Here is a 230,686-nt window from a genome sequence, read left to right as displayed (position 1 = left end):
CGACCAATTGTGTAAAGACGTTCCTTTTTACAATATGCGCCACAGTATCAAGCCTGGCATCACCGGTATGGCGCAAGTACGCTATGCCTATGGTGCTTCAGTTGAAGACTCCGTACAGAAACTGCAATACGACTTGTATTACGTAAAAAATAATAGCTTGTTCTTAGACGTTTTGATTTTGCTGGAAACAGTACAGGTCGTTTTATTGGGTAAGGGAGCAAGATAATGCTCGTTCATAGAAAGTAGAGTAAATGCTGATTAGCGTTGTTTCACTAAGCTATCTTGTCGCCGCCTTCGCATTTCTTATTCTGTCAGTCGTTCTGATGACTACATGGCGCGGGCGACTTCATTGGAAAACACTTGCTGCCGCCTGTATCATCACCACATCCTGGGCAGCCACGCTGGCATTTCATATTCTGTTTAGCTTGCCGTTGTCCACGTTTGCCAATGCGTTAGAAATTGCTAGAAGTGCGTCGTGGATCATTTTCTTGCTGATACTTCTTCATCCTCAAACTTTCGGCAATATGTTCACTTGGGTGAGTGGCAAACCTTACAAGCAAGTCATCCTGATATTTTTGGGAACGTTATTTTTTTCAACCATCTATGCGCATTCTACGATCGGTGATCCTCTCAGCGCAAAGATCAGCTTAATTACTGATACGTTTGGCCGGGTTGCTTTAGCCGTGATGGGTCTGCTGCTGGTTGAGCAATTTTTTCGCAATATGTCGGACCAGGGTCGCTGGGGCATCAAGTTTGCCTGTCTTGGTATTGGCGGACTGTTCGCGTACGATTTTTATTTGTATAGCGATGCAATGTTGTTCCGTACGATTAATCCTGAGATATGGGCGGCACGCGGTCTGGTTGATGCGATCAGCGTACCCTTGATCGCGATATCGGTTGCGCGTAATCCTAAATGGTCGCTGGGTATTCTGGTATCCCGCCGCATGCTATTCCATTCGGCCACTTTATTTGGTGCGGCATTTTATTTGCTCGCGATGGCTGCTGCTGGATATTACTTAAGATTCTTCGGTGGAAACTGGGGAACAGTCATGCAGGTCGCCTTCTTGTTTGGCGCCGTTATTTTGCTGGTGGTACTTTTGTTTTCTGGCTCAGTAAGATCGTGGCTTAAAGTTTTTATAAGTAAGCATTTTTACAACTATAATTACGACTATCGAGAAGAGTGGATACGATTTACCAGAACACTTTCGATTGGCGGTGATGATTTGGGGGAGCGTGTGATCCGTGCTCTGGCAAGCTTAGTCGAGAGTCCTGCTGGCGTACTATTCGTCAGACGTGAATCGGGATTGTGCGAACCAGTGAACAACTGGAATATGCCTTTAGGGAATTCAACCGAACCAGTAAACAGTGCGTTCAGCAAGCTGCTTGAAGAAAAGCAGTGGGTTGTCGACTTATCTCATGCCGATGATCAAACCAATCCTTATGCTGAAGTGGCTATTCCGGAGTGGTTGCAACATTATCCGAGAGCCTGGCTGGTATTGCCCCTCATCTTTAATGGAAAACTCTTTGGTTTTATCTTGCTGGCAGAAGCTCGCAGCAAAATAAAACTGAACTGGGAAGTCCTGGATTTGTTAAAAATCGCCGGTGTGCAGGCCGCGAGTTATCTTGCGCAAGAGCAGTCGGCGAATGCGCTAATGGTAGCGAGGCAGTTCGAGTCATTCAATCGTATGTCAACCTTCATGGTGCATGATTTAAAAAATCTGGTAGCGCAGTTATCCCTGCTGTTATCAAACGCGGAGAAACATAAAGATAATCCTGAGTTTCAAAAAGATATGGTCGATACCATAGACCACTCAGTACAAAAGATGAAGGTTTTACTGCAAAAATTAAGCAGAGGTGCGTCGGTTGATAAATTGGCGGTGATTCCTCTGGATGCCTTGTTAAGGCATGCTGTTGATTCCAAATCACCATACGAGCCAACGCCGAAATTGGAGATTAACAGTCCAGATGTACAAGTGTTTGCAAACAGGGAACGGTTAGAGCGCGTTATCGGACATCTGATTCAGAATGCGATTGAAGCCACGCCTAAACATGGCGAAGTGCATGTCAAGCTTTCCCAGCAACATCGTCATGCACTGATCGAAATTAAAGACACAGGTGTCGGTATGTCTGAGGAATTTATCCGGGACAAACTCTTCAGCCCTTTTGTGTCCACCAAGGTCGCTGGTATGGGAATTGGCGTTTTTGAGACCAAAGAATATATAGACGAGTTAGGCGGGAAACTGGAAATCATGAGCCGTGTCTCTGTTGGCACCAGCTTTAAGATCATTTTGCCTGGCTATTTTTTAGATGACACACATGCGTTGCAAGATGCTCAAACACAAAAGGTAACATCGTGAGCCAAGAAAAGAAAAAGTTGCTCATTATTGAGGATGACCTTGGGCTGCAAAAACAATTGCGTTGGAGTTTCGACGCATATGAAGTCCTGGTTGCCGGAGACAGAGAAAGTGCCTTAGCACTGGTGCGCCGCCACGAGCCTGCGGTTGTCACGATGGATCTCGGATTGCCCCCCGATCCTGATGGTGCGACAGAGGGACTGGCGATTTTGCAGCAAATTCTGTCATTGGCACCGGACACAAAAGTCATCGTACTTTCTGGTAATCAGGACAGAGAAAACGCGGTCAAGGCAATCGGGCTGGGGGCGTATGACTTTCATCAAAAGCCGTTCGAGCCGGAGATGCTGGGATTAGTTATCGAGCGGGCCTTTTATTTACATGCACTGCAACAAGACAACCGGCGCATGTTGCAAATGCAGACGGCATCGCCGATGTCCGGCGTCATCAGTCGCGACCCTGGCATGCTGAAGGTTTGTAGGAATATTGAAAAAGTAGCGCCTTCGTCCGCATCGGTCATGCTGTTAGGAGATAGCGGTACAGGTAAAGAAGTATTAGCCCGCGCACTGCATCAGTTGAGTCCTAGGCAGGACAAGCGTTTCATGGCGATTAACTGCGCAGCGATCCCGGAGAATTTATTAGAGAGTGAGTTATTCGGTTACGAAAAAGGTGCTTTTACCGGTGCGGTAAAACAAAATTTAGGCAAAATTGAATTGGCTAACGAGGGAACGTTTTTCCTTGACGAAGTCGGTGATCTACCTATGCCTTTGCAAGCCAAGCTCCTGCGTTTTTTGCAGGAGCGTGTAGTAGAACGTATTGGCGGGCATAAAGAAATTCCGGTTGACGTACGTATTGTCTGCGCGACACATCAGAACCTTAAAGAGCTGGCTACCACCGGGCGATTCCGTGAGGATCTATATTACCGGCTCAGTGAAATCGTCATTAATATCCCGCCACTGGCGGCACGTGATGGCGATGCTGCATTACTGGCACATCATTTTAAGAATAAATTTAACGCGAAAGAAGGGCGTCCTGGCTTAAATTTTAGCCAGGATGCGCTGGCAATGATCGAGAGTCATACCTGGCCCGGCAATGTGCGCGAAATGGAAAACTGTATTAAGCGTGCCGTGATCATGGCGGATGGCCCACAGATTACCGCAGAGGATCTTGGCTTGTCGTCCGAACCTGTGGAGGAAGCGCCGATCAATTTGCGTCAGATACGTGAGGAGGCTGAGCATAAGGCCGTGGTCAAAGCACTTGCCAGGATGGATGGAAACATTGCAAAGGCCGCAGAGCTATTAGGCATCAGTCGTCCGACCCTGTACGATTTAATGAATCGTCACGCAATTAAATAAGTCTGGCGTACATCAACATGCCTGATCCATCGTCGCTGATCTTGCAGAGCTTATGAGTTATCTCGTCCACGAATTGGTCGTCCGTACCGCGCAACGCACGCCGCAGGCGGAAGCTCTGTGTTATCAAGCGCAGCGGCTCAGTTACGCTGACCTGGCACAGCAGATTCAGCTCGTTTCTGAGGCTCTTCAGGTCTTGGATCTTGTCCGGCATGACCGCATTGCGGTGTTCCTCGAAAAGCGGATAGAGAATGTAGTGGCACTGTTTGCAGCATCTGCTGCCAGCGCTGTTTTTGTCCCTGTCAATCCTTTATTGAAAGCGGAGCAGGTCGCTTATATTCTCAAGGATTGCAACGTCAAAATTCTGGTGACGTCGTCCGAGCGCATCTCTGCCTTGTTACCTGTTCTGAAGGATTGCCCCGAGCTGCAAACCTTGATTGTCGTCGGTAAAAGCATCCCTGAAATTAAGGAATTGAATTGTCGTGTCCTGCTCTGGCAAGATGCCTTGTCTATGGCATCTGAGCGCATCCCGCAAAACCACCGGTGTATTGATCATGATATGGCTGCGATCCTGTACACATCTGGCAGTACAGGCAAGCCTAAAGGGGTCGTCTTGTCTCACCGTAATTTGATTGCCGGTGCAGAGAGTGTTGCAGAGTATTTACAGAACAGCGCATCTGACCGGATATTATCGGTCTTACCTCTTAGCTTTGATTATGGACTGAGTCAGCTTACCACGGCGTTTTTAGTGGGTGCGAGCGTCGTGCTGATGAACTATTTGATGCCGCGGGATATTCTCAATGCAGTTGCCGAAGAACGGATTACGGGTCTTGCTGCGGTGCCGCCATTGTGGTTGCAGCTCGCACAGCAACGCTGGCCAGAAAAATCGAGTTTACGTTATATCACCAACTCTGGCGGTGCCATGCAGGGAGCAACACTGAGCAAACTGCGACAGCTTTTACCTGAGGCGAAAGTGTTTCTGATGTATGGATTAACCGAAGCGTTTCGCTCGACCTATCTTGTGCCTGATCAGGTAGACATCAGACCAGATTCGATCGGCAAAGCGATTCCGAATGCAGAGATTCTGGTTGTCAGACCCGATGGCAGTGAATGCGCGCCAGATGAGGCTGGAGAGCTGGTACATAGAGGCGCTCTGGTATCACAAGGCTATTGGAACGATGAGGCGAAAACTCAGGAGCGTTTCAAACCGATTCCCGGTACTGCTACAGGACTGGTTTTTCCCGAAATTGCAGTGTGGTCGGGTGACACTGTGCGGCGTGATGCCGAGGGCTATCTTTATTTTATCGGGCGGACCGATGACATGATCAAGGTATCGGGCTATCGTATCAGCCCGACAGAAATCGAGGAACTCATCTCCGGCTTTCAACACGTGAGCGAAGTGGCGGCGATTGGCGTCCCGCATCCCGAATCAGGTCAGGCCATTGTGCTGGTGATACAGCCAGACAAGCTGGATAGTATCGATATCCATGTGCTACGCAAGGAGATGCAGCGCCACTTACCGGGCTATATGTTGCCATCGCATATTGCCGTAACGGCAGAGAATTTACCGCGCAATCCTAATGGTAAGATCGATCGCAAACTCTTGCAGTTACGCTTTCATGAACTTTTCGTATCGGTATCTCAATGAAGCAAGTCAAACCTGTGCATGCGATGCAAACGCAGTTTTCAACCGTTGATGGTGAGTTGCAGCTCGGCGGCATACCAGTCCGTCGCTTGGCGCAACGTGTTGGCAGCACGCCGTTCTTTGCCTACGACAGACAGGCGATGACTGACAGAGTGGCGCAGGTACGTAGCCATTTGCCACAAGAAATCTTGCTCCACTACTCGCTCAAAGCGAATCCGATGCCAGCGGTCGTACAGCACATGGCGGGTCTGGTAGATGGTCTGGATGTCGCCTCGGGCGGTGAATTAAAAATTGCGCTCGATACGCCGCTTATACCAGCAAAGATCAGTTTTACCGGACCGGGAAAGACGGACGCCGAGTTAGCTCAGGCTATCGCCGCAGGTATTGTGATCAATCTGGAATCCGCCGGAGAATTGCGACGCATAGACCGGCTGGCAAATGCCTGCGGTGTTCAGGCCAGTGTCATGGTCAGAGTGAATCCAGACTTTGAATTGAAGTCTTCTGGTATGAAAATGGCCGGTGGCGCTAAGCAATTCGGTGTAGATGCTGAGCTGGTGCCAGCCTTATTAAAAGAGCTCGCTGCGGCGAATGTTGAATTTCATGGGTTTCAGATTTACAGCGGCTCTCAGAATTTAAAATCAGACGCAATCATTGAAGCTCAGGCGAAAACTTTTGAACTGGCGCTGGCTTTATCCAGTTATGCACCGGTTGCACCACGATTGATTAATATCGGTGGCGGGTTCGGTATTCCTTATTTTCCTGGCGAGTTGCCTTTAGAGATTGCGCCTATCGGACAGCATTTGCAGCATTGGGTCAATCAACTGGCGACGCGTATGCCTGGCACGCGCATCGCAACTGAAATGGGGCGTTATCTGGTCGGTGAGGCGGGAGTCTATATCACCAGAATCGTTGATCGGAAAATGTCGCGCGGACAAGTGTTTTTGATCACGGATGGCGGTATGAATCATCACCTTGCAGCGTCCGGTAATCTGGGACAAGTCATACGTAAAAATTATCCTGTCGTTATTGCCACGAAGATGTATCCGGATGTAAAAGAAGTTACCTCAATCACCGGACCGTTGTGTACGCCGCTGGATTTGTTGGCCGACCGGATGGAGCTTGCGCGTGCCGACGTTGATGACCTTGTGGCAGTTTTTCAGTCGGGAGCTTACGGATTAACCGCAAGTCCGAATGATTTCCTAGGTCATGCCAGACCGAAAGAAATAGTGGTCTGAGTCAACGAAGTTGTAACCCTGCTTCACTAATTTTCTGGCCTGCCGTTAACTATTTTTGTCGCACAAAAGTTACTCTAGCAGTTGTCACATGCGAATGTTTATTTCTTGTTCAGATCTCATCGGTTGGTTATCAAATCTTTATTGAATTTTCGTTGAATGTTCATTGAATGCTCATTGAATCTTTACAGAAGTTTTTTAGAATCATCGTGTCACCGACAGAGCAAGAAATCAATTGACATCATTCCCGTGACAACTATGCTGACTAGGTGTCAATGTTCCCCCACTTGTAAAGCAGCTCCTATGATTACCCCAATATTTCCCACCGTACTGAAACGAGTCAGCGCATCGCACTTGGTGTGTTTAACGATATCGGCTTTTCTCGTTGCCTGTGGCGGTGCTGGTACCGCTGTCTCCGGTGCGACACCGCAAAATCCTACGCCACCTATTGTTGCCATTCCGCCGGTGATTAGTACGCCGCCTGCCACGCCGACAACACCGGTTCCTCCGGTTAATGCGCCTGATACGACCGTGGGTTTGATTACCTCAGTCAAGGTGCAGAATACTGGCATAGATCAAAGCAATGTCCCGTTCAGCTTCGGGCATGTTTTTGCCAAGGGGGATGTCGTCGCCTCCAGCAGTATCAGTGCCAAGCTCAGTGACGGCAGCGTATTGCCATTGCAGCTTGACGTGAAGGCTAGTCATGACGACGGATCCTGGCGTCATGCTGTGGTATCTGGCGTACTTCCTAAGCTTATGGCAAATCAGACCGAGACAATCAGCCTGCTTAAAAACACTGCGCCCAATACCGCCCCCGTTTCTGGGACGCCGTCGGCTTTACTTACTGCCGGTTTTACGGCATCGGCGACTGCAGTGATTGGCGGCGTAGCCTATTCAGCATCAGCAGACGACTTGCTGAAGTCCGGTCAGTACACAAATTGGCTGGCAGGTTCCATGGTGAATGAATGGCTGGTGTCGGCACCACTGAAGACCGCGCAGGGCGCAACACATCCCCACTTGACGGCGCGTTTTGCGATTCGTTCATATACCGGGCAAAGCAAGGCCAGAGTCGATGTCACGATAGAGAACAACTGGGCTTACGAACCAGCTCCGCAAAACATCACCTACGATGCGCAAATCAAAGTCGCGGGACAGTCGGTATATACCAAGTCTGCCCTGACACATTATCACCACGCACGCTGGCGCAAACTGTTTTGGTGGGGCGCAGAGCCACAAGTACATATTCGTCACAATACGGCCTATCTGATCGCGTCTAAAGCGGTGCCCAATTATGATCAGAGCATCGTATTTTCCACGCCATCTTTTGCCTCAATAAAAACCCAGTTCACCGGTGCTGCCACTGAGCCAATGGGCAACGGTATGGCTTTGCCATCGATGCCTAGCCCCGGTGGCAGGCCTGATATCGGCCTTATGCCGGGTTGGGCTGCAAGCTATTTGCTGAGCATGGATAAGGACGCCAAACAGGCAACTTTGGGAACGGCAGATCTGGCGGGTAGCTGGTCTATGCATTACCGTGATAAAAATACTGATCGCCCGATCAGCCTGCTCGATTATCCGTATATGACCATACTCGGCAATTCTGGCGACACCTTTAATCCGGCAACTAAAAAGCTCGAAGCTTTTCCCGCATGCGGCGGTGTATGTACGAACCCGAATGTGGCAGACTCCAACCATGAGCCTGATTTTTCTTACCTGCCTTATCTGGTAACAGGGGATTATTACCACTTAGAAGAATTGCAATTCTGGACCATGTGGAATCTGTTCCAAAGCAATCCCGGTTATCGTGACAATATCAAGGGTTTGTTCAACCGTACACCGGTACGCGGGCAAGCCTGGATTCTGCGTTCGCTGGCAGAGACTGCATTTATTACACCGGATAAAGATGCACTGAAGAGCCAGTTCGCTACTTTTTTAGCGACCAACCTGGACTGGTATAACACCAGCTATACCAACAATCCCAAACCAGACAATACACTGGGTGCCATCTTTGATCTGTACTCGACGGAATACAATGACAAGCGCGGCATTGCCCCCTGGATGGATGACTTCTTTACCTCGGCAGCAGGGCGTGCAGCCGAGCTGGGCTATACCCAAGCCTTGCCTCTGTTGAAGTGGAAAGCAAAATTCCCAATTAGCCGGATGAACGATCCTTCTTATTGCTGGATACTGGGAGCGATCTATTCCATGAACGTCCGTGATACGGCAACCAGCAGTTATTACACGACGATAGGTCAGGCTTACCTCGCCAGCAGCCCTGCGACCTTGACTTCGCTGGCGTGTAATAGTCCCGCAATGGCCGCTAATCTTGGTTTGAAGGTCGGTGAAATGACGGGCTACGCTTACGGCACAGAGGGCTTTCCTTCCAATATGCAACCAGCGCTTGCTTACAGCGTGGACTCCGGTGTGGCAGGTGGTGCAGACGCATGGAAAATATTTATGAGCCGTAGCGTCAAGCCCGACTATTCAACGAATCCAGAATTCGCCGTTATTCCTCGTTAGTTCCAGGCAGCGACAGGCATGAAATCCTGACGGGGTTTCATGCTTTTTTATTTGTACTTCCTGATACTCATAAACTCACCATGCCAGATCAAATTTGTTTATAATTTGATATTAAATTAAGCGGTCATCCTTAAACGTCCATTTCGAGTTAATTTAGCGCCGAGTTCGGTACAGGCGTCAATCATGGACTAAAAGTCAGCTGGCACGACCTTGGCAAAACTAAAAACAATGCAAAACCGATGCGGCTATTAACTTTTAGCACCCTATTTCCGAACGCACAGCGACCAGGCCACGGTATTTTCGTCGAGACACGTTTGCGTCATTTGTTAGCGAGCGGTCAGGTGACATCGCGGGTGGTCGCGCCGGTACCGTGGTTTCCTGCTACCCATCCTGTGTTTGGTCAGTATGCGAGTTTTGCCAAAGTACCTGAGCATGAGGTGCGCTTTGACATCCAGGTTGACCATCCGCGTTATTTCTTGCCACCCAAAGTCGGTATGCATATCGCGCCGCATATGCTGGCAATGGCTGCCAGGCCTTGCATCGGCCGCATGATGGACGAGGGATATGACTTTGATCTGATCGATGCGCATTATTTTTATCCCGATGGTGTTGCCGCGACCAAATTGGGAAAATATTTCAATAAACCGGTCGTGATTACGGCTCGGGGTTCGGACATTACCTTGTTGCCCTCGTATCCTCGTCCCAGGAAATTAATCCTTGAGGCTGCCGCCAATGCCAGCGGTGTGATCACTGTCTGCAACGCCTTGAAAGATGAGCTGGTGCGCTTGGGGGTGAATCAGGATCACATTGTTTCTCTGCGCAACGGCGTTGATTTGCAATTGTTTCGTCCGGTTGACAGAGAGAGTGCTCGCAAGGAGCTGGGTTTAAGTACCTTCACCCTGCTCACGGTCGGCCATCTGGTGCCGGTCAAGGGACATGAGCTGATTATCCGGTCCTTGCCCTTGTTACCGGAAATGAGATTGCTGATTGCCGGGAGTGGCATCTTAAAACAGTCGTTAGAGAACCTGGCGAAAGAGCTCAGGGTCAGCGATCGCGTTAATTTTTTAGGTGCTCTGCGGCAAGATGAATTAAGAACGTATTACGGTGCTGCCGATGCTATGATTCTCGCTTCTGAGCGCGAGGGTTGGGCGAATGTTTTGCTGGAATCCATGGCATGCGGTACGCCTGTCGTAGCCAGTACCGTATGGGGTACGCCGGAGGTCGTGGCGTCGCCGGATGCCGGTGTGCTGATGGCGGAACGGACGCCTGCCAGCCTGGTGCAGGCGGTGCGGCACCTACAGGAGCATTATCCCGAGAGGTCGGCGACGCGTCATTATGCGGAACAGTTCAGTTGGGATGCGACCACGCAAGGACAGCTCGCGCTGTTTGAGAAAATTCTGAACAACAAGCGTCAGAAGCCGTCGTAATTGCTGTCAGTCGAATGACTGATATTGAATATACTGGACTGAGTATATTTTCAATGCCTGCATAAACAGTGCGGCATTGGCATAATTTATAAAAAATAAGGGGGAGTATATGTGTTGTCTGATCATTGCTTCCCACCCTGCCTGATAGTGAACTGACGATTACAGGCCATCTGAGTGAGGATATATTGTGGAAAGCGCCCTGTGGAGTATCAACCTGTTAGCCCTGGTGTATTTGTGTTTCTGGGCGATTCGTCAGGATAACGCTGAGCAAGAGGCGCAGGCAGAACAAGCCAAAGCCCGGGTCTTGCGTAAGGAGGAATATCAGGTGCAACATCAGGTACAACATCAAGCAGAACATAGCGTTGAATAGAGAGCTGCATGCGTGATATTTTTTTATTGGCGATCTTGCCGCTCCTGGTGTACTCCATCTTCAGGCGTCCGTTTATCGGCCTTGGTTTGTGGATCTGGACTGCCTTATTCAATCCGAATGGCTGGGTCTATGGCATGGCCACTACGATCCGCTACAACTTATTGTTTGCGGCGCTCACGATCGGTGTTTTTTTCCTTTCAAAAAACAAACCCAAAGTCAAACTTACCGGCGTTGCCGGCCTGGTACTGTTATTTTTTATCTGGACGACGCTGAGCAGTATTTTTTGTGTCGGTATTGCCGAGGTGACCTGGGATTTTTGGGGGCGACTCGCCAAGGTTCTGGCACTTTTTCTATTCGTACTCCTCATCATGGAAAAGAAATTGCATATTGATTTTTTCCTATGGTGCATGATTTTTTCCGTCGGTTTTTATGCCGGTGTCGAAGGCTTGAAATATGTCGCCAGCGGTGGTGCACATAACATCGAAGGGATGGCAGGTCACGTCCTGGGGGATCGCAATGAACTGTCACTGGCGATGGCGATGTTATTGCCTATCTGTTTTTATTTATTGGGTGAGTATGGGAAAAAATCCTGGGTGCTCAAATTCGGTTTGCTGGGATTGATTGTACTGGTGGTCACAGCGATTATCGGTACCAGTTCACGCGGCGGCATGATTGCTCTGGCATCAGTTGGCGGCTACCTGTTCATCAAGAGTAAAAGAAAGCTGCTATTCGCTTTCCTGTTCGTTTGTATCGGCAGTGCGATGATAGGCTTGATTCCGGCAGAGTGGTTTTCGCGCATGGATACGATCAGCAATGCCAGTCAGGACGGTTCGTTCATGGGGCGGGTAATTGCATGGAAATTATCGTTCATTCTGGCTGCCAAAAATCCGTTGTTTGGCGGTGGTTTCAAAGCCCTGGAGAATGGTCAGATCTGGTATGCCTTGTCTCAGGATTTTGATCTGTATTCGTTCTTCTACACAGGTTCTGCGGTACCAAACCCGTTCCTGTCGCGGGCTGCTCACAGTATCTATTTTCAGGTGCTCGGCGATCACGGTTTTGGCGGACTGATTATTTTTGTTTCTATTCTTGGCCTGTCTTTCCTGAATGCGGGCCGCGTCGCCAAAAAGACGCGTGCAGCCAACGGGCCGGAATGGTTATTCAGTCTGGCGACGATGTTACGGCTGTCGATATTTGCGTATGCCATCGGTGGCGCCGCGTTGAGCTTTGCCTATTTCGACATGATTTATGCGCTTTTTGCGATTGTGATTGTGCTTGAACATAAAATCTTGCCAGACATCATCAAGGCCGACCAGCAGCGTGAGCAGGACGCTGCACAGACAGCAGAAATACCGCCAATTGCCGTGTCCGTTGCATCGTGAGCATATGAATTTTCGTGCATTTATTGTAACATTGCGGTTTCATATCATTTTGCAAATAAATTGCTTGCTAAAGGTGTGAATCGCATCACTTTTCGCCAACCTACTTCCATGCTTGACTAGCGGGGCTGCAATACATGACTGTGCATACAAAGAACGGCCTCCTGACCTCTGCGTTTATCCGCATCATGGGCAACAGTATTGCGCGTCTGAGCAAACAAAAGCGCGTCTGCATCATTACGTATCACCGGATTCTCGAACATGCCGATCCTTTGCTGGACAACGAGCCGGATGTCGCTACTTTTTATTGGCAGATGAAAGTTCTGGCAGAGCACTTCAATGTGCTGCCGCTGCACGAGGCAGTCCTTGCCATGAAAGAAGATCGCCTGCCGCCACGCGCCGTTTGCATTAGCTTTGATGATGGTTACCGGTCTACACATGATCTGGCTTTGCCCATCTTAAAAGAATTCAATTTGCCCGCCACCGTATTTGTCACCACAGCCTATCTTGGCGAAGGCAATATGTGGAATGACAGGATCATCGAAGCGATCCGTCGTGTACCCGATGGCGCGCTCGATCTGCAGGAAATCGGTATGGGCGTCCATACATTGCATAGCCTGGCTGACCGTCGTCAGCTGATCAAAAAAATTAACGACGGTTCAAAATACCTGTCGTCGGATGATCGTTTAAACGTCATCCTGAAACTGGAAAAACTCACAGGTGACAAATCCAGCGCTGGCTTGATGCTGACGCGTGACATGCTGGTCAATCTCACCAAGGCTGGTATTGAGATCGGCGGTCATACGATTACTCATCCTATCCTGACCAAACTCGACGATGATGTCGCCCGCCATGAAATTGTTGGCAGCAAAAAAGTGCTGGAAGAAATCATCGGCAAGCCCTTGCGTTTATTCGCTTATCCGAATGGCAAAGTGGGTAAAGATTTTGATGCACGACATCTGGCGATGGCGAAGGATGCTGGCTACGTCGCCGCATTCACGACCGCAATTGGAGCGGCATCGAAGAATGATGATTTCTATCAAATTCCACGCAGTCGTCCATGGGATGTGACGCCGTTCCTGTTCCAGTTGCGCTTGCTGCGCTGGCTTGCTGGTCTTGGTTCTTACGGTGACCGGAATATTCACGATATAAAAAAACGTGCCTTGCTGATTGCCTTCCATTTTCCACCGCAATCGGCGAGTAGCGGCATACAACGTACCTTGAGTTTTACGAGAAATTTGCCAGAATGCGGATGGGAGCCGATGGTGTTATCGGCGCATCCTATGGCGTATGAGCAAAAAAATTCTTCGCAGCTGAATCAATTGCCGCCGACTACCATCATCAAACGTTCGTATGCTCTCGATGCCAAACGTCATCTCGGTATTGCAGGACGCTATCCTGAAATGATCGCTTTGCCTGATCGCTGGATTTCCTGGTTGTTTTCGGCGGTGCCTGTCGGCTTGTATCTGATCCGCCGCTACCAGCCTAAAGTGATCTGGTCGACCTTTCCTATTTCAACTGCGCATCTGATTGGCCTGTGTTTGCAGCGCCTGACAGGTTTGCCTTGGGTGGCCGACTTCCGCGATCCCATGCTGCAATCCGAATATCCCAAGAGTAAATTACAAAGAAAAATTTACGCTTGGATAGAGCGCCAGACGATGCAGCACTGCACCAGGGTGATGTTTACCACGCAAAGTGCATCGAACTCGTATAAAAAACGGTTTCCCGACGTCCCGCAAGAAAAATTCATGGTCATCGAGAATGGCTATGACGAAGATGGTTTTGCTGCAGCAGAAGCTGCCGCAAAACACCAGCCTGCAAACGTAGAACGGTCAAAAATCACGCTTCTACATAGCGGAGTGCTGTACACAGAGGGACGGGATCCAAGCGCTTTTTTTGCGGCAATTGCAAATCTGAAGGCCAAGGGTTTGCTGAACCAACACAATTTTGAAGTGATTCTGCGCGCACCTGGTGATGATGCACACTTCGAAGCGATGATACAGCAGCATGATCTGACTGGCATGGTGCGTGTCGCCAATCCGGTTCCCTATCGCGAAGCATTGGCGGAAATGCTGGAAGTCGACGGTTTATTGCTGTTCCAGGGAACACCTTTTAATCGCCAGATTCCTGCAAAAATTTATGAATACTTTCGTGCCAGAAAACCGATTTTTGGCTTGCTCGATCTTGCCGGCGACACAGCGAGTGTCTTGAATGCCGCCGGATTTCATGATCTGGCGGCGATGAATTCTGCTGATGCGATCACGGAGGCTTTGTTACGTTTCGTTGAAAAAATTGATGCAGGGCAGGCTCATGTTGCCAGTGATGCTGTTGTCTACGCGTCTTCACGTAAACACCGTGCACGTCAGCTCTCTCAATTATTTGAAGACGCCAGTGAAAGCACTGCTGACTCCGTCTTGATGATGTCGCATCACCATTAAGCGATGAAATCCATCCTGACCATCATCATGAAGAGCGCACACCATGAGTAATGAATTACGCTCGAAGACCATCCGGGCGATGGGGCATCTCGGTCTCGGTAGCGCGATGGGTAAAGTGATTTCGCTTGGTACGACCCTGATCCTCGCGCGTATTTTGAGCCCTGCGGATTACGGCCTGATCGCGATTGCGATGATTGTCATCGGGTTTATCGGTTTCTTCAATGAAGTCGGTATTGGCTCGGCTATTGTCCAAAAAACGGAACTCACCACGACCGAGGTGAATGGCTGTTTTGTGATTGCCTTGATGGTCAGCAGTGTGCTGGTGTGCCTGACGGTAGCATCAAGTGGTTTGATTGCAGATTTTTATGAACATCCCCAATTAAAAAAAATGATTTCGGTACTGGCGAGCGGCTTTATCTTTGGCGCTTTCAGTACGGTACCCATGGCGTTCTTGCGTAAGGAAATGCAGTTTAAAGCGATTGCCGGTGTGAATATTCTGGCGACGCTGATACAGAGTATCGTCAGTCTGATACTGGCGTTGCTAGGTTATGGAGTCTGGTCTCTGGTCTGGGGTTTTGTGACGGCCAGCATCGTCACTAGTACCGGATTCTTTTTGCTCTCTTCTTGGCGTCCGCGCGGTGCTTATGGCATACGTGAGGCCAGCAACCTGGTGATCTATGGATTGCATGTGACGAGTACGCGGATTTTTTGGTATCTCTACACCAATGCAGATAAGGCCATTGTAGGAAAAATGCTTGGAGCGAAATCTCTGGGGATATATGACATGGCATTTTCATTAGCGACTTTACCCAGCGCCCAAATCACGACCTTAGTGATCAATGTCGCTTCTCCTTTATTTTCCAAGCTACAAAAAAATCTTGCCGAGTTATCGTCGGTCATGCTGCAACTCACGCGTGGCGTGGCCTATGTCACCTATCCCGTACTGATCGGGATGCTGGTATGTGGACATGAATTGATTATGGTGTTGCTTGGTCCAGACTGGATTGACGTACTGATACCATTTCGCGCACTCTGCTTGATGGGACTGATTAAATCGGTTGATCCCTTATTGTCTCAAGTGCTAACCAGTACTGGCAATGCAAAAAAACTGTCGGCCTATACCGCGATGTGCAGTGTCGTCATGTTACTCGGGGTTGTCGTTGGTGCCATGGTAGACGGTCTGCGAGGCGTATCTATCGTCTGGGTGCTGATCTATCCTTTATTGTCGGTCAAATTATTGCGTGATGTCAGTCAAGTGATTGGCATGCCTATGCTGATCTACTATCGCACTCTATGGCCAGTCTTGTCAGGCACCGTCGCGATGGGAGCTGTTGTCCTGGCCGTGCGCGAGCTTGCGATCTCTTCTATTCCTTCGGTGCATGCCTTGCTTGCCCTGGAGATTGTCAGCGGCGTTATTAGTTACTTTTTCTGGATAGTCTATTTAGATAAAAAGGGGCTGGCTCAGATTCGTCAGACCTTAATTGATCTAGGTATATCCGAAACACGTCTCAACCGCTGGCCATTTATTCGTCATACAGAACCTACATAACATCATGTCACACTACAAATCAGATCAGCCAGCAGTCGTTCTCGGTGGCGGCGTCAATGCATTAGGGATAGTGCGCAGCCTGGGCGGTGCGGGTGTCGCTGTAGTGGTTATGGACAATGATATGAAGTCTCCGGCAATGCTGTCGCGCTACGGTAAAAAAATGCGTGTACCGACACTGGAGGGGCAGGCCTTAGTCGATCACTTATTGAACTTCGCCAAGGGCTACGCGGTACCGCTGATGTTGTTCGCCACCGAGGAAAAAACGGTCAGGACGATATCCGAATACCGCGATCAGTTGAGTGCTGCTTTCCATCTGCGTTTGCCGCAACATGAACGCCTGATGGCACTCATGCACAAACAAGGATTTCAAGAGTTGGCTGAGGCGAATCATGCGCCTATTCCTAGGACCATTAGGCTGCAGGGTATGGATGATCTTACCCAGGCAGAGCAATTGAAATTCCCTTGCGTGTTAAAACCCAGTGAAAAAAATTATGCCTACGGTGCGCGGTTTAAAAAAGCCTACAAAGTACTTTCTGCTGAAGAATTGCGAACGATGTATGCAGAGATTCACCCCGTACTTGCCGATATGGTGGTGCAGGAGTGGATTGAGGGGAAGGATTCGGAGATCTATTTTTGTCTGCAATATCTGGGCAAGCAGGGCGAACTGGTCGCTTCATTCACTGGCAGAAAAATTCGCTCATGGCCAATCCGTATTGGTGGCACTGCAAGCTGTACATCCGCATGGGAATACGATCAGGAACTGACGCAAAAGACCAAGGTATTTTTCGATCAGGTCGGATTCACCGGTATGGGCAGTATGGAATATAAGCGCGATGAACGTGACGGTCAGTTTTACATGATCGAGCCCACCGTAGCTCGTACAGATTTTCAAGAAGAGGTCGCGACAATCAATGGTGTCAATGTGCCGCTTGCTGCGTATCTGTATGAGAACGGTTTGACATCGCAAGCGGCGAAGCGGCCAGATCAGGCGATGGTATGGCGTGATCCTCAGTCAGATCGCTGGGCGTTTGAAGAAGGTGGAAAAGTCGTTGATGAGAGCTCGTGCTCATTGCCTGTCGCCGATGCGTATTGGCGCTGGAATGATCCCATGCCCTGGGTGTATTTTATGTGGGACAGAGTAGCTCAGCGATTTTCGTGAAAAGTAATGTTTGCAGTACAGAAATTAATCAATAACAGTAATCCATATGTGAACAAGACAGCGATTAATCGCGCTGCCGGGCACAAGAATCAGGAACAAGATAATGAATCACATGAAGCAATTGGTGAAAGATAAGTTGGGGCTGAGCGTTTTCCCTACGCAATCTATAGAGACCCATTTAAAAGCGGCGGCAGACTGGATACTTCAGGCGCAGTTGGGTACAGCGGACGACGGCGTCGCGCATAGTTACGATATCCGTGTGAAGAAATGGCTCGCGTCTTATCCGGAAACAACTGGTTACGTTATTCCTACGCTTTATGATTATGCAAAGCACTACAATGCACCTCAATACGCAGAAGCCGCCCGTAAGATGACTGTATGGGAGTGCGATATCCAGCTTCCGGATGGTGGTGTTCGCGCCGGGACGATGGATGCGGAGATTGTTGCACCGACTATTTTTAATACCGGACAAGCACTGTTCGGCTGGGCCAAAGCATATCTGGAAACGGGTGATGACCGTTTCCGCATTGCACTGGCAAGAGCGTCAGACTGGCTGGTCGCTGCACAAGATGAAGACGGTGCATGGCGCCGGTTTCCGTCTCCTTTTACGACGTCTAAGCTTAATAGCTACAACACACGCTCAGCCTTCGGTCTGGTTCGTGCTTACGAAGCCATAGGGAATGCACGTTATCTGGAGGCGGCAATTGCCAATGTCGAGTGGACACTGGCGCGGGCGCATGCGAACGACTGGTTGCCCGATAACTGTTTATCCGATAATCAGGACTTGACTGCGTTAACTCATACTATTGCCTATTCGATTCGCGGTATTTTAGAAGTGGGCGTCGCTGCCGGACGACAAGACTATATCGAGCGTGCAGTACGCATGGCGAAAGCGGTCGCAGCGCAACAGCGGGATGATGGTGCATTGAATGCCTTTTACACGCCGGAATGGAAAACTGCGGTGAGCTGGAGTTGTGTCACCGGGAATTCACAGATGGCGATCAACTGGTTGCGTCTGGCGCAGCTGACAGGTGAGACCGCCTTGGTTGAGCATGCAAAAAAAGCCAATCGCTTCAATATGAGTATTCAAGACCTAACAACCGGTGACTTGCATGTGCGCGGCGCGATGAAAGGTTCACACCCGATTAACGGTGGCTATATGACGTATCGTTATCCGAACTGGGCAACGAAATTTTTTATGGATGGATTGATGTTAGAACAGTTGTTTAACAAAGTGAACAATATCGGATAAGTCCAACTCTTCGCGACCTTTGACGATACCCGACGGTACTGGGTATTGTTGACGCGATCGATTTACCAGTTTTTTTAAATTTATTGCTATCAGCTTATGTTGAATGTGTTTTTTACTGTTGACGTAGAAATCTGGTGTGGAGGATGGAAAAACCTCGACGCCCGGTTTCCGCAGGCTTTTCAGCAATATGTGTATGGTCGTACGCCGCGAGGTGAATACGGTTTACGCTACCAGTTAAAAGAACTGCGCGATCACGGTTTATATGGCGTTTTCTTTATTGAACCTTTGTTTGCTACTCGTTTTGGTATCGAGCCTTTAGCAGAAATTATTGGCCTAGTGCAGGAATATGGCCAAGAAGTTCAGTTGCACATGCATCCTGAATGGGTGGACGAGGCACGTGAACCCTTGCTCAAAAACAGTGAGCATAAACGGCAATTCATGCGCCAGTTTTCGTTGGAAGAACAAACTATCCTGATTGCCAAGGGCGTGGAATTGATTGAAGAGGCGAACGGTGGCCGCGTCAATGCATTCCGTGCGGGGAGTTTTGGATTCAACCGTGATACCTTGCACGCATTGTCGGCGAATCATATCCCCTTCGATAGCAGCTACAACGCCAGCATGATGGGGCTAGAGAGTGGCGTGTTACCCGGGCAGGTACTGCATGACCCTGTGCTCTGCGACGGAGTCGTGGAGTATCCGATGACGATTTTTGACGACGGCACGGGAAAACACCGGCATGCCCAGCTCGGAGCCTGTTCGAATCTGGAGCTGGAAGGCTTGATGCAACAGGCTTTAAAAAACCTGCGCCAGTCCTTTGTAATTCTTTCGCACAATTTTGAACTGATGAATGCACAACGCAATAACGGTGACCTCATCATGATCAAGCGTTTCCGGCGTTTTTGTGAATTTATGGCGAACCATAAAACTGACTTCCAGATGCTTGGATTTCAGCAACTGTCGATGGATACCTTGCCTGGTCAATCCACGGTACTTACTTCACCTCTGTGGAAAACTGCACACAGAACAGTCGAGCAAGTTTTGCGTCGCAGATATTGAGTCATTGGATAGGCCGATATAAAAAACTGCAATCTCAAAACTCACTCCCGAAACCTCTTGCTAAAGAAGAGCAGAGGATACTAAGAGAATAACTCTATCGTGTTTATATATAAGAACCCGCAAGCTGGATGCGCCTCCTGGCACAGAATGCCTCTGGAGGCCGCATCCAGCCTGCGGTTTCAATATGAATGCTAGCAAGCAGTTTTCTGGTTTGCGTAAAACCTAATTGAGATAAGGCTGTAGTCATGAACGATCAGCATGTTGATTATCTGGATGGCTGGCGAGGCTTGGCAATCCTGTTTTTATTGATAGGCCATTTTTTTCCGGTACCGGGGATTAACTTTGGACGGGTAGGTGTCGATTTTTTCTTTGTGTTATCCGGCTTTCTAATGTGCCGGCTTCTTTTCATCAAAGAAGTTCCGATTGCAACATTTTATCAACGTCGAATATCGCGGATATTTCCTGCTTTTTTCAGCTTTGTGAATGTAGTGCTGATCTATTTTTTGCTCACGGGTAAATTGATTGATTGGACGGAGACCGGTGTGGCGAGTCTGTTCCTGAATAATTATTTCCCGGGGAAAGTCGGGCACGCAGTCATGCCTTTCGGCCATATCTGGTCTTTGTCGGTAGAGGAACATACCTACATTTTTCTGACTTTGGTTGCTGTTGTCGTTAGAAAACAGTATCTCACTGCCCGGTTGGCACTTGCCATCGCGGTGGCAGTTTCAATTGCTCTTGGCCTCAGTTATTGGATGTCATTTCCGGCGCAAAAATTGGAATTTGAGTTGTGGGCACACTCGGAGATTTCTGCTTATGGCATCCTATTTTCAGGCTTACTTTTGTTATGTCTACAAAAGGTAAAAATCCCGATTTTGCCTGCTCTTGTCTATCCGGTTTTGATTGTGTTTGGCTGGACGTGTTACTGGTGGTCTATGCCTATTCCGCTGCGAGGTTTTGTCGGAGTCGGATTGTTTGCAGTTGTTCTTAATATTCTCAGCACTGCGCCACCTTTAGTAAAACGTTGCCTCTCATGGTGGCCTTTAAAGAAATTAGGGCTTTGGTCTTTTTCTATTTATCTTTGGCAGCAGGTTTTTTACTTGGCGCATCACAGGGAAGGATTGCCAGCCACCATCGCGCTTGTTTTAGCTATTGTTTGCGGGATTGCTTCTTATTACATGATTGAGAATCCGGCACGTCATTGGCTGAACCAGAGATGGGCGAATCCTGCGCCCCTACATGGATGGAACAAAGTCGTTTCGAATGACGTGAAATGAGATCAGATGAGATCGTTAGCGGTAACGCTGGAGTAATCACAATGCTTGTTCAAAATAAAAAAATAAAAAAATTTATCGCGATCTTCGCCCATAACGAATCGTTGAATATTATTGCCAGCTTGCAAAGCGTAAAAAATGCGATTGCTGACGGAGATCAGTGCCTTGTATTAAACAATGGGAGCAGCGATAACACAGGGGAACTAGTGGAGAAATTCGCTCAAGAGAATACCTTCTGTAGCATAAAAAATATTCAGATCGGGGATAAGTCGAATGCCTGGAATGTGTTCATTCATGATCTCGAGATACACGCAGAACATTACTATTTTTTGGACGGTGATTGCAAGGTCTTACCAGATGCGCTGACTGCGCTGGAACGGGCATTGCACCAACATCCAGAAGCGCATGCAGTCGCTGCCTTACCCGCTGACGGCATTGGAGACAAAGACAAGGACCAGTTATTACGTGAAGGCGGCCTTTGCGGGAATCTTTATGCCTTGTCAGGCAGGTTTGTCGATCAGTTGCGTTCGTCTAACGTGCGACTGCCAGTGGGCTTGATCGGTGATGATTCTTTGATTGGCGCGCTGGCGTATTGGGATTTAAATCCCCAGCAAAGCTGGGATATGCGCAGAATTTTTATTTGTGAACAGGCACGATTTAGCTATGATCCGCTGTCAATTTTTTCCTTTCACGATCTGCGCTTGTATTACCGCCGGAAAATTCGTTACAGCCTTAGGCATTTTCAAAACAAGATGATCAAGTCGCCTCTGAAGACGAGCGGACTTGCGGGTCTTCCTGGTCACGTCAATCAACTGTACAAAGAACAAGCTGGCGAATTGACCTTGGCCTGGCGAGGAGTCGATACCTGGTTTGATAGGCTTGCGCTGCAACGTATTAAGCAAGTAGCGGACAAAGAGATCGTTGATCCGTGAGGGTAGTAAATGCGCTATGCACCGATGCGGTTCTGGAAGAGTTACATCAATAAAAAAGCTTGCCATCAGCAAGCTTTTTTATTGACTGAGTAGAGTTTTAAATCAGGTGATTATCTGGTGATCACTTCGTCACTTTACGACGACGCATACCCAACGCGGCCAGTCCAAGACCCAGCAAGGCGATTGATGTCGGCTCTGGTACATTGGTGCCTGGAGGATTGCCCGGAGGGTTTCCACCTGGCAGGCTTGATGAGCCAGCATCGAGAACCAAGTTATCAAACTGGTGGTAAGGAAATCCTTGACCCCAGGTGACTGAATCAAGGTTTGTAAATCCGCTGAATAAGAATGTGTTGAAGCTCAGGTTCGTCGTCAGCTGGAACGATTGCGTAATGGTACCGCCGCCATGTACGTTCCCAGTAAAGGTAATGTCTTTACCGGTTTCAAACGTGTAGTAATCGTTTAGCGATGCGAGATCAATAGAGTCCAGCTCGAATACGCTGCCATCCACTTTGCTCAGTGTCGTAACACCGTTACCCAGTCCATCATTAAACAGGCTTGTTGAGCCGTAGTACCAGGTCATGATGTGACCGTTGTATAAAAAATTTACATCGCCAGTACGGGCGGAGCCGAAGCCAGCATTTGAAGTAAATAAAAAGCCATTTTCGGTGTAATTGACCGGGCTGACGAAACCTGTGCCGCTAGTTGTCAGAGGATCGAAACCAATGGTTGTTGCGCTAGCGCACACAGACAGTGGCGCCAATACGGCGAGCAGGGCTAACTGGCTTAAATGCTTTTTCATGATTTTCCTTTACAATAACTTTAATGCGAAAAGAGCAAGAATTGAGCCTGATTTCTCAAGTCATTGAAATTAAAGGATTTTTAAGAAAATGATGCTCTATTCGTTACGTGCTTGTAAAAAAAATCGACGCTTATTTCCTCTTTAGTTCCTTTGCAGCCAATGTTTCTGCCTGAATAAAAACTAAAGGATATGTGTGGCTGCAAGCAACTTTTTCCGTTTGGATCCTAATTTGATTTTCTAGGAAATTGTCTTCCCTGAGCTGTGTACCAAACGTATCTTCCGCTATCCGGTGAGTACGTTGTTCCAGCAGGTGTCCCAATATAACGTCTCCCAGGCTTTGCTTGAAATGTCCGGCTTCCCAATACCATCTGGTGATGCTCTGGGTGTCGCCTTTCGCCGGAATCACTTCACATTGCGCTGCGCCGTAACCGCTGAAATCCCATAATTTTAGCTGGGCGTTTGGATATGCCTTATTCGCTGCGTTGACTTCCGTGAGCAGGATTTTTTTCCAGGCTTCAAATGCGGGCCATAAGCCGACTTGATCAAATAAAGCCAGAATCTGCGCATGATAGGGATAGATGATGATATGGGCTTCCGAGCTATCGGCGGCAATCATTGCCAGCGTTGCGCGCAAGCCGTCCAGCTCAGGCGAGCTATCGGTTTGCGGGTAGCGCAGATCATGCGGTTTGTGGCTAAACGTTTTTGCGTATTCCAAAGCCCGTTGCTGGAAAATAGCGTAATAGCCTTCTTCCCGTGCAAATTTTTCATACTCATGCAAAGGATTGAGTCCGCGAGAACTGATCGTTTCTGCCTCAGTATTTTTTTGAATCCGTATCGTTTTGATGGCGTCGCTCACTGAGGTCAATGAGAACAATGCATCGAATTGCCATTTAATCCCGGTAACATCATGGGGATTATCAATAACCTTTGATGCTGGCGTGGACGGTAGCGGTGGCTTCGATGCATCAACCAGATAATCTAAAAAGTCGACCCCAAGAATAATAAATTCTGGTTTTTGACCAATGCTGCGTAGATAGGCGAGATCGCGCTTGGTCGTTCCCATTTTGGTACCAGATAAGGCCATGTTGTAGCCGGACAAACCCGCCTTGGCAAATCCTTCGTAATCTGGATTCAAGCCATATTCAGCTCGCGAGTTGCCAAAAATGAGTGCGGTCGCTTTAAGCTGCCGGGCATTGCTCAGTTTGATTTCTTCCTGATAGCGATCTGGTTGCGGTTTGATCTGATTGATTCCGGCAATCTCTACGACGCGATAGAGTCGGTAGGGATCAATCACTATAACAATCGCTATCGCTGCAAAAACACCGGAGACTACGACGATCAGGATCAGACGAAGAAAACGGACAAAGGCTTGTTGTGTCTGCATGTCGTTTCCTTAAAACTGAAAATAGAGAAATTCAGCTGGGCGATTAATCAGCAGCAGACTTGCCATCAGGATCAGACCTATCCATATTGCCCATACCAGGCTTGGCTGCCAGGTCAGGTAGTGCGTAACAAACGAGCTGCGGGTTTGTCCTGATTGATGATCCAGAGCAGGATTAAATTTGTCCATAATTTCCTGCGTATTGGGCAGAAGAAAAGCGATGGCAGCGGCGACCAGGACCCAGGTGTAGGTTTGGACAAATCGTGTACCGCCGCCCAGGTAGAAAGTGACGCCAACGTGTTCTAGTATTGCTTTGAGCCCGCCGAGATGGGTTCCGATATTTTCGGGAATACCGATACCGTTCATATTCAGCATGCCCTGAATAATTGCACTGGCTCTGCTGAAATCCGATGCACGGAAGAATACCCAGGCAAAGCATACCGCCGCAAAAGTCAGGCAGATACTGCATAGCCGCCACAACCGCGAACTCACTGGTAATCGTAGGCGATGGGCTAGCCCTGCCCAGGCATGATTCACCATCAGATAGGCGCCATGCAAACTACCCCAGATCACAAAATTCCAGCCTGCGCCATGCCACAAACCACCGAGCACCATTGTAGTCATCAGGTTCGCATAGCGACGTACTTGCCCTTTTTGATTGCCACCCAGTGCGATGTATAAGTAGTCGCGTAAAAAACGGGACAAGGTCATATGCCAGCGCCGCCAGAAGTCGATGATGCTCACTGCTTTATATGGTGAATTAAAGTTCAGCGGTAAGCGGATACCAAACAAACGGGATAAGCCTATCGCCATATCGGAGTAGCCAGAAAAATCAAAATACAACTGAAACGTGTAGGCAAGCACGCCACCCCAGGCGACCAATAAAGATGGACTATCCGTCTGATCAAAAAAGAATGTCGCGTGGGCCGCCAGACTGTCCGCAATCAAGACTTTTTTTGCCAGGCCCATCGCAAAAATAGCAATGCCAACGGCAATATTTTCAGGCAAGCAGCGGTAGGTTTTGGTATCGCCAAATTGCGGCATCATCTCTTTGTGATGCAATACCGGTCCGGCAATCAGATGCGGGAAATAGGTAACAAAAAGCAGATAGTGTATGAAGCGATACTCTTTGACTTTGCCCTGATAAGTGTCGACGAGAAATGCGATCTGAGTAAAAGTAAAAAAAGAAATACCGATAGGAAGGATGACGTGTAATACGGGAAAATTACTTCCGGCTAAGGCATTGATGCTGGTGATATAGAAGTCCGCGTATTTGAAGTAGGCGAGTAAGACCAGATTCAGCGCAATTGCGCCAACTAGCCAGGGTTTTGCCTTGCTGCGTTCCGTGTGACCAATACGCCAGCCCATCCAATAATTGAATGCGATAGATGACAGCAACAGAGGCAGGTAGCGATAGTCCCACCAGCCATAAAAGAACAGCGATGCCAGTGCCAGCCAGCCAGCCGCTAGCTGATGACTGCGTTTTGCCAGGGCAAAAAATACGACTGCCGTGATTGGCAAAAATAGCAGTAAAAAACTAAAAGAATTAAATAACATGGTCTACAATATTTTCATCCAAATTCTGCAAGCAAGGAAACGTATCACCCAATGTTGATGCGTCTTTCCAAGGCATATACGTCCGAAAGCCGCATGGATAATGCGGATTCGGTTACTGGTAAGCCCAAAAACATGACTAGAACATAGGTCATAGGCCATAGTGGCGTCCCGATACCTCAATCGAACCGTTCCGTCATTCTGCACAAACAGACTCACAAGGCTTAACCTTGATGCTGTTTTGATGCTGATGATTTACTGAACATAGCAGCCAGGTATCCCCACACATGGTCGAAGCACCGTGCAAACCACGTCTTTTTATGTTCAGTCATTGCACCAATCAAATAAGTGAACAAGGCAATCAACACAGATACGCTGAGTATATCGATGATGCTGTTGGTGTCATGCCGATAGAAACGCAGCCACATTGAAATCACCAGCATGTGAGCGAGATATAGCGTGAAGGTATAGGACGAAATCGTTTTTATACCGCGCGTAAATTTTTCCAGAAGCGTAAACCTGGCATAGCGGGCGCACCAAAAATTGCTTAATACGATGAGGCAGACCACGTAGTCCGCCAGATAGCGGCTGGCACTCCCGAGTATTAATGAGGTAAATGGCCAGATCGCTTCACCCCATGCAGTCAGATTTTTATCTGCATCAAAGTATTCAAAAATGCCAAATACCAGAATGCTGATACCCCATCCTATTCTTGCTGTGGTGACACGCAGTGGAAATTTATTTTGTTGATGGTATAGAAAAACCCCGCTCATCCAGACCGGTAGTAATAACCATAGTTTATGTCCCAATACCAGGAAAACGAGCATGCTGAAAAGTACTCGTTTATAAGATGAAAAATAATACAGCGTCGCAAAAAAGATGTAATACCAGACTTCATAACTCAGTGACCAATACGGAATAAGCCAAGGTGGTACTTCGGACAAATTCCATAATTCACCCAGAAAAAGCAGATGAAACGGGATATACACATAGGCTTTAGAAACTTCATAATAGGCTTTTGACGCGCCACTGAAATAGGTATTGCACAGATAATTCAAAAAAAATGCCGCCAATAACAGCGGCAAAGCGACGGAGTAGATACGGGCGCAGCGCGCAACCACGTATTCCCGCAAATTTTGCTGTTTTACCTCGGTGGTAAAGGCAATCACATAACCGGATAAGACGAAAAAAATAATCACCGCCTCGCGACCAAATTCAGGAATGTACTTGCCAAGCTCGCGGCTGACAATTTGCTGTCCGTTGAAATGATCGAGCACGACAAACACCGATGCTAGAAATCGGACGATGTCGAGATAGAGTGAATACTGTTTATTCATAATTGCGATTCGTCATGAGGTATATCGACGAAATGGCTCACCTGTCTTAGTTTTTCCGCTTATGTGAATCTAAGAAAATTTGTAAAACTTGATGGAAGTGCGAGGGCAGCTATTTGATACCTGTTCAATACTGATTCAGTGCTAATTCAACACTCATTCAACGTACATCTGCTCCAGATCTGTTGGCCTTGCTCACGCCAGTTCGATAGATCAGGCTTAGATTTTCTTTGCCTTGATCAGGGCTGGATAGATCGTCTGGTATCTGGCCACGCTGACTTTCCAGTTTCTTTCTGTCTCTACAAATTCTCTCGCCGCCTTGCGTAATCCAGACCAGCGTTCTGATTTTTCAATCAGATCTACTACTTTCTCTGCCAGATCTTGTGGATTATCCGCCTGGAATAGCACGCCAGTCACACCGTCTTTGATCAGTTCCAGATGCCCGCCTACGTCAGAGGCTGCCAGCAGGCGGCCTTGTGCCATGGCTTCAAGCGGCTTTAAGGGCGTGACTAACTCAGTAAGGCGCATGCGTAGGCGTGGATAGACCAAGACGTCGACCAGGTTGTAATAGCGCTGTACCTGATCATGCGGCACACGTCCGGTGAAAATGATATGGCTGGCGATATTCAATTGATTTGCCAGTGCTCGTAGTGCGGCTTCTTGTTGTCCGCCACCGACGAGCAGAATACGGATATCCGGATTTTTTTTCAGCATTAGCGGCAGGGCTTCAAGCAATATCAGTAAGCCTTCGTATGCGTAGAATGAACCGATAAAACCCAGCGTTACTTTTCCATCGAGCCCCAGCTCTTTGGACAGTTTCAAGTCCGCAGTCTCTCCCACACGGAAATTCTCGATGTTGACCGCATTAGGGATCACAGTCACTTTTGACGCCGGTATACCGCGCTGTACGATATCGCTGCGTAGACCTTCGCAGATCGTTGTGACAGCATCGACCTTACGAATTGCATAGGTTTCCATTGCTCGTGTGAGCCTGTATCGCAGACCCCATTCTGTGCTGGTGCCGTGATCGACTGCCGCATCTTCCCAAAAGGCCCGGATTTCATAAACAACAGGGATACCTAATGCACGTCCCACCCTGAGAGCGGCGATCGCATTCAGTGCGGGGGAGTGAGCATGTAGGACATCGGGCTTGATTTGTTTCGCGACTTCCAGCAAACGTTTTGCAAGACTGTTAATCACTGCTAACTGGTTCAGTACCGGTAGTTTGGCGAGCATCCCGGCACTACGCTGCGTACGGAAAAAATGCCAGCCATCAACGTCTTCCTCAGGCTTCGTATAATTCGTCTGTTTCGGGCTGGTCAGGTGAAACGTTTCCCATCCCAAGGCACGCTGCTCTTTCAGAATAGAGATCGTTCTGAAGGTGTAGCCGCTGTGTAGCGGTATCGAATGGTCGAGGATATGCAGGATACGCATGAGTGTTGTCAGTCCTGGTGATTCAGTGAATGTAATTGCGGATTAAGCAAATCACGGATGTTGGCACGGGTATTGGCATCGTCTGGCAAGACGTTTTTCAGAAAGGCCGCAAACATTAGCAGCGTCCATAGCGGTGCCGTGTAATCACGTACGCCGGACTGATGCTGCTCTACCATATCGGTCAGGAAGCTCATATTGAAGATGCCAGTATCTGCCATCATAGGACCGAGCACTGCATCCCGTGTACTCTGTTTAAGTGGCCCGCGTAACCAGCTTGCCAGCGGAATCGAGAAACCCATTTTGGGACGATATAAAATATCATTTGGCAGATACGGCTCAAGCGCTTTCTTGAAAATATATTTTCCCTCGCCCTGATGCAATTTGATTGACGATGGCAATCCCGAGATCCATTCCACTAGCTTGTGGTCTAGCAAAGGCACACGTACTTCCAGTGAGTGCGCCATGCTGGCACGATCGACTTTTGTCAGGATGTCACCAGGCAAATAGGTTTTAAAATCCAGATATTGAATCAGCGATAGCGGATCATCTGTCGGTGATTTGGCGGCATGAGCGCGCATGACCTCTATTGCCTGATAGCCTTGTAAGTCCTTGCGGAAGTGCGGGCTGAATAACTGGTCCCGTACCCGGTCCGGCATGATGGACACGCCGTGAAAATAGCCTTCGACAAGATCACGTGCCAGGGCTTCAAAGGTTGTCTTTGCGCGAAAGACACGCGGTGCCCAATCTGCTTTGGGATACAGTTTTCCAAGCATACCAAAGACCGGCTGACGAAATGAGAGCGGCAGCAGCGAGCGGACTTTTTGTTCTGCCATCGCATACCGGTAGCGACGATAACCGGCAAAATTTTCATCTCCGCCATCGCCTGACAAAGCCACGGTGACACGCTTTCTGGCGAGCTGGCAGACGCGATAGGTCGGAATTGCTGAGCTATCTGCATAAGGTTCGTCGTACAGTGCGGCCAGTGTGTCGATCAGACCATAATCGTTTGTATCAACGGTCTCGGTGTGATGACGGGTCTGATACCGTTGAGCGACTTGATTGGCAAACGTAGATTCGTCGTAACTCGGATCATTAAAAGCGATGGAGCACGTGTTGACCATATCTTTATTTTGCTCAGCCATCATCGCAACCACGGCGCTCGAATCGACTCCGCCTGATAGAAACGCTCCCAGTGGCACTTCGGCTTCCATCTGGCTTTGAACTGATTCACGCAAGCGGTCTACGAGTTCGTTTGTTGCTTCCTGCTCGGTCAGTGGCGCCAGTGGCGTGAATGGCAGATCCCAAAAACGTCGTTGATGAATCTGATTGTCACCTGCTTTGAGTGTGATGGTATGACCAGGACTGAGTTTGAACGCATCATGAAAAATGGTTTTTGGTTCTGGAATATAACCATAAGCAAAAAAGTCTTCAACTGCCTGAGGATTCAGTTTGCGCGATAGCGCAGGGAAGGTCATCAGTGATTTCAGTTCAGAGCCAAAGACAAAATGACCATCTGGCAGCAATGCGTAGAACATCGGTTTTACGCCTATATGATCGCGGCCCAGAAATAAGGTTTTCTGATTTCTGTCCCAGAGGCCGAATGCGAACATGCCACGAAAACGGGATACACAGCTTTCACCCCATTGTTCCCACGCGTGAACAATGACCTCGGTATCGCAGCGTGTGCGGAACACATGCCCAAGCTGAGTCAGCTCGGTCATTAATTCTCTGTAGTTATAGATCTCACCGTTGAATACGACGACGACGCTATGATCTTCGTTAAACAGCGGTTGCAAGCCGGATGCCAGATCGATCACGGACAGGCGGCGGTGGCCGAAACCGACGCCTGGCTCACGATGCAGGGATCCTTCGTCAGGTCCTCGATGCAATTGACTCTCGTTCATGCGTGCTAGTACTTGCGCGTCGATGTCGCGCGTACCCAGCGTATCAATAATGCCTACGATTCCACACATGGCTTACTACTTTCCTTGAATTTGTTTTTGCATAAGGCATCGTATAAATCCGCATACGAGTTCACCATTGCAGTGACGCTGAATTTTTGTCTGATGTATTGGCTTGCTGCCATGCCATGCTGCTTAAGCAAGACTGGTTGCTGGCAGTAGCCGGCGAACGCCTTACTGAAAGCCGCATCATCACCCGCAGCGACCATTGCGCCATGCATACCATCTTGTATGACTTCAGGGATACCACCTACCCTTGAGGCGACGACCGCTAGTCCCGAGGACATTGCTTCAAGCAAGGTGACTGGCGTGCCTTCTGCCAGTGATGGCAAGGTGAACAGGCTAAAGCCGCGCATGATGCTGGCAATATCCGAGCGTGCACCTGGCAGCCAGACCACATCGCTGATACCCGCATCAGCGACTTGCTGCCGGAGGGCGGGAAGCAAAGGTCCATCACCGATGATGCTCAGCCGTAATTTGTCCTGATACTCAGGTAAAGCATGACGTAACAGAATAAAAGCGCGTATTAAGCCGGATTGATTTTTAATATCTTGTGCTCTGCCGACGGTACCGATGACGAAACAATCAGCAGGCCATGGTGTGGTGGCGGTGATGTCGTTATCGGGAGAAAAACGCTGCGTATCGACACCGTTATGTATTAGCAGATTTTTTTCGTCTGGTACTCGAATGATTTGTTGAAGCCAGTGATATAAATCCTGCGATACGGTGACATATTGATCAATAAACGGTGTCATCCAGCGACGCAGCAGATTATGTTTGCGGTTGAGTCCTGAGGGATCATTGATATCGCGCCCGTGTTCCGCATGAATACGCACAGGAACGCCAGCCAGGCTAGCGGTGAAGGCATATTCATTAGCGGACAAGTTATACGTATGCAAAATCGCCGGACGCAGCTTACGCAGCAATTTCCAGAGCGTCATATGGGTGCCCAAACCTAATCCGGCTGGCTTATTTAAATCAAAAATTTGTACGTCTTTACGGGTGATTTTTTCTGAAAATACGCTGTGATTTGTCAGGCAAACGACGGCATGTCTGTATTTTTTTGCTGGCATGTGGTTAATGCAATCAACCAACAAGGTTTCCAGTCCCCCGAAATCAAGCCGGTAGATTAGGTGTACCACCAATGGAATTGTGTCCTCAGCCATTACTTTTTATTCGCTTGCAGTGTTTTTGTAATCGAGCTCAGATGCGCCTGCATAAATTGCTGCATGGCTTTACGTGCCTCATCAGGTTTTTCTGCATAAGGTGCATAGATCAGTATGGATGCCGCGTCGTCACCTTGTAAGAAGAATTTCGCTTTGGTCTGTAATACTTTGCCAACATATTTATTGGCAGTGAATTGACCATCTATCCAATACCAGTCCCAGACAAGCAGCGACTCTGTCGACCCTTTGATATAGGTTTCACGCACTGTCAGACTTTGTCCATCCAGATTTACGGTACGGGTTTCGCTATGGGTCCTGAGCCAGTTACGGTCATGATCCTGTACCATTTCATTGAGTGTGCTGATGACAGCTGAGTCACGATTCTGGTTCCGGTAATAGTTGATCAGCACGCCGACTGTCTGGGTGCCATCCAGATAAGATTTATCGAGCACAGCGCTGCCAGGTAAAAAGCTGGGGCGCCACGTTGTGAGAGGCGATGATTCTTTCCATGACACTGACAGATCATCAATATGAATCGCAGTTTGATTTAGATTGAGTTGCGAGACATAGGCTGCATAAGCTGGCCATAGGGCGAGGCATGAGATAGCGACGAGTGACGCGGAAGCAAGTCGACTTGTTGAGGCAGGTGAATGGCTGGTCAGTGCCGCGGGAATATCGTCGGCCGTATCTTGGTCGTCGCGCCAGAAACTGCCTAGCCAGAACATAAAGAACATGACGATACCGAAGAAGATCCAGCCATAAATCAAATGATCGACACCGACAGCGAGTTTCATGCCGCTTAGATGTCCCAGCATGACGATCATGTAAGCGCGTAAGCCATTGGCGATGATAGGCACAATGATAGAGGCCAGAATGAACCAGACGCGTCGCCAGGTTGAATGGTAAGTCAGATACGCATATAAACATCCTAGGGTAATCGAGGAGATTAAATACCTGACGCCACTACATGCTTCGACAACAGACCAGTTACCGGAAGGGATGGAAAAACTGCTACCGTCACGTAGCACAGGGATGCCGGTAAATTGCAGCGCAATTACGGTAAAGTCCGCAGTAAAATCAATGAGCGGAGCGATAAATATTTCGCCAAACGGGACTGCCAGCAGCAGGAAAAATAGCGGGAAAGCGAGTGCCCATGCGATTTGCCAGCCGAGTACGACGATCACAATCGCTGGGATCATCGCTACAAACATATATTGTCTTACGACCTGTACATCACCTAATTCCGCAAGCAACCAGCCAAATCCACATGCTGCCAGTGCTAATAAGCCTGGCCAATACGGTTGCGGCGTCATGCGCTGAATGACTGCTTTACGCTTCCAGATAAGCCAGAGGCTGATAGGCAAAATGATATAGCCATGCGCGAAGGTTTCTGACTGGTTCCATACAGAGACGATCGATTGTGCGGTGCTGAAATAAATGAGGAATGGCGCTAGCAATACAACTAGTATCGCTAGCAAGGCCGGATAGGGCAAAGGTGGTGTTGATGTAGCAGTCAAGGATAATCCTTTGCCGTGAAGAATAGAATAGTTTAATTATATTGCATTTTTACTACTATATCGACTCCAACGCAGCATCTACTTTCTGAAGATTCGCATCCCAGTTGTATCTGGCGATGACTCTGAGGCGTGCTGCTTTTTCTAGCGCTGTATCGGTTTTTTCTAAAGCAACAGATACCGCATGGGCAAAACTGTTTTCGTCTTCTGCCAGAATTAACTCTTCGCCGATGGCGGCATCGATGCCTTCGAGTGCTTGCGGTGACACAATGACGGCTTTTGCCATTGCCATTGCTTCCAGCACTTTATTTTGTATCCCGCGGGCGATACGTAAAGGGGCAACGGCAACTTTAGCGTGAGCGAGATAAGGCCTGACATCTGGCACAGAGCCGGTGACCCGCACGCCCGGTAATTGCGCCAGAGCTTTCACCTGCTCGGCCGGTCGGGTGCCGACGATATAGAACAGGGCATCGGGATGTTTATGTCGAATCAGTGGAAAAATTGCTTGCGTAAACCATGTCACAGCATCGATGTTCGGCCAGTAATCCATTGCGCCGGTAAATACGATAACCAGATCTTGCGCGTGGTATGGATTATCCAGAGCATGTTCAGGTGAAAAATACTCCGTATCGACACCGTTATTGAAGAAGCCGATTTTATCTGTGCTCTCAGGAGCTAGTTGCCGGAACAGATCAGCTTCTGCCTCCGATACGAATAAGGACGCATCACATTCGCGTGCGATACGGCGCTCATAATGCAATAGACAGCGCCCCTCACGCCGGTATAGCCAGTTCATTGGGAAGCTTTTTTTCTCTGCGTATTGCCGCCATTTATCAGAGTCAATATCGACGAAATCAATGACACGCGTGAGCGTTGACATCTGTTCGACAAACTGTGCCATCACGGAAGAAAATACGACAAGCTTGTCGATTTGATGCTTGCTGACGGTCGTATTGACCCAGTCTTGCATGGCTTTGCTACGGTAATAATCGAGCGACAAAGGACGGTCGCTTAATAATGCAGTCAGGCTGGCGATTTTTGCAGTAGCTGGATTCAGTCTCTCGAAATGGGTGTCGTCACACCATTGTCTGACCGTTTCAATATGCTGTATGTCGTTAGCGTCATCAACGAAGCAAGCAAGATGAATCTGATATTTTTTCGCCAGATGCTTGAGCAAATGATACGACCGAATCTTATCGCCCTTATTTGGCGGAAATGGAATCCGGTGCACCAACAATAGCAAAGCTTGTTTGGGGTTTTGTGTCATGGGACGATTAACCCAGGTTCTTGACGATGTGGGGACCGATGAGATTTGCCAGGGCAAGCGGCATTTTTTGCCACATCTTGATAAATAGCTGGTATTTCGGGTTCAGTGGATTGTTATCCGGCAAAGATGCTGCGCTATGCAGCTGGTATTCATAATGCAGTGCTTGCGGTTCAAAGCCCCAATTTTTTTTGAAATCAAAGGCACCTGTTCCTAATTTGCTACGGCCAAAATCAAATACTTTATACGATCTGGCACAAGCTCTGCGCATCAATTCCCAATACATGAAATCATTACCGGCAACATCTCTTGCCTCATGCGTGCCGCCGCCATAATACGGTAAGACTTCATCACGGAAATAGAAGCTCATGACGCTGGCGACAGTTGTTCCTTGTGGACTGACGATAGTCATAATTTCGCAGTCATCACCAAAGGTTTGTTTTAACAGACGGAAAAATTTCTTTGAAAAGACCGGCGTGCCAAGCCGATGCACACTGGTGGAGTATGCGTAAAAAAAACGATCAATCTCCTGATCAATTTCGCTGACCAAGCCAGCCTTAATACCCTTGCGCACCATTGCACGCTGCTTGCGCGGTATGGCTAGCATATTTGTTTCTTCGTCGGGATCAATCGCTTTACGGAAAGTGACATACAGCTCTTTGCTATGCCAGTCTTTTTCTTGTGGCGTGATACTGCGGTACTCGAGGTGACCTACTTTTAGTGTTTTTGCCAAGGCCTGTGCCGCCTGGCTCAGCAAACTCTTGGCTTCGGCAGATATGGCCGCGACACCGCCATATACGCAAAAGGGCAGGGCGACTAGTGAATGGCCGAATAAGCTGCTCTTGATTTCTGCAAGCGGCAAAACACCGAGAATTTCACCATGTGCTTCTGCGTAATAAAACCAGGTACGGTGGCCAAATGCTTTTTCAATGACAGGCTGCCAGCCAGCACGGTGAAAAAAAGTCGCATCTGGACATCGCACCACAAAGGCATCCCAGCGGGCGTAATCTTGTGGTTGCAGCAGCTTGAGAGAAATCTGGGCAGGCGCGGAGGCGGGTAAAGTCATGGCAGCCGGATTGGCCGTCAATGTGTCAGTCATGGAATTCATGTGTTGGGTAAAAAGATACGGTCCATGCGATCCCATTGGAAATCTTTGGTCAAGGCTTTGAGACGATTTTCGGTTCTATCTAGATTCACGTAGTGACGGAAGCGAGTTTTCCAGCCTATATTTTCCTGACGCGGCTGCTCAGGATCTACTTCCCATGGATGGAAGTAGAAAATGCCGGATTGCTTATCTTGTTGATTCACACGTCGTAACAACCAGCGAGAGAGCTGGTACGGAAACAGACGGAAATAACCGCCGCCGCCAGCAGGAAAATTTTTCTGCATGAAACGTACCGTGGTAATCGGCAATTCCAGTAAGCCATCCTGGCCGTTAGGATAAAAACTAAAACGTGGCGCACTCGGCATGCCGTAATGATCATGCTGAATAGGATAGATGCTGGAGCTGTAGCGATAGCCCGTATTCAATAAAACATCCAGGGCCCACAGATTTTGGGTGCCGATAGAAAAACTTGGGGCGCGGTAGCCCAGCACTGCTTGTCCACCCAGATCTTCGAGAATTTTTTTACTGCTGCTGACATCTTCCCGGAACTCATCCGGTGTCTGATCTGACGCACGTAAATGGCCATATCCATGACTGGCTAGCTCATGTCCTTCCGCCACAATTCGTTTGACTAATGCTGGATAGCGCTCAGCAATCCAGCCAAGGGTGAAAAATGTAGCCTTGACTTGAGACGCGCTCAGCAGTGCAAGGATGCAGTCGATGTTCCGCTCAACCCTGCATGGCAAGTTAGTCCAGCTATCACGCGAAATATGAGGCGCAAATGCCGAGACCTGGAAATAATCTTCCACATCAATGGTCATGGCATTACGGATAGGCGGGCTGTTAACCTGTGCTGGGGCAATGATGGACATGGTGACCTTATGATGACTGAGCCGTTACAGGAATGGCGATGCCAAGCTGGGTCGCAATGACTGCTGCGATGCGGTCGGACGCGTGACCGTCCCAGAATTGCGGAATACGACCACCCTTACCGCCGGTATGCATGACATCCTGAAAAATTTCCATGATCTTTTTCGGATCTTGTCCTGCAATGGTATTGCTACCTTCTTCTACGGTAATCGGACGTTCGGTATTGTTGCGCAGCGTGATGCAAGGCACGCCCAGTGCCGTCGTCTCTTCCTGTATACCACCAGAATCGGTTAACACCAGCTTCGCCTCTTTCATCAGACCGAGCATTTCCAGATAACCCATGGGTGGTAGCAAGAGGATGTTTGGCGTAGTTAATTTTTTATCCAGGCCAAATTTCTCCAGCATCGATTTGGTACGAGGATGCACAGGAAAAATAACGGGGACTTGTTCACTGATACTGATAATTGTCGTGATGAGTTCGCTCAAGATCGCCTGATCGTCGACGTTCGACGGACGATGCATGGTGACCACGACAAAACCTTTTCCCCCATCCAGAAAGTGAGGATTGCCAGCGTCTGCAGCAATCTGAGCCGGAGCAATGGCACGGCTCAAGTTATTACGCAGCGTATCGATCATGACGTTGCCGACAAAATGTATGCGGCTATCGGCAACGCCCTCGCGCAGTAAATTATCTTTGCCACTAGGTTCCGTTGTGAATAACAAATCAGAGATCTGATCAGTCAATACGCGATTGATTTCCTCTGGCATACCACGATCCCAGCTACGCAAGCCAGCTTCCACATGGATGACTGGTACGCCCTTTTTTGTCGCTACCAGCGCGCAAGCGATGGTGGAGTTCACGTCGCCTACAACTAATACTGCTGCAGGTAAATTTTCACCCATTGCCGTCTCAAAACGGCACATGACTTCCGCAGTTTGTACGGCGTGACTGCCTGAACCTACTTCTAAATTAATATCTGGTGAAGGAATGCCAAGAGCTTCAAAATATTGCTCATTCATGGCAACGTCGTAATGCTGACCTGTATGGAGCAGTGTGACTTTCAGATGCGGTTTTAATGCGTTGAGCGCGACCATGATCGGCGCGATCTTCATAAAATTTGGACGAGCGCCCACCACGCAGATAATCTCGCTTGGTCCATGTTGATTTGGGCTTAAAACCTGCATTAATTTTCCTTCTCGGAGTAGTTATTTGCTTTATTACTAGGAAGCATTTTTTTCAGGGCATCAATCACGGATAAAATGGATCGTTCCATTTTTGCCATTCTGTCGTCCATATGTTCCAGATTTATATTCGGTAAATCTTTCAAGCCTGTGACTTGATTGCCTGTTTCAAGATGGGAGGGTGGCAGCTGGAACTCTTGCTTGATATCCGCAATTACCTGATTTACCTCAATCTCACCAAAGTGATGTAACTCTTCTAGGTAGCCCATCAAAAACAGGCGGTCGCAGAGCGCATTGATTTTTCTGGGGATGCCGTTGGTGTAAGCAAAAATCGCAGCGAACGCTTCTGTATTGATGACAGGATCGCCTTTCCATCCCACCGTATGCAACCTGTGCTCGATGTAAGCGCGCGTATCAATCAGATCGAGCGGGCCAAGATGGTAGCTGGCAATAACGCGTTGTAATAGCTGTTGCATGTCTTCGCTCAGCAGGGTACGACGGAATTCCGGCTGCCCTAATAAAAACGTCTGCAACAATGATTTATCTGCGGTCTGAAAATTTGAAAGCATGCGCAGTTCTTCGACCGCGCGCGGCGTCAGATTTTGTGCCTCATCGACGACCAGTAAAGCACGTTTTCCCTGCACATCACACTGACGTAAATATTGCTCAAGGCGAGTCAATAATGTCGCTTTGCTGGCGTTTTCATACTCCACACCAAATGCCGCAGCTACAAGACGTAAAATATCGTCCGAGCCTACGTGAGTGTTCACAATTTGCGCGGCTTGGATTTTGTCAGATTCTAATTCGTTAAATAAATTACGCATCAGCGTCGTCTTGCCTGCCCCGACTTCACCGGTAATGACAATAAAACCTTCGCCCTGCGATATCCCGTATTCGAGATATGCCATCGCACGTTTATGACCTTTGCTGCCAAAGAAAAAACGTGGATCGGGCTTTAACTGAAATGGTTTCGCATTGAAACCGTAGTAGGACTCGTACATCTCTTCATCAACTCCGCTAGAACCCTAGCAACAAGAATAAGGTGACGGCATTTTCATTAAAATTGCCAGCCCCATTGGCGAGATTCGATTGCTTCTCTACTCGCCGTACTTCAACCGTTGCTCTTAATTTGGTTTGTAATTGGCGCGAGATAGATGCTCTCGCGGTTTTGGTATTGTCTTTAATACCGGTGTTGGCCGAAACAGTTTGCGTATAGCCAGTGCTGAGGTTGGCACTGGTTCTTGGTGACCATTGCCAGTTCCACAGTGCATTGACACCCGTTTGTCTGACTTTTTCTAATAAAGCAGGATTGGAAATACCCAGCAGCAGGATATCAGCCTGGCTTGCTGATTGTGCCTCTCTCTTGACGTTCAATGCGCTCAGCAGAACAGTATTTTGCGCACCGGTAAACGCGACGGATGCTTGCAAGTTTTTTTGGAGGAACACACGATTGGTCACCGTATTAAAGGGCTGCGCAAGTGCTGAGGGCAAATTGGTATCACGGATAAAATTATCAACTAGTTGTTGCCGCGTATTGTTATCTGGAATACTTGCTTTCCATAATTGATTCAAAAATGCGGATGTATCGTTGGTCGCGGGTATCAGATATTGGCCACGGGTTGTTGTAATATCTTCGTTATAGCCCAGACTCCAGACACTGGCACGAGCTCTTTCGCTAATGGTTGCGGAATAAGTAGAGCCGTAAAAACGCTTACCTGCACTGAAGGCGAAACGTGTTCTTTCTGTTGGCGTCCAGGAGAATCCGGTCGTCCAGAAAATTCCCGAAGGTTTTTCACCTACTGCTACATAACTATTATTTTCATATCCTGTCGTTGCCGTCAGACTAAACAGTGAAGAGAGGGCGTAGCTGGCGTTAACGGTTGATGTCTGGAACTCGACGTCTGCCTGATTGGGATAATGAATTTTTTGATCGGCGAATTGAAATCCCCAGCTAATAGTTTTATAGGCTGAGCCACTCTTCAGGTCGAATAGAATTTTATCGCCAGTGCTATCAAACACATTTTGCGAACTGGTTTTTACTGAGTCGCGTGTGTAGCGCAATTCTGCGGTGAATTCAGGGGAGAAATTTTTCCGGAGATATGGGGAAACGCTATAAGTCCTTACTTCAGTCCGGTTAGCTGACAGATTGAGATTGCTGGTTGCCTGATCTGTAAATGGATTGACACTCTGCTGACTAATATTCGCAATACCGTCTAAAAAAAAAAGATCTTTGATCAGCTCGCTATTGGCGTTGGCGTTGAGTAGATGACTGGTTTTAATACCATTGTTATTCCCTGAGTAGTACAGATTCTGCATCACATAGTCTGCACGGAAGCGCAATTGCGCTCCGGTTGCTGTGAGACTCAGACTAGGGGCGACTTGCGTGATGTATGAACTTTCTGCGACGGGAGTCAGTTTGACGTTGTCTGTATAACTCTCACTTACATTGATTGACGGTATTACTTTCCATTCCGCCGCAGATACGCTGCCAGCAGACGCCATACCTAGCAAAGGGATGATCGACGTCAGTCCCAGTGCAAGAGGACGAGTTTGCCAGTGCGCCATCGTCTTAGCCGTAGTACTGGCCATAGTAATCCCCGTTTGAGAATGCTCTAGCTTTGTTATAAATTAAATTCACATTGGCTTTCGATTTCAACTGACGCAATACTTCTTTGACGGTATGTTGCGTCGTTGCTTCTGCCTCAACAACCAGGACGATTTGCCCCATTTGATTCGCAAGAACTCTTGCTTCGGTTGTTAGCAGTAAAGGAGGGGAATCGAAAATAACAATACGATCGGGGTAGCGATTGGCGATCTCTGACAGCAAGCTACTCATCCCCTGACTTGCCAATAATTCTGTCGCACGTTTGTGGCTATTACCGGCCCTCAGAAGACTTAAGGTATCGATATTGGTTCTCAGCATGGCATCGGCAAGATCGAGTTTGTCATCAAGCAGTACATCCATCAGGCCAATTTCTGAGCTGGTATCGCCCGGAAGTAAATTCAAATATCTTGGTACAGAAGGGCGGGCTACGTCGGCATCGACTAAGAGCACCGTGTGATCCAGCTCCATAGCAATACTGATGGCGAGATTGACAGCGCAAAAAGTTTTTCCCTCGCCTGGCAATGAGCTGGTCACCATGATGAGATTGCCATGATGCAGAGGGCCTTTTTTCTGATTGAATGCTTTTTCAATCAAGGGGCGCTTGATTAAGCGAAATTCTTCTGCAATCGCCGTACGTTCTGCATCGGGTGTCACCATGCCTAAGCGGTGTAACTGTGCGATGTCAATTTCTACTTTGCGCTGACTGTTTTTCCCAAGTACATCGGCTGAGAGTGTTGGCGCGTTATTCGCACCAGCCGTACTTGTAGTAGTTAATGCAGTAGCCGTTGCTGCTGACGTTGGAGTAACGGTCGCTGCAACTGGGGCTTGTACTGACTTGGTGGACAACTCTTGTGCGACAACCGGAGCGACGGGCGCAACGATCACCTGAGGAGCCGGTTCTGCAGGCACCTCAGCGGTGTGTGCTGCAATTCCTTTGCCCTGCTCTAGTCTACCAACCGCTTTTTCAATAATGCTCACGCTAACTCCAAGTAGATTCGTATTTCCGACTGCCAGACGATCAACAAATATTTTTTATACTAATAATGTTATTGCTTGATGTACATGAACGACATCACTCCGGCGTAGAACACCAGTAATACAAAGGAGGAAGCGGCGAAGCCATACAAACTTTGTTTTTGACGTCTTTTCTCGCTCTCAGTCCAATTCATCGACACTGTACCGAGAATTGGCAAGCCTGTGATTTCCAGCAGATCAATGTGCGTGAGGAATGTAGGGCGTATCTTGCTCATCAGGACGGCACCTGCCAGGCCAATAGCGATTGCTGCAGCAAATACCATAGACAGCAGTCGAATCCGATGTGGACCAACAGGTGTCAGAGGCGCTGTTGGCGGATCTACAACCCTGAACGTCATCATTTCTGTCGTGGTACTCAAATCGCCGGATAATTTGGCTGATTCACGGCTTGCCACCAGTTTTTCGTAATTTTCTTTATTGATCTGATAATCACGATTTAACTGGGACAACTGAGATTCGATTTCAGGTGCGGCAATACTGAGAGTTTTTAATTTTGAGCTACGGTTTGAATATTCATCAACGCGTGCTCTCATTGAGGCAACGCGAGCCTCGGCTGCAGACAGAGAAATTTTTAGTTGCTGCAATAAAGGATTTGACGCAACCAACTCTGACTCAGGCTTGCGAACTTTCGCTTCTTCCGCTTTCTTTACTTCTAGCTGCGCAATTAATCTTTTGGTCGACACGATATCTGGATGTTGGTCCGTGAACTGTAATCGTAAGGAATCCAGGTTTTTGTTCAATGTTTGAATCCGGGCGTCGATTTCGGGGTTGGATACGGTTGCTGTTGCCTGATCGGGTTTCATTGAATTCTCAGTGCTGGCGACTTGCCGTTTGATCGCATCTCGTGCCTGTTCGGCTTCAACTAATTCTAAACGTGCCTGATTCAGGCTTTCGGTCATTTCGGATAGTTTTGTACCCGAGTCACTACCTTGCCGCGGCAGTAAAGTTATATTTTTCAGTTTGAAATCTTTTAAAGCATTTTCTGCTGCGATCAGTTTTTCTTCGTAGATTTTGATCTGGCCATCGATGAATACCACAGCTTTCGTGGAGTCTTGTTTCTTGTCGCCAAAACTACCCTCTACAAAAATAGTCAGGAGCGCCTGAACCACATCCTTCGCTAACTTAGGGCTTTCGTCGTTGTAGGTAATCGTATAAATGTCGTTTTGTACGGTGCCACCGATTTTAATTTTTGCTATTAGATTCTCGATCAGCAATTCACGATCTTTACCAGTATTTGCTTTGATATCGAGATCAACCATGCGCATCACACGTTCGACGTTTGGCCGGCTGAGTAATGTCCGGCTCATGATGGATACCTGTTGCTCGACGTTGGGTACACTCGTCATCCCAGCCAGCAAAGGTTTCAGAATACTTTGAGTATCAACAAATACGCGTGCGGAGGATTGATAATTGTCTGGCAGTGTATAGACAACACCGAACCCGATTGCGGATACCAGCCATGCGATTGTGACCGCATACCAGCGATATTTCCATCCGCCCCTCAGCAGCGATTGTAACTGCGTTAACAGCTCCTCCATCTTGTTGACTTCTCCATATGAGGTGATTTTAGTGGCGATTCGCTATATTACTAACTTACCAGTTTATTACTTGGAAAGGCACGAATATTTTGTGAATCATAATATTATGTAAATGTAAAAAAAACAAGTAAATTCGGTACTTCCTGAATTAAGGTGCCATACTTTTTATGATAATTGCAGAGAAAGCAGAGATAAGCAGAATTACTTGCCATATTTTGCTAAGTGTCGGATTCTAAACACTTTATTTCTATGTGGAAATTAAATGTTTCGTGGGAAATTGTTTAAATTTATACAGAACATTAGTCGAAAGTCGTTCTCTCGTGACGGTCTGTACTATACTTTTGCAAGCAAGCTGATCATTGAAAAATGTGTCAAAATAATTATGTAAAAAAAACAAGTAAATGAGCTTGTTTTGCCATCCGTTGGTGGTAATATCATGCTTTCATGTTAACTTCTGTTGAATGCTAATTTCAGTGAGAAGACATTCAACCATCTCACATAGGGGACTCACGTGAACAAGCTTCAATCAAAAATTTCCAGCTGGCTTTCATGCCTATCCGCAACATTATTCGTTTTAATCGTCAGCGGTTGCGCGACAAATGTCACACCTGCACCAACGGCTGAATCTCAAGCCCCTAATCATGACTACCTTATCGGTGCTGGTGACTCGGTCAATGTCATTGTGTGGCGTAATCCTGAAGTATCGATGGTGGTCTCAGTACGTCCAGACGGTAAAATCACGACACCTCTGGTTGAGGACGTGGTGGCGATTGGTAAAACTTCGACCGAATTAGCCCGTGATATCGAGAAAGCTTTAGCAAAGTTCATTCAGCAACCGGTGGTTACTGTAATTGTGACCGCATTCTCTGGCCCCTATAGCGAACAAATTCGTGTGATAGGACAAGCTGCCAAACCTCAGGCACTGGCTTATCGTAAAGGGATGTCTCTGATGGACGTGGTGATTGCTGTAGGCGGTATTACGGAATTCGCCTCTGGTAACAAAGCAAATATCATCCGTACCATCGATGGTAAGCAGCAAACACTGAATGTGCGTCTGAATGATTTGATTAAAGATGGCGATATCTCTGCCAATGTTCCGGTTCGCCCTGGTGATGTTCTGGTTATCCCACAAAGTTTCTTCTGATCCTGTGCTGTTAAATAAAAAAGCCACTTCGATGAAGTGGCTTTTTTATTGGTGGGTACTATTTATCGCTTTGGTATTTGATGCATCAAAAATTTGATTCAAATACCTTTGCATTTTTTATGTAGGCGATGTGAATAAGGCCTGTTCCTGCTAGCTGGAAAAAGTCATTTAATCTCGTGTGAGTCATGACTTACACATATTCCAACTGCTACATAGTAAGTTCACCGTGTGTGTCAATGAAGAAGGGGAAGTACACGTATCTGCTTGAATCTCAGTGGTATCGAGTTGATTGCTAATTACTCGATACCACTTAGGTGCTTAGAGTTGCTTTAACAGGGCCTTGGCTTCATCTGATTTAGCAAAAATCTTCCCTGGTGCTGTAATAGACTCCAGCTCTTTCTTTGCTTTTGCTTTATCACCTGATTTTACAAGCGCTACAGCGAAGTGATAGCGTATTTCCAATGCATCTGGCTGAAGGGTGCTTGCTTTTTCAAGTAAAGGTAAGGCCCGCGCCGTATTGCCTTGATCCAATAAGATCCACGCAAGTGTGTCCATGATGGCAGGATTGTCACCTGAAAGCTTGTAGGCGCGCTCTGCATACTCAGATGCTTTTTTGTCTTTTTCCTCAGAATAAGCCCAGGCAATATTATTTAATGCAGGAATATTATTCGGATCGCTCTTCAGTATGAGTTGAAACTGTTCTATGGCCGCCGGACGGTTTTTAACCGTGTTCAGTAAGTAGGTGCCTAGGTACAAACGTACACCGAGATCTTCCGGATGGGTTTTTAACCATTGTGCCATGCGGGTATCCGCGTCTTTGGCTTTGGCATCGGCTAGTAAAGCATTATGTAATTTAATGAAAACTGGCCCAGCTGCGTTGATCTTCAACGCCTGTTCATAAGCCTTGACTGCCGGTGCAGACTTCTTCTGCATCAGCAGCGTGTCACCCTCCATCACATAGCCTGCTGGGGATTTTTCCTGCTGTTTCTGTACCTGTCTGGCGATTGCTAGTGCATCGTCAAATTTACCATTTTTAATATGTACACTTGCTAATGCCAGTTCGGCGTCTAGAAATTTATCATCTAATCGCAAGGTCTTTTTCAGCGCATCAACGGCCGAGGTTTCGTTGCCCATTGCCATGTAAGTCGATGCGACCTGATACTGCGCTGCCGCTGATTCTGGCAACAAGACTGTTAGCTTGGTATAGCTATCCAAGGCGCCGGCTTTATCTCCGGTGAGCATTTGAACTTTTGCCAGAAAATTCATTAACTCAGCACTCTTCTGGTTTGTTGATTGCGTCTTTTTGACAAAAGCCAATGCCTTATCTTTATCGCCCATTCGCAAATAGTGCGTCGCTAGCAACTGTACAATTTGCAGGTTGTCAGGATTTTCAGTGTTGGCACGTTCTAGCCAAACTTTCCCTCCTTCGTTGTCTCCGTTGGAGATCGCCAGGCTTGCCAGAGCGGTCATTGCCGGGAGATTTTTTTTGTCTTTTTCTAATAAAGCTTCAAAACGTTTTTTTGCTGCTTCGGGTTTTTTATCCTGAATGTCTAGTCTGGCGAGATTTGCAACGGCAGGGAAAAACGTAGCTTGCAATGAAACTGCTTTTTCAAAACTGAGACGCGCGTTAGCAAGATCTTTCTTATTCAGATAAATACCACCTTTAAGATTTTGAATAAGCGGATTTTCTGGTTGTTCTTTTTCTGTGACTTTGACAGCGGCGAGAGCCTTATCATATTCCTTCAATTTCAAATGAGTCATGATCAAGAGGACGCCTGCTTTAGTCGATTTTTCGTCCAGATTCACCGCTTTTTCCAGTTCCGCAACCGCCTGACCTCCATCGCCCTGACCAAGCTTGCTCATTCCCAGTGCGGTGCGATAGTCACTTTGTTTCGGTGCTAAAGCGCTGGCTTTTTCAAAGTATTCTGATGCTTTGGAGAATTCTCTTGTCATCATGTACGATTCGCCCGCCATTGCCATTAGCTGACTATCATCGGGCGTAATTTTCAGCGCTGTTTCTATGATGGGAATCGCCTCGTGCGGCTGATTACTTTTCAGCAGTGTTGCTGCTAAGAGTTTTTGCGCATAGGCGCTGTTGGGTACTTTGCTGAGATACTTTCTTAAGTCCTGTTCAGACTGCTTAGTCGCACCTAAGGCGTACTGCACAGCCCCAGATAACAATACCGCTGGCATGTAATCCGGAGCGACGCGCATTACCTGCTGCAATGATTCATGTGCTTCTGTATTTTTGTTTTGACTGAAATCCAGCAGGGCTTGTGTGTACATCACCAGAATATTGCCGCCTGATACTTTTTTGGCCGCATCAATGTCTTTTTTTGCTTCTTCGAATTTCTTCAAACCTATTTGCAAGTTTGCCCTTACCAGCAATGCTTGTACATTCTCTGGTTGCAACTTGATTGTTTCACTATAGGCGGCCAGAGCATCGTCAAGCTTGCCCTGTACGCGCATCAGATCACCCTTAAATAACCAGGCAGCGATATTTTGCGGGTTCTTTGTGACTGCGAGATCAGCGTAGGTATTTGTGCTCGCAATATCTTTATTAGCAAACGCCTGTTTGGCCAAACCTATCAGTGCATCAGGATAATTTTCTTTGTCTTTAAGAGCCTGCTCAAATGCCGTCTTTGCCTCAGTCGCTTTTCCCAATGCAAGATAGGCATTTCCTCTTAAGCTCAACAATTGAGCGTCGGTCTTGGATTTGGGATCTTTATCTGTTTCATCAAGTACTTTTTGGAATTGGCCTTGTGCCAGTAAGGCTTTTGCCAGATCCATTACGACTAGGTTTTGACTGATACCAAGACTGATCGCTTTTCTGATTTCTTTTTCCGCAGACAGCGCATCACCAGTTTCGTTGTAAATTGAACCTAATAAAAAACGCACGTCTTTATTGTCAGGATCTTTTTGTAAGGCGTTTTTTAGTTGAATAATGGCAGCTTTGCTGTCACCTTTTTGCTGGTATTGTTTCGCGTCAGCTAATAATTTGTCCGTACTTTGTGTTTTGCTGCATGCGCCTAAGCTTGCGATAAGAACAGCAGATGCGGAGAGCATGGCGATCGATGTGCGTTTGCTTCTGATGCGTGACATATTTTTATCCTTTTAACTCAGAAAACTACTCATGAGGAAATATTTGCGTAATCCGCGAAAAACTTATTTTATTAATGAAAAGTCATTATTTTTTGAGCTTACACCATTTTTGATTTGATTCCCATAGCGAGCAACTGAAATACCATGAGTTCAATATGCGATGTACCTTTTGCGCTTATCCGGCATCGAAACACTCTTTTCTGCCAGGCAAGATATCAATTGCCGGGCTGAATTATCTTTCTGATCAGTTTGATTTTAGATTGCACAAAATGACCGCCTAGATGTTTTATCGCTGAGATGACACCAACAAGGGTACGCAAATTAAATGCCATGATTCCCCATCTCTCACGACGATCAGACATCCAGTCTTGTTTATACGGATCATCGCCGGTCAGATAATCGACTTCATCCACCTGATCGATATCAATTACATGCTGCATGACACGGGCGGTCAGAATCGATCCTATCGAAAATTGTGCGTAACGTTCGTCGTAGGCGAGTTTGTAAATAGATGCTTTGCGATGGTGAACTATCCATATTTGCGCTGCAACAGCTTGTTCATCAATGTAGGCGATACCTAAGCGTAACCATCCTTGACGAGCGCAGCTAGTCACTAGTCCAGGAATAAATTCAGGGAAACTTTCTGCCGTTTTCCAACTGGCCTGATATACCTGCTCATAGGCATTTAATGCTTCAGATAATTCATCTTTATCTTGGATGATCTTGATCGTCAGCTGATGCTGCTTTTGAAGCTGTTTCGTTTTTCTGGTGATGGTATTTTTTAGTTTTGACGGAAGACCGATGAAATAATCTTCGAAAGACCTGCCGTTAACGTTGAGGTACCAGTTACCAAAACAAAAATAAGTTTGTATCGCGATGCCTGCTCGATCTAGTGCTGACTGAATTGCCTCGAAACAAGGATCGCTCGTATCCATAGGATGAAAATTAATCGTATTCCAATGCGGTGTTGCTGTCGTCATTGCGGTGATCAGATCGGGTACGTCAGGTATTACTTCATGGTGCTCACCTGCTGCAAACGGGCGAAAAAGCGAGGTGTAGAAATTCGCCATGGAACACAGGTGACGTACAGGCCATCCGAACATTGTTGAGTCGTTAGCCCACATTGGACAGATGGTGTAGCCAATGCTGCCGTTGCTTGATTTTTTTACCGAATAGATACGTTTCTGATGGTGTTCAGGAGACGCGGTCTTCGCTAAATTATTGAACCAAGTGAGTGTAAGGAAGAAATCTGCGTCGCCCCGGGCAGTGACGGCGTCCGGGTTGGACTGGATAAACTCATCAAAGCCGTTATGAACGGAGACGTTTTTCATGAAAATGTTCTCTTCATGAAGGCAAGCGAGATAGCCGATGCCATCTCAGTATATGATTATTCGACATATTTTCTGAGATGGTTAATAGAGGATTTTAAGCTTGTAAATTCGCTTTATACCAATCCATCGCTTCCCTGAGACCCGCATCAACGCTATGTGTTGGCGCATAGCCTAATAAATTTTTAGCCTTAGTAATATCAGCCTGTGAGTGCCTGATATCACCGACACGGAACGGTTCATACTTGGGTTGATGCGTTTGAATATGCGCAAAGCTGCTCATCAATAACTGTTGCATCATTTTGTACAATTGATTCAGACTCGTCGTGTCATTGAGAGCAACGTTATAAATCTGGTTCACCGCCTCGGGATTCTGACTCAACGCAGCTAGTAAGTTTGCTTGTACGACGTTATCGACATAGCAGAAATCGCGCGTGGTCTCGCCATCGCCATTGATGCTCAAGGTGGAGTTTTTGATTAGCGCTGCGATCCACTGCGGAATCACCGCAGCATAGGCACCATTCGGATCCTGTCTGGGACCGAATACATTGAAATACCGTAGTCCTATCGATTCAACTCCATAGCATCGCGCATATACATCGGCGTATAACTCGTTGACATATTTAGTCACGGCGTAAGGTGACAGTGGTTTGCCAATGATGTCTTCGATTTTTGGTAAATCCGGATGATCTCCGTAGGTAGAGCTGGACGCAGCATAAACAAAGCGCTTGACCTTCGCATCACGGGATGCCGTCAACATCGTTAAAAACCCGGTGACATTGTTTTCATTTGCCAGCAGCGGATCTTCAATCGAACGTGGTACCGATCCCAGTGCCGCATGGTGTAAGACATAATCGACGCCTGTGCAGGCTTGCTGGCAATCTGCCAAATGCCGGATATCACCTTGGATAAAGCGAAAGTTTGACCAGGCTGACGGCCCGACAAGTTCTTTTACCTGATCCAGATTGTGTTGATGCCCGGTTGCGAAATTATCGAGACCAACTACTTTTTGATTGAGCTTCAGCAGTGTTTCCAGAAGATTGGAACCAATAAATCCTGCAACGCCCGTAATCAGCCAGGTTGACTGATGGTTCTGTAATTGTTCTTGAATAGCTTGGTAGGTTGCCATGTTTTTGATGCCGGTATATTTTAGAGACGCCAGATGCTGAAGCCCGCATCACGCAAGGCGGCACGGTCAAACTTCGACTTGATATCGACGAAGCAGCCATTCGGAATAGATTTCGCCTGATAGTCGGACAAAGGACGTTGCATTAATTCCTGATGGGAAACGGCTGCAATCGTTACCGTTGCAAGCGGTAATTGTTCCCAGGTTTCTAGCTTCAGGCCATATTCGTGCTGCGCTTCTGCGGCATCTGCCAGCGGATCGTGAATATGCACATCAACGCCATACGATTGCAGTTCAAAAATCATATCGGCAACCTTAGAGTTACGCAGATCGGGACAATTTTCTTTAAAGGTTAAGCCTAATACGTTGACAATACAGCCTTTAACATGATGACCGGATTTGATGATTTCTTTGACGACCTTTTCTGCAATAAATTTAGCCATCCCATCGTTGATACGACGTCCTGCCAAAATGACTTGCGGGTGATAGCCCAGCATGTCCGCTTTATGTGTCAGGTAATAAGGATCGACGCCGATGCAATGTCCGCCGACCAAGCCGGGACGGAAATTCAGGAAATTCCATTTGGTGCCAGCTGCCTCCAGAACTTCCAGCGTATCAATGCCGATCATGTCAAAAATAATCGACAACTCATTCATCAAGGCGATATTTAAATCGCGCTGGGTATTTTCGATAACTTTTGCCGCCTCTGCGACTTTGATGCTGGTCGCACGATGCACGCCGGCACGAACGATGCGTTCATACAGTTTTGCGACTTTATCCAGCGTATCTGCATCGTCGCCGGAGACGATTTTTAAAATCGTTGTCAGGGTATGTTCTTTGTCGCCCGGATTAATCCGTTCCGGGGAAAAACCGACGTGGAAATCTTCTTTCCATTTTAGTCCTGAATGCTTCTCTAGGACGGGAATGCAAACTTCTTCTGTTGCGCCCGGATAGACGGTCGACTCATAGACAACGATCGTTCCTTTTTTCAAATGCTTGCCTACTGTTTCGCTGGCACCGATCAAAGGACCAAAATCCGGATTATGTGCCAGATCAACGGGAGTCGGTACTGCGATCACGATATAGTTTGCTTGTGATAATTCGGCAGGATCAGTGCTCACACTTAATTGTGTGGACGCACGCAATTCTTCTGTCGAGAGTTCACCGGTTGGATCGATAAATTGCTTGTAGCTCGCAACCTTGCTCGCTGACAGATCGAAGCCGATGGTTTGCATTTTTTTGCCAAATTCTACGGCTAAAGGCAATCCAACATAACCCAAGCCAACGACGCCAACTATATCCATAAGATTTCCATTTTGATAATGATATTCAGACAATATAACAGATACTCAGAAAAGCCACAATATCGATGCTCCGGTTTTGCCTAAGTCCTTGCTTTATATTAATAATTTTTAATGACAGCAATGTTTCCAGTGAGAATTTTTTATTCTAAATTTGGATGCGTTTGCCTTTTTTAAACTTACTTTTTAATTCTTGCGTTTGAGCAAATCATTGACGTAATTAACGGGAATTGCGTACGAAATTCCGCTGGGATTCGTAATGGCGGTTTCTTTCAGACCTTTAATAAATACCATATTGATGACGCCAATGACGACTCCTGTTTCCGGTTCGTATACAGGGCTGCCGCTATTGCCCGGATAGGCTGTTGCATCGAGTTGAAATACTGAATAAGCAGCCTTCCTAAGCTGAGCAATCACTTTGGGATCTAAGCGACGGGAGTCTTGTGCCGGCCTGGCAACAGGGGTAATGGATGACACAATGCCGCGGTGTGTTGCGTGATGAAAACCTAGTGCAGCACCAAGAGGAAAGCCAGTAAATGCAATTTGCTGACCTTCAGATACCGTATCGGGATTGCCTAGCATGAGTGCAGGCAAAGGCGTACCGGAAATTTTTAAGCGTGCCAGATCATGTTCTTCATCGACAGCAACGACAGTTGCCGGGCGAAATTCTGCGGTATCGTCTTTTCCTGTAAGTATGCCGATGGTTTCATCCGCCTCTAGGCTGCTATTGCCATTGACTACGTGTGCATTGGTAATGACGGTTAAACCGTCTCCAACGATAAATCCCGTACCACTAAAGCTGACGGCGGGACTGCGTGTTTTTTTAAACGTACCAATGGCAACAACAGAGGGCTTAACAGCTTTGACCGTATTGATGAAGTCCTGGGCATGGCAGTCACTTGTTGCAAAAAAAATAGACAGAACGAGGGATAGGCAGATATGGCGGGAGATATTTTTCATGGCGATGATGTTGAGAAAATCTACCAGTTGGAAGAGTCTTCACCGTAGCGGATTCGTAATAAAAACGCAATGCAATTTCAACTTCTGTGGCGCTTTATTTACATGTGAACGAGATGCAGTATCAGGATCGCAGGCGTAAAAAAAGCGACCAGAGGCCGCTTTTTTCAGAGATCAGAAAACTTATACTTTTGAGCGACGACGAATCATCAGCAACATACCCAGACCGAGTCCCAGAATAGCAATGCTGCCTGGTTCTGGAACGATTTGGATCGCTCCACCAGTTGCGGCTACCAGGTAGTCAGTGTAGCTGGCCAACAAGATACCACCGAAGTAAGTACCGAAAGATCCTTTGACCTGACCTTGGAAATTACCGCTGAAAGTGTTATTCGCAACCAGAATGTATTCACCCGTATTTGGGTCAATGACAAACGACGGTCCGCCGGAATCACCACCACCAATGCCTGATTCTTTGTCGTTAGGCAGGACTGGTGAGCATACGCCATATTGTGTGCAGAAGGTGTCTTGCAGAACACCTTTAGCGTTCACACCGTCAAAGTCAGCATAGTACACTTCGTTCGCGCCGCCAAAACCTTGCTCATCATCACCGTCAAACAAGTCAACATAGTTTTCACCGCTACGTTTTTTTGAGAAGCTAGGTGACACGGTGTAGCCGTTAATGCCATCGCCCGATGTGCCATAGCCTGCCATCACGATATGTGTGCCAGATGTGACTGGATTGGAACTGACGCGGTAGATTTTTGCGCTGGCAGGTGCATCTGTGGACAAGGTGATTACTGAGATATCATCGTTCACGCAGAATGAATTAACGCCTGCCGGGCAGTTACCAAAGCCTGCGTAGTTGGAGTTCATTGAGACAGCAGATGCAGTGATCAACGCGTTCACATTACCATTGCTGTTGAATACCACGCGAACGTCATTACCTGGTTTGTTAATGTCGATGATATGACCATTGCCGTCGGTATCAACGCAGTGGCCGGCAGATACGACCGAGCGTTTGCCAACCAATGCACCGGAGCAAATGAAGGATTGTCCGTCGTAACGGATATTGATACTGACAACGCCAGAGAATGGTGAGTTAGGCGTGTTGGCATCAACGTGCGCAGCAGGTGAATCAGGCAATGCGCCTGAGGTAATGGTTGGAGTAACGATACCTCCGACGATTGGAGATGCTTGTGTCTGACCTGCGAAAAATGCACTCGCGATTAGAGTCACTCCCACTACTTTATTAAAAAGATTGTTCTGACGTAACATTGCCTCTCCTTGAGATTGGTCGTTCTATATGGTCGATATTTAAGACTAGCTTGTTATCTGTGTTATTTGCGTTGTTCGCGAAAATGCTTAATGCAAAAACAATGCCATACATGAAAATATGTTTTCTTTCAGGCACTTATGTTTTTTTATAGAAAAAAATGTAAAGGAATGTAAAATTTTCCGACACATTTTGAGCTGAGCTTGCCGGTGCTACGGCTGATCTCGGAAATGACGCGAGTAGTGGGGTAAATTGATATTATTAATATAATTAATTTAGCAGATATCAGGATCACGCATCTGCAAAGAGCCGCGTAACAAGTCGGATGCCAGTTGTTCAAATGCCTGTACTTGCTGCTGTTTTAGCTTGAGGCGCAGCTCGACGGTGTCAGCATAGTTGGCGCTGACTATACTGATCTGATGCTGCTCGCATAAACGGCGCAGACTGGATTCATCGGCGAACTGAAGATGGAAAATGCGTTCGCAATATGATTCGACTTGTTGTAGTTCGGCAGTTTTAAACGCGTCTGAAATTGCCTGCCCGTAAGCGCGGGTCAGTCCGCCAGCGCCTAACTTGGTGCCGCCCCAATAACGTATGACGACAGCCAGTATGTTATGGAGTTGTTTGTGAACGAGAACGTTGTAGATCGGTCTGGCCGCAGTGCCGGATGGCTCTCCGTCATCGTCTAGCCCGGAATCTCCGTCACAAATCAATGCCCAGCACACATGTACGGCATTCGGGTGCGTGGCGCGGATATTGAGAAGTAAGGAGCGTGCTTCAGCACGTGTGGTAACGGGATAAAGTTGTCCGAGAAAACGGCTTTTTTTAATTTCTATTTCAGCCGTAGCCAGCGAGACTAATTGGTACATCGATTCGATGCTTTCATCCTGCGAGATTTACGGAAAAACATTCAGCCCGCTGGAATACATTGGCGTAAATCTCGCTCCAAAATTATTGGATAACGAAATTTTCAAAAAAAATATCGGTTACGCCATCATGCTCTTTGACGTCCAGCGCTTTATTGACGGCATTACGTAATTCCTCTATCAGCTCGCGTTTTCCTTCACCTGTTTGTAAAGGTGCCGGTTCTTTGCTGCTCAGGCCAAGCAAAATAAAATGCCGGACGACAGGCATATACACCTTGATTTTTTCCCCTATCTCCGCGTTTGCTAATTGCAGCGTCAGGCTGACTTGCAGATAGCGTTCCGAGGTCGATAAATTGACGGTGAAGGGTTCTAGCTTGGTGGTTGCGCTGCCGCCGGATGCACTGGCTTCCTTGCCGCCGGAATTGGCTGATGCCATTCCCGTGAGCAGCAGTGACGCACAAAAAACACAAAATAAAACAGCTTGGTGAAAGGCGTTATTTTTTTTCATGATCGACTGCCGCAAAGGTGAGTTGAGTGAAACAGGGCGATGAAGTGGAATCAGGTTGTCAAAGGCTTGTAACGAATGCGTTTTGGCTTGGCACCTTCTTCGCCCAGACGTTTTTTCTTATCTGCTTCATATTCCTGGTAGTTGCCGTCGAAGAAGCTGACTTGTGAATTGCCTTCAAACGCCAGAATATGCGTCGCAATCCGGTCAAGGAACCACCGATCATGCGAGATCACCATGACGCTGCCGGCGAATTCGAGCAAGGCATCTTCCAATGCGCGCAGGGTTTCTACGTCCAGATCATTCGACGGTTCATCGAGCAGCAAGACGTTACCGCCCTGCAGCAAGGTTTTCGCCAGATGCAGGCGGCCGCGTTCACCACCAGACAAGTTGCCGACGATTTTTTGCTGATCGCCGCCTTTGAAATTGAAACGGCCAAGATAGGCGCGTGACGGCATTTCAAAACGACCGACGCTCAAAATATCAGCGCCATTCGCGACGTCTTCGAATACCGTTTTGGTATTGCCCAAATCTTCGCGTGACTGATCGACCAGAGAAATTTTCGCTGTCTGGCCTAGCACGACTTCGCCGCTGTCCGGTTGTTCCAGACCTTTAATCATTTTAAACAGCGTCGATTTACCCGCGCCGTTCGGGCCAATAATACCGACGATGGCGCCAGGCGGGATCTTGAAGCTGAGGTTATCGATCAGCAGGCGATCACCAAAGGCTTTCGATACGTTTTTAAACTCGATGACTTCATTACCCAGACGCTCGGCGACGGGGATAAAAATCTCTTGTGTCTCGTTCCGTTTTTGGTACTCGTGCTCGCTCATTTCGTTGAAGCGAGCCAGACGTGCCTTGCTCTTGGCCTGACGGGCTTTCGGGTTTTGGCGTGACCATTCCAACTCTTTTTGCAGGGCTTTTTGACGCGCGGATTCCGTCGCTTCCTCTTGCTTCAGGCGGGCTTGTTTTTGATCAAGCCAGGAAGAGTAGTTACCTTTCCACGGTATACCAGCACCGCGATCGAGTTCCAAAATCCATTCTGCAGCGTTATCCAGGAAGTAGCGATCATGGGTAATTGCGACTACGGTGCCCGGAAAGCGCAACAGGAACTGTTCCAGCCAATCGACGGATTCTGCATCCAGATGGTTGGTTGGTTCATCGAGCAACAACATATCGGGTTTGGACAACAATAGTTTGCACAAGGCGACACGGCGTTTTTCACCGCCGGACAACACGCCGATTTTGGCATCCCAAGGCGGCAGGCGTAATGCATCGGCTGCCATCTCTAATTGCAGTTCAACGTTGTCGCCTGCGGACGTGGAGATGATGGCTTCGAGTCGTGCCTGCTCGTTCGCGAGGGCATCGAAGTCGGCGTCCGGCTCGGCGTAGGCTGCATAGACTTGTTCTAACTTCGCTTTGGCTTCGAATACTTCACCCAAGGCGGATTCTACGGCTTCGCGTACCGTTTGCTCCGGGTCGAGTTGTGGTTCTTGCGGCAGGTAACCAATATTCAGATTCGGCATCGGTACCGCTTCGCCCTGAATATCTTTGTCGATACCTGCCATGATTTTTAGCAGCGAGGACTTGCCGGAGCCGTTCAGACCCAGTACGCCGATTTTGGCGCCAGGGAAAAACGAGAGGGAAATATCTTTCAGAATCTGGCGCTTGGGCGGCACGATTTTGCCGACGCGATTCATGGTGTAGACGTAATTGGCCATTTTTTGAATTTTTTAGTGGTTGAGGTCGATGCCCGCAAGGATACCTCAATGCCGCAGTGAAGACGAGTAAAGAGACGAAATTTGTGCTGCGCACCAATCTTGATTTAGCTCAAATTGCCTGATGTAGCGCGGCACTACACTTGCCTCATCACTGTTGAAAACAAAAGGAAATTAAAATGAAAAAAATCGCTACTACATTGTCTCTGCTCTCTTTTGCGCTGCTCGGCCTGGCGTCGAATCAGGCAATGGCACAACAAAGTCCATGGGAAATCCGTGCCCGCGTGGTGAATATTAGTCCGGCAAATGGCTCTGATCCTGTCGGCGGTGCCGGCGCTGCGGATCGTCTGACTGTCAGCAGTAAAACGATTCCAGAAGTCGACTTCACGTATTTTTTCACGCCAAACTGGTCTGCCGAGCTGATCCTGACGTATCCGCAAAAACATGATGTGATGCTGGATGGTGTCAAAATCGGCACGTTCAAGCATTTGCCACCAACATTGACGGCTCAGTACCATTTTGCACCCGAAGCACAGATCAGTCCTTACCTCGGTGCCGGTGTGAATTACACGCGTATTTCTGACGTCTCATTGCTGAATGGCGCTGCTGACCTGGATCAACATAGCTATGGTCTGGCGCTGCAAGCAGGGGTGGATTTTAAGCTGGATAAAAACTGGTCCTTGAACTTTGATGTGAAAAAAGTACAAATCCGCAGCGATGTGACGATCGGTGGCGTGAAGGCCAGTGCGGTTAAGGTGGATCCATGGCTGGTTGGCGTCGGCGTTGGATATCGCTTCTAAGCGTTGACGAAATCATCACCACTGACGATATAGAAAAAGCCGCTCACGTCGATTGAGCGGCTTTTTTTATCGCCCTGAGAGGTATTAGGAATTATTAGGAATTATTAAAAGTTATTGGGAATATTGGAAATATGGGGAGTATTTTTTAATCACACCGTAAATAAAGCGGATAAAGTACTGTTTGTGGCCATACTAGTACCCAGTATTAGGTTTTGGCAACTGGGCAGGTTTTCTTGGAATAGGTACGAAGTCAAATTGAAATTTCAACGGTGCTGACTGATTGTTGATGGTGACGGTCTGGCTCAGGGGCGGCTTGATGCTGCCCATGTTCGGGTGCCAGGCTTTGATCTCGTACTGTCCGTCGGGCAAATTCTCTATTTTTGCCACACCGCTGGCATCTGTCTTCGCAAAGTAAGGTGTTTCCAGCACCAGCACATAGGCGCGCATCCAGTTGTGCAGCAGGCAGTAAACCACGACGATACCCGCTTTATCAAACAACACTGGCGGCGGCGTCACCCCTTTTTCATAGGTTTTGATTTCAAACTCTTTGGAGGGGGAAAACGACTTTACGTGATGTTCCATCTTGTCGTAGTTCGGGAACTTGACCTGCGAACCCACACGGATCGGCATGACATACGGTGTAAATTGCATATCGCTTTGCGCAACAATCGCGGCTTCGGTCTTCGCCGTCGCAGGCATCGGCGCGCCTATGGGCGTCGCATACACCACGACGTCCGACATGACGGCGCTGTTTTTATCAATCGCCAGACCAAACACGGTTGCTGACCAGGCCGGAGAGATCGATCCTAGACTACCTAATACGCATAGCAGCAAGCCTGTTTTAGAGAGCCTGAGCCAGGAGTTGCGGTGGTGTGAAAGCATGATGGGTCCGGTAAGTGAGATGAGTGAAGGGAGCGTCGCATTCGCTAGCTTGCAGTGAAGGCGACTCGCCCTCCAATGTACACCAATTATTTACTGACGATAGGTCGCTGCATCGGTGCAAGTTTCGCCACGAGTTTATTCGATACAGATGAAGGAATATTATTTTTCTCCATGGCGATTTGCAGGTCTTCGGCGAGTGCATTGAATTGCGCGTTGGTGACGTTCATACCTTTATGCGCTTCAGCCATATTCTTGCCGCTGTATTTGCATGGGCCGCCGCTGACTTCGCAGAACTGCTCTGTCAACATGAGTGCCAGGCGTTCCATGTCGGTATCTTTGAAGGCGGCGTTAATGCGTGTGTCAGCTAAGACAATCGGTAAAAAATCACCGACAATTTTACTGATACCGGTTTTTCCACCGAGGTCTTGATAGACTGCGTCCGGTGCCGTCTGAGCAACAGCACTGGTGCTGATGCAGACACAGGCGGCGAGTAGGGAGAGAAGATATTGGCTACGACGGATAAAATGAGTGCGCATGATCATGTCTTTCTAAATAAGAGTGTGGATTCAGCTTGACGAGCGGGTACACATCATCAAGCTGCATACGTGAAATCAGAAGCCTGCTTGCAGCGACAAATACCAACCGCGTTGATTGGTCGGATTAAATACAGTGATGTCGCCCAGCGTCGCATAAGCCGCAGTGATCGATAGATTCTTTGTCGGGAAATACGCGACAAAAACGTCGTAGTAATCTTTTTCATTATCGACGCCAAGATTGCGTGGCTTCATACGGTATTCAGCACCGATTGCCAGCTTGCGATTCAGCAGATAGGCAGCAGAACCTTCCAGCATCGGCTCATATTTGTTTTTCTTATCGCCACCAAAACCAAGGATCCCCATTTGATTTGCCTTGGTCATGCGCAGGGTGCCGTTGATCAGCAGACTTTGTTCCAGATAAATTTTGGTTGCTGATGCATAGTAATCCACCCCGCGGTCATCGTTGGCGCCGAGTTGCTTGACGTTGGTCACTCCCAGGGCTCCCAATCCGCCGATACCATTATTGCGCTTGATCATGGCACCGACCGCGATTTGTGGCATCCAGCTGTCTTGCTCATAGACCGCATCACCCAAGACTTTGACTTTGACACCGACAATATCCTGTTGAATATTGAGCGCATTCAAGGGAGCTAGACTGCCAGTGAATTCTTGTTTCGCGATAGATAACTCCACTCTATCGGCGATACCGATAGCAACGCCGTAGGTCTTTAAGCCGTAATCTTGCGTTTTCACCTGAGTGTAGTGCACGTTAGCACCGTAACTATCGCGTGAACCGTAACCGGAAATCAGCGCCCAAGGCGTCAAGCCGCCACCGCCCGCACCTTCTAGCTGGCTGACGCCGCCGGTGGCGGTCAGTTTGCCCATATCCGGTGTCAGGTCTTGCGCGCCAGCAAATTGGCACAGCAACAGGCTGCTACTGAGCATGAGAGTTGGTAAAAGTGGTTGTCTGAGAAGCATCTTGATTTCCTCGTTAGGTTATAAGTCAGTGCAACGCACATATGGCGTCCCCTAAATACATACGTGGCCGTGCAGAAATCGGATTCAACGAATTTAAAAAAATAATACAATCAGGAGAAACCAGTAAAAACGGTTGAGAAGAACAGCTGAGAAGAGCGCTTGATAAAAGCGGTTTAAAAAAACGGCGGAAGACAATAGCTGAAAAAAAGAGAGCAACCCTGTAGCGCAGAAAATCAATAAGACCCTACCAAGATCACAGCGAATAGACCTCATCTATTTCTGCGGATGAAAGGCGTTGTATGTCGGCCATCATTACTATAAAACGTTACATTTTCGGCGTCACGATATCCCGTTTCATCGGTGCTAATTTAGCAATTAGTTTATTCTGTGTTGACGTGGGAATCTGATGTTTGTCCATGGCGATTTGTAAATCTTCTGCTAAGGCGTTGAACTGGCTTGCCGTGATGCCCAGTTTGTCGTGTACCAGTTTCATATCATCACCGGTATATTTGCACGGGCCGCCAGAAAGGACGCAGAATTGTTCTTTGAGTAACTGACTGAGGCGCTTGATGTTGGTCTCTTTGAATGAGTCTTTGATGCGCGCATCAGCCAGGACCAGCACAATCAGATCATCGACAATCAGGCCGATACCCGCCTGATTGCCCAGGGCCTGATATAAAGCGCTGGCGTCAGGGTTTGCCTGTGCGTGGCTCGCGGGGGCGGCAACCAGTAAGGGCAGACTGATGAACAGGGCGGCTAGTGGTTGATACAAAGCGGTATGTCGCATAACCTGATCCGTGTTAATTGAAGTGATGTTACTAAGACCGGTACGATGCCAGCGATGTTAGTGTTTGGTCTTGTTTTTTGCAGTAGTGACCAATAGTGACGGCGTCATCGTTTGTTCGTTTGTTAATTACCAACCTGTAGTGACAGATACCAGCCGCGTTGATTTTTAGGATTAAAAATAGTGATGTCGCCCAGATTGGCATAGGCGGCAGTCACAGAAAAATTTTTATTCGGAAAATACGCCAGGAAGATATCAGAAAAATCTTTTTCATTGTCGATACCAAGGTTGCGTGGCTTCATTCGGTATTCCACGCCAGCGACCAGCTTGCGATGGATCAGATAGGCGGCGGAGCCTTCGAACATTGCCTGATAGTGATTGCTCTTATCCCCACCAAAACCGAGAATACCCATTTGATTTGCCTTGGTCAGACGCAAGGTCGCGCTCAGCAACAGACTTTGATCCAGATAGAGTTTGGTCGCTGACACGTAGTAATCAACCCCCGTGTCATTGCTGGCACCGAGTTGCCTGACGTTGCTTACTCCTAAAGCACCTAAGCCCGCTATACCGTTATTGCGTTTTAGCATGACACCAACGGCGATTTGCGGCAGTAATTTATCCTGATCAAATACCGCATCACCAGTCAGTTTTAATTTAATGCCGACAATGTCTTGCTGAATATTCAGTTGATCGAGCGGCGCTAGGCTACCGCTGAACTCTTGTTTTGAGAGCGACATTTCCAATTTATCGGCGAAACCCACGGCGACTCCGTAAGTCTTTAGTCGGTAATCCTGGGTACCGACTTGAGTAATGTGCGCGTTGATGCCGTAGCTATCTTCGCTGCCATATCCGGTGATCAAAGCCCACGGCGTAATTCCGCCACCGCCAGCGCCTTCGAGTTGTTTGACGCCGCCTGTTGCAAGGAATTTACCCATGTCGGGCGCCGGAAAATTATCGGCAGCGGCACTCGCTGCGAGTCCGCATAGCGTGGCGCTGAGCAGAGCGACCTTGATTGAGCGCAATGTGTTTTGATACATTCATTACTCCCTGTACGCGTCGTAAAAAATAAGCTTTGAGTCGTTTGCAAACCATTGCAATGAAGCGTAGCAGGCTTATGCTTGCTTTGGCATTACTTCTTCACCACAAAAAACGTCACGGACAATATCCGGAGGACAAAGTTTTTCCTGAAACTCAATTAAAAGTACGTTGAAACCAAATTGAAGTTCAGTTCAACTTTAGATCAACTATTGTTAAATACCGTTGGAAAAGTCATCGTCAAACCGTAAAAATCCAGCGACGAATTTGACAACACTTTACCAAAAAATACCCACACCTCTCATGGAAAATCGTACCAGCCAGCGACAAGTCTCTATATTATTGAGTTGTGTATAAATTTCGATACATTGTGATGCGTCACTCTGGCTATCTATGCCGAGTGATCCGTTGTCCGTTTGCAAAAAGAAGTAAGACCATTTTGCTATAAAAGAAAAGTAAAGCGAAATGCGCCCCATGCTTCTCATGCGGCTGCGACCAGAGCATCGTCGGATTATCATCAGGAACCCAAAGGCATGAGCAAGTCTTCCTTACGTCGCGAACTGGTTGTGCCCATTACCGTGCTGGTGATAGGTGTGTCCGCGGCGATTGCCTGGGTGTCGATGAAGGCGGGAACCGATGCCGTGCATACACTGACGCAACGGGTCTTGATCGATATGGTCAACCGGATTAGTCATGCGACGGAGCAACATCTTGATGGCGCTCTGATCGCCCTGGAATCTGTTGCTCCCGATCCCAAGCGTCAGCCAAAGGCGCAGAATTTTTCCGATGATCTGCATAATCTCGAAGTTAAATTGTGGGCTGCCAGTGGTCTGTTCATGGATGTGAACAACTATGTCTATTACGGCGGCGAAGATGGCCGTATGGTCGGCGTCTTCCGGATACGCAATGATTTTGTCGAGTTGTACTGGCATGAACCAAATACCGCTTTGCGTCAGGTTTATAAAGTCAATGCCCCGGGCGACCGTGCCGAAGTATTGCGTACTGATCAATACGATCCGCGCAAACGGCCGTGGTATCAGGCAGCGGCGCATACCGACAAGCCGGTATGGTCAAAAATTTATAATGATTTTACGTCCGCAGAACCAACAGTGACGCTGGCCAAAGCGGTGTATCAGCAGGACCGCTCCCTCGCTGGTGTTGTCGCGACGGATGTCACCTTGAAAGTGTTGTCAGATTTTTTGCGTACGCTGGATATCAGTAAAAATAGTGTGGCCTATATCATTGACAGCGATGGTTACATCGTTGCGACCTCGGGTGAGGAGCAGGCGGTAAAGCGGGTGAATGGCGCGCCTGAACGTTTGCTTGCTTCAGAAATGAAATCGCCACTGATCAGCGAGACGTATAAGAAAAGCGACACCTGGCAACGCAAAATTTTACAAGGAGACAAAACAGTCTCTTCGACTCAGCAGTTAGAGCTCGCCATCGGGACGGTCGATGTCGCGGTGTCATCGCTAGGAACTAGACAGGGCTTGAATTGGCTGACCGTCGTTGCTGTGCCGCGTTCAGACTTTATGAGCAGCATCAATCAAGGTTTTTTTCAGAGCTTGGTGATTGCTATCGCCTGTATCGTATTTGCCCTGACCATTGGCCTGACGATTGTGGATAGGGTGATCCGGGATATCCGCAAGCTGACCAGTGCGGCAGAAAAATTTGGCGATGGACAACCTCTGCCTGAATTGAATATACGACGTGATGATGAAATCGGTATTCTGGCGCAGACCCTGATTGAAATGGAAAACAAACTGCGCTTTGATAAGCTGACGCAGGTCGCCAACAGAGAATCCTTATTCGCACAAATCAATTACCTGCAAAAAAATGCTATGAACAAGGCGCATGGTCTGGAGGTATTTACGTTGCTATTCGTCGATCTCGACCGCTTTAAGTATATCAATGATAACTATGGACATGATGCTGGTGATCGCGCATTGGTGATTATTGCCGCCCGTCTTCAAGCTTCTATCCGGGACACCGATATCGTGGCCCGTTATGGCGGCGACGAATTTGTGTTGCTACTGAAAGATACAAAGAGTTCGATCGATATTCACAATATGGTTGAGAAAATTTCTACCCTGGTAGAAGAGCCGATCGCACTCGATGACGTGATTGTCAGCGTCGGCGTATCAATCGGCTGGGCGAGTTATCCGGAAGATGGCGACGATTATGTGCGACTGATTAAGATCGCGGACAGTCGTATGTATAAACGGAAGCGGGACCGGAAAAATAAACAGATGCATTTGGTCTGATGCAGAACGGCTATGCTGTAACGTAACCCATTGCTAGCCAACTTGCAAAAAACCACCGAAGCTCAGCCCGGAGTGGATTCCCATGTCTGCAACCAGCTTAAAAATTGATCGGACGGCATAGGTTTACTGATGTAGTAGCCCTGTGCCTGATCACAGCCCATGTCTTTCAATAAGCTCATAACTTCTTTGTTTTCTACACCCTCGGCGACTACGCGTAATCCCATATTGTGACCAAGATCGATCGTCGACTTGACGATCTTGGTGTCGTCAATATCTTGTTCCATCTTCAGTACGAACGACTTATCAATTTTCAGCTCATCAACTGGCAGGCTCTTCAGATATGCCAGCGATGAGTAACCGGTACCGAAATCGTCAATCGATAAATCAGCACCCATTGCATGCAATCGTTCCAGCGTATTTTGCGCACGAACCGGATCATCCATAATCGCGCTCTCGGTTATTTCCAGGCAAAATGCGGCAGGAGTGATCTGGTGTTTCTCAAGGATATCTGCAAATTTATTCGGTAAATCCTGATCGAGTAAATCGCGGGTAGAGAGGTTTACCGACATCTTCAGCTGGCGACCATCGGCAATCCAGATACTGCAAACACGGGCAGCCTCGTTCAGTACCCAGCGTGTCAATTGACGGATAAAACCGGTTTGTTCTGCAAACGGAATGAATTGATCAGGATAAATGAAGCCACGCTCAGGATGTATCCAGCGTATCAGTGCTTCGACAGCAATCACCTTGCCGCTATCGAGTGCGACTTTGGGTTGTACATACAGACGAAAGTTTTCCTGCTCCAGCGCCGTTCTTAGCTCGCTTAATAAGGACAAGCTCTGCTGACTGGTCTTGTCTATTGCGGGCGTATAAGTTACTGCGCCACTGTTGGCATGTTTAGCCGTGTACATGGCTACTTCGGCCCGGCTTAATAAGGACTCCGCATCATTCGCATTATCAGGAAAACCGGCAATGCCGATGCCTGCGCCCAGATCTACCGTCTGATCTTCAATGGAGATCGGTTTTTCCAGAGACTGTAAAATTCTTGCTGCAAGATCTTGCGCTTCCCTGAAGGACGAATTCGGCAGCAGGATCGCAAATTCATCACCACCCAAGCGTGCTGGTTTTGTTCCGCCCTGACCTAATTCATCACTAAGTCTGAGTGCAACTTGTTTGAGCAACTGATCGCCAAAACTATGGCCCATCACGTCATTGACGTGTTTGAAACGATCCAGATCCATCATTAATACAAAGCAGGCCTGCTCCGTGGCGCGCGCCTGTTTGATTGCATCTTGCAGCATGCTCACAAACAAAGCACGGTTAGGTAAATTGGTCAGGGTGTCCCAATACGCTAGTCGCCGGATTTCTTTTTCACGGTTCGCGATACCGTCGCGCATCGTTGCGAAAGTCTGTGCGAGATCACCGATTTCATCATTTCTTTTTACTGTAATAGCAGCGGTGTAGTCGCCTGCACCTAATCGTTTCGCGGTATCGGCTAATTGTCGCATTGGTTCGGTAATCCGTTTGGTGCTGAGCACACTGATGATGCTGGCGATAATGACGCCCAATACGGTGAGGATCAGAAGATTTCTTTGTAATTTTTTGTAGGGAGCAATCGCTTCACTGACCGAAATTTGCAAGACTGCGACCGTCATTGAGTCCGCATTTTGAGCAAGCTTTAAGACGCGTGCGCTGTAGTCTTCATCACCGATATTGAGGTCGGCAATGAGTTGGCTTTTCTCATTGATTTTCGGTACTAGTTGAGCCAGTTGCTTTACCTGTTCGCTATTCAGGGTAGATACACCCGGCTTCCATTTGCCATCAGCACCACTGGTGAGTAAGGTGACCTGTAATGCGGACAGCTCGCGCATATCGGCAACGATTTTTTGATCGATAGGAATTGCCATTACTACCCATGCAATCCTGACGGGTGCTTTGACAGAAATCATCACTAGCTGATAAGGATGTCCCTCTACGATGGCGGTACTGAAGGCGCTGCCATTTTCTGATTGCTCTGCCAGAATAAATAATGGCTGCAGAGATGATGTGGCATTATTCGCCAGACTATTATTGGTGGAGGCCGCAACAGTTTTGTCTAATCTGACTAAAGTAGAAAAACTCGCGCCAAATCTGTCGCCAAGGTTACTTAGTGCGGATACGATTGTGTCGGTATCGTTGGTCGCAATCGCCTCACGGAATGCAAATTCGGACGCCAGTACGCGCGCGCCTTCGGTTAATTTTTGTTTGTTTTGATCGAGTAAGTGACCAAAAATTTTCTCGCTAATTTTTAGCTCTTCCTGAATTGCAGCGCGTGCATTGCTATCAATCGCATTACGGATAGCAAAAAAGCCCGCGAGCTGAACGGCGAGAATCAAGACGATAAACAGGGTAACGACACGACTTTCCAGACTATGCAAACGCATGAATTTCCTTGCAAAATACTTTTGATATAGCGGTGAAGTGAATGATTAATTAGCTCGTATTTCAATGACCGGCAAAAAACGGCCAGCCTATGTATGCTTCTCTTTTGCGATACCTGCTCAGGCAAATAATTGCCGCGCTGTGCTGCGATCAAAAGGCTTTTCTATTTTAATGCCTGAACAGAGAAATTTTCTTAATTTACTTTGAAACCAAGCTTGATCGTAATCGTGGCATTGTCATCTTTAATATTCACTGGCTGTTCGCTGATAGCGCCGCCTGTCATCTGTTTGAAGTGCCAGGTTTTGAGTGTGTATTTACCATTGGGAATAGACGCGACCCGGGCTTTGCCGCTGGCGTCTGTCTTGGCAAAATAGGGCGTATCGACCACTTGAATATACGCCAGCATCTGATCGTGTATATTACAGCCGACAACGATCGTGCCAGGTTTGTCGAAGATAATTGGCGCTTCGGGTTTGCCCGCGTAGAGTTTCAGCTCAAACGTCTTGGCTGGTGAGAATGAATATGCGTGGTGCCGGACGGTATCATTGTTCGGAAAGCTGATGGAAGTTCCTGTTTGCACGACTGTGACCAGTGGCATGAACTTTTTATCTTTTTGCTGAATTTCGGCATTCGCGGATTTTACTTTTTCTGCATTGCCATTTTCAAAGTACACGACGGCATCTGCAACCGCTTGTCCCGCGCTGTCGACTACTTGCACCAGTTGACTTGCTTGCGCAGGGAGCAACTGCGTAGCGAGCAAGGCGATCACTGCAAATCGTTGAAGTTTCTTGGCATGTAACATCGTGGCTGTCCTTGTTAAGCGATCGTGTGGCGCATTGCAGTCGGCAATGGTGGCAGATTGCATTGGTGTCAGGCAACTTTACTGGTTTCTTTGTTTTCTTGCAGAGACTAAACCGCTTACTTGCTAGCTCCGTTGTTATAATAGTGTAAAAATTGCTATGTAAAAACCTTTGTTCCTCAGGTTTTATAAAGATAATGAATAAAATTGCAAGTATCCCAACCTGGCGCCGGCTTGCAAGTCGTAAGTAAATGCACTGTAATTGTTGTAAATGTTTTCGTGCTTATTGTTTCCTGGTTGCAGCTAAGGTATTGTCGTTCGACTTTATTTGCTTTTTTTCGGACATCTCTTAGATAGAGTATGGATTCCATCATTAAACACCTTGTGGAAATCACCGGTCATCGCGATCATGATCTCCTCAATATTTCTGTTATTTCTGCATTGTGCGAGTTGACCAATGCAGAGTACGCGCGCGTGCTCGATATTGCCACGGTAGGCTTGCAGATATTTATACAACCACAAATTACCATTAAACATGGCAAGGTTGTCGCTTTGGCAGAACATGCAGTCGCGAGTCAGGGCGGCGATGCGATTGGTAAATATCCGGCTCTCGAAGAGGGGATTAAGCAGCACATGGGCTTGATCGAAGGACGCTCAGAAGACGGCAAGCGCTTGATCTGGCTTCCGATGTGGGTCAATGAGAAGCTGAATACCTGTCTTGAAATCGCGAACCCCGCCTCATACTCAGAAAATACCATGCAGGTCATGGAAGGTATTTTGATCGTTTATCGTAATTTCCAGAACCTGCTGGACTACAGCGAGCGCGATTCACTGACAGGACTACTTAACCGTAAAACGTTTGACGATAACTTCTCAAAAATTTTGCGGGCGAGCTCCCAGCAAACTAATGGTGTGGGCGGCGAAGACGGCGATGAGATACAACAGGATCGTCGTGCCAGTGAGCCGGAAAAACAAAATTGGCTGGCGGTGCTCGACATCGATCACTTCAAGCGAGTAAATGACCAGTTTGGCCATCTGTATGGCGACGAAGTCCTGATTCTGATTGCGAATTTATTGCGTTCCTCTTTCCGGCCTACAGATCGCCTGTTCCGCTTTGGCGGTGAAGAATTTGTGATCTTATTGCGCTCGACTTCTCAGGAAGACGCCCAGCATATTTTTGATCGTTTCCGTGAAAATGTGGAGCAATATAATTTTCCGCAGGTCGGCAGAGTTACGGTCAGCGTGGGTTTCGCCCGTATTGATGCATTTGAGCCGGCAGTCGCGATCATGGGACGTGCTGACCAGGCGCTGTATTTTGCCAAAAGTAATGGCCGTAACCGTACCTGCTACTACGATACGCTGGTGACCAGCGGTGACTTGCACGCTGAGCAGTCAAACGACACGGCTGAATTTTTCTAAGTCCAGTAGAAGAGCGGTATTACTAAACGTGGTTCTTCTGCTTGCTGCGTGCCGTTGTCAGAATGAATACGCTACCCAGAATAATCGTCATCGCCAGTATTTCGCGAGCCGCTACCTGCTCTCCTCCCAGCATCACTCCCAATGCCACGGCGATGACCGGATTTACATACGCATAGCTGCCAGCCAGAGCGGGCGGTACGGCGGACAATAAATACATGTAGGCTGTAAAAGCCAGCAAAGATCCGGCGACCACAAGATACGACCAGGCAAACATCGCATTCATGGTGATGGGCGCAGTGAATTTTTCACCGGATAAAAAACCAACCATTGTCAGGAATACGCCGCCCAGCAGCATCTCACTGGCAAATCCCATGGCACCTGGCGCCATCTTCAATTTACGTTGCGATAAGACGGAGCCGATATCCCAGCAAAGAATCGCACCCAGCAGACTGATAATACCGGCAGGTCGTGCAGAGAATTCACCTCCTAGCGAGAGCAGAACAGCACCAGCGAATCCTATGACGATACCTGTCCATTCGCGTCTGTTTGGCCAGTCACCGAACAGGCCCACGCAGAAAGATAAAATCATCGGCGAGCAGGCAATAAAAACTGCAGTCAGGCCGGACGAAATACTTTGCTGTGCAACTGCTGTCAACCCCATGCCACCACCCAGCATCAGGACGCCGACAACACCGCCGTCGCGCCATTCGCGCCAGCTTGGATTGGCGGTGCCACGAAATTTTTGCCAGGCAAACAGTAAGCCACCCGCCATCAGGAACCTTGTCCCCATGAGTAAAAACGGGGGAAATGCGGTCAATGCGACATGGATGGCAAAGTAAGTTGAGCCCCAAACGATATACACCGTGAGTAAAGCAATCAAAACAGAGCGTGGCAAACGTGACATGACAATCTTTCGGGAAAAACGACTTTGAATGTAAATAGTGTAGGTGACTAAAACCAGATTATGAATGGATAAAACAAGGTAAATCAGTTACATTACTTTGAGATTAATTGAAAAACAGGTGATTTTCCATGAAGTTGGATTTAGATCAGATGGACGCAAAAATCCTGGATATTTTGCAGGCCGATGCAAGAGTCACGCTGGCTGAAATCGGACGACGCATTCATATGAGTCAGCCCGCAGTCGCCGAACGGGTGAAACGTATGGAGGCCGCCAACGTGATCACGGGCTACCATGCGCGCGTCAATCCAGAAGCGCTGGGCTATGGCATTACCGCGTTTGTCCGCGTCGCCAGCCGCTCCAGCGATATTCCAGTTACTAAAATTGCTGAACAGGTTCCCGAGGTCATCGAGTGTCACGCGATTACTGGTGAAGATTGCGTGGTTGTTAAAGTGGTTGCGCCGTCCGTCAAAGAGCTGGAGCGAGTGATTGTGAGTCTGGCCCGCTGCGGCGTCACATCGACGTCCCTGATACTCTCGTCGTCGATAGAGCGGCGTGCGATTACTCCGGTCACGTTGTCTACATAAATTAATCACCGAAGGCTCGCGTCTACATCAGACTTCTTTGATCAAACCTGAATAGATGCCGAACAGACTCAGTCAGCCACAGCTGACCACAACCAGCCGGATAAATTGTATGGAACTCCGCCAACTCCGTTATTTTGTCGCCATCGTCGATCATGGTTCCTTGTCCCGTGCGGCGCGCGTGCTGCATATCGTACAGCCCGCATTGACTCAGCAATTACAGCAGCTTGAAGAGGAATTGGGCACGTTGTTGCTGCATCGCTCAGCGCAAGGCATGCAGGCAACCGATGCCGGCAAACTGTTTTACGAGCATGCACAAGCTATACTTAAACAAGTCAGTGATGCCAAATCCGCTGTTGCACAATCGACGGACAAGCCCACAGGCACAGTAGCGCTCGGCATACCGCAAAGCGCGTCCGGCGCCTTAGCTTTCCCTTTGCTCAAAGCAGTCCGCGCCGCTTATCCGGATATTGTTTTTCAGTTGACCGAAGAGTTAACCGGCAACCTGACCGAGCAGTTGCGTTCAGGGCGATTAAATCTGGCGATCTTGTTTGACGATGGTCAGCTGGGAAATTTCGCGAGTAAGCCGCTAGTAGAAGAAGAGCTGATGTATATCACCCGCAGCGATTCCCAATTCGCCTGCAAGCGCAAAAGTCTCACCCTGGAAAAGGCGTTGCAGGCGACCTTGATCTTGCCCAGTATTCAGCATGGCGTCCGGCCCCGAATAGAGCAAGTCGTCAGGCAGCAAGGCAAGCAAATCGATCATGTCATCGACATCACCTCAATCGCGATTCTGAAGTCTGCGTTAATGGCGGATATGGGCGCAACCATCTTACCTGTGTCGCCGTTGCTCGCGGAAATTGAGCGCGGCGAGATGCGCGCTTCATCCATCAGCGATGTACAGCTATCGCGCACCGTTACTCTCTGTGCTTCAAAAAATATTCCTCTGACCAATGCTGCAATGGCCGTCGAGAATCTGGTGTTGACCGTTACCCGCGAGCTGTGTGTCAGCGGTAAGTGGCTGGGGACGACGAATTTAATACCTTAGCTCGGGGATGTTGATGCCATGGCAGGTGTTTTAATTAACGCTGAATAGCGCATAGTGATACAAGAACGCATTGCGTTTCCTAAAGCGAATCCGCAGTCTGGATGCGCCTTCTGGCACGAAATGCCGCCGAAAGCCGCATCCAGACTGCGGATTCAAATTTAGAAATTTCTAAAAACTTCCGATTTAAAAATTACATCGATAAGATCGACTCACAAACTAAGACCTCTCAACACAGAGACACGGAGACACAGAGAAAAGGCAGTAGTAAGGGCTCCACGAAATATGAATTAAAGTGGTTTTAGATGTTCCCTTTTAGAGATCCTTTATTATTGATGGCAAGCCAGAGTGCAATACGGATCTCACATCCTTTGCTTCAAGCCAGCCGCAGCTCGCTCACTGCATCAAAAAATACTGCTTTAGAAAGATCAAATGCCAGACGCATGGTTTGTCCCGGCATTGCCGCTGCGCGAGGGTGGGTGCGGCAGGTGATTCTTGCTCCGTTGAAGCGAGAGAACACCAGCGTATCCGGGCCTGTTGGCTCCGTCAGTTCAATTACGCAATCAACCTCAGTCGGATGGTAGCCATCTGCGGTCTCAGAGCGACGTGCGCTGACGGCATCTGTGACATGCTCAGGCCGGATTCCGAGAATGATGTCGGCAGGCGCATTGCCAGCCAGATTTTTTTTCAGGGACAGAGCTAATTTTTCTGGCAAAGGAAGGTGAGTCGTTTTCCCCGCGTGCTCCAGCATAAATGCGACATGTCCTGTATCGCTGACGAGCTTTCCGCGTAAAAAATTCATTGAGGGTGATCCGATAAAACCCGCTACGAACATATTGGATGGCTGATCGTAGATCTCCTGCGGGCTGCCAAACTGTTGCACGACACCGTCCTTCATCACGGCAATGCGGTCTCCCAGCGTCATGGCCTCGACCTGATCATGCGTGACATAGACTGTGGTGGTGCCCAGACGCTGATGCATCAGCTTGATTTCGGCACGCATTTCTACGCGCAGCTTGGCGTCTAGGTTCGATAGTGGCTCATCAAATAAAAACAGTGAAGGGTTACGTGCAATTGCCCGCCCCATCGCGACACGCTGACGCTGTCCTCCAGATAAGTGAGCGGGTTTGCGGTCCAGCAAATGCGTCATCTGTAATGTCTCGGCAACCCGCTCAACAATACGCTTTTGCTCATCTTTGGGCACCTTGCGGATGCCAAGGCCAAACGAAATATTTTCTCTGACGGTCATCGTTGGATACAAGGCATAGGACTGAAACACCATCGCAATATCCCGTGACTTTGGCGGCACATTATTGACGCAGCGGTCACCGATACAGATTTCTCCTTCTGTCACGGTTTCCAGTCCGGCGATCATGTTCAGCAGGGTAGATTTACCGCAGCCGGAGCCGCCAACAAGGATCAGAAATTCGCCTTCTTTAATCTCTAAATTAATGCCTTTTAAAATCTCTGCACCGTTTGGATAAACCTTACGTACGTTGCGTATCGATAAACTTGCCATTCCTGCTGTCTCCTGAAACTATGTGTTGTCGTTGATTTTGTCAGGCACTTGCCACTCACAACGTTATTTTGATTGATGTTGATTGGTATATCAGTGTGGTGATTGGCTATTAGCCTCAGCCTTTCACAGCACCGGCAGTCAGACCTCTGACAAAATATTTGCCGGCGACCAGGTACAAGACCAGGGTCGGCAGAGCTGCAATGATGGCCGCCGCCATGTTGACGTTATATTCCGTCACACCGGTCGAGGTATTCACCAGATTATTTAACGCCACCGTAATTGGTTGCGCATCTGAGCCGCCAAACACCACGCCGAATAAAAAGTCGTTCCAGATCTGGGTAAATTGCCAGATAAAGCACACCATAAAAATCGGTAAAGAAAGCGGCAAAATAATACGCCAGTAAATCATGCCAAAACCTGCACCGTCGATCCTTGCGGCTTTCACCAATTCATCGGGTACCGATACATAGTAATTACGGAAAAATAAGGTGGTGAAGGCAATACCGTAGATGATGTGTACCAGGATCAGACCGTAAGTCGTGTTTGCCAGATGCATCAGGCCAAGTAGACGGGCCATCGGTAATATCACCACCTGAAAAGGGATGAAGCAGCCGACCATGAGTGCGGTAAAGACGATTTCAGACCCGCGAAAACGCCAGTGTGCCAGGACATAGCCGTTCACCGATCCGACGAAGGTCGAGATCAATACGGCTGGAATCACCATCTTTACGGAGTTCCAGAAGTAGGGCGCCAGTCCCTCGCATTGCACGCCAGTGCAGGCACCGCCCCAGGCTTTGGCCCATGCGGCTGTAGTCGGATGTAAAGGAATATCAAGCAGATTGCCGCTACGAATTTCATCGAGGGATTTCAATGAGGTCGTGACCATGACGTATAGCGGCGCCAGATAATACAGAGCGCAAAAAACTAGCAAAACATAGATAGCAATACGACCCAGCCGCACACCGGACGATGTTGACGAATTAGCGTGCATGTCGCGCCTCTTTTGCTTCAAGATAAATCAAGGGAACCAGTACGGCTAGTACGGTTGCCAGCATCATCATCGCAGATGCAGCACCCAAGCCAAGTTGTCCGCGGGTGAAAGAAAACTGGTACATAAAAATCGCCGGAACATCTGATGAGGTACCTGGCCCGCCAGCAGTCAATGCCATCACCAGATCAAAACTCTTGATCGCAATATGCGACAACACCAGCAATACGCTGAAGAATACGGGACGCAAGGATGGAATGACGATACGGCGATAAATGGTTGGCAAGCTCGCGCCGTCTACCATGGCGGCTTTGATAATGCTGTCGTCAATGCCGCGCAAACCTGCAAGAAATAAGGCCATCACAAAACCGGATGATTGCCATACGCCGGCAATGACGACGGTATAGATTGCCATATCGGAGTCAACCAGCCAGTCCAGAGTGAAGTTCGGAAACCCCCAGTCTCTTACCATTTTTTCCAGTCCAAGCCCAGGATTGAGTATCCATTTCCAGGCCGCACCCGTCACGATAAACGATAGAGCCATCGGGTACAGATAGATTGCCCGCAACGCACCTTCGGCACGGATACGCTGATCAAGAAATACAGCGAGTAACAAGCCGACTACCAGGCAGATCAGAATAAACAGTCCGCCAAAAATACCGAGATTGCTGGCAGATACCCACCAGCGATCAATATCAAATAAAGCGACGTATTGCGAGAATCCGGACAACGTGTAGTTCGGCATCAGGCGGGATTCTGTCAAAGACAAATACGCGGTCAGTCCGATAAAACCGTACACAAAAATCAGGGAGGCGATGATGGTGGGTGACAATACAATGCGCGGAAGCCAGACATCGGCAAAACTGGCAAAGCCGTGTGGACTTTTACGTGGGCTGCTGTTGGGTGAGACACCCGGTGTTGCGGGGGAAGACGCTGACATCAAAAATCTCCGGATCGATCAGATGGGCATACATCGTCTGATTGATCTTATACATATTTAAGTTGGACGTCAGCCTAGCCGACGTCCAATTTTTTCAGATTACTTCGCTTTTGCCGCTTTGGCTAAAGCTTGTACCGCAGCCTGAGACGTCATGGTGGAGTTCATGAACTTCGCAATCACGTCCTGAATCGCGCCAGCCTTGGCAGAATCAATTGCCATACCGTGGGCGAAACTTGGTACCAGACCACCGCTCTTGCTCGTCGCATCCATGTCGTCCATGGATTTGAGTGCGCAGCTATCAAACTTGGCGCGGGACACGCCAGCCCGTGCCGGGATAGAACCTTTGTTCAGGTTAAATACTTCCTGAAATTCCGGACTCATCACTGCGCTGGCTAAAGTGAGCTGAGACTTTTGTTGGTCGTCTTTTACCTTGAACATCGTCAGAGAATCGATGTTGAAGGTGAACGCCTTGTCGGTTCCCGGCGCAGCGAGGCATAAGAAATCCTTACCTGCGACTTTGCCAGCCGCCGTGAATTCGCCCTTGGCCCAATCCCCCATGAACTGCATACCCGCTTTGCCATTGATGACCATCGCGGTTGCCAGATTCCAGTCACGACCTGCGGCATCTTTGTCGATGTAGGTTTTGATCTTGGCCAGCGTATCAAACGTCTTGATCATCGTAGGGCCAGTCAAACTCGCCTGATCGAGCTGAACGATGGCTTTTTTGTAGAAGTCGGCACCGCCTACACCCAGCGCAACGGATTCAAATACCGTCGCATCTTGCCAGGGCTGACCACCATGGGCGATCGCGATCATGCCGGCTTTTTTGATCTTGTCGGCAGCATCAAAAAACTCATCCCAGTTACCAGGGGCTTTTGCACCGGCTTTTTTCAGTACTTCTGGGTTCACCCATAACCAGTTGACGCGATGCACATTGACAGGCGCTGCGACATAGTGACCCTGGTATTTCATGATATTTGAAACGACCTTCGGCAAATTCGCATCCCATTTGCCTTCGCTTGCGGCGGCATCGATATTCGCCAGAACACCTTCTTTACCCCACTCTTGAATCGATGGACCTTTAATCTGTGCGGCGGTTGGTGCGCTACCGGCGATGACACGGGCTTTCAATGCGGTCATGGCGTTTTCGCCACCACCACCGGCAACCGCGAAGTCTTTCCAGGTAACGCCTTTCGCTTCCATCATTTTTTTCAGTTCGGCGACGGATTTTGCTTCACCGCCGGAAGTCCAGTAATGCAACACTTCGACTTCAGCTGCCTGAACCTGAGCAGTGGCAGCGATCAGTGCTGTCACAGCCATTGTTGCCTGGACGATTTGTTTCAGTTTCATGATTGTCTTCTCCATTGTTTGCGACGCTTTGACTTGTTCGCAATGCGATTGATCTGGATATGCGGGAAGGAGGCGCAGTACCACGCTTCCTTCCGTTTAATTTTGTTATTGTGTCTGACTGAACCCGTGGTTCTATCAACTATTCAAATCAAAACCAGGTTTCGAGTTGAATGCCGACGGATGTGCCGCTAGTCTTGGTTCCATAGACCGGACCTGAGTTATTGCTCGCATTGACGGCTGCTGTTGCTGCATCATTCCATTTGCCATAGGTCACAAAGGCGCGTAATTCAGGGCGTGACCAGTAGCCTTCACCCATAGACAGCGTCGGGGCAAACGTTAATTTGGTCAAGCGCAACGCATCGCCGCCATTTGGCTGTGTGACACGGCTGGTGCCGACTTCTGCTTGCAGTTTGAAGTTCTTGGTCAAGGCATACACAGGTCTTGCACCTAATGTTGTCCAGGTAGATGAACCTTGGGCATCAGATTTGTCACGCTGCATCAATGCAATAAACTCAGTGCTGAATTGCGCTGTAGGCTGAATGACCAAGTTATCAAAGATACGCAAGCGTGTCACGTCTGAGCCTAGCGTTGTGCTACCTGAGCTACCGATACGATCACAGCAAGGGCCGCCAATACCGGTACCCGGACCAACGCCGTACTGAATGCCGAAGGTATTTGCACCGCCAAAGACTTTATCCTGCTTGTGGAAGACCGAGAATTGCCAGCCGTTGTGGCGATTGTCGCCCTGAGCACTGATCAGGGTAAAGGCCATATCGACGCTACCATTTTCATTGACAGGTACGCCTTCATAGATAAAATTCTGACGTACAGCGGCAGGGGTATTTTTTACTTTACCGGTCGTTGCGTCAATCTCATTTGTGTCATTGTCTTTGAAGACGGCATAGCCTAATTTACCTGGGCCGAAACCGCCGACTTTATCAAAGCCGCCGCCTGTACCATTCAGATTGATGTATTGCAAATCCAGCATATGGATATCAGGACGGAAGTAGTAACGCTTACCAATCCAGGCAGTACCACCGTTCAGGAAGTCCAGGCCTTTGGCCTCGACATAGGCTTTGGCGATTTCCGGTTTGGCATTGCCGAAGTCAGAACCATTTTTGTAAGCATCAATCCACAGTGTACCAACCCAGCTCACGCCGTTGTCGGATTTTGCCAATTCTTTGGTATAACCGCCTTCGAAATAGCTATCGCACTCATTGCCGAGGCGATACTTCATGGTGTTGCCACCCAGGTCGTAGCAGCTTTGCGGTCCTTTTTCGGAGCTGGAACCTACACCAGCACGTAAGTAACCGTGGAATTCGCCTTCTGCATCGCTGGCATGTGCCAGACCGGCGGACAAGGTGAGGGAAATTGCGAGGGGTAATGCTTTGAGGGCAGCACGAGATACGGCCTTGGTCATAATGTCTCCTTTGTTATAAATTAATCGCTCGCTAGCAAGCTGACGCCGCTGTTGAGCATGCGGTCATTCCCGGTGTATCCCGGTTAGGTATTCATTTGTTGCTGATGGCTGCCTGAATTTTCTGACCATCATTTGCGCAAAACGCGTGCTGGAACTTCTCACGGTATTGCTGCATTTTGTTGCGGCGAGCAGACATTAACATCGCAGAATATGTGTCACCACCTGACTGTGGTTTGTGCTCTGCTTAGATGTTAAGTAGTTGATTTATATGGAAAAGTGAAAATTTACGGTAAGAAGTCTTGTTACATAACTTTACGTTGGAGATTTTAAAAATTGTCTTGATGTCATGCTGATTTTGACATCGCTTCATAGGGAAATTGCCCTGGCTCAGGCGTATTTCGAGAGCTGCAATAAAATGCAACGTAAGCTCACACTTCATTACAAATATCGATGCTTATTTACCTTCGCAACAACATTCACATCGGCTATAGTCTGTGCCGAGACAAAGAAGACCCGGAAGGACTCCGGAAGGACCCTCAGGTGCAAACAACAAAGATAAGATTGTTGCCCCACACAGAATGCATATCTTCTTCCCCCCCGCAATGGAGACAAGCGCTGCGCGTGGTGATCTGGTTCATTTTGCTGATGGTGGCGAGCTCATCAACATGGGCGGATTCATTGCAGGTACTGCACTGGTGGAAATCCACCAGTGAGCATAAGGCTGTCGATTTTCTGGCTGGCAAACTCGCGCAAGAAAACATCGTCTGGCGAGATGCAGTGATCCCCAGCGGATCCGGTGTCAGTGCCGGGATTGTACTGAAAAGCCGCGTCTTATCCGGTAATGCACCAGAAGTGGCGCAACTCAACGGCGTCTTGATCGGCGAGTGGGCAGAACTCGGTTTGTTGCTGGAATTTGATGCCGTAGGCAGCAATAATAAATGGGACAAAATTCTCTTCCCTAGTGTCTGGGCGCTGACGCAGTCTAAAGCGCACGTGGTTGCCGCCCCGCTGGGTATTCACCGCATCAATACTCTGTTCGTCAATCGCAAGCTGTTCAAAAAATACGATTTAGCCCTGCCAGAGACTTGGGACGAGTTTGAAATTGCAGCAAAAAAATTGCAGCAAGCTGGTGTCATCCCCTTAGCGCAGAGCAGCGAACCCTGGCAGCTGGCGACCTTATTTGAGACGCTGGTGTTATCAGAAGCCGGTGCCGGTTTTTATAACGATATTTTTGTTAAAAAAGAGCAGTCCGGTTTTTTAGATCCGCGTTTCGGTCAGGCCTTAAAACGCTTCCGTTCCATGAAAAAATGGATGGCAGCACCGGTGCAAGATCGTTCATGGAATGAGCTGGCAAGGCAATTCGCCGATGGCGGTGCCGCGATGATGGTAATGGGCGATTGGGTCAAGGCAGAACTGAATGCATGGGGGCTGGCGACGGACGTCGGCTTTGCCTGCATGGCAGTACCCCAGACCGAGAATTATCATCTCTACGATATCGATACTCTGGTCATGCTGGCGGGAGACGGTTCCCACAAAGCCGCTCAGGAAAAATTGGCGCAGATCGTTTTATCGCCTGGCGTGCAGGGAGATTACAATCAGATCAAAGGATCGGTGCCGGTTGTGCGTAATCCTGATATGAGCAAAATGGATAGTTGTGCCCGCACCTCGTGGAAATTATTTGCCCGCGGCAGTGCCGCACAAGTACCAAGTCTGGCGCACCGCATGGCGACCGATGAAATTTCTAAAGATGCGATCATCGCGGAGATTTATCGCTTTTTTATGGATGACCAAATTACCGTAAGCGATACACAGCGCCGCCTCGGCGCGATTGCCCGATCACTGAAAAAAACTTAGGCAGCAAAATATGAGTAGCACAACATGACACGCAAGATACTCGTGGTCGATGACGACCAAAAAACCAGAACCTTGTTGAAAGCGTATCTGGAAAAAAATCAATATGAGGTCAAACTTGCTCACAACGGTGAATCGTTTTTGACTGAATTTCAGCGCTATGCTGATGAATTGTCTTTAGTCATTCTGGACGTGATGTTGCCGGACACAGATGGGTTTGCCTTATGTAAGGTGGTTAGGAACCGCTCAAACGTACCCATCATTATGCTCACCGCCAGCTCTGATGAAACGGACCGGATTGTCGGTCTGGAACTCGGTGCCGATGACTACATTGCAAAACCTTACAGCCCTCGCGAACTACTCGCCAGGATTAAGGCAATCCTGCGTCGTACAGGTAATGAAAATGCTGCTGCGCCACGCTACTACCGTTTTGTCGGATTTACTCTTGACACAGTGGAACGTACCGTCAGCGACAGTCATGGCGAAGTGATTGCACTGACCGGCCTGGATTTTCAATTATTAAAATATTTTGTGGAACATCCTGGCGATATTCTTGACCGTAATGTGCTGTGCGAAGAGACGCGTGGCCGTGATGCGGGGCCGCTGGACCGCTCGCTCGATGTACAGATCAGCCGCCTGCGTCTGCGCCTGCATGACGATGGCAAGCAGCCTGCATTGATTAAGACGGTACGCGGTGCCGGCTATGTTTTTTCTGCCGATGTCGTCAGTACTCATGCCTAGTCCTTCTCCTGGTCCGTCGCTTAGACAGTCTCTTTCTCAGCGCCTGTTACACCGCATTCTTCCGCATTCTTTGCTCGGACGTCTGACGGTGGTGATGGTGGCAGGTGTCATGCTGACCCAGGTTGTCGGTAACGCTTTCTGGACTTCTCAGGTGCGCATAGAATCTGAGGCCGAAACTAAGGCGTCTTCGCAGCACGTCGCCCGCAGTGCGGCCTCGACCATGCGTTATTTTTTTGGATTGCCTTCAAACTACCGACCCCTGACCATCCAGCTATTCCGTGAAATGGGCGGTACCCGGTTTTTCGTGAATATCAACCAGCAACCCGTTAAGCTCAGAGAGATGACGGATAACCGGCTCACCACATTGGCGGTACAGCAAATACAAACCTCTCTCAAAGAGGAGTTGCCCAAGTTATCCAAGCTACACATAGGATTTGCCTGGCCTACCGATCTGGTGGTTTCTGATGACGGATCGCTGATCAGTGAAGTTCCGGAAAAATGGGTACAACATATTCTAATCACCGAACCCAATCCCGCGCCGATACTCGTGTTGCAGACAGAAATGGATGACGGTCGCTGGCTGTATATGGCGACGCTGATGCCGAACCCTTATTTCTTCAAAAGCGGTGATCCTTTTTCTCCTGACCGTGTGCTGCTGCAAGCGATGTCCCTGGCTGCGGTGCTGGTGTTGTCGATCCTCGTCGTGCGCTGGACCACGCGTCCGCTGGCGGCTTTGTCCGAGGCGGCACAAGCTTTTGGCAAGGGTGAGCATGCGCCGCCATTGCCAGAGACCGGCAGTAAAGAGTTTGTCAAAACCGCGCGTGCCTTCGGTGAAATGCGTGAGCGCATCCAGAAATATATTGACGATCGGGAGCGTCTGTTCGTCTCGATTTCACATGACTTACGTACACCGATTGTGCGCTTAAAATTACGGACCGAATTACTTGACGATGACGCAGTCCGTGCCGAGTTTCATGATGATCTGGATGAGCTGGATATGATGGTCAAGGGCGCACTGCAATGCGTGAAAGACAGTGATATTTACGAAAATCCTACCGAAATACGTCTCGATGCCTTATTGGGACGCATGGTAAAAGGTGCGCATCTTGCGGGCCATGAAATTTCGTTTAACGAGTCCGGCCTGACCATTTTTGCCAAGCCGCTGGCAATCAAGCGTGCGGTTGGTAATTTGCTGGACAATGCAATTCACTACGGCAAGCAAGTCGAGATCCATGTTGTTGAGCAGGCAGACAAAATCGCGATTGAGATCCGCGACCACGGACCTGGTGTGCCTGAAGATGCGTTTGCGAGTTTATTTGAACCTTATGTCAGGTTGGAGCATGGCCGCCATCAGAATGCGGCAGGCATGGGCTTAGGCCTGGGCATTACCCGCAGTATCGTACAGGCACACGAGGGTGAATTACAGTTAAAAAATCATCCTGAGGGCGGTTTGATTGCAACGATCCTATTGCCGGGGCGGCATGATGCTTTGGTCTCGCACTCAACAGAGCGCGACGCATAAGCTCGCATACGGACTTACGCAAAAAACTAAGACCTCTCACCACAGAGACACAGAGACACTGAGATACAGAGGAAAAGCAGGGGTAGCAGTAGCAGTATTAGCAGTATTAGCAGGAGAGCGCGGCTCCATGAAATATCGATTCAAGGGTTTTTATAATTTCTCAAAACGAATCCGCAGGCGGAATGGGCCTGTTGGCCCGAAAAACCTCTGGAAGCCGCATCCAGCCTACGTATTCAATATCGATAGTGACAGGCAACTTGTCGTTTTTGCGCAAGTCCTGACATATAACACTCACACCAGATTCCTACAAAAGAATTAAATAAGTAATGGGTATCAGTATTCGTGATATCCCTATTTTAATTCCGTATTTTCCTAAATCATCTTAGCGACCTACACTGTGAACACAGCAGATTTCAAAGGAAGTCGAAGAAGCGCTGCAGCGAAATTCATGAAGCTTCTTTTGATATTGCTTTGATTCGGTGAAGCCGGTGACTGGCGGGCGAGCAGCAGTTGGACTAGCTGTTGAGCGGTGGCATAAGCAAGATGTTGCTTTGTTATGAGCAATGCAGAATTTGCTTTCTCGCGCGCTTTCGTGCCCGATTGACATCGAATTTTTTACCGGATTCGAATAAAATGGCTGCTATCTCAGCCAACGCAAACTATCCTATACCCGATACCTCGCTATAGGTGACGAGCAAACTTGTGTCTTACCGGACACGACTCATGTTCTTTGCGATCTAAATCACAAATTTTGGAGCCACTATGTCATCTGACCCTACGATGGAGTCTGCTGGACTCACGTCCGCCTCAACTTCTGGAGCGCCTGCATCGCCTGCATCATTCGCACCAGACAGCACCGCAACCCCGAATTCCCCCGCTTCACCTCAGGTCAAATTGAATGACGTCAAACTCGATGATAAATATACGTCGAATAGCGGCACGATATTTTTGTCCGGCATTCAGGCCTTAGTCCGTTTGCCAATGATACAGCGCCAGCGCGATCTGGCCGAAGGTCTGAACACGGCGGGATTCATTTCCGGTTATCGCGGATCGCCTTTGGGTGGGCTGGATGAAACATTGTGGAAAACCAAAAAATTACTCGAAGATAGTCGCGTTAAATTTGTTCCGGGTGTGAACGAGGACTTGGCAGCAACCGCAGTCTGGGGAACACAGACCGTCGATCTGATCGGCCCTGCCAAATACGATGGCGTGTTTGCGATGTGGTACGGCAAAGGCCCTGGTGTAGATCGCTGCGGTGATGTTTTCAAACATATGAACCATGCCGGCACTTCCAAACATGGCGGTGTCTTGCTGGTTGCCGGTGACGACCACGGCGCGTACTCATCGACCTTGCCGCATCAGTCTGACCATATTTTTTCGGCTTGCATGATCCCCATGCTTTATCCCTGCAATGTGCAGGAATACCTGGATCTGGGTTTGCATGCCTGGGCCATGTCCCGCTACTCCGGTTGTGCTGTCGGTTTTAAAGCGCTGGCAGATACGGTTGAATCCAGCTCCTCGGTGGATGCCGATCCCTTCCGCTTAAAGATTGTCTATCCCTCCGATTTTGTGATGCCAGAAGGTGGATTGAATGCCCGCCTGTCGCTGGATACGCTGGGGATACAGGCGCGCAAGCAAGAAGCGCTGATGCAGGACTACAAAATCTACGCAGCGCTGGCGTATGCCCGTGCGAATAAGCTGAATCACACCACCATCGATAGCCCTCATGCCAAGCTCGGTATCGTGGCTTCCGGTAAGTCTTACCTTGATGTACTTGAGGCGATGGAAGAACTTGGTATCGATGAACAATTCGCCGCTGAGATCGGTATTCGTCTTTATAAAGTCTCGATGCCATGGCCGCTGGAGCCTGACGGCGTGCGCGAATTTGCGCAAGGACTGGAGGAGATTCTGGTGGTGGAAGAAAAGCGCCAGATGGTCGAATATCAACTTAAAGAGCAACTCTACAACTGGCGTGACGATGTGCGTCCGCGCGTGATCGGTAAGTTCGATGAAAAAGGCGAATGGGTTCATCCACGTGGCGACTGGTTGCTGACATCGAAGGCAGATTTCTCCGTTGCGCAAATTGCTCGTGTCATCGCGGCACGAATTGCCCGCTTATTTCCGTCACCTTACACCAGCGATCTGATCAAAGCGCGTCTGGCTTTTTTAGAAGCAAAAGATGTGGTGCTGAACAAGGACGTGAACACGCCGCCACGTCCGGCGTATTACTGCTCCGGTTGTCCGCATAACACCTCGACTAAAGTGCCTGAGGGCAGTCTCGCGCTGGCAGGGATTGGCTGCCATGTGATGGCGACTGCGATTTATCCCGAATTTAATAAGCTCACTACGCACATGGGCGGCGAAGGGGCGCCATGGATAGGACAAGCGGCATTCTCGACTTTGCCACATGTGTTCCAGAACCTGGGTGACGGTACTTATTTTCACTCGGGTTATCTGGCAATCCGCGCCGCGGTCGCTGCCAGAGTCAATATCACGTATAAAATTTTGTACAACGATGCCGTCGCCATGACAGGCGGACAACCCGTCGATGGCACCATCACGGTGCCGATGATGGCACAGCAAATGGCGGCGGAAGGCGTGAAGCGGATCGCATTGGTGACCGAGGATTTATCGAGATACGTCGACCGTTCCAACTTGCCCGACTTTTTGACCTTGCATGACCGCAAGGATATGGACGCCGTACAGCGAGAATTACGTGAAATCGAAGGGGCGACTGTGCTGATCTATGACCAGACCTGCGCCGCTGAAAAACGTCGTCGTCGCAAGAAAAAAGAATTCCCTGATCCGAACCAGCGCATGTTTATCAACGAAGCCGTGTGCGAGGGCTGTGGTGATTGCGGCGTGCAATCAAACTGCACCTCTATCATGCCGCTGGAAACCGAATTCGGCCGCAAACGCACGATCGATCAATCCTCCTGCAACAAGGACTATTCCTGCGTCAAAGGATTCTGCCCAAGTTTTGTGACGGTAGAAGGTGGCACCTTGCGCAAGTCAAAAACCGGAACTGCCAAGACCGATGATTTCGGCGGATTGCCAGAGCCGGTATTGCCAGCCTGCGCAGCACCGTACAACATCTTGTTGAATGGTATCGGTGGTACTGGTGTGATTACGATTGGTGCCCTGATCGGCATGGCGGCGCACCTGGAGGGTAAAGGCGTGTCCGTGCTCGATATGACCGGCATGTCGCAGAAGAATGGCTCGGTGACGTCCCACATCCGTATTGCCGACAACGTCGCGCGCTTGCGTGCGCAGCGTATCGCGACCGGTGAGGCCGATCTGATTTTGGGTTGTGACATGCTGACCGCCGGTGCGCATGATGCGATCTCGAAGATGCGTGCTGGTCGCACTCGTGCCGTCGTCAATACGCACGAACAGCCAACCGGCCCTTTCGCTAAAAATCCTGACTGGCAGTTTCCCGCAGAATCGGTTGAGCAACTGATTGCTGAGGCGGTCGGCAACAAGGTCGATTTTATCAATGCCACCCGATTAGCAACAGCCCTGATGGGCGATTCGATTGCGACGAATCTGTTCATGCTCGGCTTCGCCTACCAAAAAGGCGCCATTCCGGTTTCCGAAGCGGCCTTGATGCGCGCCGTCGAGTTAAACGGCGTTGCGATTGAGTCGAATAAAAAAGCCTTCCTGTGGGGTCGCCGTGCTGCTGTTGATCTGGCAAAAGTAGAAAAAATTGCGATCCCGTCGTCGCCTGTCATCGTGCAGATGCCGCAAAGTCTGGACAGCCTGATCAAGCGTCGCGTGGACTATCTGACGGCTTATCAGAATGCTGGCTACGCTCAGCAATATCAAGCTCTGGTGAGTCAGGTTCGCACAGCCGAAGCCGCGCTTGGTGCTGGCAATAAACTGGCAACTGCCGTGGCGAAGTATGCATTCAAGCTGATGGCTTATAAGGATGAATATGAAGTGGCACGCCTGTACACCGATGGCCAATTTACCGACAAACTGAAGCAACAGTTTGAAGGCGATTTTTCTTTGAAATTCAATCTGGCGCCGCCGCTGTTATCGAAAAAAGATGGTCAGGGTCATCTGATCAAAGCGCAATATGGTTCCTGGGTCTGGCAGGCGTTTAAGCTGCTGGCAAAATGCAAAGGCCTGCGCGGCAGCAAGCTTGATCTCTTTGCTTACACCGATGAGCGCAAAGCCGAGCGCGCCCTGATCGTCAATTATCGCGAGACGATCACGAACCTGCTGAGTGGATTAAACAAAGACAATCTGGAGAAAGCGATCGCCCTTGCCAATTTGCCTGAGCACGTTCGTGGTTTTGGTCATGTTAAAGAAAAAGCCATGAAAAACTACTATGCTGAACAAGCACGTCTGTTGCAAAAACCGAAAGCACCCGTGATCGGCGAGATTACCCGCGCTGCCTGAGGTGTTTGAATTGTCTGAAGTGTTCTAGATGTTCGTCTTCTAGCAAAATGCTTGCGGGAAGACGAATTTGAGCAGTTTTTAGATATTCTTTAGTGCCATCCGCAATGCCGACGCGGCTTTTCAGGCATTTTTGGCTGGAAAGCGGCATGGATAGTGCGGATTGGTTGTCGAGAATTTTAAAAAAACCGATCTAGCAGGTGAGTTTGGCGTGAACAAACTCTGTCTGATTTCCCATGCTTAGTATAGGTTTTTTAGCATTTCCTTTTAAAACGCTGAGTTGTTATTTAGATTGACGTTTACGTTAACGTCATATAACTTAGGTGATCCAACCCGAGACCGACACAAAATTGAAAGAGCGCTAGTTGCACCGTCCCGCATATCGACAGATTGAGACGTGCGATTGGTACGGCGGTGAGCTGTAATACTGCCGGAGCAGTTTTTGTATCCATCCTGAAATTATTAGAAAATCCAGATTGTTGAGGAAGACATGACCGACCTGTCCGTAGCCCAAAAACTGACCGAATATAAACCAGCCAATAAAGTCCGCTTCGTCACAGCGGCGTCCCTGTTCGACGGCCACGATGCCTCGATCAATATCATGCGACGCATCTTGATGGCGAACGGCGCAGAGGTCATTCATCTCGGGCACAATCGCTCGGTAGAAGAAATCGTCACCGCCGCGTTGCAGGAAGATGCGCAGGGGATCGCGATTTCCAGCTATCAGGGTGGTCATGTCGAATATTTTAAATACATGATCGACTTGCTCAAGCAGCGCGGTGGCGAGCATATCAAGGTATTTGGCGGTGGCGGCGGCGTAATCGTGCCGGATGAAATTGCCGACCTGCACGCTTACGGCGTCACGCGGATTTTTAGCCCTGAGGACGGACAGCGTCTCGGCCTGGTCGGTATGATCCTGTCGATGATACAAGCGTGTGATACCGACCTGTCGAGCTACGCACCGACGACGATTGATCGTTTGCAAAGTGATGATATCGTCGCGATTCATCGTCCGCTGGCCCAGTTGATTACCGCTTTGGAGAATGATCGTGTCGCACCGGAATTGCGCCATGCCTTGCATCAGGCCGCCGACAAGATCACTGCCCCGGCTTTTGGCATCACCGGCACGGGCGGTGCAGGTAAGTCATCACTCACCGACGAGCTGATACGCCGCATACGTCTGGATCAGGATGATCAGCTCAATATCGCGCTTATTTCTATTGACCCCTCACGTCGCAAATCTGGCGGTGCCTTGCTCGGTGACCGTATCCGCATGAATGCGATTAATCCCTGGGGCGGCAAGCTCAAGGTGTTCATGCGTTCACTGGCAACGCGCGAAGCCGGGTCTGAAATTTCCCAGGCTTTGCCAGATGTCATCGCTGCCTGCAAGGTTGCCGGCTTTGATCTGGTGATCGTCGAGACCTCCGGTATCGGTCAGGGCGATGCGGCGATCGTGCCGCATGTTGATTTGTCGATGTATGTGATGACACCGGAATTCGGTGCAGCGTCGCAATTAGAAAAAATCGACATGCTGGATTTCGCTGACTTCGTGGCGATTAATAAATTTGACCGTAAGGGCGCACAAGACGCCTTGCGTGATGTAGCAAAGCAGTATCAGCGTAATCGGGAAATGTGGACCAAGAAGCCGGATGAAATGCCGGTCTACGGTACGCAGGCATCACGTTTTAACGATGATGGTGTTACGGCCTTATATCAAGGTATCTTGCCTGCGCTGGCTGAGCGCGGCCTGAAAATTACGCCAAGCAAACTCGCGCCAGTCCATGCCAAATTTTCCAGCGGAAAAAACGTCATCGTACCCGCCGCACGGACACGCTATCTTGCCGAAATCGCCGACACAGTACGCCAATACCACAAGCACACCGGCAAGCAAGTTGTCTTTGCCCGTGAGCGCCAGCAGTTGCAGGAGTCATCCCGCATGCTGCGTGAGTCGCTGGATAAAGTAGGGCGTAACGCGGTAGCGTTAGGAGATAAAACTCCAGGCTCCCCGCTGGAGACACGCTTGCGCGAAAACGACATTCTGTTTGAACTGAATACCCTCGCAGAAGAAAAAGACGCCCACCTCGACGCCGAATCTAAAAAACTCATCACCATGTGGCCCGACATGCAGGCCGCCTATTCTGGCGATGAATACGTCGTTAAAATCCGCGACAAAGAAATCCGCACTCAGCTTGTCAGCAGCACCTTGTCAGGTACCAAAATCCGCAAAGTCGCGTTGCCACGCTTTGTCGATCATGGCGAAATCCTGCGCTGGCTGATGTTAGAAAATGTCCCGGGTTCCTTCCCGTTCACGGCCGGTGTATTTGCATTCAAACGCGAAGGCGAAGACCCGACCCGCATGTTCGCCGGTGAAGGCGATCCATTCCGTACCAACCGTCGTTTTAAACTGGTGTCGCAAGGTATGGATGCCAAACGCCTGTCCACTGCATTTGATTCGGTGACTTTATACGGTGCTGATCCGGCGATTCGCCCTGATATTTACGGCAAAGTCGGTAACTCAGGTGTGTCGGTCGCAACTCTGGAAGACATGAAAGTGCTGTACGACGGTTTCGATCTCTGCGATCCGGCGACCTCGGTGTCCATGACGATCAACGGTCCGGCACCGACGATTTTGGCCTTCTTCATGAACACCGCCATTGATCAGCAAATGGACAAGTTCCGCGCTGACAATAAGCGCGAACCGACAGCGGACGAATCCGCAAAAATCCGCGCATGGGTATTGATGAATGTACGGGGTACGGTGCAGGCCGATATTCTGAAAGAAGATCAAGGTCAAAACACCTGCATCTTCTCAACCGAATTCTCACTCAAAGTCATGGGCGATATTCAAGAGTATTTCGTGCATCATCAGGTGCGTAATTTCTACTCGGTATCGATCTCCGGCTATCACATCGCTGAAGCAGGTGCGAACCCGATTTCGCAATTGGCATTCACCATGTCGAATGGCTTCACCTTCGTCGAAGCCTACCTCGCACGCGGTATGCATATTGACGATTTCGCCGCGAATCTGTCCTTCTTCTTCAGCAACGGCATGGATCCCGAGTACACGGTCTTAGGTCGCGTGGCACGTCGTATCTGGGCAGTCGCCATGCGCGACAAATACGGCGCGAACGACCGTAGCCAAAAATTGAAATACCATATCCAAACCTCAGGCCGCAGTCTGCACGCACAAGAGATCGACTTCAACGATATCCGCACCACACTGCAAGCCCTGATCGCGATCTACGACAACTGCAACAGCCTGCACACCAACGCCTACGACGAAGCAATCACCACACCGACTGACGAATCCGTACGTCGCGCCCTGGCGATTCAGCTCATCATCAACCGCGAATGGGGCCTGGCGAAAAACGAAAACCCAATTCAAGGCAGCTTCATCATCGAAGAACTTACCGATCTGGTAGAAGAAGCGGTCATGCAAGAATTCGAACGCATTGCAGAGCGTGGCGGTGTCTTGGGCGCGATGGAAACCGGCTACCAACGCGGCAAGATACAAGAAGAATCCATGCACTACGAACACCTGAAGCACGACGGCACCTTGCCGATCATCGGCGTCAACACCTTCCGCAATCCAAAAGCCAACGACACACCGCAAAAAATCGAACTGGCCCGTTCGACAGACGAAGAGAAACAATCCCAGTTATCCCGTCTGGCAGATTTCCATCAACGCCACGCCCACGAAGCGCCAAAAGCACTGGCCGCATTACAACAGGCAGCGATCAATGATGAAAACGTGTTTGCGAAATTGATGGAGGCTGCGCGGGTCTGTTCTTTGGGGCAGATTACGACAGCGCTATTTGAGGTCGGGGGCCAGTATCGCAGGAATATGTAATAGTCCAAAACAGGCATATATAGCCATATGTAGCCATATATAGCCAAATATAGTCGGATGCAGTCACATGTTCGGCGGGTGTAACCCGCCGATCCTTGCATTTGACGTCATGCCAAGCATCACACATTGCACTTGCCCTTGTGGCCTCACGTCACTTATGCGTCGACACAACAAACTTGCCGCTCAATCACCCGCACCATTAAAAAGCCTCGACGTCAGACACACCATCTCAAAAAGATGGTGTAAGCCAAATCACCCAGAAAAAAGCGTACCGAACTTACCTACAGCCTACCTGATGACAAGCTGCAACGCCAATAACGCAAATGTCCGAACATTAGATCAAGCAAACGCGGTTTTGCCGAGGTGATGTTTTTGCCCATTTGGTTATACTGGATATTTGATCAATATAACCAGAGACACGCAGCATCCATGCGCCTTTCCAGCGAGTTGAAACAAATTGTCTATTTTTAATTTGTCGGTTATCTTTGCAAAATGAAAATTAAATCGCGTTATAGCGCATGAAAATCGCGGACACCTCTGTTGTCGAATCTTTTGCTGAGCTTGCGCTTGGCTATTGTCATTGGTGCGAAAATACGATTATCACTGTCAGCCATGCGTCACAAATATCGGCATGGCTTTGTAAGTTACATGGAGCCGGACTTAATTTACCAAAAGTCGGAATGGGCTACTGGGGCGATGACCTTCCCGAATTGCCGCAGGCGCAGTTGACAGTTGTAAAAGATAATTTATCCGATCTAAATGGCTTCTACTACAGTGAATATTTTGACCCTGATCCATCGCTTATCTCAACAAACGAACCCGGATTAGGTGACGTTGGAGATGACTTACTGGATATTTATAAAGACTTAAAGCATGGCATTGTAGATTATCAGCTTGGTAAAATAGAGGGTGCACTTTGGTATTGGTCACGGATGCATGGTGATCATTGGGGACGTCATGCTGTCGGTGCTATTTTCGCTTTGCATTGCCTCGTAATTTCAAAGGATGTGAAGAATGAGCTATAACATTGCGCTCAAGTCGGAACCTGCGCTCGTTGGTGTCTCGACGTTCAGCCATGTAGGGCGGGTGCAACCCGCGCTGTAAATTAGACCCAACGATTTATCGTTCAAATATCCTTTCAAGCATTAAATCACCATCGCGGCATCTTGGAAATTCTGGCGGCGCGGGTTGCACCCTCCCTACGATTTTTTTCGTTGTGATTTTCACTTTGTTTCGTGCATGATAGGCTTGCGGTTTCTATCTTATTGAGCTCATTTTCATGTCCCGCTATCGTCGCGCTAACATCAAAGGAGCTACGTATTTCTTTACGGTGGTAACCGAGCGTCGGCAAGCGATTTTGACAAATGAAGATGTACGCGAAGCTTTGCGTGCTGCGATTATCAAGGTACGAGCATCACATCCGTTTGAGATTGATGCTTGGGTTTTGCTCCCGGATCATTTACATTGCATCTGGACTCTGCCAGAGGACGACGCTGATTTTTCTACACGCTGGCGTTTGATTAAACGCGAGGTCACGGTTGCGGTTGGTGCTAAATATTTTCGTGAAGAATTTCATACTCAGCGCCGAGCGCAAAAACAGCAAGGCACCATTTGGCAGCATCGATTTTGGGAACATTTGATTCGCGATGATTATGACTACGAGATACATATGGATTATCTACATTTCAATCCGGTTAAACATGGCTTGGTGGAAACCGTAAAAAAATGGCCTTGGTCGTCGTTTCATCGCTTGGTTAGTGATGGTATGTACCCCGATGAATGGGGTACGCAATAGCTTTAGCCAATTTTTTATGGGATAGACCGTCGAGTAAAAAATATTAGATAGATACAAGGAAGTTCATCGCAATATTTGCAGAATATAAATAATACGAAACCGTATTACGTCAGGCGGTGGCGTTGAATATTTCTTTTATACCTTGAAAACGTTGATGCTGGTGCTGCATGCCTCATCATGTAATGAATTGAGAAGCTATTATGTTGCCCAGATCGAGTTCAGGGGCAGTATTGCAGCGATGTGTAAAGAATTAAAAAAATCCCGGAGCAATCCGGGATTTTTTGTATCAATGCGTTATTTCTTTATTTAAAAATTGCAATTCGGGAAATAAATGGCTTGTCGGGAAATTTTACACATTGAGTTATTTTCTATGAAAATGTAACAGACTGGTTACACTTTTTTCTAGATAAGCGCTTGATTTGTAAAAGATTTTTTTATGCGATGTAACAATTGGTCTGTTTATTGCTTTAAGGTAGGTAAAGCATGCTTCATTGTCGGCGGTCAGATGCTTTTATTACTTTAATAATCAAACAAACTCAGGGAAAAAAATGTCCTTCTTTTCTAAATTTAAAGCAGCAGTGCTACTGTCTGTAGCCATGATGGTTGGTGCTTCCGCTAACGCTACGCCAATTTTCAATAACGGTTCTTATACTACGAATATCGGTGGATATTGCTCTTCATGTGGTACTGCGGGTCAATACACGATGTTTGATGATTTCACGCTGACGAATGCTTATAGCAATTTGCAAGTGGAATGGGATGCGAGTTTTTTTCATCCTTTGAGCACAAACATTATTATTAAAATCTGGTCCGCTAATAACTCTGGATTGTTGTACACAAAAAATACTAACTTTGTGAACAACGACTATTACACTGTGAATACGGGCAGTATCAACGCTAACGCCAATATTACGACCGCATTTACTCTGACAGGCGTTAATCTGTCTGCAGGTACTTATTGGTTGTCTTTGTCTGGTGACGACATGCATTTCCAGGGCACAGGTAACGGCAGTCAAATCGCTGCATCTCAATTGGGTACTGGATATGCACCAAACCAAGGTTTAAACATTCCATTCAGATTGTATGCAACTAATGCCGTTCCAGAGCCGTCAGGTCTGTTCTTGTTTGGCTTAGGTCTGCTTCTGTTTGTCAGCGTAAGACGCTTTGTAAAATAAACGGTTGTACTCGTTAGCAAAAAATCCCGGACTGGTTCCGGGATTTTTTATGTGCGCGTACATCTGAGTTGTGGATATCAAAATGGCTTTCAATTTTTTAACTTTGCACAAATAAGCTCTCCATTTTCTTCAGGCGCGATTACAAGTGCGAGAAGTGCTAACGTAGGTCAATATTTTCACCGCAATATAATCTTTATCAACTTTCTCGCCTGTTCCTGACTAACAGGTTTTGCTTATGTTCCTTTCTCTAACCGACAATATCTGGCATGTTCAGCATGCATTTGTTGTGAGCGGTGTGCCGATCACATCGCGCATGACGATTATCCGATTGACGAGTGGTGCACTTTGGGTGCATTCGCCGGTGCCTGTCGATAGCACAACTAAAGCGCAGATTGATGCCTTGGGGCCTGTCGAATTTATCGTTGCTCCGAGCAAGGCGCATCATTTGTTTGCGAAGAAATTTGCTGAACACTATCCGTCTGCGAATTTATACGGAGCGCCGGGACTTGCTGATAAACGTCCTGATTTAAGGCGCTTGCAAACCTTGACACCTGAGCCAGGGATATGGGCGCCGGAATTGTCCTATCTGCTTTTTAATGGCATTCCTTTCGCCAACGAAACGGTGTGGTTTCACATGCCGACCAAGACCTTGGTGCTGACCGATCTGTGCCAGTGGTGGCAGGGTGATTTGCCGTGGCAATCAAGATTGTGGAATGGGCTGACGGGCGTGCGCCAGCGATTTGATGTGCCGAGGTCGGTAAGGATGCTGGTGCGTGATAAGGCGGCGGCTAAAGTAAGTGCTGGCAAAATATTGGAGTGGCCAATACAGCGTATCGTCATGGCACATAATTCTGTGATTGAGCAGAACGCGCACAGTGAGCTGGAGCGCGCATTCCGGCATTTTTTGTAGGGAATTGAAAATTGTATTTGTATGAGTTCGGTATTTCTTATAAAAAGCTGTCCTATTTTTCTACGAATCAATAGGAACGAATAGGAATGCACAGGAATGAACAGGAATAAGATCGTGAAAGGATTTTTGCATGTCTGCTTATGAATTAGCACAACTGAATATCGCTGTCATGAAAGAGCCGCTCGATTCGCCCGTGATGGCTGATTTTGTCGCGAACCTTGATCGTATTAATGCGCTCGCGGAGACCTCAGAGGGTTTCGCGTGGCGACTGCAAACAGAAGAGGGCGATGCGACAGCAGTACGTCCTTTGGGAGACGAGACCTTAATTAATATGTCGGTCTGGCGCGATGTTGAATCCCTCAACAAATATGTATACGGATCTGCTCATGTTGAGATTATGCGTCGTCGCAAGGAATGGTTCGAACGCATGCAGGAGTCGTATGTCGTGCTCTGGTGGGTGAGCAAAGGACATCGCCCTAGCCTGGATGAGGCAATCGCAAAATTAGCTTTGCTGAGATCAGCAGGACCGAGTGAGGCTGCATTTACTTTTAAGAATCCGTATGCACCACCCGATGCGATCCAGAGTCGCTCTCCCGCATCATTTGACGATGCCTGTCCTGCAAACTGAGTATGTATATTTGATCAATTTTGTGTGTACAGACTGATTCAGCTCAAAGTGATCGCACAAACCTGCGAGCAAGCAAAGGCGTCCGGTTATACTACCGGCCTTGTTTACTTATGCTTTAACGCACTTTGAAAGAATGTATGTCAACACTACCAGCTTGCCCGCAATGCGCCATGGAAAATACTTATCCTGATGGCGATAACTATATTTGTGCTGACTGCGGTCACGAATGGCCAATGGTGGCCAGTGCGACTTCAGAGGACAGCGACGACAGAATCGTGAAAGATTCTAACGGTAACGTTTTGAGTGATGGTGACGCCGTTGTGTTGATTAAGGACCTCAAGGTCAAAGGTTCTTCGACCACCTTGAAAATGGGAACGAAGGTCAAAAGTATTCGCTTAGTCGGCGGCGATCATGAAGTCGATTGCAAAATGGATGCCGGTAGTTTTATGCTGAAGGCTTGTTATTTGAAGAAAATCTAGCGCTTCAAGTTTATTCAATATGTGCGGCAGTTGTCGCAATTTATTCTGCGGGGTAGCGCCAAATACGCCATCACAAAGCGTTCGCCGAAACAAAGTCATTATCTATTTTTAATTTCGAAGCTATCTTTTTTGTGTAAAAAAGAATAACATTTCCTTGATCAATTATCTCATTGACCTGTCTATGCCAAATATTTGCAGATGATTAGCAATGCGTATTGAGATTCTTTACTTAAGGGAATTCTGACAAAGTGCAGAAGTCGACCTGATCGCATCAGGTCGTGACTACTATAACTTAGTGACTTAATCAGACGTTCCTCAATCTTGATATTGAAAGGGTTACGTCTGTGTATCAGCGCGCTTACATCTATTTTTCTCTGGCAACGCTTGTCGCCTTTCTCGGTTTTTTCCCCTCGTATTTTTCACGTTTAGGCTCCACAGATGCGGCTCACCATTTCCACGGCATCATGGCCTCTGCATGGATGCTGATGCTAGTGTTACAGGCTTGGCTGATGCGGAAAAAGAAAATGGTGCTACATCGCAGCATCGGTAAATTGTCGATCGTGATCGCCCCCTTGTTTTGGGTATCGGGTTTGTTGGTGATGCACGTGATGCTGGCGAGTGACAGTCCGTTTTCTAAGGTGTTTGGTAAGCGCTTGGCTTTTCTTGATCTGACCACTGTCTTGTATTTTGCCTTTGCGTATATCGCGGCGATTTACTATCGATCCAATGTTCAGTTGCATGCGCGGTTTATGGCATCGACGGCGATACTGGTGTTACCTCCGGCGCTGGCTCGCTTCCTTGGTAACTATGTTCCGGGAGTCAGTTCGTTTGAGATGGGTGTTCATGGTAGCTATCTGATCAGCGAACTCATCGTCGTTTTGTTATTGCTGGACGATAAGCGACTGGGACGCATCCGCTTGCCGTATGTCGGATTGCTGTTATTACTGCTCGTGCAGCATCTAGGCTTTATGAGCATGCATCATGTAGAGGCGTGGGTGCAATGGTGTAATTGGTTTGCTGCGCTTTAAGTTACTTGCCATTCCATTTGCTGGAAAACGTGTTGATTATTCGATGGCATCTTGCTGACACCAGGTTCTAATTATTTTTATGCATCCAGAAAACTTACAACTCCTTGTGACGCGCACCATGCCTTACGGTAAATACCAAGGCCGTTTATTGGCAGACTTGCCGGGGCATTATCTCGGCTGGTTTGCGCGCGAGGGTTTTCCTCAAGGTGAGCTGGGTAGTCTGATCGCCTTGATGTATGAGCTGGATCACAATAACCTGCGGTCCCTGCTGGATCCTTTGCGATCAGCGTGATGGTACGTCATCCGGATTGATGTAAAAAACCAGAACTCTTCACCGCTAAAAATAGACAAGAGTAAGCGGTGCTGATGTGTTGATTTTAAAAATGAATCCGCAAGCCAGATGCACCTCCTGGCACGAAATGCCTCTGGAAGCCGCATCCAGCCTGCGGTTTAGTGTGATTTTCGGCAGGTAGTCTTTCGTTTTACCTAGGTCTTGTTAATACACATCACGTCTGTATCTGCCATCGTCCAATAATTGTTCTAAGACCTCGTCGCCAATGATCTGTCTCAGTGCGCGGTCAACACCATCTGCCATGCCCGCCAGGCTGCCGCAGACATAGATGGCGGCGCCGTCTTGCACCCATTTCAGGAGCGTTGCTGCATTGTCCAGTAGCTTGTCTTGAACATAGATACGTTGTTCCTGATCGCGTGAAAACGCCAGATCGAGTCGTTCCAGCAAACCTTGATTTTGCCAGGTACGGATTTCTTCGCGGTAGAAAAAATCCTGATGTTCATTTCGCTCGCCAAAGATTAGCCAGTTCGATTGATGTCCGTCGGCTGCTCGCTGTTTGAGGTGGGCGCGTAATCCTGCCAAGCCGGTACCGTTGCCAATCAAGATCATGGGCTGACCAGTAGCAGGTGGATGAAAACTACGGTTTTCACGAATGCGTACGGCAATGTCAGAACCTACTCTGGCATACGCTGTCAGCCAGCCGGAGCCGATGCCGAGTTTGCCGTTTGCCTGCTTTACCTGGCGTACCAAGAGCTCAAGTGCGCCATCTGTTGGAATCGACGCAATCGAATATTCACGATGGGGTAGTGTGACCGGATCACTGGAGGTTCTGATGTGGTCAGGAGGAAATTCGGGACCGATTTCTACAATATCGCCCGCGCGCCACTGCGGCTCACTGTCTGCTGGCGGTGTTAAAACGATGTGAAACGCGGCGCCCCCAACACTACCCGGGTTGAGCAACTGGCGTGTGCTCAGGGTCCAACGCTCGTAGCTGGGCTGGCTCCAGTCCGCCATGTCGGTATGACCGCTCAGAGTGCCGAGATGATGCTGCCAGTGACGCAGCGCTCCTTCGTCACCATTATCGACCTCGACCAGGTCAAACAAACCCGATGCATGATGTTGCCTTAACCATTGATCGAGCTGATGGCCGAACGCACAGTAATGCTGGTAATTGCGATCACCGAGCGCGAGTATGCCGTAGTTCAATCCAGACAGATCAAGTTGCTGGCTCATCGCATGACGAGTGAATTTTGCTGCCTGATCCGGAGCGTCGCCTTCTCCTGTGGTACTGACGATAAATAGGAGGCGAGATAAAGTGTGCGACATCTGCCGGAGCCGCTCAGTCGTCAGATCCTTGATGGACATGAGCTGCACGGACATATCAGCGTCGTGCAGGCTCTGTGCTGTCTGACGGGCTAATTGTTCGGCATAACCCGTTTGGCTCGCGTACACAACGACGATAGCCGGATGAGCATGGCCGGATGTCAGTGCCGGTAACAGATCGGGTTTGCGCGCCTGATGTGCCTGTCGGATCGCACTACAAAACACCAGATAGGCGAGGACAACCAGCGCGGCGAGTGAGTAAGCCTGCAGTGCAGGCGTCATGCCCAGAGCGTGATGACCCAGATAGATGCCGCAACAACTTAGAAATATAAAAAGTCCGGTCAGCAAGAATGGCTTGAATCGTTCAAACATAGGGATTAATTTATGCATCCAGCATCGCCTGCATGGCGTTACTCATATGCTCGGTAAAGTGATTGTCGGTATTGTCGCGGGCTACGTCATAAGATAAAAACAGCGCCGCAACATGCAGTTGATTGGCGTAGGCCAGACCTTGCTCTGCTCCCATGACCATCATAGCCGTCGCCAATGCGTCTGCCACCATACATTCCGCATGACATACCGTGACAGAGGCAAGCGGATGCGTGACCGGATATGCGGTACGCGGATCAATCGTATGAGAATAGCGATGGCCATTTTTTTCTATATAACGACGGTAGTCGCCGGACGTGGCGACGGATAAACCATGCAATGCAAGGATATTCATCCGATCCTGCGCAGAAGGTGTAGCTTGTCCTATAGCCGGAGCTTGTTCCAGTTCTACCCACCAGGGCTGGTGATCTGGCTTGGTGCCAAAGCCGCGTAACTCACCACCGACTTCGACCAGATAAGATGGAATCGCTTGCGATTCCAGATAGCGGGCAACTTGATCGACACCGAAGCCTTTGGCAATCGACGATAAATCGATTGCCAGCCCGCCTGGCTGGTAAGCACGCTGATGTACCCGGTCAAGTTGGAGCTTTTGCCAGCCTGAGGATTGCTTTGCTTCTTGCAAGGCTGGATCGCCCGGCAAGTCATCATACTTGTCCGGTCCAAAGCCCCAAAGATTGACGATCCGGCCAATACTGGGATCGTAGGCACCGGCGCTTTGCTGTGCGATAAAGATGGCGTAATCCAGTACCTTAAAAAATTCCGCAGGCAGGCGATGCCACGTACCCGCAGCAGCCTGATTAAATTGACAGAGATCAGAACTCGCCAGCCACGTACTCATCTGCGCAACAACTTGATCGAGTTGTGCCTGAATACCTTGTTCCAGCATCTGAAGCTGGTTCTGCAACTGTGGCCCGCCAGAGACAAGCAGTTTTACCGACCAGGTAGTGCCCATGGTGTGACCGGATAACGGCATAAGCTGCGCATCCGGCGGTAGTGCGGGTGGTTCAGTGAAGCTGAGAGGGATAAATACCTGTTTCATTAAAGCGGACTTTGTTTTGAAGCTTGTTATGGTCAGGACTTACGCAAAAACCAAGACCTCTCACCACAGAGGCGTGGGGGGCTCAGAGATTCGGAGACTCAGAGAAAAGGTAAGAGTCAACAAGGCCATGATGAGTCGATGAAAGGGTTTTTAGCAGTTTTCTAAAACGAATCCGCAAGCTGGATGCGGCTTTCAGAGGCATTTTGTGCCAGCAGCCGCATCCAGACTGCGGATTCGATGTGAGTCGTAATGTTAGTAGTGATGTAAGCAGCAATGTAAGTGTCTACCAGCAGCTAGCGTTTTACGTCAGTCCAGATGGCGATTATTGAGGCAATACTTCCAGCGTAGCGACATAGCTCGCGCGTCGTTCTTTTGCCCCTTTTACCGTTGCCTTATCGTCTTTGACCGTGGCTTCCAGCCAGTACATACCTGCGTTCGCTGTATTGATGGTGAACTTGCCGTCAGCATCGGTGGTCAGCAATTGCTCATCAAGTTTTTGACGATAGCGAATGCCACCCAAGATCACACTGACCTGAATTTTAGCCGCAGGTTGTCCGTCCAGCATCATGCGGAAATTCGCTTTTTCACCCGCCACCAGATCATTCGGATGACTGATTGCCTGCATCTCCAAACCCTTGCCTGTGATCTCGAGTGACTTGGTACTAGGCTTGCCGCTCGTGACAAAGGTATCGATACGCGCTTGTGCTTGCGTGACTTGCAACTCCTCTGCGTCAGCGGGAATTTCTTTGCTCATGTTGTCTGCCAGACCGCGCCAGCGTTTTGGTGTTCCTTTGTCTTTGTAGCTTGCCATGACATTATCGTTCAAGATACTTAGCTTATAGGTGCCGGCAGTCGCCAGGCGCAGATCAAAGGTGCTGCGGAGCTTGCTGGTATTCGCATTCTCTTCTTTAATTACACTGCCGTCGGGCGCAATAATTTTTAAACTGTCGAGTCGTAATGGCATGTGGTCAAGATAAAACATATCACTGGCGACAGCGGCGTCTACCGTGATCCAGGGCGCATTAGCCGCCGTGACGGTCGATGACGGTAGCAGGAAAGCACGATGAGCCTGCGCTGCGAACGGTGCAGAGACAGCGAGTGCGAGAGTGAGGAATTTGAGAGCGACGATGTTAAGATGGAATTTCATAGTGATGTCGGTGCCTTAAATTTTTATGGTTTGACGGTGAGACTGACCTGACCCAGCTCATGACTGCCTTGGGCTTTTGCCGTTTGTTCTGTTTTAGCATTCCATTGGAAAGGCAGCTTCACGACTTCACGGCCACCGCCCTCGCGGGCTGCTTCTACTACCAGCTGATATTCACCGGCAGGCAACTTTGCCAACACGCCCTTATCACCAGCAAAACTGATACTCTGTTCACCGACAACCCGGGTCGCACCGCTGACGCCATCGACCGGCATCGCCAGATCGCGACCACTGCGACGCCACCATTGGCGCAAATCCTTCAACCATTTTGCGCCTTCGTTATCGCGTTTTTTCAGGTCATACCAGACGGACAGATTGCCTGCAAAAGTCTGATCCGGACTTTCTATCCATACCGCCACATAAGGACGATGGTATTCCGCGACGTTGAGGCGAGGTACTTCGATTTTGACTGTCAGATCCGCAGCCATGCTGCTTGTGCCAAGCAGGCTGGTGATCGCAAAAGGGAGCAATTTACGCATGAACAATACCTCACAAAATGAAAGAAAATAAAATCCGGATAACTAGAAAAAGCTCAAGGAGCAAGTAAAAAAATCGGAGGCGGCTAGTGCACAAACAGGATCGCCAGCAACAAGGGCAAGACCAGGCCAAGACCGACTATCGGCCAAGTGATTGGGCGATTAGCGGTGTGCATTTTTAAGAGGAATAAACCGGTAATACAAAAAATCAGACAAGCGATCGCAAACAGATCAATAAACCAGCTCCAGGCGTTTCCGGCATTGCGACCTTTATGCAGATCGTTGAAATACGCGATCCAGCCGCGATCCGTCAGTTCAAATTCGAGTTCGCCATTATCCAGAGCAATACGCAGCCAGGCATCACCACCGGGGCGCGGCAGGGATAAATACACTTCCTCCGGTGACCATTCTGCGGCTTGCGTATTGACGCGTACGGACAGCGTTTGTTCCAGCCATTGACGTACTTCGGCGGGCAGCGGATCTTTGTCACTGTGCGGTGTTTTTTGAAGTTGCTGAAGTTGTGTCAGTAAAGCTGGCGGTAACTCGGCAGATTTTTTCGTGACCTGCGGATGGGCTTCTATCTGCGCAGAGTGATTCAGCGTGATGCCAGTCGCAGCGAATAACAGCATGGCGATCAGACAAAGTGCCGAGCTGATCCAATGCCACCGATGCAGGTGGCGCAGCCAGAAGGCACGCTTCTGCTGTTGACTGGGATCGGGGCGGTGATGTGCGACTTTTGTCGTGGCACTGGTATTGGGCATGTCGCTTACGCCATCCGCCGTATAGCAACGGACAGACGTTCTAAATGATAATAATTCTCATTATAGAATAAAACATGTTGTGAAAAGCAACTTATTCGGGTTTTTTTGTAACGGCTTGTTGATACCGATAACAGCATTACCGCCAATAAAAAAACCACAAGCAGCGACGTCTTATTTCAGGGATCGCTACTTGTGGCTCATATAGGTTCGTACTATCTTGTGATGCTTATGTTTCGTCTGGTGCTAAGGCCTGGCGAATATCTTCATATTGTAATTGCGGGGCAAATTGCACGATGAAATCGAGAATGTAACTACGCAGATAAGCGCCGCGCCGCACTGCCAGCCGGGTGACATTCGGTGCAAACAAATGACTTGCAGGCAGAGCTTGCAGTGCGCTGAAGCGGCGCGTGTCGATCCCGGTTTCTACCGCCATCTCGGCCACCAGTCCCACGCCTAATCCGAGCGCCACGTATTGCTGAATCACGTCAGAATCCATCGCGGTGAGCACGATATCCGTACGCAATCCCGCTTGCTGAAACGCCTGATCAATATGGCCGCGACCGGTAAAGCCGACATCATAGGTAATCAAAGGATAATTCGATAAATCTTCAAGCGTGATCGGTGTTTTTCTCAACAAAGGATGGCCGTCCGGTACCACGATCACATGGTTCCATTCGTAGCAGGGAAACGATACCAGATCCTTAAACTGCGACAAGCCCTCTGTCGCAATACCCACGTCTGCTTTACCCGACAATACCCACTCAGCGATATGCTCAGGTGAGCTTTGTTGCAAGGCGATGCGCACATCCGGGAAGGCACTGCGAAATCCCTGTACCACTTTAGGCAACACATACCGTGCCTGCGTATGAGTGGTCGCAATCGTCAGCGTGCCTTTGGTCTGATCAGAATAGTCATCACCTGCCTGACGTAAATTTTCTGCTTCGATTAATAAGCGTTCAATAATTTTCAGAATGTCTTTGCCCGGCTCGGTCAGGCCGGTCAGCCGTTTACCGTTGCGCTCAAAAATATCGACACCGAGCTCTTCCTCAAGTTCGCGTATCTGGCGGCTCACACCGGGTTGTGAGGTGAACAAAACATTGGCAACTTCGGTCAGGTTATAACCGCAACGCGCTGCTTCTCTGATCGAGCGTAATTGTTGGAAATTCATACTGTTATCCTGCGGCCTGATCAACAAACACGGCCAGACGTCGTGGTTTGACCACCAGCGCCTCGCCGACTTTTAATTTGAGCTGGTGGTAGCGCTCACTGGAAATCATTGCCTCAATCAGATCACCATTGTCATCACGCTCCAGCTCCAGTTGTGCCAGCGGGCCTATGCTATGGACGCGGCGCAATTGCACCATCAAGCCTTCGGCACCCGGTGAATAGCGATCGATTTCAAGATCGTGCGGACGTACATAGCCAATGCCCGTGGCGTCCCGCGTAGTCGCATGATCCGGCGCGTCAAATGCCACACCACCGGCATCGAGAATCCCTTCGTGCAGACGACCTTTGAACAGATTTACATTACCGAGGAAGCCATACACAAAAGGCGACGCCGGATGCTGATACACCTCGGCAGGCGCACCGATCTGTTCCACCTGACCGTGGTTCATGACGACGATCTGATCTGCTACTTCTAGCGCTTCTTCCTGATCATGTGTGACAAAGATACTCGTGACATGCAACTCATCATGCAAACGACGCAACCAGCGACGCAGTTCTTTACGCACCTTGGCATCGAGCGCGCCGAAAGGCTCATCGAGCAAGAGAACCCGCGGTTCTACTGCCAGCGCGCGTGCCAGCGCAATACGTTGCCGCTGTCCGCCGGATAATTGCGGCGGATAGCGATCCGCCAGCCAGTCAAGCTGCACCAGCTCCAGCAGTTGTTTGACTTTTTCTCTGATCACCGCTTCTGATGGTCGTATGGCACGTGGCTTGACGCGTAAGCCGAAAGCGATATTTTCAAAAATCGTCATGTGTTTAAATAACGCGTAATGTTGAAATACAAAACCAACCTGACGTTCGCGCACATGTTGATCGGAGGCATCCTGACCATCTAGCAATACCTGCCCGCTGTCCGCATGCTCCAGTCCGGCGATGATACGTAACAGCGTGGTCTTGCCGCAGCCAGACGGGCCGAGCAGAGCGGTCAGTTCACCATTGGGAAAATCCAGCGTGACATCGTTCAGCGCGGTGAAGCTGCCAAATTTTTTATGTAAGTGATTCACTGCGATACTCATTGTGTACTCCTATTCCTGAGGGATGGCGTGCGACTCATCGGTACGCCATTCCACGATCATTTTTAAAGCCAGTGTCAAAAGCGCCAGCAAGGTCAGTAGCGATGCCACCGCAAAGGCGGCTGTAAAGTTATATTCGTTGTAGAGAATTTCGACTTGTAGCGGCATGGTGTTGGTCTCGCCACGGATATGTCCCGACACTACGGATACCGCGCCGAATTCCCCCATCGCACGGGCGTTACACAAGATCACCCCGTATAACAGTCCCCATTTGATATTCGGCAAGGTCACATACCAAAAAGTCTTCCAGCCTGAGGCGCCGAGCACTAGCGCGGCTTCCTCCTCCTCGCTGCCTTGCGCTTGCATCAGCGGGATCAGCTCACGGGCAATAAACGGAAAAGTCACAAAAATGGTTGCCAGTACGATGCCGGGCACAGCAAATAAAATCTTGATGTCATGCTCACGCAACCAGGGGCCGAACCAGCCTTGTGCACCGAACAGCAAGACATAAATCAGGCCAGAGATCACAGGCGAAACCGAGAACGGCAAATCAATCAGGGTCAGCAAGACGTTTTTACCGCGGAACTCAAATTTCGCAATCGTCCAGGCGGCTGCAACACCAAACACCAGATTCAGCGGAACCGCGATACCCGCCGCAATCAAGGTCAGACGAATCGCCGATAACGCATCAGGTTCGATGATGGCTTTCAGGTAAACTTCCCACCCCTTTTTAAATGCCTCAGCAAACACCGCCGCCAGCGGGACAAATAAGAACAGGGTTAAAAAAGTAAAAGCCGTGACGGTCAGCAGCACGCGAACCCAGAGCGGCTCCTGTGTTGCGGCAGGCGTAATTGCCGGTTCAATCCGGCGTCGTACTGCCGGGGTAGCGCGAGAGGTATCTGTCGCCGTAGCATTGAGAGAGGTGCTCGTCATTATTCAATCTCACTTTTGTTTCGGTTGCGACTCCAGGCCTGCAATAAGTTGATCGTCAGCAGCAGAACGAATGACAGCAGCAGCATGACGACGGCAATCGCCGTGGCGCCCGCATAGTCATATTGTTCCAGCTTCGTGATCATGAATAAGGGCGTAATTTCAGACACCATAGGCATGTTGCCCGCGATGAAAATCACCGAACCGTATTCGCCAGTCGCTCTGGCAAACGCCAGCGCAAAGCCGGTCAGCAAGGCCGGTAAGATGGTCGGTAAGATGACTTTGACAAATGTCTGCCAATGGCTCGCGCCGAGACTGATGGCGGCTTCTTCTAATTCTTTTTCCGCCTCTTCCAACACCGGTTGCACGGTACGGACGACGAACGGCAAACCGATAAAAGTCAGGGCGACCAGCACGCCTAATGGGGTGAACGCGACTTTCAGACCTAGGGGTTCGAGTAACTTACCTAGCCAGCCGTTCGGCGCATATAAAGTCGCCAGCGTGATACCGGCGACTGCGGTCGGCAAGGCAAACGGCAGATCGACCAGCGCATCAATCAGGCGCTTACCAGGGAATTTATAACGGACTAAAACCCAGGCAACGATGCCGCCAAAAACAACATTGATCAGTGCACCGAGAAACGAGGCGCCAAAAGTCAGCTTATATGATGCCACCACCCTTTCCGACGTGACCGTATTCCAGAACGCTTCCCAGGTCATGGTGAAGGTTTTCAGGAAAATGGCAGACAGCGGAATGAGCACGATCAGGCTCAGGTACAGCAGAGTAAACCCCAGGGAAAGCTGAAACCCCGGAATCACGCGCTTAAACCGTGATTTTGTGTGTAAAGCATGGGCCATGCTTAGTCCTTATTACGAAGATGACTATAGATGGCACATGATTGCAGGATTTTATTATATTAAAAACGAATCTTTTTGCATGTTTATAGATGAAAAACGCATAAACGATTGGTTCACAGTGAATTTTTTGTTGCGATTAGCCTGATCCGGCGAGGCAAAGTCACTCGGTTCAGGCTGCGATCAAGGCGCTGTTGACGACTGACCTCGCCGACAAGTCCAGTGTATCGGCCAAATTAGCGCGTGGCAGATCGAACAAAAAGCCTTGCAGATAATACGGATACTGATCAGTGTTACTAACCTGAAGAGCATTAAAACGGGCGTCATTATCAATTCGCTTGAAGATGACTTTGCAGTTAACGCGCTGCGCTTTTTCCAGCAACTGTTGCTGAGCTTCTGCATTGTTCGCATGAGCAATATCGATTTTGATCGAATCAGGCTGCACGCGTTCCAGTAGCTCGCGCGCCTGATCGAGGCTCGTCGCATTCACCCCGATACGGAAACCGTTACGCCGGTAATTGTCCGCTACATGTGTCAGCACCCAGCGCTGACTTGGCGTGATCAATGGCAGTTGCAACACAATCTGCTGATGCGGTAAACCGAGCAAATCCAGGATGCGGCGAAACGCCATGCCATGATTGCCCTCTATCGCCGCCAGCAGACGCGTATGCACACTCAGATAGAGATCGCGCTGCGCCGAATCCGGCTGACGATAAAAATTCACTGCATGCAAAATCCGGCAGAGCCGGTCAAGTTCCACCGACTCCGCATCATTCGCCGCATGATCCAGCAAGCGCCAGATATTCAAGCCCTGATCGACACTGGAATAACTGCGCGCATACGCTTCATAGGCAACTACTCCCTGATCATCCGCAGAACGGATCGCCTGAAAAGCGCTGGTCAGTGTCGAATTAAAATACCGTCCGCGCGCCCGTCCTGTCTCGTCCAGGCATATAGTGCTGCTCGCACTGTGACTGCTATTCAGGTGACTCAAATACTGTTGCAACGCTGGAGACGACATAGTTCTTTCCTCATCTATCGACGATTAATGCGGAGTATCAATGATCGATATCCCGTAGAGGCGAAGAGTAGTGCGTGTCCTTAGAAATGAAAACGAATCGTTTCGCGTTTTAATATGAGGTTTTTGAATTTACTTGGGCTGACTTGCGTCAGTGTGCAATGTTAAATGACGTATTAATTAGTGCTGGTCCAAATAAGGAGAGATTAAATAAGGAGTGCTTTGTAGCATAAGAATTTTTAAAATAAGTAATGATTATTTCTATTTTTTTTGCCCTTAATCTATTCACGAAAATCGAATATTTTTTGCAAAATCAATATCCCGTTTTCATGACAAATTCAAGACAGTTAAGTGTGTTTAATAAGTCGATATAGTGCAGCAGTACCGGAGCAAACCCAAACTCAAAAATATGCTGTAAATTAAACTCGCAAACTACTCCTTCGTAGGCCAGTGACTGGACGATTCTATGAGCGTCTTTATGTACGACAGCAATTTTTTTTTGCTCTTGATTTTGTTGAAGATACAAAACAGCGAATTCATTACCGCATACAAGCAGCCGATTTCGGATCGTTTCTACTAAATCAGTCCACTTTGCGTAATCCACGTCCTTCTCTTGATAAATAAAGACAAATTCATGTGGGCGAATAACGCCATCTCGGAGTGTATCGCATGGTTTCGACACTGAATTGACTAAGGCAGTACCAACAGCCGTGAAATGATAATTAAGTATCGTATTTACCTGCATGGATTTATTTTATAAAACGCACAATATGATGGACATCGTTAATATCCATCACAAATTAAAATGAAAAAATACGCCCTTGTCATACCTGACAAGGGCGTATTTAGTAACTAAAAATTAAAACGGGTAAGCTGGAGAAGTCGATTCGACATCCAACCAAATACCTGTAGTCACTTGATTTCCTCTACCTGCTGCCAACGCATAAAACATCAAAGGCGCAACTTCTAGTTTTAGATCCGAAATAGAATCGAGTGATGTTTGATCAAGAGGAATTCCATACATTGAAAAGTATTTGCGCATATCCTTACCTATAATTTTAGAACTCAGGACGTATAGCAAATCATGATTAGTAATGGTATTTGTTTTGTAACGTCCCATCCCATATTTAGCGGCGTTTGTCACAGTCCAATCCTTGGAAACCAGCCGGTCACCTTTGGTCAACAACGTCAGATACTCGAGTGTTGCATCAGGTGTCGGCAAGCTCATTCCGCGACGATATTTCGTATATAAAAAACCTAACTGGAAATGGACTGCACGCATGGCATTCTGATCACCATTCCAAAGCTTGTTTTGCATGTCCAGACGCAAGGATTCATTCGTTTTTCCAGTAGCACGACTATCCTTGATGAATTTGTACAAGCCCTTATGATCAATCCTATCGCCATTTACGTCTGCGCCAATTAAACTATATTGTCGCAAAGCAGATGCGCTCGACAAAATATTATTGTCGCATTCAACTACGCAACCAGTTGTACCAGGTGGTACGATGTGATGCACCCTTTGGACCGTATTGTGTCCTAACTCATGCCACCAGCCCCATCCAGCTGAGATACCTGCATAGCCGTCAGAAGGGTTGCCAGAACATAAAAAGCCGCAGGTCGCGATCCATCCAATAAAATGTTGCACGCTAGGTGCTTTATGCATCAGTCCATCACATGTCCACGTTAGTTTGGAGCAAACATCACTGACTGCGGTCGACATGGGCATATTGCTGTAACCATTAGCAACGTGGTTTGAATCAAAAATCCTGGCTTTTAAGTTACCAAGAATATAGTCCTTAGGCTCCGTATTCCCAATCACACTTAACGCATACGCATTTGTTTGATGCACTTCGCCACCGACAAATTTATTTGTTTGCCAGCCAAATGTCTTTGACTTAATAGCTGCAGATGCCGTGTCAATTTCATCCTGGCTCATGACTTTAGTAAAATCAAAGTGCCCATACTTCGCAGCCCCCTTGATCCTCAGTTTCACAACTTTGCCGTCTGCCAGACCGCTATAGTTAAGGTACAGTGGACCGCCAAAAGGAGTCACAAACAGATTGTCAATACCAGCTTTGAGCGGAACATTAAAAGACACGGGGTTGCGAGGACGGCCATACTTGGTGCCATCGCTAAGAGGATTTCCCCAAGTGCGCGCATAGCCTGATTGCACACCGATAGTTCCTCCGGCGGCATCTACAATTTGTATGGAAATTGTCTTGCCAGGAATAGCTGCGCGACCAATTGCGGTAATGCCACTACCTTGCGCAATCGTGACGTCAATGCTCTCCATATCCGAGCTTACAGCCATATTTTGCGCTTCTTTAGGCATGAAATCGCCATAACCTAAAGGCGCTATTGTGGTGTTTTTTCTGTTAAACACCACCCAAGAATCTGATGCATAGGCACGCAAAAAATCACTAGCCGTCGAGCGTTGTTCTGGAGGCATTTTGCCGTATTTATCGATACTAGGACGCCACAAATCTGCCCAAAGTACTAAGGTCTTGTGCAAATCCATCGTACTTTGCTCGAAGAGATTGAGGCCTTTGCGATGTAGGGCACTTAATTCGCTTTGAATTTGTGAAATTGGTGCAGTTGGAGTGGCATCTGCTTTAAAGTCCCAATCAAGATTATCATCCATTAGCTTTTGAATAGTGACAATTAAGGCTCCCATTTTGTCGGCGCGATTTAAATTATCAGCGACAGTGCGACTAGTACTAATGGACAAGCCAGTCCCAGATTGGAAATAATTGCCGGGATACCCCCCCAACTCCATACCCATAGCACTGAGCACTTTTCGTCCGGCGGTAGACTCCACCCAACTAGATGCCATATAAATCACCGGTTTCCCTGCCGCCAGATACTTTTGCACAAGAGCAGTTAGGTCAACATTGTCTTTAGTGCTACCACCGAAGACGAGCAAATCAGCATTTTGCCAACAACTATTTTTCGTATCAGTCAGATCGCAACTAAGCTCCTGAGACTGACGTCCCAAGCGAGTAATAAATGTTTTAATGTTATTTGAAGCATATCCGGCCTGGGAGTATTTAATATTTGCAGGCAATACCGCATTTGCATCACCTGTCATCAACCAAGTGAATGCCCGCGTAAAGAGTGGCAGGTGTTGTTGTTGATTTGTCGTTCCTGCCATCCAGCTCAAGACGTCTGCACCGTACCCCATCGCTCGACCGCTTCCAAGCTGTGAGAGCGCTGCCATCCCATTACCATTATCTGCCGTCAAAAAACTCACTCCAGACGTTGAATTTTGCAACGATACCGAGATGCTATTGTTGGAGAAGGTCAGGCTCTGATCAAGGTCTTTGCCGTTTTGCTGGTAAATTGAACTTAATGTACCGTTTTGCAGAGCCCTTACATCGCTAGCGATTTTTTTCGCCTGCTGCAGCAAAGTCAATTTCGCGCCAGCATCAAGACCCGAGACATCACCGCTTTTCATTGCGGCCGATATACCGTCATTGACGACAACAGGAGGCACTGTCACAACAGGAGGTGCCGTCACAACAGGAGGTGTCGTCACAACAGGTGGGGTCGTGATAATTGGCGGTGAAGTAACCGGTGGATCAACCACAATCACAGGCGGAACAATGACAACGGGTGGAGAAACAACTGACGGATCAACCGGAACTGCAGGCGGCACAGTAACCGCTGGCGACGACGCAACTGGTGGATCAACAGCGACCACAGGCGGAGTTACCTCATGGGATGGTTCGATGTCGGTTGATGGCACATTCGCTACCGGTGGAGGCGTTGTATTTTGCGGTAGCGCTCCTGAAGTATCACCCCCACCTCCACCACATCCAGTTAACAATACAATTACAAATGATACAAAAAGCGTTTTACTATTCATAGAAAATTTCTGGTGAGTACGGATCGATTGCCACTTACTTATTAAATGATGGCGCTAAACCACCATATTTATTTGAACGTATGAATTCAAAAAATAGAGGCACTTTGTTTGATGTTGAGTAAATAACCACCAAATAAAATTGGCAATGTCAAACATAAAAATCAGGCCGCATAGTCGTCTGAGACTTCAATTTTGTCTATTGCACTTTGGTGCAATTTTTGATGAAATTTTTCAAAGCAAGACGACTGATTGAAAATGCTCATGTTATTAATCTGGGATTAATTTGAAGCATGTATGACGAGAATGTATGAAGCAAAACTTCATCTGTGTACAACACAGATGAGACTGGCTTTTAGCGATTAATTTGAGTGAGGTAGTGTAGAAAACTGTAAAAACGTCTATGCTACAATTCTATTTTTTTCGAACTTTTGACATAGCTATATTTCTACTTTGCTATGTATAAAAAAGTTCGACTTCTGTGTAACCGGTCAAATCAGATGAAGGTTCGCGGTTCAAATCTAGTCTTTTATTTTCTTCCTGTGAAGAAATTATCTGCACGCTCAGTCCTACTTCTCAATTAGTAAAATAGCTAAGAGTAAGCAAGATGCTTATTCCCTTTTCTTGGCAAGCGAACCATATTTTCAGGATCTCATGTTCAAAAAAACTGTTGGCCAATATGCTGTCCGCCAATACAGTATCTGGATAGCGATGCTGTATTGTTTCTGCTGTTTCTCCACCGCATTTGCAGCGCCCACTTCACAGCAGTCAGTATTGGTGTTAAGTCCTGACATGATTAATGTTCCGTATTTATATGATTTCTCTTCGGCATTTAAAGCACAGATCAATAAAGGACGCTTAGAACCGGTCATTGTTTATACGGAAAACTTAGATCTGTCGCATTTCTATCAGAGTGACTACAAAACGCGTCTTGGGCAGTGGCTGAAAGAAAAATATAGGTACAAAAAAATTGATGCAGTTGTTGTGATCGGTCATACAGCGTTGAATTATTTGCTGAATGATGAAAAACCGATATGGCCAAACGTTCCCGTTTTATTTACATTAGCTAGTGATGTCGAAATAGAAAAAATCCATTTGCCGGCTAACGTGAGTGGCAAAACAATCAGGGCAGACTTTGCTGATATAGTTAGCTTAGCAAAATCAGTTTTACCTAGCACTCAGCACATTGTCTTAGTTGGAAATGTTCCGTCTCTTGATATTTACAGAACCTATCTGCCAGCACAAATAACACGAATGGCACGACAAATCGACATCATCGATTTGCGTGGAAAACCTATCGAGGAACTAAGGCAGTTGGTATCTGCCTTACCAAAGGACAGTGTGATTTATTTTACGATGCTTACTTACGATAGTAATCAGCAGAAAAATATTGCTCATGCAGAAGCGCTTGAAGAAATAGCACGTATCGCCAACCGTCCCATATTGACTGACGATCCAACAACGATAGGACATGGCCCTTTGGGCGTAACTTCGTTTGACCCCATCAAAGAAGGGAAAGATACCGCGCAGTTGGTAAGTAATGTTCTGAACGGGGCCGACGTTTCTCATATTCGTGTCAGCAATTCTAGGTACACGCCTTTACTTGATTGGCGGCAGTTAGAGAGATGGGGCGTAGATAAAAAAAATCTTCCTCCTGAGAGCGAATTACGTTTTTATACACCGCCTGTTTGGGAACTTTATCGTTGGCAAATTTTGACCACAGTAGGAGTTATTACGATTCTCTTTGGTCTTCTGATTGCCTTGTTGATTGAACGTCAACGCCGCGCCAAAGCCGTAGAGGAATCACGTCAAAGACTGGCACAAGTCGCGCATATGAATCGGAAAATTACTGCTTCGATTTATTCTGAAATGATTGCTCATGAATTGATACAACCTTTAGCCGCTATCTTGAGTAACGTGGAAGCGGCACAAATATTTTTACAAGTTGACCCTCCTTCTTTGGATTTAGTGAGGCAAATACTAGTGAATATTCAGCGTGATGACCTTCGTGCAAGTGATTTAATTAAGAGTATGCGTGGTTTGTTGAAAAAGTCAGAATCTGAAGTTGGTAATATTGATATTCACCAGGTGATAAAAAATGTTTTAAATTTTCTTGCAGGAGAAGCAAAAATCCGGAATGTGCAATTGAGTGAGGTTCTGGCACCGAGAGCTTTTATGGTCTCTGCAGACACGGCACAACTTCAGCAAGTAATAGTGAATCTTTTACTCAACGGCATGGATGCGATAGATGAAAAAGGCGGTGTATTACGCCGTATTTCAATTCATACGACATTGTCTGATAAGAGCGCGGTATTGGTCTGTATTGCCGATACCGGGACAGGTTTTGATGATAATGTTGAAAGAGTGTTTGACTCATTTTTCACCACAAAACCAGAAGGGTTGGGGTTGGGGCTATCCATTACAGACGCCATCGTTCAGGCTCATGGTGGCCAGATTTGGGTAGAGAATGGGATGGAAGGTGGGATTGTCTATTTTAAATTGCCGCTGTCTCAAAATGAGATGTAATGAATACTGAGTCGACCTTCCTTGTTCATGTAATTGACGATGATCTCTCGGTGCGCACAGCAATGTACTTACTATTGCTTGCTTGCGGGTACCGGGTATTCACTTACGAATCTGGTACACAATTTTTAGAACATTCTTTGCTGGATGAACCTAGCTGTATATTATTAGACGTCAATATGCCTGGTTTTAGCGGTCTGCAGTTACAAGATCACTTAAACGCGGTGAACAGCCATATACCGATCATTTTCTTGACCGCGTACGGGGATATTTCGATGAGCGTACGAGCAATAAAAGCGGGCGCTGAAAATTTTTTAACTAAACCAGTACAGAAAGACGACTTGGTCAATGCAATAGAGGCGGCCAACCGACGTTATAAGAATACACAAAAAAAACGGAGTACTCTACATGAGTTAAGAGTACGTTATAGCCAGTTGACGGAGCGTGAACTCACAGTTTTTAGTATGGTCGTGCGCGGCCAATTAAATAAGCAGATTGCTTTTCAACTCGGCAATTCGGAGCGCACCGTCAAGTCTCAACGCAGCAGTATTATGGAAAAAATGCAAGCGAACTCCCTGGCGGAACTGGTATTGATTGCGACCCAGTTAGGCTTACTTGGTAAAGAAGATAAATAATACGAATCTTGTTCCATCACTTTGTTCGCCGGAATTTTTAACTGAAAAATTATTTAGCTGAGATTTTTCGCTTCAACAAATTCTCATGTAGATCACTATAATTTGATGGCAGATGAATACCGCTTTTGAAACATTCATACCCATCTCAGAAGGTCGAAATGAACATGTCACTACACAACACGATTGACCAATTCCGGCTCTTTTGCGTAAAAGATGATGAAATTTACAGTCTGTTTCAAAATTTGATCAATAGAGAAGAGGTCAAATGAAAGTCGATTGAAATGCCACGCTAGTGTATTTATCGAATTACCTCTTTAGGCCATACAAGCAGGCGGCTGCATTTCTCCCGCATCAATTATTCAAACTGAGATGATGCTTGAAAAGTTATTTCTTACTAAAAATCTTATCGAACTCGCCGCCATCATCAAAATGTTTTTTCTGCGCTGACTTCCAGCCGCCGAACACTTCATCTACTGTAAATAAAGCGACGGGTTTAAATGAGGCCGCGTATTTCTTTGCGGCGATTGCCGAGCGCGGACGTAGGTAGTGTTTGGCGATAATATCCTGACCAGCTTCTGAATATAAAAATTGCAGATACGCCGTTGCCTGCTTGCGGATGTGGAGTTTATCTACGACCTTGTCGACAACGGCGACCGGTGATTCCGCGAGGATGGATGTGCTTGGATAGACGACTTCAAAATTATCGCCAAATTCGGTGCGTACTAATTGCACTTCATTTTCAAATGTCACCAGCACGTCACCGATCTCACGTTGCGTGAACGTTGTTGTCGCGCCGCGTCCACCGGCATCGAGTACCGGCACATTCTTAAACAGTTTTTCGACAAACTGGCGAGCCTGGACTTCGTTGCCGCCTTTCTTGATCACGGCACCCCATGCGGCAAGATAGGAATAACGGCCATTGCCTGAGGTTTTCGGATTCGGAATGATGACTTTGATGCCTGGTTTGATAAGGTCATCCCAGTCCTTGATTTGTTTGGGATTGCCTTTGCGCACCAGATACACCATGGTGGAATAAAACGGTGCTGAGCCATTCGGGAAGCGCTTTACCCAATCGCCTGTGACCAGACCATGCTCTGCCAGAAAATCGATATCGTTGGCCTGATTCATGGTCACTACCGATGCTTCCAGACCATCGGCTACCGAGCGTGCTTGTTTGCTGGAGCCGCCGTGGGATTGATTGATGCTAATGGTTTCGCCGCTGGTTTTTTTCCACTCTGCGATAAAGGCTGGATTGATGTCCTTAAACAGTTCACGTGTTACGTCATACGACACATTCAATAAATTTATTTCTGCTGCATGGGTTGGCGTTGCCGTGAAAAAGCATGCCATTGCTGCCAGCAGACTGGCTGAAATGAGAGTTTTTATCGAAGTGCGTTGTGCAGATGCAGCAGGGAGGTTAAGGCTACGCGCGGAGTGTGGAAAATATGGAGAGAAAACAGAAGTTGATTGCGTCATGACGATATCCAAGGGGAGAGTAGTGCTACACCGAATCAATAAGAATTAGTTACCCTGATTCTTTCACAGGTATCGCCTGTTGAGAATGACTGCTTTTTCATATGCTTATGCAAAAAATAAGCGCAATGCAGCATTTATTATTAGAAATTTGCATTCACTTCACTGAGTAAAATCGTCAGTATCTGCGATTCCTCATTGGCAATATTCGCTTTTCTACCTTGTTCTGCAGGGTGTACTATCCAATCACAGAGACCTGTTCGCAGGACATTATGCGCCTCTAGGCGATTGATGTATTGTTGAGCCAACATAGCGCTGGTGAGCAGATAATCCGGACTAAACAAGCTGTTTGCATGGATAGAGAATGATCATGAATTCTTTGAAACATGGCATCAGTATTTTGATTGCACTGCTCACAGGCATGTGCTGCGTAACCTCGTCAGCCATCGACACTAGTGTGGTCAGTATTCCGGTAAAAAAATCAGCCTGGGATGGCCCGGTTGACGGGCCTGCAAAACAACCTGGTAAAAAAATCACCTTCATTACCCAGGATTCACGCAACGGTGGCGTCTCTTCTGCTTACCGCGGATTTTATCTTGCCGCTATTGAGCTGGGCTGGTCCTTGAGTATTGTGGATGGGAAGAATGACAGAGCTACGATACGTTCCCTGTTCAACGAAGCTTTGCATCAGCATCAGGATGCGATCATCCTCGGCGGTATCGAGTTTGATGACAGTTTTCAGGATCTCAGTGTGCAGGCAAGACAGGAAAAAGTCATCCTCGCGGGCTGGCATGCTAACGCGAAGCCGGGACCAACCAAGGATTTGTTCGTCAATATCACGACGCCATATGACGAGGTCGGGAAAAAAGCGGCAGAGTTTGTCATCGACAATAGCAAAGGCGAGATCGGTGTCATTATTTTCAACGATGATCGCTTTGGCATCGCAAATGCCAAGACTGCAGTAATGATGGATATCGTTATACGCTGTACCCGCTGCAAGCTGCTTTCTGTCGAGAATATGCAAATTGGTCATGCGAATCAAGAGATGCCGGGCGCGGTACTCAGATTGAATCAGTTGTACGGTAAGCGATGGACACATACCCTGGCGATTAATGATGCGTATTTCGATGCGATCAACGTTCCGTTGGCGCGAGCTGATCGTAAAGACATACAGAACGTCTCCGCGGGTGATGGCTCTTATACCGCACTGAGCCGTATTAAATCCGGTATCTCGCAGCAGGTAGCCACAGTGGCCGAGCCTTTTGGCCTGCAGGGCTGGCAACTAGCTGATGAACTAAACCGAGCGTTCTCTGGCTGGCCGCCTAGCGGTTACATCAGCAAGCCTATTGTGATCACAAATCCGCTGATGAACCAGCTTAAAGGTGCCGAGATTGATTCCATCCTCAATTACAAGGAAAACTATTCTGCGATCTGGACCGGTAAAAACTACATGAAATAAGATATCTGTCTGGAGAAAAACGGGCTGGTGTTCAATGCCGGGTTTTTGAAATTTTAAAATTTAAAATGTAATTTTTAATGTGCAATGTTCAGATACCAGTTGTCTGGCACCTGAACACCATCTGCTGATGTTCTTTAACTCCAGCTCAGATCCGTGTGCGTCAGCGGCAATTGCCGTACACGCTTACCCGTCGCCGCAAAAATTGCATTGCATACTGCCGGTGCCAGCGGTGGAAAAGCAGGTTCACCCAATCCCGTGACAGGAAAATCTGTTTTCAAAAAATGTACCTCAACTTTAGGTGGCGTATCCGCGATGCGAAGCAGCGGATAGTCATGAAAATTACTTTGCGTAATACGTCCACGCTCCACCGTCAGCTCGGGATACATCAGTGTGCTGAGTCCATCGATGACTGATCCTTGTACCTGATTTTCAGCACCGCTGAGGTTAACAATTTGTGCGCCAATATCGGATACCACGACCACACGATCTACCTTAAGCTCCCCTTTTTTAGATACCGTCACTTCAGCGACCTGGGCAATGTAGCCGCGGTGACTGAAATGGAAAGCGATACCCTGACCTTGTCCGCGAGGGAAAGTTTTTTTACCCCAGCCGGATTTTTCTGCAACTTCTTGCAGCACATGTTTCATGCGGCCGACGTGATACGGTTGTCCGCGTTCACCTGTCCCTGCAATAATCTCTTTGTCACCCAGAATCTCTAAGCGGAATGCCAGAGGATCGCGGCCAGCAGCATGCGCTAGTTCGTCGATAAAGCTGTGAAAGACCCAGGCAAAAACATTACTTCCCGGCGCACGCCAGGGGCCCATCGGAATACCGCATTCAATCGGAGTTTGCTCCAGCAGGCAGTTTTCTACCCAGCGTCCCGGAAATTCATCGCCACTCAAACTACCACCGCTACCCGGCTGCAGAATGCTCTTGCCCTCACGATTCACCCGGTTCGCGAAGGTGACAAAATGATTATGCCAGGCGATCAGCTTACCTTTGGCATCGATGCCACCGCGCAGAAAATGGAAACCCCCTGCGCGGAAATGATCGTGCTGGATGTCATCTTCTCTGGACCAGGTCAGCTTGACCGGTGCTGTGACTTTTTGCGCGATTGCGGCGGCTTCCACGACATAGTCTGAACTGAGCCGACGTCCAAAGCCACCACCGCTACGCGTGATGTGCATCAGGATTTTTTCTTTTGGAATATTCAGGGTAGTCGCAACCAGATTCTGTCCTGCACCAGGATTTTGCGTCGGAGCCCATAATTCCAGACTGCCCTCCTCCGGCTTCCACCAGGCGGTACAATTTTGCGGTTCTATACTGGCATGCGAGATGAATGGGTAGCTATAGGCAGCTTCTACCGTTTTGCTGGCATGCGCGAGTGCGGCGACAGCGTCACCATCCTTGCGCAAGATCGTTGCTCCGGCTTGCGTAGACTGGGTTTGCGCTTGTGTGGCAAATTCAGACCAGCTCTGCTTGGCATATACGCCCTCGTCCCAGATTACCTTGAGCTGTTTGCGTGCACTGAATGCGGCCCAGGTTGACGTCGCAATAATCGCAATACCGGGAACCAGACCATTCAAATTACTGGTGCCTTCGATCTTAAATGCATCACGCACACCGGGTAAGGTTTTGATCACGTCGAGATTGGCGCTGATCACTTTGCCGCCAAACACCGGACATTTTTCATATACGGCGTATAGCATGCCAGGCAATTTCACATCGATACCAAACAGCGGCTTGCCACTGACGACGGCGGCATTATCGACCCCGCCGATACGGGTTCCCAGTAATTGATAGTTAGACGGATCTTTTAATATGACACTCTTAGGATCTGGTACCGGGAGTGTCGCTGCTTTTGCAGCCAGAGCACCATAGCCCAATGTGCGCTGGCTGGGCGTATGTAAAACTTTGCTACTGACCGCTTTGCATTCATTAACCGGGACTCCCCAGGTCTGGGCTGCGGCATCGACCAGCATGGTACGTGCAGTAGCGCCGAGCCGATGAAAGTCGTTATAGTTGTTGGGTGTCGAGGTCGAACCGCCAGCGCTTTGATTGCCGTAGGCGGGATTCAGATCACCTTGAACGATACGCACGTCTTTCCAGTTCACTTCCAGTTCCTCTGCAATCACCATGGGTAAGGATGTCTTGATTCCCTGACCGATTTCCGGCTGTTTCGAGATCAGAGTCACGCTGCCATCCGCGGCGATGCGGATAAACGCATTTGGTGTGAAGTCGGCTATCCCCGCTGTCGTTGACCGTGTGGCCGGTTTGGCGATCTGGTCGGCATTGCCTGCATTGACATAAAGGCCAAGCACGAGTCCGGTCGATGTCAGCGCGGAGTGACGTAAAAACCGGCGACGGCTTGATGATGCCGGTGTGGTGTCGCTTGAGGTACTGGTAGAGACACGCAATAATTTTTCCAAAGAAGAAGTTTTCATTTGCTGCCTTTCTTCGTGACGCTGATCTCCGCCGCCCTGTGTATGCCTGCCCGGATACGTATATAAGTCGCACAGCGGCATAAATTGCCTGCCATGGCGCTATCAATATCGGTATCGCTGGGGTGAGGTGTGCTTTTTAACAGGGCGCAAGCGGTCATGATTTGCCCCGCTTGGCAATAGCCACATTGCGGCACATCGAGCTCTTGCCAGGCTTGCTGCAAGGGATGCATTGCTTTGGCATCCAGGCCTTCAATTGTCGTTACTTTTTTCTTTCCTAGTGTAGAGATCGGCAGCAAGCATGACCGTGTCGGTGCGCCATCAATATGCACGGTACAGGCGCCGCATTGCCCGACGCCACATCCATATTTCGTACCGACCAGGTTCAGACTGTCGCGCAATGCCCAGAGCAATGGTGTATCCGGTTCTAGTTCCAGCTGATGTGGCTGACCGTTGACGTTCAAGGTGTATTTGCTCATGGCGAACCCTGCTGGAAAGAAGAAAAGATGATCCTAACTCAATACGTCTTATCACGCATAAAGCGCTATAGCGGCAATCGTATATGCGTAAACCGCATATTCAACCGCGAAAGGATTCGTTTTATTTTAGGTGGTGACGCTTTAGTCTGCAATCCTCACTCGTTCATTACTTTTCGCATTAAGGATTTCCAATGAAGCTCAAGCATCTCGTCCCTCACCTCAGGAACCTCAGTATCGTTAGCGCCTTCGCAGTCGCCGGATTATCCAGCGCCGTATTTGCCGCAGACGTGACTTTATTGAATGTCTCTTACGATCCTACCCGTGAGTTATATCAGGAAGTGAATCAGGGTTTTACCAAACAATGGAAGGCCAAGACCGGCGACAATGTATCGATCAAACAATCTCATGGTGGTTCGGGCAAACAAGCGCGTACCGTAATTGACGGCCTCGACGCCGACGTGGTGACACTGGCGCTGGCCTATGACACAGACGCGATTGCTGAGAAAGGTCTGCTCGATAAAAACTGGCAAAAACGCCTGCCGCATAATGCATCTCCCTATACATCCACGATCGTCTTCCTGGTCCGTAAAGGGAATCCAAAAGGGATTAAAGACTGGGCCGACATTATCAAACCAGGTGTCTCAGTGATCACAGCGAATCCAAAAACCTCCGGCGGTGCGCGCTGGGCTTATCTCGCTGCATGGGGTTATGCGTTAAAAGCGCCGGGTGGTTCTGAAGCGACGGCCAAAGAATATATTCAGAAATTATTTAAGAACGTGCCGGTACTCGACTCGGGTGCGCGCGGTTCGACGGTAACGTTTGCCGAGCGCGGCATCGGTGATATCTTGTTGTCCTGGGAAAACGAAGCCCATCTCGCACTCAAAGAATTCGGCGCTGACAAATTTGAAATCATTGCCCCGTCTATCAGTGTGCTGGCAGAGCCGCCAGTGTCCGTCGTCGATAAAGTGGCAGACAAACACGGTACCCGCAAAGTGGCAGAAGCCTATCTGAACTACCTGTACACCGATGAAGCACAAGACATTATCGGCAATAACTACTATCGCCCGGCAACAGAAAAAGCTGCGAAAAAATACGCCAGCAAGTTCCCGAAAATCAAATTGTTCACGGTAGACGATACCTTCGGTGGCTGGACGAAAGCACAGAAAGAACACTTCGCCGATAACGGCGTGTTTGACCAGATCTATCAACCGGGTAAGAAGTAATTTCAGTATCAAGGCGCTGCACCAGTCCCTGTCAAGGTACACAGACTGACGCAGCGCAAAGACAAATTAGTGTGAAAGAAATCGTATGACCATATTGCTGCTCTCAGGAAGTCCGTCGCTGCCGTCGCGTTCTGCCCGCTTATTGCATTATGTGGGCGAGCGTCTTACTGCGCTTGGCTTACAGACGTCGACGATTCAGGTCAGGGATTTACCGGCACAAGCGTTGTTGCATGCGGACTTCACCAATCCTGAGCTGCTAGCGGTAAAACAGCAACTGGCAGAAGCGCAGGCAATCGTGATCGCCACACCGATTTACAAGGCAGCGTATAGCGGTTTATTAAAAACTTTTCTCGATATTTTGCCGCAAGACGGACTGGCCGGTAAGCTGGTATTGCCTTTAGCGACTGGCGGCAGTCAATCCCATATGCTGGCACTGGATTACGCGTTACGGCCCGTGCTCGCTTCACTCGCCGCGGCACATATTCTGCCCAGCGTGTATGCCATAGACAAACAGGTCGAATGGTCAGAACAACACGGTACCAAGATTGATCCGGCCATTCTTGAGCGTTTGCACGAAGGGGTGCGCCAACTAGATCAGGGATTAGCTGATCGGACCGATACCGTCAACAATACGGACACCATCAGTTTGCGCGGACGTACAGACAAGCAGCCAATTCAAGAGTCACTGCGATGTAGTGCCTGAACGACTTCCTCTCCACGCGGACTGACGAGCTGGCGACGATCGGTTGTTGAATTGAATACTACGTCAATAACCGACACCGCACTGCCAGCACTAAAATTATTTTGATTGTTCCAGATGTTGCGCCACCTGTTGAGCGCACAGGGACACCTGTCACTTTTCGGAAAGTACACATCATGAGTAAATCAGTATTTCAAAATCAAAAACGCCGCACACTGGGCGTACTTGCTGCCGTCGCTGCGAGTGTCGCAGGTGGTTTTCCTGCATTGTCCCTGGCGCAAAACAAGGCAACCACCTTACGAATCGGTTATCAGAAATACGGCACGCTGACGCTTTTAAAAGGAACCGGCGCACTCGACAAACGTCTTGCGGCGCAAGGTGTCGAAGTGAGGTGGACCGAGTTTCCGGCAGGACCACAACTGCTGGAAGGGTTGAATGTCGGCAGTATCGACTTCGGTACGACGGGCGAGGCGCCGCCAATCTTTGCGCAGGCCGCCGGGGCAGACTTACTTTACGTTGGCAACGAGCCACCAGCGCCGAGCGGAGAGGCGGTAATCGTTCCTAAAAATTCGACCTTAAAGACTGCCGCGGATCTACGAGGTAAAAAAATCGTCCTGAATAAAGGCTCGAATGTCCATTACCTTCTGGTTAAAGTGCTTGAAAAAGCGGGAATTGCCTACAAAGATGTCGAAATCATCTATCTGCCACCCGCTGATGCGCGTGCTGCTTTTGAGCGGGGTAGTGTGGATGCCTGGGTTATCTGGGATCCTTTTCTTGCCGCCGCGGAAAAGCAGCTAGGCGCACGCATTCTGATTGATGGCAAAGGACTGGTCAGCAACCACCAGTTTTATCTGGCAGCGCGTCCATATGCACAAAAATATCCTGAGATCGTCAAAGTCGTGCTCGAAGAGCTGGCCAGAATCGACGAATGGGGCGGCAAAAATCTGAAGGAAGTCACCAGCATTCTCTCCGCTCAGGTCGGCCTTGATCCCGCCGTTGTTGATATGGCGACTCAGCGCGCTACTTTTGGCGTGAAACCACTGACCGAGCAAGTGATACGCGAGCAGCAAAGTATCGCCGATGTTTTTGCTGATCTGAAATTGATACCGAAACGTATCAATATCAAAGACGCCGTTTTTTCAGTCAAGCTCTGAGGCCAGCGTGAAGTCACTATTACGTCGTGCAGCTCTGGTGCTGCCTTTCGCCTTATTGACGTGGACATCCTTGTTGCCCGTTAGCGCTCTGGCGGCATTGCAATCTGCTGAGCAATCAAAAATACCAAAAGAATTACGTATCGGTTTTCAAAAAAGCTCGGTCAATCTGACCTTACTCAAACACCGACAAGCACTGGAACAACAATTAAAGGGCGTTAAAGTCACCTGGTTCGAATTTACTGCCGGACCGCAGATGCTGGAAGCCTTATCGGTCGGCAGTATTGATTTTGCGACGACCGGCGAACCCCCGCCAATTTTTGCGCAGGCCGCAGGTAGCAATCTGGTGTACGTCGGTGCGGAACCGGCTAAACCAGCGGTCAGTGCGATTCTGGTCAAGCAAGATTCTGTCATCAAAAATTTAGTGGACCTGAAAGGCAAGAAGATCGCTTTTCAAAAAGGATCGAGTGCCCACTATCACGTCTTGCGTGCCGTGCAACAAGCCGGGTTGCAATGGTCTGATATCACGCCGGTGTATCTCGCACCCGCTGACGCCCGTGCTGCGTTTGAGCGCGGTAGCGTTGATGCCTGGGCGATCTGGGATCCTTACTGGGCCGCGATTGAACAAAATACCAAGCCGCGGGTGCTGGTAACGGGAGTCGGGCTGGTCAACAATCTTTCGCATTATCTGTCTAGCCGCAGTTTCGCGGATCAGTATCCCAAGCTGATTCAATTATTGTTTGAAGAGCTGACCAAGAGCGATACCTTTGTGCAAAAAAATCGCACAGAAGCGATTGCGATTGTCGCCGCCAGTACCGGTCTCGATAAGCCAACGATCGCCACCTTTCTGGAGCGCCGTCCGCGCTCGCCGGTGGTCTATCTGACCCAGAACATCATCGATGAACAGCAGCGTGTCGCGGACAATTTTTATCAGCAAAAACTGATTCCTAAATCTGTCAATGTGAAAGATGCAATCTGGACGCCGCCTGCCAGCGTATCCACAAATAAGTTGCAGGTGAATTGAGTAAGACATTGAAAAGTAAATTGAAAATACAGGAGTAATCATGAGTCTGAATGTTTTTTGGTTCATCCCTACCCACGGCGACAGCCGGTATCTCGGTACCACGAAGGGCGCACGCGAGATCAATTACGACTATCTGCGTCAGATCGCCGTAGCTGCAGATACGCAAGGCTATGACGGAGTGTTACTGCCTACAGGTCGTTCTTGTGAAGATGCATGGGTGGTTGCCTCCAGCCTGATTGGCGCGACAAAAAATCTTAAGTTTCTGGTCGCGGTACGGCCCGGTCTCAGTACACCAGGTCTGGCAGTCCGTATGGCATCGACCTTTGACCGCTTATCGAACGGACGTCTGTTGATCAATGTCGTCACGGGTGGCGATCAGGGCGAGCTTGAGGCCGATGGCTTATTTGCCGATCATGCCGAGCGTTATGAGATCAGTGATGAGTTCTTGCGTATCTGGCGCGGCGCTTTATCCGGTGGCGATCAGGGTTTTGATTTTGAAGGCAAACACCTGACTGTCAAAGGGGCAAAAACCTTATACCCGCCGGTACAAAAACCATATCCGCCTTTGTATTTTGGCGGTTCTTCCGAGGCGGCGCACGAGCTGGCTGCTGAGCAGGTCGATGTTTATCTGACCTGGGGTGAACCGCCCGCAGCAGTTGCCGCGAAGATCGCTGATATGCGCGCCCGTGCGGCTAAATTTGGACGCACTTTACGCTTTGGTATCCGTCTCCATGTGATTGTGCGTGAAACCAATGCAGAAGCATGGAAAGCGGCAGAGCAGTTGATCAGCCATGTTGACGATGCGGTGATTGCACGTGCACAGGCATCGTTTGCCAAGATGGATTCGGTAGGACAAAAGAGAATGAGCGCTTTACATGGCGGTAAGCGCGACAAGCTCGAGGTCTCGCCGAACCTGTGGGCCGGTGTTGGTCTGGTGCGCGGAGGTGCAGGAACCGCGCTGGTCGGCGACCCGGAAACGGTCGCAGCACGCATGAGGGAATATGCGGATCTGGGCATCGAGACCTTCATCCTCTCGGGCTATCCGCATCTGGAGGAATCGTATCGCTTTGCTGAACTGGTTTTCCCGCTGATTGGCAAAGGCACTAATAGGGAAGTCAGCAATTTAACCGGTCCGTTTGGTGAGATTGTTGCTAACGAATTCGTTCCACAAGCGTCACAAAGTTAATGAGGTTTTATGGAGCCTTTCATTACAGAAGTTACCGAGGTCACAGAGGATCCTTCGTTGAGCAATCAACGTTCATTTACAGGTCACGTCGATGCTGTGCAACACCCAATCCAGTTAGGTAAATACGCGAAAATAATTGTTCAATCTTGGCCGCTTTTGTTGCCATGGACTGTGCCCGTGTTATTGATCACCTTCTGGCAAATTGCCGCGCAGACCGGCTGGTTATCAAGCCGGATTTTGCCTGAGCCATTTGCGGTGGCAAAAGCCTTCTGGACATTGGCCGTGTCAGGTGACATGTGGATGCACGCCAAGACCAGCTTATGGCGCGCGATTTCTGGGTTTGCCATCGGCGGCGGTCTGGGTTTGCTGCTCGGTTTGCTGACGGGGAGTTTTAAGACGGCAGAGACTTTGCTGGACACGAGCTTGCAGATGATCCGCAATATCCCGGCACTCGCGCTGATTCCTCTGGTGATTTTGTGGTTTGGCATTGATGAGAGCGCAAAACTGTTTCTGGTCTCGGTCGGCGTGTTTTTTCCTGTGTATCTGAATACTTTTCACGGCATACGCTCGGTCGATCAGGGCCTGATTGAAATGGCGCGTAGTTATGGTTTATCCGGCTGGGCTTTGCACCGTGACGTGATTCTGTCGGGTGCCTTGCCGTCAATACTGGTCGGCGTGCGCTTTTCTCTCGGCCTTGTTTGGGTATTGCTGATTGTTGCCGAGACGATTTCAGCGCAGGCAGGTATTGGTTACATGACCATGAACGCCCGAGAGTTTTTACAGACCGACGTGGTGCTGGTTGGTATCTTGTTGTATGCCTTACTCGGCAAGCTGGCTGACGTGTTGTCCCGTGCGCTGGAACATTACTGGCTGCGCTGGCATCCCGGTTATCAAAGGAAGTCATCATGAGTTTTATCTGTGCAGAAATGATCGGCAGCGGTGTAGCGAATATTGCCGCGCTCAAGCAAGAATTAGATGCTGACTGGAATAGCGCCGCGAGTTCTGAATATCCGCCGCAACAGCCGGATGCATCTGCGGCACTTTCGCCAGCAGCTAACGGCAAGCCGGGCAGCACCGCAATACAGATACACGCGTTGAAAAAATCCTATGCGGGCCGTACGGTACTGAAGTCCCTGGATCTCGACGTACAGCCGGGTGAATTCATCGCCGTGATCGGACGTAGTGGGAGTGGTAAAAGCACCTTACTACGCTTAATCGCCGGACTAGAAACCGCAGATAGCGGCGACCTGAGCTTTGGCGCATCAGACACCAGACCCGAGACGCGTGTGATGTTTCAGGACTCGCGCTTACTACCTTGGAAAACTGTGTTGAATAACGTCGCGCTAGGTTTGGGCGGCGACAAAGCGCTGGCAGCACAGGCACTGTCCAAGGTCGCTTTGTCCGAGCGGGCGCACGAGTGGCCGTCTGTGTTATCCGGCGGTCAGCGTCAGCGCGTTGCGCTGGCTCGCGCGCTGGTGCATGAACCTGCCTTACTCTTACTCGATGAGCCGCTGGGTGCACTGGATGCTTTGACCCGGATCGAGATGCAAAGTCTGATTGAGCATTTGTGGCAACAACGAGGTTTTACGGCGCTTCTGGTGACGCATGACGTGCAAGAGGCGATTGCCTTGGCTGATCGGGTAATTTTGATCGAGGACGGTCAGATTACCTTGGATGAGCGCGTGAGTTTGCCTCGTCCGCGGGCGCGTGGTAATCCGGCTTTTGCTGAACTCGAAGAGCGGATTTTGAGGCGGATACTCAAGCGGCCTGCCACAGAGCCGGATCAGGAACTCGGTGATTTGTCGCTGTTGCGCACTGTCAGTCAGGTGAGCTGGGCAGTGTAGGGGATTTATATACTAGGTATGAGTATTTTTTAAAGCGCTTATTAAATATGGCGGTTAAAGGTGGTTTTTATAAAAAATAGGGGGAGTATATGTATTTTTCGTATTCTTTTTTATTATTTCACACTAACAGGAGTCATCATGAGTATTCAGGCAATCAATGTACGTAACCAGTTCCGTGGCAAGATCAAGGCGATTATCGACGGTCCGGTCGTCTCCGAAGTCGACGTAGAAACTCCCGCCGGCATCGTTACCTCGGTGATCACTACACGCTCGGTCAAGGATCTGGGTCTGGTGATCGGCACCGAAGTAGTGGCTCTGGTCAAGGCCACCGAAGTGTCTATCGCCAAGTTATAAATTGGCACTAATAAAAAACGCCTGTCGTAACTAGCGGCAGGCGTTTTTTTGTGTCATGGGTTGACTCCGTATTTTGACAATATTCAGATAATAGTCGGGCTACGTTCAGGCTACATTCAGGTCTACAGCGTGCGTGCCGGTAGCAATGTTCCCGCCACTTCACCGAATCCTATGCGAGGCAAACCGGGTTTTTGTGCCCAGCCGCGCATGATGATCGTGTCGCCATCTTCGATGAAGATGCGTTGTTCGCCATTCGCCAGCGTCAAAGGCTGCTTTCCACCGGCGGTCAGTTCCAGCAGGGATCCTGCTTCCTTCGGCGCTGGCCCTGACTGAGTGCCAGAGCCCAGCAAATCTCCGGCGCGTAAATTGCAGCCATTCACCGTATGATGCGTGACCAGTTGCGAAACGCTCCAGTACGAATGACGGAAATTCGATAAGGACAAACGCTGAGCCGGCACGCCTTGTTCACGCATGGCCTTGGTTTGTACCAGCACTTCGAGTTCGACATCAAATGCGCCATGGGAACGCAGGTCTGCCGATTCCAGATAGGCGAGTGGCTGCGGATCAGTCGCTTCGCGTTGCCACTGATGACGGTAGGGCGCCAGTGCTTCCAGCGTCACGACCCAGGGTGAAATCGTCGAGGCAAAATTCTTGGCGAGGAAAGGGCCGAGAGGTTGATATTCCCATGCCTGCATATCGCGTGCTGACCAGTCGTTTAACAGACATAGACCAAATACATGGGATTCTGCCTGATCAATACGGATGTTCTCGCCGGGCGCATTGCCATTGCCAATGAAGATACCGATTTCCAGTTCATAGTCCATACGTTTGGCGGGGCCGAATACCGGGCTTGTCGCATTTGGCGGCATGGTTTGTCCGATAGGGCGACGGAATTGCTGGCCCGATACACCAATGGACGAAGAGCGGCCGTGATAGCCGATCGGCACCCATTTGTAATTGGGCAGCAGTGGATTATCTGGCCGGAATAATTTGCCAACCGCAGTCGCATGATGGATCGAGGTATAAAAATCCGTGTAGTCACCGATCTGCGCAGGCAAGGCATATTCCGCCTCGGCCTGCGGGATCAGCGCCGCTGTCAGCTCCGTCTGCTGCGGACTTCCTTCGCGTAAAGCCCGCGATAACAGCAAGCGCAAAATACCCCATGCCGTGCTACCAATATCCATCAGGGCATTCAGGCTGGTGCTTGTGATGGCATGATCAAATTGCGGTGACTTCAAGCTTGCAAAAATACCTGCTGCCTGCGCCGCTTTCAGATCGAGTATCTGATCGCCAATCGCGACGCCAATCCGAAATACTTCAGCACTGCCCGCGTGGCGAAACACACCGTACGGCAAGTTCTGTATCGGAAAATCGCACTGCGCTTCATTTGCTGAGCTGACCCAGCTACGCAGTTGCGCATCATGGGTTTCGTTAAGTGCTAGTGTCATTTTATGCTTGCTCCGGATTAAAATTTTTCTTGATGCCCATCCAGCACTGGTAGTAATCCGGCTGGAGCTGTGCTGACGTCATTGCGGCACGCGTCGGTTTGATGATGTTGCGGGTTTCAATCATGAACGCCATGGTATCGGCAACTTTATGCGGCACGCTGGTATCGCTGTTGCTGGCTTTTTCAAAAGTCGGTGCATCTGGTCCGTGACCGCTCATGCAGTTATGCAGACTCGCACCTCCGGGACGGAAGCCAGTGGATTTGGCATCATATTGGCCGTGGATCAGTCCCATGAATTCGCTCGCGATATTCCGGTGGAACCAGGGCGGACGGAAAGTGTTTTCCGCTGCTAGCCAGCGTGGCGGGAAGATGACGAAATCAATCGTATCGACACCCGGTGTGTCGCTGGGTGATTGCAGCACCAAAAAGATTGACGGATCAGGATGATCGTAACTGATCGAGCCTATCGTATTGAAGTGGCGCAGATCATATTTATAAGGTGCAAAATTGCCATGCCATGCGACCACATCCAGCGGTGAATGCCCGATCTTTGCCGACCACAGATTGCCGCTGAATTTGGCGACTAAACTAAAGTCGCCTTCTTTGTCCTCGTAGCTTGCTTGCGGTGTTAAAAAATCGCGCGGATTCGCCAGACCGTTCGAGCCGATTACGCCGAGATCAGGCAGCTTCAGCATGGCACCGAAGTTTTCACATACATAGCCGCGTGCGATGTCATCCGGCAGATGCACTTCAAAGCGAATGCCGCGAGGAATGACCGCGATTTCCTGCGGCTCAATATCCAGAATGCCAAGCTCGGTGCGCAGGTGCAGGCGGCCTTGCTGCGGAATGATCAGCATCTCGGCATCGGCATTATAAAAATAACGCCCGTCCATCGAACGGTTCGCTGCGTACAGATGAATCGCGCAGCCACTTTGTGCATCTGCAGAACCATTACCCGCCATGGTGACCCAGCTATCGATAAAATCGGTCGCCACCTCAGGCAACGGTAGTGGCAAAGGATTCCAGCGTAATTGGTTTGGTGTGCTGGGTACTTGATCGAACTGATTGGTCATCGCACCGTTATCAATTTGTACGAATGGCTGATGCATCGCGGCCGGACGAATGCGATATAGCCAAGAGCGGCGGTTTGCATGGCGCGGCGCGGTGAAGGCGGTTCCCGATACTTGTTCGGCATATAAGCCATACGCACATTTTTGCGGTGAATTTTGATTCTTGGGTAATGCCCCCGGCAAAGCTTCGCTTGCAAACTCGTTGGCGAAGCCGGTTTGATAAGCGCGCTCGCCGTTGGTAGTGCCGAATGCCCGGGATGGCTGAGACGATTGAGACGGGTTGTTCATAAAGACCTCATGACGAAGCGTGAACTCAAACAGACGGCGTTATTAGCAATAATAATCACAGCGCCATTAGCAGCATCAGCAGCCGCAGCATTTGAGCAGAGTAAGACGCTACTGTAGTGGAGTCTAGTAAAATACGCGATAGGAATACAAAAATGTACTACATTGATTTTGTGAATAATGGTAGCGGTGACTTTTTTGACTTCAGCTGATTTTTGACGGGTTTTCCCATGATAGAACCTAAAGATATTGACCTCAACTTACTGGTGGTATTTCAGGAAGTTTTTCAAGATAAGCAAATTTCTTCCGTCGCAAAAAAACTTGGTTTATCGCAACCGGCAGTCAGCAACGCTCTCGCACGTCTGCGCCGGACTTTTGACGATGAATTATTTGTCAGAACCGCACAGGGAATGCAGGCCACACCGTTTGCCGAATCGCTGGCCGAGCCGATAGCCAATGCGTTGGGGAGCGTATCGCGTGCGCTGAACCAGCATGATAGTTTTGATCCCGCGTCCAGCAAGCGCCAGTTCACGATCGCGATGACCGATGTCGGCGAGGTGTATTTCATGCCAGCGTTAGTTGAATCATGTCGTCAACACGCGCCGTCTTTGCAGATTTCGACGGTCAGGGCGAGCAGTATTGATTTAAAAACTGAGATGGAGGCGGGCCGCGTGGATCTGGCTATCGGTGCATTTGACACAGTTTCGGGGGCCTTGTATCAACGCCGTTTATTCAAACAGCAGTATGTCTGCATGCTGCGCAACGAGCATCCGCTGGCGAATAAAAAAATTGAACTCAAGGAATTCGTCGCTGCCCGTCACCTGATTGTTGCCTCGCAGGAGAGTCCTTACGACAAGATTAATCAATTACTGGACAAGGCAGGTGTGATTGCCAGTGCTCAGTTCAGGGTGCCGCATTTTGTGGCAGTGCCCTACATCGTTAGTACAACCGATCTGCTGGTGACCGTCCCGCAAAAGCTGGCCGAACGTGCAGCAAGTCCGTTTAATTTGCGTTACATCAAATCGCCGCTGCGCCTGCCGGCACTGCAAACGAATATGTTCTGGCATCGCCGCTACAACCAGGATGAGGGTAATCAATGGCTCAGGCACTTTATCGCAGAGCAATTTGCTGAATAAGGTATGACCATAGCCAAACTAAACTAGTCGTGAAAATACTTCATCTTCGCCTTGAATGCTTTTCCGCCATGGACGGGTGCTTTTGACCTACACTTTGCGCATTCTATTTGTCACCTGGGAGTTTCAGCATGCCCGTCATCACCTGCGTCGAAGATCTGCGCTTACTCGCTAAAAAACGCGTTCCCAAAGCTTTTTATGATTACGCCGACAGCGGCTCCTACACCGAGAGCACTTACCGCGCCAATACCGATGATCTGGCGGCGCTCAAGTTACGTCAGCGCGTGGCGATCAATGTCGATCACCGCTCGACTCGCACAACGATGGTCGGGCAGGACGTTACGATGCCGGTTGCCATCGCACCAACCGGACTGACCGGGATGCAGTGGGCGAATGGCGAAATGCTGGGGGCGATTGCAGCCGAAAAATTCGGTATTCCTTTTACGCTCTCTACCATGAGTATTTGCTCAATCGAAGATGTTGCCAGCGTTACGACCAAGCCATTCTGGTTTCAGCTATATGTCATGCGGGATCGCGGCTTTGTGAAAGAGATGATACAGCGGGCAAAAAATGCTAAATGCTCGGCGTTAGTCCTGACGCTGGATTTGCAAATTCTTGGGCAGCGCCATAAAGATATCCGTAACGGTATGTCGGTCCCGCCCAAACTCACGCTCGCCAATATCCTCGACCTGGCGACCAAACCTGCATGGGCATTGCGCGCTCTGACGGGACGAAAAACCTTTGGCAATCTGGTTGGACATGTCAAAGGCGGTGATGGTATTTTGACGCTGAGCCAATGGACGGCAAGTCAGTTTGATCCGACCTTGAATTGGGATGACGTCGCCTGGATTAAAAAAGAATGGGGTGGCAAGCTCGTTCTCAAAGGTATCCTTGATGTAGAAGACGCCAAGCTTGCGGTAGCAGCGGGTGCCGATGCTATCGTAGTCAGTAATCACGGCGGGCGTCAGCTTGATGGCGCGATGTCGTCGATACAAGCCTTGCCAGCCATTGTGGACGCCGTAGGGCATCAGACTGAGGTGTGGTTCGATGGCGGGATACGCACCGGACAGGATATTTTAAAAGCGACTGCCCTCGGTGCTAAAGGCAGCATGATTGGTCGTGCATTTTTGTACGGACTTGGTGCAATGGGCGAAGAGGGTGTCACAAAAATGCTGGAAATTCTGCACAAAGAACTCGATGTCAGTATGGCGTTGACGGGGACTAAGGATATCCGCGAAGTAGGCCGTCATAACTTGGTTGGCTTGAAATAGCGTACCTGAATTTTGTTTGATACGACGGATCAAAAAGCGGAAGGAAATTTGAAAACGGAGCTTAGTTCAATCTGAATATTGTTTCAGGCAATGCTACTTAAAAAATCAAGGGCGACATCCATTGCAGATGCCGCCCTTTTTTAATTACGCTGCCTGTAATTCAGCTTGTTTGATGATGGTTAGGTTGTCGCCATCAATCGCGATTTTTCGCGGTTTATATACTTCAGGTACTTCACGGATCAGCTCGATATTGAGCAAGCCGTTATCGAGTTTTGCACCGACGACTTTGACATGATCCGCTAAGCGGAAGCGGTGTTCAAAATCACGTGCAGCGATACCGCGATGCAAGAAAGTGCTTTGGGTTTCGCCGGTTACTTTTTTGCGGCCGACGATTTTTAGTGTGTCGTTTTCACTTTCAAGATCGAGTTCAGAACGATCAAAACCAGCAACCGCCATCGTGATGCGATACTTGTCTTCTGCGATCAGTTCGATGTTGTACGGCGGATAACTTGGTGTTGCATCGGGACGTTGCGCTTCATTAAACAAATGAGCAAGACGATCAAAGCCAATAGCAGAACGGTATAGTGGAGCAAAGTCAAAATTACGCATGATATATCCTTGATAAAAGTAAGCGATATGAAGTGTGGCAGGCCTCTCCTGAGCACCTGCTATTACAGATATGGTCATACCTGTTTGGGATTTCAAGAGCTTTTTTTGAAGAAAATAATTACAATCTCGAACGCATTATTTTTGCGTTTATTTCATATAGAAAATTCATCAGGGAAGCGCCGTGGCAAAACTTTATTTCAGATATTCCGCAATGAACGCAGGCAAGTCGACAGCGATGTTGCAGGTCGCGCATAACTACGAAGAGCAAGGCCAGGTCGTGCGTTTATATACGGCCGCGATTGATCACCGATATGGGCAAGGCAAGGTCACATCGCGTCTCGGACCGCAACGTGAAGCGGAAGTATTTGATAGTGACTACAATTTTTTAGCAACGACACCGAAGGTCAGTTGTGTTCTCGTCGATGAGGCGCAATTTCTCACGGCGGAGCAAGTCAAACAATTGCATCAGCTTGCACAAGTTAAAGGCGTGCCGGTTATTTGTTATGGTTTGCGCAGTGATTTTTTGGGTGAACCTTTCCCCGGATCGGCGTATTTGTTAACACTGGCAGATGACATTGAAGAATTAAAAAATATCTGCGCTTGCGGTAAAAAAGCGACTATGAATATTCGTATGGATGCGAATGGCAAACGGGTCAAACAAGGCGAGCAAGTGGCGATCGGTGGGAACGAACGTTATCAGCATGTATGTGGACGTTGTTTTTATTCTTGAGAAATTCGCTAACAGAAATTGAATGAAGTCCTGTTGTTTTTGTTGATGTCGTATCGTAACAATTCGCAACAATTTGTGTGTCAACAGAATCGCGTCGGGTGGCGTTCTTGGCATACGTAGATTGACTACGTAACACAAACCAAATATAGAACAGGATTAATCATGAACAAGCTGATCGCCGCCTCCCTCGTTGCTGCTACCTTCGCCATGGGTACAGCGTTCGCACAAACTCCAGCAGCAACACCAGCTAAGGTCGCTGCACCGGCAGCACCCGTTGCTGTGGCCGCTGCCAGCGCTGCTACCAGTGTGCCGGCAACGCCAGCACCTGCTGCTGCAGTTAAAGCCGTGAAAGCGGTAAGCGCCTCTGCTTCTGCACACGCATCTGCTGCAATGCCAGCAACACCGGCAACATCAGCCTCCGCAGCTGTAGAAGCTAAACCAGCAATGCCAGGTGAAGAGCATAAAGCGGTCAAGCATGTGAAACATGCAAAAGTAAAAGCAGAAGCGAAAACAGAAGAAGTGAAAGCAGCTCCGGCGAAGTAATTAATTCGTTAAAAGAGCAGGCAATCTGGCAGGGCAGTGTGTGTTGAAAACGCGTGGTAACTATGTGAAACGACGCAGATGATGTGGGATTAAACCCCGCTGGACACGCGCAATATTGGCAAGCCTGGTCAAACAAAATCCGGTGTGATGAACACCGGATTTTTGTTTTTTCAGCGTCGTTTCATTGATTTTTTTGAATTTTCAGTAGCATAAGAATGCAGGAAAAATTTTGCATAAATAGCAAATAATTTATCTAAAATTCAATTCGAACTTATCTGTAAATCAGCTTTTATTTTGATAAGCCTTTTTACACGGCTCACAAACAGTTACGAAATTATTTAAAGAATAGTTTGAAAATGTTAGCTTAATTTTATCAAAAAGCAGATAAAACGCAGTTTTTTTCAAAAATATCGAAAAAATCCCACTTTTTTTGTCAACCAAGCGGGGGGGATAAACGCTTTTAGCTGCGAGGGTAAGACATTTCTGAGAAAGGAATGCTCCGATAAAAAAGGGAGTACAACAAAATGATTTACGAATTATTAATCCGCTCTGCAGGTAAAAACACAATGTCATCCGACAATCTGGTCTGGATCGACGCGAACTTAACGACACGTGGTTTTGAAAAGTGGATGACGGATCGCTCGCTGCTGAACAAAACTGGCGATGCGCCAGTCGCACGCTGGAGCATCATGCAAACGGTATTGCCAGCGCAGTTCATGCTGGAGACAGACACCGCAGCGCTGGAGCATCACATCTCCGACCTGATGAACGGTACTCAAGAAATCAATGCAGTACCGGATGCAGTTAAAGCCTTGCGCATCTTCCAACTGCCAGCAGAGAAAAAAGAACTCGCAGAAGCTTGCTAAGCTAAAAAATCTAACCCTGAGCTGGCAATCTGTGTTGATTCGCTGTTCAGTTGTCAGACACTGCAGTTAGTAAAGTTCATATAAATAAAAAACGCATTTCATCAATGATGAAATGCGTTTTTTTACGTACGGAAAAGTAGCATTGCTAACTATCTAGGCTTTACGGCGTGATTCCATCTCGTCTCTGGATGCTCGCTTGGCAGATTGGCGACGATCGGATTGTCCCAATACATGCTGTGGATCGCCATTCGGAATATCTGAAATCAGACGATCGAACTCTAGCTTTACAACGGCATAACATTCACAGACGACTTTTTCTAGCCCGGGTCTGTCGATTACTTCGATGTGACCACGACTATATTTGATGAGATGCTGCCGCTGTAATTTACCGGCGGCTTCGGTCACACCCTCACGTCTGACCCCCAACATATTTGCAATCAGTTCTTGCGTCATGATGACCGAATCCGATGATAGCCGGTCAAGACTCAATAGTAGCCAGCGACATAATTGCTGCTCTATCGTGTGGTGACGGTTACAGACAGCGGTCTGGCTCATCTGCGTGATCAGTGCCTGCGTATAACGCAACAAGAGACGCAGCACCGGACCTGCCCGGTTGAATTCATCCTTGAGTAACTGCGCGTTAAGCCGGTAACCAAAGCCGGCACTCTGCACCACCGCCCGGCTTGGTGTGGTGTCGCCTCCCATGAACAAGGAAATGCCCAGAATACCTTCGTTGCCGACAATCGCAATTTCTGCCGAGGAGCCATTCTCCAGCACGTACAGCATGGAGATTATGGCAGTGGTCGGAAAAAATACATACTGTAATTTCCCACCTGATTCATAGATGGCCTCTCCAAGTTTCAATGGCACCAATTCCAGATGGGGGAGCAAACGATCAAATTCCGCAGCAGGAAGCGCCGCCAGCAAATGATTTTGTTTGGGGGAGTGGAGAGTAGACATTGAAGAATTTCGGTAACAGTCCATGTGGCGGACTTGGCGTGGCGCATCAAGATCGGGTGATCTGAAATCAGCATAGCAGAATCGCCATGTTTGTATGTGCGTTATCGCGCATATCGGTCAGACGAGGTGTATTGATGAGGCCTAAGACTTAAATGGCTATATCTGGGGAGTATACGCAAAAAGATAGCTTAATCCGCAATGATTGCGGTGTCATTTAAATATACATCACCTAGTATATGTATCAAAATACTGCTTTTTGTTGAGCTTTTCCAGATCTGTAACCAGATATTTTGAAAAGAACCTGTGCTCCGTTTTATCTTGTTTTTTTTGGTAGATTAAAGGTATTGACAGAATATTTTTTCAGTCCAGATCATCGACGCGATGGCGTACTCAATGTCCCGAATTGGCTTCAGGTATATCTGCCAGAAGGCCATCAAATTCACGCTTTATCACGCCGTAACATTCACAGACGATTTTTTCCAAGCCCGAACGGTTTAATACCTGAATTGCACCGCGACTATAGCTGATCAGTCCGGCACGTTGTAAGTTACCGGCGGCTTCAGTAACGCGTTCACGACGTACTCCTAGCAGATTGGCAATCATTTGCTGGGTCATAACAACTGAATCTGATGAACGACGATCTAGACTCAATAAAAGCCAACGGCACAATTGCTGCTCTACCGTATGGTGGCGGTTACACACAGCGGTCTGCGTCATCTGAGTAATTAATGCCTGTGTGTAACGTAACAAGATACGTAATACCGTGCCTGCTCGGTCAAATTCATCTCTCAATAATTGACCCCGAAGACGATATGCATAACCTTCGCTTTGAACGATCGCGCGATTTGGCGTAGTCTCTCCGCCCATAAACATGGAGACTCCGACGATGCCTTCATTTCCGACCACGGCGATTTCGGCGCTGGCACCATCCTCAAGTACATACATCAGCGACACAATGCAGGTAGTTGGAAAGTACACATACTGTAAGCGCATACCAGATTCGTATAGGGACACATTGTGTGCCAGATGTACGAGCTCTACATCCTTGGAGATACGACCAAACTCAGCCGCAGGCAAGGCTGCCAGAAGATGATTCTGCATTGGACTATGTGGGATTGGCATTAACGATTTTTCGAGTGAAATCTCTGCCAAGAACTATTTGAAACAAGTTAGGCAAGCAAAGAAAATTAGCGCAATGCAGCGTATCACGAAGATAAAAAAAACTATGCGCGACATCGCACACATGCGTTAGTAAAAGCAATAATTTCTTCGAGACATGGAAAAATTCAAAGATAAGATGGGCGTCAATCACAAAAAATCATGCGCTTCGGCTATATGTTCGATATCGCACAGAAGTTACTTTAAAACAAATGTAGCGTGAAGATTCGATCTCATTTTAAAGGGGAATTCAGATGACTACATCAAGCTTATTAAGTAACGAAAAAATGATTCGCGACATAAAGATGGTGATGGCGGACGCTGAATTCTTTTTGCGAGTGACCAGCGATCAGGTGAACACGGATATCGCTGAACTACATGATCTGATTTCTGCTCGGCTGGCGGACGCGCGTTGCCGGCTCAATCTGCTGGAGCAGAAATCGATGTCTTTAGAGTTCGACATGAGTTATGTGCCACGGTTTGCATAAATAATTCTTCCTTGTAGTTTGAGTTGCATGCGGGTTCTCCTAACATCCTTGTCCCTGCGCTCGGCCGCATTTTTTATCCGTGTTTTACTAAAAAAAACTACACTTTGTAGCTGAAGGATCGGCCCGATCATGACCAACCGTATTCTGATTATCACTAGCGTTGCGGTGGATGCCGATGTGTTGGAGGGGGTATTAAAAAAAGCGAGCGATGGACCGTTCGAAATAGAACGAGCGACCAAACTTGCGGATGGATTGAACGTATTAAAATCCACACATATCGATGCTGTACTGGTTGATCTGTCGCTACCCGATAGCCGTGGCATTGATACTTTTTTTCGACTTTTCGCTGAGGTGCCTTATCTGCCAATCCTGACGCTGAGTTCTGTGGAGGATGAGTCACTGGCGCGCGAAGCGGTGCAACGCGGATCACAGGGTTATCTTACAAAAGGACATTTTGCCAGCTACCTGGTACCACAGTCTTTGCGTAATGTCATACAGCGTAAAGCGGTAGAGGAAAGCTTTTATATCGATAAAGCCCGCGCTGAAATTACCTTGAACTCGATCAGTGATGCGGTGATCGGTACTGATATGGCCAACAATGTCGATTACCTGAATCTCGCTGCGGAACGCATGACCCAATGGTCACGCGAGGAAGCTCGCGGACGCCCCATCAGCGAAGTGATGCCGCTGATTAATGGTGAAACGCGTAAATCGGAAGCAAATCCTGTGACGGTTGTATTGGCAGAAGCCAAGCCGACGATCCTGATTCCGGGAACGATTATGATCCGACGTGATGGTAGTGAAGTCGCGATTGAAGATTCAACCTCGCCGATTCATGATTCGGCTGGACGCATGGCTGGTGCGGTAATTGTTTTCCATGATATTACCGCCGCCAAAGCGATGGCAATCAAGATGGCACATCTGGCACAGCATGATTTTTTGACGAATTTGCCAAACCGAGTTCTGTTGACTGACAGAATTGCGCAAGCGATTGGTCTTGCCAAGCGCCGCGGTACGCAGGTCGCTTTGTTATTTTTGGATTTAGATAATTTCAAACATATCAACGACTCGCTTGGACATGCGACGGGTGACAAGTTATTGCAATCTGTCGCGAAACGTTTAGTCGGCTGTGTCCGAGGATCCGATACCGTGAGCCGTCAGGGCGGTGATGAATTCGTGATCTTATTAACCGAGGATCAGGGCGGTGCTTACTCCTCACTGACCGCGGATAAAATTCTTGCTGCCCTCGCTGCCGTGCATTCTATCGGGAACAATGAGCTGCACATCACCACCAGTATTGGCATCAGCATTTATCCGGCAGATGGTTGTGACGCGGAGACATTGATAAAGAATGCAGACACGGCGATGTATCAGGCAAAAGAAAAAGGACGAGATAATTTTCAGTTCTTTAAAAACGAAATGAATATCCGTGCTGTCGAGCGGCAAGTGATCGAGGCAAATTTGCGTTATGCCCTCGAACGAAAAGAATTCGTCTTGCATTATCAGGCCAAGATTAATCTGACGACCGGTGCCATTACCGGCTCTGAAGCCTTATTACGTTGGATACATCCAAAGTGGGGAATTGTGCCCCCGAGTCGCTTTATTGCAATTGCCGAGGATTGCGGTGTCATCGTTGAAATCGGACGTTGGGTATTACGTCAAGCCTGTTTGCAGAACAAACGATGGGAAGAGGCAGGATTAAATCCCGGGTCGATCGCAGTGAATATTTCTGCGATTGAATTCCGCCGTCATGACTTCATCGACGTCGTAGGAGCGATTTTGACAGAGACTGGATTAAGGCCAGAATGCCTGCAATTAGAAATTACTGAAAGCGTCTTAATGCGAGAGGCCGAATCGAGCATCGCGATTTTAAAGCAGCTCAAGGACATGGGTGTACAACTGGCCGTGGATGATTTTGGTACTGGTTATTCCAGCCTGAGTTATCTGAATCAATTTCCGATTGATGTGCTCAAAATTGATAAATCCTTTGTCCATGACATCGGATCAGTCAAAGGAAACGGTATTATTGCCAGCGCTGTCATTGCCATGGGTAATAGCCTGAAACAAAAAGTCATTGCTGAGGGCGTAGAGGATCAGGCACAACTAGTGTTCTTAAAAGAGCAGCATTGTGAAGAGGGGCAGGGTTATATATTCTGCCACCCGGTAGCGGCAGAGAAATTTACCGCTTTATTAAGACGCGGTGTCGGTGGCACATCGATTCATTGATTTTATATGATTGCCAATGACTTCTTACGAGTATGACTGATTGTTAGTAGAGTCATTTTTTAAACTGTTTTTGGTTCGTCATCGTACATACATCGTGTGATGAAGTACGTATCCTGAGTATTATATTGAGTCTGTTTGAACGCGTATTATCGTGTGCAGCTCATCAGGAGAATTTGATGAATAAGCTGTTCCGGCCACCCGTTGTCAATAGCCTGCTGGGACGCCTATTGCGGGCAGGATTGAACCCTCTGAGTTTTGACCAGGATCGCGTGCTTTTGCAAAGCGGACAAGTATTGCATGACGCTGGTGAAGAGGTCAGCACGATCTATTTTCCCGAAACCAGTCTTATTTGTCTGTCAGGTAAATTGAACCTGAATTCCAGTCATGAGTTAGGTCTGATCGGCAAAGATGGTTTGGTCGGTATCACAGCGATGTCGGGAAAAAACCCCGACTACACCAAGGCAATCGTACAAAAAACCGGCAGCGCGGTCAGAATCAGCGCTACCGCTTTACAGCTAGAGATGCAGAAAAATCCTCAGGTGCAGTTAGCCCTATTTGAGTATATCAATCAATTTTTAGCGCAGACCATACAGATTGCCGTGTGCAGTAAATTTCATTTACTGGAAGCGCGCCTGGCGAGATATTTATTGACTACCAAGGATCATCTGGCATCAAAAGAATTTCATTTGACGCACGAATTTATTGCTCAATCACTTGGTGTGCGACGCGTCGGTGTGACAAAGGCGGCGGTCACCTTGCAGCGATTGCAGTTAATCAGTTATTCACGCGGTGAGATTAAAATTTTAGATGAATCAGGTCTGGAGAATATGAGCTGTGACTGCTATCGCCTGATCCGTGAGATTAGCCAGCGAGACGGCAATCATTAATTTTGAAGCTTAGATTGATCGCTTATTCGCATATCGACCACGCCCTACATGTTATTCATGATCGTTAGGATCAACGCATCTCTCTTGTCGAGGGAGATCGATGCGCTGACGGTTTTAGTTTTAGTGCTTACTGATCGCGTTCTTAATGATCTCTTTCGCATCGCCGATTTTTTTCTCTGCTTTGCCATGCGCCTGTTTCAATAAACCCTTGGCTTCCTGTTCGCGATTGCCTACCAGCTTACCCGCACGTTCTTGTACCTTGCCAGACATATCTTTGGCAACACCTTTGATTTGGTCTTTGTTCATGATCTTTTCCTTGGATGAGAGACAGATTACACCTATCAGTTTCAAGGCAGGTCAATCGACATTACCTCGAAAATGCACTGCGCAGAGCGTCAGTAGCATCAGAGTAGGCGTGCAGCCAGCGCTGGTCTGTTCGATATCGTACATTGGTCTTTCCGGTGCATTGTGTGCGCTGACGCACTGAGTAACTCTCTTTACTCAGTTATAAGCATCTATCGCTATTCTATTCACAGAGGCATCTGCATTCTGTGTGCCGGAGCAGCAGAACAGAACCGGACATCCCATATTGTTCAGGCATTGCGTAGCATGTCGTCGTTAGTTACAGGCGATGTTGTCTTTACGCTGCTTAGTCATATGGCCACCCACAAGTCCCTCTTCACCAAAGTGCCATGTTAAAACTCTCTAGCGGATCCCGCTCTTATTCGGAAGACGAGCCCCAGCTTCCGCCATTGAAGTCGGAGTTGTTTAGTGTCATCCAGATGGAGACACATGGCCGTGTTCTGGCAGGACGACATAAAATCGGCACCGATAAGTCTACTGATCAGTTATTGCCACGTCTGGCCGCTAACGAAGAGGCTCTGATTGATGCCTGCGCTGCGCTGACAGCTGCATTGAGAGAGAACCGCCAGATCACTCCCGCTGCCGAATGGCTGCTCGATAATTTTTATCTGATTGAAGAACAAATACGTATTGCCAAACAGCATTTGCCAAAAGGGTATAGCAAGGAATTGCCACGGCTGACGAATGGGCCATCGGGAGGTAAGCCGCGTGTATATGACATTGCACTGGAGACGATTTCGCATGGTGATGGTCGGGTTGACCCTGAGGGTTTAAGCCGGTTTGTCGCCGCGTATCAGCAAGTCACTATGCTGCGTCTGGGTGAATTGTGGGCGATCCCGATTATGTTACGCCTGGCATTAATCGAAAACTTGCGTCGTGTGGCGACACGGATTGCGACGTGCCGGGTGAACCGTAATCTGGCGAATGCTTGGGCTGACGAGCTGATCGATGCGGCTGATAAAGAACCCGGTAACCTGATCTTGCTCGTAGCAGATATGGCGCGGTCTGAGCCTCTGCTTGATAGCTCCTTTGTCGCTGAGGTCGCACGTCGTTTGCAGGGACAGAGTCCGGCATTGACGTTGCCGCTGACCTGGGTTGCGCAACGCTTATCCGAGACCGGCCTGACGATAGAACAGTTAGTGCAACTGGAGACACAGCAACAGGCCGCGGATCAAGTCTCCATCAGCAATAGCATCGGCAGTCTGCGTTTCTTAGGTGCTATGGACTGGCGGGATTTTGTCGAGACTATGAGTCATGTCGAGCATGTATTGCGACGCGACTATGCCGGCGTTTATGCTGAGATGGACTTTGCAACGCGGGATCGTTACCGGCATGTGATTGAGAGCCTTGCAAAACATGCTGCGATCAGTGAAGTTGATGTCGCAGAGCATGCGCTGCGTTTGTCATCGCAGGTGAAATCCGGCGATGCTGACAAGGCCGATGCAGAATACAGCGGGCAAAGCACTGGCGGAGAAGGACCGTCACGCAAAGAACATATTGGTTATTTTCTAGTAGGTAAAGGATTGCCCGCCTTGGAGCAGGCGATCGATGTGCAGTACGGCTATGTCAAAAAAATTCTGAATAAAAATAAGGATGCATCTGCCTCGTATTATCTGGGCCTCATCTTTACGCTGACTGCTTTGTTCACCATTCTGCTACTTAAAAAATCTTATGATGACGGATTGCGTGAGCTGAGCTTGGCGACACTGGGCGTCCTGGGATTCTTTGCCGGTAGCCAGCTGGCGGTTGCCCTGGTCAATTGGGTGGCGACCATATTGACTACGCCAAATCCTTTACCCCGGATGGATTTCTCTCTGGGGATCCCTGCCAAGGCGCGCAGTATTGTCGTGGTACCGACGATGTTGCTGCATGAATTGACGATTGATCGTTTATGTGAGGCACTGGAGGTCAGGTTTCTGGCGAATCGCGATGAGAATCTGTTTTTCTGTTTGCTGACCGACCTGGCCGATGCGCCGACGGAGACGACCGTACAGGATGAGATATTGATTCATCTGGCAACGAGCGCAATCACTTTACTGAACCAGACCTACGGTAATGACACGCATAGCCCATTCTTTCTCTTGCATCGGCCACGCCGCTGGAACCCGCAAGAACAGTGCTGGATGGGTTATGAGCGCAAGCGCGGCAAGCTATCGGATCTAAACGCGTTTTTACGTGGTAGCACCGATATCCTATTTACCCATATCGTTGGTAACGTCTCGCTGCTGACCGATATCCGCTATGTAATTACTCTGGATTCGGATACGCAATTGCCACGCGATTCTGCACGTCTGTTCATTGCAACGATCGCACATCCGCTCAATCAGGCTGTATATGATGCTAGCAGACAGTGTGTGGTAGAAGGCTACGGCATTTTGCAACCTCGTATAGTGTCTAGTTTGCCGAGTGCGAATGCGTCCTTGTACGAAAAACTGATCGGTGGTGAAGCTGGGATCGATCCGTATACCCGCTCAGTCTCTGACGTTTATCAGGATTTGTTTCAGGAAGGCTCATTTATCGGAAAAGGAATTTACGATATTGATGCCTTTGAGCTGGCGCTGAGTGCCAGACTGCCGGAAAACCGCATCCTCAGTCATGACCTGTTAGAGGGCTGTTATGCGCGCTCGGGCCTGATCAGCGATGTGCAGTTGCATGAAGAATATCCATCCCGTTATTACGCCGATGTCAGTCGCCGCCACCGCTGGATTCGCGGCGACTGGCAAATACTAACCTGGCTGTTACCAGATATTCCTTTGGTTGAAAAAGCGGTTACTGGTCGAGGTATGAGCGTAGATAAAAGCTTGGACTCAGTCCTCAGTTCAGAGAACCAAAGGACCAAAACACAGGCTCGCCCACGTACCACAGTGAACCCGCTGTCGATTCTGTCGCGCTGGAAAATTCTAGACAATGTCCGCCGTAGTCTGATCGCGCCTGTCTTGATTGCCCTACTAGTTTTTTCCTGGGTTTTGTTACCGTCACCGTGGGTGGGTAGTGTGGCTGTCGTAGTAATTCTTTTCCTGCCTTCTCTGGCAGCCTCATTGCTCGCCTTGCTGAATAAATCCCGTGAAGTATTGATCAGGCAGCACATACTCGCTGCTCTGCGAAATAGTCAGCGGCATCTGATGCATGTATTGCTCAATCTGACATTTCTTCCCTATGAAGCGTTTTATAGTCTGGATGCAATCCTGCGTACGGTCTGGCGTATGGTAGTTTCTCATCAGCGCATGCTGGAATGGCAGCCATCGAGCGAATCAAATCAGCATACCAATGGCAGCCTGATCGCTTCTCTGCGGCGCATGTGGAGTGCGCCTGTTTTTGCCTTTAGTCTGCTCATCATTTTACTGAGGGGTCGTCCTGCGACATTGCCGTTTGCATTTCCATTTGTATTGCTGTGGATAGCATCACCGGTGATTGCCTGGTGGGTGAGCCGCCCGGTGATGAAAAAAACCTCCGAACTTGATGCCGGGCACCAGGTTTTTTTGCATCGTCTTGCACGTAAAACCTGGGCTTTCTTTGACAGCTATGTCGGTCCGGCAGACAACTGGTTGCCACCTGACAATATGCAAGAACAACCTGTCGCTGTGGTCGCTCACCGTACCTCACCGACGAATATCGGGCTCGCTTTACTGGCCAACTTGTCTGCCTATGATTTTGCATATCTTCCTATGGGACGGTTGCTCGATCGCAGCGCTCATACACTGACGACGATGGGGCGACTGGAGCGCTATCAGGGACATTTCTATAACTGGTATGACACGATCAGTTTATTGCCCTTGCACCCCGTGTATGTGTCGACGGTCGACAGCGGTAATCTTGCAGGTCACCTGTTAACGCTGAAAGTCGGCTTGCTTCAATTGCAGGATCAGCCGGTTTTGTCAGCGACCGTTTTTCAGGGGATCAATCATACTTTTCAGGTATTAATTGAGAGTATGGATGTCGAACCTACCGAGGAGATACAGGCTTTTCATCATTGTATTGAAGACGCTTGCCATGCTGGTACCTCAGGCCAGCAGGATTTGTATGCTGCGATAGCGATGCTTGATTTATTGGAACACAAGGCACTCGACATTCAGGAGCAGATTGAGAAGCATAGCGGCCTGGTTGTGGATAAATTAGTAGATAAGGTCATTTTGCCGATGATTATCCCTGTCAATTTTGTCCCAACTGCACCGGAGAAAAAACAGCAGCAACTGTACTGGGCCCAGGCGCTGGTGCGTCAGTGCGCGGATGCCCGGGATGATTTACTGTTTCTCGCGCCGTGGCTAGCGGAGCCTAGTTTGAGGCAAATGAGTAAGGATATCGCCATATTAACGTTAGCTCCGACATTGAGTGAGCTGGCCCGATTCGGCGTAGAGATACTACCGATGATCGCCCGCATGAACGGTTCTGGAATCGCGGAAACAGATGCTCCCGAATTATGGGTGAGGCTGTCTGATCTGGTGACGCAGGGAAGCGTGCGGGCTAACGAACGTATTACAGAGATCCAGCAACTGGCATTGCAGGCGGTTGAGTTTGCACGGATGGAATATGGTTTTTTATATGAGCCGACCACGCATTTATTAGCGATTGGCTATAACGTTGCAGATCGTCGCCTGGACACTGGGTGCTACGATTTGCTCGCATCAGAGGCACGCTTGTGTAGTTTTGTCGCTATTGCACAGGGACAGTTGCCGCAAGAGACCTGGTTTGCCTTGGGTCGTCAATTAACACTGGCAGGAGGTGAGCCGATTCTCTTATCGTGGAGTGGCTCGATGTTTGAGTATCTGATGCCGTTGCTGGTGATGCCTAATTTTGATAATACCCTGCTCGACCAGACGTATAAGTCCGTCGTACAGCGACAGATAGAATATGGAGCACAGCGCGCTGTTCCATGGGGTATTTCTGAGTCTGGTTACCATGCATTTGATGCGAGTCTAAATTATCAGTACCGGGCTTTCGGTGTCCCGGGTCTGGGCTTAAAACGTGGCCTCGGTGATGATCTGGTTGTCGCTCCCTACGCATCTATGCTGGCGCTGATGGTGGTGCCAGAGCAGGCTTGCGAGAACTTACAGCGTCTGTCCAGAGAGGGGGCGGAGGGTAGCTTCGGTATGTATGAGGCGATTGATTACACGCCCTCGCGACTGCCGCGCGGACAGACTCAGGCGCTGATCCGTTCATATATGGCACATCATCAGGGGATGAGTTTATTGTCTCTGGAATATGTGTTGCTGGATCGTCCTATGCAGCGACGTTTCGTCTCGGATCCTTTGTTTCAGGCGACCTTATTGCTGCTCAAGGAGCGCATCCCAAAACCAAGCGCGTTTTATTCCAATACGACAGAACTCGCCGATATCCGTTCGGCCGCCGGTGAGCAAGAGATGCCGATGCGCATTATCACTAAAGTCGATTTGCGGATACCCGAGGTGCAGTTGCTGTCGAATGGCCGCTACAACGTGATGGTCACGAATAACGGCGGCAGCTATAGCCGGTGGCGCGATCTGGCGATTACACGCTGGCGTGAAGACAGTACCTGCGATAACTGGGGTAGTTTTTGCTATGTCCGCGATTTATCGAACGGCAGTTATTGGTCGAGTGCTTATCAGCCGACTTTACAGCCATCAAAATCTTATGAGGTCATTTTTTCTGAGGGGCGTGCCGAGTATCGCCGTCAGGATAACGGACTGGAAACCTACACCACGATTGTCGTCTCACCCGAAGATGATATTGAAATGCGTCGCACCCGTATCACTAACCGGTCGCGAGTGACCAGAACGATTGATATCACCAGTTATGCCGAGGTCGTATTAGCGCCTGCGGCGGCAGACAATATGCATCCGGCATTCAGTAATCTCTTCGTGCAAACAGAAATTTTACCGCAAGAGAGTGCCATTATTTGTCGTCGCCGTCCCCGCTCTGAAAGTGACTTTACGCCATCGATGTTTCATTTAATGGCAATACACGGCGCAACGAGCGAAGCGACATCATATGAGACCGATCGGATGGCTTTTATTGGTCGTGGTAACACGAGCCAGTCTCCCTTCGCAATGACACAAAAAACTTTATCCGGAAATCAAGGATCGGTACTTGATCCTGTTGTCGCGATTCGCCATCAGATCCGGCTGGAGCCAGAACAAACCGTCATCGTTGATATGGTCACGGGGGTAGCAGAAACCCGTGATCAGGTGCTTGGACTGATCGATAAATATCAGGATCTGCATCTGGCAGACCGGGTATTTGAACTGGCCTGGACTCATAGTCATGTGGTTCTGCGCCAGTTGAATGCAAGCGAGGCCGATGCCCAGTTATATGGGCGCCTGGCAAACTCAGTGATTTATTCTAATGCCCTGTTACGTGCCGACGCCAGTATTCTTGTCAAGAATCGGCGCGGTCAGTCTGGTTTATGGAGCTATGCAATTTCTGGCGATTTGCCGATTGTGCTGCTACAGATCAGTGACGTTGAAAATATAGAGCTAGTCCGCCAGATGGTGCAGGCACATGCTTACTGGCGTATGAAAGGCCTAGCGGTGGATCTGGTGATCTGGAATGAAGACAGGGCTGGTTATCGTCAAATCCTGCAAGACCAGATCATGGGCTTGGTCGCCTCCGGCATCGAGCCGCATGCCATGGAACGACCTGGTGGAATTTTTGTCCGTCTGGCAGATCAGATACCGAATGACGATCGTATCTTGTTGCAATCCGTGGCGCGCGCCATCTTGTCCGATACACGTGGCACACTGGCTGAACAGATTAATCGTCGCGCACAAGTTGAAGTGCGTATGCCTTTGCTGACCCTGAGTAAATCACATGTGCCGGTGCAGACTCCAGTACCGGCGATGCCGCCCGCTCGCAACGATCTCGTTTTATTCAACGGTACCGGTGGATTTTCTCCCGACGGCCGTGAATATGTCATCACAACGTCCGCCGCCAATACAACACCCGCACCTTGGGTCAATGTATTGGCGAATTCTCATTTCGGTAGTGTGATCTCCGAGAGCGGACAAGCTTATACCTGGGGTGAGAACGCCCACGAGTTTCGCCTGACACCGTGGTCGAATGATCCGGTATCGGATGGCGGCGGTGAAGTATTTTATTTACGTGATGAAGAGAGCGGTCACTACTGGTCACCGACCCCCTTGCCTTGTCGTGGTCAGGGTGAGTATGTGACCCGTCATGGTTTTGGATACAGTGTCTTTGAGCACGTTGAGGACGGCATTAAATCTGAGCTGTCTGTGTATGTCGCATTAAACGACGCCATTAAATTTTCGGTACTCAAAGTACGCAATGACTCTGGCGCAACCCGGTTGTTATCGGCGACTGGTTATGTCGAGTGGGTGCTCGGTGATGTACGGCAAAAATCGGTGATGCATATTGTGACTGAGGCCGATCCCGCGACCGGTGCCATCTTTGCCCGTAATTCGTATAACGCAGAATTTTGTGATCGTACTGCTTTTTTCTATGCCGATGCGATGACCTTGAGTATGAGTGGCGACCGTACCGAGTTCATCGGTCGCAATGGCAGCTTGCGACATCCTGCTGCGATGAACCGGACACGCTTGTCAGGCAAGCTGGGTGCGGGTTTAGATCCGTGTGCCGCAATCCAGATTCCGTTTGATCTGGCCGATGGTGAGCAGCGTGAAATTATTTTCTTGCTCGGTACCGCAGGGCAGCGCAGTGCTGACGTCAGCAATTTGATACGACGCTTCCGCGGGACTAGTGCGGCGGCTGATGTACTCACTGCTATCAAGCAGTATTGGGAGACGACTTTAGGCGCGGTACAGGTAGAGACGCCTGATCTCTCTCTGAATATATTGACGAATGGCTGGTTGATGTATCAGACACTTGCCTGCCGGTTGTGGGCGCGTAGTGGCTTTTATCAGTCCGGCGGAGCCTTTGGATTTCGTGATCAGTTACAGGATGTGATGGCGCTGATTCATACGCAACCGCAGCTCGCGCGTGAGCATCTGGTGCTGTGTGCAGCTCATCAATTTATTGAGGGAGATGTCCAACACTGGTGGCATCCACCGACCAATCGTGGCGTCCGTACACATTGTTCAGACGATTATCTATGGTTGCCGTTGGCGACTTGCCGGTATGTGAGCAGTACGCGTGACTACAAAGTGCTCGATGAAAAAATCAGCTTTCTGGAAGGGCGGCAAGTTAATTTTGATGAAGATTCCTACTACGACTTACCTGGTCAGTCTAACGATACTGCGACGCTGTATGAGCATTGTGTCCGTGCGATTACTCATGGTTTACGCTACGGCGTACATGGCTTGCCGCTGATTGGCTCGTGTGACTGGAATGACGGCATGGACAAGGTCGGTGCAGAAGGGAAGGGGGAGAGCGTCTGGCTGGCATTTTTCCTGTATCAGGTATTGATGCGTTTTGCCGGGTTGGCAGATCAGCGTCTGGATCAGGTATTTTCGGATCGCTGCCGGAGTGAGGCGGCGCGATTGCAAAAAAATATTGAACAACATGCGTGGGATGGTGACTGGTATCGTCGCGCGTATTTTGACGATGGCACGCCTCTTGGTTCTGCCACTAACGACGAATGTCAGATTGATTCTATTTCGCAAAGCTGGTCGGTGTTATCCGGTGCCGGCGATCCCGTCCGTTCCCGTGCGGCGATGCTGGCAGTCGATCAGCGGCTGGTGCGTCGCAAAGATTTGCTGATTCAGTTACTTGACCCGCCATTTGATCATTCGGATCAGAATCCGGGCTATATCCGCGGCTATGTGCCGGGTGTCAGGGAGAATGGCGGGCAATACACCCATGCAGCGATCTGGACGGCAATGGCGTTCGCAAAGCTCGGTGACAGCCAGCGTGCCTGGGAGTTATTTGACATGATCAATCCTGTCAATCATGCGCGTACCGCCGATCAGGTATCACTTTACAAAGTTGAGCCGTATGTTATCGCCGCGGATGTTTATGGTGTCAGTCCGCATATAGGACGCGGCGGCTGGACCTGGTACACCGGCTCGTCTGGCTGGATGTACCGGCTGATATTGGAGTCGCTGCTGGGTATTACGCTGGAGGGTGATCAGCTTCGTTTTAATCCTTGTCTGCCCGCTGAGTGGACGCATTTTAAAATCCATTACCGCTACAGGGATACTACCTATCACATTGTCGTCTCCACGAGCCACACCGAGAGTGAGGCAATGTCGCTTACGCTCGATGGCGTCGCACAAGAGTCACCATTGCTTCACATGGTGAATGATGGTCAGGATCATCAGGTGGAATTACGTATTGACTACATGACGCAATAGTTTTTTGTTCTATCCACATTATCAGTGATTTTATCCAGTCTCGATTTTCTCGGTCGGGTCGACTCTACCGGTTTGTTAAGGACGCAGAACTCATGCCATCGCCAGGGATGAGGTCTGCGTATCCGCGGCACAGGCATTACGAATGCTTGTTAACTCTGGGGTAAACATGGTGGCGGATTGCCACGGACGTCATCTATACAACCGATACTACACATTGAATTTTTTTACATCTATGTGAGTTACCGAACAGAGACCCGGTGTGTCTGTCCGTAAGCTCCGTTCTTATGCGCTGTCATGAGAACGACAAGAATCACTCTTCCTTTTCTCTTTGGTCAGCAATGTATTGCTCGAATTTATTTCCTATTCTGTTCATCATCTAAAGGTTTCAAAATGCAAAAATTCCATAAAATCGCACTCGCCGTGTCACTATTATGCGGTGTCGTTGGCAGCAGCATGGCACAACGTTCGCCAGAAAATTATGAGTACAATCCATCATGGTATGTCGCACCTAGTCTGGGTGCGATTGATGCCGATACCCATTTTGGTGTGACGGGTCATGGCGAAGCTGCGGCGATCCGTTTTGGTCGTGCGTATTCTCCTGACTGGGATCTGCAATTCGGCACCAGCTATGGTCGTCAGCGTGATAACGGTACGCGTTATCAGCAAAATACTTTGGGTGTCGATGCCTTGTATATGTTCTCTCGTAAGAGTTTTCGTCCGTTTCTGTTAATCGGCGCAGGTGCGCAATACGACAAGATCAATACGCCGCTGGTAGAAAAATCCCAAACATCGCCGTATATGAATGCCGGTATCGGTTTTCAATATGGTTTTACCGATCAGTTAGCAATACAGGCTGATCTGCGTCGTGTGCATGGCTTTATTCGCGGCGATGATTTGGGGTTTAGTCATTCGAATAATAATTATCTGAATGTCGGTCTGGTGTTTAGCTTTGACAAGCCAGTACAACGTGCTGCGCGCGTGGAGCCAGCTCCTGCACCTGACGCCTTAGTCATTTCAGAAACTCGCCCTGCACCAATGCCGATGCCAGCACCTGCACCAATGCCACCGCGCTTTGAAAAAGTGACTTTGTCGGCGACTGAATTATTTGGTTTTGACAGCGCAGCGTTGAATGGGCCACAGCCAAAGCTTGACGAGATCGCGGGTGTGCTGAACACCAACTCGCAGATCAGTGATGTCGTGATTACCGGTTATACCGATCGCCTGGGTACGGATAAATACAATATGAAGTTGTCGCAACGTCGTGCTGATGTCGTGAAAGCTTATCTGGTCGATAAAGGTGTGGCACTGACTCGCTTATCCGCACAAGGTAAGGGCGAATCGAATCCGGTTGTGCAATGTACAGAGAAAAATCGCGTTGCCCTGATCGTTTGTCTGGAGCCGAATCGTCGCGTCGAAGTAGAACAAATTACGATAGAACGCCGCGTGCAGTAATCGCCATAGAGTAAGAGCGGTCGTCACTGAACTGAGTGACGATTTTTGGGCCTCGCTAGTTGGTTATGGCGAGGCTTTTTTTATGCGCTTGCCTGGGAGGTAGTCAGATCGTTGTGGGCTTGAGTGTATGGAGCAATTATTGAGTAGAGATTTTAAGTAAAATTATATACTCCCCCTATATTGTCATTAAATAGGCCTTATTTCGCTTTATACCGTTGGTGGTTGAAAATATACTAAATAGGAGTATAGAATTTTCTATCAGGTCGTAAGCTGCCAAACACCAGCGCATACTGGCGCGTGAATTCCGCGCCCAGTAAAAAAATCTGTGCCGAATAATACACCCACAGTAGCAGTGCAATCATCGATCCTGCAGCACCGAAACTGGTTGCGACACCGCTGTTCCCGATGTAGAGACCAATCCCATATTTGCCAATAGAGAAGAGTGCCGCCGTACCTAGCGCGCCGATCCAGACATCGCGCCAGGATAAGCGTACTTGTGGCAGCATTTTAAAAATGACGGCAAATAGAGAGGCAATCACTGCAAAGCCGACCAGTGATGAAATCGGAATCAGGAGTAGCGCGATATCGATCTGAATGCCGCTCCAGTAATGCTCAAGAAATACCAGTGCTGCACTGATGATGAGCGAGACCAGCAGTAAAAATGCCAGCACGAGTATCAAGCCAAATGATAGCAAGCGCGTACGTAATAGTCGCCACAGGCCGGGCTGCTTCAGCTTAGGGACTTGCCAGATTTCATCCAGACTTTCTTTTAATTCGGCAAATACACTGGTTGCGCCGATTAATAGTAATAGTGTGGCCAGCAGCGTTGCCAGCCGGCCTTCTTCAGGATTGCGTGCGCCAGCTAACAGCAATTGAATTGCCTCCGCGCCACTGCGTCCGACAAGTCCCTGTAACTGATTCAATATTTCGCCTTGCGCTGCTTTTTGACCATAAAAAAATCCAGCGATGGCGAGTACCAGAACCAGAATCGGTGCCATCGAAAACAAGGTATAAAAAGCCAGTGCCGCACCTTTACTCGCTGCACGATGATGTATCCATTGTTCGATGGCGCGACCGATCACGGTGCACATCAGCTTAACCGACGACGGTAATAAAAAAATAGTGTCACGCACGGTATGTGTGACTGAGCTGAGCTGTTGTAAGAGTCGGCGATAGTGTGACGTCATGGAGCGCAATTTCCGGTGAATGATTCGTGTAGTCCGCTAACAAGGTTTGCAAGATAGCGCACGATGAATGTGGAAAAGTAGTGGTCGCTGCAAGACACGCAGGCGTAGTAAGTGCATCTTCGCAGCATGCCTGAACTATTTTGAGCGGTAGGTACGCTAGCGAACAGAGCACCATGTGGAAAGCGGCGATCATCATCATGAGCTGAATACAAGTTGAGTACAAACTTAGTTGCTAACTCAGTACAAGCGCAATCAGCGCAGCGATTGCGGATGAACACTATGTATCTCTGTCAGGGTTCTTGCCGGCGATGCACATTGTTGAGATTGAATTTGGCATCGGATTGGGTATTACTGGCTTTCTCCTTCTGACACACAGAACTTACCTTACTTACTTCATAAAGATCGGACATATTGCGATGAAAAAATTAACTACGGCACTTTCCTTCGGTGTTGCCAGCGCCCTGTTTCTGACACTGAGCGCGTGTAATAAACCGACGGATATCGCCGGACCATCCGCCCCGGCAATCACGGTGGGTACTCAGGTCGACGATACGGTAGTTAGCACAAAAGTATCCTCCGCATTGATGGCTGATAGCGATATCAAGGGCTATGACATCAAGGTTGCAGTGCGTAAAGGGGAAGTGATGCTAAGCGGCTTTGTCGACAATCAGACGCAAATCGACAAGAGCGTTGCGCTGACCCGTGTAGTCGAGGGTGTGACCGGCGTTGACAATAAATTGCTGATCAAAGAGAGCCCGAGGACCATCGGTAATAAAATTGACGATGGCGTCATTACTGCCAAAGTGAAATCAGTATTACTCGCCGACTCTGCTGTAAAAAGTTTTGATATCGGCGTTGTCACGAGTAAAGGCGATGTGCAGCTCAGCGGTTTTGTCGACAGCGAAACGCAAATCGCACGCGCCACTGAGGTCGCCAAAGGTGTAGAGGGCGTGCAGAAAGTGTCGAATCAGATGAGTGTAAAAAAATAGTGACAGATAAAATAGTGACAGGACATCGCCGCTTCGCCCGTTGACGCTGGCGTATCAGGCGGCGATCTCCGCTAGGTCCGTCAACTATTGACGCAATGATTTATTCCACCAATGCTGGCCTGAATGTGGCGCTGTCAGATCCAATCGTTCGCCCATTTCCGGCGTACTGATCTTCACTTGCTTCTGTTCTGCCAGTTCGACGATACGTTCAAACGGTTCTTGCCATACGTGCATTGCCAGATCGAAGGTGCCGTTGTGAATCGGTACGAGTTGTTTGCCGCGCAAGTCCAGATGGGCTTGCAGCGTTTGTTCCGGTTGCATGTGGATGTCCGGCCATTCCTTATCGTAAGCGCCGGTTTCTATCAGGGTGAGGTCGAATGGGCCGTATTTATCACCTATCGTTTTAAAACCATCGAAGTAACCGGTATCACCGCTGAAAAATACGCGGGTATCGTCATCCATGATGATCCAGGATGCCCACAAGGTCTGGTTGCCGTCGAACAGTCCGCGTCCCGAAAAATGCTGGGATGGTGCGGCTACCAGTTGAACCCCATGCACGTGCGTGTTTTCCCACCAGTCCAGCTGTTGAATTTTATGGGCAGGAATCCCCCATTTGATCAGCGTATCGCCCACGCCCAGCGGTGTCAGGAAATGCTCTACCTTCTCTGCCAGTTGCAGGATAGCGTCATAGTCGAGATGGTCGTAATGATCGTGCGACAGAATCACGGCTTTGATCGGTGGCAGATCCTGAATACTGATCGGCGTCTGATGAAAGCGTTGCGGCCCCATCCACTGCACTGGAGACGCGCGATCAGAGAATACAGGATCGGTCAGCCAGAATTCGCCTCGTAATTTCAGCAACATCGTGGAGTGGCCGAGACGGTACAGCGAGCGATCCGGCGCGGCGAGCAAATCGTCGCGGCTCAAGGCGTTTACAGGAATCGGTTGCGCTGGCACGGTACCGGCGGGCTTATGAAACATAAAGCGCCACATGATCTGCATGGTTTTGACGAATCCCGGACGAACCATGGAGGCGGCATTTCTGAATTTGCCTGCGGCGCGTTGAGGCGATTCCGCATAAGCGAGGGAGGTGGTGCAGACGGTCATCGTGCGGGTTGCCATAATCAATAGTCCTGTCAGAGAAACGCTAATCATTTATATGCTGCTAATCCGGTGTATGTCGTTCGAGATGAAAAGGTGATCAGGATGCTGGAACCTGATTGAGGTTGATTGATGTTGACTAAGGTGATTAATGTTAATGGAGGTTGATCCATGTGAGCTCAATCGGTTTTCGTCTCAATTACACTACACAGTGTAGTTTCATTTTAAAAGCAAAATCACGAAAAGTAAACTAATCAGTGTAAAATATTTAAATCCTTAGTTAAAAAGCATTCAAAAACATTTTTATGTCGATTCCTCTGCGTCTGACTGACCGTAAGCGCGAAGCTATTTTGCAGGCGGCGATTGCCGAATTCCTGGCACATGGTTTTGATGCCACCAGCATGGACAAAATTGCGGCCAGTGCAGCCGTTTCCAAGCGCACGGTGTATAACCATTTTCCCAGCAAAGACGATTTGTTTGAGGCAATTTTGTTGCAGCTCTGGGACAGCAGCGCTGCACTTGCCGAGATTCGTTATCAGCCAGGTCAGGCCCTGCGTGAGCAGTTGATGGCTTTGATGCAGCAAAAAATGAGCATGCTGAACGACAAGAGCTTTATGGATCTGGCCAGAGTGGCGATTGCAACAGCCATCCACGATCCGGTGCGGGCGCAAGAGATGATCGCCCGCATGGGAGCTCGCGAAGAGGGTGTCACCACCTGGCTGCGCGCTGCGCAAGCCGATGGACAGATCAGAGACATCGACCCGGAATTCGCGGCCCACATGCTGCAAGGACAAATCAAGGCATTTGCATTCTGGCCGCAAATCGCAATGGGACAGCCTCCTCTGACCGATACGCAACAAGCGGCAGTGATACAAACCGCTGTCGATATGTTTCTAGCTTACCTTGCTGTGAGCACGGTCGGCTAAGTTCAGCACCTGCCCGCTACCAGGGCAATGATTCACCACGATAATCGAAGAAGCCACCGGAATTCTCCGGCAGCAACCTGTCGATCACATCGAGAAGTCGTTCCGCTGCCAGCTCCGGTGTTTGTACTTCCAGGCCAGACTTACTGAAGGCAGACGACAAACGGGTGTGCACCGTGCCCGGATGCAGTGCGACACAAATCGCTGCTGGCTGGCGACGGTGTAATTCAATTGCCGCTGTGTGTACAAGCTGATTTAATGCCGCTTTTGAGGCACGATAGCTATACCAGCCGCCAAGCTGATTGTCCCCGATACTACCAACCTTGGCAGATAAACTGGCGAACACAGCTTTGCCTTCGCGTGGCAACAAAGGCAAAAAATGCTTCATCAGCAACGCCGGACCGATCGCGTTAATCGCGAACGACTCCGCCATCTGAACCGCATCAATCTGGCGCAAGCTTTTTTCAGGCTGCAGGCGCTCGTTGTGCAGTAATCCTGTGGCGTCGATGATCAGGCGTATCTCACCTAATGCCGCAACATAGTTCGCGCAGGACTCGATCTGCGCTTCGTCGAGCAGATCCAGCGCTGGCGTGCTCTGGCGGCTCAGAGGAATAACCTGAGCGAAGGCTGTTGAGGTTTGCAGCGCTGTCAGCAGTGCCTGACCAATACCGCCGGTGGAGCCGATTACGACACACACTCCACCTGCGTTGAAGGAAGACATTCCGGCCATATCAGGCTTTTTTATTCCAGGCACTGCACCAGCCTTTGGCATTTACTTGCTTGCCACCGACGGCACCGCAGACACCCCAGGCGTCACCTGCTTTGCCCTGAAACAATTGGCAGTTACCGCAGTTGCGTCCGGCGGCAAAAGTCGCGTATTTTTTCGCGTCTACTTTGCTGGCATCGTGTTTATAACCCAGTGCGGTGGCGATGGCATCGCTTTCCTCGAGCTTGGCTGCTTGTGCCGTTGCCATACCGGAGCTGCTGAGTAAAACGGCGGCGGTCGGGAGTGTCGTGAAAATGAATTGTCTGCGTGTGGTCATGATGCATCCTTGGCGAGTGGCTTGAGGGTGGGTGGTTGTTCTGGGACAAAGTAAATTTGATGACGAAGATGAAACATGTTTGTCTCTGCTTTGTCCTTTGAAAATTCTTTATTTAAGAATTTCACTATCAATTTAAGCTGATTAACTTTTTGTGTCCAGTCAATGAATCGAAAAATGTGATATAAAGCGGTTCAATTGCATTTATTTTGAATGAATTGAACTGCTTAAACTGAATGGGGAACGATGATGAACACGACAAATACGGTAAATGACCCGCATACGCCAACCTACCGCAGTGGCGTTGCAGCCCGTCTGGCAGGGGTGCCGGTAGAAACCTTACGGGTTTGGGAGCGCCGCTACAAAGTCGTGGGACCGAGCATGAGTTCCAGCGGACAACGTTTGTATTCGTCTGCCGAAATCCGGCGTCTGGCATTGATTAAGCAATTGGTTGATATGGGACATCCTATCGGCTCTATCGCCACAATGTCGACCGACGCTCTGATCGCAATGCGCAGTGCGACCAAAACACTGGAAGCGCCGCGTAATAGCAGTGAGGTTGCGGCACGTGTTTCCAGAGTCGTACTGGTCGGTCCCTTGTTATCCTCGCGTCAGTTTGAGAACACCTTGCATGACAGCACGCTGGTCATCGCTGAGCGTTATGTGAATCTGACGGATGCCAGCAATCCGCCGCAACGTATTGACGCCGATATTCTTGTGACTGAATTTCCTATCTTGAATGAGGCATCGCAAGATGCGATCGCTAGCGTCAAAAACGCCTGCGGTGCGACCCAGGTGATCGTTCTTTACCGGTTTGCTCCGAGCGCAGTGATACGTCGTTTGCGTATGGCGGGCTATGAGGTTGCCAGAGCGCCGTCGGATTCGATTGAGATCGAAGCCTTATGCCGGGCCTTGTTGCGTATTCCATCGGTTGAGTCGAAGATAGCGGCATCGGTTCCTCCTGCAATTGCGAGCATACCGGCGCCCCCTAGATTTGATGAGCAAGGCTTGATTGCCTTGGCAAATTCTTCCAGCACAGTATATTGCGAATGTCCGCGCCATTTGGTTGAGCTGGTCTTAAGCATGAGCGCTTTTGAGCGTTACAGCGCGGAATGTGCCAATCGCGGTCCCGACGATGCCGCATTACATCGGGATTTGCAGCATACTGCCGGACACGCAAGAGCATTGTTGGAAGGCGCCTTGCTACGTGTCGCTACTGCCGAGGGAATACATGTTCCACAGACTTTGCCGGCGACCAGAGATCTCGCTACGAATATGTAACCCTATTTCTCATAGCCCCGGCCATATCTGGCCGAGGCTACTTAATACATCTCACTAGTTAAAGAAATTTTTTGACAGTCTCAAACCACAGTATGTTAATGCCCACAATACCAATTCCAACTAAAAACATGTAGGTGTCTGGTGAACTGAACGCAAATAGTTGCGCGATAAATGGCACTGTCAATATAAGCGTCAGCGCAAGTACAGTAGCAATCGCAATTTTCCAGAAGTAAGGATTCTTGGTCATCAATATTGTCCATGATGGTTGATTCAGAGAGCGGTTAACCAGTATCAGACCGAGATTCGATAATACCAATACAAAGAAAGTCAGCGCTCTGGCGCTATCATCGGATTTGCCCGATACACGAGCCCAGATGAAGAGTCCGATCAGAGTTAACAGCAAACCAGCACCCTGCCATAATCCGCGATACACCACTCTTTTATCAAATAGGCGAGTACTCGATGACCGGGGTGGATTCTTCATATTGTCGGTATCTGGTGGCTCAGCCTCGAAGATGACAGAGCAGGCAGGATCAATGATCAATTGCAGGCTCAGTACGTGTACGGGCATTAATAACATTGGCCATCCCAGTAGCACGGGTATCAGAGATAACCCCACTATCGGAACATGGACTGCTACCACAAAAACAATCGCTTTCTTTAAATTACTGAATACGCGGCGCCCGTACCTAACGGCGGTCACTAATGAAGAAAAATCGTCATTCAATAAAACCAATGCGGCCGCCTCACGGGCGACGTCGGTACCACGCGCACCCATCGCCACACCAATGTTGGCAGCCTTTAATGCCGGAGCGTCATTCACGCCATCACCAGTCATCGCAACAATTTCGCCATGCGCACGATACGCATTGACGAGACGTAGTTTTTGATCTGGCTGAACCCGGCAAAAAATATCTGTCCCCATGAGTTTTGTCTGAAGATCCTTATCACTTATCGTCGATAGTTCGGTCCCTGTGATTAGGTCGCCACCAGTTGCTAAACCAGCTTGTTTGGCAATCGATAGTGCTGTTGCCGGATGATCACCAGTCATCATAACAACCCGAATACCAGCTTCATGACATTCGTGAATGGCAGTAGCAACATCGTCCCTGACAGGATCTTCTAAACCGACTAAACCCAGAAATTCAAAATCAAAATCATGCTGAATTTCAGGTAGTTTTTTTGCATGGAATTCTGCGCGAGCTACGCCGAGCACACGCAGGCCATCGGCGGCCATTTGTAATACCTGTTCTGTAATTCGCGTGCGATCTTGTTCATGTAAATGACATAAATCAATAATCGCTTCTGGCGCCCCCTTCGCCGCAATCAAATACGCACTGTGATCGGGTGACTGCCACACGCGAGACATTGCCAGCATCTCATGTGACAGCGGATAGTCATCAATGAGTGTCCAGTTTGTATGCAGGTGTTCCGTATTTGACAGCAATATTTTTCCTGCATTGGCAATCGCCGTTTCCATTGGATCAAAAGCACGACGATGACTCGCCAGAATCGCGAATTCTAAAGTTTCGTGCAAATTTTCTTGTAGTGTTTGCGTTTGCTTTGTATGGTTATCATAAATCTCTTCATGCAATTGCAAACGCCTCACCACCATGCGGTTGGTAGTAAGAGTTCCTGTTTTGTCGACACACAATACAGTGGTTGCTCCCAATAGCTCAATAGCGGGAATACTTCGCGCTAATACATTCTCTTTGGCTAAACGCCATGCGCCTAGCCCTAAAAATATCGTCAAAATAACAGGAAGTTCTTCAGGTAACACAGCCATCGCCAAGGTCAGGCCAGCCAGCACTCCGTGTAACCAGTCACCGAGCTGGAGCCAATACACCAAAGCCAATGCGCATGCCAGTAATAATCCGACGACGGCTACCCGTTTGACGACCAGAGCGGTTTCTTTCTGGATAGGGGTATTTTGTTGCGTAATACCAGTAAGTGATAGCCCAATTTTTCCTAATGCACTTTACTGACCAATTGCAGTGACTCGCCCGGTCGCGGTTCCCTGTGTCACTAAAGTGCCTGAGTACACCAGGTTGATTGCTTGATTTTCTTCCTTATTTGGGCGGACAGATTGTGTTTCGATCGCTCGCTTAACTACCGGAACAGATTCGCCCGTTAGCATCGATTCATCGACTGTCAAATTGGTCGTATCAAGTATCACAATATCAGCAGGAATACGATCTCCTTCGGATAGTAAGACGATGTCACCATATACCAGCTCCCGACCATCAATTTTTTGAAGTTGCTTATTACGGATGACCAGCGCTTGTGGACTGGAGAGATCGCGCAGTGCGTCAAGCGATCTCTCTGTACGCCGTTGCTGAAAAAAAGTCATTACCATAACGACGACGACAAATCCGAGCAGCATCAACGCTTCACTTAAACTGCCGAGTGCCATATAAATACCGCCGCAAGCGAGCAATAACAGAAACATGGGCTCAGTGACGATATCTTTGACTAAATGCAGAACGGTTCCCGGTTTGGATCTGACCAATTCATTAAAGCCCCCTGAGTCGCGTTGTTCGGCAATTTGTACGTCACTGAGTCCCTGATAGGGTGAATTAAAGTCTGTCATGAGTGCTCACTATTGTGGATACACCAAGAATAACGGTCTGCCGATCATGAATCCGCTCGCTAGCGCACAGACGCATTTTTTATTATCTCTTATGGTACGAACTGATTGAACTATGGGCTTTGAGCTAAAGCAATCTCTAAGAAGATGAGTGCAACAGGCGATGGGCAATACCCTCATCAGGCAGTGGCATCTGAGTACAAACAGAAGAGGCATTAACGCCTCTAACAGAAATATCAAAACATAGTTCTGACAAGTTCTGTTAAAAAATGGGAGGAGGTTCTATGGTTCCGACAAAGAATAAAATTCATTTTCTTGTCGTGAATGATTCAGATGTCATGCAGAAAATCATCGTTGCCCTGTTAAAAGAACTCGGTTATCTGAAAATCTCTTTATCGGATAGTGGTGAGAAAGCATTGCTCTCAATTAGAGCTGCATCTCTGATTGGTGCGCCTATTGATTTCATTATTTCTGACTCCACGATGCCAATGATGACCGGTCTGGAGTTCATACGGGAAGTGCGTCAGTTAGACGGGATGAACCAGATCCCCATTCTTATGGTTACTGCGCAAGCAAAAACACAGGACATCATCTCAGCCGTCAATGCAGGCGCTGATAGTTATCTGGTAAAACCATTTAAAGCCAATAGCCTCAGAAAGAAAATAGAAGGTCTGTTGGTGTCCCACCATTTAATGGACGCACCGATTGTTTTTGGCGGATTTGGTCAGCTATAAAATTTCATACTATGTTGGACAGCTAACCGAACTAGAAGACTTTTATCCATACTCTACATTGATCTCCGAACGACCTTACAAAGGAATCAAGATGAACAAGGTTCACATCAAAACGGAAGCAACGCATTACATCAAACCAGCACCAAAATTAATTGAATTGAGTGAACATCATCAGGCCGCAGCACGCTTCCATGAACATGCTTCACGTTATCACTTAGAAGCGGCGAAACACTATGAATCTGGCCAGTTTGAGGCGGCGACGTTTCATGCTCACATTGCTCATGGACATGCTTTAGACGCCTTGCAGCAGAGTGACGAGGCTGCACGTATCCACGCACGAACACTCACTCCTTCTCATTTGCCGACTGAAAAGAATACATCCACTTAGATCATTGCTGACTTAGTTATCGTATCTTTTTCTATTTATTGCAATGTATATTCAAACAAAAAAGACCATTATGAGCTATCAAAGCATCAATCCGAATACCGGACAAGTCACCAATATTTTTAGTCAATTAAACGATATTGAGTTGGAGAAGCATATTGAAACAGCGAGCGACTGTTTTACTACTTGGCGCAAAACAAGTTACTCAGAACGATCTGCAATTTTAATCAAAGCGGCTGGCTTAATGCGCGAGCGCATCGACGATTTTGCGAAGCCCGTCACCATGGAAATGGGTAAATTATTAGAGCAAGCCAGAGGAGAGGTTCTTGTTAGTGCCGATATTATTGAGTACTACGCGGAGAATGCTGCTGAATTTCTAGCCCCACAAATACTGACGCCTAGTTCAGGATCTGCCTTTGTAGAGAATAGTCCCCTTGGTATTTTATTTGGTGTGCAGCCATGGAATTTTCCTTATTACCAGTTGGCGCGCTTTGCGGCCCCTAACCTGATGGCAGGTAATGTCGTGATGGTGAAGCATGCGGCATGCGTACCTCAGTGTGCGCAGGCATTTGAGCAGTTATGGCTCGATGCCGGCGCGCCGGAGGGACTGTATACAAACCTCTTTATTTCATACGATCAGGTCAATCGGGTGATTGATGACCGGCGTATTAAGGGTGTTGCTCTGACGGGTAGCGTTGAGGCCGGTAGGTCCGTCGCAGAACGTGCCGGGAAGAACCTGAAAAAATCAACGATGGAATTAGGTGGCAGCGACGCATTCATCGTACTCGAAGACGCGGATCTGGATCGCGCCGTGTATTGGGCGATATGGGCAAAGATGAACAATACCGGGCAATGTTGTGTCGCTGCAAAGCGGTTTATTCTTGTTGAGCCGGTTGCTGACGCATTCATAGCGCGCTTTCAACAGGCATTAAGCGCATTGGTTCCCGGCGACCCTATGGAAAGCGCTACAACTTTAGGTCCCTTGTCTACAGAATCCGCACTTCTTAAACTCCTTGAGCAAGTAGAACGCGCAGTTACTGCGGGGGCGACCTTAGTCATGGGCGGGAAACGGATTGATCGACCGGGGTTTTTTATGGAGCCCACGATTTTGACAAATATTGCACCGGGCAATCCTGCTTACAATGAAGAGTTCTTTGGCCCTGTCGCGATGTTCTTCCGTGTGAAAGATGAGGATGAGGCGATTGCTTTAGCGAACGACTCTGAATTTGGTTTGGGTGGGTCTGTATTTACTCAAGATATCGAACGGGCAAAGCGGATCGCAAGTAGCATCGATACGGGAATGGTATTTATTAATCACCCGACTTGGACAAGTCCGGATCTGCCATTTGGCGGGGTAAAAAATTCTGGTTACGGCAGAGAGTTATCGAGTCTAGGTATTCAGGAGTTTGTGAATAAAAAACTGATACGTGTCCAGACGCTTGATGCGCCAGCATAAATCAGATGATTGACATACTTTATGCGACATGAATGTGAACTAAAGCACACTAAAGGTTAACTATGACAAGTACAACGAAACCGGATGCAGGAAAATCAGGTACGTTCACCATCGGTACTTTTACAATACACCGTCTTGGTTATGGGGCGATGCAGATTACTGGTAAAGGCGTATGGGGTGAGCCACAGAATAAAGCCGAGGTGATGCGGACATTACGGCGCTTGCCAGAACTTGGTGTAAATTTTATTGATACTGCCGATTCCTATGGGCCAGATGTGTCTGAGTCACTGATCCGTGAGGCATTGCATCCCTATAAAGACTTACTAGTGGCGACGAAAGCGGGTTTGACGCGCAGTGGTCCCGACGCATGGGAAATGCTTGGTCGTCCAGAATATTTGCGACAACAAGCTCTGAAAAGTTTGCGACATCTGGGGGTAGAGCAAATCGGACTGTGGCAACTACATCGCATTGATCCTAAAGTACCTCGTGATGAACAGTTTGATGCAATCAAATTGCTACTTGCTGACGGCATTATTGCGAATGCGGGACTTAGCGAGGTCGGCATTGAAGACATCGAGGAAGCATCCCGTTATTTTAAAGTGGCCACAGTACAAAATCGATATAACCTCATCGATAGAACCAGCGAAGATGTGCTGGACTACTGTACGCAACACAGAATCGGATTTATACCGTGGTATCCACTGGCTGCCGGTGAACTGACAAAAAATGGCTCTGTGCTTGATCAGATTGCAAAGTCGCATGATGCCCACCACAGCCAGATTGCACTGGCTTGGCTATTGCAGCGGAGTCCGGTGATGCTGCCGATTCCCGGGACTTCTCAAGTCAAGCATCTGGAACAAAATGTTGATGCAGTAAACATAGTGTTGAGTACAGCAGAATTTGACTCACTCAATCGTGACGGAAACGCCCTGTTTAAACGCAATAAGATGCCTCACTGAATATCTGAATAATCGCCAGAACGAAACGAGCGATTATTCAGATGTTGCGGTCTTATTTATATTGCGGGCCAGTCAGTAAAAAAGCGCCGCCCTGATAGGTCGTTGTAATATCGTCGGCAGCCGGATAGGCGCCGCTGTCAGGGAAATTCTCTGCGAAAGCCAGTGAACTGTCCTTCGCTTGAAAACCTAGATGCGCTGCTTTTGTGTTGTCCCACCAGCTTGCCGGATTATTCGACACGCCAAATGTGATGGTATGGCCGACTTTGGGGGTGAAAATTGAACAGCGTAGCAATTCGACCAGATCGTCATAGCTAAAGTAGGTCACCATCATCCGGCGGTTTTGCGGTGCAGGGAACGAGGAGCCGATGCGAATACAGACGGTCTCAATCCCGAAGCGGTCATAGTAATAGCGTGACAAGGATTCGCCAAAACATTTGCTGATACCGTACATGCCATCCGGGCGAGGCGGCATATCAGCATCGATGACATCGGTCGTTTTATAGTAGCCGACGGTGTGGTTGGAGCTCGCAAAAATCACACGCTTCACATTCGCCTTATGCACAGCTTCATAGATATTGTAGGTGCCCTGAATATTTGCATGCATGATGGCTTCAAAATTCGATTCCGTCGAGATCCCGCCGAAGTGCAAGACCACGTCAACGCCATCCATCATCGCAATGACCGCTGCCTTATCCGACAGGTCGCATTGCACAATTTCTTCGCCAGGTGCCGCTGTGCCGAGATCACTGATGTCACTCAGGCGCACGATATCAGCCCAGTCTTTCACCCGTTCGCGTAAAATTTTTCCCAGACCGCCGGCAGCGCCAGTCAGTAAAATGCGTTTAAAAGGTTTAGGTGAGCTTGGCGTAGTCATAAAAATCCCGTGCGATTCAATCATGGTCAAAGAGAGTAGATAAAGATAGCAGCTGTGGCTGCGGAGTGAGCTGATGCCGCATGCATTCAGGTGATCGGTGCTGGGTTGAATAAGACCAACGCATTATGCAACTTCCAGTGTTCGGCCCAGGTTTCTTTACCGCTGGCGACATCAAGCAACAGTTGAAATAATTCCCAGCCTACATCGGCGATACTGGCTTCACCGCTAGCGATCCGGCCAGCGTTGATATCCATCAGATCGTGCCAGCGACTGGCTAATTCATTCCTTGTAGCGACTTTTATTACCGGCACGGCAGCAAGGCCGTAGGGCGTACCGCGACCGGTAGTGAATACATGGAGATTCATTCCCGCAGCTAGTTGCAGCGTACCGCAGATAAAATCGCTGGCAGGTGTCGCTGCATAAATCAGTCCCTTTTGCGTGAGTTTGTCTCCTGGCGAAAGCACGCCGGATATCGTGCTGCTTCCGGATTTGACAATCGATCCCATGGCTTTTTCTACGATATTCGACAGACCGCCTTTTTTATTGCCGGGAGTCGTGTTGGCGCTACGATCGACGCCGCCGCGCTTCAGATAATCGTCATACCACTGCATTTCCCGGATCATCGCCGCGGCGACTTCAGGATTTTCCGCTCGCGAGGTTAGTTGATCAATGCCGTCGCGCACTTCGGTTACTTCCGAGAACATTACGGAGGCGCCAGCCCGTATCAGCAGGTCGGTAGCGAAGCCTACTGCCGGGTTGGCAGTCACGCCAGAAAAAGCATCGCTGCCACCGCACTGTACGCCTACCACCAGATCTGAGGCCGGACAAGTTTCGCGCCTGCGCTTATTCAGCTCGGTCAGTTGTTTTTCTGCTGTTGACATGATCGAGTTGATCATCGATTCAAAACCGATATACTCCTGATCCTGCAAGCAAACCACGACAGGATCGCCGCCATTCTGTATGGGGATCGACCCCTTCGGGAACAGGCGGGTGGGCTGAAGTTTTTCACATCCCAGACTCACCACCATGGCCTGCCCGCCAAAATTCGGATTCAGACTGATATTGCGCACCGTGCGGATAGGAATCATCGCGTTTGGTGCATCAATCGCGACGCCGCAGCCATAAGTATGCTCCAGACCGATGACATCATCGACATGCGGATAATGGGGCAGCAACTCTGCTTTGATGCGCTTGACGGCATGTTCGACGACGCCCGCCACACATTGAACGGTGGTCGTAATCGCCAGAATATTTCGCGTGCCGACTGAGCCATCGGCATTACGATAACCCTGAAAACTGTAACCTTCTAATGGATCTGAGGCAGGGGCTTTGCGTGTGGCGATAGGTAAATCCTCTAAGCCTCTTGCCGGGGGCAGCTGCACCAGGGATTCTTCGATCCAGCAACCCTGTTTAATCAGCCTGACTGCGTAACCAATGGTGACGTTATAGCGAATGATCGCCGTCCCGGCATCAATATCGACTAAGGCCAGCTTGTGACCCTGAGGGACATTTTCTATGAGTGCCAAACCACAAGGGAAAATGGTGCCAGCGGGAAGTCCTCCATCGTTGGCCACAATCGCAACGTTGTCATTGCCATGCATCTGGATGTACAGAGGGTTTTTTCTGTTGGCGTTCGTCATTTTCGGATTCCCAGGGTCATAATTATTTCCTGATTTACAAGAATTTTTTAAACCACCCGATGTCATTGCAGTAAATTGGTCATACCAGATAAATTTTTCTGTCATTTTGTTTCATCTGGGACTAATTACAACAAATTCGCGTGCCTTGTTCATTCTTCCTATGAAAACCAGAAAATAACTCAGCGCAATAGACGTTTTTCTTAAGAAACGATGCAATAATCTGCGCGATTTATTTTAAATGTTGTGGCGAGTATGCCACCAAAAAAAATATCTGGCTAGTCCACATTGCAAATTTGGTCTGACCAAATTAGAATGGCCTGACCGGATGCATTCTTTTACTTTTTAAAAGTTGGAATCATGTTGAAAAAAAATAGTCTCCCTGGTGAAGCCGGTGTGCATGAGCCGCGTTTGTATCGCGTTGTCGCCGACCGGATTCAGGGTTTGATTGCAGATGAACAGATAGGACCCGGTGAGCGCCTGCCATCTGAGAGGGATCTGGCGGCCAAGCTCAGTGTCAGCCGTGCGTCGTTGCGGGAAGCCTTGATTGCGCTGGAGTTGGGCGGAGTGATTGAAGTACGTGGCGGTTCTGGTGTGTATGTCAGTGAAAAACCTGATGTGCCTGCAGACCTGCCGGAAGTAGGGCCTGGTCCGTTTGAGGTGTTATCAGCCCGTCGCCTGATCGAATCTGAAGTTGCTGCGATTGCCGCCAGAGTTGCGACGGATTCAGCGATCGATGCGATTTTAAAAGCGGTGCTGGAAATGGAAAAAAATCACGCCAATTATTCGAGCAACGAACAGGCGGATCGTAATTTCCATTTATCAATCGCCAGAGCAACGGGTAACAGCGCATTAGTTGGCACCATTGAATATCTGTGGGATCAGCGTGGTCGTCTCTGGCATAAGTTGAAAGAACATTTTCAAACTGAGGAGTTACGTCAGCAAACACTGACCGATCACCGGAATATTCTGGAGGCAATCGCCGCACATGATCCGGCAGAAGCCAGACGTGCGATGCGAGCCCATCTAGAAAGAGTGACGCGAACTTTTTCAAGAGGATAAGCAAGCATATATAAAGAATACAGGCAGTAAAGCGGGAAGCCAGTCAAAGCAAAACCAGATAATTTGCGACAGATTTCCCGTGTAGGAATTTTCTATTTTGACCGGCTGCGACCTCGATGAGACCTTGCTCTCGTCCTCGTTGCAGTGGCACAGAGTACGCGAGGTGCTCCGACTAGTGATCCAGTGCTAACTGGACATAAGAACTTCACGAAGAAAATTAGAAGGAGACAAAATGAAACAATCTAACAACCGGCAAAGGCCAGCTTTTACCTTGTCGGCAGTCACGTTGGCTGTCCTGACGCTGGCCAGCCAGGTGCAGGCACAGGAAGTACAACGTGTTGAAGTCACAGGCTCATCCATCAAGCGGCTCGCCAGTGAAGCTTCTTTGCCAGTGACAATGATCAATTCCGACGAAATTGACAAGCGTGGTATGACGACGCTTGCAGATCTGATGATGGCCTTGCCTGAGTCGAGCTCACTCGCACCGTCGAATGCCGGCTCCGGTACCAATATCAATCTGCGCGGCCTGGGCGTCAATCGTACTCTGGTATTACTGAATGGCCGCCGCCTGGCAAACGAGGCGATTGCTGACGGCTACGCGAATCTTGACGTATTGCCGATGAGTGCGATTGATCGCGTCGAAATTTTGCGTGATGGTGCCTCGTCGATCTATGGTTCCGATGCGATCGGTGGCGTGGTGAACTTCATCACAAAGAAAACTTTCAAAGGGGCTTCTGTTTCTGCACAGATGGTGAAGCCTGAAAAAACTGGCGGTGCCGATGAGCAGCGCTTTAGTTTTATCGTTGGCGCAGGTGATTTGCAAACGGATGGCTGGAATGTCTTTGCGACGGCAGACGGACATCGCAGAAGCCGCCTGCTCGCCTCGGATCGTACCGACCTGAGTAATGCCGATATTCTGACAAGTATCGGTCGCGCTCCGACACTAGCGAGCGGCGGTTATGCGTATCCGGCGAACTTCACTACGGCAACTAATAAGAATGCAGCAAATCCTTACTACACATCCGGCTGCGTAGCCCCCTACTCAATACAGGGAGCGAAGAACACTTGCGTAATTAACGCGAATCAGTACGGTACCGCTTTGTATGGTAATGAACAGGTGACGTTCTACGCAAGAGGTACAAAAAAACTCAGTGAAGATCACACGATCAGCATCGATTATTCACGCGGTCAGGAATTCATTCTCGGTACTAAAAATCCGACAACCAGTCTCGCGGCAAACGGCGTCAGCGCATTACTGCCATCTACCAGCAAGTGGTATCCGGGCGGTAGCGGCGGTGTACCGGCAGTCGCCGGCCTGAAAGGTGAGCCTTTGACTGTCACCTGGAGCGTGGCTGATCTCGGTGAAGCGACTACCAGAGATATTCAGGTCAATCAGCGCGTTGGCGTTAGCGACGAAGGTAATTTCGCCGGATGGGAGTACAAAGCGGGTTTTGTGTACGGCCATAGTCAACGCGACAATTACTATGAATCCGGCTATGTGAACGGTCCAGGATTGTTAAAAGGTATCGCGAATGGCAGCTTGAATCCTTTTGGTTTACAGGACGCTACAGGCCTTGCTTATCTGAACAGCATCTCGGTTGATGGTGCCCTCAACAGGCATTCAATCAGTACCTACACCGGCCTTGATCTGACGGTGACCAAGGAGCTCACACAATTGGCGGGTGGTCCTCTGACTTTGGCGGTTGGTGGTGATCTGCATCGTGATACAACCGAAGATACAAAAACTGACATTACCTCAGTAGTAACCTATGCCGCATCCGGCCCGTCACATGGTCAGGGGGCGCGTAATGTCGCTGCGCTTTATGCGGAAATGGAAATCCCGGTCAGCAAACAATTGAGTTTTAACGTGGCGGTGCGTGACGATCATTTCAGTGATTTTGGCAATACCATCAATCCTAAAGCCAGTTTCCGCTACGAACCAAGCAAAACACTGATGTTCCGTGGCTCCGCCAATACGGGTTTCCGCGCACCGACTTTGTTTGACCGGTATGGCTATCGTGTCGCCGGTGCAAATACGACGACCGCATCAAAATGGGATGATCCTGTGCAATGTCCAGGTGGCACGCCAGGCGTTGCGGGTACAGGTAAAGCCTTACCGGGTCTGGTTGCATCGGCGGTCTGTAATGTCGCCTTGCCACGCCAGACCGGTAGCAATCCTGATCTGGTACCGGAGACTTCACGCGGTGCCACTTTAGGTCTCGTGGTTGAGCCAATGAAAAATTTCACAGCCTCATTTGATTACTGGCATATTGAAATGAAAGACATGCTGGCGAATTTACCTGAGCAAGTGTACTTTCTGAATCCAACTAAATACGCAGATCTGTTTGTCCGCAATGCAGATGGTTCACTGAATTACATCAAGAACATCACGATGAATCTGGGTGGACAAAAAGCCAGCGGTATCGACGTCGGCCTCGCGTATAGCATTCCTAAAACCGCTTACGGTGATTTCAATTTCAAACTCGACGGTACTTACCTGACACAGTTTGATAATCAGCTTGAAAAAGACAGTGCCTATGTGTCCAACATCGGTCGTTTCGGTGTCGCGAGTAACGGCACAACCAGCAGTTTCCCTATCCTGACATTCCGCTGGAAACACACGCTGGCAATGCGCTGGAGCAAAGGCGACTGGACTGCTCAATTGACCGAGAACTACAACACGGGTTATCACGATCAGAATCTGGTTGCGGCACAATATTTCCGTGATATCGAGCCGTATTCTGTCTGGAACCTGACAGGCACTTATCGTGGTTTTAAAAATATGACACTAGCAGCAGGGATCACGAATTTGCTGAACGTCAAACCACCTCTGACAAACCATAGTGCTTATACATATGGCTATCTGAGCAGTGCCGCCAGTCCGATTGGCCGTGCTTTCAATGCTCGTATGACTTACAACTTCTGATCCATTACCCGGATATGTCAATGATGTCCGGGCAATGTCTGAGGTTTGTATGATGAGCAGCAAGAGCCTCCCCCTCGAATTCCGGTTCGGGGGCATGGCGTCACAACGCAGAACGATCAAACGAAAAGTGTGCCGAGTATGAAACCAGGTATGAAATTGAGTATGAAGCGTAGAAGTTTTTTACAAACCATGTCAGCTACCAGCCTGGCCCTGGCAAGCAGTGCACCGCTCAGTGTGATGGCGGCAGCGGCAAAACAAGATCCATGGAAGCAGGCGCAAGCCATTATTGATCGGGTGAGTAAGCCCTTAAAATTTCGTAATGAAGATTTTGTGATCACCCGCTTTGATGCACAGCCGTGTAAAACAATAGCGATCAAGGCTTGGGTTTCGTTCGTTGAAAAAGCCGCGATGCAGACGCCGGTATCCGGTGCGCACGATTGCTACCCTGCAATCACGGCAGCGATTACCGCTTGCCATCAGGCAGGCGGTGGTCGGGTCGTGATTCCGAAAGGTGACTGGTATTGTGCCGGGCCTATCGTATTGCGTTCAAACGTTCATGTGCATTTACAAGCGGGTGCCCATATTTACTTTAGTAATAATCCCGATGATTACGCGAAATATGGCAATTTTGATTGTGGCACGAACGGGAAGTTATCGATCACCCGCTGGGAAGGCAATGACTGCCTGAATTTTTCATCACTGGTATATGCCCACGGCCAGAACAATATTGCCTTAACCGGTGAGGACTGGACCAGTATTTTAGATGGTCAGGCCGGAGTCGACTGGAATGAGCAGCAAGAGTGCTGGTGGTCCTGGAAAGGTCGGCAAAAACCGAGCAGTTCCGGTGATATCGCCGCGGGTGACGGTGCGCAGTATATTCCGCATCTCAAGGGCCGGACTGAAGAGTCAGTGAATCCAAATAACCCGACTTCGCTAGCTGCTATTGCACCCCAACTCAGTGCCGAAGAAATGGCCATGATACAAGGTGAAGGCGATCGGTGGCGACGTGATTCGGCGTATTTGCGCGCCCTGGCAGAAGCGCGTGTGCCGGTAGAAAAACGCGTCTTTGGTCATGGGCATTATTTACGTCCGCATATGGTGCAATTTATTAGCTGCACCAATGTCTTGTTTCAAGGTTATCAGACAACGAATACGCCGTTCTGGCAGCACAATCCTGTTAATTGCAAGAACATGCGCGTCGATCATATCTATGCAAATAGTATGGGGCCGAACAGCGATGGCTTCGATCCTGAATCTTGCGATCATGTACTGATAAACGGCTGCACGTTTAACACGGGTGACGATTGTATCGCTGTCGATTCTGGAAAAGGACCGGACATCCAATTTGGTCCTTCGCAAAATATCGTTATTCAAGAGTGCAAAATGCATAGCGGTCATGGGGCAATGACCTTCGGCAGTATCATGTCCGGCGGTATTCAAAACGTCTTTGCACAGAATCTCGTGTTTGAGAATAGTCACTGGAAGACAGATCCGCTGAATATCGCTATTCGTCTCAAGTCGAATATGAGCCGCGGCGGTTTCTTGCGCAACTTGCATATCCGTAATGTGACGATTCCTAACGGCATACGGACGACACCTGCTTTTTATTCGACTTTGCCAGGCTCCCTGATTCCGAATAAATCGGTTGCTACCTCAGCAGGTGGCGTTATCACGATTGATTGCGGCTACGATCCGAATAATGATAACGTCAGAACGCGTCCACCTGTGGTGTCGGATATTCATATTTCTAATGTGAAGGTCGCTAATGTGGAGACAAAGGATGGGCAATTTTCCTGCTATCAGGCGATTGTAATTCTTGGTCCGGTCAGCTCGGATTACAACGGAAAATCCCAGCCAGCGCCGGCGATTCTGCCGGTGACCAATGTCACGATCAGTGACTGTGATTTAGGCAATCCCGTGAATGCGGCTAATCCGTATTATCTCTATAACGTCAAGGGTTTAACCCTGAAAAACGTCAAGATCGGCAATACCGTTCTCAATAAAACACTGTCCGTCTAAATGTGGTGACGGGATTCTTGACAGTCCGTTCAAGAATCCCGCTATCTACTTGACGATCATCGAGATCACTATGAAACTGTCAGTTTATGCAGCCACATTACGCTTCATGGCGGGTATGGCTGCCGTATCCTTGTGCGCATGTCAAAGCAGCTCACCAATTCACTCACTTGCCAGCTCACTTAGCAACTCATCCGGTACGTCCGCCTCTGCCGCAGAAAAACCAGCTCGCCTGATTTTAGTCGGTGACTCCACCATGGCGACCAGGAGTGGTTACGGTGATACCCTATGCCAGACCTTTACATCCAGATTGACCTGTCTCAATCTCGCCAAGGGTGGCCGCAGCTCCGGTAGCTATCGTGCTGAAGGTTCATGGGAGCAGGTGCAAAAATTATTGAAAGATAACGCCAGCTTTGCTCAGACCTATGTACTGATTCAATTTGGACACAATGATCAGCCGGGTAAGCCGGGGCGATCAACCGATCTCGTGACTGAGTTTCCGGTCAACATGGCGCGTTATGTCGATGAGGTAAAAGCCACCGGCGCAACACCGGTGCTGGTTACGCCTCTGACACGCCGCAGTTTCCGTGATCAGGTATTACAAAACGATTTACGTCCCTGGGCTGAGGCCAGCATCCAGATTGCGCAATCCCGTCACATCCCTTGGATTGACCTGAATGCGATCAGCTACCGTGCCGTGCAGGCTATGGGTGAGGCAGAGGCAGATACTCTGGCGGTAGCACCGCCTGATGCAAGCACTGCTGCAACTGCAGTCGCAACGAATACGGATCGCAGCAAAACCGAGCCAGCAGGTGCGGCGCGCAGTGCTTTTGATCGTACCCATGTCGGCAAAAAAGGCGCAGCTGTCTTTTCTGCCATGGTGGTGAAAGAATTACTTATCGTCGCACCTTCACTGCGTGCCGACCTAAGCACTGAGGTGAAGCCATGAGCAAAATGAATCAGAGTCAATTTTTTAATTGGACAAAATCTGCGGGCACATCACGCTATTTGACTATCTTGCTGGCGATGCTTGGTCTGAATATCGTATCCTCAGTAAATGCCCAGGACGCACGTCAGGTTAAAGAACCGGTGACACCGCCAGTATGCCGGGTATTGTCTGCACAGCTGAGCAGCCTAGCCGTTACAACTAGCAGCACCGTCAACGACACCGTCCGTATACAGCAGGCGATTGATCAGTGCAAAAGCGGACAGGCGGTTCGTTTTGCGAGCGCTCAAGCGCAGTCTGCTTTTTTATCCGGGCCATTGCAATTGCGTGGAGGTGTTTCTCTGATCATTGATGCAGATGTCACCTTGTTTGCTTCAAATAATCCCAAAGAATTTGATCGCGGTACATTGACATGCGGTAGCAACGACCAGCAAGGGCGAGGCTGTAAGCCTTTTATTTCTATCGATCAGACCAAATCCAGCGGTATTTATGGTGAGGGTGTGATTGACGGCCAGGGCGGTAGCCGTATTCTCGGACAGGAAGAATCATGGTGGCAAATTGCGCGCCGTGCACAAAAAGAGAATAGCCGTCAGAACGTGCCGAGACTGATAGAAATTAATCAGTCGCAAGATATCACTTTGCATAAAATTACTTTACGTAATTCACCGAATTTCCACGTGACGCTTAATCGTGTCGATGGCTTTACCGCATGGGGAATTCGTATCGACACACCAGCTACTGCCCGCAATACGGATGGTATTGATCCCATCTCTTCCCGCAATATTACAATCGCACACAGCTATATTCACACCGGCGATGACAATATCGCGATCAAGGCAGGTAACAATGGCGTGACCGAAAATATCTCGATCTTGCACAATCATTTTTATACCGGACATGGCATGTCAATCGGTAGTGAAACAAATGGCGGGGTACGACATATTCTGGTCGATGACCTGACTATTGACGGAGCGACATCGGGTTTGCGTATCAAGAGCGATGTATCGCGAGGCGGCCTGGTTGAGTATGTCAGCTATAACAATGTCTGCATGAATAATGTCCGCGCGCCGATTGATCTTGATACGCACTACAACCGCAGTGCAACAGGCAGCTTGATCCCTGAATACAGAGATATTTCTTTGTCTCATATCCATAGCGTGACACCTGGCTGGATTATTTTGCAAGGTCTTGATGCCTTGCATCCGCTGAAGCTGAAATTGCATGATGTAGTGATAGGTGGAATAGGTGGTCGCAATGAAGATCAATATACGACACAATTTGAGCATGTTCAGTTTGCCGGATTGGATGCCTCGTCCTCCATCAATGTGAAGACGATGTTTTCCGGCGCATCAGACTACTCCTGCCAGGACAAATTCGTCACTTTTCCTGATGCTGCTGTAGTAAAGAAAAGACCGCAATTAGATGCGGTGCAGGCCAGACAGTTTTCGCTTAACGAAGTATTAAAATATACCGGTATCTCAGGCAATGAGCGGATTGATCCCTGGGATCCGCTTTCACATCCAATTGTGGCAGTTGAGAACGTAAAGGCGGATTACATTGTTGATGCCAGCGCTCAGGAAGATCGTAAAAAAATCTTCAGACAAGTGCAGGCCGCAGTCAATCAGGCCGTGACAGATTATGAAAAATCACCTCATCCAAACCGGCGCATCATTATCCTGGTCAAGCCAGGCCTGTATCAGGAGTTAGTCTATGTTCCTGCGCTGGCAACGCCTATCACCTTACTTGGACTGGATGCAGCAACGACCAAAATATCTGCCAACCTTGACGCGGCGCTGCCAGGTGCAACTTATATAAGCCAGTTTGGTGCACAGTTTGCACAGAGTCATCCGATGATCGTAGCAATGTACGACGCTATTAAAACTAAACCCAGCTTAGGCACTTTTGGTACGGCGGTTCTATGGGTGAAAAATCCAGAGTTTGAAGCAAAAAATATTACGATAGAAAACGCCTACAACAAAGATAAAGGTAATGCGCGTGCAGAATGTCAGCCTGGCAGCTGTCCGGATACCGGCGTTTATGCACAGATGCTGTTGGTGCATCATCAAGCGCTGGCGGTCATGCTGGACGGTGCTGATAAAGTGCATTTTGATCACGTCCGGCTGTTGGGCTTTCAAGATACCTTGTATATGCGCGCACCCAGAGCTGGTGAAACGACTCGGAATTTTTTTCAGCATTCCTACATCGAAGGCGATGTCGATTTTATTTTCGGTGATGCGACTGCGTATTTTTATCAGTCCGAGATTAAATCCCTGGGTGACAGAAGCAGTTCCTATGTTGCTGCACCGAGTACGAATGTGAAGACCCGCTATGGATTTGTGTTTGATCAGTGCCGCTTTACGCACGATGGCAGTCCATATGCACTCGCCGGGAAATTTTATCTGGCCCGTCAATGGTTTCATAACCAGAAATGTACCCCTTACGGTAGCGTGCCAATTCCAGGCTATGCATGTGAGCCTGGCGCAGTGGACCAATACACACCGCCTAAAGGAACGATCAGCAAAACGACGCTGGAGACGGTAGGGAAAATGGTGGTCATGAACTCACGTATCGGTGTGCATATCCATGCCACACAACCCTGGTCTAACTGGAACAAAAATGGGACTTTGCCTTTCCGCCCTGCGCAATTTTCCTCAGATGATTACTGGAATAATCTGATCTCAGCCAACATTGATCCTGTCGGTCAGCTGGGCTATTCAGGAAAATGGATGCCGGATCGTGTTTTTCTTGCAGAGTTTAATAATACGCAAGAGTAGCCGGACGAACGTAACGGACAAATCTCGAAAAAATCTCGAAAAAATCCTGAACAAATAACTGAGACAAATTGGATGAAACAGATATCAGCGAAGCAGCAGAGCCGACGCTCTTTTATGAAAGCATTATCAGCAACTGGTCTGGCGGTGGCCGGTTCAGGAAGCGCAGGGGCATTGGCGGCGACACCGATCGCGGATCCCTGGCAAAAGGCGCAGGCGATCGTCGACAGACTCGCTAGGCGTGAAGCATTTCGTGCCGTTGACTATGTGATCACGGACTTTGGTGCGGTCACCTGTCAACTCAGAAAAATCAATGCGTGGATATCATTTGAAGAACAGGCCGAGATAGCGACGCCTGTGGCTGATGCCAGAGATTGTTATCTGGCGATAAAAAAAGCTATTACCGTTTGTCATGCCGCCGGAGGCGGACGTGTTGTGATCCCTGCCGGTAACTGGTTCTGTGCTGGTCCGATGGTATTGTTATCGCATGTGAATGTTCATCTGAGTGCGGGTGCGCACGTTTATTTCAGCAATAATCCGGCCGATTATGCCAAGTACGGTGACTATGCCTGCGGAGAAAATGGCAATCTCGTGATTTCTCGCTGGCAGAGCAATGATTGCCTGAATTTTTCACCGATGATCTATGCCTACGGTCAGGATCATATTGCACTGACCGGCGATGACTGGACCAGTATTGTGGATGGCCAAGGCGGCGTCCCGTTTGATGAAAGCGGCGATTGCTGGTGGACCTGGAAAGGCAAACTGAAAACGATCAATGCCGTGGCTGCGCAGGGATCAACGCCAAATTACAAGAAGGGTAAAGCCTCAGAGAATACGGCGAGTCCACTCAATAATCCCGCGCTGGATCAGCTTGCACCACAGCTTGATCGTCAATATATCAAGCGTATTCAGGGGGATGACGACCGCTGGCTGGCTGATGCTAATTATTTGCCAGCATTGTCCGAAGCAGGCGTTCCGACGGGTAAACGTATCTTTGGTCTGGGGCACCATTTGCGGCCGCCGATGATACAGTTTATTGGCTGCACCAATGTATTCATGAAAGGCTATCAGGTCACGAATACGCCTTTCTGGCAGCATCATCCTGTGCATTGCCGTAATGTCGTTATCGAGAATGTACTCGCCAAAAGCCATGGGCCGAACAGTGACGGATTTGATCCTGAGGCTTGTGATCATGTCTTGATCGACACGTGTACGTTTGATTCTGGTGATGATTGTATCGCGATTAAGGCAGGTAAAAATCTGGATACACAATACGGCCCGTCACAGAATATCGTGATCCAGAATTGCACCATGCAAAGCGGTCACGGTGCGGTGACTTTAGGTAGTGAGATGGCGGGCGGGATACAGAATGTCTACGCGCAAAATCTATTGTTCGAAAATAGACATTGGAAAACGAATCCCCTGAATACGGCGATTCGCTTGAAGACCAATATGAACCGTGGCGGTTATCTGCGTCATTTTTATGTCAGGAATATCTCTATTCCACATGGTGTTCAAACCTCTCCGTCTTTTTATACCTCGCTGCCTGGCTCACCGATACAATCTAAAACCGTAGCGACAGCTGCGGGCGCCATCATCACCTTCGACTGCGATTACGCGCCTGTCAGTGACAATGTCCGTACCCGCCCGCCTATGGTGTCGGATGTCCATATCTCAAACATCACGGTGGGCAATGTACAAGCCCGGAGTAGCCAGCACTCTTGCTATCAGGCGATTGTGATACTGGGGCCGGTCGCCTCTGATTACAACGGTGATGAAACATCACCATTGATATTTCCAGTCTCGAATGTCACGGTCAGTGATTGTGATTTTGGTAGTCCTGCCAATCAGGAACAGGCTTTTTATCTGTATAACGTCAAAGCACTGACATTAAAAAATAGTAAAGTAGGCGATAAAATCATTAACGCAGTTCTGTCGGCTTAGAGTGAATTGCGTTGATGTTGGATGTAAAAAAACAGCAGAGAATTCTGCTGTTTTTTTATGGGAGATTCGATTAATAAGATCAATAAGAATTACGCAAAAGCGACAAATTTCCTGTCACCATATAAATTGAAGCCGCATGCTATATGCGGCTTCCAGAGGTCTTTGGTGAATTCGCGTACCAGCAGGTGCATGCTACTTGCGGGTTCATTTTGATATTGATATTTCACGGAACTGCTTACTCCAGTTTTTCTCTGTATCTTCGTGTCTCTGTGTCTCTGTGTCTCTGTGTCTCTGTGGTGAGAGGTTTTAGTTTTTGCATCAGTCCAAATCAATAAATACGACTGAATAACCAGACAAGCTTAGCCGTTAAAAGCAGCCTCCGGCATACCTTGAACACCTGTGCACACTGCAAAAATAGCACCAGCCAGATCATCGCCAGCGGGTTTGCCTGCGGAGATCGAGGTCACATATAAAGTATCTAGTTTGTCACCGCCAAAAGCGCACATAGATGGCTTTGTCATCGGTAAATCGATTTTTCTATCTAGCTTGCCCTCAGGCGTAAAACGCAGAATACATGAGGCGTCATTCCCACAAATCCAGTAGCAACCGTCGGTATCCATCGCCGCACCGTCGGGGCGTCCTGGATAATTATTCATATCAACGAATATTCTCTGGTTGCTGGGAATGCCTTCATCAATGTCGTAGTCAAAAGCCCAGATGAGCTGACGGCTGGCATGTGAGTCAGACAGATACATGGTACGACCGTCTGGTGACCAGCAAAGGCCATTTTGTACGATGAGATCAGAGACGAAAGCGCTGGAAATACCTGCGTCACCGGTATAACGATATAGGCAACCTTCGGCTCTTGCCGCCGCCATATCCAGAAACATGGTACCGCTCCAGAAACGGCCCTGACGGTCACAACGGCCATCATTAAAACGGGTACCGACAGGCATGTTCGCCGGACTGGCGAGCAGACGCTGAGTCGCAACAGGCGACTTATTTGGCTCGTCTGTCTCGCTTATTTCGCTTACTTCGCTTACTTCGCCAAGCTCAATGCTGAATAGCCCGCTCTCCATCCCCGCAATCAGCCCGCCGCTTTGCTTAAGACTGATACACCCCACCATCTGATTAACTTGCCAATGACGATGAGTTCCCGACCTTGAGTCCCAGCGACCAATCGATTTAGCCGGGATATCAACCCAGTACAATGCCGCTTGAGTCGCGTCCCAGACCGGGCTCTCCCCGACGATGCAGAGTGTGTCCGTGATACGTTCTGTTGTAGTCATAAACTGCCTGGTTTTATGAACGAGACGCTAGCGTCATCTTGCCGTCGATCAGCCGGGCCAATTGCAGAGGATTAGCATCGCTTAAGGCTTCAGGTAACAAATCTGCCGGGAAGTTCTGATAACAGACAGGGCGTAAAAAACGGTCGATTGCCGATGCGCCTACAGAGGTTGATCTGCTATCCGAGGTCGCCGGATACGGACCGCCATGAACCATGGAGTAGGCGACTTCGACGCCTGTCGGGAAACCATTAAACAGGATGCGTCCTGACTTTCTTTCCAATACCGGCAGAAGCTGTCTGGCGATAGCGTGATCTTCTATTGTGGCATGAATAGTTGATGTCAGCTGACCTTCGACATATTCTGCAACCAGCTTCATTTCTTCTGCGTTACGGCACTCTATGAACAAGGAGCTTGGGCCAAAAATTTCTTCTTCCAGGCTTGCCGTATTCAAGAAATGCTGTGCATCACACAAGAATAACTGTGCCTGTGCGGAGCAGGGATGTTCTTCGGTTTTTCCTTTTGCCAGATGCGTTACACCTGCTGCTTCCGCTAAACGATTGACGCCGTCCACATAGGCCTGGTGGATACCGGGGGTCAGCATTGTCGTCGGTGTTTTGGCGCGGAGTATCTTGGATGCTGCATCGACAAAGCTGTCAAAAGATTCGCCGCGTATCGCGATGACCAGGCCGGGATTCGTACAGAACTGTCCCGAGCCTAGTGTCAATGAGTCGACAAAACTCTGCGCCAGACCCGCTGCATTCGCTTGCAATGCCGCAGGCATCAGGAACACGGGATTGATACTGCTCATCTCCGCATAGACTGGAATCGGTTCCTTGCGCTGTGCCGCCGCGTGGACCAAGGCTAAGCCACCGCGACGTGAGCCGGTAAAGCCGACGGCTTTGATCGACGGATTGCTGACCAGGCTCTGGCCTATCTGATTACCGTTACCGATCAGCAGAGAAAAAACGCCCTCAGGCATGTGGCAATCTGCTGCTGCTTTCTGGATGACTTTGGCGATTAATTCCGACGTGCCTAAATGTGCGTTATGGGATTTGACCACGACGGGACATCCTGCAGCCAGTGCCGACGCCGTATCACCGCCTGCCACCGAAAAAGCCAGAGGGAAGTTGCTTGCCCCAAATACGGCAACCGGTCCAAGTGCAATTTTGCGCAAGCGCAGGTCTGGGCGTGGTGGCGTACGATCCGGTAAGGCGGAATCCAGCGTGACATCCATATAATTACCAGACCGCAGGACCTCGGCGAACAGCCGCAGTTGTCCGGCAGTCCGGCCTCGCTCGCCTTCCAGTCGCGCCATCGGCAGACCGGATTCACTTGCTGTACGTTCCAGCAATTCTGCACCGAGGGCAACAATGCCATTCGCGATGGTTTCTAAAAATACCGCGCGCTGCTCTGGCGAAGTATCGCGAAACGCATCAAAAGCCTGATCAGCTAATGCACATGCCTCTGCAACATCGGCCTCGGTAGCCATGCCGAAAGCCGGTTCGATTTCTCTGTTGAGTGAGGGATCGACTGCGTGAATACTGCCCGCGCTACCGAACAGACTACGTTGCCCGATGATCATTTCACCTTTGATGTGCATTACTGACTCCTTGTATTTCTGAAATTACCAGAACCCATTAATTTGATTAGATTGGTGTAATAAGTTCTGACGATGTTGATGTGTTACTGCGCAGTTCCGCAGATGATCCGGACACAAGGATTATTGTGCGCCCTGAGCAAGAATCAAGGCACGTAACTGTTCACTTTCTTCTGCGGTCAAATCTGTCAATGGACTGCGCACGGGACCGGCATCATGTCCGACCAGTCGGGCACCTGCTTTGACAATGCTGACAGCATAGCCTGCTTTGCGATTACGTATTTCCAGATATGGCAGGAAGAATTCGTCGATCAGGCGATTGGTTGTTGCATGGTCGTCTTTGGCAATCGCATGATAAAAATCCATCGCCAATTTAGGTACGAAGTTAAATACGGCTGACGAGTAAACCGGCACGCCAAGCGCCTTGTAAGCACCTGCAAAAATTTCTGCCGTCGGCAAGCCGCCCAAATAAGTGAAACGATCACCCATGCGGCGGCGAATCGACACCATCAACTCAATATCGCCGATACCGTCTTTGAAACCAATCAGGTTCGGGCAGCGTGTGGCAAGTTTTTCCAGTGAGTCTGGCGTCAGGCGGCAAATCCCGCGGTTATAAATAACGACACCGAAATCGACTGATTTGCAGACCGCCTCGACATGCGCGACCAAACCGTCCTGACTTGCTTCAGTCAGATAATGTGGCAGTAACAAAATACCTTGTGCACCGATGCGTTCAGCCTCTTGCGCATAGGCGATTGCACTGCGCGTCGCACCACCGGCACCAGCCAGAATCGGTACTTTGCCACGGCAGGTATCTACCGCAACTTGAATCACATCAGAGTATTCATTCGGCGTCAGAGAAAAAAATTCACCCGTTCCACCCGCCGCGAACAATGCGCTGGCGCCGTAAGGGGCCAACCATTCCAAACGTTCGGCATAGGTGCTCGCTCTGAAATTCCCTTGTTCGTCGAAATCTGTCACTGGGAAAGAGAGCAGGCCAGCCGACATGATGGTTTTGAGGTCTTGGTGATTCATGGTTTCTCCATTAGGCAAAAAGGTATGGGGTGTTTTTATTGATTTTTGAATTTAGTGATACGTCATCGTACAACTAAAACTTCAGTTGGACAAGTATTTATTCGAGCATTTTGTGCTGAGGGGATTGGAGGTGTTTATTTGTTGGTGAACCGGCGTGACTGGATCAGAGCTGGTACAGAGGTGAAGATGAAAGGCAGGAGAAATATTGACAGTGACGGGTGTGGTGATTGCGAATGAGGTTTGGGGAGGTTATTTAAAACTGAATCCGCAATCCCCATGCGCCTCTTGGCACGAAATGCCTTGGAAAGCCGCATCTAGCTTGTGGATTCATGGTGTGAATTTCTAATAATTCTGCGAATACCTGCAAGCAGCTTCCGCTTTATGCATGTTTTATTGGAATAAATTTACACGATGGCAGAACCGTCCAGCAATCAGGCGCGCGCTGATTCCATCAGGTCTTGAGCTTTTCTGAGGCGTTCGCGGCTATTGCTGAGGTGTGTGCGCATTGCGGCGCGTGCTGCCTCTGGATCCTTGCGCAGAATAGCGTCGTAGATATCTTCATGCTCGCGATTGACGCGCTCCAGATACTTTTCGGCATCGTCCTGCACCAGGCTGGCAGTATTGAGTCGCGCGCGAGGAATAATGGTGTTGCCGAGATGGCTCAGAATCTCAACAAAATAGCGGTTGTCGGTCGCCTGGGCGATCAGTAAATGGAATTGGACGTCGGCATCAACCGAGCTATTTTCGGTATTGGTTTTATGTTGCATCGTCTTGAGTGCTTCATGGATTGCTACCATCTGTTCGTCAGTGCGACGGGAGGCGGCGAGCCAGGCGGCTTCTGTTTCCAGGCTGATGCGCAATTCCAGCACGGCTAAGACATCACGCATCGTGAGCATAGTGTCAGCGATTTTGCCTAAATTCGCACTGGCCTGATCCAGAATAAAGGTGCCGATGCCGTGCCGTGTTTCTACCAGGCCAGATGCCTGTAAATGGGAAATCGCCTCGCGCACGACGGTGCGGCTGACGCCGTGCATTTCCATAATCGCCGATTCGGTCGGCAGCTTGTCGCCGGGCTTGAGGCTGCCGATCTGGATGTTGTGACTAATATTCTCAATCACTCCCTGCGCGAGATTTCTCTGCTTCTTTCTTTGAACTGGCAGTGCTAGTGCGGGAGTGGTAGTTGTCATGTTCCGGAGCGATCAACGGAGGTTGATAAGTGAGTGATTCGCTGCATTATACCTGCGTGCGTCATGGATTTGCTGTTTCTGCTGGCCTTGCTCATATGGCGATTCAGGTATTGTCTCTCGCGTCCGGAATGTGGTTTTACCGCTAGTCTGAACGGGCTCAGACTAGCGAATGGTACTCCCATGATTGGCTTGACGACGAATGATTACGATTAAAGGTCCGTAATTTCTTTGTAACGCGGAACCAGCAATTTCATGACTGACCAGGCAATTAGATAGGCCAGCGCACAGCCAGAAAACATGATGGTATAGCCGGTTTGAATTTGACCAAGTGCGCCGTAATAATCAAACAGCCAGCCACCTATTTTTGACACCAGCACACCGCCCAGACCGCCAGCCATGCCGCCGATGCCCACTACTGAGGCGACGGAGTTTTTTGGAAACATATCCGACACTGTCGTGAACAGATTGGCCGACCATGCCTGATGCGCCGATGTGCCTATACCGATCAGTAATACGGGTACCCAGTAGCTCAAGTAGCCCAATGGTTGTGCCAGCAATACCACCAGCGGGAACAGGGCGATCACCAGCATCGCTTTCATGCGACCGTCATACGGAGAATGTCCGCGATTGATAAAAATAGTCGGAAACCAGCCGCCACCGATACTGCCTATCATCGTCATGCTATAGAGCACCGCCAGTGGCAACGTGATCTCGGTTTTTTGCATACCGTATTGGGCGGACAGGTACTTAGGAAGCCAGAATAAAAAGAACCACCAGACGCCGTCGGTCATGAATTTACCGAATACAAACGCCCATGTTTGCTTGTACCCGAGCAAGGCTAGCCAGGAGACTTTTTTACCTGAATCCGCTGTTGCCGCTGTCGTAGTAGCCGACCCTGCCGTAGCGCTGCCAGTGGATGCGTCAGTTTCATTGATGTAGTTCAGTTCGGCTGCCGACAGGCGCTTTTGTTCTTCGGGTTTGTCGTAGTAGATCCACCACGCCAGCATCCAGATAAAACCAATCGCACCGATACCGATAAATGCGGATTGCCAGCCCCATTTTTCGGCAATCCAGGGCACCAGTAATGGCGCAAGAATGGCACCGATATTCGCGCCGGAGTTAAAAATGCCGGTCGCAAATGAACGTTCTCTTTTGGGGAAATATTCTGCCGTTGCTTTAATCGCCGCAGGGAAATTCCCTGCTTCACCCAGCGCGAGAACTGCCCGTGACAACATGAAACCGGCAACGGAGACAGACACGGCGGCGATACCGAATGAACTGAGCATCTGAGCGATCCCGCTGCCCATCGGGATCGAGTAGGCGTGCATGATTGCGCCGACAGACCAGATACTAATTGCCAGAATAAACGCCTGCTTGGTACCGATCTTATCGACCACACGCCCGGCGAATAACATGGAGATCGCATACACGAACTGGAATACCGCCGTGATATTCGCATAATCGGTATTGCTCCACCCAAACTCCTTGGAGAGGTCCGGGGCAAGCAAGCTCAGTACTTGTCGATCCAGATAATTCACTGTGGTTGCAAAGAAGAGCAAGCCACAGATGGTCCAACGATATTTTCCTAGCGCTTGCGAATTCATAGTCATACCTGATCCTGATGTTCTGCTATTGAGATAAGAGCCTGCGACGATCTCAATACGTTTGACAATCTAATGTGCCAGTTGCCGGATGATCATCTGAGTACCAGATCAGGCCGCATCAAACTGGCGTTTTTTCAGAGGCAGGCGGTGTACTCAGCCTCTGTTTGCTTGCTATGTGTTTGCAGTTAACTTGTTAATGACTGGTTGTTTGAGACGAACGCTCTGGAGTCGGTTCCGACAGGCTGGACGCAATGCGCCGGTAGAAAGAGGTAATTCAGCATACAGTCTCCAGTTTTTAATGAGGTGCAATATTACTTGCCCATCGTTTTATTTATACGTTATCGTACAACTTATATTCCTGAAGTGCAAATAAATCTGATGCAGATAAATCGCGGCCATGAAGACTAAAGCCACGGTGGCTCTACAAGCGCAGATCCGTCTTTGCTAGTGGATAAGTTCAGGCAAATTCAGGCAAGCCCGGATAAACAAGGTCAGTCAGACGAATTGACGTCAATAAATGCAAACAACCTACTCAGGGTTAGTCACTGAGGATGACAAACTAAGATGACAACTCAGTACGACAACTCAGTACGACAACTCAGTACGACAACTTATGTAATCGCTGGCGCGACACTTTTTTAAAGAAAGCTATTTATGCTGATCCTTGCACGGTTGCCGTTAATCTTGATATGCGGCTTAATCATCGTCATGGCTGGATGTCAGTATTTACCTGCATCGCAAGGGGCGCATCGCGGGTTGGTATCTGCGGTAAGTACGCAGGACAGCTACACCAATCCGGTAATTCATGCCGATTATTCCGATCCTGATGTGATCAGAGTCGGAAGCCGTTACTACATGACTGCATCGAGTTTTAACAACGCACCCGGGCTACCGTTATTGCAATCTGACGATATGGTGTCTTGGGAACTGGTTGGACATGCTCTGCCTGCTTTGCTACCTGCGGACATATTTGCCACGCCGCAGCATGGCAAAGGTGTATGGGCGCCCTGTTTACGCTATCACGACAATCAATTCTGGATTTTTTATCCGGATCCTGATGCGGGCATTTATGTCATGACTGCGCACCACTTCAACGGACCTTGGAGCGAGCCACGTCTGCTTTTGGCGGGAAAGGGGCTGATTGATCCCACGCCATTATGGGACGATGATGGTCATGCTTACCTGTTACATGCATGGGCAAAGAGCCGCGCTGGATTTAATAATGTATTGACGTTGCGCCGTATGAGCTGGAATGCCAGTCGCATCACGGACGATGGCGGCAAGCTGGTTATCGACGGCAACGCACTCCCGCATTACAAAACGCTGGAGGGGCCTAAATTCTACCGACGTAATGGCTATTACTATGTCTTTGCCCCTGCCGGTGGTGTGGAGGACGGCTGGCAATCAGTGTTCCGGGCAACGCATATCGACGGTCCTTACGAAGATAAGATTGTGATGCAGCAGGGCACATCGCCAGTCAATGGGCCGCATCAGGGCGCGTGGGTACACAATCAGGACGGCACGGACTGGTTTTATCATTTTCAGGATAAGCGGGCTTATGGTCGGGTTGTCCATTTACAGCCCATGATCTGGAAAGACGACTGGCCAGTGATAGGCCAGGATCTGGCTAACACCGGTATCGGCGAACCAGTGGCCAGCTACGCCAGACCGCTGGCTGCGCAAGCTAAAAGGATTGTGCCAATCCCGACTACCGACGAGTTCTCAGAGCCGCAACTAGGTTTGCAATGGCAGTGGAACGCCAACTCGCGGGCAGAGTGGTTTTCGCTGGTGGCGCGGCCGGGACATTTACGGCTCTATACGCAATTTTTTGATCTGGCTGCAGGCCAGTCGAATCTGTGGAATAGCCCATCATTGTTGCTGCAAAAATTACCAGCTGAGAACTTCGTGGTCGATGTCAAACTGGATCCCCATCATTTGCCCGATGGCGGAAGCAGTGGCGTGCTCATGCTGGGATTGAATTATGCCTGGCTGGGTGTGACGCGTCGCCATGGCCGCAATGAAATTGTCCTGGTCAGTTGCGATAAAGCAGATCAATCGGGTCGCGAAAAAATCAACGAGAGTCATGCAGCAGATGATGCTCCCATCTTTTTGCGAATGGCGGTAACAACCGGTGGCGTGGTGCAGTTTTCTTATAGCCTGGATCAGCAGACGTTTATCTTGATTGGTACGCCCTTCAAGGCGACTATGGGGAGATGGGTCGGTGCGCAGATGGGTTTGTTCAGTGTTGCTCAGGCAAGCCTTGTATCAACAAGCAACTCACCAGAGCATTTTGCCGACATTGATTATTTTCGGGTACAGGTGAAATGAGTTTGCATTAGCAAGGGCTCAAACGGCATCTGGAATACTCCATGAAGCCATTGACATTACTAACGGTGCCAGGCAGCCGGATCAAAAAAGATAGTGGATGTTCAATTAAATATGAAGCCACTATCTTTGTCATTGCCGGGTCATCGACGGATTATGGATGCCGGAAGAATATTGTCAGCTCAAGGATTTCTTTTCGCGATCTCGTTACCCAGGTAGCCACCTCCCGCAGCACCGGCAATCGTTGCCAGCGTGCGACCATTGCCACCACCTACCTGATTACCTAACAAGCCACCGATGACCGCGCCTATGCCGATGCCGAGAGGACTATTCGGGCTATTACGATTATTACGGGCGACAGGTGCCTGTGTTGAGGACATTGGATTTGGGTAGCCTGAGTTGCCCTGTTCAAGCTGCTTATTCGACGCTACATACGATGCTGGATGCACAGGGCGTGACGGATGTACGACATGCGCAGTGTGTGCGCTTGGTGCGCGCTGTGGCGTCTCATATTGCGGCTGTGCTGCTGCCTGAGCTAATGGTGTGATTGCTGATGCGCTAGCAGGCAATGCAGCAGGCGCTACGGATCCATGTGAGTTCGGCAACAGTCCTGTAATTGCGGCGGCGCCCAGCAAGCTGACCAGGATCACCGATCCTGCGGCGGTAGCGACGATAGGGTGAAGGCGATTTACTGTGCGGCTCTGTTCCATGTTGATCTCCATTTAATAACAAGTTCCATACTTGTAGTCAGATAACGCACTCGCGTCGACAAATACCGACAGCGTAATTGTTTCAGAGGTAATCAAATGTAAGCAGATACGGAACGATGGCGCAGCTATTCGTTATAAAATGTTGCATCTGCAAAAAACTCTTTACAAAAAATATACACATTATGCGAAGGCTCGCCCAGACAAAGCGCTCATTATGGCAAGCGCTTATTTTTGCTCTGCTCGCACAGGCATCGAATCAGGCCATGTGTGATGAGACCATTGCAGAACCGACTGACAGGGCAGGCCGGGATCCGATCGGTATTGAAGCCGGATACGTGTATACCCAAGGTAAATACTCCTCCACAGTCGAGAGCAAAAGTACGGTAAAGAATCTGACCTTGTCATGGACCGCATTTGACATGGACTTTCAGTTCACAACGCTTTATCTTGAGCGGACAGCACCTGCCGGTACCATTATCGCCCGAGTGAAAAAAGTGGTCACGGTCACGCCGCGCATCGTCTCCTCCTCAGGTGCTGGCGATCTTAGCCTGTCAGTCAATAAAGAAATATTCACCGATCCGGCAACCGCTATTGCGGTGAATGCCGTTGGCGAAATGAAGATAGCTACCGCAGATAGCGCAAAGGGACTCGGTACCGGTAAGAACGACTATACCGTCGGACTGACCGCCAGCTATCCGTTTGAAACCGCAGTCGTTAGCGGCGGCGCAAAATACTCTGTTCTGGGTGATCCGGGAAAAATCAAAGTCAATGGCATCGTAGAGGACATCCGTTTTAATAATATCTGGTCCGGTTATTTCGCATTCACCACCGAACTGACCTCCAGAAGCAATGCCACATTCAGCTTTAATATGGCGCAACCTTCGGGAACTGCCACCAATTATTACCAGGTACTGGAGCTCGCCACGTCATACCGTTTCAGCGAGGCCGCAAGCCTGCGAATATTTACGTCAAAAGGCACCAATCAAAACAGTCCTGACTGGAGCGCAGGGTTGGTGTTATCGGGAAATTTTTGAGTTGCTGCTCAAGCTGCTGATACCAGTCAACGCGAATAACTTCCCTTCTCTTTGAACGAGCGCGTAGAACAAGCGGCTTACGATCTCCAGCCTGAATATGTGAATCAGGCATATGTTGCAGAATCCTATCTGCGATAAATTCTGTGTCCGGATGCCATTTATATCTCTGGTATCGCGCTTAACTTCGCTGCTGTATCAAGGGCGAACAAGGCGTCGTCAATTATTTTCTGCGCATTGTCACCATTACCGGCAGTCGCGGCAACAATCAGACGTGCACTCAGGCAAAGACGTAAAGCACTGACAGAGGGTTCTTGGTTACGTCCGATCATCACTGGTTGACCGAGCTGGATTCGTCGGTCTTGTTGCTGCAATTGCCGGTATACATGAAGGGTTTGACTTTGATTAAGCAAGCGACCTGAGCTATCTTTTAGCAGAAAAGAAAAGATGCTGGGAAATCGATCCCATGACAGTGCAGTATTGAGGATGACGCGATCTGGCCATATCACCGGTAACAACACTAAGTGAGTCTGCTGCTGAAAATAGGCTTGTACACCGTCCAAGAACTGAGAAAGAAAATTACAAATAGCAGATTCTGGCACAGCCCGGAACGCGCGCAATTCGGACAGGGCGGCGACCCACCTTAGCAACAATCCGTAGTTTGCCTCTCTGTTTAAATTATCTGCACCAGTCCAGTCGTCTGGCCAGTCTGCGCGACTAGAGTAGGCACTTAAGCCCGGTGACAATGGCAGTTGCCGGAATTGGTTTCGCAGAGACGGAGGAATAAAGAGTGCCCCCGAAAAGCTAGGACCACCAATGAATTTTGAACCTGTCACGGCGACCATAAAACCTAGCCGCAAATAGCCATGCAAACTAACATTAGAAATCCGGAATTGGCAGGCATCTACCATGACATAAAAATGGTCCGGGTATTTGCGTTGCAGTTGAACGGCGAGGTCGATTGACGGGCCTAACATCCCTGTTTTTGTCACATCGGTGAGTATCAACATGACTCGCTGACATTTCGTGATCGCATGCTTCACCAACACCTCGATCTCAGCATCAATATGAGTGAGTTCTCTGGCGGTACCGTCAATATGCCGGATAGACACCGTGCGCAACTCAACAGGAAATGCGCCATCGATTTGCTCACCGGTATTGACCTGAACTCCCAATGCAGAAAACTGGCTAAAGTGTTTGCCGCTTAACGCATCAGGAACCGCACTTCCTGTTTCAGCCGGTTCGACCATGATGATAAGTGCCGCTGCTTCTGGCTCGTCCTGTGCTTCAGGTGCTTTCTGTCCATTCGTATTCGATCGCGACGCCATTAACTGCGCGGCGATTAAATGCAAATCCGTTCCTGACGCAGCGAACACAATATCAGTACCAGAGACATCCGCAACGTAGCGGTCATCACCGGCAGGCAATGCCAGGTCGCACAGACATTTCAGTTCTTGTCGTACTTCCTCGATCGCTGCCGCATAAGCTTGGTAGGCTCCTGTGTTTTGTTCTGCGGCCAGTATTTTCTGATAGCGCTCTTCTGCTTCCCGGTACGCGGTGAGTGAAATCGTTGATGCTGTCGCCGAGCCAAACGGCAGCGACTCCGGATCTGGTGTGACGCCGCAGCCATATTTATTGCGACCATTTTCTGCGAGTGAAATTCTTTTGTCGCCACCCTCCGTGAGAAGTTGCGCAAAGTCTGATATTGCTATCGTGTTAGTCGACATAAGAATTTTCCGGCTTATCCACGTTAGCCTTGATACGCCGGAGACATGGAGGCCGTTTTAATCAGCAAATCTCTAAAGGCCGAGAACAGCTTCTTCATCGGACCCTGTTTATACGAGAACATATCGACCGGATCCATCGCATGGACAATCATGTCGCTATCGACTTCGAAAATCAACAGCTTTCCATCTGGCGTTTCGCCGCAATCTATCCCAACATAATCTAGGCCAAGACGTTGATAAATTTCGTCGAACGCTGTAGCGTGACGAACACTGAAATCCTCATCGAAGCTCTCCATAAAACGCGCTTCCTCCGCACGTTTTTCCGCACTTTCGGTCATGCCTGCGTTTAAATAATGGATCATCCAATGTGTCGATATACCCATGTGAGAGATGAACGGTTTTCCATCGATCAGGATAATGCGATATTTTCTAAATTGACCATCAGCGCTACGATAATCGACAAATTTTGCAATATAAAATTCTTCACTTGGAATCGCTTGCAGATAGTCCGGCATATCGTCTGGCGATAAAATTTTACGCAGTCCCTGACCCGCATGAGATCCGAGCGGACGCACGATCACCGGAAAATCATCGCCCTCCAGAATCGCGTCCACTTTCGCACGGCCTGATCCTAGCTGCGCTACAATCTCGCGGCTAATACGCGCAGAGCCGGGCATTGCGACACCCGCCGCATCCTTCAATACGACACTGGCGTGGTCACGACCCAGATTCGTAATGAGTGCTGGTACGTTGATGACAGGTGTCGGCCAGGCTTGAATAATTTCTTGCAAGTCCATCAGCAAATGATGTTTGTCATCAGCTTCACCAACGGCGACAAACATCACGTCATGTTCCGGCAGTTCAGCCAGCGCAGGAATGCCAGCGCCGACGTACAGCATATCTAGTGCAATATCAGAGTTTTCGATCAAAAATTCCAGAGGCGTATTCGCCATCAAATCGCCATCGGTCATCAAGGCAAGTAAGCGAACCTTGGGTTTGCCGCTTGCTGGAATAGAGTACAGCGGCTGCAGTTTCAGCGCCTCCATTTGTGCGGACAGTGCCTCCTCACGATGTCCAAGCAGCATAAGTACCGTAGCCAGATTCATCAGGGCATGTGCATCTTCAGGATGCTCCTGAGAATATTGAATTAATTCTGCGCATAAGGGTTTGAGATCCTCATCGGCAAAAGCTCTTCGCATCAGGGGGGCAAGTCCTATCAATTTGCTTTGTTGCGCCGCACTGGACACGGTTGAGCTGGTTTCGCTGGCATTTATCATATTAGTTCTCGCCTGATTTTTGAATTTGGTCGCCAAATGTGATCGTTGCATTGATGAGCGCATCGATTTCAACGACGGTGGTTCTGTGATTGACGATCGCCGCACGAATCGATAGTTGCTGGTGGATGAGAGTGGTCGATGGCGCGGCAATACCTGATTCTTGCAATTTCACGGCAATGTTGGCATTGAGTGCATCAATCACGTGGTCGTCACTCTGATCTGCGGGGAGATATCGGAAACAAACGATATTGAGAGCCACGGGCGCTAATAATTCTAATTGAGGCGTCGCTTCGATTTTGGTTTTGAGATACTGAGCGAGTTCGCAGGTATGAGCGATCATCTCTCCAAGACGGTCGGTGCCATAGACTTGTAGAGTAAACCAGGTCTTAAGCGCACGAAAGCCCCGTGATAAGTCAGGGCCAAAGTCACAGGGCCATGGAGAGCCTCCCGCTAAACCCTTGCTCTCGCGTCGTAAATAGCTCGCCGGCGTTGTAAACGTCGCCGCATGCGCAGCGCTGTCTTTCATCAGGATAAAGCCTGCGTCATAAGGAACCTGCAACCACTTGTGGAAATCAAAGGCAATCGAGTCGGCGCGTTCTATGCCGGCCAGGCGACGCGCAATTGTGGGAGACAGCTTACCCAGTGCACCGTAGGCACCGTCGATATGGAACCACAACCTCTCAGATTGCGCGACGTCCGCAATGGCATTCAAGTCGTCAATCGCACCCACATCGACCGAGCCCGCTGTACCGACGACTAAGAACGGTGTGTAGCCAGACGCTATGTCGCCTTGTATTGCGATCTTTAACGCGGTTACATCCATTTCAAAGCGGCTGTTCATCGGGATGCGTCGCAGTGCATTTCTTCCCAAGCCTGCCAGATCCATTGCTTGTGCAACGCATCCGTGTGCGCCGCTTGAGGTATAGGCGACTAGTTTTTGTGGAAAGGCGCTCAAACCCTGCTGCCTCACCTCAACTCCGAGGGTCACCGCACGCGCGACCAGTACGGCGATGAAGTTGGCCATGGACGTTCCGGTAACAAACAAACCGCTAGCGGTCTCAGGGAAGTCGAAAAGGTTGCTGACCCAGCGTGTCACCTGGCGCTCGACCTCAATCGGAATCTGATCGCGGCCGCCCAGATTAGAATTGAGTCCGGCGGCAAGCATCTCTGCCAGGGTCCCGACGGGATTGCCGCCACCATGCACCCATCCCATAAAACCTGGATGGCTGTTGCCGACTGTATAGGGCAATACATTGTCCATGAACTGTTGGTGTACATCGGACAATTCACTCCCTGCACCAGGTAGCTTGGTCTGAAACTGCGCCCTTACTTCCTCAGGTATCACCTGCCATACCGGGCGCTCGCGGATGTGTTCAGCATAATCCAGAATATCATCCAGCATGCGATGACCCTGTGCACGTAAGGCTTCCCAGTTATCGGGGTCTAGCGAGGTCTTTTTTACCGTCATTCAATATCCCAACTCCTGAAAAATATCTGTGCATGATCCAAACAGCATGCGTATTTCTTGCTTATATTTACTCATAGTATGAGTGATAGCAAGCGAATGCAAATGCGGAATAAGCTGTAGTTTGTCGCTTTATATTAAGCGATCAGTGCGGTGAAGACAAAGGTGAGTGCCGTTGGCCATCCCGATTTGGTTCGATGTGATTCCAGAATGTCTCAGATAACTGATCTCTGCACAGCCAGCTTGATGTGCCCGCATTCATAGGCATGGCTCTGATTATTGCGCAGGGATAATTAGGATGAATGTGTTCTCGAACGCTAGTCATTGATGTTGCGTTCATCGACTGACGTGATTGCCAAATAAAACTTGGTACATTTTCAGTAAAGAGTTACTTCCTAATTGGCAAAATAGATGTGCAGAGCGGAAGGATTGGTGACGATAACGCAGGGTAGAGCATTACATCGTGATTAATTAAAAAAGCGAAGTGCCGCAAAAATCTTAATTAAGAAAGAGTGCTTAAGAAGGAGTGCGGCAGTAGCGACGTAACATCGTTTCATCGCTGCGATTGACGCAACTATGTTGAACGTAATAGAGCCGGGTACCGCGATAACAGCATTATTTTTAATCGGACGACAGATTGTTTCTGATTAAAAATCGCGGGTACGAATCCAGACGATTAAGAAGATTTATCGTCAATTATTTTATTCAGGAGTTCGGGTGGGATTGGTTGTCCGTTTTGACTTAAAAGTCGCACCGTTTCATGCAGCATATTCAGTCGTGTAATTTTCAGGATAACCCAGGCAATAATGCTGACAATCGGAATCAGCAGAGCCGTTATCGGAATGAGGATTGGTGACAGGTCAGTGAGTGGATTCATTTATTTCTCCCCTTAAATTAATTACTGTATTGTAAATTAATAAAATCGTAATTTGCTATCAAATTTTTAATTACATTTCGATTGTGGCCTGTTGATGAATAGCCGCCCATAACCGGTGCAGAGTCGTTTTTGACTCTTGAATGATTGGTTGATGACGCTTGAATCCACCTATCACAGCAACCACTCAAACCAACTAATACCCAGAAAAAAGTTCGACCACGCTCTGTGGCGCATCCGCGCCAAAAAAGCGCTGATGGTTCCGAAACGTTTGATCTGCCGCTGCCTCGCTGCGAGTGAACAAAGCCCGCTCGTACTCTCTTAACGCGGCCTCGATATTGTCAGGATAGGTACAGAGAGCTTTTCCCAGTTCTGCGCCGTCATAGATGGCAAGGTTGGCACCTTCACCGGCAAATGGCGACATCAAATGCGCTGCATCCCCCAACAATGTGACGCCAGGTACCCGTTCCCATTGATGCTTGACCGGAAGCGCATATATCGGCCTGATCACTGGCTCGGACTCGCTATCGGTAATCAGCGCTGTCAAATGAGGCGCCCAATCGTCAAATTCGCTCGCGATACGTTGTAGCCCCGTTACCGGTTTGCTGAAATCAATCGTGCTGATCCACGCCTCTGGCCGGTTCAACGCAATATACGCGTGCAAAGTCCCGTTCGCGTACCGGTGTGCCAGAATGCCTTTTCCCGGCTCCACCGCCATCAGCGTGCCCGTGCCAATCGCCTCCGCGCTCGCTTTATGCCGAGTGTCACCATCGAAAAGACGGGTTTCTATAAACGTGGTGCCGACATACTCCGGCTTTGCCGCAGAAAGAAGAGGACGCACTCTTGACCACGCACCGTCAGCACCCACCAGCAGATCACAGATAGCCGAGGAGCCGTCGGCGAACAGCAACTGATGTTGTCCGTCACCCAAACGTATCGTTCTTGCGAGCTTGCGACCCCACTGAATGGCGTCCAATGGTAATGACCCGATGAGAAGCTGGCGAAGCTCGCCCCTGTCCACCTCGGGCTTCGCAGAGCTGCCCAGACCCGGTTGATCGAGCAAAATATTCCCATACTTGTCGACTACCCGTTTAGCATCTTCACTCGGAAGTATCAGAGTAAGGAACTTCTCGTAAAGACCTGCGGCCTTTAGCCCGAGCTGGCCGTTGTAGTCGTGAATATCCAGCAATCCGCCCTGCGCACGTGCATGCGGCGATGCATCGGTTTCATAGATGGTCGCTCGGATGCCATTGACGTATAAGACACGGGCGAGTAGTAAGCCGCCCAGACCGGCACCGACGATGATGATGTGAGAATGGATTAATGACTTCGACAAGCTGAGAGGTTGGTTCATGGCGCGTTCCAGTAAGTACGGGCAAGTCGGGCAAAAGCACGACAGCTCGCAATAAAATCCGACTAATGCCGGGGGAAACGCTGGCCGACCTCACACGAGTGCTGGTTGACGTATATGTGGTCGCCTGCTCGAGTGGCTCAAGAGCCAAATGCACAGAGACCGTTTTTCGCGGTGTTCGGTTGAGGAGTATTACACAAGACGGTGTTTTGGTGAAACCGGAATTATTGTTGCTTCGGCGTTGTCTTTTTGCTATTTATGCCCGTGAATTGAGTATCATGTATTAGCTGGACTAAGTCGTCTAGCAACACATGCTCATGGGTGCTAGTCCAGACATTTAGTAATTCAGAGAGCGATTCAAGTTTCCAAGCATCTGTCACGTTATTCATTTTGACGCAAATATTGGCCTTAGAAAGTTCACCGAAATCTTGCCTTAGTTCTGATAAAAAGAATTCCAAAGGATCTACGTTACAAGTAGGCCAATCATTGATGGCAGCGGCCAATGCTGAGCTGATTCTGCGCACGCCAAGAGACACGGAGATGTCAGCGGCTAGCTCTTCTAACTTTTTTAAGTTAATCAAATTTTGTAATCGGCACTATTGGTTATAAGTGTCAGCTTCTGGTTTATTGCAGTCCATAGCTCTTTTGGCGGTCGCCCTAGATTGCGCATTCACAGCAATACTGTTTTTTTTACTGAATCTGTGCGAATGCTTAATAAATTCAATTTTTAGTAACGGGAGTCTTATTTTTTAAAAAAGTCGATATGTCCTTGTTTTTTCAGTGCATCCACGTCTCAAATACATAAAGAAAAAAATCATCGTTTTCCTCGTCAATTGAATCATAAGTTAAGTCAATATTTGCAGAGAATATTCCGTTGAAGAAGTATTTGAAGTTAAACATGAGCTGACCAGCGTTATAAGTCTTAAATTGCCTCAAGAAACCTCTCTTGACGCTAAAATCGTTGTTTTTACAAAGACGCCATTGTTTAGCCCCATGTTGAAAATAAGAGACTCATGACCCTTCATGATTGCAAATCATTTTCCACTCTGTTTCTACAAAAATCCCCAAGTAGCATCTACGCGCGATACCTGTAATTTTGGACCAACAGCGCCCGTCGATACATCGAATTCCATGACCCCGCCGGAGTAATGATAATGTACGAGTAACATTAGTTAAAACCTAGGACTGTAGACAAGTTCAACCGAAAAGCAAAGGACAGAAATAATGAGCGCGAGAGACAGGTCATATTCGAAAGCCACTGCTTTCTATGAGATGTAGTCCATCCAACATAGCTTTAAATTCAATTATCAAGTTGTTCTTCAATTTGCTTTACATCCGCCAATATTTTCCTCTAAAGTTGGCTAGACGCCTGTTTGCTTACATACTAGGCAGAACTGTCAGAGTTTATCTCCTAATTCATCAGCCACAATAAGCTATCTTCTAGAGTATATCCCGCCGAGCAGCCGAGGCATGCAGTTAGGTGGCTGAGCCACCGTACTTCAATTTTTTGAAAAGTATGGTCATCTTGCTAGCTGTATCTATGTCTTTGAAGGCTGGATCCTTCAGTACTCGAATTACAGATTGCCGGGCAAGGTTTTGAATCGATACAAGGTCGCTCGCCTTGATGTCGCTTTTGCCGGCGTGAGCAATTCCTGACCGAATGCCATAGAGCCTCTTCAATTCTTTTTCCAGCAATATTTTTGAGTGGACATCGCTGCCTAGCAGCAGCGCCACGCTTTCTGAAATTTGAGCGGCTATTCCTTTCGTTAGAAACTCGCTTTTATGCTCGTTGAAGAGGATTTCGAGTGCAATCGCTGCTTTGATGAAGGCGCTGGACGCAACCTGTTCGCCATAGGACTCGCCAATCCAGTCAATAGCAAGTAAAACCCGTTGGTTCATTTCGGATGGTGAAGCAATGGCGAACATACCCCAAATTGCATTAAATCCGATTTGTGGATTGACCAGGTAGTTGATATCTATAGCCAAAGGCATGCGTGCGCCCTTGTGTTGCGTAGACGAAGCGGCCAATTCATCTGTGAATATAAAGGCCTGGTTTCGAGTGAAACCGCTATGGTTAAGGATTCCCACGTCCACAGAGCTCTTGGGCCGTCCGATCATGAATCGAATGGCGCGTTCGAATCGCTCGAACAGGACGTCACCAATTTCTAAGGCCTTCGCAACTTCTCGCGCGCTTACTTTGACTCCGATGAGGTAAGTAGTGGGATTTTCGGTTAGAAATTTAGTGAACCTTCCGTTCAACTCAGTCTCAAGGTGTGCAGCGTGACTCGCGGTATTGTAAATCGTGAAAGGCCCCAAGACCACGGGTTCATTTGCTCGTGTCACTGTTACACCAGCAATTGGTCGAAAAACGTCATGCACCACCACTGGCCGAGAACTAATCCCTTTCAAAAAGGCTGTTACAGCAGAAGTCTCAGTTTCAGTCTTATCTAATACGTATGGCGCAATGAAAGAAGCCACCTCTTTTTCAAAGGACTCCAACGTGTACGTTTGCGGAATACTTTTTTCCTCTGCAAACAGCCCTTCAAGTGCTTCTTTATACTCCGTCGCTGTACTGTACGGTATAGAGATACCACATCCAAAACCGCGGTAAGTTTCGTCCTCGTGTTCGAATGTACCACCTGGAATGGCGCAGGAGATAAGTTTATTAGCGAGTTGCGTTCTCGAAGGTTTCTTGCTCATGAAGGTTTCTTGGAAAGAAAATCGATTCTAATCTTATTGTGGTGATTCTTACACGCGACTGGAGTTCACGCCCAATCAACTTTATTAGCCCTAAATCGTAGGCTGGACCACAAAATCCAACATTTCAACCATAGTGAGTCGGCAAAATGAGTGATCCGAATTACTTATATCAAGATTCGGTCGTGAATAATCAATTTAAACAAGCACCGCCACCGCGCACTATCCACACGCCTTGCAGGCCAGAGTAGTTGTAAACCCGTATGGATAATGCGTGAGCTGGACGAATTCTTTTAATGTTCTTGATTGTTAAAGTCGTAAATTGTAGCTATATGGTCATGTATTTCCCAACGGTTCGGTCTCAGTTATATAACTGGATATCAGCTTACGTCTTCTTCGTTTTCATGGTTATCTTCTTCGAAGATAAACGTAAAGGTATTATTTGGCCCGATCACCTTCGCTTTTAGGTAAGTTAGAAATGCTAAAAGCGCGCCAAGTGCAGCCATCCCTAATCCTATTGTTAAAGCGAAGCACGCAACAAACAAAAAAGTCTCAGCTTGGACTATAGCCGGGAAAATCCAAGTCACAATAAAGAGCAGTAATGCGACAAAAATAATTTGAACAAACCAACCCAGAGCAAATAACGTTTTACGTCGGTAATATGAACTTTTTAATTCACCTTCCTGAGGAAACGGACCATTCCAGGAAAATGCCATCTTCGCAGCAACTGAGGTGGGTGCTTTCTTGAGAGCCCAAACCATTAACCCTACGATAAGCCAGAAAATAATTATTTTTACTTCGCTCCGCACTTGGCCTCCAAATTCCTGCGGTATATAAGATGTCCCACCATATTTAAAAAATCTAACTGGAGCAAATAAATTTGCTCGGAAACGGACTTGCTAACTACTTTATTTTACAGACACCGTGAAAATGTTTAAAGTTGATTGGTAATGCACGAATCAATGCTCCTGTTTTCTTCCATGTAAATGAGGTGGGTCGGGATATCGATATGTCACAGAAGCGGTGTACGGTGACCTTCAACAATTTTTCCACATGACATCAGAAAATCAATTGAGGCTGGCGCGACTTATGCTGACTAGGCCGACAGCGAGCTGTAGTTGGGACGACATTCTTAACCATGAAGACGACCTGATCTGGCATACGCAGTGCAGACAACCATATGTTGAGGAACTCCGCTGCTGCGTCGACTCCATAGGCCTGACGTTAGCCTTCCTGGCATTACCGGCGGCCGGATGGCAGCAGCTTGAGCGCGAGTTCGGTACGGCGGCGGTAGCATTTCGCTTCATGGCGCTGCCGGCCGATTTCGATGCCTTCCTCAAATGGTCTCTTACGGCGCATCAGGTCCGTTTGTATGCCGATGGCCCCGTACTGCCGCCAACGCCACCGAGCGATCCATTTGAGCCTGTGTTGCAGTTCATTGAGGCTGCTGTGAGCAAGGCGGCGGCGACTGTGGAAGGCAAAGTCCGGGTGCGTCCGCTGGTGAGCAAGGACGCGTCGCTTGAACTGCTGGTCATTACCAGCACCATCGACACGCGCGACCGCCTGCATCAGTTGTCGGCGTTCCGCAAGGCGTTAGAACACATACGCGATCGGCTGTTGAGGGACAAAATTAAGTTGCGCAGTGTGTCGATCGAGGCGCAGGAAGTCATCGACCGGGTTGATCATTTGATTACAGCGGAGGACATTCTCAGGAAAGGGGAGGCGCCACAGTTGCGCTTCGATCAGGGATCGTGGGGCGTGATTCGCCAACTGTGGCCGTTTGGAAAGCGCTGAGTTCATGCATCGGAACCCGCACTCGTGCCCTTCTGCATTGAACAGTGAAATCGCCGCGAGCTTGATCGGGCAGAACCTGCCATCGCCCGACCAACTTTATTTGCTCTGATCAAAAATCTTAAACCGGGGCTATTCCACCGTCACAGATTTTGCTAGATTACGAGGTTTATCAACATCCGTACCCCTTGCCAACGCCGTGTGATACGCCAGCAATTGCAATGGCACCGTATGCAAGATCGGTGACAGCATGCCGTAGTGTTCTGGCAGGCGGATTACGTGTACGCCTTCGCTTGGTGTGATGCGGGAGTCGGCGTCGGCGAAGACGTAGAGTTCGCCGCCGCGGGCGCGGACTTCTTGCATGTTCGATTTAAGTTTTTCGATCAGTGCGTCTTTTGGGGCGACGGTGACGACCGGCATTTCTTTAGTGACGAGCGCGAGCGGGCCGTGTTTGAGCTCGCCTGCGGGGTAGGCTTCGGCGTGGATGTAGGAGATTTCTTTGAGCTTGAGCGCGCCTTCTAATGCGATCGGGTAATGCAGGCCGCGACCCAGAAAGAGGGCGTTTTCTTTGCGGGCGAATTCGTCTGCCCAGGCGATGATTTGCGGCTCTAGTGCGAGCACTGCGGCGATGGCTACGGGCAGGTGGCGCAGTGCTTTGATGTGTTCGGCTTCTTGCTCGTCACTGAGGCGACCTTTACTTTGAGCCAGTGTCAGCGCGAGTAAAAATAGTGCGGCCAGTTGTGTCGTAAATGCTTTGGTGGAAGCGACACCGACTTCGACGCCAGCGCGTGTGATGTAGGCGAGCGCGCATTCGCGCACCATGGCGCTGGTGCTGACGTTGCAGATGGTGAGGCTGTGCGGCATGCCTAGTTCGCGTGCGTGTTTGAGTGCGGCGAGGGTGTCGGCCGTCTCGCCGCTTTGTGAAATAGTGACGACCAGGCTGTTGGGATTGGGCACGCTGTCTCGGTAGCGATATTCGCTGGCGATCTCGACATTGACCGGGATTTTGGCGATCGATTCTATCCAGTATTTAGCGGTCATGCCGGCGTAGTAGCTGGTGCCGCAGGCGAGGATCAGGACGTTATCGATTTGTTTGAAAACGCCAAAGGCTTTGTCGCCAAACAGTTCTGGCATGATGCCGGTCACGCCTTCGAGCGTGTCGCCGAGTGCGCGTGGTTGCTCGAAAATTTCTTTTTGCATGTAGTGGCGATACGGGCCGAGTTCGGCTGCGCCAGTATGGGCATGGACGGTGCGTACTTCGCGTTGCACTTGCTTGCCTGCTGCATCGATGATCCAGACGCGTTGCAATTGCAGATCGACGACATCGCCTTCTTCCAGATAAATAATCTGGTCGGTGGTACCTGCCAATGCCATGGCATCGGACGCTAGGAAATTCTCGCCCTGGCCGACGCCGACAATCAGTGGTGAGCCCTGACGTGCACCGACGACGCGATGTGGTTCGTCACGGCAAAATACGGCAATCGCAAAAGCGCCGGTCAGACGTTTGACGGCAATCTGGACTGTCTCAAACAAATCGCCGCTATATAAATGATCGACCAGATGCGCGATGACTTCGGTATCGGTCTGGCTCTCAAAGACATAGCCGACAGCAGTCAGCTCGGCGCGCAATTCTTCGTGGTTTTCGATAATGCCGTTGTGGACCAGTGCAATGCGCGCATTGTCGCCATCGCGTGAAAAATGCGGATGCGCATTGGCCGATGAAGGCGCACCGTGCGTTGCCCAGCGGGTGTGCGCAATACCAGTAAAGCCTGCCAGACCAGTTTGTTCGACTTGTGCCTGCAATTCGGCGACGCGAGAGGTGCTGCGTGAGCGTTGCAGATGACCGTCGACATGCAGCGCCACGCCGCAAGAGTCATAGCCGCGGTATTCGAGGCGCTTTAAGCCTTCTAGCAAGATAGGAGTGATATTGCGTTGCGCTACTGCGCCGACGATGCCGCACATAATGACCTCTGATTAAAAATGTTGATCGAGACGAAGAGTCGAAATTTGCTGATGATCTGAAGATAATTGCAAAATTACTAATCTTCTGAATTTTTATCATCGTAAGGTATATCGTATGAAATTAACTGTCAAAATTATGAATAATTTGAATTAAAATGAATATGCAATATCGATATGAAATTTTATTTCAATAAATACCTATTTGTGGTGAATTATGTCGGATCAAAACACGCCTACGCTCTTGGATGAGCTGGATAAACGCATACTTCAACAGTTGCAGTCGGATGCCTCACTGAGTAATCAGGCCTTGGCAGAGCGGGTGCATGCTTCGGCACCGACTTGTCTGCGCAGGGTTAAGCGCATGATTGACGAGGGTGTCATTGCCCGCCAGGTCGCGATTTTATCGCCAGAAAAAATCGGACTCGGACTGACCGCGATTGTAGAAATCACCCTGGACAATCAGGCTAGCGAGCAGTTGGTCGCGTTTGAAAAATGGGTGGTGCAAGAACCAGCGGTGCAGCAATGTTATCGGGTGTCACCGGGACCCGATTTTGTGCTGATGATACAGGTGGCGGATATGGCGGCCTATCATGTGCTCGCGCATCGCTTGTTTGCAGGGCAGGCGAATGTGCGAAACGTGCGGAGTTTTTTTTCTATTCTGCGCAGCAAATTTGAGACGCGGCTGGCTGTATAAGTTTGACGCTTGTGATGCTAGCCGGATGTCAGCGCGGACGTGCGCTTTCTTTCAAGACGGCGGGTGAATAGTAAAGCTGAAAGGCTTTCCAGATCGCGCCGGATTTTGCCGTGCGTTCTAACAGATCCTTGAGTGTTGCCGTGTCCTCGGCGCTGAGCGAGGATTTAGAGATATAGATGCCGCTTTGACCCCAGGGTAATTCGGTAATTGGTTCGATACGCAGCTTGTCCAGCATGTCCGCGATTTTTTTATTTTCTTTAATGGTTCCGGCCAATATTGTGGGTGTCATTATCGTGACATCGGCGACACCTGCTTTTAAAACACGCGCAATCGATAAAGGATCCGCCTCCATGGTTAGGCGACCTTGTTTGCTTAATTTCTTGATCAGATCCTGATATACCGGACCATAGTCATAGCCACGGACGACTGCGACTTTAATATCATGGCGTTCCAGCAGCTCTTGTATGCTCTTCACGGCGGGACGTGTAGACGCGATAGAAATCATCGTGGCGCGGGTCGCTATCGTGGGAACAAAAATGCCGATCTCGTCACGCCTCGGAGTGCGGCTGGCTGGCATCAGCAGATCGGCGCTGCCGCTTTCAAACATTTTTTCGAGTCGCGCTCTTGGTACCGACATAAATGCGAATTCGCATTCGTCCTTCAGTTCTCGCAACATGTCCGGATAAATGCCTCCGACAACATTACCCTCAACGGTGACGCTTTGTCCTACTGCCGCGACCGGTACCTGAATGATTCGCGAACAGGCGGCCGAGGCAGGGCGATGAGCAACCACGCCAGCAATCAAGGCAATAGCTAGAAAAACCCTCAGGTGTAAACGACGACGCATCGGACACGGCCTTGCTGGTTGAACTGGATAAAGTCGGTGGAATACCATTGAAAAATCAGTGAAAATTCGCTGGAATAACTTAACAATACCTGAAAATTTACCGTATGGACCATGAATTTTGTTGCTCGTGACCCGTCGTAAATTGCTACAAAGCATGAACGCCGTGTCACATCGTCAATCTATTCAGGTTTTACGCAAATACCAAGACCACTCACCACAGAAGCACTGAGGCACAGAGAAAGGCAGGAGTAGCAGGAGTAAGCAGTTCCACGGCATATCGAATCAAGGGTTTTTAGAAATTATGAACATTGAACCCGCAAGCTGGATGCGGCTTTCAAAGGGTTTTCATGCTAAGAGGCGCACCCCGCTTGCGGATTCGTTTTGGAGGAGCTTTGAAAACTCTTTCACCAATACTCCAGAGCGGCATGCTCCTGCCTTTCTCTGTGCCTCTGTGCCTCAGTGCCTCTGTGGTAAGAGGTCTTGGTATTTAGGTAAGTCTGCTATAAGTCCTTACATTATGAAGTCATACCTTTAAGAGACACCTTTAAGAGACACCTTTTACGTCATGCCGCTTTGCCGCGCCAGATCATCGGGGGATATGATCTCAATAGAGCGATAGCCCAGGCTGATCACGCCTTGCTGTACCAATAATTTTAATTCCTTGGATAAAGTTTGGCGTGTAATTCCCAGCATCATGGCCAGCGCTTCTTGCGAGACTGGTACCCGCGGCCGAGCGTTGCTAGATAGCGAGGCGTCGCCATGCGCGAGCAGCAGCAGGCGACGTGCAATCCGACCGCGGGTTGAGCGCAAGGTCGCATCCTCGACTATCCCATACAGCAGGCGTATTCGGCCCGCCAGCATCCGTGCAATCGCTTGTGAAAAAGCGGTTCTTTGCATCAGCGTCTGAAACACATTATTGGGCAATACCAGTAGTTCGGCCTCACCGAGCGCCGTCGCGTCATGGGTGCGCGGCTGGTGATCGATCAGCGAGATTTCACCAAACCAGGTACCGCTCTCCAGCACGACCAGGATCGCCTCTTTGCCATCCTCGCTCAGGGTGGACATTTTTAAGGTGCCGCTCAGCAGAGCATAAAAACCACCCGGCGCATCGCCCTGCCTGAACAGCATTTCGCCAGGGCGCAGCCGTAATAACTCGGCAGCATTGAGCATGACTTTTCTGTCTCGCAGAGGGAGAGAGCCAAACCAGGGATGCGCAGATAGGTCGCTCATCAGATCGAGATGGGATTTCATTGGCGGTGCTAACGGTAAGAAAAGCTGAATTGTAAAAAATTTGACAGTTGTTAGTGTAGCGTGGCTGTAAGGTGTAGGCACAACATGAAACCGATACGGTTCAAAAATACATCCTTATCCACGGAGTGAGACACATGGCAAATCACGCAAATTTTGTCCGCATGCAGGACAGTACCCAGCAGGACTGGCAAGTTATTGGCGCCGAGTTCATGCAGTTTTCTAAAGCGCTGCCTGAGCGCGTCATCCGGCATCTGCAAATTCTGCAAGGTGATTACGGCGGCTTTCCGATTGACCGGTATACGCATTCATTGCAAACCGCCACCCGTGCCTGGCGCGACGGGCGCGATGATGAATATGTGGTCTGCGCCTTGCTGCACGACATCGGCGATACGCTAGGATCGTTCAATCATCCGGATATCGCTGCGGCGATTCTCAAACCTTTTGTGTCTGAGGAGAATCTGTGGATGGTGCAGCATCATGGGATTTTTCAGGGGCATTACTTCTTCCATCACATCGGCATGGACAGGGATATGCGAGAGCAATTTCGCGGTCATGCGCATTTTGACCGGACCGCTGAGTTCTGCGAGCTGTATGATAATCCGGCGTTTGATGCGAATGCTGAGACGCTGCCGATCAGCGAGTTCGAACCGATGCTCGGACGTATTCTGGCGCGGCCTCGCAATACGATTTACAAAGTAGCGTTGCAAGATTAGTCTCAATAAGTCCTCTTAGTCCGCTTTAGGGGACTAAGGCAAAAACCAAGGCCCAAGACCCAAGACCTCTCACCACAGAGATACAGAGACACAGAGGAGCAGAGGCGCAGAGAAAAGCCAAAAAAATAACTAGCTGCATCGCAGTTTGATCGTCAAATGAATCCGCAAGCAGGATGCGCCTGTTGGCACGAAATGCGCCTGAAAGCCGCATCCAGAAAGCGGCTTCAATCTAGATTGCTGTAAGCAGTATGTCGTTTTGCATAAATCCTAAGCTTCAATACACCTTAAATACACCTTAAATACACATCAGGAGATACCATGCATATTCCCTCAGTAAAAGATCAGGTCAGTGCCGAAGAATGGCAAATCCGCGTTGACCTCGCGGCCTGTTATCGCCTCGTTGCCATGTACGGCTGGAGCGATCTGGTGTTCACTCATATCAGTGCGCGTATCCCCGGCCCTGAGCATCATTTTCTGATCAATCCTTATGGCTTGATGTTTGATGAAATCACCGCCTCATCACTGGTCAAAGTTGATCAGCAATGCAACAAGATCATCGATAGTCCGTTCCCAGTTAACCCTGCCGGTTTTGTGATTCACAGTGCGGTACATGAAGCGCGTGATGATGTGCAATGTGTCTTGCACACGCACACCCGCGCCGGGGTTGCCGTCAGTGCGCAAAAATGCGGTGTCCTGCCGATTTCGCAGCAATCGACCTTTGTGCTTGCCTCGCTGGCTTATCATGAGTACGAGGGCGTGGCGTTTCGGGATGAAGAAAAGCCGCGTCTGCAAGCCGACATGGGGCATGCAAATTTTCTGATGCTGCGTAATCACGGTTTGCTGGTAGCCGGTAAATCGATTGCCGACGCGTTTCTGTCGATGTACACCTTCGAAGCGACTTGCCAGATCCAGTTGGCGGCGCAGGCGGGCGGTGAATTGACGCAGGTAAATCCGCTGATCGTCAAAGGCGTGGCAGAAGCGATGCGAGTACAGACCGGTGGGCTTGGCGGTGCCTTTGTCTGGCCGTCGCTGATACGCAAACTCGACCGTGCTGATGAAAGCTACAAATTATGAGCGTACAGCGCAGGGTCATCATCATTACGGGCGCCTCTGACGGGATCGGTGCAGAAGTTGCCCGCCAGCTTGCGCGCAGCGGTGGCAGTCAGTTAGCCCTGGTGCTGGCAGCGCGTAATACCGACATGCTGGACGCCGTTGCCGCGACTTGTCAGCAATCCGGTTGCTCCACGCTGATGGTGCAAACCGATGTCGGTGTACAAGCCCAATGCATTGCTTTGATTGAAAAAACCGTCGCGCAATTTGGACGGATTGATGCGCTGATCAATAACGCAGGCAAGTCGGCGCAAGCTTTATTGGAAGATGTCACAGATCTGGGCTGGTATGAGGATTTGATGCGTATCAACCTCTGGGGCAGTGTCTGGTGTACTCATGCAGCACTGCCGCACATCAAGGCGGCACGCGGGAATATCGTGGCGGTCTCCTCACTGGCCGGACTGATGGGTGTGCCGGGGCGTACCGCGTATTGCACGACCAAGTTTGCGATGAATGGATTTTTTGAGGCGTTACGTGTCGAGGTCAAAGACGCAGGCGTGTCGGTCACGCTGGCTTATCCGGGCGTGGTCGCGACGCAAATCCGCTATCGTGGTTATAACGCCGCAGGTGTTGCCGCGGGTAGCAGCGGGCTGAAAGAAGATGACGCGATGTCGGTCGAAGAATGCGCAGGGTTGATCATCAAAGGTATGGAGCAAAGACAGCGTGATGTCGTCATGTCCGCAAAAGGCAAGCTCGGTCGCTGGCTAAAATTGTTAGCACCGGGACTGGTCGAAAAAATGACGATGGCGGCATTAAAAAAAGAAGTCCGGCCGCATTAATGTGGCTGCATGAAGGTTCTGTGCCGCACTATCTGATGCAATGTCGGCGTGTTGATAAAAAAGCCGGAGACGATAAGGTATCGCTCCGGCTTTTTTGATTAATCTCGTCGTCTATTCAGACTGACGAGATTAACGAGACTAACTAGACTAACGACAGCGCATCATCAGAAACGGTGTTGAATACCCACAGTCGCTGCATTTTGGGATGAACCAAAACCTGCGTCATCACGGGATACGCCGACCAGTTTATTGTTAGACGCTTTGGAATAAGCGCCGGCAATGTACAAGTCTGTGCGCTTGGATAAGGCATAGCGCGCACGTAACACGGCCATACGCGGATCAGCATCGGTGCCTGCTGGCAGGTTTTTGATGTCCTGATAGTAGTACACGCCTGTCAGTATCCATTCTGGTGTCAGTTGGTAGTTCACGCCAGCCCAGAACAAATCGCTGCGCAGGTCAGTGGCGCCGGATGCCAGTGTCTTTTTGTAGTTGCGATACGCGAGGAACAATTTTGCTGCGTCGATCTGATATGAGCCTGCCAGATGGATCGTCTTCGCTTTATCGATATTGCCGTTCGCTGTCGGCGCGCCGTTGACCTGGTCGTATACCGCGACGGCGGCTAACGGACCGCTCGCCATGCTGGCGGCCAGAGAATACTTGGCGCTGGCCGTCGTATCGCCAGCAACTTCGCCCAGACCATAAGTCGCACCGACTTTAAAACCGTCGCCATCAAACTGGTATTTGACCATGTTGGATGTGCCGGTCAGCATGCCGTCTTTACGTGCACCGGTCGCACCGGCTGAGGTTGCCCATGAATATTGCGGCGCATAGCCCATCGGGTCAAACGGCAAAATAAAATCATACGTCGTGCTGTAAGAGCGACCGGCGACAACGCGACCGAAATCACCCTGCAAGCCGACATTGGCCTGACGACCGAAGATGTCGCCATCCGCTGCGCCGGTATCCAGAATGATGCCGCTTTCTAATTGCCAGACCGTTTTTAGTCCACCGCCCAGATCTTCTGTGCCGCGAAAGCCCAGACGCGATGTGTTCATACCGCCGCTGTTGACTTTGAATACACTGCTTTTCGTTGCATCGGCGTTATTTGAGTAACCGATATTGGCATCGATCAAGCCATAAATGGTGACGTTGCTTTGCGCAGACGCTGCGCTTGCCGCGAGTGCCAGCATGGCAATACTGACGGCTTGGAAAATGGCCTTACGTTTCATATGAGGAGTCTCCTGATAATTATGAGTGACAAATCGGTGAATGACGCCGAACTTGCTGAAGTGTTATGACTGCTATGACTACGATCACTACGATGTCTAACGAGGTGACTGGTCGCTGATGCCTGATTCCACGCTGGGTAAGCGGGGCGTCTGACGCCGGTGTTCAGCAAGGATAGTGTCGTTATAGGTTCTGATGTGCGACAGTCAAGGCAAATGGTAGCGATCACAAGCTTTCAGTTTGCTTTCGACTGCTTTTAGTGATCTGGCTGGCGGGTGTGGAAACAACAGATGGGCTAAACAGATGGGATGCTGCGTTGTGGCAATAATCTGGCTGGGAATCAGAGTCGGTACCGTCACATTGTGCAGGCGTGATGATGTGTGGCGTGTCGTGGTAGGGGAGGTATCAGGCAATGCAGCGGCGCACTTCACCGCCGCATTTCACCACACATAACCATACTGCCAAGGGCGCCGTATGCGCAGATTCTGATTACTTGTCCGTCTCCGGTTTCCACTCTGCCGCCAGTTGCTTGGCTTCGGCGATTTGCTCTTTGCTCATTTTACGCTCGGCATACTGGCGATAAAACACGGCGTCATTGTAGCTACCTGCCAGCGTGAACCATTTATAGGCGTTGACATAATCGAGTTTGACGCCATTGCCTTTGAAATACAGCAGGCCAATATTGTATTGCGCGCTGGCGTTGCCCTGATCGGCCGCTTGCTGAAAGTAGTACAAGGCCAGGCGAAAATCTTGCCGCGCACCGATGCCACTCGCATAGATCACGCCGAGACTATATTGTGCATCGGCATAGCCCGCCTCGGCAGCTTTTTTATACCATGAGATTGCCTGACTATAATTCTGTGTGACGCCCAGACCTTTGGCATACATACGCCCCAGATTCACTTGCGCCCGTACATTGTCTTGCTCTGCTGATTCCAGATACAGCGCCATCGCCTTTTTATAATCGCGCTGCGTGCCTTCGCCATTCACATACATCAGACCGAGATTGAATTGCGCATCGGCATTGCCCTTCTCGGCGGCCTTGGTAAAGGCGGCGAAGGCGGCGACGTAGTTTTCTTCTTCATAAAAAGCGACGCCGTCCTCAAAGTCGCCGGCCAGAGCCAGCGGGCTGCTGACGATGCACAGTAAGGTAAAAAAACGAAACAACGTCCGGACAACTGATCTCATGGCGGGCTCACGAAAAAAACGAAAGAATCGCGCGGTAGTGACAATCTTAATAGTAAGCGCAACGACAGCGATGATGCAAAAAACGGGCAAGACATAGCAGGTACTCTGGCACTTTATCAGACCATAATCTGCGCCCGTACGCCTGTCAATATACCTCAGAAATAAATATACTCACCTCTAGTATATTTCAACGCACCAATTAAACAATGCGGGTAAGCCTGTTTTTGATAAAAAATAGGGGGAGTATATGACTCCCCCCAGTGTGCTGATGTCTTGATGGCGACGAGGTACTTCTTACGCTTATGCCTAATTTAATGTCGAATTTAATACCGAATTTTAATGGTCAATTTTACTTCTTGATTTTGACCGGACGCTGCCAGTTGTCGATGGTGACTTGTCTGGCGCGGGACACCGTCAGCTTGCCCTCCGGCGCATCTTTGGTTAGGGTTGTGCCTGCTCCCAGAGTCGCACCTTTGCCGACGCGGACCGGTGCCACCAGTTGCGTATCGCTACCGATGAAGGCGTCATCTTCAATGATGGTGCGTGATTTGTTCACACCGTCGTAATTGCAGGTGATGGTACCGGCACCGATATTCACGCGACTGCCGATCGTGGCGTCGCCGATGTAAGCCAGATGATTCGCCTTACTGTGCGCTGCGACCTGGCTGTTTTTGACTTCGACAAAATTCCCGATATGCACGTCTTCTGCCAGGGTTGTGCCCGGACGCAGGCGTGCATAAGGACCGATCTGCGATTGCGCGCCGACAGTTGCATCCTCAATGTGGCAAAACGCCTTGATCACGGCACCGGCGGCAATATGCGCGTCCTTGATCACGCAATGCGCGGCAATCTGCACGCCGTCTTCGATGCTGACTTTACCCTCAAATACGCAGCCGACATCAATCGTCACATCGCGTCCGCACGTCAGGCTGCCGCGGATGTCGATGCGGTTTGGATCCAGCAGTGTGACGCCTTGCTCCAGTAATTTTTGTGCCAGATTACGCTGATAGATGCGCTCCAGCTCAGCCAGTTGGACTTTGCTGTTCACGCCCAGCGTCTCCCAGACTGCATCGGGCTGTGCTGACACCACGGGCACGCCGTCTGCCACGGCACGCGCCACGATGTCGGTTAGGTAGTATTCCCCTTGCGCATTATTGTTCGACAGCGTCGTCAGCCACTGTTTAAGCTGCGCTGTTGGCGCGATGATGATGCCGGTATTGATCTCGGTAATCGCTTTCTCTGCCTCGCTCGCATCTTTTTGCTCGACGATACGAACGATCTTGTCACCCTCACGTACGATACGACCCAGTCCCGTCGGATCGTCCATCTCTGCGGTGAGAATCGCCAGTTTGTCCTGGCCCGCCGCCGCAATCAGCCGCCGCAAACTCGCGCTCGTGGTCAGCGGCACATCGCCATATAAGACCAGCGTCGGCACGCTCTCATCCAGCACCGGCACCGCCTGCGCAACGGCATGCCCGGTGCCGAGCTGCGGCTCTTGTTTCGCAAAGTGTAAATCATCCGCTGCAATCCGCGCAGGCACCTGATCGCCGCCATGCCCATAGATCACACAGATATTGCTGGCCTGACCGTCATTCGCAAGGCTACGCGCCGTATCAATCACATGCGACAACAAGGGTTTGCCTGCCAGGGGATGCAAGACCTTGGGCAGAGCAGATTGCATGCGCTTGCCCATACCGGCGGCGAGAATAACGACGTTCATGGAAATTCCTGTGGGGTGATAGTGTGATGTTGAAATTTTAACATGAGGTGGTGGTATTAGCTAAGTGGCGTGTCGATGCGAGGTGATGTTTTGCAGACGCACTTTGCGTAGTGCATTGTGCTGGATAGTTGGCGGTGAATTATTTATACAGGTATTTTGAGATTGCCGGCCGGGGGTAGCCCGACGGCTACTTACTTTTCTTGCTTCGCCAAGAAAAGTAAGAGCAAAAGAAGGCGACCGCATAGTGTTGCCCTGCGGGCTCAGGAGCAGGCTCCTGAACAATTTACGCCTCCCAAAAAATGGGAAGTGTCCGAAACTAGCTGCGCTCAGGCAGCGGACACTTCTGATCCATTTTCTGGAATGCACAAATTGCTGCGCCAAAGCGGGATGAGCAATTCAGAGCTAGCGGTAATTTGAAAAAGAATCACGCCTTCAATGTCGTCGTACCCATCTCTGCGGGAATACAATTTTCAGTATATTTCGCTCATATTTTTAATGAATTAAACTCAAACCGCAGTATTCATGAGGCTTACAGGCCATTTTCGCGCTGAAAGCCCCATATATACTACGTTGTTATGTTTGGTAACTTCTAAAAACCCTTTAAGCCATATTTCATAAAACCGCTTACTCCTGTCTTTTCTCTGTGTCTCCGTGCCTCTGTGTTGAGAGGTCTTGGTTTTTGCGTCAGTCCTATCAACATGATTTTTCAATTTGAATGTTTTTAGAGTTTCCCGTTTTAATCATCATCCCTGAATTACTGCGACATCATGTCCGGCGCCACTTCACCCGCTCCAAATTCAGGCCAAACGCCCCTCTAAATTTGCAACCAATTCCCTTTAAACACAATCGGCCCAGTCGGTTTGTCAGGATTGCCCGAGCCGCCTTTTGGCTCTAATGTCACTGCCAGCAGCGGTGTCGCTTCTGCGTTCATGTACTCAGGCATAGGCAGGGTGATGCTGCCGTTGTCGGCGACCAGGCCCAGAGATTTGACTTTGCCTTCTTTGCTGACTGCCCACAGTTCCAGACTCTTGTCGGCGGCGATGTTCTGGGCAGTGACTATGCGCACTACGAGTTGCTTGCGTTTGGTGTCGCCGGTGATGACGGCGATGGGTTGCGCTTTGTCGTCGGACAGCGTGGCGACGTAGTTGCTGGTCGGTGGTAGAACCTGATCCGGCTGTTTCGACATCAGTACCGAGACCAACACCACTGCGGCAGTGGTAGAGACCATGCCCAGGCCGCGCCAAAAGGCGAGGTCTTCGCGCAGGTTGCGCCAGTAGGCCCAGCGTTCGCTTAAGGACGATGATGTTGTTGTGAGTCCCAGACGTTTTTCCAGGGCGTGCCAGACGCTGGAGGAGGGCTGTGCTTTTTTGGCGAATTCGGCCATGGGCAAGAGGTTGCTTTCCCATTGGCGCACAACTTGTTGCAGGTGGGCGTCGCGGGTCAGCCAGTTTTCAAAACGGCGACGTGCGCCACCGCGCAGGGTGCCTAGTACGTATTCGGCTGCCAACTTTTGTTGCAGGTTGGGCTTATTCTGGATATTCATGCTAACTCCATTTTGCCAAGGCAGGTGCGCAGCTTGTCTAATCCGCGGCGTATCCAGGTCTTGACGGTGCCCATTGGTAATTTCATCTGTTCGGCGACTTCGCTATGTGACAGGTCGTGATAAAACGCCAGCGCCATGGCCTGGCGGTGCAAGCCTTCGAGCCGCGACATGCAGGACGCGAGCGCCTGGGCGTCTTGCGTCATTTCCAGTGACTGTATCGGGGTGAGTTCGCCGCTTTCCAGTGCGTGCACGACATCCATATCGAAGTTATCCGCGTCAATTTCTACGTCATGATCGAGTCTGCGTAACAAGTCAAAGGCGCGGTTGCGCACGATGGTTGTCATCCAGGTCATGGGCGCGGCCAGACTTGACTGATAACTGGCGGCATTGTTCCAGATGTTGACAAAACTTTCTTGCAACACTTCTTCCGCCAGTTCGCGCTTAACTAATATACGCAGCGCGAAGCCAAACAGTTTCGGCGAAGTTGCTTCGTAGAGCGATTTAAATGCCGCAGCATCCTTGCGCGCTACGCCTGCCAGCCAGATATGGAGCTGGCCTGAGTCTAATTTGGTGGTGGACAATTGAGGATCCGTTTCGTCTGGAAATAGAGGGAATTGCTGCAAATCATACGATAAGGCGAAGAAATTTGTTATCCAGTCATCAAGGATTATTCAATTATTCCTTATCGCGCAACAATTCATTGTGTTTTGTCGTCTTTATTGATTGGTCCGGCATGTATAGACTTGCTTCATCGATGAGCACGACACCGCAGTAAAAGTAGCAAACAGTGCGCGACTCACCGAGGCAGAACATAGGGACCGTGTCCCGCTGCCTAGAGTCATCAACCTAATTTATCGGAGAAATATCATGAATGCGAAACAATTAATTGCTGCTGTTGCCCTGATCACTGCTGGTGTTACTACTGGTTCTGTTGCATTTGCAGGCGACTATCAAGTCGGTGGCGAAGCGTATGTCAGCTTCCCTATCCCTAGCATGACTAAATCGACTGCTGAAGTACGCGCTGAGCTGGTTCAGGCACGTGCCGAAGGTCAAAAAGTCGGTGGCGAGTCGTACACAACGATCGCAACCAGCAATGCGACTAACGGTAAAACACGCTCAGAAGTGCTGGCAGAATTGAGCCAGGCACGTAACGACGGTCTGGCTGTCGGCGGCGAATCTTATGTCGCTTTTGCTCCTGCGACGCCAGCACGTGTTAGCAGCGATGCAGTACAAACTGCGAAAAGCAAATAAGTTGTACCACGCTGTATCGTTTGTTTGATGCCTGGTGCGTCATTGGCTTAGTTACTTGCTTAGCTACTTGCTTTATCCGTGAGTAAATAAACGGGGCAATGAAGCAAAGAAGCAATGAAGCAAAAAAGTAAATAGCATCAAATAACAGCATCCAATAAAAATGCCACCGCGAGGTGGCTTTTTTATTGGATGATTGCTTAGTGCATGCAAGGTGATGTCGCCAGATCTAGTGAGCACACCGTTGATCGGTTGGATCATTAACGACGTAATTAGCTGCGTGCCAGCTTAGTCGTCATTGCCGAAATGCAGAGAAATTACATTCTTGTCCGGCGTTGCACAGGGTTCATCATCAAAGGCAATGTCGCCGTCAGGATTGGCAACGCCGTCGATTGTCAGATCCTTGAAGTTGAATAAATTTTTGTCCATCAGATGGGATGGCGCAACGGTGGACAGCGAAGAGAAAATACTCTCTACGCGACCTGGGTTAGTTTTTTCCCAGCCACGCAGCATGTTCTTGATCTGCTTACGTTGCAGGTTTTCTTGCGAGCCGCATAAATCGCAAGGAATGATAGGGAAGCCCTTGACCTGCGCATAACGTTCGGAGTCGGCTTCTTTGACATAGGCCAGTGGACGGATCACGATATGTTTGCCATCGTCGGATTGCAATTTCGCCGGCATCCCCTTTAGTTTGCCGCCGAAAAACATATTCAGGAAAAAAGTTTCCAGGATGTCGTCGCGATGGTGGCCGAGCGCAATCTTGGTCGCGCCGAGTTCATCGGCGACGCGGTACAAGATGCCGCGACGCAGGCGTGAACAGAGCGAGCAGGTCGTTTTGCCTTCGGGGATCAGGCGCTTGACGATGCTGTAGGTATCCTGATTCTCGATGTGGTACGGAATGCCGAGTTGCTCCAGATACGCAGGCAGGATGTGATCTGGGAAGTTCGGTTGCTTCTGATCCAGATTGACGGCGATGATCTCAAAATTGATCGGAGCACGTTCACGCAATGTCATCAAAATATCCAGCATGGCATAGCTGTCCTTGCCGCCGGACAGGCAGACCATGACCTTATCGCCTTCTTCAATCATATTAAAATCACCGATGGCCTGGCCGACCTGGCGACACAGGCGCTTGTGCAGCTTATTGTTCTCGTAGGTGATTTTTTCTTGCGACTTCTGACTGGTCGTCACGTTGGTTTCAGTGACGGTGGTGTCGGGATCGGCAAAGCTGGTTTCTTGTACTTGCATGATGGTGCTTCAGTTTCTGTAATAAACAATAGAACAATAGAACAATACGGATAACAATAAGTCGATGTGGCGGAGTGAACGATCAGATGTCCGCTTTAATCTGGAAGACTTCCACGCCGACGCCTTCGCAATCCGGATAGACATCGGGCTTCATCGTCGAGACGCGGACTGCACGTACACGCGGATGTGTCAGCATGCGCTTGGCGACGTCGTCGCACAAGGTTTCTTGCAGATGTACGTGACCTTGTGCCATACGCTGGGCGATGGTCTCGCGGATGAAATCATAATCCACCACCTCGTCGAGATGATCGGCAGTTGGTGTGGACAAGGCCAGCGGGATATACAGATCCACATTGATGAGAACACGCTGTTCGCCCTTTTTTTCAAAATCATGCACGCCGATATTGATCATGATTTCGTAGTTGCGCAAAAACAGGCGGCGGCAATCGGCGAGTTGTGGGTAGTGGAGGACAGATAACATAAGATGGTCGACTCAATCAAAGGGGTGGTAGGGTATTTGGTAATGCGGTATCGGCCGTGACGACATACATGATGTCACGTGCTGACGGCAGCAGATGCTGGCCGCCATCGACCGTAATCGTGGTGCCGGTCATTGCGGGCATCTCCGCAACGAAGCAAATCGTTTGTGCAATATCTTCCGGGGTGCTGGAGCGTCCCAGCGGCGTGACCTGATGTGCTTGCGCAAAATCAGCCTCAGTCTGATGGCCCGATACCATTGTAATACCCGGTGACACGCCGACGACGCGCACCTTTGGCGCCAGCGCTTGCGCCAATGTCGTGGTGGCGCATTGCAGGGCAGCTTTGGATAAGGTGTAGGACAAAAAATCAGGATTCAGGTTTTGCAGCTTTTGGTCCAGCAGATTAATCACGCAGCTTTGCTGACCGTCCGGCGTCGCTGCGTGCAAGGCCTTTGCCAACATCAACGGAGCGTGCAGATTCGCATGCATGTGCTTGTCCAGCGAACGTTGTGTGAGGCTGTCGATCTGGTCTTCTTCAAAAAGTGAGGCATTGTTGACGACGCAATGCACGCTGCCAAAGGCGGCAATCGCTCTTGGTAATAAAGCCTGAACCGCATTTTCATTGGCTAAATCACACTGCAACGCGACCGAACGACGGCCCAGTGCTTTGATCTCGGCAACCAGCGTCAGCGCATCTTCTTCTGATTGTCCGTAGTGGACAGCTACGTCCCAGCCGCGCTGCGCCAACGTCAGTGCAATCGTGCGGCCTATGCGTTTTGCCGCACCGGTCACGAGGGCGACGCGCGGCTTTTCGCCGGCCGCTGTATTGGTTACTGCGCTGCTGATTAAATTAGTCATGGAAATGCGTTTTCACTGGTTTCTCACTGATTGATCCTGTAATTGTCACCTGCAATGGCGACGATTTTTATACAATGCGGGTATGCGACTACCTCATTCTCCACGACCACCACTTTCACTCCCTGTCCCCGGTGACGATGCCCTGGCGGCGTCGCGGGCTTTACAGCAACTGATCAGCGAAGACATCAGGGCACAGGCGGGCTGGATCTCGTTTGCCCGATACATGGAGCTGGCGTTATATGCGCCGGATCTTGGATATTACAGCGGCGGTGCCGCAAAACTCGGTAAAGACGGTGATTTTACAACTGCACCAGAGATGTCACCGCTTTTTGGTGCGACTCTGGCGCAATTGGCGGGCGCTTTATTCGCGCAAACCAGTGCCAATGTGATGGAGTTCGGCGCAGGAACCGGGCGGCTGGCCTTCGATTTTTTGTCAGAATGTCAGGTGTCAGGCATTGCTATTGAGCGCTATTTTATCGTGGAATTGTCCGGTGAGCTCAGAGCAAGGCAAGAAGATTTGCTGAAAAATTTCCCGCAAGTGCAATGGCTGCAACAAATGCCGGTCTCGTTCAGCGGCGTCGTGCTAGGCAACGAAGTGCTCGACGCCATGCCAGTGCAACTGGTGTGTAAGACAGAGCAGGGCTGGCGCGAGGTTGGTGTCAGTCTGGCTGATGAGCGAAATACTTCAGCGCCTGATACTTTAGCTCTTCATGCCTCGGCAACTGAGGCGGCGGCATCGACAGTAGCCTCTTTTGTCTGGAGCGAACGCGATTGTGATGCCGCGTTGATGGCGCAATTGCAGGCGCAGATTCCGGATCATGCAGAATTGCCTCTGGGGTACCTGACCGAGCTGCATGCAGTTAGTAGCGGATTTATGCGCAGTCTGGCGGCAATGCTGACGGCAGGGGAGAAAAATTCGCAAGATTCGCAAGGATCCTTAGCCAACGCAGTAAATGCAGCGGAGGCAGAAGCAGTGCCGCCCGGTAGCGCAGCCGTTGCGATTTTGCTCGATTATGGTTTTCCGGCGCATGAGTATTATTTGGAGCAAAGAGCGCAGGGCACCTTGATGTGTCACTATCGGCATCACTCGCATCCTGATCCGTTTTATTTGCCGGGTTTGCAAGATATTACCGCGCACGTTGACTTCACGGCGATGGCACTGGCAGCGCAGGCCGGCGGACTGGAGGTGCTGGCGTACTTGAGTCAGGCGGGATTTTTGCTGGAAGCGGGGATTGCGCAGCTCCTGATGCGTACACCGGCAGACGACCCGATGCAGTATTTGCCGCAGGCGAACGCTTTGCAAAAGCTGATTTCGCCAGCGGAGATGGGGGAATTGTTCAAAGTGCTGATCGTCGGTTGCGGCGTAGAACTGGATTCGCAGTTATTGCGCCATGATCGCAGTCACCGGCTGTGATTCTTGATCAAATTATCTATACTCACCCTTAGTATATTTTAATGCACTAATGAATGCGGGCGGAATAAGCCTTTTTTATCAAGATATAAGGGGAGTATATGAATAATGAGCACACCATAGTCATGAAGGCAGGTACATGATACGTTGGGTATTAACGATATTTCTAGCCCTGATTGTGTTCACCACTCTGCTGCCCTGGCTAGAAAAATTAGGCATAGGACGCTTGCCAGGGGATCTGCGATTTAAGCTGTTTGGCCGGAATTTTTCATTTCCGTTTGCCTCGACGATTCTGCTTTCGCTGTTCGTCCTGTCGATTGCGCGTTTTCTGAAATGAGTTTGCGAAAAAATAACAACGTGGCATTTTGGTAAACCGCGACGCAAAAACTCTGCAATTTCTATTCACGATTTGCCTGAATCGGTTAAAGTTTTAGCATAATTGCGACGACACCTTAGTATTGACACGGTTGACGTTGTTATGAAACCGAATTGCCCGAGACGGATGCAGTGAGCCTGATGCAGGCAAGCGCATTAACCATAGATACAAATAATAAACATAAATAATAGGCATTACAGACATAACAGACCTTCATCATCATAATGGGACTGATACACAACTGCCTGCTACGTGGCGCATCTCCTCGCCGGACTCTTTGCACTGTCTTTGTCGATGCGCGTTGCGGAAACAATTTGTACCAGTGTTGTAATGAGATCTGTAATGAGTTCTGTCAATAACGATACTCCCGAAAGTGCCCATGAGCGACTTGGCTGACATTAGAGCACTGCTCATTGAACCGCATGCAGGTATGCGTGTCAGTTTGCACAATATGCTGAATTTATGCGGTATCAACAAAATTGAACATGCCCTGACTGCGGGCACGGCTATCCGTACGATTCAAGCGAAAGTATTTGATCTGGTTTTATGTGAGTACGATCTCGGTGTCGGTCAAGACGGACAGCAATTGCTCGAAGATGTTCGTCACCATAAACTCACGCCTCTCTCCACGATTTTCATCATGGTCACTGCTGAGCGCGCCTACGCCAAAGTGGTGAGTGCGGCGGAGCTGGCACCATCCGATTATCTGCTCAAACCGTTCACCGCAGACATGCTGCTGGAACGGGTGATGAAGGCAATTGAAAAGCGTAAAGCCTTCGTCGAAGTTTATGGCCTGATGGAGCAGGGCGCACTGGTCGAAGCTATTAATGCCTGTCATCACGGCGAGCGGGATTTTCCGCGTTATCTGGTCGACTTCATGCGTATACGCGCTGAGTTGCATGTGATTCTTGGTGAGGCTGCCGAAGCCGAGGAGCTCTACACCGCCTTGTTTGAAATGAAGGCGGTTGCCTGGGCTAAGCTCGGTCTGGCAAAGACTCTGTTCATGCAAGGTAAATACCAGGAGGCGGAGGCAATTCTCAAGAATCTGGTCGCAGAGAACAGCAAGTATATGGATGCCTACGACTGGTTGGCCAAGACCCACGAGGCAATCGGCGAATTACCAGAAGCGCAGACGGTACTGACTACCGCCGTCGGCGTGTCACCGCATGCCGTGCGCCGCTTGCGTAAGCTCGGTGAAATCGCTTTAGAAACCGGCGATGTGGAGACGGCCGAGCTGACCTTTAAAAAAGTCGTTGCGAAAGCCAAATTCTCAGAATTCCGTGATCCAGAAGATCATGTCAAGTTAGTCGATGCACTGGTAAAAAAAGGCGATACGGAACAAGCTAAATCCGTGATCCGTGATATGGAAAAAAACATGGTCGGCCTGAAAAAGACGGCTGCCTGCAGAGCGATTTCGGCTGCCAAAATTCATGCGTCGACCGGTGATGCCCGGCTGACAGAAGAGCTGGGTGCCGCCGTCGCAGCCAGCAAAGAAAACATCGGTCTGTCCACCAATCTCAAGCTGGGACTAGCTAAAAGCTGTCTCGACAACAATCAGGAAGGCGAGGCCTCAGAGGTCATTCTCGACGTGATGCGCAATGCGACCAACCAGAAAGTCATGGCGCGTGCCCTGGGCGTATTTGAGAGTGCAGGCAAAGGACATCTCGGCAAGGAACTGGCGCAGCAAAGCCAAAAAGAAGTGATGGATCTGGTGGCGCAAGGGGTGCAAAAAGCCAAGCAGGGCGATTTCCGAGGTTCAGTAGAATTGTTGACCACCGCAGCACGCAAGTCGCCGGACAATCCGCAGGTTGTGATGAATGCGGCACTGGCAACCTTGAAATGCCTGGAAAACCTGGGTTGGGATCATCAGATCGGTGAGCAGGCAAAACACCTGATTGAATCGGCGCGCCGCCTCGATCCGATGAATCCTCGACTTAAAGCGATACAAGGCCTGTATGACGATCTGCAAAAGAAATATGGCATTAATGTGATACGTAAAACTAAATAAGGCAGGCGTAAATAAGGTAGACGTACTACCCAATCAGGAAACCACCGGGGCAGGTTTGTCCCGGCGGTGAAATTGATTAAAGTATGCTCATACCAACAGACCACTTCCCCAACAGCCAGCAGGTTCGCCAGCGAATTTATTCATGTCCAATGACACTTCGGTTTATTTAGGTCAGCATGCGCCCGAGTCGCCGCGTGACCGGCTGATGCGAAAAATCAGCGAGGATATGGCATTGCCGACGCTGGGTGCCGCGGTTGCTAAGGTGGTTGAGATTACCTCCAGCGGTGAAGACTCGGTTTCCAAACTCGCCCATTTTGTTTTGGCCGATGTTTCTCTGACGCAGAAAATTCTGCGGCTCTCCAATACCATCCATTACCGTACGGCTGCTGGTGTACCGGTTACAACCATCTCCAGAGCGATTTTTTTGCTGGGTTTTAATACCGTTAAGACCAGCGCTCTGGCAATGCTGCTGGTCGATTGTTTTAAGGATAAAAGCCAAGCGCAAAGTGTACGCAAGGAGCTCATGCATGCCTTGTGCGCAAGTATCATCGGGCGTGAAATGGCGCAGCGCGGCAGGTATCAGGACGCAGAAGAAGCGGCGGTTGCGGCCTTGTTCAAAAATATCGGACGCCTGCTGGTTGCTTCGTTCGATCATGTCCTTTTCGGGCGTATCGAGGCAATGCTGCTCAGTGGTCACGCCGATGCAGGGAATGCGGCAAACTTGCTGATGGGATGTAGCTACGACAGGCTGGGCGGTTTGGCTCTGCAGGAATGGAAAATCCCCGAATCGATTATTCAGTCGCTCGGTCCGCTGCCGATGGGCGAGCAAAAAAAAGCGACACACCGCAACGAATGGTTAAAACAGGTTGCCAGCTTCAGCGACGAAGTCGCAGGACTGGTACTGACAACGGGCAACGATAATCTGAGCGCACGTTGTAAGCCTCTGTTACTGAAGTTCGGCAAAGTGCTGGAGCTCGATCAGCAAAAACTCGACGAACTGTTAAGTAAAGTCGTGCAAGAAACCCGGCAGCTTGCCGAGAGCATGGATATCGCTCTGCCTGCCGATGGTCAGGCGGGGGATGTGTTGACGGAGGATGAGGGAGTTCCTAGCGAATTTCTGTTGAAGACCTACGACTCTGAGCAGATGCAACAAGCTGAGCGCTATGCCAGCGGCAAGCCGCATAATGCGCGTGATCTCTTGCTGGCGGGCGTGCAGGACGTCACGCAGATGCTGGCGTCGGATCAGATCAAGTTGAACGATATGATTTTGCTGGTGCTGGAAACCTTGTACAGCAGTATGGGTTTTCGTTTTGCCACGGCTTGTCTGCGTGAGTTGCAAACCTCGCGCTATGTTGCTCGGGTGTCGGTCGGCGAATCCTATGCTGAGCGACAGCGAGGCTTTGTGTTTCCGATGAAGAGTGAACAAGATGTTTTTCATCTGGCGATGAGCAATAACGTCGATCTGATGATTTCAGACGCAACCGTACCGAAGATACAAAAATTATTACCCGCCTGGCACCACCAGCTCCTGCCTGATACCCGCAGCTTTATTGTGCTGCCGCTGGTGATTCAAAAAAAGCCACTGGGATTCTTTTACGCTGACCGCGCTGTCGCGGCGGAAGAAGGCGTACCACCTGACGAAACCGCATTAATCAAAACTCTGAAGAGTCAATTACTTGCCGCGATGATGCGCCCTTAGCTTTACTCTGCGGTCATTAGCGTGGTTTTCGTTTGGTACTGCTCAGCTCAACTGAGCGCTAGCCAGCATTGATCAACACTAAACAGCATGAATCATGAATCAACACGAATGCCGACGGCCAGTTAAAATGAGGGCTTGATTGACTTTGGGATGCATCATGTTGCTGACTACCTGGCTTACTTTTTTCTTCGCGGCTTGTCTGATCGCGATTTCTCCCGGCTCTGGTGCTGTTCTGTCGATGTCGCACGGATTGTCATACGGCGTCAAAAAATCCAGCGCCACAATTATGGGTTTGCAGGCGGGATTGTTGCTGATATTTGCTATTGCCGGTGCTGGTGTGGGTTCCATACTCATGGCTTCCGAGCTGGCGTTTAATGTCATCAAAACGGTGGGCGCTTTGTATTTAATTTATCTCGGTATCAGTCAGTGGCGCGCCAAGGTTGATGTGGCTGGTGGCGAGGTGGCGGCTGACAGCATAGCGACTGGTAACATCGTGGCGGCAAGCCAGGCAATACCTGATTGGCGCAAACGGTTTTTGATTGGGTTTTTTACTAATGCGACGAACCCGAAAGGGATTATTTTTATGGTCGCCGTGCTGCCACAATTCATCAGTCACGACGCGGCATTATTGCCGCAGCTCCTGATACTTGGTGTGACGATGTGCTTGGTTGATCTGGTCGTGATGCACAGCTATGCATTTGCGGCATCGTCGATGCAGCGATTTTTCCGCGACCCGCGCTTATTAAAAAAGCAGAATCGCTTTTTCGGTGGCGTCTTGATGGCGATCGGCGCGGCTTTGTTTTTTGTAAAGCGCAGCCCGGGTACCTGATGTATTGATCGCCGGGGTCTCTGATATGGATTGTCAAAGACCCCGGTGGTGATTTTTCCCTGAACTATTTATCCCAGCGGGATTTCCTGTTTCTTCGCCAGTGCATCCAAATCCTGCCAGATGCTCATTTGATTCAACAAACGTGTCGCCGGATCCAGCATCGCATTCAGGTTAAAGAAGCGCTCAAGCGCTGTATCGGTAAAGGCACTGCTTTGAGAGAAGTTGGTGCGGCCATATTGCTTTTTAAAGGCGAGCAATAAATCCCCCGGCGTATCCTTGTGCCACGACTGCATCAGACCACCGACCATGAGGGCGCTGTCCGTGGTTTGCTCCAGCATACGTGGATTGCGCGAGCTGCTGACATCTTTGTAGTCGAGCAAACGTGGAAAATAAAATTGCTTAATCCAACCAGCGGGAATGCCACCGTCGCGCACGATTGCTACGCTGCGCCATTGTTTCCAGCTTCTTTCGGCTTTGTCGGCATCGACAAATAACTCATCGGCATGCACCGCGCAGTCCTCAGCGAGTTCGATTTCTAGGATGACGGGCAAGCCTGCCTGTAAGGCAATTTCTTCGAGTTCGGGCATTTGTGGTTTTTGTCCATGTGCGTCTTGCAGTGCCTGGACAAAGCTCCCCAGCGTTGCTTCATGTGCGGCATGCAGGCTGCTGGTTGCCTGACAAAATGCGGCGCAGGCCGCGAAGTAAGCCATCAGCTCGCCGACATAAATACCACCGGCGACACTGGTTTTATCCGTGTCGGCATGCAGACCGGCGCGTAGGGCATCGGCATGAATACCGTTTCTCAATATAGGGTAGAGCTGGGTGGAGATGGTGCCGTATTTCACCAGAGTGCCGGCAGGCAAGGTAAATGATGTCATAGAATTCTTTATTAAAAAAAGCGGTTACCCAGGCCAAGCAAGACGACGATGCCGAGTATGGCGAAGATCGTGGCGGCTATCCAGCGCACCAGCTTGAAGGGGAAATTCGGTGCGGCGATCTTGCCAAGAAACACTGCGGGCACATCGGCGATCAGCATACCCAATGTGCTGCCTGCGACAACCCAGACCAGGCTACTGTATTTGGCTGCCAGTGCGACGGTTGCAAGCTGGGTTTTGTCGCCGATTTCAGCCAGAAAAAATGTAACACAGGTCAACAGGAACACGCCGTAACGACTTTCGCTGAGCGTGCTTTCTTCCATTTCGTCCGGTTTCAGGGTCCAGGCGGCAATCGCCAGAAACGACAAACCTAGTGCCCACTTTAAAATATCTGGTGAGACATTGGATGCGACCCATTGCCCCAGCCAGGCAGCCAGCGCGTGATTGGCAAGCGTGGCGACCAGTATCCCCAGAATAATCGGTAAGGGTTTTTTGTAGCGGGCGGCGAGCAGCAGCGCGAGTAATTGCGTTTTATCGCCAATTTCACCGATGGTGATGGCTAAGGCAGAGACGAGGAAAGCTTCCATGAGATAGGCGGATCGGGCGAGTTGAGCAATGATAAATGCACCTCTCGCCCAATCCCTGGTCAAAAAGGTACATATATCAAAGGTCTTGCCGGACTGTTGCTGAAAAAATCTTCAGGCTTCCAGTCAAACGCACCATGACGGTTGTCAAGTATGTTGATGCGTTTACTTCAATATCGTTAAGCTTGCCGATGATTGAAGCGGGCTACTCCCCAGTGAAATAAGTAACAGATTATACCCCATGCATGCCAGTGGCTATTGCTAAGATGCATCCCAGCCATTTTTATGCGCGACTTCGCGTGCTTCGCGGTCTCTGGCAAACATCTCTTCGAGTTCATCTCTTGCCTGTTTGGCCAGCGACACCATTTGCTGCTGGTCTTTGTAATGAGGATACACGGCATGCATGGTCTTGATGTTGTGTTCACGAAAGCGCAAAGCAGTCAGGCGTGCCTGATAAGCTCTGAAGCCGAGTTGCTGCAATACCTGGCGGCCAATTTGCAGGGAAGATTCAAATGTTTCCCGTTCAAAAATACTCACACCTCTGTCCATTAACTGGTAGCAGTGACTGATATTGCGGGCGCGTGCCACGATGGTCAGGTGGGGGAAATGTTCTTTGGCGATGTCGACCAACGCGAGGCTATCTTCGACATCGTCAATCGCGATCACCAGAATTTTTGCTTTGCCGGCACCTGCTGCATGCAGCAAGTCAGCACGGGTAGCATCACCGTAAAAAATTTTAAAACCAAACTTACGTAATAACTCGATCTGGTCTGGGTCATGATCCAGCACGGTAGAGCGTATGCGGTTCGCGTAGAGCAAGCGTCCTACAATCTGACCGAAGCGGCCGAAGCCCGCAATAATTACAGGGTTGTCCTGTGACGTGATTTCATCCTCAGGCGGTTTTTCCAGATTGCGCAAGCGCGGCTCCAGCCATTTATCGTATATCACCAGCAAGAGCGGTGTTGCGACCATCGATAGGGCGACCACCACGACCAGCAATGCGGAGGTCTCTGCAGAAAAAACCTTAGCACTGGTCGCTGTAGCGAACACCACAAAGGCAAATTCGCCGCCCTGTGCAAGCAAAAATGTGAACAGAGAACGTTGCGCTTTCGGTATCGAAAAGCGACGGCTGAGAAAGTACAGCATGCTCATTTTGATCAGCAAAAACAGCAAGACGATACCGAGAATTTGCAACGGCTTTGTCAGGAACAAACCGAAGTCCACCGACATACCGACAGCAATAAAGAATAAGCCAAGCAGCAGCCCTTTAAACGGTTCCAGATCGCTCTCCAGTGCATGGCGATATTCGGATTCAGCGAGCAAGACGCCCGCTAAAAATGTGCCTAGTGCCATGGACATATTGACGGATTCCATCAGCAGTGCAATCGAAATGACCAGCAACAAGGCGAACGCAGTAAAGATCTCGCGCATTTCGGTTTTGGCGATGATACGTAATATCGGACGTATCAGGTAACGGCCGCCCACAATCAATGCGGCAATGACGCCGATGACTTTGAGACCCGCCAGCCAGCCCTCTGTTTCTCCCTGAGTTTCTGCCACACCTAATAAGGGAATCAAGGCAATCATAGGAATAGCCGCAATATCTTGAAACAGCAGAATCGAAAAACTTGCGCTACCGGCGGGCGTTGCCATCAGATTGCGCTCATCCAGGGTTGCCAGCGCAATTGCGGTAGAGGATAGTGATAAGCCTAGTGCGGCGATCAGCGATGTTTTCCAGCCTACACCTACTGCAATGCCAGCCAGGCTTAATGCGATGGTGCAGCCGATGACCTGCGCGCCTCCCCAGCCAAAAATAGGACGTCGCATCGACCACAGACGTTTTGGCTCAAGCTCCAGTCCGATCACGAACAGTAGTAACACCACACCGAATTCTGAGAAGTGCAAAATCACTTGCACATCTTCGATTAAGCGTAAACCCCATGGACCGATTGCCATGCCCGCCAGCAAATAACCGAGCACGGCGCCCAGGCCCAGACGTTTGGCTACCGGTACGGCAATGACTGCTGCCAGCAAATAGATCAGGGCATTGAACAACAAATTATTTTCCATCACGATTCCTTTATTTCTGACATTGGTGTCGATGGCGCTGGTGAAGCCAGTGTCGACCCCGATACTGTCCAGTCCGGATAGCTTTGCAGCAGATCACGATAACGTTGGCAATGTGCTTGGACGCTCGCCTCATCGACTTGCAGAGCGCCGAATAGCATGTAAGGCGGAAGCCAGTTCATCCCGCATAAATTAGCGGTTTGTTTCAGTGGCGGCAAGAACGCATCAAACGCGTGGCGATGCGTTCCACCGCTGCTATAGTCATTCGAACTACCGCCGGTAGTCGCTGCTAGCCAGTAGTCTTTTCCCTGCAACGCCGTACCGTCTTTGCCGTAGGCCCAGCCGTATTCCAACACGACATCCATCCATTCTTTTAATAACGCGGGCATGCTGTACCACTGAATAGGATGCTGGAAGATCACTAGATCTGCTGCCTCAAGCAGGGCTTGTTCATATCGTAAATTGATATGAAAGTCTGGATAGGTCTCATACAAATCATGTACGTGAACATGCGGCAGATCACTGACAGCGGAGAGCATGCGGCGGTTGACGCGGGAGCGATGTAAGGCCGGGTGGGCGCAGATGAGTAAAATCGATTTGGATGTCATGAGTAGGTTAAAAATCAAGGACAAGACCAGACTGTCTGGTCGATGGATGAATGCATGCTAACGCATCTGCCTGTCTGATTGTTAACAGGCAGCAGTCCTGTATGATCCTCTGCATTCTTTTTTGCGATTCTATTTTATGAAACCTCTTTATTCCATCGCGCTATTTAGTGTGTTATCGCTTGTTTCTGCCTGTAGCTCATTCGCAGTACGTACGGACAAGGGGAGTGCTGCCGAGCTGGTGTTGCTGGAGACCACTGATTTACACGCGAATGTACTGAGTTATGATTACTATAAACTCGCAGCCAATCCAGGCATCGGTCTGGAACGTACCGCGAACCTGATTCGGCAAGCAAGAGCGGAGTTTGCCAATACCATGCTATTCGATAATGGCGATGCGATTCAGGGTACTGCGCTGGCAGATTTTCAGCTATCGGCACAGCCTTTGACATGTCGCGAGACCTTGGCGATTTATAAAGTCATGAATGTTCTGGGCTATGACGCTGCCGGGATAGGTAATCATGAATTCAACTTCGGCTTACCTATGTTGGCGCAAGTGACCGGACAACAGTTTAACTTGCCCGCCAATCCAGATAAGCAGCAGGAACGCTGTGCCGGACCGCAATTTCCCCTTGTGCTGGCGAATATTCTGAGCGTCAAAGACCATTCGCCGATTTTTCCGCCTTATGTGATTTTAGAAAAAGAGATACAGGCAACCAGCGTTGATGGCGTGTCTTTTAAAAGTCGTCTCAAAGTCGGCGTTATCGGATTCACGCCGCCGACTGTGTTGCAATGGGATAAGCGCTGGCTGGACGGTCAGGTATTTAGCCTTGGTATCCGGGAGCAGGCCGAGAAATATATTCCCGAGATGCGTGCACGTGGTGCGGATCTGGTGATTGTCATTTCTCATGGCAGCTTTGATGGGGCCGCTTACTCAGCAGACATGGAAAATGCGAACTACCATCTTGCTAAAGTGCCGGGAATTGATGCTTTGCTGTTGGGGCATGCTCATCAACTTTTTCCTGATGCGAAGAGTCAGGCCGCGCAATTTAATTTGCCTGGCATTGATAAAGTCAGCGGACTGGTGCATGGTGTGCCTGCGGTGATGGCTAGTTTTTGGGGACAAAATTTAGGTCTGATCAAGCTTGGCTTGAAATTTGACGGGCAGCACTGGCAAGTCAATCCGCAGCAAACTACGGTGCAGACGCGAGGAATTAAAAAGCCTGACGGATCCTACGTCAGCGCCGAGCCGGACATAGCGACCATATTACGATCTGAGCACGAGGCGACTATAGCGTATGTGAAGACGCCGATAGGTCAAACAGATTTTCCGATGTCGACTTATTTCGCAGATCTCGGCGATGTGTCAGCGCTTCAGATTGTGAATCAGGCGCAGGCAGATTATGTTCGTTTATTTGTCAAAACAAATTTGCCGCAATACAGGGACCTGCCTGTGTTGTCGATGAGCGCGCCGTTTAAAAGTGGCGTGGCCGGTGCGACGGATTACACCGATATTACGGCAGGTGAGCTCGCTCTTAACCACGCGGCGGATTTGTATTTGTACCCGAATACCGTGTACGCGCTTAAAGTGAACGGCGGAGAATTAAAAAACTGGCTGGAACATGCTGCCCGTCGCTTCAATCAAATTGATCCTAAGCAGGCCGCGACACAAAATCTGATTGCTCAGTGGCCTGGCTATAATTTCGATATGCTGAGTTCTCCGGATATCCGCTATGAGATTGACGTGACGCAAGCACCTGGGAAGCGTATCCGGCATCTGGAATATTTGGCTAAGCCGGTTTCGCCAGCACAGGAATTTATCGTGGCGACGAATAATTACCGGGCTAATGGTGGCGGAGGTTTTCCGGGAATTGATGACAGTAAAGTGATTTATGCATCGCCTGATGCGAATCGCGATGTTTTAATCCAGTACATAAAAACGCATCCGCTACTTAGTCTTAAAACAAACGGCATGGAGCGGAGCTGGCGTTTCAGCAAAGTGCTGACTGCCGGTCCTATAACTTATGTCAGTGCGAAAAACAAATTGGATCTGGCGCGGCAACTTGGCTTGAGTAACCTGAGTATTTTTTCCGAGGATGAGGGGAGTGGAAAAAATTTGTCGGTTTATCGTATCGATTTGAGTAAATGATATATATCAAATAACAAGACTGCACTTGCTTCGGAGTAAACTGGATTCGTCAATAACAAGCACGGGATCATCATGACGATCAACTTGGCCAATTTAATGAATTACTGGTCGGCGGCAGAACTGGATGCCAACTTCATCATTTTTTTGAATTTGGCAGGAGCGATGCTGTTAGGGTTTGTGGTGGGGTACGAGCGTTACTATCACGGACGTGCTGCGGGTATGCGAACGTATGGTCTGGTGTGCATGGCATCCGCTGCTTTAGTCGTGATTGCCGGTTATCCTGAGTTCTGGTTCGGTGCCCGCTCGCAGTACCCGGTTAATCTGGATCCTTCACGAACGATTCAAGGCATCGTTACTGGCATCGGCTTTTTAGGTGCTGGCGTCATTATGAAGGAAGGCTTCAGTATCAGTGGCCTGACCACGGCAGCGTCTTTGTGGGCATCATCCGCGATTGGGATATTGGTTGGCATCGGCTTCTATGCCGCAGCGATTCTGCTTGCCTTATTGTCCGCCGCTTGCATGATCTGGGTGTCAAAGCTTGAATTGCTATTGCCATCCCGCCCGGCGATTGCGATCACGATGCGCTTTAAGGATGGGTTTGTGCCTGATGAAAATACCTTACGCGCGATTGCCATCAAACGCGGTTATGAGATTGCGACAGGCACCATCATGATTTCTTGCCAGGAACAAAAAACTGAATGGCGTTTTGTGGCCGTCGCGCTCAGTCGCAAGCTTGGTGTTCCCTTAAGTGTGTTATCGCAGGAACTCACGAAATTCGAGGGTGTTGAGTATTATCATCTTGCTCATGCACGTAACTGACATGCAGCCAACATTGACATGGTAAATACTTAAGTATTGTTAAAATTATTCTGTTCGATTCAAAAAATAATAAATAATTCTTTTAAATCAATAATTTGTCGACTTGTTGCCGTATTGAGACAGCAAGAGGATTGTCATCTCTCATTCGATTTACTGCGAAATTTCACGCCTTTTCATAAAAAGGTATTGACAGTGAAATCGAACATCTCCATAATTCGGGGTTCCCTACGGAGGGGTGGCCGAGTGGTTAAAGGCGACAGACTGTAAATCTGTTCTCTCTGAGTACGCTGGTTCGAATCCAGCCCCCTCCACCATAGGAAAAGAATTGCTTAATCGTGTGCGTGATTGATGCGGCTGAAGTGGTAGCCCCTGCGGGTGTAGCTCAATGGTAGAGCTGAAGCCTTCCAAGCTTATGACGAGGGTTCGATTCCCTTCACCCGCTCCAGTTTTATGTTTGTGCAAGAGTTTGTGCGCAAAACAAGCTGCCCTTGTAGCTCAGTGGTAGAGCACTCCCTTGGTAAGGGAGAGGCCACGTGTTCAATCCACGTCAAGGGCACCATGTACGCAGGTGTTTTCAAAGTTTTCAAATCTAAAAGTTGTCGGGCGCGTGCCTGTACATTCTCATCAAAATCGTTAGGAGTCTAAAATGGCAAAAGGTAAGTTTGAACGCACCAAGCCGCACGTCAACGTAGGCACAATTGGTCACGTTGATCACGGTAAAACCACTCTGACAGCAGCGATTGCGACAGTATTGTCCAAGAAATTTGGCGGCGAAGCCAAAGCATACGACCAGATCGATGCAGCGCCAGAAGAAAAAGCGCGCGGTATTACCATCAACACAGCCCACGTAGAATACGAAACAGCCGGCCGTCACTACGCCCACGTTGACTGCCCAGGCCATGCTGATTATGTTAAAAACATGATTACTGGCGCGGCGCAAATGGACGGCGCGATCCTAGTATGCT

At 49.2% G+C, this 230,686-nt stretch carries 178 protein-coding genes, 3 tRNA genes, 1 pseudogene and 1 riboswitch (1 of these 183 cut by a window edge); of the genes and pseudogenes, 88 read left to right on the top strand and 94 right to left on the bottom strand.

Annotated features, from left to right (window positions below; genetic code table 11):
- The 16 genes from ACO0K3_RS10575 to ACO0K3_RS10500 all read left to right on the top strand — a co-directional run.
- Positions 1-226, top strand: the 3' portion of a protein-coding gene (locus tag ACO0K3_RS10575; protein WP_422984380.1) for a TIGR03013 family XrtA/PEP-CTERM system glycosyltransferase. It extends 1,172 nt beyond the left edge of the window; 226 of the gene's 1,398 nt are visible here — the last part of the coding sequence; the start codon falls outside the window, past its left edge; its stop codon occupies positions 224-226.
- A gap of 25 nt (positions 227-251) precedes the next feature.
- Positions 252-2,357, top strand: coding sequence for an XrtA/PEP-CTERM system histidine kinase PrsK (gene prsK, locus ACO0K3_RS10570; protein ID WP_422984378.1), 2,106 nt, complete (start codon positions 252-254; stop codon positions 2,355-2,357).
- Positions 2,354-3,706 carry a PEP-CTERM-box response regulator transcription factor gene (gene prsR / locus ACO0K3_RS10565; RefSeq protein WP_422954973.1) on the top strand — a complete coding sequence of 451 codons (1,353 nt, stop codon included), beginning with the start codon at positions 2,354-2,356 and terminating at the stop codon, positions 3,704-3,706. The genes prsK and prsR overlap by 4 nt, the downstream gene beginning before the upstream one ends.
- Before the next feature lie 52 nt (positions 3,707-3,758).
- On the top strand, positions 3,759-5,351 hold the full coding sequence (locus ACO0K3_RS10560) for an acyl-CoA ligase (AMP-forming), exosortase A system-associated (protein WP_422984376.1): 1,593 nt from the start codon (positions 3,759-3,761) through the stop codon (positions 5,349-5,351).
- Positions 5,348-6,583, top strand: coding sequence for a pyridoxal-dependent decarboxylase, exosortase A system-associated (locus ACO0K3_RS10555; protein WP_422984375.1), 1,236 nt, complete (start codon positions 5,348-5,350; stop codon positions 6,581-6,583). Before ACO0K3_RS10560 ends, ACO0K3_RS10555 begins: the two co-directional genes overlap by 4 nt.
- 300 nt (positions 6,584-6,883) lie before the next feature.
- A complete protein-coding gene (locus tag ACO0K3_RS10550; RefSeq protein WP_422984374.1) occupies positions 6,884-9,100 on the top strand; it encodes a hypothetical protein in 2,217 nt (738 codons plus the stop codon).
- 239 nt (positions 9,101-9,339) lie between these two features.
- Positions 9,340-10,527 carry a glycosyltransferase family 4 protein gene (locus ACO0K3_RS10545; RefSeq protein ID WP_422984372.1) on the top strand — a complete coding sequence of 396 codons (1,188 nt, stop codon included), beginning with the start codon at positions 9,340-9,342 and terminating at the stop codon, positions 10,525-10,527.
- A 187-nt stretch (positions 10,528-10,714) separates the two neighbouring features.
- Complete coding sequence (locus tag ACO0K3_RS10540) at positions 10,715-10,897, top strand: hypothetical protein (RefSeq protein WP_422984370.1); 183 nt, start codon at positions 10,715-10,717, stop codon at positions 10,895-10,897.
- 8 nt (positions 10,898-10,905) lie between these two features.
- Positions 10,906-12,276 carry a putative O-glycosylation ligase, exosortase A system-associated gene (locus tag ACO0K3_RS10535; protein ID WP_422984368.1) on the top strand — a complete coding sequence of 457 codons (1,371 nt, stop codon included), beginning with the start codon at positions 10,906-10,908 and terminating at the stop codon, positions 12,274-12,276.
- 134 nt (positions 12,277-12,410) lie between these two features.
- On the top strand, positions 12,411-14,711 hold the full coding sequence (locus tag ACO0K3_RS10530; RefSeq protein WP_422984366.1) for a polysaccharide deacetylase family protein: 2,301 nt from the start codon (positions 12,411-12,413) through the stop codon (positions 14,709-14,711).
- Between the two features lie 43 nt (positions 14,712-14,754).
- Positions 14,755-16,260 (top strand): lipopolysaccharide biosynthesis protein, encoded by a 1,506-nt coding sequence (locus tag ACO0K3_RS10525; RefSeq protein ID WP_422984364.1) that lies wholly within the window; start codon positions 14,755-14,757, stop codon positions 16,258-16,260.
- A 4-nt stretch (positions 16,261-16,264) separates the two neighbouring features.
- Positions 16,265-17,419 carry a hypothetical protein gene (locus ACO0K3_RS10520; RefSeq protein WP_422984362.1) on the top strand — a complete coding sequence of 385 codons (1,155 nt, stop codon included), beginning with the start codon at positions 16,265-16,267 and terminating at the stop codon, positions 17,417-17,419.
- 103 nt (positions 17,420-17,522) lie between these two features.
- Complete coding sequence (locus ACO0K3_RS10515; RefSeq protein WP_422984360.1) at positions 17,523-18,671, top strand: hypothetical protein; 1,149 nt, start codon at positions 17,523-17,525, stop codon at positions 18,669-18,671.
- Between the two features lie 96 nt (positions 18,672-18,767).
- Positions 18,768-19,727 (top strand): polysaccharide deacetylase family protein, encoded by a 960-nt coding sequence (locus ACO0K3_RS10510; protein ID WP_422984358.1) that lies wholly within the window; start codon positions 18,768-18,770, stop codon positions 19,725-19,727.
- 245 nt (positions 19,728-19,972) lie between these two features.
- Positions 19,973-21,001, top strand: coding sequence for an acyltransferase family protein (locus ACO0K3_RS10505; RefSeq protein WP_422984356.1), 1,029 nt, complete (start codon positions 19,973-19,975; stop codon positions 20,999-21,001).
- 41 nt (positions 21,002-21,042) lie between these two features.
- Positions 21,043-21,930: a glycosyltransferase family 2 protein gene (locus ACO0K3_RS10500; RefSeq protein WP_422984354.1), complete on the top strand. Its 888-nt coding sequence runs from the start codon at positions 21,043-21,045 to the stop codon at positions 21,928-21,930.
- A gap of 121 nt (positions 21,931-22,051) precedes the next feature.
- Here ACO0K3_RS10500 and ACO0K3_RS10495 read toward each other — a convergent pair whose 3' ends face one another.
- The 16 genes from ACO0K3_RS10495 to ACO0K3_RS10420 all read right to left on the bottom strand — a co-directional run bounded on the left by ACO0K3_RS10495 (position 22,052) and on the right by ACO0K3_RS10420 (position 42,672).
- Positions 22,052-22,729 (bottom strand): PEP-CTERM sorting domain-containing protein, encoded by a 678-nt coding sequence (locus tag ACO0K3_RS10495; protein WP_422984352.1) that lies wholly within the window; start codon positions 22,727-22,729, stop codon positions 22,052-22,054.
- 130 nt (positions 22,730-22,859) lie between these two features.
- Entirely contained in the window at positions 22,860-24,113 is a 1,254-nt protein-coding gene (locus ACO0K3_RS10490) for a hypothetical protein (protein ID WP_422984350.1), read from the bottom strand.
- A 9-nt stretch (positions 24,114-24,122) separates the two neighbouring features.
- Positions 24,123-25,667: an MBOAT family O-acyltransferase gene (locus ACO0K3_RS10485; RefSeq protein ID WP_422984348.1), complete on the bottom strand. Its 1,545-nt coding sequence runs from the start codon at positions 25,665-25,667 to the stop codon at positions 24,123-24,125.
- A 221-nt stretch (positions 25,668-25,888) separates the two neighbouring features.
- Positions 25,889-27,001 carry an acyltransferase family protein gene (locus tag ACO0K3_RS10480; protein WP_422984346.1) on the bottom strand — a complete coding sequence of 371 codons (1,113 nt, stop codon included), beginning with the start codon at positions 26,999-27,001 and terminating at the stop codon, positions 25,889-25,891.
- 216 nt (positions 27,002-27,217) lie between these two features.
- On the bottom strand, positions 27,218-28,432 hold the full coding sequence (locus ACO0K3_RS10475; protein WP_422984344.1) for a TIGR04063 family PEP-CTERM/XrtA system glycosyltransferase: 1,215 nt from the start codon (positions 28,430-28,432) through the stop codon (positions 27,218-27,220).
- 8 nt (positions 28,433-28,440) lie between these two features.
- Positions 28,441-30,405: an XrtA/PEP-CTERM system amidotransferase gene (locus tag ACO0K3_RS10470; protein WP_422984342.1), complete on the bottom strand. Its 1,965-nt coding sequence runs from the start codon at positions 30,403-30,405 to the stop codon at positions 28,441-28,443.
- Entirely contained in the window at positions 30,390-31,559 is a 1,170-nt protein-coding gene (locus ACO0K3_RS10465) for a TIGR03088 family PEP-CTERM/XrtA system glycosyltransferase (RefSeq protein ID WP_422984340.1), read from the bottom strand. Before ACO0K3_RS10465 ends, ACO0K3_RS10470 begins: the two co-directional genes overlap by 16 nt.
- Positions 31,559-33,076, bottom strand: coding sequence for an exosortase A (xrtA, locus tag ACO0K3_RS10460; RefSeq protein ID WP_422984338.1), 1,518 nt, complete (start codon positions 33,074-33,076; stop codon positions 31,559-31,561). Before xrtA ends, ACO0K3_RS10465 begins: the two co-directional genes overlap by 1 nt.
- A 55-nt stretch (positions 33,077-33,131) precedes the next feature.
- Positions 33,132-34,340, bottom strand: a complete 1,209-nt coding sequence (locus ACO0K3_RS10455) for a TIGR03087 family PEP-CTERM/XrtA system glycosyltransferase (RefSeq protein ID WP_422984336.1) — start codon at positions 34,338-34,340, stop codon at positions 33,132-33,134.
- 7 nt (positions 34,341-34,347) lie between these two features.
- Positions 34,348-35,436 (bottom strand): FemAB family XrtA/PEP-CTERM system-associated protein, encoded by a 1,089-nt coding sequence (locus ACO0K3_RS10450; protein ID WP_422984334.1) that lies wholly within the window; start codon positions 35,434-35,436, stop codon positions 34,348-34,350.
- A 5-nt stretch (positions 35,437-35,441) separates the two neighbouring features.
- On the bottom strand, positions 35,442-36,314 hold the full coding sequence (locus ACO0K3_RS10445; protein WP_422984332.1) for an XrtA system polysaccharide deacetylase: 873 nt from the start codon (positions 36,312-36,314) through the stop codon (positions 35,442-35,444).
- A 7-nt stretch (positions 36,315-36,321) separates the two neighbouring features.
- Complete coding sequence (wecB, locus tag ACO0K3_RS10440; protein WP_422984330.1) at positions 36,322-37,497, bottom strand: non-hydrolyzing UDP-N-acetylglucosamine 2-epimerase; 1,176 nt, start codon at positions 37,495-37,497, stop codon at positions 36,322-36,324.
- On the bottom strand, positions 37,497-38,495 hold the full coding sequence (locus tag ACO0K3_RS10435; RefSeq protein ID WP_422959100.1) for an XrtA/PEP-CTERM system-associated ATPase: 999 nt from the start codon (positions 38,493-38,495) through the stop codon (positions 37,497-37,499). The genes wecB and ACO0K3_RS10435 overlap by 1 nt, the downstream gene beginning before the upstream one ends.
- Before the next feature lie 16 nt (positions 38,496-38,511).
- On the bottom strand, positions 38,512-40,083 hold the full coding sequence (locus tag ACO0K3_RS10430) for a TIGR03016 family PEP-CTERM system-associated outer membrane protein (protein ID WP_422984328.1): 1,572 nt from the start codon (positions 40,081-40,083) through the stop codon (positions 38,512-38,514).
- A complete protein-coding gene (locus ACO0K3_RS10425; RefSeq protein WP_422984326.1) occupies positions 40,064-41,077 on the bottom strand; it encodes an XrtA-associated tyrosine autokinase in 1,014 nt (337 codons plus the stop codon). Before ACO0K3_RS10425 ends, ACO0K3_RS10430 begins: the two co-directional genes overlap by 20 nt.
- A gap of 68 nt (positions 41,078-41,145) precedes the next feature.
- A complete protein-coding gene (locus ACO0K3_RS10420; RefSeq protein WP_422984324.1) occupies positions 41,146-42,672 on the bottom strand; it encodes an XrtA system polysaccharide chain length determinant in 1,527 nt (508 codons plus the stop codon).
- A 577-nt stretch (positions 42,673-43,249) separates the two neighbouring features.
- On the opposite strand from ACO0K3_RS10420, the gene ACO0K3_RS10415 reads away from it, so the two are divergent.
- Positions 43,250-43,816, top strand: a complete 567-nt coding sequence (locus ACO0K3_RS10415) for an XrtA/PEP-CTERM system exopolysaccharide export protein (protein ID WP_422959221.1) — start codon at positions 43,250-43,252, stop codon at positions 43,814-43,816.
- A 318-nt stretch (positions 43,817-44,134) separates the two neighbouring features.
- Here ACO0K3_RS10415 and prsT read toward each other — a convergent pair whose 3' ends face one another.
- The 9 genes from prsT to ettA form a co-directional block, all read right to left on the bottom strand.
- Complete coding sequence (gene prsT, locus ACO0K3_RS10410) at positions 44,135-46,918, bottom strand: XrtA/PEP-CTERM system TPR-repeat protein PrsT (RefSeq protein WP_422984322.1); 2,784 nt, start codon at positions 46,916-46,918, stop codon at positions 44,135-44,137.
- Positions 46,919-47,133: 215 nt separating this feature from the next.
- Positions 47,134-48,249, bottom strand: a complete 1,116-nt coding sequence (locus ACO0K3_RS10405) for a GNAT family N-acetyltransferase (protein ID WP_422984320.1) — start codon at positions 48,247-48,249, stop codon at positions 47,134-47,136.
- A 94-nt stretch (positions 48,250-48,343) separates the two neighbouring features.
- Positions 48,344-49,375 (bottom strand): SDR family oxidoreductase, encoded by a 1,032-nt coding sequence (locus ACO0K3_RS10400; protein WP_422984318.1) that lies wholly within the window; start codon positions 49,373-49,375, stop codon positions 48,344-48,346.
- Between the two features lie 20 nt (positions 49,376-49,395).
- Positions 49,396-50,676: a nucleotide sugar dehydrogenase gene (locus ACO0K3_RS10395; RefSeq protein ID WP_422959107.1), complete on the bottom strand. Its 1,281-nt coding sequence runs from the start codon at positions 50,674-50,676 to the stop codon at positions 49,396-49,398.
- 183 nt (positions 50,677-50,859) lie between these two features.
- Positions 50,860-51,633, bottom strand: coding sequence for a S1 family peptidase (locus tag ACO0K3_RS10390; protein ID WP_422984316.1), 774 nt, complete (start codon positions 51,631-51,633; stop codon positions 50,860-50,862).
- Between the two features lie 180 nt (positions 51,634-51,813).
- A complete protein-coding gene (locus ACO0K3_RS10385; RefSeq protein WP_422984314.1) occupies positions 51,814-52,905 on the bottom strand; it encodes a trypsin-like serine protease in 1,092 nt (363 codons plus the stop codon).
- Positions 52,906-53,178: 273 nt separating this feature from the next.
- On the bottom strand, positions 53,179-53,772 hold the full coding sequence (locus ACO0K3_RS10380; RefSeq protein WP_422984312.1) for an IMPACT family protein: 594 nt from the start codon (positions 53,770-53,772) through the stop codon (positions 53,179-53,181).
- A gap of 82 nt (positions 53,773-53,854) precedes the next feature.
- Entirely contained in the window at positions 53,855-54,277 is a 423-nt protein-coding gene (locus ACO0K3_RS10375) for a flagellar basal body-associated FliL family protein (RefSeq protein ID WP_422984310.1), read from the bottom strand.
- Between the two features lie 50 nt (positions 54,278-54,327).
- On the bottom strand, positions 54,328-55,995 hold the full coding sequence (gene ettA, locus ACO0K3_RS10370; RefSeq protein ID WP_422959112.1) for an energy-dependent translational throttle protein EttA: 1,668 nt from the start codon (positions 55,993-55,995) through the stop codon (positions 54,328-54,330).
- A 176-nt stretch (positions 55,996-56,171) separates the two neighbouring features.
- On the opposite strand from ettA, the gene ACO0K3_RS10365 reads away from it, so the two are divergent.
- Positions 56,172-56,792 carry an OmpW/AlkL family protein gene (locus ACO0K3_RS10365; protein ID WP_422984308.1) on the top strand — a complete coding sequence of 207 codons (621 nt, stop codon included), beginning with the start codon at positions 56,172-56,174 and terminating at the stop codon, positions 56,790-56,792.
- A 192-nt stretch (positions 56,793-56,984) separates the two neighbouring features.
- Here ACO0K3_RS10365 and ACO0K3_RS10360 read toward each other — a convergent pair whose 3' ends face one another.
- The 5 genes from ACO0K3_RS10360 to ACO0K3_RS10340 form a co-directional block, all read right to left on the bottom strand.
- Positions 56,985-57,674: a methylamine utilization protein gene (locus ACO0K3_RS10360; protein WP_422984306.1), complete on the bottom strand. Its 690-nt coding sequence runs from the start codon at positions 57,672-57,674 to the stop codon at positions 56,985-56,987.
- 86 nt (positions 57,675-57,760) lie between these two features.
- Positions 57,761-58,210: a group I truncated hemoglobin gene (locus ACO0K3_RS10355; RefSeq protein WP_422959115.1), complete on the bottom strand. Its 450-nt coding sequence runs from the start codon at positions 58,208-58,210 to the stop codon at positions 57,761-57,763.
- Between the two features lie 75 nt (positions 58,211-58,285).
- Positions 58,286-59,155, bottom strand: coding sequence for a DUF3034 family protein (locus tag ACO0K3_RS10350; RefSeq protein ID WP_422984827.1), 870 nt, complete (start codon positions 59,153-59,155; stop codon positions 58,286-58,288).
- Between the two features lie 358 nt (positions 59,156-59,513).
- Positions 59,514-59,975, bottom strand: coding sequence for a group I truncated hemoglobin (locus ACO0K3_RS10345; protein WP_422984304.1), 462 nt, complete (start codon positions 59,973-59,975; stop codon positions 59,514-59,516).
- A gap of 122 nt (positions 59,976-60,097) precedes the next feature.
- A complete protein-coding gene (locus ACO0K3_RS10340; RefSeq protein ID WP_422984302.1) occupies positions 60,098-61,009 on the bottom strand; it encodes a DUF3034 family protein in 912 nt (303 codons plus the stop codon).
- Positions 61,010-61,540: 531 nt separating this feature from the next.
- Here ACO0K3_RS10340 and ACO0K3_RS10335 point away from each other — a divergent pair.
- Positions 61,541-63,271 (top strand): diguanylate cyclase domain-containing protein, encoded by a 1,731-nt coding sequence (locus ACO0K3_RS10335; RefSeq protein ID WP_422984300.1) that lies wholly within the window; start codon positions 61,541-61,543, stop codon positions 63,269-63,271.
- 62 nt (positions 63,272-63,333) lie between these two features.
- Here the strand turns inward: ACO0K3_RS10335 and ACO0K3_RS10330 are convergent, their stop codons facing one another.
- Both ACO0K3_RS10330 and ACO0K3_RS10325 read right to left on the bottom strand, forming a co-directional pair.
- On the bottom strand, positions 63,334-65,694 hold the full coding sequence (locus ACO0K3_RS10330) for an EAL domain-containing protein (protein WP_422984298.1): 2,361 nt from the start codon (positions 65,692-65,694) through the stop codon (positions 63,334-63,336).
- A gap of 191 nt (positions 65,695-65,885) precedes the next feature.
- Positions 65,886-66,494, bottom strand: a complete 609-nt coding sequence (locus ACO0K3_RS10325) for a methylamine utilization protein (protein ID WP_422984296.1) — start codon at positions 66,492-66,494, stop codon at positions 65,886-65,888.
- 357 nt (positions 66,495-66,851) lie between these two features.
- On the opposite strand from ACO0K3_RS10325, the gene ACO0K3_RS10320 reads away from it, so the two are divergent.
- The gene (locus tag ACO0K3_RS10320; protein WP_422984294.1) at positions 66,852-67,910 is read left to right on the top strand and encodes a GGDEF domain-containing protein; all 1,059 of its coding nucleotides are present in this window, start codon (positions 66,852-66,854) and stop codon (positions 67,908-67,910) included.
- A gap of 22 nt (positions 67,911-67,932) precedes the next feature.
- Here ACO0K3_RS10320 and yedA read toward each other — a convergent pair whose 3' ends face one another.
- Entirely contained in the window at positions 67,933-68,814 is an 882-nt protein-coding gene (yedA, locus tag ACO0K3_RS10315) for a drug/metabolite exporter YedA (protein ID WP_422984292.1), read from the bottom strand.
- A gap of 128 nt (positions 68,815-68,942) precedes the next feature.
- Here yedA and ACO0K3_RS10310 point away from each other — a divergent pair, with 128 nt between their 5' ends.
- Positions 68,943-69,398 (top strand): Lrp/AsnC family transcriptional regulator, encoded by a 456-nt coding sequence (locus ACO0K3_RS10310; protein ID WP_422984290.1) that lies wholly within the window; start codon positions 68,943-68,945, stop codon positions 69,396-69,398.
- Positions 69,399-69,507: 109 nt separating this feature from the next.
- Entirely contained in the window at positions 69,508-70,443 is a 936-nt protein-coding gene (locus ACO0K3_RS10305; RefSeq protein ID WP_422984288.1) for a LysR substrate-binding domain-containing protein, read from the top strand.
- Between the two features lie 373 nt (positions 70,444-70,816).
- On the opposite strand, the gene ACO0K3_RS10300 is transcribed toward ACO0K3_RS10305, so the two are convergent.
- The 5 genes from ACO0K3_RS10300 to ACO0K3_RS10280 form a co-directional block, all read right to left on the bottom strand.
- Positions 70,817-71,959: an ABC transporter ATP-binding protein gene (locus tag ACO0K3_RS10300; RefSeq protein ID WP_422984286.1), complete on the bottom strand. Its 1,143-nt coding sequence runs from the start codon at positions 71,957-71,959 to the stop codon at positions 70,817-70,819.
- A gap of 115 nt (positions 71,960-72,074) precedes the next feature.
- On the bottom strand, positions 72,075-72,950 hold the full coding sequence (locus tag ACO0K3_RS10295) for a carbohydrate ABC transporter permease (protein ID WP_422984284.1): 876 nt from the start codon (positions 72,948-72,950) through the stop codon (positions 72,075-72,077).
- The gene (locus ACO0K3_RS10290; RefSeq protein ID WP_422984282.1) at positions 72,940-73,887 is read right to left on the bottom strand and encodes a carbohydrate ABC transporter permease; all 948 of its coding nucleotides are present in this window, start codon (positions 73,885-73,887) and stop codon (positions 72,940-72,942) included. The genes ACO0K3_RS10295 and ACO0K3_RS10290 overlap by 11 nt, the downstream gene beginning before the upstream one ends.
- A gap of 99 nt (positions 73,888-73,986) precedes the next feature.
- A complete protein-coding gene (locus ACO0K3_RS10285) occupies positions 73,987-75,237 on the bottom strand; it encodes an ABC transporter substrate-binding protein (protein ID WP_422984280.1) in 1,251 nt (416 codons plus the stop codon).
- Positions 75,238-75,385: 148 nt separating this feature from the next.
- A complete protein-coding gene (locus tag ACO0K3_RS10280; protein WP_422984278.1) occupies positions 75,386-76,657 on the bottom strand; it encodes a maltoporin in 1,272 nt (423 codons plus the stop codon).
- Between the two features lie 621 nt (positions 76,658-77,278).
- Here ACO0K3_RS10280 and ACO0K3_RS10275 point away from each other — a divergent pair.
- The 13 genes from ACO0K3_RS10275 (at position 77,279) to ACO0K3_RS10215 (ending at position 95,329) form a co-directional block, all read left to right on the top strand.
- Positions 77,279-78,511, top strand: coding sequence for an ABC transporter substrate-binding protein (locus ACO0K3_RS10275; protein WP_422984276.1), 1,233 nt, complete (start codon positions 77,279-77,281; stop codon positions 78,509-78,511).
- A gap of 24 nt (positions 78,512-78,535) precedes the next feature.
- On the top strand, positions 78,536-79,249 hold the full coding sequence (locus ACO0K3_RS10270) for a response regulator (RefSeq protein ID WP_422954916.1): 714 nt from the start codon (positions 78,536-78,538) through the stop codon (positions 79,247-79,249).
- On the top strand, positions 79,242-80,771 hold the full coding sequence (locus ACO0K3_RS10265) for an ATP-binding protein (RefSeq protein ID WP_422984274.1): 1,530 nt from the start codon (positions 79,242-79,244) through the stop codon (positions 80,769-80,771). Before ACO0K3_RS10270 ends, ACO0K3_RS10265 begins: the two co-directional genes overlap by 8 nt.
- A 762-nt stretch (positions 80,772-81,533) precedes the next feature.
- Positions 81,534-85,175: an indolepyruvate ferredoxin oxidoreductase family protein gene (locus ACO0K3_RS10260; protein ID WP_422984272.1), complete on the top strand. Its 3,642-nt coding sequence runs from the start codon at positions 81,534-81,536 to the stop codon at positions 85,173-85,175.
- A 487-nt stretch (positions 85,176-85,662) separates the two neighbouring features.
- Complete coding sequence (gene icmF / locus ACO0K3_RS10255) at positions 85,663-89,022, top strand: fused isobutyryl-CoA mutase/GTPase IcmF (protein WP_422984270.1); 3,360 nt, start codon at positions 85,663-85,665, stop codon at positions 89,020-89,022.
- 518 nt (positions 89,023-89,540) lie between these two features.
- On the top strand, positions 89,541-90,047 hold the full coding sequence (locus tag ACO0K3_RS10250) for a DUF5063 domain-containing protein (protein WP_422984268.1): 507 nt from the start codon (positions 89,541-89,543) through the stop codon (positions 90,045-90,047).
- A gap of 254 nt (positions 90,048-90,301) precedes the next feature.
- Positions 90,302-90,817 carry an REP-associated tyrosine transposase gene (locus tag ACO0K3_RS10245; RefSeq protein WP_422984266.1) on the top strand — a complete coding sequence of 172 codons (516 nt, stop codon included), beginning with the start codon at positions 90,302-90,304 and terminating at the stop codon, positions 90,815-90,817.
- Between the two features lie 548 nt (positions 90,818-91,365).
- Entirely contained in the window at positions 91,366-91,992 is a 627-nt protein-coding gene (locus ACO0K3_RS10240) for a PEP-CTERM sorting domain-containing protein (RefSeq protein ID WP_422984264.1), read from the top strand.
- Between the two features lie 235 nt (positions 91,993-92,227).
- Entirely contained in the window at positions 92,228-92,902 is a 675-nt protein-coding gene (locus ACO0K3_RS10235; RefSeq protein ID WP_422984262.1) for a DUF4336 domain-containing protein, read from the top strand.
- 130 nt (positions 92,903-93,032) lie between these two features.
- Positions 93,033-93,530 (top strand): DUF3291 domain-containing protein, encoded by a 498-nt coding sequence (locus ACO0K3_RS10230; RefSeq protein WP_422984260.1) that lies wholly within the window; start codon positions 93,033-93,035, stop codon positions 93,528-93,530.
- A 137-nt stretch (positions 93,531-93,667) separates the two neighbouring features.
- Positions 93,668-94,009, top strand: coding sequence for a zinc ribbon domain-containing protein YjdM (locus ACO0K3_RS10225; protein ID WP_422984258.1), 342 nt, complete (start codon positions 93,668-93,670; stop codon positions 94,007-94,009).
- A 344-nt stretch (positions 94,010-94,353) separates the two neighbouring features.
- Positions 94,354-95,037, top strand: coding sequence for a hypothetical protein (locus tag ACO0K3_RS10220; RefSeq protein WP_422984256.1), 684 nt, complete (start codon positions 94,354-94,356; stop codon positions 95,035-95,037).
- A 79-nt stretch (positions 95,038-95,116) separates the two neighbouring features.
- The gene (locus ACO0K3_RS10215; RefSeq protein WP_422984254.1) at positions 95,117-95,329 is read left to right on the top strand and encodes a DUF3820 family protein; all 213 of its coding nucleotides are present in this window, start codon (positions 95,117-95,119) and stop codon (positions 95,327-95,329) included.
- A gap of 204 nt (positions 95,330-95,533) precedes the next feature.
- Here ACO0K3_RS10215 and ACO0K3_RS10210 read toward each other — a convergent pair whose 3' ends face one another.
- The 12 genes from ACO0K3_RS10210 to ACO0K3_RS10155 form a co-directional block, all read right to left on the bottom strand.
- Positions 95,534-97,042, bottom strand: a complete 1,509-nt coding sequence (locus tag ACO0K3_RS10210; protein WP_422984252.1) for a sulfite reductase subunit alpha — start codon at positions 97,040-97,042, stop codon at positions 95,534-95,536.
- Positions 97,035-98,081 carry an FAD:protein FMN transferase gene (locus tag ACO0K3_RS10205; RefSeq protein ID WP_422984250.1) on the bottom strand — a complete coding sequence of 349 codons (1,047 nt, stop codon included), beginning with the start codon at positions 98,079-98,081 and terminating at the stop codon, positions 97,035-97,037. Before ACO0K3_RS10205 ends, ACO0K3_RS10210 begins: the two co-directional genes overlap by 8 nt.
- 322 nt (positions 98,082-98,403) lie before the next feature.
- A complete protein-coding gene (locus ACO0K3_RS10200; RefSeq protein WP_422984248.1) occupies positions 98,404-99,228 on the bottom strand; it encodes a DUF4198 domain-containing protein in 825 nt (274 codons plus the stop codon).
- 23 nt (positions 99,229-99,251) lie between these two features.
- The gene (locus ACO0K3_RS10195) at positions 99,252-99,764 is read right to left on the bottom strand and encodes a DUF2271 domain-containing protein (protein WP_422984246.1); all 513 of its coding nucleotides are present in this window, start codon (positions 99,762-99,764) and stop codon (positions 99,252-99,254) included.
- 83 nt (positions 99,765-99,847) lie between these two features.
- Positions 99,848-100,522 (bottom strand): PepSY-associated TM helix domain-containing protein, encoded by a 675-nt coding sequence (locus ACO0K3_RS10190; RefSeq protein ID WP_422984244.1) that lies wholly within the window; start codon positions 100,520-100,522, stop codon positions 99,848-99,850.
- Between the two features lie 226 nt (positions 100,523-100,748).
- A complete protein-coding gene (locus ACO0K3_RS10185) occupies positions 100,749-101,690 on the bottom strand; it encodes a CysB family HTH-type transcriptional regulator (RefSeq protein ID WP_422984242.1) in 942 nt (313 codons plus the stop codon).
- A gap of 4 nt (positions 101,691-101,694) precedes the next feature.
- Positions 101,695-102,765, bottom strand: a complete 1,071-nt coding sequence (locus tag ACO0K3_RS10180; protein WP_422984240.1) for a sulfate/molybdate ABC transporter ATP-binding protein — start codon at positions 102,763-102,765, stop codon at positions 101,695-101,697.
- Between the two features lie 9 nt (positions 102,766-102,774).
- On the bottom strand, positions 102,775-103,695 hold the full coding sequence (cysW, locus tag ACO0K3_RS10175) for a sulfate ABC transporter permease subunit CysW (protein ID WP_422984238.1): 921 nt from the start codon (positions 103,693-103,695) through the stop codon (positions 102,775-102,777).
- The gene (gene cysT / locus ACO0K3_RS10170) at positions 103,695-104,549 is read right to left on the bottom strand and encodes a sulfate ABC transporter permease subunit CysT (RefSeq protein WP_422959150.1); all 855 of its coding nucleotides are present in this window, start codon (positions 104,547-104,549) and stop codon (positions 103,695-103,697) included. Before cysT ends, cysW begins: the two co-directional genes overlap by 1 nt.
- A gap of 169 nt (positions 104,550-104,718) precedes the next feature.
- Positions 104,719-105,567: an EAL domain-containing protein gene (locus ACO0K3_RS10165; RefSeq protein WP_422984236.1), complete on the bottom strand. Its 849-nt coding sequence runs from the start codon at positions 105,565-105,567 to the stop codon at positions 104,719-104,721.
- A gap of 310 nt (positions 105,568-105,877) precedes the next feature.
- Complete coding sequence (locus ACO0K3_RS10160) at positions 105,878-106,168, bottom strand: hypothetical protein (protein ID WP_422984234.1); 291 nt, start codon at positions 106,166-106,168, stop codon at positions 105,878-105,880.
- Positions 106,169-106,423: 255 nt separating this feature from the next.
- Complete coding sequence (locus tag ACO0K3_RS10155) at positions 106,424-109,432, bottom strand: ImpA family metalloprotease (protein WP_422984232.1); 3,009 nt, start codon at positions 109,430-109,432, stop codon at positions 106,424-106,426.
- A gap of 651 nt (positions 109,433-110,083) precedes the next feature.
- On the opposite strand from ACO0K3_RS10155, the gene ACO0K3_RS10150 reads away from it, so the two are divergent.
- Together ACO0K3_RS10150 and ACO0K3_RS10145 are read left to right on the top strand one after the other, a co-directional pair.
- Positions 110,084-111,955, top strand: a complete 1,872-nt coding sequence (locus ACO0K3_RS10150) for a sensor histidine kinase (protein ID WP_422984230.1) — start codon at positions 110,084-110,086, stop codon at positions 111,953-111,955.
- The gene (locus ACO0K3_RS10145; protein WP_422984228.1) at positions 111,955-112,587 is read left to right on the top strand and encodes a response regulator transcription factor; all 633 of its coding nucleotides are present in this window, start codon (positions 111,955-111,957) and stop codon (positions 112,585-112,587) included. The genes ACO0K3_RS10150 and ACO0K3_RS10145 overlap by 1 nt, the downstream gene beginning before the upstream one ends.
- Positions 112,588-112,971: 384 nt before the next feature.
- Here ACO0K3_RS10145 and ACO0K3_RS10140 read toward each other — a convergent pair whose 3' ends face one another.
- The gene (locus tag ACO0K3_RS10140) at positions 112,972-113,961 is read right to left on the bottom strand and encodes a sulfate ABC transporter substrate-binding protein (protein WP_422984825.1); all 990 of its coding nucleotides are present in this window, start codon (positions 113,959-113,961) and stop codon (positions 112,972-112,974) included.
- A gap of 469 nt (positions 113,962-114,430) precedes the next feature.
- Between ACO0K3_RS10140 and ACO0K3_RS10135 the strand changes: the two genes are divergently transcribed.
- A complete protein-coding gene (locus ACO0K3_RS10135) occupies positions 114,431-115,519 on the top strand; it encodes a hypothetical protein (protein WP_422984226.1) in 1,089 nt (362 codons plus the stop codon).
- A gap of 134 nt (positions 115,520-115,653) precedes the next feature.
- Here the strand turns inward: ACO0K3_RS10135 and ACO0K3_RS10130 are convergent, their stop codons facing one another.
- Positions 115,654-117,963 carry a molybdopterin cofactor-binding domain-containing protein gene (locus ACO0K3_RS10130; protein WP_422984224.1) on the bottom strand — a complete coding sequence of 770 codons (2,310 nt, stop codon included), beginning with the start codon at positions 117,961-117,963 and terminating at the stop codon, positions 115,654-115,656.
- The gene (locus tag ACO0K3_RS10125; RefSeq protein WP_422984222.1) at positions 117,960-118,439 is read right to left on the bottom strand and encodes a (2Fe-2S)-binding protein; all 480 of its coding nucleotides are present in this window, start codon (positions 118,437-118,439) and stop codon (positions 117,960-117,962) included. The genes ACO0K3_RS10130 and ACO0K3_RS10125 overlap by 4 nt, the downstream gene beginning before the upstream one ends.
- A 191-nt stretch (positions 118,440-118,630) precedes the next feature.
- On the opposite strand from ACO0K3_RS10125, the gene ACO0K3_RS10120 reads away from it, so the two are divergent.
- The 8 genes from ACO0K3_RS10120 to ACO0K3_RS10085 all read left to right on the top strand — a co-directional run bounded on the left by ACO0K3_RS10120 (position 118,631) and on the right by ACO0K3_RS10085 (position 125,921).
- Positions 118,631-119,662 (top strand): sulfate ABC transporter substrate-binding protein, encoded by a 1,032-nt coding sequence (locus ACO0K3_RS10120; protein WP_422984220.1) that lies wholly within the window; start codon positions 118,631-118,633, stop codon positions 119,660-119,662.
- 85 nt (positions 119,663-119,747) lie between these two features.
- Entirely contained in the window at positions 119,748-120,365 is a 618-nt protein-coding gene (gene ssuE / locus ACO0K3_RS10115) for an NADPH-dependent FMN reductase (protein ID WP_422984218.1), read from the top strand.
- A 173-nt stretch (positions 120,366-120,538) separates the two neighbouring features.
- The gene (locus ACO0K3_RS10110) at positions 120,539-121,516 is read left to right on the top strand and encodes a sulfonate ABC transporter substrate-binding protein (RefSeq protein ID WP_422984216.1); all 978 of its coding nucleotides are present in this window, start codon (positions 120,539-120,541) and stop codon (positions 121,514-121,516) included.
- Between the two features lie 7 nt (positions 121,517-121,523).
- Positions 121,524-122,537, top strand: coding sequence for a sulfonate ABC transporter substrate-binding protein (locus ACO0K3_RS10105; RefSeq protein WP_422984214.1), 1,014 nt, complete (start codon positions 121,524-121,526; stop codon positions 122,535-122,537).
- A 40-nt stretch (positions 122,538-122,577) separates the two neighbouring features.
- The gene (ssuD, locus tag ACO0K3_RS10100) at positions 122,578-123,723 is read left to right on the top strand and encodes an FMNH2-dependent alkanesulfonate monooxygenase (protein WP_422984212.1); all 1,146 of its coding nucleotides are present in this window, start codon (positions 122,578-122,580) and stop codon (positions 123,721-123,723) included.
- Between the two features lie 9 nt (positions 123,724-123,732).
- Entirely contained in the window at positions 123,733-124,632 is a 900-nt protein-coding gene (gene ssuC / locus ACO0K3_RS10095) for an aliphatic sulfonate ABC transporter permease SsuC (protein ID WP_422984210.1), read from the top strand.
- Positions 124,629-125,567, top strand: coding sequence for an ATP-binding cassette domain-containing protein (locus ACO0K3_RS10090; protein ID WP_422984208.1), 939 nt, complete (start codon positions 124,629-124,631; stop codon positions 125,565-125,567). Before ssuC ends, ACO0K3_RS10090 begins: the two co-directional genes overlap by 4 nt.
- Positions 125,568-125,705: 138 nt before the next feature.
- Entirely contained in the window at positions 125,706-125,921 is a 216-nt protein-coding gene (locus tag ACO0K3_RS10085) for a TOBE domain-containing protein (RefSeq protein ID WP_422959162.1), read from the top strand.
- Positions 125,922-126,043: 122 nt separating this feature from the next.
- Here the strand turns inward: ACO0K3_RS10085 and fahA are convergent, their stop codons facing one another.
- Together fahA and hmgA are read right to left on the bottom strand one after the other, a co-directional pair.
- A complete protein-coding gene (fahA, locus tag ACO0K3_RS10080) occupies positions 126,044-127,369 on the bottom strand; it encodes a fumarylacetoacetase (protein ID WP_422984206.1) in 1,326 nt (441 codons plus the stop codon).
- A gap of 1 nt (position 127,370) precedes the next feature.
- A complete protein-coding gene (gene hmgA / locus ACO0K3_RS10075) occupies positions 127,371-128,726 on the bottom strand; it encodes a homogentisate 1,2-dioxygenase (protein WP_422984204.1) in 1,356 nt (451 codons plus the stop codon).
- Positions 128,727-128,953: 227 nt separating this feature from the next.
- Between hmgA and ACO0K3_RS10070 the strand changes: the two genes are divergently transcribed.
- Together ACO0K3_RS10070 and ACO0K3_RS10065 are read left to right on the top strand one after the other, a co-directional pair.
- Entirely contained in the window at positions 128,954-129,859 is a 906-nt protein-coding gene (locus tag ACO0K3_RS10070) for a LysR family transcriptional regulator (protein ID WP_422959166.1), read from the top strand.
- A 128-nt stretch (positions 129,860-129,987) separates the two neighbouring features.
- Positions 129,988-131,127 (top strand): alpha-hydroxy acid oxidase, encoded by a 1,140-nt coding sequence (locus ACO0K3_RS10065; protein WP_422984202.1) that lies wholly within the window; start codon positions 129,988-129,990, stop codon positions 131,125-131,127.
- Positions 131,128-131,271: 144 nt separating this feature from the next.
- Here ACO0K3_RS10065 and ACO0K3_RS10060 read toward each other — a convergent pair whose 3' ends face one another.
- A complete protein-coding gene (locus ACO0K3_RS10060) occupies positions 131,272-131,736 on the bottom strand; it encodes an Hsp20 family protein (protein ID WP_422984200.1) in 465 nt (154 codons plus the stop codon).
- Between the two features lie 181 nt (positions 131,737-131,917).
- Between ACO0K3_RS10060 and ACO0K3_RS10055 the strand changes: the two genes are divergently transcribed.
- The 3 genes from ACO0K3_RS10055 to ACO0K3_RS10045 all read left to right on the top strand — a co-directional run bounded on the left by ACO0K3_RS10055 (position 131,918) and on the right by ACO0K3_RS10045 (position 133,875).
- Positions 131,918-132,466 (top strand): thymidine kinase, encoded by a 549-nt coding sequence (locus tag ACO0K3_RS10055; RefSeq protein WP_422984198.1) that lies wholly within the window; start codon positions 131,918-131,920, stop codon positions 132,464-132,466.
- A gap of 162 nt (positions 132,467-132,628) precedes the next feature.
- On the top strand, positions 132,629-133,009 hold the full coding sequence (locus ACO0K3_RS10050) for a hypothetical protein (RefSeq protein ID WP_422984196.1): 381 nt from the start codon (positions 132,629-132,631) through the stop codon (positions 133,007-133,009).
- A gap of 524 nt (positions 133,010-133,533) precedes the next feature.
- On the top strand, positions 133,534-133,875 hold the full coding sequence (locus tag ACO0K3_RS10045; RefSeq protein WP_422984194.1) for a hypothetical protein: 342 nt from the start codon (positions 133,534-133,536) through the stop codon (positions 133,873-133,875).
- Positions 133,876-134,028: 153 nt separating this feature from the next.
- On the opposite strand, the gene ACO0K3_RS10040 is transcribed toward ACO0K3_RS10045, so the two are convergent.
- Positions 134,029-134,835 (bottom strand): Crp/Fnr family transcriptional regulator, encoded by an 807-nt coding sequence (locus ACO0K3_RS10040; protein ID WP_422984192.1) that lies wholly within the window; start codon positions 134,833-134,835, stop codon positions 134,029-134,031.
- Positions 134,836-135,225: 390 nt separating this feature from the next.
- Complete coding sequence (locus tag ACO0K3_RS10035) at positions 135,226-135,957, bottom strand: Crp/Fnr family transcriptional regulator (protein WP_422984190.1); 732 nt, start codon at positions 135,955-135,957, stop codon at positions 135,226-135,228.
- A gap of 290 nt (positions 135,958-136,247) precedes the next feature.
- Between ACO0K3_RS10035 and ACO0K3_RS10030 the strand changes: the two genes are divergently transcribed.
- The 3 genes from ACO0K3_RS10030 (at position 136,248) to ACO0K3_RS10020 (ending at position 139,594) form a co-directional block, all read left to right on the top strand.
- Positions 136,248-136,481, top strand: coding sequence for a DUF883 family protein (locus tag ACO0K3_RS10030; protein WP_422984188.1), 234 nt, complete (start codon positions 136,248-136,250; stop codon positions 136,479-136,481).
- Positions 136,482-136,610: 129 nt separating this feature from the next.
- The gene (locus ACO0K3_RS10025; RefSeq protein ID WP_422984186.1) at positions 136,611-138,707 is read left to right on the top strand and encodes an EAL domain-containing protein; all 2,097 of its coding nucleotides are present in this window, start codon (positions 136,611-136,613) and stop codon (positions 138,705-138,707) included.
- A gap of 176 nt (positions 138,708-138,883) precedes the next feature.
- Positions 138,884-139,594, top strand: a complete 711-nt coding sequence (locus ACO0K3_RS10020; protein ID WP_422984184.1) for a Crp/Fnr family transcriptional regulator — start codon at positions 138,884-138,886, stop codon at positions 139,592-139,594.
- Between the two features lie 120 nt (positions 139,595-139,714).
- Here the strand turns inward: ACO0K3_RS10020 and ACO0K3_RS10015 are convergent, their stop codons facing one another.
- Positions 139,715-139,900, bottom strand: coding sequence for a CsbD family protein (locus tag ACO0K3_RS10015; protein WP_422954866.1), 186 nt, complete (start codon positions 139,898-139,900; stop codon positions 139,715-139,717).
- Positions 139,901-140,286: 386 nt separating this feature from the next.
- On the opposite strand from ACO0K3_RS10015, the gene ACO0K3_RS10010 reads away from it, so the two are divergent.
- Positions 140,287-149,202: a GH36-type glycosyl hydrolase domain-containing protein gene (locus tag ACO0K3_RS10010; RefSeq protein ID WP_422984181.1), complete on the top strand. Its 8,916-nt coding sequence runs from the start codon at positions 140,287-140,289 to the stop codon at positions 149,200-149,202.
- A gap of 390 nt (positions 149,203-149,592) precedes the next feature.
- Entirely contained in the window at positions 149,593-150,654 is a 1,062-nt protein-coding gene (locus ACO0K3_RS10005) for an OmpA family protein (protein ID WP_422984179.1), read from the top strand.
- A gap of 233 nt (positions 150,655-150,887) precedes the next feature.
- Here the strand turns inward: ACO0K3_RS10005 and ACO0K3_RS10000 are convergent, their stop codons facing one another.
- Positions 150,888-151,745 (bottom strand): YihY/virulence factor BrkB family protein, encoded by an 858-nt coding sequence (locus ACO0K3_RS10000; protein ID WP_422984823.1) that lies wholly within the window; start codon positions 151,743-151,745, stop codon positions 150,888-150,890.
- Between the two features lie 512 nt (positions 151,746-152,257).
- Between ACO0K3_RS10000 and ACO0K3_RS09995 the strand changes: the two genes are divergently transcribed.
- On the top strand, positions 152,258-152,830 hold the full coding sequence (locus ACO0K3_RS09995) for a BON domain-containing protein (protein WP_422984177.1): 573 nt from the start codon (positions 152,258-152,260) through the stop codon (positions 152,828-152,830).
- Between the two features lie 84 nt (positions 152,831-152,914).
- On the opposite strand, the gene ACO0K3_RS09990 is transcribed toward ACO0K3_RS09995, so the two are convergent.
- Positions 152,915-153,985, bottom strand: a complete 1,071-nt coding sequence (locus ACO0K3_RS09990) for an MBL fold metallo-hydrolase (RefSeq protein ID WP_422984175.1) — start codon at positions 153,983-153,985, stop codon at positions 152,915-152,917.
- A 251-nt stretch (positions 153,986-154,236) separates the two neighbouring features.
- On the opposite strand from ACO0K3_RS09990, the gene ACO0K3_RS09985 reads away from it, so the two are divergent.
- A complete protein-coding gene (locus tag ACO0K3_RS09985) occupies positions 154,237-154,857 on the top strand; it encodes a TetR/AcrR family transcriptional regulator (RefSeq protein WP_422984173.1) in 621 nt (206 codons plus the stop codon).
- Positions 154,858-154,873: 16 nt separating this feature from the next.
- Here ACO0K3_RS09985 and ACO0K3_RS09980 read toward each other — a convergent pair whose 3' ends face one another.
- Together ACO0K3_RS09980 and ACO0K3_RS09975 are read right to left on the bottom strand one after the other, a co-directional pair.
- Positions 154,874-155,584 carry an SDR family NAD(P)-dependent oxidoreductase gene (locus ACO0K3_RS09980; RefSeq protein WP_422984171.1) on the bottom strand — a complete coding sequence of 237 codons (711 nt, stop codon included), beginning with the start codon at positions 155,582-155,584 and terminating at the stop codon, positions 154,874-154,876.
- Between the two features lies 1 nt (position 155,585).
- Entirely contained in the window at positions 155,586-155,897 is a 312-nt protein-coding gene (locus ACO0K3_RS09975; RefSeq protein WP_422984169.1) for a high-potential iron-sulfur protein, read from the bottom strand.
- A 243-nt stretch (positions 155,898-156,140) separates the two neighbouring features.
- Here ACO0K3_RS09975 and ACO0K3_RS09970 point away from each other — a divergent pair, with 243 nt between their 5' ends.
- Positions 156,141-157,175, top strand: a complete 1,035-nt coding sequence (locus ACO0K3_RS09970; RefSeq protein ID WP_422984167.1) for a MerR family transcriptional regulator — start codon at positions 156,141-156,143, stop codon at positions 157,173-157,175.
- A gap of 58 nt (positions 157,176-157,233) precedes the next feature.
- On the opposite strand, the pseudogene ACO0K3_RS09965 reads toward ACO0K3_RS09970, so the two are convergent.
- A pseudogene (locus tag ACO0K3_RS09965) lies at positions 157,234-159,765 on the bottom strand (cation-translocating P-type ATPase).
- 281 nt (positions 159,766-160,046) lie between these two features.
- Between ACO0K3_RS09965 and ACO0K3_RS09960 the strand changes: the two are divergent.
- The 4 genes from ACO0K3_RS09960 (at position 160,047) to ACO0K3_RS09945 (ending at position 163,296) form a co-directional block, all read left to right on the top strand.
- Positions 160,047-160,496: a response regulator gene (locus ACO0K3_RS09960; RefSeq protein WP_422984165.1), complete on the top strand. Its 450-nt coding sequence runs from the start codon at positions 160,047-160,049 to the stop codon at positions 160,494-160,496.
- A gap of 91 nt (positions 160,497-160,587) precedes the next feature.
- Entirely contained in the window at positions 160,588-160,884 is a 297-nt protein-coding gene (locus ACO0K3_RS09955) for a hypothetical protein (RefSeq protein ID WP_422984163.1), read from the top strand.
- A 70-nt stretch (positions 160,885-160,954) separates the two neighbouring features.
- A complete protein-coding gene (locus ACO0K3_RS09950; RefSeq protein WP_422984161.1) occupies positions 160,955-162,337 on the top strand; it encodes an NAD-dependent succinate-semialdehyde dehydrogenase in 1,383 nt (460 codons plus the stop codon).
- 62 nt (positions 162,338-162,399) lie between these two features.
- On the top strand, positions 162,400-163,296 hold the full coding sequence (locus ACO0K3_RS09945; protein ID WP_422984159.1) for an aldo/keto reductase: 897 nt from the start codon (positions 162,400-162,402) through the stop codon (positions 163,294-163,296).
- Positions 163,297-163,348: 52 nt separating this feature from the next.
- Here ACO0K3_RS09945 and ACO0K3_RS09940 read toward each other — a convergent pair whose 3' ends face one another.
- A complete protein-coding gene (locus ACO0K3_RS09940) occupies positions 163,349-164,170 on the bottom strand; it encodes an NAD-dependent epimerase/dehydratase family protein (RefSeq protein ID WP_422984157.1) in 822 nt (273 codons plus the stop codon).
- 86 nt (positions 164,171-164,256) lie between these two features.
- Entirely contained in the window at positions 164,257-165,810 is a 1,554-nt protein-coding gene (garD, locus tag ACO0K3_RS09935; RefSeq protein WP_422984155.1) for a galactarate dehydratase, read from the bottom strand.
- Positions 165,811-166,167: 357 nt separating this feature from the next.
- Here garD and ACO0K3_RS09930 point away from each other — a divergent pair, with 357 nt between their 5' ends.
- The 6 genes from ACO0K3_RS09930 to ACO0K3_RS09905 all read left to right on the top strand — a co-directional run bounded on the left by ACO0K3_RS09930 (position 166,168) and on the right by ACO0K3_RS09905 (position 177,472).
- A complete protein-coding gene (locus ACO0K3_RS09930; protein ID WP_422984153.1) occupies positions 166,168-166,869 on the top strand; it encodes a FadR/GntR family transcriptional regulator in 702 nt (233 codons plus the stop codon).
- A gap of 232 nt (positions 166,870-167,101) precedes the next feature.
- Positions 167,102-169,795, top strand: coding sequence for a TonB-dependent receptor plug domain-containing protein (locus ACO0K3_RS09925; protein ID WP_422984151.1), 2,694 nt, complete (start codon positions 167,102-167,104; stop codon positions 169,793-169,795).
- Between the two features lie 162 nt (positions 169,796-169,957).
- Entirely contained in the window at positions 169,958-171,814 is a 1,857-nt protein-coding gene (locus tag ACO0K3_RS09920; protein ID WP_422984149.1) for a glycoside hydrolase family 28 protein, read from the top strand.
- A 70-nt stretch (positions 171,815-171,884) separates the two neighbouring features.
- A complete protein-coding gene (locus ACO0K3_RS09915; protein ID WP_422984147.1) occupies positions 171,885-172,760 on the top strand; it encodes a rhamnogalacturonan acetylesterase in 876 nt (291 codons plus the stop codon).
- Positions 172,757-175,531 (top strand): pectinesterase family protein, encoded by a 2,775-nt coding sequence (locus ACO0K3_RS09910; protein ID WP_422984145.1) that lies wholly within the window; start codon positions 172,757-172,759, stop codon positions 175,529-175,531. Before ACO0K3_RS09915 ends, ACO0K3_RS09910 begins: the two co-directional genes overlap by 4 nt.
- A 114-nt stretch (positions 175,532-175,645) precedes the next feature.
- Positions 175,646-177,472, top strand: a complete 1,827-nt coding sequence (locus tag ACO0K3_RS09905; protein WP_422984143.1) for a glycoside hydrolase family 28 protein — start codon at positions 175,646-175,648, stop codon at positions 177,470-177,472.
- A gap of 359 nt (positions 177,473-177,831) precedes the next feature.
- Here ACO0K3_RS09905 and ACO0K3_RS09900 read toward each other — a convergent pair whose 3' ends face one another.
- From ACO0K3_RS09900 to ACO0K3_RS09880, 5 genes are all read right to left on the bottom strand, one after another.
- A complete protein-coding gene (locus ACO0K3_RS09900; protein WP_422984141.1) occupies positions 177,832-178,761 on the bottom strand; it encodes an SMP-30/gluconolactonase/LRE family protein in 930 nt (309 codons plus the stop codon).
- Between the two features lie 13 nt (positions 178,762-178,774).
- Positions 178,775-180,361, bottom strand: a complete 1,587-nt coding sequence (locus tag ACO0K3_RS09895; RefSeq protein WP_422984139.1) for an aldehyde dehydrogenase (NADP(+)) — start codon at positions 180,359-180,361, stop codon at positions 178,775-178,777.
- A 120-nt stretch (positions 180,362-180,481) separates the two neighbouring features.
- Positions 180,482-181,393, bottom strand: a complete 912-nt coding sequence (gene kdgD, locus ACO0K3_RS09890; RefSeq protein ID WP_422984137.1) for a 5-dehydro-4-deoxyglucarate dehydratase — start codon at positions 181,391-181,393, stop codon at positions 180,482-180,484.
- A 431-nt stretch (positions 181,394-181,824) separates the two neighbouring features.
- A complete protein-coding gene (locus tag ACO0K3_RS09885; RefSeq protein ID WP_422984135.1) occupies positions 181,825-182,580 on the bottom strand; it encodes a FadR/GntR family transcriptional regulator in 756 nt (251 codons plus the stop codon).
- 209 nt (positions 182,581-182,789) lie between these two features.
- Positions 182,790-184,184: an MFS transporter gene (locus tag ACO0K3_RS09880; protein ID WP_422984821.1), complete on the bottom strand. Its 1,395-nt coding sequence runs from the start codon at positions 184,182-184,184 to the stop codon at positions 182,790-182,792.
- A gap of 654 nt (positions 184,185-184,838) precedes the next feature.
- On the opposite strand from ACO0K3_RS09880, the gene ACO0K3_RS09875 reads away from it, so the two are divergent.
- Positions 184,839-186,512, top strand: a complete 1,674-nt coding sequence (locus tag ACO0K3_RS09875) for a glycoside hydrolase 43 family protein (RefSeq protein ID WP_422984133.1) — start codon at positions 184,839-184,841, stop codon at positions 186,510-186,512.
- Between the two features lie 179 nt (positions 186,513-186,691).
- Here the strand turns inward: ACO0K3_RS09875 and ACO0K3_RS09870 are convergent, their stop codons facing one another.
- Positions 186,692-187,219, bottom strand: a complete 528-nt coding sequence (locus tag ACO0K3_RS09870) for a glycine zipper 2TM domain-containing protein (protein ID WP_422984131.1) — start codon at positions 187,217-187,219, stop codon at positions 186,692-186,694.
- A 182-nt stretch (positions 187,220-187,401) separates the two neighbouring features.
- Between ACO0K3_RS09870 and ACO0K3_RS09865 the strand changes: the two genes are divergently transcribed.
- Complete coding sequence (locus tag ACO0K3_RS09865; protein ID WP_422984129.1) at positions 187,402-188,253, top strand: hypothetical protein; 852 nt, start codon at positions 187,402-187,404, stop codon at positions 188,251-188,253.
- 158 nt (positions 188,254-188,411) lie between these two features.
- On the opposite strand, the gene ACO0K3_RS09860 is transcribed toward ACO0K3_RS09865, so the two are convergent.
- The 7 genes from ACO0K3_RS09860 to ACO0K3_RS09830 all read right to left on the bottom strand — a co-directional run bounded on the left by ACO0K3_RS09860 (position 188,412) and on the right by ACO0K3_RS09830 (position 198,450).
- Positions 188,412-189,977, bottom strand: a complete 1,566-nt coding sequence (locus ACO0K3_RS09860) for a hypothetical protein (protein WP_422984127.1) — start codon at positions 189,975-189,977, stop codon at positions 188,412-188,414.
- A gap of 23 nt (positions 189,978-190,000) precedes the next feature.
- Entirely contained in the window at positions 190,001-191,254 is a 1,254-nt protein-coding gene (locus ACO0K3_RS09855; protein WP_422984125.1) for a RimK family alpha-L-glutamate ligase, read from the bottom strand.
- A 1-nt stretch (position 191,255) separates the two neighbouring features.
- Entirely contained in the window at positions 191,256-192,722 is a 1,467-nt protein-coding gene (locus ACO0K3_RS09850) for a pyridoxal phosphate-dependent decarboxylase family protein (protein ID WP_422984123.1), read from the bottom strand.
- Between the two features lie 673 nt (positions 192,723-193,395).
- Positions 193,396-193,596, bottom strand: coding sequence for a hypothetical protein (locus ACO0K3_RS09845; RefSeq protein WP_422984121.1), 201 nt, complete (start codon positions 193,594-193,596; stop codon positions 193,396-193,398).
- 193 nt (positions 193,597-193,789) lie between these two features.
- On the bottom strand, positions 193,790-194,947 hold the full coding sequence (locus tag ACO0K3_RS09840) for an FAD-dependent oxidoreductase (RefSeq protein WP_422984119.1): 1,158 nt from the start codon (positions 194,945-194,947) through the stop codon (positions 193,790-193,792).
- Positions 194,948-196,420: 1,473 nt separating this feature from the next.
- Positions 196,421-197,644, bottom strand: a complete 1,224-nt coding sequence (locus ACO0K3_RS09835) for a hypothetical protein (protein WP_422984117.1) — start codon at positions 197,642-197,644, stop codon at positions 196,421-196,423.
- A 377-nt stretch (positions 197,645-198,021) separates the two neighbouring features.
- On the bottom strand, positions 198,022-198,450 hold the full coding sequence (locus ACO0K3_RS09830) for a hypothetical protein (RefSeq protein WP_422984115.1): 429 nt from the start codon (positions 198,448-198,450) through the stop codon (positions 198,022-198,024).
- A gap of 244 nt (positions 198,451-198,694) precedes the next feature.
- On the opposite strand from ACO0K3_RS09830, the gene ACO0K3_RS09825 reads away from it, so the two are divergent.
- On the top strand, positions 198,695-199,435 hold the full coding sequence (locus ACO0K3_RS09825; protein ID WP_422984113.1) for a hypothetical protein: 741 nt from the start codon (positions 198,695-198,697) through the stop codon (positions 199,433-199,435).
- Positions 199,436-199,564: 129 nt separating this feature from the next.
- On the opposite strand, the gene glmS is transcribed toward ACO0K3_RS09825, so the two are convergent.
- Positions 199,565-201,394 (bottom strand): glutamine--fructose-6-phosphate transaminase (isomerizing), encoded by a 1,830-nt coding sequence (gene glmS / locus ACO0K3_RS09820; RefSeq protein ID WP_422984111.1) that lies wholly within the window; start codon positions 201,392-201,394, stop codon positions 199,565-199,567.
- Between the two features lie 214 nt (positions 201,395-201,608).
- Here glmS and ACO0K3_RS09815 point away from each other — a divergent pair, with 214 nt between their 5' ends.
- Positions 201,609-202,088, top strand: coding sequence for an Lrp/AsnC family transcriptional regulator (locus tag ACO0K3_RS09815; protein ID WP_422984109.1), 480 nt, complete (start codon positions 201,609-201,611; stop codon positions 202,086-202,088).
- A 28-nt stretch (positions 202,089-202,116) separates the two neighbouring features.
- On the opposite strand, the gene ACO0K3_RS09810 is transcribed toward ACO0K3_RS09815, so the two are convergent.
- Positions 202,117-202,935 carry a substrate-binding periplasmic protein gene (locus ACO0K3_RS09810; protein ID WP_422984107.1) on the bottom strand — a complete coding sequence of 273 codons (819 nt, stop codon included), beginning with the start codon at positions 202,933-202,935 and terminating at the stop codon, positions 202,117-202,119.
- 558 nt (positions 202,936-203,493) lie between these two features.
- Positions 203,494-204,186, bottom strand: coding sequence for a Crp/Fnr family transcriptional regulator (locus ACO0K3_RS09805; RefSeq protein WP_422984105.1), 693 nt, complete (start codon positions 204,184-204,186; stop codon positions 203,494-203,496).
- A 134-nt stretch (positions 204,187-204,320) separates the two neighbouring features.
- On the opposite strand from ACO0K3_RS09805, the gene ACO0K3_RS09800 reads away from it, so the two are divergent.
- The 3 genes from ACO0K3_RS09800 (at position 204,321) to ACO0K3_RS09790 (ending at position 206,788) form a co-directional block, all read left to right on the top strand.
- The gene (locus tag ACO0K3_RS09800; RefSeq protein ID WP_422984103.1) at positions 204,321-204,899 is read left to right on the top strand and encodes an HD domain-containing protein; all 579 of its coding nucleotides are present in this window, start codon (positions 204,321-204,323) and stop codon (positions 204,897-204,899) included.
- Between the two features lie 318 nt (positions 204,900-205,217).
- On the top strand, positions 205,218-205,973 hold the full coding sequence (locus tag ACO0K3_RS09795; protein WP_422954830.1) for a class II aldolase/adducin family protein: 756 nt from the start codon (positions 205,218-205,220) through the stop codon (positions 205,971-205,973).
- A complete protein-coding gene (locus ACO0K3_RS09790; protein WP_422984101.1) occupies positions 205,970-206,788 on the top strand; it encodes an SDR family oxidoreductase in 819 nt (272 codons plus the stop codon). The genes ACO0K3_RS09795 and ACO0K3_RS09790 overlap by 4 nt, the downstream gene beginning before the upstream one ends.
- A gap of 164 nt (positions 206,789-206,952) precedes the next feature.
- On the opposite strand, the gene ACO0K3_RS09785 is transcribed toward ACO0K3_RS09790, so the two are convergent.
- The 5 genes from ACO0K3_RS09785 to ACO0K3_RS09765 all read right to left on the bottom strand — a co-directional run bounded on the left by ACO0K3_RS09785 (position 206,953) and on the right by ACO0K3_RS09765 (position 213,047).
- Positions 206,953-208,017, bottom strand: coding sequence for a porin (locus ACO0K3_RS09785; RefSeq protein WP_422984099.1), 1,065 nt, complete (start codon positions 208,015-208,017; stop codon positions 206,953-206,955).
- A gap of 487 nt (positions 208,018-208,504) precedes the next feature.
- Entirely contained in the window at positions 208,505-209,203 is a 699-nt protein-coding gene (locus ACO0K3_RS09780) for a tetratricopeptide repeat protein (RefSeq protein WP_422984097.1), read from the bottom strand.
- Positions 209,204-209,552: 349 nt separating this feature from the next.
- Positions 209,553-210,923: a bifunctional UDP-N-acetylglucosamine diphosphorylase/glucosamine-1-phosphate N-acetyltransferase GlmU gene (gene glmU, locus ACO0K3_RS09775; protein WP_422984095.1), complete on the bottom strand. Its 1,371-nt coding sequence runs from the start codon at positions 210,921-210,923 to the stop codon at positions 209,553-209,555.
- Between the two features lie 814 nt (positions 210,924-211,737).
- The gene (locus ACO0K3_RS09770) at positions 211,738-212,466 is read right to left on the bottom strand and encodes an anti-sigma factor (protein WP_422984093.1); all 729 of its coding nucleotides are present in this window, start codon (positions 212,464-212,466) and stop codon (positions 211,738-211,740) included.
- A complete protein-coding gene (locus ACO0K3_RS09765; protein WP_422984091.1) occupies positions 212,463-213,047 on the bottom strand; it encodes a sigma-70 family RNA polymerase sigma factor in 585 nt (194 codons plus the stop codon). Before ACO0K3_RS09765 ends, ACO0K3_RS09770 begins: the two co-directional genes overlap by 4 nt.
- Positions 213,048-213,333: 286 nt before the next feature.
- On the opposite strand from ACO0K3_RS09765, the gene ACO0K3_RS09760 reads away from it, so the two are divergent.
- Positions 213,334-213,717, top strand: coding sequence for a DUF4148 domain-containing protein (locus ACO0K3_RS09760; RefSeq protein ID WP_422984089.1), 384 nt, complete (start codon positions 213,334-213,336; stop codon positions 213,715-213,717).
- 285 nt (positions 213,718-214,002) lie between these two features.
- Here the strand turns inward: ACO0K3_RS09760 and ttcA are convergent, their stop codons facing one another.
- The 3 genes from ttcA to ACO0K3_RS09745 all read right to left on the bottom strand — a co-directional run bounded on the left by ttcA (position 214,003) and on the right by ACO0K3_RS09745 (position 216,299).
- Positions 214,003-214,962: a tRNA 2-thiocytidine(32) synthetase TtcA gene (gene ttcA, locus ACO0K3_RS09755; protein ID WP_422984088.1), complete on the bottom strand. Its 960-nt coding sequence runs from the start codon at positions 214,960-214,962 to the stop codon at positions 214,003-214,005.
- 82 nt (positions 214,963-215,044) lie between these two features.
- The gene (locus ACO0K3_RS09750; RefSeq protein ID WP_422961908.1) at positions 215,045-215,443 is read right to left on the bottom strand and encodes a dihydroneopterin aldolase; all 399 of its coding nucleotides are present in this window, start codon (positions 215,441-215,443) and stop codon (positions 215,045-215,047) included.
- Between the two features lie 16 nt (positions 215,444-215,459).
- The gene (locus ACO0K3_RS09745; protein WP_422984086.1) at positions 215,460-216,299 is read right to left on the bottom strand and encodes an SDR family oxidoreductase; all 840 of its coding nucleotides are present in this window, start codon (positions 216,297-216,299) and stop codon (positions 215,460-215,462) included.
- Positions 216,300-216,381: 82 nt separating this feature from the next.
- Between ACO0K3_RS09745 and ACO0K3_RS09740 the strand changes: the two genes are divergently transcribed.
- From ACO0K3_RS09740 to ACO0K3_RS09720, 5 genes are all read left to right on the top strand, one after another.
- Positions 216,382-217,713, top strand: coding sequence for a class I SAM-dependent methyltransferase (locus ACO0K3_RS09740; protein ID WP_422984084.1), 1,332 nt, complete (start codon positions 216,382-216,384; stop codon positions 217,711-217,713).
- A 136-nt stretch (positions 217,714-217,849) separates the two neighbouring features.
- The gene (locus ACO0K3_RS09735) at positions 217,850-218,047 is read left to right on the top strand and encodes a DUF2905 domain-containing protein (protein ID WP_422984082.1); all 198 of its coding nucleotides are present in this window, start codon (positions 217,850-217,852) and stop codon (positions 218,045-218,047) included.
- A 418-nt stretch (positions 218,048-218,465) separates the two neighbouring features.
- Positions 218,466-220,094: a tetratricopeptide repeat protein gene (locus ACO0K3_RS09730; protein WP_422984080.1), complete on the top strand. Its 1,629-nt coding sequence runs from the start codon at positions 218,466-218,468 to the stop codon at positions 220,092-220,094.
- A gap of 142 nt (positions 220,095-220,236) precedes the next feature.
- Positions 220,237-221,793 carry an HDOD domain-containing protein gene (locus ACO0K3_RS09725; RefSeq protein ID WP_422984078.1) on the top strand — a complete coding sequence of 519 codons (1,557 nt, stop codon included), beginning with the start codon at positions 220,237-220,239 and terminating at the stop codon, positions 221,791-221,793.
- 157 nt (positions 221,794-221,950) lie between these two features.
- Entirely contained in the window at positions 221,951-222,622 is a 672-nt protein-coding gene (locus ACO0K3_RS09720) for a LysE family transporter (protein WP_422984076.1), read from the top strand.
- Between the two features lie 68 nt (positions 222,623-222,690).
- Here the strand turns inward: ACO0K3_RS09720 and ACO0K3_RS09715 are convergent, their stop codons facing one another.
- The 4 genes from ACO0K3_RS09715 to ACO0K3_RS09700 all read right to left on the bottom strand — a co-directional run bounded on the left by ACO0K3_RS09715 (position 222,691) and on the right by ACO0K3_RS09700 (position 226,756).
- Entirely contained in the window at positions 222,691-223,500 is an 810-nt protein-coding gene (locus ACO0K3_RS09715; RefSeq protein WP_422984074.1) for a hypothetical protein, read from the bottom strand.
- 11 nt (positions 223,501-223,511) lie between these two features.
- The gene (locus ACO0K3_RS09710; RefSeq protein WP_422984072.1) at positions 223,512-224,084 is read right to left on the bottom strand and encodes a TMEM165/GDT1 family protein; all 573 of its coding nucleotides are present in this window, start codon (positions 224,082-224,084) and stop codon (positions 223,512-223,514) included.
- A gap of 81 nt (positions 224,085-224,165) precedes the next feature.
- Positions 224,166-224,307: riboswitch (yybP-ykoY riboswitch) on the bottom strand.
- A 35-nt stretch (positions 224,308-224,342) separates the two neighbouring features.
- The gene (gene kefC / locus ACO0K3_RS09705; protein ID WP_422984070.1) at positions 224,343-226,151 is read right to left on the bottom strand and encodes a glutathione-regulated potassium-efflux system protein KefC; all 1,809 of its coding nucleotides are present in this window, start codon (positions 226,149-226,151) and stop codon (positions 224,343-224,345) included.
- Positions 226,151-226,756, bottom strand: coding sequence for an NAD(P)H-dependent oxidoreductase (locus tag ACO0K3_RS09700; protein WP_422984068.1), 606 nt, complete (start codon positions 226,754-226,756; stop codon positions 226,151-226,153). The genes kefC and ACO0K3_RS09700 overlap by 1 nt, the downstream gene beginning before the upstream one ends.
- Positions 226,757-226,892: 136 nt before the next feature.
- Here ACO0K3_RS09700 and ACO0K3_RS09695 point away from each other — a divergent pair, with 136 nt between their 5' ends.
- The 6 genes from ACO0K3_RS09695 to ACO0K3_RS09670 all read left to right on the top strand — a co-directional run.
- Positions 226,893-228,902 (top strand): bifunctional 2',3'-cyclic-nucleotide 2'-phosphodiesterase/3'-nucleotidase, encoded by a 2,010-nt coding sequence (locus tag ACO0K3_RS09695; RefSeq protein WP_422984066.1) that lies wholly within the window; start codon positions 226,893-226,895, stop codon positions 228,900-228,902.
- Positions 228,903-228,974: 72 nt separating this feature from the next.
- Positions 228,975-229,721, top strand: coding sequence for an MgtC/SapB family protein (locus tag ACO0K3_RS09690; RefSeq protein WP_422954809.1), 747 nt, complete (start codon positions 228,975-228,977; stop codon positions 229,719-229,721).
- A gap of 229 nt (positions 229,722-229,950) precedes the next feature.
- Positions 229,951-230,035 (top strand) — tRNA-Tyr (locus tag ACO0K3_RS09685).
- A 57-nt stretch (positions 230,036-230,092) separates the two neighbouring features.
- Positions 230,093-230,166 (top strand) — tRNA-Gly (locus ACO0K3_RS09680).
- Positions 230,167-230,205: 39 nt separating this feature from the next.
- Positions 230,206-230,280: transfer RNA gene (locus ACO0K3_RS09675), tRNA-Thr, on the top strand.
- A gap of 87 nt (positions 230,281-230,367) precedes the next feature.
- Positions 230,368-230,686, top strand: a 319-nt coding sequence (locus tag ACO0K3_RS09670) for a GTP-binding protein (protein ID WP_422984064.1), incomplete at its 3' end; no start/stop codon positions are given.

The sequence above is a fragment of the Undibacterium sp. Rencai35W genome (assembly GCF_049340185.1).
GTDB lineage: Bacteria > Pseudomonadota > Gammaproteobacteria > Burkholderiales > Burkholderiaceae_D > Undibacterium.
Note: the sequence above shows the minus strand (reverse complement) of the source record. Positions and strands in the feature narration are given on the sequence as shown.

Bases quoted from the DNA above. Each gene is read 5' to 3' on its own strand.
- ACO0K3_RS10365 (WP_422984308.1), top strand. From the start codon at position 56,172: ATGAAAAAAATCGCTACTACATTGTCTCTGCTCTCTTTTGCGCTGCTC.
- ssuC (WP_422984210.1), top strand. From the start codon at position 123,733: ATGGAGCCTTTCATTACAGAAGTTACCGAGGTCACAGAGGATCCTTCG.
- ACO0K3_RS09690 (WP_422954809.1), top strand. From the start codon at position 228,975: ATGACGATCAACTTGGCCAATTTAATGAATTACTGGTCGGCGGCAGAA.
- ACO0K3_RS10165 (WP_422984236.1), bottom strand. From the start codon at position 105,567: ATGTCGTCTCCAGCGTTGCAACAGTATTTGAGTCACCTGAATAGCAGT.
- cysW (WP_422984238.1), bottom strand. From the start codon at position 103,695: ATGACGAGCACCTCTCTCAATGCTACGGCGACAGATACCTCTCGCGCT.
- ACO0K3_RS09845 (WP_422984121.1), bottom strand. From the start codon at position 193,596: ATGAATCCACTCACTGACCTGTCACCAATCCTCATTCCGATAACGGCT.
- ACO0K3_RS10330 (WP_422984298.1), bottom strand. From the start codon at position 65,694: ATGCGTTTGCATAGTCTGGAAAGTCGTGTCGTTACCCTGTTTATCGTC.
- ACO0K3_RS09850 (WP_422984123.1), bottom strand. From the start codon at position 192,722: ATGACGGTAAAAAAGACCTCGCTAGACCCCGATAACTGGGAAGCCTTA.
- ACO0K3_RS10135 (WP_422984226.1), top strand. From the start codon at position 114,431: ATGAATTCTTTGAAACATGGCATCAGTATTTTGATTGCACTGCTCACA.
- ACO0K3_RS10180 (WP_422984240.1), bottom strand. From the start codon at position 102,765: ATGAGTATCGCAGTGAATCACTTACATAAAAAATTTGGCAGCTTCACC.
- ACO0K3_RS10225 (WP_422984258.1), top strand. From the start codon at position 93,668: ATGTCAACACTACCAGCTTGCCCGCAATGCGCCATGGAAAATACTTAT.
- ACO0K3_RS10385 (WP_422984314.1), bottom strand. From the start codon at position 52,905: ATGTTACGTCAGAACAATCTTTTTAATAAAGTAGTGGGAGTGACTCTA.
- ACO0K3_RS10020 (WP_422984184.1), top strand. From the start codon at position 138,884: ATGAATAAGCTGTTCCGGCCACCCGTTGTCAATAGCCTGCTGGGACGC.
- ACO0K3_RS09805 (WP_422984105.1), bottom strand. From the start codon at position 204,186: ATGAAATCCCATCTCGATCTGATGAGCGACCTATCTGCGCATCCCTGG.
- ACO0K3_RS10085 (WP_422959162.1), top strand. From the start codon at position 125,706: ATGAGTATTCAGGCAATCAATGTACGTAACCAGTTCCGTGGCAAGATC.
- ACO0K3_RS10190 (WP_422984244.1), bottom strand. From the start codon at position 100,522: ATGCCCAATACCAGTGCCACGACAAAAGTCGCACATCACCGCCCCGAT.
- ACO0K3_RS10455 (WP_422984336.1), bottom strand. From the start codon at position 34,340: ATGACACAAAACCCCAAACAAGCTTTGCTATTGTTGGTGCACCGGATT.
- ACO0K3_RS10250 (WP_422984268.1), top strand. From the start codon at position 89,541: ATGAAAATCGCGGACACCTCTGTTGTCGAATCTTTTGCTGAGCTTGCG.
- ACO0K3_RS10515 (WP_422984360.1), top strand. From the start codon at position 17,523: ATGAATCACATGAAGCAATTGGTGAAAGATAAGTTGGGGCTGAGCGTT.
- ACO0K3_RS10300 (WP_422984286.1), bottom strand. From the start codon at position 71,959: ATGGCAAGTTTATCGATACGCAACGTACGTAAGGTTTATCCAAACGGT.
- ACO0K3_RS10150 (WP_422984230.1), top strand. From the start codon at position 110,084: ATGTTCAAAAAAACTGTTGGCCAATATGCTGTCCGCCAATACAGTATC.
- ACO0K3_RS10355 (WP_422959115.1), bottom strand. From the start codon at position 58,210: ATGCGCACTCATTTTATCCGTCGTAGCCAATATCTTCTCTCCCTACTC.
- prsK (WP_422984378.1), top strand. From the start codon at position 252: ATGCTGATTAGCGTTGTTTCACTAAGCTATCTTGTCGCCGCCTTCGCA.
- ACO0K3_RS10545 (WP_422984372.1), top strand. From the start codon at position 9,340: ATGCGGCTATTAACTTTTAGCACCCTATTTCCGAACGCACAGCGACCA.
- cysT (WP_422959150.1), bottom strand. From the start codon at position 104,549: ATGGCCCATGCTTTACACACAAAATCACGGTTTAAGCGCGTGATTCCG.
- ACO0K3_RS09930 (WP_422984153.1), top strand. From the start codon at position 166,168: ATGTTGAAAAAAAATAGTCTCCCTGGTGAAGCCGGTGTGCATGAGCCG.
- ACO0K3_RS09915 (WP_422984147.1), top strand. From the start codon at position 171,885: ATGAAACTGTCAGTTTATGCAGCCACATTACGCTTCATGGCGGGTATG.
- ACO0K3_RS10395 (WP_422959107.1), bottom strand. From the start codon at position 50,676: ATGGATATAGTTGGCGTCGTTGGCTTGGGTTATGTTGGATTGCCTTTA.
- ACO0K3_RS09695 (WP_422984066.1), top strand. From the start codon at position 226,893: ATGAAACCTCTTTATTCCATCGCGCTATTTAGTGTGTTATCGCTTGTT.
- ACO0K3_RS09870 (WP_422984131.1), bottom strand. From the start codon at position 187,219: ATGGAACAGAGCCGCACAGTAAATCGCCTTCACCCTATCGTCGCTACC.
- ACO0K3_RS09840 (WP_422984119.1), bottom strand. From the start codon at position 194,947: ATGAACCAACCTCTCAGCTTGTCGAAGTCATTAATCCATTCTCACATC.
- ACO0K3_RS09785 (WP_422984099.1), bottom strand. From the start codon at position 208,017: ATGAAACGTAAGGCCATTTTCCAAGCCGTCAGTATTGCCATGCTGGCA.
- ACO0K3_RS10010 (WP_422984181.1), top strand. From the start codon at position 140,287: ATGTTAAAACTCTCTAGCGGATCCCGCTCTTATTCGGAAGACGAGCCC.
- ACO0K3_RS10245 (WP_422984266.1), top strand. From the start codon at position 90,302: ATGTCCCGCTATCGTCGCGCTAACATCAAAGGAGCTACGTATTTCTTT.
- ACO0K3_RS09730 (WP_422984080.1), top strand. From the start codon at position 218,466: ATGAGCGACTTGGCTGACATTAGAGCACTGCTCATTGAACCGCATGCA.
- ACO0K3_RS09780 (WP_422984097.1), bottom strand. From the start codon at position 209,203: ATGAGATCAGTTGTCCGGACGTTGTTTCGTTTTTTTACCTTACTGTGC.
- ACO0K3_RS09920 (WP_422984149.1), top strand. From the start codon at position 169,958: ATGAAGCGTAGAAGTTTTTTACAAACCATGTCAGCTACCAGCCTGGCC.
- ACO0K3_RS10560 (WP_422984376.1), top strand. From the start codon at position 3,759: ATGAGTTATCTCGTCCACGAATTGGTCGTCCGTACCGCGCAACGCACG.
- ACO0K3_RS09815 (WP_422984109.1), top strand. From the start codon at position 201,609: ATGTCGGATCAAAACACGCCTACGCTCTTGGATGAGCTGGATAAACGC.
- ACO0K3_RS09770 (WP_422984093.1), bottom strand. From the start codon at position 212,466: ATGAATATCCAGAATAAGCCCAACCTGCAACAAAAGTTGGCAGCCGAA.
- ACO0K3_RS10000 (WP_422984823.1), bottom strand. From the start codon at position 151,745: ATGTGCACCGTGATCGGTCGCGCCATCGAACAATGGATACATCATCGT.
- ACO0K3_RS09825 (WP_422984113.1), top strand. From the start codon at position 198,695: ATGACATCAGAAAATCAATTGAGGCTGGCGCGACTTATGCTGACTAGG.
- ACO0K3_RS10555 (WP_422984375.1), top strand. From the start codon at position 5,348: ATGAAGCAAGTCAAACCTGTGCATGCGATGCAAACGCAGTTTTCAACC.
- ACO0K3_RS10240 (WP_422984264.1), top strand. From the start codon at position 91,366: ATGTCCTTCTTTTCTAAATTTAAAGCAGCAGTGCTACTGTCTGTAGCC.
- ACO0K3_RS10260 (WP_422984272.1), top strand. From the start codon at position 81,534: ATGTCATCTGACCCTACGATGGAGTCTGCTGGACTCACGTCCGCCTCA.
- ACO0K3_RS10505 (WP_422984356.1), top strand. From the start codon at position 19,973: ATGAACGATCAGCATGTTGATTATCTGGATGGCTGGCGAGGCTTGGCA.
- ACO0K3_RS10130 (WP_422984224.1), bottom strand. From the start codon at position 117,963: ATGAAAACTTCTTCTTTGGAAAAATTATTGCGTGTCTCTACCAGTACC.
- ACO0K3_RS10305 (WP_422984288.1), top strand. From the start codon at position 69,508: ATGGAACTCCGCCAACTCCGTTATTTTGTCGCCATCGTCGATCATGGT.
- ACO0K3_RS10270 (WP_422954916.1), top strand. From the start codon at position 78,536: ATGACACGCAAGATACTCGTGGTCGATGACGACCAAAAAACCAGAACC.
- ACO0K3_RS10050 (WP_422984196.1), top strand. From the start codon at position 132,629: ATGAACAAGCTGATCGCCGCCTCCCTCGTTGCTGCTACCTTCGCCATG.
- ACO0K3_RS10035 (WP_422984190.1), bottom strand. From the start codon at position 135,957: ATGCCAATCCCACATAGTCCAATGCAGAATCATCTTCTGGCAGCCTTG.
- ACO0K3_RS10420 (WP_422984324.1), bottom strand. From the start codon at position 42,672: ATGGAGGAGCTGTTAACGCAGTTACAATCGCTGCTGAGGGGCGGATGG.
- ACO0K3_RS10325 (WP_422984296.1), bottom strand. From the start codon at position 66,494: ATGTTACATGCCAAGAAACTTCAACGATTTGCAGTGATCGCCTTGCTC.
- ACO0K3_RS09995 (WP_422984177.1), top strand. From the start codon at position 152,258: ATGAAAAAATTAACTACGGCACTTTCCTTCGGTGTTGCCAGCGCCCTG.
- ACO0K3_RS09945 (WP_422984159.1), top strand. From the start codon at position 162,400: ATGACAAGTACAACGAAACCGGATGCAGGAAAATCAGGTACGTTCACC.
- ACO0K3_RS10265 (WP_422984274.1), top strand. From the start codon at position 79,242: ATGCCTAGTCCTTCTCCTGGTCCGTCGCTTAGACAGTCTCTTTCTCAG.
- ACO0K3_RS09790 (WP_422984101.1), top strand. From the start codon at position 205,970: ATGAGCGTACAGCGCAGGGTCATCATCATTACGGGCGCCTCTGACGGG.
- ACO0K3_RS10015 (WP_422954866.1), bottom strand. From the start codon at position 139,900: ATGAACAAAGACCAAATCAAAGGTGTTGCCAAAGATATGTCTGGCAAG.
- glmS (WP_422984111.1), bottom strand. From the start codon at position 201,394: ATGTGCGGCATCGTCGGCGCAGTAGCGCAACGCAATATCACTCCTATC.
- ssuD (WP_422984212.1), top strand. From the start codon at position 122,578: ATGAGTCTGAATGTTTTTTGGTTCATCCCTACCCACGGCGACAGCCGG.
- ACO0K3_RS10230 (WP_422984260.1), top strand. From the start codon at position 93,033: ATGTCTGCTTATGAATTAGCACAACTGAATATCGCTGTCATGAAAGAG.
- ACO0K3_RS10070 (WP_422959166.1), top strand. From the start codon at position 128,954: ATGATAGAACCTAAAGATATTGACCTCAACTTACTGGTGGTATTTCAG.
- ACO0K3_RS10435 (WP_422959100.1), bottom strand. From the start codon at position 38,495: ATGTACGAGTCCTACTACGGTTTCAATGCGAAACCATTTCAGTTAAAG.
- ACO0K3_RS10335 (WP_422984300.1), top strand. From the start codon at position 61,541: ATGAGCAAGTCTTCCTTACGTCGCGAACTGGTTGTGCCCATTACCGTG.
- icmF (WP_422984270.1), top strand. From the start codon at position 85,663: ATGACCGACCTGTCCGTAGCCCAAAAACTGACCGAATATAAACCAGCC.
- ACO0K3_RS10200 (WP_422984248.1), bottom strand. From the start codon at position 99,228: ATGAAATTCCATCTTAACATCGTCGCTCTCAAATTCCTCACTCTCGCA.
- ACO0K3_RS10040 (WP_422984192.1), bottom strand. From the start codon at position 134,835: ATGTCTACTCTCCACTCCCCCAAACAAAATCATTTGCTGGCGGCGCTT.
- ACO0K3_RS10500 (WP_422984354.1), top strand. From the start codon at position 21,043: ATGCTTGTTCAAAATAAAAAAATAAAAAAATTTATCGCGATCTTCGCC.
- ACO0K3_RS10120 (WP_422984220.1), top strand. From the start codon at position 118,631: ATGAAGCTCAAGCATCTCGTCCCTCACCTCAGGAACCTCAGTATCGTT.
- ACO0K3_RS10350 (WP_422984827.1), bottom strand. From the start codon at position 59,155: ATGCTCAGTAGCAGCCTGTTGCTGTGCCAATTTGCTGGCGCGCAAGAC.
- ACO0K3_RS09980 (WP_422984171.1), bottom strand. From the start codon at position 155,584: ATGGCCGGAATGTCTTCCTTCAACGCAGGTGGAGTGTGTGTCGTAATC.
- ACO0K3_RS09955 (WP_422984163.1), top strand. From the start codon at position 160,588: ATGAACAAGGTTCACATCAAAACGGAAGCAACGCATTACATCAAACCA.
- ACO0K3_RS10295 (WP_422984284.1), bottom strand. From the start codon at position 72,950: ATGCACGCTAATTCGTCAACATCGTCCGGTGTGCGGCTGGGTCGTATT.
- ACO0K3_RS10125 (WP_422984222.1), bottom strand. From the start codon at position 118,439: ATGAGCAAATACACCTTGAACGTCAACGGTCAGCCACATCAGCTGGAA.
- ACO0K3_RS10110 (WP_422984216.1), top strand. From the start codon at position 120,539: ATGAGTAAATCAGTATTTCAAAATCAAAAACGCCGCACACTGGGCGTA.
- ACO0K3_RS09865 (WP_422984129.1), top strand. From the start codon at position 187,402: ATGCGAAGGCTCGCCCAGACAAAGCGCTCATTATGGCAAGCGCTTATT.
- ACO0K3_RS09740 (WP_422984084.1), top strand. From the start codon at position 216,382: ATGCGACTACCTCATTCTCCACGACCACCACTTTCACTCCCTGTCCCC.
- ACO0K3_RS10210 (WP_422984252.1), bottom strand. From the start codon at position 97,042: ATGCATAAATTAATCCCTATGTTTGAACGATTCAAGCCATTCTTGCTG.
- prsT (WP_422984322.1), bottom strand. From the start codon at position 46,918: ATGTCACGCATCAGAAGCAAACGCACATCGATCGCCATGCTCTCCGCA.
- ACO0K3_RS10310 (WP_422984290.1), top strand. From the start codon at position 68,943: ATGAAGTTGGATTTAGATCAGATGGACGCAAAAATCCTGGATATTTTG.
- ACO0K3_RS10285 (WP_422984280.1), bottom strand. From the start codon at position 75,237: ATGAAACTGAAACAAATCGTCCAGGCAACAATGGCTGTGACAGCACTG.
- ACO0K3_RS10475 (WP_422984344.1), bottom strand. From the start codon at position 28,432: ATGCGTATCCTGCATATCCTCGACCATTCGATACCGCTACACAGCGGC.
- kdgD (WP_422984137.1), bottom strand. From the start codon at position 181,393: ATGAATCACCAAGACCTCAAAACCATCATGTCGGCTGGCCTGCTCTCT.
- ACO0K3_RS10185 (WP_422984242.1), bottom strand. From the start codon at position 101,690: ATGAATTTCCAACAATTACGCTCGATCAGAGAAGCAGCGCGTTGCGGT.
- ACO0K3_RS10470 (WP_422984342.1), bottom strand. From the start codon at position 30,405: ATGTGTGGAATCGTAGGCATTATTGATACGCTGGGTACGCGCGACATC.
- ACO0K3_RS10205 (WP_422984250.1), bottom strand. From the start codon at position 98,081: ATGAAACAGGTATTTATCCCTCTCAGCTTCACTGAACCACCCGCACTA.
- ACO0K3_RS10090 (WP_422984208.1), top strand. From the start codon at position 124,629: ATGAGTTTTATCTGTGCAGAAATGATCGGCAGCGGTGTAGCGAATATT.
- fahA (WP_422984206.1), bottom strand. From the start codon at position 127,369: ATGACACTAGCACTTAACGAAACCCATGATGCGCAACTGCGTAGCTGG.
- ACO0K3_RS09810 (WP_422984107.1), bottom strand. From the start codon at position 202,935: ATGCGTCGTCGTTTACACCTGAGGGTTTTTCTAGCTATTGCCTTGATT.
- ACO0K3_RS10235 (WP_422984262.1), top strand. From the start codon at position 92,228: ATGTTCCTTTCTCTAACCGACAATATCTGGCATGTTCAGCATGCATTT.
- ACO0K3_RS09885 (WP_422984135.1), bottom strand. From the start codon at position 182,580: ATGACAACTACCACTCCCGCACTAGCACTGCCAGTTCAAAGAAAGAAG.
- ACO0K3_RS10450 (WP_422984334.1), bottom strand. From the start codon at position 35,436: ATGACTGACACATTGACGGCCAATCCGGCTGCCATGACTTTACCCGCC.
- ACO0K3_RS10060 (WP_422984200.1), bottom strand. From the start codon at position 131,736: ATGCGTAATTTTGACTTTGCTCCACTATACCGTTCTGCTATTGGCTTT.
- ACO0K3_RS09735 (WP_422984082.1), top strand. From the start codon at position 217,850: ATGATACGTTGGGTATTAACGATATTTCTAGCCCTGATTGTGTTCACC.
- ACO0K3_RS10525 (WP_422984364.1), top strand. From the start codon at position 14,755: ATGAGTAATGAATTACGCTCGAAGACCATCCGGGCGATGGGGCATCTC.
- ACO0K3_RS09710 (WP_422984072.1), bottom strand. From the start codon at position 224,084: ATGGAAGCTTTCCTCGTCTCTGCCTTAGCCATCACCATCGGTGAAATT.
- ACO0K3_RS09720 (WP_422984076.1), top strand. From the start codon at position 221,951: ATGTTGCTGACTACCTGGCTTACTTTTTTCTTCGCGGCTTGTCTGATC.
- ACO0K3_RS09950 (WP_422984161.1), top strand. From the start codon at position 160,955: ATGAGCTATCAAAGCATCAATCCGAATACCGGACAAGTCACCAATATT.
- ACO0K3_RS10025 (WP_422984186.1), top strand. From the start codon at position 136,611: ATGACCAACCGTATTCTGATTATCACTAGCGTTGCGGTGGATGCCGAT.
- ACO0K3_RS09745 (WP_422984086.1), bottom strand. From the start codon at position 216,299: ATGACTAATTTAATCAGCAGCGCAGTAACCAATACAGCGGCCGGCGAA.
- ACO0K3_RS10465 (WP_422984340.1), bottom strand. From the start codon at position 31,559: ATGGCTGAGGACACAATTCCATTGGTGGTACACCTAATCTACCGGCTT.
- ACO0K3_RS09725 (WP_422984078.1), top strand. From the start codon at position 220,237: ATGTCCAATGACACTTCGGTTTATTTAGGTCAGCATGCGCCCGAGTCG.
- ACO0K3_RS09895 (WP_422984139.1), bottom strand. From the start codon at position 180,361: ATGCACATCAAAGGTGAAATGATCATCGGGCAACGTAGTCTGTTCGGT.
- ACO0K3_RS10345 (WP_422984304.1), bottom strand. From the start codon at position 59,975: ATGCGACATACCGCTTTGTATCAACCACTAGCCGCCCTGTTCATCAGT.
- ACO0K3_RS09795 (WP_422954830.1), top strand. From the start codon at position 205,218: ATGCATATTCCCTCAGTAAAAGATCAGGTCAGTGCCGAAGAATGGCAA.
- yedA (WP_422984292.1), bottom strand. From the start codon at position 68,814: ATGTCACGTTTGCCACGCTCTGTTTTGATTGCTTTACTCACGGTGTAT.
- ACO0K3_RS10215 (WP_422984254.1), top strand. From the start codon at position 95,117: ATGCATCCAGAAAACTTACAACTCCTTGTGACGCGCACCATGCCTTAC.
- ACO0K3_RS10495 (WP_422984352.1), bottom strand. From the start codon at position 22,729: ATGAAAAAGCATTTAAGCCAGTTAGCCCTGCTCGCCGTATTGGCGCCA.
- ssuE (WP_422984218.1), top strand. From the start codon at position 119,748: ATGACCATATTGCTGCTCTCAGGAAGTCCGTCGCTGCCGTCGCGTTCT.
- ACO0K3_RS10380 (WP_422984312.1), bottom strand. From the start codon at position 53,772: ATGTACCAATTAGTCTCGCTGGCTACGGCTGAAATAGAAATTAAAAAA.
- ACO0K3_RS10535 (WP_422984368.1), top strand. From the start codon at position 10,906: ATGCGTGATATTTTTTTATTGGCGATCTTGCCGCTCCTGGTGTACTCC.
- ACO0K3_RS10195 (WP_422984246.1), bottom strand. From the start codon at position 99,764: ATGCGTAAATTGCTCCCTTTTGCGATCACCAGCCTGCTTGGCACAAGC.
- ACO0K3_RS10290 (WP_422984282.1), bottom strand. From the start codon at position 73,887: ATGTCAGCGTCTTCCCCCGCAACACCGGGTGTCTCACCCAACAGCAGC.
- ACO0K3_RS10480 (WP_422984346.1), bottom strand. From the start codon at position 27,001: ATGAATAAACAGTATTCACTCTATCTCGACATCGTCCGATTTCTAGCA.
- ACO0K3_RS10065 (WP_422984202.1), top strand. From the start codon at position 129,988: ATGCCCGTCATCACCTGCGTCGAAGATCTGCGCTTACTCGCTAAAAAA.
- ACO0K3_RS10445 (WP_422984332.1), bottom strand. From the start codon at position 36,314: ATGTCCATCATTGCCCCAGCACAGGTTAACAGCCCGCCTATCCGTAAT.
- ACO0K3_RS09925 (WP_422984151.1), top strand. From the start codon at position 167,102: ATGAAACAATCTAACAACCGGCAAAGGCCAGCTTTTACCTTGTCGGCA.
- ACO0K3_RS10550 (WP_422984374.1), top strand. From the start codon at position 6,884: ATGATTACCCCAATATTTCCCACCGTACTGAAACGAGTCAGCGCATCG.
- ACO0K3_RS10045 (WP_422984194.1), top strand. From the start codon at position 133,534: ATGATTTACGAATTATTAATCCGCTCTGCAGGTAAAAACACAATGTCA.
- ACO0K3_RS10005 (WP_422984179.1), top strand. From the start codon at position 149,593: ATGCAAAAATTCCATAAAATCGCACTCGCCGTGTCACTATTATGCGGT.
- ACO0K3_RS09985 (WP_422984173.1), top strand. From the start codon at position 154,237: ATGTCGATTCCTCTGCGTCTGACTGACCGTAAGCGCGAAGCTATTTTG.
- ACO0K3_RS09860 (WP_422984127.1), bottom strand. From the start codon at position 189,977: ATGTCGACTAACACGATAGCAATATCAGACTTTGCGCAACTTCTCACG.
- ACO0K3_RS09970 (WP_422984167.1), top strand. From the start codon at position 156,141: ATGATGAACACGACAAATACGGTAAATGACCCGCATACGCCAACCTAC.
- ACO0K3_RS10510 (WP_422984358.1), top strand. From the start codon at position 18,768: ATGTTGAATGTGTTTTTTACTGTTGACGTAGAAATCTGGTGTGGAGGA.
- garD (WP_422984155.1), bottom strand. From the start codon at position 165,810: ATGACGAACGCCAACAGAAAAAACCCTCTGTACATCCAGATGCATGGC.
- ACO0K3_RS09960 (WP_422984165.1), top strand. From the start codon at position 160,047: ATGGTTCCGACAAAGAATAAAATTCATTTTCTTGTCGTGAATGATTCA.
- hmgA (WP_422984204.1), bottom strand. From the start codon at position 128,726: ATGAACAACCCGTCTCAATCGTCTCAGCCATCCCGGGCATTCGGCACT.
- ACO0K3_RS10405 (WP_422984320.1), bottom strand. From the start codon at position 48,249: ATGAAAAACGTCTCCGTTCATAACGGCTTTGATGAGTTTATCCAGTCC.
- ACO0K3_RS10490 (WP_422984350.1), bottom strand. From the start codon at position 24,113: ATGCAGACACAACAAGCCTTTGTCCGTTTTCTTCGTCTGATCCTGATC.
- ACO0K3_RS10280 (WP_422984278.1), bottom strand. From the start codon at position 76,657: ATGACCAAGGCCGTATCTCGTGCTGCCCTCAAAGCATTACCCCTCGCA.
- ACO0K3_RS10030 (WP_422984188.1), top strand. From the start codon at position 136,248: ATGACTACATCAAGCTTATTAAGTAACGAAAAAATGATTCGCGACATA.
- ACO0K3_RS10400 (WP_422984318.1), bottom strand. From the start codon at position 49,375: ATGGCAACCTACCAAGCTATTCAAGAACAATTACAGAACCATCAGTCA.
- ACO0K3_RS09875 (WP_422984133.1), top strand. From the start codon at position 184,839: ATGCTGATCCTTGCACGGTTGCCGTTAATCTTGATATGCGGCTTAATC.
- ACO0K3_RS09905 (WP_422984143.1), top strand. From the start codon at position 175,646: ATGAAAGCATTATCAGCAACTGGTCTGGCGGTGGCCGGTTCAGGAAGC.
- ttcA (WP_422984088.1), bottom strand. From the start codon at position 214,962: ATGCAAGTACAAGAAACCAGCTTTGCCGATCCCGACACCACCGTCACT.
- glmU (WP_422984095.1), bottom strand. From the start codon at position 210,923: ATGAACGTCGTTATTCTCGCCGCCGGTATGGGCAAGCGCATGCAATCT.
- kefC (WP_422984070.1), bottom strand. From the start codon at position 226,151: ATGGAAAATAATTTGTTGTTCAATGCCCTGATCTATTTGCTGGCAGCA.
- ACO0K3_RS10485 (WP_422984348.1), bottom strand. From the start codon at position 25,667: ATGTTATTTAATTCTTTTAGTTTTTTACTGCTATTTTTGCCAATCACG.
- ACO0K3_RS09900 (WP_422984141.1), bottom strand. From the start codon at position 178,761: ATGACTACAACAGAACGTATCACGGACACACTCTGCATCGTCGGGGAG.
- ACO0K3_RS09910 (WP_422984145.1), top strand. From the start codon at position 172,757: ATGAGCAAAATGAATCAGAGTCAATTTTTTAATTGGACAAAATCTGCG.
- ACO0K3_RS10530 (WP_422984366.1), top strand. From the start codon at position 12,411: ATGACTGTGCATACAAAGAACGGCCTCCTGACCTCTGCGTTTATCCGC.
- ACO0K3_RS10375 (WP_422984310.1), bottom strand. From the start codon at position 54,277: ATGAAAAAAAATAACGCCTTTCACCAAGCTGTTTTATTTTGTGTTTTT.
- ACO0K3_RS10155 (WP_422984232.1), bottom strand. From the start codon at position 109,432: ATGAATAGTAAAACGCTTTTTGTATCATTTGTAATTGTATTGTTAACT.
- ACO0K3_RS09975 (WP_422984169.1), bottom strand. From the start codon at position 155,897: ATGACCACACGCAGACAATTCATTTTCACGACACTCCCGACCGCCGCC.
- ACO0K3_RS10320 (WP_422984294.1), top strand. From the start codon at position 66,852: ATGGATTCCATCATTAAACACCTTGTGGAAATCACCGGTCATCGCGAT.
- wecB (WP_422984330.1), bottom strand. From the start codon at position 37,497: ATGCAGGTTTTAAGCCCAAATCAACATGGACCAAGCGAGATTATCTGC.
- ACO0K3_RS09700 (WP_422984068.1), bottom strand. From the start codon at position 226,756: ATGACATCCAAATCGATTTTACTCATCTGCGCCCACCCGGCCTTACAT.
- ACO0K3_RS09880 (WP_422984821.1), bottom strand. From the start codon at position 184,184: ATGAATTCGCAAGCGCTAGGAAAATATCGTTGGACCATCTGTGGCTTG.
- ACO0K3_RS10390 (WP_422984316.1), bottom strand. From the start codon at position 51,633: ATGAAAAATATCTCCCGCCATATCTGCCTATCCCTCGTTCTGTCTATT.
- ACO0K3_RS09750 (WP_422961908.1), bottom strand. From the start codon at position 215,443: ATGTTATCTGTCCTCCACTACCCACAACTCGCCGATTGCCGCCGCCTG.
- ACO0K3_RS09835 (WP_422984117.1), bottom strand. From the start codon at position 197,644: ATGAGCAAGAAACCTTCGAGAACGCAACTCGCTAATAAACTTATCTCC.
- ACO0K3_RS09990 (WP_422984175.1), bottom strand. From the start codon at position 153,985: ATGATTAGCGTTTCTCTGACAGGACTATTGATTATGGCAACCCGCACG.
- ettA (WP_422959112.1), bottom strand. From the start codon at position 55,995: ATGGCCAATTACGTCTACACCATGAATCGCGTCGGCAAAATCGTGCCG.
- ACO0K3_RS09760 (WP_422984089.1), top strand. From the start codon at position 213,334: ATGAATGCGAAACAATTAATTGCTGCTGTTGCCCTGATCACTGCTGGT.
- ACO0K3_RS10360 (WP_422984306.1), bottom strand. From the start codon at position 57,674: ATGCTTTCACACCACCGCAACTCCTGGCTCAGGCTCTCTAAAACAGGC.
- ACO0K3_RS09855 (WP_422984125.1), bottom strand. From the start codon at position 191,254: ATGATAAATGCCAGCGAAACCAGCTCAACCGTGTCCAGTGCGGCGCAA.
- ACO0K3_RS09800 (WP_422984103.1), top strand. From the start codon at position 204,321: ATGGCAAATCACGCAAATTTTGTCCGCATGCAGGACAGTACCCAGCAG.
- ACO0K3_RS10145 (WP_422984228.1), top strand. From the start codon at position 111,955: ATGAATACTGAGTCGACCTTCCTTGTTCATGTAATTGACGATGATCTC.
- ACO0K3_RS10340 (WP_422984302.1), bottom strand. From the start codon at position 61,009: ATGTATCAAAACACATTGCGCTCAATCAAGGTCGCTCTGCTCAGCGCC.
- ACO0K3_RS10520 (WP_422984362.1), top strand. From the start codon at position 16,265: ATGTCACACTACAAATCAGATCAGCCAGCAGTCGTTCTCGGTGGCGGC.
- ACO0K3_RS10430 (WP_422984328.1), bottom strand. From the start codon at position 40,083: ATGGCCAGTACTACGGCTAAGACGATGGCGCACTGGCAAACTCGTCCT.
- ACO0K3_RS09940 (WP_422984157.1), bottom strand. From the start codon at position 164,170: ATGACTACGCCAAGCTCACCTAAACCTTTTAAACGCATTTTACTGACT.
- ACO0K3_RS09715 (WP_422984074.1), bottom strand. From the start codon at position 223,500: ATGACATCATTTACCTTGCCTGCCGGCACTCTGGTGAAATACGGCACC.